This window comes from Pseudomonas sp. GW821-FHT07E12 (assembly GCF_058986605.1).
In genome coordinates, this window is sequence record NZ_JBYSVX010000001.1 from 1 (window position 1) to 167,747 (window position 167,747).

The 167,747-nt window shown below is 64.2% G+C and carries 139 protein-coding genes, 5 tRNA genes, 4 pseudogenes and 1 riboswitch; of the genes and pseudogenes, 83 read left to right on the plus strand and 65 right to left on the minus strand.

Annotated features, from left to right (window positions below; genetic code table 11):
• Window positions 1–96 precede the first annotated feature (96 nt).
• The 3 genes from AC3WJE_RS00005 to ykgO all read right to left on the minus strand — a co-directional run bounded on the left by AC3WJE_RS00005 (window position 97) and on the right by ykgO (window position 1,972).
• Complete coding sequence (locus AC3WJE_RS00005; protein WP_493728722.1) at window positions 97–1,137, minus strand: agmatine deiminase family protein; 1,041 nt, start codon at window positions 1,135–1,137, stop codon at window positions 97–99.
• A 144-nt stretch (window positions 1,138–1,281) separates the two neighbouring features.
• Window positions 1,282–1,605: a phosphodiesterase gene (locus AC3WJE_RS00010; protein ID WP_493728723.1), complete on the minus strand. Its 324-nt coding sequence runs from the start codon at window positions 1,603–1,605 to the stop codon at window positions 1,282–1,284.
• Window positions 1,606–1,846: 241 nt separating this feature from the next.
• Complete coding sequence (gene ykgO, locus AC3WJE_RS00015) at window positions 1,847–1,972, minus strand: type B 50S ribosomal protein L36 (RefSeq protein WP_005913193.1); 126 nt, start codon at window positions 1,970–1,972, stop codon at window positions 1,847–1,849.
• A gap of 174 nt (window positions 1,973–2,146) precedes the next feature.
• On the opposite strand from ykgO, the gene cmk reads away from it, so the two are divergent.
• The 14 genes from cmk to AC3WJE_RS00085 all read left to right on the plus strand — a co-directional run bounded on the left by cmk (window position 2,147) and on the right by AC3WJE_RS00085 (window position 18,622).
• Complete coding sequence (gene cmk / locus AC3WJE_RS00020; RefSeq protein ID WP_493728724.1) at window positions 2,147–2,821, plus strand: (d)CMP kinase; 675 nt, start codon at window positions 2,147–2,149, stop codon at window positions 2,819–2,821.
• Between the two features lie 205 nt (window positions 2,822–3,026).
• Window positions 3,027–4,706, plus strand: coding sequence for a 30S ribosomal protein S1 (gene rpsA, locus AC3WJE_RS00025; protein ID WP_493728725.1), 1,680 nt, complete (start codon window positions 3,027–3,029; stop codon window positions 4,704–4,706).
• Window positions 4,707–4,798: 92 nt separating this feature from the next.
• Window positions 4,799–5,110, plus strand: a complete 312-nt coding sequence (locus tag AC3WJE_RS00030; protein ID WP_493728726.1) for an integration host factor subunit beta — start codon at window positions 4,799–4,801, stop codon at window positions 5,108–5,110.
• A gap of 50 nt (window positions 5,111–5,160) precedes the next feature.
• Window positions 5,161–5,469, plus strand: coding sequence for a lipopolysaccharide assembly protein LapA domain-containing protein (locus AC3WJE_RS00035; protein WP_493728727.1), 309 nt, complete (start codon window positions 5,161–5,163; stop codon window positions 5,467–5,469).
• Between the two features lie 6 nt (window positions 5,470–5,475).
• Window positions 5,476–6,654: a lipopolysaccharide assembly protein LapB gene (gene lapB, locus AC3WJE_RS00040; RefSeq protein ID WP_493728728.1), complete on the plus strand. Its 1,179-nt coding sequence runs from the start codon at window positions 5,476–5,478 to the stop codon at window positions 6,652–6,654.
• Window positions 6,655–6,813: 159 nt separating this feature from the next.
• Entirely contained in the window at window positions 6,814–7,638 is an 825-nt protein-coding gene (locus tag AC3WJE_RS00045; RefSeq protein WP_493728729.1) for an MraY family glycosyltransferase, read from the plus strand.
• A gap of 44 nt (window positions 7,639–7,682) precedes the next feature.
• The gene (locus tag AC3WJE_RS00050) at window positions 7,683–9,557 is read left to right on the plus strand and encodes a polysaccharide biosynthesis protein (protein WP_493728730.1); all 1,875 of its coding nucleotides are present in this window, start codon (window positions 7,683–7,685) and stop codon (window positions 9,555–9,557) included.
• Window positions 9,557–10,441 (plus strand): UTP--glucose-1-phosphate uridylyltransferase GalU, encoded by an 885-nt coding sequence (gene galU, locus AC3WJE_RS00055; RefSeq protein ID WP_493728731.1) that lies wholly within the window; start codon window positions 9,557–9,559, stop codon window positions 10,439–10,441. Before AC3WJE_RS00050 ends, galU begins: the two co-directional genes overlap by 1 nt.
• A gap of 89 nt (window positions 10,442–10,530) precedes the next feature.
• A complete protein-coding gene (locus tag AC3WJE_RS00060) occupies window positions 10,531–12,357 on the plus strand; it encodes a monovalent cation:proton antiporter-2 (CPA2) family protein (RefSeq protein ID WP_493728732.1) in 1,827 nt (608 codons plus the stop codon).
• A gap of 137 nt (window positions 12,358–12,494) precedes the next feature.
• Complete coding sequence (folD, locus tag AC3WJE_RS00065; protein WP_493728733.1) at window positions 12,495–13,379, plus strand: bifunctional methylenetetrahydrofolate dehydrogenase/methenyltetrahydrofolate cyclohydrolase FolD; 885 nt, start codon at window positions 12,495–12,497, stop codon at window positions 13,377–13,379.
• Between the two features lie 119 nt (window positions 13,380–13,498).
• On the plus strand, window positions 13,499–14,956 hold the full coding sequence (guaB, locus tag AC3WJE_RS00070; protein ID WP_493728734.1) for an IMP dehydrogenase: 1,458 nt from the start codon (window positions 13,499–13,501) through the stop codon (window positions 14,954–14,956).
• 96 nt (window positions 14,957–15,052) lie between these two features.
• The gene (gene guaA / locus AC3WJE_RS00075) at window positions 15,053–16,621 is read left to right on the plus strand and encodes a glutamine-hydrolyzing GMP synthase (protein WP_493728735.1); all 1,569 of its coding nucleotides are present in this window, start codon (window positions 15,053–15,055) and stop codon (window positions 16,619–16,621) included.
• A 313-nt stretch (window positions 16,622–16,934) separates the two neighbouring features.
• Window positions 16,935–17,057, plus strand: coding sequence for a hypothetical protein (locus tag AC3WJE_RS00080; RefSeq protein ID WP_493728736.1), 123 nt, complete (start codon window positions 16,935–16,937; stop codon window positions 17,055–17,057).
• 521 nt (window positions 17,058–17,578) lie between these two features.
• A complete protein-coding gene (locus tag AC3WJE_RS00085) occupies window positions 17,579–18,622 on the plus strand; it encodes a Kelch repeat-containing protein (protein WP_493728737.1) in 1,044 nt (347 codons plus the stop codon).
• Window positions 18,623–18,647: 25 nt separating this feature from the next.
• Here AC3WJE_RS00085 and AC3WJE_RS00090 read toward each other — a convergent pair.
• The 3 genes and pseudogenes from AC3WJE_RS00090 to AC3WJE_RS00100 form a co-directional block, all read right to left on the minus strand.
• Window positions 18,648–19,835: pseudogene (locus AC3WJE_RS00090) on the minus strand (MFS transporter).
• A 145-nt stretch (window positions 19,836–19,980) separates the two neighbouring features.
• Complete coding sequence (locus tag AC3WJE_RS00095) at window positions 19,981–20,829, minus strand: SDR family NAD(P)-dependent oxidoreductase (RefSeq protein WP_493728738.1); 849 nt, start codon at window positions 20,827–20,829, stop codon at window positions 19,981–19,983.
• Window positions 20,830–20,846: 17 nt separating this feature from the next.
• Window positions 20,847–21,980 carry a metallophosphoesterase gene (locus AC3WJE_RS00100; protein WP_493728739.1) on the minus strand — a complete coding sequence of 378 codons (1,134 nt, stop codon included), beginning with the start codon at window positions 21,978–21,980 and terminating at the stop codon, window positions 20,847–20,849.
• Window positions 21,981–22,097: 117 nt separating this feature from the next.
• Here AC3WJE_RS00100 and AC3WJE_RS00105 point away from each other — a divergent pair, with 117 nt between their 5' ends.
• Window positions 22,098–23,012 (plus strand): LysR family transcriptional regulator, encoded by a 915-nt coding sequence (locus AC3WJE_RS00105; protein ID WP_493728740.1) that lies wholly within the window; start codon window positions 22,098–22,100, stop codon window positions 23,010–23,012.
• A 677-nt stretch (window positions 23,013–23,689) separates the two neighbouring features.
• Here the strand turns inward: AC3WJE_RS00105 and AC3WJE_RS00110 are convergent.
• Window positions 23,690–24,301, minus strand: coding sequence for a TetR/AcrR family transcriptional regulator (locus tag AC3WJE_RS00110; RefSeq protein ID WP_493728741.1), 612 nt, complete (start codon window positions 24,299–24,301; stop codon window positions 23,690–23,692).
• 132 nt (window positions 24,302–24,433) lie between these two features.
• Between AC3WJE_RS00110 and AC3WJE_RS00115 the strand changes: the two genes are divergently transcribed.
• Window positions 24,434–25,354: an oxidoreductase gene (locus tag AC3WJE_RS00115; protein WP_493728742.1), complete on the plus strand. Its 921-nt coding sequence runs from the start codon at window positions 24,434–24,436 to the stop codon at window positions 25,352–25,354.
• 120 nt (window positions 25,355–25,474) lie between these two features.
• Here AC3WJE_RS00115 and AC3WJE_RS00120 read toward each other — a convergent pair whose 3' ends face one another.
• Complete coding sequence (locus tag AC3WJE_RS00120; protein WP_493728743.1) at window positions 25,475–26,113, minus strand: hypothetical protein; 639 nt, start codon at window positions 26,111–26,113, stop codon at window positions 25,475–25,477.
• A 192-nt stretch (window positions 26,114–26,305) separates the two neighbouring features.
• Between AC3WJE_RS00120 and AC3WJE_RS00125 the strand changes: the two genes are divergently transcribed.
• On the plus strand, window positions 26,306–27,202 hold the full coding sequence (locus AC3WJE_RS00125; protein WP_493728744.1) for a LysR family transcriptional regulator: 897 nt from the start codon (window positions 26,306–26,308) through the stop codon (window positions 27,200–27,202).
• A gap of 8 nt (window positions 27,203–27,210) precedes the next feature.
• On the opposite strand, the gene AC3WJE_RS00130 is transcribed toward AC3WJE_RS00125, so the two are convergent.
• The gene (locus tag AC3WJE_RS00130) at window positions 27,211–28,551 is read right to left on the minus strand and encodes an Nramp family divalent metal transporter (protein ID WP_493728745.1); all 1,341 of its coding nucleotides are present in this window, start codon (window positions 28,549–28,551) and stop codon (window positions 27,211–27,213) included.
• Window positions 28,552–28,680: 129 nt separating this feature from the next.
• Here AC3WJE_RS00130 and mntR point away from each other — a divergent pair, with 129 nt between their 5' ends.
• From mntR to orn, 3 genes are all read left to right on the plus strand, one after another.
• Complete coding sequence (mntR, locus tag AC3WJE_RS00135) at window positions 28,681–29,151, plus strand: manganese-binding transcriptional regulator MntR (RefSeq protein ID WP_493728746.1); 471 nt, start codon at window positions 28,681–28,683, stop codon at window positions 29,149–29,151.
• An 11-nt stretch (window positions 29,152–29,162) separates the two neighbouring features.
• Window positions 29,163–29,651 carry a tRNA adenosine(34) deaminase TadA gene (gene tadA, locus AC3WJE_RS00140; protein WP_493729013.1) on the plus strand — a complete coding sequence of 163 codons (489 nt, stop codon included), beginning with the start codon at window positions 29,163–29,165 and terminating at the stop codon, window positions 29,649–29,651.
• A 71-nt stretch (window positions 29,652–29,722) separates the two neighbouring features.
• The gene (orn, locus tag AC3WJE_RS00145; protein ID WP_493728747.1) at window positions 29,723–30,295 is read left to right on the plus strand and encodes an oligoribonuclease; all 573 of its coding nucleotides are present in this window, start codon (window positions 29,723–29,725) and stop codon (window positions 30,293–30,295) included.
• Window positions 30,296–30,396: 101 nt separating this feature from the next.
• Here the strand turns inward: orn and AC3WJE_RS00150 are convergent, their stop codons facing one another.
• On the minus strand, window positions 30,397–31,308 hold the full coding sequence (locus tag AC3WJE_RS00150; protein WP_493728748.1) for a mechanosensitive ion channel family protein: 912 nt from the start codon (window positions 31,306–31,308) through the stop codon (window positions 30,397–30,399).
• A 133-nt stretch (window positions 31,309–31,441) separates the two neighbouring features.
• On the minus strand, window positions 31,442–33,820 hold the full coding sequence (gene ppsA / locus AC3WJE_RS00155; RefSeq protein WP_493728749.1) for a phosphoenolpyruvate synthase: 2,379 nt from the start codon (window positions 33,818–33,820) through the stop codon (window positions 31,442–31,444).
• A gap of 145 nt (window positions 33,821–33,965) precedes the next feature.
• Between ppsA and ppsR the strand changes: the two genes are divergently transcribed.
• The 3 genes from ppsR (at window position 33,966) to AC3WJE_RS00170 (ending at window position 35,984) form a co-directional block, all read left to right on the plus strand.
• Window positions 33,966–34,787, plus strand: coding sequence for a posphoenolpyruvate synthetase regulatory kinase/phosphorylase PpsR (gene ppsR / locus AC3WJE_RS00160; protein WP_493728750.1), 822 nt, complete (start codon window positions 33,966–33,968; stop codon window positions 34,785–34,787).
• A gap of 119 nt (window positions 34,788–34,906) precedes the next feature.
• Window positions 34,907–35,410: a DUF1249 domain-containing protein gene (locus AC3WJE_RS00165; RefSeq protein WP_493728751.1), complete on the plus strand. Its 504-nt coding sequence runs from the start codon at window positions 34,907–34,909 to the stop codon at window positions 35,408–35,410.
• 85 nt (window positions 35,411–35,495) lie between these two features.
• Window positions 35,496–35,984, plus strand: a complete 489-nt coding sequence (locus tag AC3WJE_RS00170) for an NUDIX hydrolase (RefSeq protein WP_493728752.1) — start codon at window positions 35,496–35,498, stop codon at window positions 35,982–35,984.
• A gap of 292 nt (window positions 35,985–36,276) precedes the next feature.
• Here AC3WJE_RS00170 and AC3WJE_RS00175 read toward each other — a convergent pair whose 3' ends face one another.
• Window positions 36,277–37,041, minus strand: a complete 765-nt coding sequence (locus tag AC3WJE_RS00175; RefSeq protein ID WP_493728753.1) for a 3-hydroxybutyrate dehydrogenase — start codon at window positions 37,039–37,041, stop codon at window positions 36,277–36,279.
• An 86-nt stretch (window positions 37,042–37,127) separates the two neighbouring features.
• Between AC3WJE_RS00175 and AC3WJE_RS00180 the strand changes: the two genes are divergently transcribed.
• From AC3WJE_RS00180 to AC3WJE_RS00220, 9 genes are all read left to right on the plus strand, one after another.
• The gene (locus AC3WJE_RS00180; protein ID WP_493728754.1) at window positions 37,128–37,742 is read left to right on the plus strand and encodes a CDP-alcohol phosphatidyltransferase family protein; all 615 of its coding nucleotides are present in this window, start codon (window positions 37,128–37,130) and stop codon (window positions 37,740–37,742) included.
• Between the two features lie 33 nt (window positions 37,743–37,775).
• A complete protein-coding gene (gene phaE / locus AC3WJE_RS00185) occupies window positions 37,776–38,828 on the plus strand; it encodes a class III poly(R)-hydroxyalkanoic acid synthase subunit PhaE (RefSeq protein ID WP_493728755.1) in 1,053 nt (350 codons plus the stop codon).
• On the plus strand, window positions 38,828–39,895 hold the full coding sequence (locus AC3WJE_RS00190) for a class III poly(R)-hydroxyalkanoic acid synthase subunit PhaC (RefSeq protein WP_493728756.1): 1,068 nt from the start codon (window positions 38,828–38,830) through the stop codon (window positions 39,893–39,895). Before phaE ends, AC3WJE_RS00190 begins: the two co-directional genes overlap by 1 nt.
• Window positions 39,896–39,951: 56 nt before the next feature.
• The gene (locus AC3WJE_RS00195) at window positions 39,952–40,284 is read left to right on the plus strand and encodes a YfeK family protein (RefSeq protein WP_493728757.1); all 333 of its coding nucleotides are present in this window, start codon (window positions 39,952–39,954) and stop codon (window positions 40,282–40,284) included.
• A gap of 44 nt (window positions 40,285–40,328) precedes the next feature.
• Window positions 40,329–40,532 (plus strand): PspC domain-containing protein, encoded by a 204-nt coding sequence (locus AC3WJE_RS00200; protein ID WP_493728758.1) that lies wholly within the window; start codon window positions 40,329–40,331, stop codon window positions 40,530–40,532.
• A 5-nt stretch (window positions 40,533–40,537) separates the two neighbouring features.
• Window positions 40,538–40,999: a hypothetical protein gene (locus tag AC3WJE_RS00205; protein ID WP_493728759.1), complete on the plus strand. Its 462-nt coding sequence runs from the start codon at window positions 40,538–40,540 to the stop codon at window positions 40,997–40,999.
• A gap of 184 nt (window positions 41,000–41,183) precedes the next feature.
• Window positions 41,184–41,420: a hypothetical protein gene (locus tag AC3WJE_RS00210; RefSeq protein WP_493728760.1), complete on the plus strand. Its 237-nt coding sequence runs from the start codon at window positions 41,184–41,186 to the stop codon at window positions 41,418–41,420.
• Window positions 41,421–41,519: 99 nt separating this feature from the next.
• A complete protein-coding gene (locus AC3WJE_RS00215) occupies window positions 41,520–43,418 on the plus strand; it encodes a glycoside hydrolase (RefSeq protein WP_493728761.1) in 1,899 nt (632 codons plus the stop codon).
• A gap of 114 nt (window positions 43,419–43,532) precedes the next feature.
• Window positions 43,533–45,869, plus strand: coding sequence for a Tex family protein (locus AC3WJE_RS00220; protein WP_493728762.1), 2,337 nt, complete (start codon window positions 43,533–43,535; stop codon window positions 45,867–45,869).
• Between the two features lie 2 nt (window positions 45,870–45,871).
• Here AC3WJE_RS00220 and AC3WJE_RS00225 read toward each other — a convergent pair whose 3' ends face one another.
• The 8 genes from AC3WJE_RS00225 to AC3WJE_RS00260 form a co-directional block, all read right to left on the minus strand.
• Window positions 45,872–49,666, minus strand: coding sequence for a PAS domain S-box protein (locus tag AC3WJE_RS00225; RefSeq protein WP_493728763.1), 3,795 nt, complete (start codon window positions 49,664–49,666; stop codon window positions 45,872–45,874).
• A gap of 50 nt (window positions 49,667–49,716) precedes the next feature.
• Complete coding sequence (locus AC3WJE_RS00230; protein WP_493728764.1) at window positions 49,717–50,097, minus strand: response regulator; 381 nt, start codon at window positions 50,095–50,097, stop codon at window positions 49,717–49,719.
• A 279-nt stretch (window positions 50,098–50,376) separates the two neighbouring features.
• Window positions 50,377–51,057 (minus strand): OB-fold protein, encoded by a 681-nt coding sequence (locus tag AC3WJE_RS00235; RefSeq protein ID WP_493728765.1) that lies wholly within the window; start codon window positions 51,055–51,057, stop codon window positions 50,377–50,379.
• Between the two features lie 462 nt (window positions 51,058–51,519).
• Window positions 51,520–51,606, minus strand: a tRNA-Leu gene (locus AC3WJE_RS00240).
• A 155-nt stretch (window positions 51,607–51,761) separates the two neighbouring features.
• A tRNA-Glu gene (locus tag AC3WJE_RS00245) sits at window positions 51,762–51,837 on the minus strand.
• A gap of 50 nt (window positions 51,838–51,887) precedes the next feature.
• A tRNA-Ala gene (locus AC3WJE_RS00250) sits at window positions 51,888–51,963 on the minus strand.
• A gap of 230 nt (window positions 51,964–52,193) precedes the next feature.
• Window positions 52,194–52,269 (minus strand) — tRNA-Glu (locus AC3WJE_RS00255).
• A 50-nt stretch (window positions 52,270–52,319) separates the two neighbouring features.
• A tRNA-Ala gene (locus AC3WJE_RS00260) sits at window positions 52,320–52,395 on the minus strand.
• A gap of 174 nt (window positions 52,396–52,569) precedes the next feature.
• Between AC3WJE_RS00260 and AC3WJE_RS00265 the strand changes: the two genes are divergently transcribed.
• Complete coding sequence (locus AC3WJE_RS00265; protein WP_493728766.1) at window positions 52,570–53,487, plus strand: M14 family metallopeptidase; 918 nt, start codon at window positions 52,570–52,572, stop codon at window positions 53,485–53,487.
• A 268-nt stretch (window positions 53,488–53,755) separates the two neighbouring features.
• On the opposite strand, the gene moeB is transcribed toward AC3WJE_RS00265, so the two are convergent.
• Entirely contained in the window at window positions 53,756–54,925 is a 1,170-nt protein-coding gene (gene moeB, locus AC3WJE_RS00270) for a molybdopterin-synthase adenylyltransferase MoeB (RefSeq protein ID WP_493728767.1), read from the minus strand.
• Between the two features lie 210 nt (window positions 54,926–55,135).
• On the opposite strand from moeB, the gene AC3WJE_RS00275 reads away from it, so the two are divergent.
• From AC3WJE_RS00275 to AC3WJE_RS00305, 7 genes are all read left to right on the plus strand, one after another.
• Window positions 55,136–56,392 carry a molybdopterin molybdotransferase MoeA gene (locus AC3WJE_RS00275; RefSeq protein WP_493728768.1) on the plus strand — a complete coding sequence of 419 codons (1,257 nt, stop codon included), beginning with the start codon at window positions 55,136–55,138 and terminating at the stop codon, window positions 56,390–56,392.
• On the plus strand, window positions 56,389–56,649 hold the full coding sequence (locus tag AC3WJE_RS00280; protein WP_493728769.1) for a MoaD/ThiS family protein: 261 nt from the start codon (window positions 56,389–56,391) through the stop codon (window positions 56,647–56,649). The genes AC3WJE_RS00275 and AC3WJE_RS00280 overlap by 4 nt, the downstream gene beginning before the upstream one ends.
• A gap of 2 nt (window positions 56,650–56,651) precedes the next feature.
• A complete protein-coding gene (locus AC3WJE_RS00285) occupies window positions 56,652–57,494 on the plus strand; it encodes a molybdenum cofactor biosynthesis protein MoaE (RefSeq protein ID WP_493728770.1) in 843 nt (280 codons plus the stop codon).
• Between the two features lie 106 nt (window positions 57,495–57,600).
• The gene (locus AC3WJE_RS00290; RefSeq protein WP_493728771.1) at window positions 57,601–57,981 is read left to right on the plus strand and encodes a hypothetical protein; all 381 of its coding nucleotides are present in this window, start codon (window positions 57,601–57,603) and stop codon (window positions 57,979–57,981) included.
• Window positions 57,982–58,034: 53 nt separating this feature from the next.
• Entirely contained in the window at window positions 58,035–59,324 is a 1,290-nt protein-coding gene (locus tag AC3WJE_RS00295; RefSeq protein ID WP_493728772.1) for a TolC family protein, read from the plus strand.
• Window positions 59,321–60,280, plus strand: a complete 960-nt coding sequence (locus tag AC3WJE_RS00300; protein WP_493728773.1) for an efflux RND transporter periplasmic adaptor subunit — start codon at window positions 59,321–59,323, stop codon at window positions 60,278–60,280. The genes AC3WJE_RS00295 and AC3WJE_RS00300 overlap by 4 nt, the downstream gene beginning before the upstream one ends.
• Before the next feature lie 10 nt (window positions 60,281–60,290).
• Window positions 60,291–63,482 carry an efflux RND transporter permease subunit gene (locus AC3WJE_RS00305; RefSeq protein ID WP_493728774.1) on the plus strand — a complete coding sequence of 1,064 codons (3,192 nt, stop codon included), beginning with the start codon at window positions 60,291–60,293 and terminating at the stop codon, window positions 63,480–63,482.
• Between the two features lie 84 nt (window positions 63,483–63,566).
• Here the strand turns inward: AC3WJE_RS00305 and mobA are convergent, their stop codons facing one another.
• The 3 genes from mobA to fdhD form a co-directional block, all read right to left on the minus strand.
• A complete protein-coding gene (gene mobA / locus AC3WJE_RS00310; protein WP_493728775.1) occupies window positions 63,567–64,145 on the minus strand; it encodes a molybdenum cofactor guanylyltransferase in 579 nt (192 codons plus the stop codon).
• A gap of 52 nt (window positions 64,146–64,197) precedes the next feature.
• Window positions 64,198–65,187, minus strand: coding sequence for a Dyp-type peroxidase (locus AC3WJE_RS00315; protein ID WP_493728776.1), 990 nt, complete (start codon window positions 65,185–65,187; stop codon window positions 64,198–64,200).
• A gap of 117 nt (window positions 65,188–65,304) precedes the next feature.
• The gene (fdhD, locus tag AC3WJE_RS00320) at window positions 65,305–66,147 is read right to left on the minus strand and encodes a formate dehydrogenase accessory sulfurtransferase FdhD (RefSeq protein WP_493728777.1); all 843 of its coding nucleotides are present in this window, start codon (window positions 66,145–66,147) and stop codon (window positions 65,305–65,307) included.
• A 256-nt stretch (window positions 66,148–66,403) separates the two neighbouring features.
• Here fdhD and AC3WJE_RS00325 point away from each other — a divergent pair, with 256 nt between their 5' ends.
• Both AC3WJE_RS00325 and AC3WJE_RS00330 read left to right on the plus strand, forming a co-directional pair.
• Window positions 66,404–67,591, plus strand: a complete 1,188-nt coding sequence (locus AC3WJE_RS00325) for a molybdopterin molybdotransferase MoeA (RefSeq protein ID WP_493728778.1) — start codon at window positions 66,404–66,406, stop codon at window positions 67,589–67,591.
• A 112-nt stretch (window positions 67,592–67,703) separates the two neighbouring features.
• A complete protein-coding gene (locus tag AC3WJE_RS00330) occupies window positions 67,704–69,974 on the plus strand; it encodes an FdhF/YdeP family oxidoreductase (protein WP_493728779.1) in 2,271 nt (756 codons plus the stop codon).
• A 239-nt stretch (window positions 69,975–70,213) separates the two neighbouring features.
• Here AC3WJE_RS00330 and AC3WJE_RS00335 read toward each other — a convergent pair whose 3' ends face one another.
• The 4 genes from AC3WJE_RS00335 to AC3WJE_RS00350 all read right to left on the minus strand — a co-directional run bounded on the left by AC3WJE_RS00335 (window position 70,214) and on the right by AC3WJE_RS00350 (window position 74,742).
• Window positions 70,214–71,278 carry an NAD(P)-dependent alcohol dehydrogenase gene (locus AC3WJE_RS00335; protein WP_493728780.1) on the minus strand — a complete coding sequence of 355 codons (1,065 nt, stop codon included), beginning with the start codon at window positions 71,276–71,278 and terminating at the stop codon, window positions 70,214–70,216.
• Between the two features lie 298 nt (window positions 71,279–71,576).
• A complete protein-coding gene (locus AC3WJE_RS00340) occupies window positions 71,577–73,097 on the minus strand; it encodes a cation:proton antiporter (RefSeq protein ID WP_493728781.1) in 1,521 nt (506 codons plus the stop codon).
• Between the two features lie 92 nt (window positions 73,098–73,189).
• Window positions 73,190–73,783: an NAD(P)H-binding protein gene (locus AC3WJE_RS00345; RefSeq protein WP_493728782.1), complete on the minus strand. Its 594-nt coding sequence runs from the start codon at window positions 73,781–73,783 to the stop codon at window positions 73,190–73,192.
• A gap of 125 nt (window positions 73,784–73,908) precedes the next feature.
• Window positions 73,909–74,742 (minus strand): SDR family oxidoreductase, encoded by an 834-nt coding sequence (locus tag AC3WJE_RS00350; RefSeq protein WP_493728783.1) that lies wholly within the window; start codon window positions 74,740–74,742, stop codon window positions 73,909–73,911.
• A gap of 158 nt (window positions 74,743–74,900) precedes the next feature.
• Here AC3WJE_RS00350 and AC3WJE_RS00355 point away from each other — a divergent pair, with 158 nt between their 5' ends.
• A complete protein-coding gene (locus AC3WJE_RS00355; protein WP_493728784.1) occupies window positions 74,901–75,794 on the plus strand; it encodes a LysR family transcriptional regulator in 894 nt (297 codons plus the stop codon).
• A 191-nt stretch (window positions 75,795–75,985) separates the two neighbouring features.
• On the opposite strand, the gene AC3WJE_RS00360 is transcribed toward AC3WJE_RS00355, so the two are convergent.
• Window positions 75,986–76,885 carry a LysR family transcriptional regulator gene (locus tag AC3WJE_RS00360; RefSeq protein ID WP_493728785.1) on the minus strand — a complete coding sequence of 300 codons (900 nt, stop codon included), beginning with the start codon at window positions 76,883–76,885 and terminating at the stop codon, window positions 75,986–75,988.
• 275 nt (window positions 76,886–77,160) lie between these two features.
• On the opposite strand from AC3WJE_RS00360, the gene AC3WJE_RS00365 reads away from it, so the two are divergent.
• The 3 genes from AC3WJE_RS00365 to AC3WJE_RS00375 are packed head-to-tail and all read left to right on the plus strand — an operon-like array spanning window position 77,161 to window position 82,972.
• Window positions 77,161–80,364, plus strand: a complete 3,204-nt coding sequence (locus tag AC3WJE_RS00365; protein WP_493729014.1) for an efflux RND transporter permease subunit — start codon at window positions 77,161–77,163, stop codon at window positions 80,362–80,364.
• A 2-nt stretch (window positions 80,365–80,366) separates the two neighbouring features.
• Entirely contained in the window at window positions 80,367–81,539 is a 1,173-nt protein-coding gene (locus AC3WJE_RS00370; protein WP_493728786.1) for an efflux RND transporter periplasmic adaptor subunit, read from the plus strand.
• 5 nt (window positions 81,540–81,544) lie between these two features.
• Window positions 81,545–82,972, plus strand: a complete 1,428-nt coding sequence (locus AC3WJE_RS00375; RefSeq protein ID WP_493729015.1) for an efflux transporter outer membrane subunit — start codon at window positions 81,545–81,547, stop codon at window positions 82,970–82,972.
• A 45-nt stretch (window positions 82,973–83,017) separates the two neighbouring features.
• Here the strand turns inward: AC3WJE_RS00375 and AC3WJE_RS00380 are convergent, their stop codons facing one another.
• Window positions 83,018–83,347, minus strand: a complete 330-nt coding sequence (locus AC3WJE_RS00380) for a TfoX/Sxy family protein (protein ID WP_493728787.1) — start codon at window positions 83,345–83,347, stop codon at window positions 83,018–83,020.
• A gap of 92 nt (window positions 83,348–83,439) precedes the next feature.
• Here AC3WJE_RS00380 and AC3WJE_RS00385 point away from each other — a divergent pair, with 92 nt between their 5' ends.
• The 4 genes and pseudogenes from AC3WJE_RS00385 to AC3WJE_RS00400 all read left to right on the plus strand — a co-directional run bounded on the left by AC3WJE_RS00385 (window position 83,440) and on the right by AC3WJE_RS00400 (window position 84,978).
• Window positions 83,440–83,841 carry a hypothetical protein gene (locus AC3WJE_RS00385; protein WP_493728788.1) on the plus strand — a complete coding sequence of 134 codons (402 nt, stop codon included), beginning with the start codon at window positions 83,440–83,442 and terminating at the stop codon, window positions 83,839–83,841.
• Window positions 83,842–83,853: 12 nt separating this feature from the next.
• Window positions 83,854–84,057, plus strand: coding sequence for a hypothetical protein (locus tag AC3WJE_RS00390; protein ID WP_493728789.1), 204 nt, complete (start codon window positions 83,854–83,856; stop codon window positions 84,055–84,057).
• Window positions 84,058–84,477: 420 nt separating this feature from the next.
• Window positions 84,478–84,645: pseudogene (locus AC3WJE_RS00395) on the plus strand (DUF3761 domain-containing protein); the annotation flags it as partial.
• Window positions 84,646–84,723: 78 nt separating this feature from the next.
• Complete coding sequence (locus AC3WJE_RS00400; protein ID WP_493729029.1) at window positions 84,724–84,978, plus strand: hypothetical protein; 255 nt, start codon at window positions 84,724–84,726, stop codon at window positions 84,976–84,978.
• Between the two features lie 244 nt (window positions 84,979–85,222).
• Here AC3WJE_RS00400 and AC3WJE_RS00405 read toward each other — a convergent pair whose 3' ends face one another.
• Complete coding sequence (locus AC3WJE_RS00405) at window positions 85,223–85,927, minus strand: TetR/AcrR family transcriptional regulator (protein ID WP_493728790.1); 705 nt, start codon at window positions 85,925–85,927, stop codon at window positions 85,223–85,225.
• Window positions 85,928–86,118: 191 nt separating this feature from the next.
• Between AC3WJE_RS00405 and AC3WJE_RS00410 the strand changes: the two genes are divergently transcribed.
• From AC3WJE_RS00410 to AC3WJE_RS00435, 6 genes are all read left to right on the plus strand, one after another.
• On the plus strand, window positions 86,119–87,192 hold the full coding sequence (locus AC3WJE_RS00410; RefSeq protein WP_493728791.1) for a VOC family protein: 1,074 nt from the start codon (window positions 86,119–86,121) through the stop codon (window positions 87,190–87,192).
• Window positions 87,193–87,380: 188 nt separating this feature from the next.
• Window positions 87,381–88,334 carry a fumarylacetoacetate hydrolase family protein gene (locus AC3WJE_RS00415; RefSeq protein WP_493728792.1) on the plus strand — a complete coding sequence of 318 codons (954 nt, stop codon included), beginning with the start codon at window positions 87,381–87,383 and terminating at the stop codon, window positions 88,332–88,334.
• Between the two features lie 3 nt (window positions 88,335–88,337).
• Complete coding sequence (locus AC3WJE_RS00420) at window positions 88,338–90,281, plus strand: acyl-CoA synthetase (RefSeq protein WP_493728793.1); 1,944 nt, start codon at window positions 88,338–88,340, stop codon at window positions 90,279–90,281.
• A gap of 53 nt (window positions 90,282–90,334) precedes the next feature.
• Complete coding sequence (locus AC3WJE_RS00425; RefSeq protein ID WP_493728794.1) at window positions 90,335–91,069, plus strand: SDR family NAD(P)-dependent oxidoreductase; 735 nt, start codon at window positions 90,335–90,337, stop codon at window positions 91,067–91,069.
• Window positions 91,070–91,071: 2 nt separating this feature from the next.
• Window positions 91,072–92,724, plus strand: coding sequence for a bifunctional 3-(3-hydroxy-phenyl)propionate/3-hydroxycinnamic acid hydroxylase (locus AC3WJE_RS00430; protein ID WP_493728795.1), 1,653 nt, complete (start codon window positions 91,072–91,074; stop codon window positions 92,722–92,724).
• A 100-nt stretch (window positions 92,725–92,824) separates the two neighbouring features.
• Window positions 92,825–94,174, plus strand: coding sequence for an outer membrane protein transport protein (locus AC3WJE_RS00435; RefSeq protein WP_493728796.1), 1,350 nt, complete (start codon window positions 92,825–92,827; stop codon window positions 94,172–94,174).
• Between the two features lie 78 nt (window positions 94,175–94,252).
• On the opposite strand, the gene AC3WJE_RS00440 is transcribed toward AC3WJE_RS00435, so the two are convergent.
• From AC3WJE_RS00440 to AC3WJE_RS00455, 4 genes are all read right to left on the minus strand, one after another.
• The gene (locus AC3WJE_RS00440; protein ID WP_493728797.1) at window positions 94,253–94,504 is read right to left on the minus strand and encodes a hypothetical protein; all 252 of its coding nucleotides are present in this window, start codon (window positions 94,502–94,504) and stop codon (window positions 94,253–94,255) included.
• The gene (locus AC3WJE_RS00445) at window positions 94,501–95,817 is read right to left on the minus strand and encodes a hypothetical protein (protein WP_493728798.1); all 1,317 of its coding nucleotides are present in this window, start codon (window positions 95,815–95,817) and stop codon (window positions 94,501–94,503) included. Before AC3WJE_RS00445 ends, AC3WJE_RS00440 begins: the two co-directional genes overlap by 4 nt.
• A 19-nt stretch (window positions 95,818–95,836) precedes the next feature.
• Window positions 95,837–96,979, minus strand: a complete 1,143-nt coding sequence (locus tag AC3WJE_RS00450; protein ID WP_493728799.1) for a hypothetical protein — start codon at window positions 96,977–96,979, stop codon at window positions 95,837–95,839.
• A 78-nt stretch (window positions 96,980–97,057) separates the two neighbouring features.
• Complete coding sequence (locus AC3WJE_RS00455) at window positions 97,058–97,669, minus strand: hypothetical protein (protein ID WP_493728800.1); 612 nt, start codon at window positions 97,667–97,669, stop codon at window positions 97,058–97,060.
• 368 nt (window positions 97,670–98,037) lie between these two features.
• On the opposite strand from AC3WJE_RS00455, the gene AC3WJE_RS00460 reads away from it, so the two are divergent.
• Entirely contained in the window at window positions 98,038–99,591 is a 1,554-nt protein-coding gene (locus AC3WJE_RS00460) for an FAD-dependent monooxygenase (protein ID WP_493728801.1), read from the plus strand.
• 158 nt (window positions 99,592–99,749) lie between these two features.
• On the opposite strand, the gene AC3WJE_RS00465 is transcribed toward AC3WJE_RS00460, so the two are convergent.
• Entirely contained in the window at window positions 99,750–100,637 is an 888-nt protein-coding gene (locus AC3WJE_RS00465; protein WP_493728802.1) for a LysR family transcriptional regulator, read from the minus strand.
• A gap of 118 nt (window positions 100,638–100,755) precedes the next feature.
• Between AC3WJE_RS00465 and AC3WJE_RS00470 the strand changes: the two are divergent.
• The 4 genes and pseudogenes from AC3WJE_RS00470 to AC3WJE_RS00485 all read left to right on the plus strand — a co-directional run.
• Window positions 100,756–100,977: pseudogene (locus AC3WJE_RS00470) on the plus strand (NAD(P)-dependent alcohol dehydrogenase); the annotation flags it as partial.
• A gap of 25 nt (window positions 100,978–101,002) precedes the next feature.
• Window positions 101,003–102,106 (plus strand): alpha/beta hydrolase, encoded by a 1,104-nt coding sequence (locus AC3WJE_RS00475; RefSeq protein WP_493728803.1) that lies wholly within the window; start codon window positions 101,003–101,005, stop codon window positions 102,104–102,106.
• An 11-nt stretch (window positions 102,107–102,117) separates the two neighbouring features.
• A complete protein-coding gene (locus tag AC3WJE_RS00480; protein WP_493728804.1) occupies window positions 102,118–103,317 on the plus strand; it encodes an MFS transporter in 1,200 nt (399 codons plus the stop codon).
• Window positions 103,318–103,345: 28 nt separating this feature from the next.
• Complete coding sequence (locus AC3WJE_RS00485; RefSeq protein WP_493728805.1) at window positions 103,346–103,867, plus strand: cyclophilin-like fold protein; 522 nt, start codon at window positions 103,346–103,348, stop codon at window positions 103,865–103,867.
• Between the two features lie 251 nt (window positions 103,868–104,118).
• Here the strand turns inward: AC3WJE_RS00485 and fabF are convergent, their stop codons facing one another.
• The 7 genes from fabF to AC3WJE_RS00520 form a co-directional block, all read right to left on the minus strand.
• Window positions 104,119–105,396 (minus strand): beta-ketoacyl-ACP synthase II, encoded by a 1,278-nt coding sequence (fabF, locus tag AC3WJE_RS00490; protein WP_493728806.1) that lies wholly within the window; start codon window positions 105,394–105,396, stop codon window positions 104,119–104,121.
• 23 nt (window positions 105,397–105,419) lie between these two features.
• Window positions 105,420–107,000 carry a GH39 family glycosyl hydrolase gene (locus tag AC3WJE_RS00495; protein ID WP_493728807.1) on the minus strand — a complete coding sequence of 527 codons (1,581 nt, stop codon included), beginning with the start codon at window positions 106,998–107,000 and terminating at the stop codon, window positions 105,420–105,422.
• Between the two features lie 95 nt (window positions 107,001–107,095).
• Window positions 107,096–108,427, minus strand: coding sequence for an outer membrane protein transport protein (locus AC3WJE_RS00500; RefSeq protein ID WP_493728808.1), 1,332 nt, complete (start codon window positions 108,425–108,427; stop codon window positions 107,096–107,098).
• A 130-nt stretch (window positions 108,428–108,557) separates the two neighbouring features.
• Window positions 108,558–109,394 (minus strand): oxidoreductase, encoded by an 837-nt coding sequence (locus AC3WJE_RS00505; protein ID WP_493728809.1) that lies wholly within the window; start codon window positions 109,392–109,394, stop codon window positions 108,558–108,560.
• Window positions 109,391–112,477, minus strand: a complete 3,087-nt coding sequence (locus AC3WJE_RS00510) for an efflux RND transporter permease subunit (RefSeq protein ID WP_493728810.1) — start codon at window positions 112,475–112,477, stop codon at window positions 109,391–109,393. The genes AC3WJE_RS00505 and AC3WJE_RS00510 overlap by 4 nt, the downstream gene beginning before the upstream one ends.
• Complete coding sequence (locus tag AC3WJE_RS00515) at window positions 112,474–113,589, minus strand: efflux RND transporter periplasmic adaptor subunit (protein WP_493728811.1); 1,116 nt, start codon at window positions 113,587–113,589, stop codon at window positions 112,474–112,476. Before AC3WJE_RS00515 ends, AC3WJE_RS00510 begins: the two co-directional genes overlap by 4 nt.
• 83 nt (window positions 113,590–113,672) lie before the next feature.
• Complete coding sequence (locus AC3WJE_RS00520) at window positions 113,673–114,290, minus strand: TetR/AcrR family transcriptional regulator (RefSeq protein ID WP_493728812.1); 618 nt, start codon at window positions 114,288–114,290, stop codon at window positions 113,673–113,675.
• Between the two features lie 97 nt (window positions 114,291–114,387).
• Here AC3WJE_RS00520 and AC3WJE_RS00525 point away from each other — a divergent pair, with 97 nt between their 5' ends.
• Complete coding sequence (locus tag AC3WJE_RS00525) at window positions 114,388–115,848, plus strand: efflux transporter outer membrane subunit (protein WP_493728813.1); 1,461 nt, start codon at window positions 114,388–114,390, stop codon at window positions 115,846–115,848.
• A gap of 106 nt (window positions 115,849–115,954) precedes the next feature.
• Here the strand turns inward: AC3WJE_RS00525 and AC3WJE_RS00530 are convergent, their stop codons facing one another.
• Together AC3WJE_RS00530 and AC3WJE_RS00535 are read right to left on the minus strand one after the other, a co-directional pair.
• Window positions 115,955–116,824: an NmrA/HSCARG family protein gene (locus AC3WJE_RS00530; RefSeq protein WP_493728814.1), complete on the minus strand. Its 870-nt coding sequence runs from the start codon at window positions 116,822–116,824 to the stop codon at window positions 115,955–115,957.
• Between the two features lie 32 nt (window positions 116,825–116,856).
• Window positions 116,857–117,792, minus strand: a complete 936-nt coding sequence (locus tag AC3WJE_RS00535) for an NADP-dependent oxidoreductase (RefSeq protein WP_493728815.1) — start codon at window positions 117,790–117,792, stop codon at window positions 116,857–116,859.
• A gap of 102 nt (window positions 117,793–117,894) precedes the next feature.
• Here AC3WJE_RS00535 and AC3WJE_RS00540 point away from each other — a divergent pair, with 102 nt between their 5' ends.
• On the plus strand, window positions 117,895–118,770 hold the full coding sequence (locus tag AC3WJE_RS00540) for a LysR family transcriptional regulator (protein WP_493728816.1): 876 nt from the start codon (window positions 117,895–117,897) through the stop codon (window positions 118,768–118,770).
• A gap of 278 nt (window positions 118,771–119,048) precedes the next feature.
• Here AC3WJE_RS00540 and AC3WJE_RS00545 read toward each other — a convergent pair whose 3' ends face one another.
• The 3 genes from AC3WJE_RS00545 to AC3WJE_RS00555 all read right to left on the minus strand — a co-directional run bounded on the left by AC3WJE_RS00545 (window position 119,049) and on the right by AC3WJE_RS00555 (window position 122,077).
• The gene (locus AC3WJE_RS00545) at window positions 119,049–120,182 is read right to left on the minus strand and encodes a hypothetical protein (RefSeq protein ID WP_493728817.1); all 1,134 of its coding nucleotides are present in this window, start codon (window positions 120,180–120,182) and stop codon (window positions 119,049–119,051) included.
• A gap of 97 nt (window positions 120,183–120,279) precedes the next feature.
• Window positions 120,280–120,891: a hypothetical protein gene (locus AC3WJE_RS00550; protein ID WP_493728818.1), complete on the minus strand. Its 612-nt coding sequence runs from the start codon at window positions 120,889–120,891 to the stop codon at window positions 120,280–120,282.
• Window positions 120,892–120,895: 4 nt separating this feature from the next.
• On the minus strand, window positions 120,896–122,077 hold the full coding sequence (locus AC3WJE_RS00555) for a Shedu immune nuclease family protein (protein ID WP_493728819.1): 1,182 nt from the start codon (window positions 122,075–122,077) through the stop codon (window positions 120,896–120,898).
• Between the two features lie 996 nt (window positions 122,078–123,073).
• Here AC3WJE_RS00555 and qatA point away from each other — a divergent pair.
• From qatA to qatD, 4 genes are read left to right on the plus strand one after another with little or no spacing between them, the layout of a single operon-like run.
• Window positions 123,074–125,014 (plus strand): Qat anti-phage system ATPase QatA, encoded by a 1,941-nt coding sequence (qatA, locus tag AC3WJE_RS00560; protein ID WP_493728820.1) that lies wholly within the window; start codon window positions 123,074–123,076, stop codon window positions 125,012–125,014.
• On the plus strand, window positions 125,014–125,883 hold the full coding sequence (gene qatB, locus AC3WJE_RS00565) for a Qat anti-phage system associated protein QatB (protein ID WP_493728821.1): 870 nt from the start codon (window positions 125,014–125,016) through the stop codon (window positions 125,881–125,883). The genes qatA and qatB overlap by 1 nt, the downstream gene beginning before the upstream one ends.
• Window positions 125,884–125,900: 17 nt before the next feature.
• Window positions 125,901–127,259 carry a Qat anti-phage system QueC-like protein QatC gene (gene qatC / locus AC3WJE_RS00570; RefSeq protein ID WP_493728822.1) on the plus strand — a complete coding sequence of 453 codons (1,359 nt, stop codon included), beginning with the start codon at window positions 125,901–125,903 and terminating at the stop codon, window positions 127,257–127,259.
• Window positions 127,228–128,067, plus strand: a complete 840-nt coding sequence (gene qatD / locus AC3WJE_RS00575) for a Qat anti-phage system TatD family nuclease QatD (RefSeq protein WP_493728823.1) — start codon at window positions 127,228–127,230, stop codon at window positions 128,065–128,067. The genes qatC and qatD overlap by 32 nt, the downstream gene beginning before the upstream one ends.
• A 71-nt stretch (window positions 128,068–128,138) precedes the next feature.
• Here qatD and AC3WJE_RS00580 read toward each other — a convergent pair whose 3' ends face one another.
• The gene (locus AC3WJE_RS00580) at window positions 128,139–129,110 is read right to left on the minus strand and encodes a site-specific integrase (RefSeq protein WP_493728824.1); all 972 of its coding nucleotides are present in this window, start codon (window positions 129,108–129,110) and stop codon (window positions 128,139–128,141) included.
• A 194-nt stretch (window positions 129,111–129,304) separates the two neighbouring features.
• Here AC3WJE_RS00580 and AC3WJE_RS00585 point away from each other — a divergent pair.
• Window positions 129,305–129,670, plus strand: a pseudogene (locus AC3WJE_RS00585) (DNA-binding protein); the annotation flags it as partial.
• A 75-nt stretch (window positions 129,671–129,745) separates the two neighbouring features.
• On the opposite strand, the gene AC3WJE_RS00590 reads toward AC3WJE_RS00585, so the two are convergent.
• The 8 genes from AC3WJE_RS00590 to ndk form a co-directional block, all read right to left on the minus strand.
• A complete protein-coding gene (locus AC3WJE_RS00590; RefSeq protein ID WP_493729030.1) occupies window positions 129,746–130,120 on the minus strand; it encodes a hypothetical protein in 375 nt (124 codons plus the stop codon).
• A 378-nt stretch (window positions 130,121–130,498) separates the two neighbouring features.
• Window positions 130,499–131,899 carry a ribosome biogenesis GTPase Der gene (der, locus tag AC3WJE_RS00595; protein ID WP_493728825.1) on the minus strand — a complete coding sequence of 467 codons (1,401 nt, stop codon included), beginning with the start codon at window positions 131,897–131,899 and terminating at the stop codon, window positions 130,499–130,501.
• Between the two features lie 10 nt (window positions 131,900–131,909).
• A complete protein-coding gene (gene bamB, locus AC3WJE_RS00600) occupies window positions 131,910–133,250 on the minus strand; it encodes an outer membrane protein assembly factor BamB (protein WP_493728826.1) in 1,341 nt (446 codons plus the stop codon).
• A 14-nt stretch (window positions 133,251–133,264) separates the two neighbouring features.
• Window positions 133,265–133,903, minus strand: a complete 639-nt coding sequence (locus AC3WJE_RS00605) for a YfgM family protein (protein WP_493728827.1) — start codon at window positions 133,901–133,903, stop codon at window positions 133,265–133,267.
• A 73-nt stretch (window positions 133,904–133,976) separates the two neighbouring features.
• The gene (locus AC3WJE_RS00610) at window positions 133,977–134,822 is read right to left on the minus strand and encodes a RodZ domain-containing protein (RefSeq protein WP_493728828.1); all 846 of its coding nucleotides are present in this window, start codon (window positions 134,820–134,822) and stop codon (window positions 133,977–133,979) included.
• Window positions 134,823–134,828: 6 nt separating this feature from the next.
• Window positions 134,829–135,635, minus strand: coding sequence for a type IV pilus biogenesis/stability protein PilW (gene pilW / locus AC3WJE_RS00615; RefSeq protein ID WP_493728829.1), 807 nt, complete (start codon window positions 135,633–135,635; stop codon window positions 134,829–134,831).
• Entirely contained in the window at window positions 135,622–136,827 is a 1,206-nt protein-coding gene (rlmN, locus tag AC3WJE_RS00620; RefSeq protein WP_493729016.1) for a dual-specificity RNA methyltransferase RlmN, read from the minus strand. Before rlmN ends, pilW begins: the two co-directional genes overlap by 14 nt.
• Window positions 136,828–136,849: 22 nt before the next feature.
• Complete coding sequence (ndk, locus tag AC3WJE_RS00625; protein ID WP_493728830.1) at window positions 136,850–137,275, minus strand: nucleoside-diphosphate kinase; 426 nt, start codon at window positions 137,273–137,275, stop codon at window positions 136,850–136,852.
• Between the two features lie 221 nt (window positions 137,276–137,496).
• Between ndk and AC3WJE_RS00630 the strand changes: the two genes are divergently transcribed.
• From AC3WJE_RS00630 to AC3WJE_RS00640, 3 genes are all read left to right on the plus strand, one after another.
• Complete coding sequence (locus AC3WJE_RS00630; protein ID WP_493728831.1) at window positions 137,497–138,129, plus strand: TetR/AcrR family transcriptional regulator; 633 nt, start codon at window positions 137,497–137,499, stop codon at window positions 138,127–138,129.
• 26 nt (window positions 138,130–138,155) lie between these two features.
• Window positions 138,156–140,528, plus strand: a complete 2,373-nt coding sequence (locus AC3WJE_RS00635) for a 3-hydroxyacyl-CoA dehydrogenase/enoyl-CoA hydratase family protein (RefSeq protein WP_493728832.1) — start codon at window positions 138,156–138,158, stop codon at window positions 140,526–140,528.
• A 149-nt stretch (window positions 140,529–140,677) separates the two neighbouring features.
• Entirely contained in the window at window positions 140,678–141,883 is a 1,206-nt protein-coding gene (locus AC3WJE_RS00640; RefSeq protein WP_493728833.1) for an acetyl-CoA C-acyltransferase, read from the plus strand.
• A gap of 216 nt (window positions 141,884–142,099) precedes the next feature.
• Here the strand turns inward: AC3WJE_RS00640 and crcB are convergent, their stop codons facing one another.
• The 5 genes from crcB to AC3WJE_RS00665 form a co-directional block, all read right to left on the minus strand.
• Complete coding sequence (gene crcB / locus AC3WJE_RS00645; RefSeq protein ID WP_493728834.1) at window positions 142,100–142,501, minus strand: fluoride efflux transporter CrcB; 402 nt, start codon at window positions 142,499–142,501, stop codon at window positions 142,100–142,102.
• Between the two features lie 152 nt (window positions 142,502–142,653).
• Window positions 142,654–142,721, minus strand: a riboswitch (Fluoride riboswitch).
• Between the two features lie 3 nt (window positions 142,722–142,724).
• The gene (locus AC3WJE_RS00650; protein ID WP_493729017.1) at window positions 142,725–144,014 is read right to left on the minus strand and encodes a replication-associated recombination protein A; all 1,290 of its coding nucleotides are present in this window, start codon (window positions 144,012–144,014) and stop codon (window positions 142,725–142,727) included.
• A 162-nt stretch (window positions 144,015–144,176) separates the two neighbouring features.
• The gene (gene lolA / locus AC3WJE_RS00655; RefSeq protein WP_493728835.1) at window positions 144,177–144,806 is read right to left on the minus strand and encodes an outer membrane lipoprotein periplasmic chaperone LolA; all 630 of its coding nucleotides are present in this window, start codon (window positions 144,804–144,806) and stop codon (window positions 144,177–144,179) included.
• 80 nt (window positions 144,807–144,886) lie between these two features.
• Window positions 144,887–146,800: a DUF3857 domain-containing transglutaminase family protein gene (locus AC3WJE_RS00660; protein ID WP_493728836.1), complete on the minus strand. Its 1,914-nt coding sequence runs from the start codon at window positions 146,798–146,800 to the stop codon at window positions 144,887–144,889.
• A gap of 41 nt (window positions 146,801–146,841) precedes the next feature.
• On the minus strand, window positions 146,842–149,196 hold the full coding sequence (locus AC3WJE_RS00665; protein ID WP_493728837.1) for a DNA translocase FtsK: 2,355 nt from the start codon (window positions 149,194–149,196) through the stop codon (window positions 146,842–146,844).
• A 269-nt stretch (window positions 149,197–149,465) separates the two neighbouring features.
• Here AC3WJE_RS00665 and trxB point away from each other — a divergent pair, with 269 nt between their 5' ends.
• The 4 genes from trxB (at window position 149,466) to infA (ending at window position 152,693) form a co-directional block, all read left to right on the plus strand.
• Complete coding sequence (gene trxB / locus AC3WJE_RS00670) at window positions 149,466–150,419, plus strand: thioredoxin-disulfide reductase (protein WP_493728838.1); 954 nt, start codon at window positions 149,466–149,468, stop codon at window positions 150,417–150,419.
• Between the two features lie 54 nt (window positions 150,420–150,473).
• Window positions 150,474–151,604 carry a GNAT family N-acetyltransferase gene (locus AC3WJE_RS00675; protein WP_493728839.1) on the plus strand — a complete coding sequence of 377 codons (1,131 nt, stop codon included), beginning with the start codon at window positions 150,474–150,476 and terminating at the stop codon, window positions 151,602–151,604.
• A 34-nt stretch (window positions 151,605–151,638) separates the two neighbouring features.
• Window positions 151,639–152,388, plus strand: coding sequence for a leucyl/phenylalanyl-tRNA--protein transferase (gene aat / locus AC3WJE_RS00680; RefSeq protein WP_493728840.1), 750 nt, complete (start codon window positions 151,639–151,641; stop codon window positions 152,386–152,388).
• Window positions 152,389–152,474: 86 nt separating this feature from the next.
• Window positions 152,475–152,693 carry a translation initiation factor IF-1 gene (gene infA, locus AC3WJE_RS00685; protein WP_004425677.1) on the plus strand — a complete coding sequence of 73 codons (219 nt, stop codon included), beginning with the start codon at window positions 152,475–152,477 and terminating at the stop codon, window positions 152,691–152,693.
• A gap of 160 nt (window positions 152,694–152,853) precedes the next feature.
• On the opposite strand, the gene clpA is transcribed toward infA, so the two are convergent.
• Both clpA and clpS read right to left on the minus strand, forming a co-directional pair.
• Entirely contained in the window at window positions 152,854–155,136 is a 2,283-nt protein-coding gene (gene clpA, locus AC3WJE_RS00690) for an ATP-dependent Clp protease ATP-binding subunit ClpA (protein WP_493728841.1), read from the minus strand.
• 195 nt (window positions 155,137–155,331) lie between these two features.
• Window positions 155,332–155,652, minus strand: a complete 321-nt coding sequence (gene clpS, locus AC3WJE_RS00695; RefSeq protein WP_493728842.1) for an ATP-dependent Clp protease adapter ClpS — start codon at window positions 155,650–155,652, stop codon at window positions 155,332–155,334.
• Window positions 155,653–155,741: 89 nt separating this feature from the next.
• Here clpS and AC3WJE_RS00700 point away from each other — a divergent pair, with 89 nt between their 5' ends.
• From AC3WJE_RS00700 to AC3WJE_RS00725, 6 genes are all read left to right on the plus strand, one after another.
• On the plus strand, window positions 155,742–156,230 hold the full coding sequence (locus AC3WJE_RS00700) for a hypothetical protein (RefSeq protein WP_493728843.1): 489 nt from the start codon (window positions 155,742–155,744) through the stop codon (window positions 156,228–156,230).
• Window positions 156,230–156,688 carry an NUDIX hydrolase gene (locus tag AC3WJE_RS00705; RefSeq protein ID WP_493728844.1) on the plus strand — a complete coding sequence of 153 codons (459 nt, stop codon included), beginning with the start codon at window positions 156,230–156,232 and terminating at the stop codon, window positions 156,686–156,688. The genes AC3WJE_RS00700 and AC3WJE_RS00705 overlap by 1 nt, the downstream gene beginning before the upstream one ends.
• A 2-nt stretch (window positions 156,689–156,690) precedes the next feature.
• Window positions 156,691–157,854 carry a tRNA 2-thiouridine(34) synthase MnmA gene (gene mnmA, locus AC3WJE_RS00710; RefSeq protein ID WP_493729018.1) on the plus strand — a complete coding sequence of 388 codons (1,164 nt, stop codon included), beginning with the start codon at window positions 156,691–156,693 and terminating at the stop codon, window positions 157,852–157,854.
• Between the two features lie 168 nt (window positions 157,855–158,022).
• A complete protein-coding gene (hflD, locus tag AC3WJE_RS00715; protein ID WP_493728845.1) occupies window positions 158,023–158,637 on the plus strand; it encodes a high frequency lysogenization protein HflD in 615 nt (204 codons plus the stop codon).
• Window positions 158,638–159,314: 677 nt separating this feature from the next.
• Window positions 159,315–160,058 (plus strand): methyl-accepting chemotaxis protein, encoded by a 744-nt coding sequence (locus AC3WJE_RS00720; protein ID WP_493729019.1) that lies wholly within the window; start codon window positions 159,315–159,317, stop codon window positions 160,056–160,058.
• A gap of 91 nt (window positions 160,059–160,149) precedes the next feature.
• The gene (locus AC3WJE_RS00725) at window positions 160,150–160,395 is read left to right on the plus strand and encodes a hypothetical protein (RefSeq protein ID WP_493728846.1); all 246 of its coding nucleotides are present in this window, start codon (window positions 160,150–160,152) and stop codon (window positions 160,393–160,395) included.
• A gap of 210 nt (window positions 160,396–160,605) precedes the next feature.
• On the opposite strand, the gene AC3WJE_RS00730 is transcribed toward AC3WJE_RS00725, so the two are convergent.
• Window positions 160,606–163,365, minus strand: coding sequence for a bifunctional diguanylate cyclase/phosphodiesterase (locus tag AC3WJE_RS00730; protein WP_493728847.1), 2,760 nt, complete (start codon window positions 163,363–163,365; stop codon window positions 160,606–160,608).
• 313 nt (window positions 163,366–163,678) lie between these two features.
• On the opposite strand from AC3WJE_RS00730, the gene AC3WJE_RS00735 reads away from it, so the two are divergent.
• Together AC3WJE_RS00735 and AC3WJE_RS00740 are read left to right on the plus strand one after the other, a co-directional pair.
• On the plus strand, window positions 163,679–165,751 hold the full coding sequence (locus tag AC3WJE_RS00735) for a PAS domain S-box protein (RefSeq protein WP_493728848.1): 2,073 nt from the start codon (window positions 163,679–163,681) through the stop codon (window positions 165,749–165,751).
• Window positions 165,752–165,756: 5 nt separating this feature from the next.
• Window positions 165,757–167,481, plus strand: a complete 1,725-nt coding sequence (locus AC3WJE_RS00740; RefSeq protein ID WP_493728849.1) for an EAL domain-containing protein — start codon at window positions 165,757–165,759, stop codon at window positions 167,479–167,481.
• The last annotated feature ends 266 nt before the right edge of the window (window positions 167,482–167,747 follow it).

The window sequence follows — 167,747 nt, forward strand, 5'->3', positions numbered from 1 at the left end:
CCCCCCCCCCCCCCCCCCCCCCCCCGCCCCCCCCCCCCCCCCCCCCCCCCCCCCCCCCCCCCCCCCCGCTCCTGCAGGTGAGCAGACAAGGACAGATCAAATCGTGATCAGCAGGCCCGCAGGCAACTGCATGGTGATGCAGTGCAGACTGCCGTTCTGCCAGATCAGCGAACGACACGGCACCTGCACGATCTCGCGATCCGGGAAGGCCTGCGCCAGCACCGCACGCGCGCCCTCGTCGGCCGGATCGCCGTAGGCCGGCATCAGCACCGCACCGTTGACGATCAGGAAGTTGGCGTACGAGGCCGCCAGACGACGGCCCTCGTCGACGATCGGCTGCGCCCACGGCAGCGGGAACAGGCGGTACGGCTTGCCGTCGGCGGTGCGCAACGCGGCCAGTTCCCCGCCCATCGCGGTCAGCTCGGCATGGTGCGAGTCGGAGGCGTCGTCGCAGGCCTGGTAGACGATGCTGTCGGGCGATGCGAAGCGGGCGAGGGTATCGACGTGCGCGTCGGTGTCGTCACCTTCGAGGTAGCCGTGGTCCAGCCACAGCACCCGGTCCTGCGCCAGCCAACTTGCCAGATCGGCGCTCAGCGACTCGCGCGAGCGCTGCGGGTGACGCTCGTGCAGGCATTGCCAGGTGGTCAGCAAGGTACCGGCACCATCAGTATCGATCGCGCCGCCTTCCAGCGCGAAGTCGATGCTTCGCACCTCGTATCCGGCGAAGACCTGTGCCGCATCGAGCACGCCGACCAACTGGTCGTCCAGGTTCGCCTCGAACTTGCCGCCCCAGCCGGTGAAGCGGAAATCCAGCAGGCGGAAGCCGCTGTCGGCACGCTTCAGCGTGATCGGGCCGGAGTCACGCAACCAGGTGTCGTTGTACGCAGCCGCGACGAACCGGACCCGCTCCATCTCCACCCGCGCCGAACGCAGCCGTGCCTCGGCATAGATCTGCAGGTCCTCGTCGGCCACGCAGATCAGCACCGGCTCGAAGCGGGTGATCGCCGCGACCAGCGCGACGTAGGTTTCCTCGACCTCGCCCAGTCGCTCGGCCCAGTCGGTATCGGCGTGCGGCCAGGCGATCAGGACGGCGGACTGGGCTTCCCACTCCGCAGGAAAACGAAAACTGTCAGTCATTGCAGCGTGATACTCGGATCGCGCCCGAACCAAAACCCGGGCTGTTCATTCAAATCCCCGCACATGGATGCGCGGGCTCCTGCGAGGGACTCGCATGTTCAAATCCCCGCACATGGATGTGCGGGCTCTTGCGAGGGACTCGCATTACAGCGTCTTGGGGCCGATCTCATCGGCACCGGCCTGGTTGGCGACTACATCAACCACACGCTGTTTCTCGAAATAGACGGTGAACGCGGGATACACCCAGCGGTTGATGGTCGGCCACTGCTGCTTCTGGCCGCCGCGTGGCTCAAGCTTCTGCGACGGCTCGCCGAAGCGCGACTGCACCTGGACCATGCTCTGGCCGCGCAGGGGCAGCACCTGCGCGGGCTTTTCCTTGACGCGGTCGATCAACAGCGTCTCAGCCCCCGCCGTTGAGGCGAAGGTGACGAGGGCCAGCAACGGTAGAACAAGAAAACGGCGGTTCATGATCATCTACTCCCCAGTGGATCAATCATTGAATCCCCGCACACGGAGGTGCGGGCATCTGCGAGGGATTCGCATCAGCGCGATTACAGCAAAAAACGGAGACAAAAAGCCGCCGTTGCGGCCCGATGAGGCTGGGCCGAAAGGGCGGCATGCCCATCCGGCAGGCAAACTGTGATCGGGAAAACGAAAAAACCGCCCAAGGGCGGTTCTTTCGGGTCTCGCTGTTTCGAGAGCCGCCGGCTTAGCGCTGGCGGGCCTTGAAGCGCGGGTTCGACTTGCAGATCACGAAAACCTTGCCGCGGCGGCGGACCACCTTGCAGTCGCGGTGACGGGTCTTCGCCGACTTCAGGGAGGACAGGACTTTCATGACACACCTCGGCGTATACGTGGATTCGGGAAGGGGATGCCGGCACTTCCACATGGCGCCGATCCCGCAGTAAGCCGGCTATTCTACTTTGCTTTCTCTTGGCTTTTCAAGTGATTGCGCCGATCGGCGAAGGGCGGCGCTTACAATGGCGACTTCACCCCTTCAGGAAGTCCCATGAACGCATCTGTTCCCGTGCTCACTATCGATGGCCCGTCAGGGGCCGGCAAGGGGACGGTCAGTCGCATTGTCGCAGCTCGGCTGGGCTGGCACTACCTGGATTCCGGGGCGCTCTACCGGGCGGTCGGGGTCGCGGCGAGCTGGGCCGATATCGATGTGTCCGACGCCGCGGCGCTGGTTCGCTGCACCTTCGACACCCATGTGGAGTTCATCGAGCGTGAGGATGGTGGCCTGCGGGTCGTGGTCAACGGGGTGGACGCCACCGACGAGCTGAGGCTGGAGACGACCGGGGCCCTGGCTTCGGCGATCGCGGCGATTCCTGAGGTCCGGGCGGCACTCAAGGAGCGCCAGCGCTCGTTCCGGCGCCTGCCGGGCCTGGTCGCCGACGGGCGTGACATGGGGACGGTGATCTTTCCGGATGCCGCCCACAAGGTGTTTCTGACCGCCAGTGCCGAGGAGCGTGCCGGCAGGCGACATAAGCAGTTGATGGAAAAGGGTGTTTCGGTTATATTTGACGACCTGCTGCGCGAGGTCATGGCTCGCGACGCCCGGGATGCCCAACGCGCGGTCGCGCCGTTGAGGCCGGCCGAAGACGCCGTTCTCATCGACACCACCGGCATGGACATCGAGGAAGTCGTCGGGCGCGTGGTTGGATTGCTGCCTGTTTCCTGAGGGTTGCGCCGTCTCATCGCATGGCAGGCAGGGTTTCGACCCTGTTGCAATGAATCGTTAGCAGTAAAGGCTCCGTCGCGCATGGTGTGCGGCGGTTTTTCCCAATTCACACACGGCCTGCGGTACGGGGTCGACTAACCAGGGCGGGCGGTTCGCGTTCAGAACGACTGAGCGATCGCCTGTGTGTTCAACCGAGTAATTTCAAATGACCGAATCTTTTGCCGAACTGTTCGAAGCCAGCCAAGCCAACCTGGCGAAGCTGAAGCCGGGCGCCATCGTCACCGGTGTTGTCGTGGAAGTCCGCGGCGATGTGGTGGTGATCAATGCGGGCCTGAAGTCCGAAGGCATCGTGCCGATCGAGCAGTTCCGTAACGACGCTGGCGAGATCGACGTCGCCGAAGGCGACCTGGTCAAGGTTGCCCTCGATTCCATCGAGAACGGCTTCGGCGAAACCGTGTTGTCGCGCGAGAAGGCCAAGCGCGCGATGGTGTGGGACGAGCTGGAAGAAGCGTTGGAGAAGAACGAGACCATCACCGGCCGCATCAGCGGCAAGGTCAAGGGTGGTTTCACCGTGGACATCAAGGATGTCCGCGCGTTCCTGCCTGGTTCGCTGGTGGATGTGCGCCCGGTGCGCGACCCGGCCTACCTGGAAGGCAAGGAGCTTGAGTTCAAGCTCATCAAGCTGGACCGCAAGCGCAACAACGTGGTCGTCTCCCGCCGTGCGGTGGTCGAGAGCGAGCATTCGGAAGAGCGCGAGCAGCTGCTGGACAAGTTGGTCGAGGGCGCGGTGCTGAAGGGCGTCGTCAAGAACCTGACCGACTACGGCGCGTTCGTGGACCTGGGTGGCATCGACGGCCTGCTGCACATCACCGACATGGCCTGGAAGCGCGTGCGCCATCCGTCCGAAGTCGTCAACGTCGGCGACGAGCTGGATGTCCGCGTGCTGAAGTTCGACCGCGAGCGCAACCGCGTTTCGCTGGGCCTGAAGCAGCTGGGCGAGGATCCGTGGGACAACATCTCGCGTCGTTACCCGGCCAACAGCCGCGTGTTCGGCAAGGTCTCCAACGTCACCGATTACGGCGCGTTCGTCGAGATCGAGCCGGGCGTCGAAGGTCTGGTGCACGTGTCCGAGATGGATTGGACCAACAAGAACGTCAACCCGTCCAAGGTCGTGCAGGTCGGTGACGAGGTTGAAGTCATGGTCCTGGACGTCGACGAGGAGCGTCGCCGCATCTCGCTGGGCATGAAGCAGGTCATGGCCAACCCGTGGGAAACCTTTGCTGCGACCCACAAGAAGAACGACCGCGTGTCGGGCCAGATCAAGTCGATCACCGACTTCGGCATCTTCATCGGCCTGGATGGCGGTATCGATGGCCTGGTGCACCTGTCGGACATCAGCTGGAACACCACCGGCGAAGACGTGGTCCGCAACTTCAAGAAGGGCGACACCCTGGACGCGGTCGTACTGGCCGTCGATCCGGAGCGCGAGCGCATCTCGCTGGGCGTCAAGCAGCTTGAGCAGGATCCGTTCGGCCAGTACATGGCGGCCAATCCGAAGGGCTCCAAGGTCGAAGGCGTGGTGAAGGAAGTCGACGCCAAGGGCGCCGTGATCGAGCTGGCCGACGGTATCGAAGGCTACGTCTCGGCTCGCGACATCGCCAACGAGCGCGTGGACGACGCCACCCAGCACCTGAAGGTCGGCGACAAGATCGAAGCCAAGTTCGTCGGCATGGATCGCAAGGGTCGTACCCTGCAGCTGTCGATCAAGGCCAAGGACGATGCCGAGATGCGTGAAGTGCTGGAGGAATACCAGTCCGCTTCGGGCGGCACCACCCAGCTGGGCGCGCTGCTGCGTGCACAGCTGAACGGTAACAAGTCCGAGTAAGCGCCGGCACGATTGTCATCGTGTCACTGGATCGGCCCGGGTAATCCCGGGCCGATTCCGGATGTGCCAAGTCAATATCGATTCTCTGCCCCATGACCAAGTCCGAACTGATCGAAATCCTGGCAAGACGCCAAGCGCATCTGAAGTCGGATGACGTCGATCTTGCGGTCAAGTCACTGCTGGAGATGATGGGGGAGTCGCTGGCCAGCGGGGATCGCATCGAGATCCGCGGGTTTGGCAGTTTCTCGCTGCACTATCGCCCGCCTCGGCTGGGTCGCAATCCCAAGACCGGCGAGTCGGTAGCGCTGCCGGGCAAGCATGTTCCTCACTTCAAGCCGGGCAAGGAGCTGCGCGAGCGCGTCAGCTCGGTGGTCCCGGTGGATGTGGCCGACTCCGGCGAATGAGGGAGCCTCGGCTCGGTTAAGCTAACTGCTCCCCGAAAGGAGTCGAGCCAATGAAGGCTTTTCGCTGGGTCCTGATGCTTGTGTTGTTGCTCGTCGCGCTGTTGGCGGGCCTGGTCATCGGCGCCGTCAACAATGGCGAAGTGATCATCGATCTTCTCGTCACCAGCTTTACGATGAAGTTGGGTTCGGTCATCGTCCTCACTTCCTTCGTAGGTCTGGTCGTGGGCGTACTGCTGACATTGGTAGGCGTGTGCCTGCCGCTCTATTCCAGGTTGCGTACGGCGAACAAGCAGCTCGCCAGCAAGGCCGTATCCGCTTCCTTGCAGTCCAACATTCCAAGCCCCAGCAACGGCATCTGACACGCTATGGATTTTCTGACCGAGTGGTTCTGGTTCTTCCTTTTTCTGCCCCTGGCTGCGTTGAGCGGTTGGGTGATCGGGCGCAGGGGAGGACAGCGGCATGGCGATACTCAGGTCAGCCGTCTTTCCAGTACTTATTTCCGCGGTCTGAACTACCTGCTCAACGAACAGCCGGACAAGGCGATCGAGCTGTTCCTGCATATCGCCGAGCTGGACAAGGAAACCTTTGAAACCCAGGTCGCGCTCGGCCATCTGTTCCGTCGCCGTGGCGAAGTCGACCGGGCGATCCGTCTGCATCAGGGGCTGGTGCAGCGCTCGGACCTGACCGACCAGCAGCGCGTCCAGGCATTGCTCGCGCTGGGCGAGGACTACATGAAATCCGGCCTGCTGGATCGCGCGGAGACGGTGTTCACCGAACTGGCGCAGATTGACCAGCGCGCGCCGCAGGCGCTCAAGCACCTGATCAGCATCTACCAGGCCGAACGCGACTGGGAAAAGGCGATCGACAACGCCACCCGTTACGAGCAGGTCACCGGCGAGCCGATGGGCAAGCTGATCTCCCAGTTCGAATGCGAGCTGGCCGACCGCTATCGTGGCGCGGGCAAGCCGGATCTGGCCCTGCAGGCGGTATCGCGTGCGTACCAGGCCGATGCTACCTCGGTGCGGGCAGGCATCCTCGAAGGGCGGATCGAGGCCGACATGGGGCGTGACGAGGCCGCCGTGCGTGCCTGGGAGCGCGCCGCGCGCCACGATCCGGAGTATCTGCCGGAGATCATTCCCAGTCTGCTCGCTGCCTATCGGCATGTGGGTGACATCGCCGGAGCGCGCAACTTCCTGTCGGAAATGACCGAGCACTATCGTGGAATCGCGCCGGTGCTGGCGCTGGCCCAGCTGATGGAGTCACAAGAAGGTCCCGGAAGCGCACGAACCTACCTGGGCGGGCAGCTGAAGGACCGGCCGTCGGTGCGTGGCGAGTCCGCGCTGATCGACCTGACCCTGGCTGCGGATGCCGATCCGACCGCAACCCTGCACGACCTCAAGCACATCACCGACCAGTTGCTGGTGCGCAACCCGAGCTATCGCTGCACGCGTTGTGGCTTCGGTGCCAGAACCCATCACTGGCAATGCCCGAGCTGCAAGGAGTGGGGCACGGTCAAGCCGCTGCTGAACTACGCGGTGGTGTAGGGCGTGTTGATGATGGGTTGGATCGGGTGGTTGGCGCTTCCTTTCCTTGGGGCGTTGGCCGGGACCTGGTTGCTTCGGCGGTACGCGCTTGCGAAAGGGTTGCTGGACCAGCCGGGGCAACGCCGAAGCCATACCGAGGTAACCCCGCGCGGTGGCGGTATGGCCATCGTGGTAGTCGTCTTGGTAGCCGCGGTGCTGGCGGCATGGTTTTTCCCTGCGTACCGGTTCCTGCTGCTTGGATTCTCTGCGGGCCTTGTCGTGGTCGCGGGCATCGGCTGGTGGGACGACCATCACCCTTTGTCCGCATCAGTCCGACTGGTGGTGCATGTGCTCGCCTCGGCCTGGCTGGGGTGGCTGATGTATCGCTCCGGTGCGGCGCCCCTTGAGGGGCTGTTCGCGGCAGCCTCCTGCGTGGTGCTGATCAACGTCTGGAATTTCATGGACGGGATCAACGGACTGGCCGCAACGCAGGCTTTGCTGGCCGCGATCGCCTTCGCGCTGGTGTTGCCGCCTCCTATTACTTGGATCGCCGTGGCACTGGTGGGCGCCTGCCTGGGGTTCTTGCCGTTCAACTTTCCCCGGGCCCGCATCTTCATGGGGGATGGCGGCAGCGGTTCGCTCGGGTACGTGTTGGCTGCGCTGATGGCATGCACGGTGCTGGAGAACAGCGCGGAATGGTGGTGGGCGTGGATACCGCTGACGGCCTTTCTTGTCGACGCGGGCTTCACGCTCGTTGCTCGCATGCTCGGCCGCCAGCGCTGGTGGGAACCCCATACCCAGCATGTCTACCAGGCACTGGCCCGCAGATTGCGGACGCACAGTTGGGTTACGTTAGGGTACGGCTGTTTCAGTGTGTGCGCGCTTGTCCTATTCTTGGCGCTTGGTGCAACGCAGCGTTCTTTCGTGTTACTGGCGACGGGTGCTTGGGTAGCCTTCGCCGTGACGATCTGGTTTTTTCTTCGTAAGGGATTACGTAGTCCTTGATGGAACGTTTGATGACGTCTTGGCGCGACAAATTCGCAAGTGTCATGCCGAAAGTGGCAGTGGTCGCCCATGATCTGCTGATGGTGTGGATCTGCTGGCAATTGCTGCATGCCGGCCGTTATTCGATGCTCCGGGAATCGCCCGGCCTGCCGCTGTGGGACTGGCGCGTGGCGGTGGTGCTGATCGCACAGGGACTGGTGTTCTGGCGGGTCGGTCTGTATCGCGGGCTATGGCGTTTCGCCAGCGTTCCCGACCTCTGGAACATCTTCAAGGCGAGTTTCCTCGGCTTGGTTGCGATCCTGGTCGCACTGTCCTTCGATCGCTTCAACGGCGTGCCGATGTCGGTACTGGTGGTCTATCCCATCGCGCTCTCTGCGCTGCTGGGAACGCCGCGCTTGTTGTACCGGGCATGGAAGGACTATCAGGTCACCCATTCGGTCGAGACGAGCCAACGCGTCCTGATCCTCGGTGCAGGACGTGCCGCCGAAGCGCTGGTACGTGATCTGCGTCGCACTGGCGCCTTCTTTCCGGTGGGTTATCTGGACGATGCCCCGCATCTGCGCGGCGCCAAGATCCAGGGCCTGACCGTGCTCGGCAATCTGGATCAGATCGGATCGATCGCAAAGGAGACGGCGGCCAAGCTGCTGGTGATTGCGATTCCATCCATGGATGCACCCGGCATGCAGCGCGTGGTCGGGCTGTGCGAAAGCACCGGGCTGCCCTTCAGGATGGTGCCGAAGCTGATCAACGTGCTGGAAGGCAGGTCGCTGCCCGGCGAGTTGCGCGAGGTCGCCATCGACGATCTGCTCAACCGCAAGCCGGTGACGCCGGACTGGAAGCTGATCCGCGCCTGGCTGACGGGCAAGACCGTCATGGTGACGGGGGCCGGTGGTTCGATCGGGTCCGAGGTGTGCCGGCAGTGTGCGCGCCATGGAGCGAGCCGGATCGTGCTGCTGGAGATGGACGAACTGGCGCTGCTGACGATCGACTCGGATCTGCGCCGGCTTTTCCCGGATGTCGAAGTGGTCAGGGTGCTCGGCGACTGTGGTGATCCCGCCGTGGTCCGTTACGCGCTGGGGCGCGCGAGCACCGACGCGGTATTCCATGCCGCCGCCTACAAGCAGGTGCCGTTGCTCGAGGAGCAACTGCGCGAGGCGGTGCGTAACAACGTGCTCGCCACCGAGAATGTTGCACGTGCCTGCTATCAGGCCGGAATCGAGACGTTCGTCTTCATTTCCACCGACAAGGCGGTGGAGCCGGTCAATGTGCTCGGGGCGACCAAGCGCTACGCGGAAATGGTCTGCCAGAGCCTGGATGCACGCGATGCCGCCACGCGCTTCGTCACGGTGCGGTTTGGCAACGTACTGGATTCGGCCGGCAGCGTCGTGCCGCTGTTCCGCGAGCAGATCCGTCGAGGTGGGCCGGTCACGGTCACGCATCCGGATGTGACGCGCTACTTCATGACGATTCCAGAGGCGTGCCAGCTCATCGTCCAGGCGGCGGCATCGGCCTCGCATGGTGCGATCTACACGCTCGACATGGGCGAACCGGTGCCGATCCGGTTGCTGGCCGAGCAGATGATCCGGCTTACCGGCAAGCAGCCGGGCAAGGACATCGCGATCGTGTATACGGGGCTGCGGCCAGGGGAAAAGCTGCACGAGACATTGTTCTATGCCGACGAGAACTATCGGCCGACTGCACATCCGAAGATCCTCGAAGCGGATGTGCGGGCGTTCCCGCAGGAGCAGGTGCTTCAGCAAGTGTCCAGACTGCGTGACGCCGTCGATCGTTATGATACGGCGGCCATGGAGGCGGTCCTGGGCGGTTTGATGCCCGCTTTCTCCTCTGCCCGCCACGAGAGTGACAGGCGCTCCGATACGGTTGTTCCCTTCCCCGCACGAGAGGTCAGAAGAATTTGATGAGCAAGCGTATTCGTAAGGCGGTTTTTCCCGTGGCGGGGCTTGGCACCCGGTTCCTGCCGGCAACCAAGACCGTTCCCAAGGAGATGCTGCCGATCATCGACAAGCCTCTGATCCAGTACGCCGTGGACGAGGCGATCCAGGCCGGTTGCGACACGCTGGTGTTCGTGACCAACCGCTACAAGCATTCGGTTGCCGACTATTTCGACAAGGCCTACGAGCTGGAGCAGAAGCTCGAGCGTGCCGGCAAGCATGAGCAGTTGGAACTGGTCAGGCACGTACTGCCGGAAGGTGTCCGTGCGATCTTCGTGACCCAGGCCGAGGCGCTCGGGTTGGGGCACGCGGTGTTGTGTGCGAAGCCGGTGATCGGCGACGAGCCCTTCGCTGTGTTGCTGCCGGATGACCTGATCTGGAACCGCGGCGACGGTGCGCTGAAGCAGATGGCCGACGCCGCGGAGGCAACCGGCGCAAGCATGATTTCCGTCCAGGATGTGCCGCACGACAAGACCGCCAGCTATGGCATCGTCGCGACCGAGGCCTTCGATGGACGCCAGGGCCGCATCACGGCGATCGTCGAGAAGCCCAAGCCCGAGGTTGCGCCGAGCAATCTGGCCGTGGTCGGTCGTTACGTGCTGAGCCCGAAGATCTTCGAGTTGCTGGAGCAGACTGCGCCTGGTGCGGGCGGCGAGATCCAGCTGACCGATGCGATTGCCGCGCTGCTGAAGCTGGAGTCGGTCAACGCCTATCGTTTCGAAGGTACGCGCTTCGACTGCGGTACCCACCTGGGACTGATCGAAGCGACCATCCAGTACGCGCTGGAGCACGAGAAACTGAGTGCGGCGGCGCAGGACTTGATGCGCAAGGCCTTGGCCGAACTCGGCTGATTGCCGATCAAGCGGGTGAAGGCATGTCGAAGGCGGACTCCGGTCCGCCTTCGGCGTTTTCGGGAGGACGGACCCGCTAGAATCCGTCCATGACGACTCCCGCGGAAACCAGCAACCTCACCAGTGTCGTGGCCCTGCTTGGCGCGGCGGTGGTGGCCATCCCGCTGTTCCGTCGGCTGGGATTGGGCTCGGTGCTGGGTTATCTCGCTGCCGGTCTGGCGATCGGGCCGTTCGGACTTGGCTGGTTCCAGGATCCGCAGTCGATCCTGCATGTGGCCGAGCTTGGCGTGGTGATGTTCCTGTTCGTGATCGGGCTGGAGATGCGGCCATCGCATCTGTGGAGCCTGCGCGGCGAGATCTTCGGTCTGGGCACCCTGCAGATCGCGACCTGTGGCGCAGTGCTGACCGGGATCGCGATGCTGCTGGGTTTCGATCTGCCGGTCGCGTTCATTGCGGCGTTCGGCTTTGTGCTGACCTCGACTGCGGTGGTCATGCAATTGCTGTCCGAGCGTGGCGATGTCGCGCTGCCGTCCGGACAGAAGATCGTCTCGATCCTGCTGTTCGAGGATCTGCTGATCGTGCCGCTGCTGGCGGTGGTGGCGGTGATGGCGCCGATGGAGGGTGTGGCGGCCGAGTCGCATCGCTGGCGTTCGATCCTGATCGGTGCGGGCTGCATCGCCGGATTGATCGCCGCCGGACGTTGGTTGCTGAATCCGCTGTTCCGGCTGCTGGCGCAGGCGCAGGCGCGCGAGGTGATGACCGCCGCCGCATTGCTGGTGGTGCTGGGTGCGGCGCTGGTGATGCAGTTGGGTGGGTTGTCGATGGCGATGGGCGCCTTCCTCGCCGGCGTGCTGCTGTCCGAATCGACGTTCCGCCACCAGATCGAGGCCGACATCGAGCCGTTCCGCGGCATCCTGCTGGGCCTGTTCTTCCTGGGCGTCGGCATGACGCTGGACCTGTCGGTCGTCGCTGGCGACTGGCTGCGGATCCTGCTCGGCGTGCTGGCACTGATGGTTGGCAAGGCGGTCTGCATCTATGTGATCGCGCGCCTCACTGGCAGTGACCGCCGCGAGGCGCTGGATCGCGGCGTGCTGATGGCGCAGGGTGGCGAATTCGCATTCGTGTTGTTCTCGGCCGCCGCCGCCGCGAGCGTCATCGACGCGCACATAGGTGCGAGCCTCACCGCGATCGTAGTGCTTTCGATGGCGTTGACGCCGTTGTTCGTGCTGCTGCTGGGCCGCTTGACGCCCGAGCTTGAACCTTCGATGGAAGGCATAGAGCGGGTCGAGGGGCAGCGTGGTCGGGTGTTGATCATCGGCTTCGGGCGCTTCGGCCAGGTCGCCAGCCAGTCGCTGTTGGCACGCAATGTCGACGTCACCATCATCGACACCGATATCGAGATGATCCGCAGCGCCGCCGAATTCGGTTTCAAGATCTACTACGGCGACGGCGCGCGGCTGGACGTGCTGCATGCCTCTGGTGCCGCCACGGCGCAGGCGATCGCGATCTGCATCGATCGCCGCGAGGTGACCGATCGCATCGTCGAACTGGTCAGGCACGAGTTCCCGCAGGCGCGACTGCTGGTGCGTTCTTACGATCGTGAACATTCCCTGCGCCTGATTCATGCCGGGGTCGATTACCAGATTCGCGAGACGTTCGAATCGGCGGTCGAGTTTGGCCAGGCGGCGCTGATGGAGCTGGGTGTGGACGAGGACGAGGCTGCCAACATCGCGCGCGAAATCCGCAAGCGCGATGCCGAGCGTTTCGAGCTGGAAATGGCCGGCGGTGGATTGAAGGCCGGCGCATCGATGCTCTACGGCAACCAGCCGGGACCGAAGCCCACGCCGTTCACCACGCCCAAGCGGGAAGGCCGGACCCTCAATCCCGATGCGCTGGCCTCGCGGGACGACGAATAGCGGGACGACCGCATCCCTGCGGTTCTTCAGTATCCGTGGGTCCTTCGGTGCAGTAGTGCGGGGTTTTCATGCTTGCGGTGGTGTCGGCCATGGCGGAATCGGGGAGAATAGGCAGCCCGTTTCCTGGCCGCCGCCCGATGACCGCCGACGTATCCGCCGCTTCGTCTTCTGCCCGCATCCTCGATGGACGCCGTATCGCCGAGGAACTGCTCGACGAGTTGAAGGTGCGCGTGGACGCGCGGGTCGCGGCAGGCAAGGCGCGGCCGGGACTGGCAGTGGTGCTGGTCGGCGGTGATCCGGCTTCGTCGGTGTACGTGCGCAACAAGCGCCGTGCGGCCGAGAAGGTCGGCATCGAGGCGTTTGACTATGACCTGCCGGAGGGCACCAGTGAATCCGAGCTGGCAGCGCTGATCGACCGGCTGAACGCCGATCCCAAGATCCACGGCATCCTGATCCAGCTGCCGCTGCCGGGCATTCCCGATGCCAACCGGCTGATCCAGCGCATCGATCCGCGCAAGGACGTGGATGGTTTCCATCCGCAGAACGTCGGCCATCTGGCGCTGCGCGAGTTCGGCCTGCGCCCGTGCACGCCGCGCGGCATCGTGACCTTGCTCAGCCATACCGACCAGCCGGTGCGTGGTCGCAACGCCACCATCGTCGGCGTCAGCAACCATGTCGGCCGGCCGATGGGGCTGGAGCTGTTGATTGCCGGCTGCACGGTGACCAGCTGCCACAAATTCACACCGCCGCAGGTACTGGAAGCGAACGTGCGCAATGCCGACATTCTGGTGGTGGCGGTAGGCCGGCCGGGGTTGGTCCCCGGCGAGTGGGTCAAGCCGGGCGCGGTGGTGATCGATGTGGGCATCAACCGCCTGGAGGATGGTCGGCTGGTCGGCGACGTTGGTTTCGAGGCAGCGGCGGCGCGCGCGAGCTGGATCACGCCGGTGCCGGGCGGGGTAGGGCCGATGACGGTCGCCACGTTGATGCAGAACACGATCGAAGCAGCGGAGGCCGCTGGCTGAACAGCAGGCGCGTGGCGGCGGCGTAACGCTGCATTGCACCTGCGACCGATTGTCCCGGTGTCGTCGCGGCGCGTTTCAGGGTAAAATGTCGCGCTTCCCCAAAACTCCCGGGACCGCCGATGCTGCGCATCCAGGCTGAAGCTCTCACGTACGACGACGTTTCGCTCGTCCCCGCCCACTCGACCGTCCTGCCCAAGGACGTCAGCCTGGAAACACGGCTGACGCGCGATCTCCGGCTCAAGCTGCCGATCGTCTCCGCGGCGATGGATACGGTGACCGAAGCCCGCCTCGCGATCGCGATGGCGCAGCTGGGCGGGATCGGCATCATCCACAAGAACCTGACCGTCGAGCAGCAGGCGGCGGAAGTGGCCACGGTCAAGAAGTACGAGTCGGGCGTGATCCGCGACCCGATCACCGTGAACCCGGAAACCTCGATCCGAGACGTGCTGGCGCTGACCCGCGCCCGCAACATCTCCGGCGTGCCGGTGGTCGATGGCGGCCAGTTGGTCGGCATCGTGACCCATCGCGACATGCGCTTCGAGACCGAGCTGGATGATCCGGTCCGCCACATTATGACCAAGAAGGATCGCCTGATCACGGTCAAGGAAGGCGCCGAAGCGAACGAAGTGCTGCAACTGCTGCACAGGAACCGCATCGAGAAGGTGCTGGTGGTCAATGATGCGTTCGAGCTGCGCGGGTTGATCACGGTCAAGGACATCCAGAAGAAGTCCGACTACCCGAATGCCGCCAAGGATCTCGCGACCCGCCTGCTGGTCGGTGCCGCGGTCGGCGTGGGTGGCGATACCGAGCGACGCGTCGAAGCGCTGGCTGCGGCCGGTGTGGACGTGGTGATCGTGGATACCGCGCACGGTCACTCGCAGGGCGTGATCGAGCGCGTGGCCTGGGTCAAGAAGAACTTCCCGCAGTTGCAGGTGATCGGCGGCAACATCGTCACCGGCGACGCCGCGCTGGCGCTGATGGACGCTGGTGCCGACGCGGTCAAGGTCGGCGTGGGCCCGGGTTCGATCTGCACCACGCGCGTGGTCGCGGGCGTGGGCGTGCCGCAGATCACCGCGGTCGACATGGTCGCCGAGGCGCTGCAGGACCGCATCCCGCTGATCGCCGACGGTGGCATCCGCTACTCGGGCGACATCGGCAAGGCGCTGGTCGCGGGTGCTTCCACGGTGATGATCGGCGGCCTGTTCGCCGGCACCGAGGAAGCCCCGGGTGAAGTCGAACTGTTCCAGGGCCGCAGCTACAAGAGCTACCGCGGCATGGGCTCGCTGGCGGCGATGGAGAAGGGCTCCAAGGACCGTTATTTCCAGGATGCCTCCGACGCCGACAAGCTGGTGCCGGAAGGCATCGAGGGACGCGTGCCGTACCGCGGCTCGGTCGGCGGCATCGTCCACCAGCTCGTGGGTGGCCTGCGCGCGACGATGGGTTACGTCGGTTGCGCGACCATCGAAGACATGCGCCAGAAGCCGAAGTTCGTGAAGATCACCGGCGCCGGCCAGCGCGAGAGCCACGTCCACGACGTGCAGATCACCAAGGAACCGCCGAATTACCGGATGGGCTGAGGCCCGTCCGGGAATGGGGAGTCGGGAATCGGGAATCGATGAACCCCCAGTACTGATGCTTTATCCATTCCCGTTTCCCCATTCTCGATTCCCGGCTTGATGACCAGCATCCACAACGACAAGATCCTCATCCTCGATTTCGGCGCGCAGTACACGCAGCTGATCGCGCGCCGCATCCGCGAGATCGGCGTGTATTGCGAAATCTGGGCCTGGGACCACGATCCGGCCGAGATCGAGAAGTTCGGGGCCAAGGGCATCATCCTGTCCGGTGGTCCGGAATCGACCACGCTGCCGGGCGCACCGGCGGCGCCGCAGGAAGTGTTCGACAGTGGGCTGCCGATCTTCGGCATCTGCTACGGCATGCAGACCCTGGCCGCGCAGTTGGGTGGTGCGACCGAGGCGGCGGACCAGCGTGAGTTCGGTCATGCCGAGGTCAATGTCGTCGCTGCCGATGCGCTGTTCAAGGGCTTGAGCGACCACGGCGGCGCGCCGCGTCTGAACGTGTGGATGAGCCATGGCGATCACGTCTCCAAGGCGCCGCCGGGCTTCACCATCACGGCGACTACCGACCGCATCCCGGTTGCGGCGATGTCCAACGAGGACAAGCGCTGGTACGGCGTGCAGTTCCACCCGGAAGTCACCCACACCCTGCAGGGCCAGGCGCTGCTGCGCCGTTTCGTGGTCGACGTCTGCGGCTGCCAGACCTTGTGGACGGCCGCCAACATCATCGAGGACCAGATCGCACGCGTGCGCGAGCAGGTCGGTGGCGACGAGGTGATCCTCGGCTTGTCCGGCGGTGTCGATTCCTCGGTGGTGGCCGCGCTGCTGCACAAGGCGATCGGCGACAAGCTGACCTGCGTGTTCGTCGACACCGGCCTGCTGCGTTGGCAGGAGGGCGACCAGGTGATGGCGATGTTCGCCGAGCACATGGGCGTGAAGGTGGTTCGGGTCAACGCGGCCGACCGCTACTTCAAGGCGCTGGAAGGCGTGGCCGACCCGGAAGCCAAGCGCAAGATCATCGGCAATCTGTTCGTCGATATCTTCGACGAGGAATCCAACAAGCTCAGCAATGCCAAGTGGCTGGCGCAGGGCACGATCTACCCGGACGTGATTGAGTCGGCCGGCAGCAAGACCGGCAAGGCGCACGTCATCAAGAGCCACCACAACGTCGGTGGCCTGCCCGAGCACATGAAGCTGGGTCTGGTCGAGCCGCTGCGCGAGTTGTTCAAGGACGAAGTGCGCCGCCTCGGCGTCGAACTCGGCCTGCCGCGCACGATGGTCTACCGCCACCCGTTCCCGGGCCCGGGCCTGGGCGTGCGGATCCTCGGCGAAGTGAAGCCCGAGTACGCCGAGCTGCTGGCCAAGGCCGACGCGATCTTCATCGACGAACTGCGCAAGGCTGATCTGTACGACAAGACCAGCCAGGCATTCGCGGTGTTCCTGCCAGTCAAGTCGGTTGGCGTGGTCGGTGACGCACGTGCCTACGAGTGGGTCATCGCGCTGCGTGCGGTCGAGACGATCGACTTCATGACCGCGCATTGGGCACACCTGCCGTACGACTTCCTCGGCACCGTGTCCAACCGGATCATCAACGAACTGCGCGGCGTCTCGCGTGTGGTCTACGACATCAGCGGCAAGCCGCCTGCGACGATCGAGTGGGAGTGAAAAGACGTCCTTCGGGGACTATCGCCAGCTATCGAAAAACTGTCGTAACGTGTTGATTTAAAATAAAATACGTCGCGACAACTATCGGTGACTATCGCCGGCCAGCGAAACAGGTTGGCGGTAAAAGTGGCGGTAAGAACCGGAGGTAAGAACCGGAGGCCGGATTAAGACCCTCCCGTTTACTATCCGGACCAAATCGGTCTTTGACGGTAAAAATCCTCCCGATACGCTGTGTTTATGTGGCTTTTCGGGCATCAGCAGGTCTCCAGGCCCCTGACGGTAAAAGCCGTCAAGAACTGGAGGAAAAACCTCGATGCTCACCGACGCAGCACTGCGCAATCTGGCTTTGGCTCGTGAAAAGCTGCTCGATGCCAAGCGTGTCGTCGCCCAGGGCAAGTCTCCGGCGCACGAAAAGCAGCGCGAGAAGCGCCGCTGACCGCCGCCAAGAACTTTGGCGACATGATCGCCCGATGGCTTGCTGACGCCAAATGGACGCGTGTAGATCAGTTCTTCTAGTTCTTGTTGGAAACGACGGAACAACAAGGTCTGTACGGTTGGCACCGTGGCTCTTCTCGCGATGGCCCTGCTCATGTTGAGCATGAGGCAGGAGAGGAGTGAGTGGACCATCGCGGCGGACAGCGCGTCGAGCTCGGGGTGATCGAGTTCCCGACGAAGCATCGTGGTCACTGCAGTTCACATGGTGAGTTCCTCGGCCTCCAGTTCGAAGCGAGTAGGCCGGTCACCCAGGTGAAGCAGCGTCATCATGGGCGAATGGAACATCGCTGCACCCGGCTGGACCACGGCTGGGTCGATGAGTAGTAGATAGGCCTGGGTTTCTTCTTGTAGTCGCCATTGCCGGCTGATGCGTGTGCTGCATGAGGCATGGCGATCGCGTTGATCGACGCTGGGCCCTGTGTCATACCTGACACTTCGAGTTCGATGACACGGAGGAATCGTATGAAGCATGTTTGCGGATTCGCATTGTGGATGGCCGCCGCGCTGGCACCGGCGGCGCTTGCCAGTCCGGTCGTGACCGGGGCATCCACGCTTGAGGCGGACGCGCCCACGCGTGCCGCCTGGTCCATGGCCCCGCGCGCTTCCGGCCAACCCATGGCGCGTCATGAGAGCGCGGCAGCTGTGGTGGATGGCAAGTTGTTCCTGATCGGCGGTCGTGGCCAGCGGCCGCTGGACATCTTCGACATCGCCAGCGGCGAATGGCGCCAGGGTGCGGCGGCGCCGATGGAAATCCACCATACGCAGGCGGCGGTGCTGGATGGCCGCATTTACGTGATCGGCGCGCTTACCGGGCCGTGGCCACAGGAAGACGTGGTGCCGCGCGTGCTGATCTACGACCCGGCCAGCGACCGTTGGAGTGAGGGCCCCGCGTTGCCGCCGGACAGGCGCCGGGGCGGCGGCGGGCTGGTCGTGCACGACGGGGTGTTCTATCTGGCGGGCGGCAACCGGCTGGGCCATCGCGCCGGGTTCGTGCCGTGGCTGGATGCGTTCGATCCGCAAACCGGCACGTGGACGCCGCTGCCGGATGCGCCGCGCGCGCGTGACCACTTCCACGCCGCTGTGCTGGACGGAAAGATCTACGCGGTCGGCGGGCGCCTGAGCGGGCACGAGGACGGTGGGCTGTTCGGTCTGCATCTGGACCCTATGGATATCTACGATGTTGCCAAGCAGCGCTGGACGACGGCCGAGCAGTCGATCCCAACGCCGCGCTCCGGCGTCTCTGTGGTCGTGCTCGACGGCCGCATCGTAGTGCTGGGCGGCGAAAGCGGCCGGCAGGAGGCCGCGCATGCCGAGGTCGAAGCCTACGACCCGCGCGACCGATCGTGGACGAGCCTGCCGGCGATGCCGGTTGGGCGTCATGGCATGCAGGCGGTGGTGGTCAACGACACGATCCACGTCGTCGCCGGCAGCGGTAACCGGGGCGGTGGGCCGGAGTTGGACGACCATTGGATGCTGGCAACGCCAGCGCGGCCGAACGAGGGCTGAGTGCGCGGGCGGTGGTGAAGCACGGTCACGTCTCAATGCGTGGCCGTGGGCGCTGATCGGCGTAGCGGGTACGTTGTTTCGTGGTCGGAATGATCGCCAGTGCCATCAAGACCAGTCCCCCCAGCGCCAGCAGGCCGCCGACCCAGCCGGTCGAAGCCCAGCCGAGGCCATGGGCGATCGCCAGTCCGCCCAGCGTGGCGCCCAGTGCATTGGCCAGGTTGAATGCGCTGTGATTGAGCGCCGCAGCCAGTGTCTGGGCGTTGCCCGCGATGTGCATCAAGCGGCTTTGCAGGGCGGGCACCAGGGCAAATCCATTGCCGATCAGGAAGAGCGTCAGCACGGCCCCGACGGGGGAGTCCGCGGTGATGGAGAACAGGGCCAGGAACACCACGTTCCATAGCAGCATGGCGAAGATGGCCGGGACCAGCGCGCGATCGGCCAGCCAGCCCCCCACGACGTTGCCGACGACCATGCCAAGGCCCCAGGTCACCAGGGCCATCGGTACGCTCTCCAGGCGCAGCCCGGAGACCTCGGTGAGCGTAGGCGTGATGTAACTGTAGACGGCGAACATGCCGCCGAAGCCGATGGAGGCGATCCCCAGCGTCAGTCACACCTGCGGCGATCTCAGGCCTGCCAGTTCGGTGCGGGCGCTGGCACCCGCGACCGGGGCGACATTGGGCACGAACCACGCGATCAGGACGGCGGTTGCAGCTCCTCCCAGAGCGACCGCGGCGAAGGCGACGCGCCATCCCATCGCCTGGCCCAACCAGGTGGCGATGGGAACGCCCACCACGTTTGCCGCGGCCAGCCCCAGCATCACATGGCCAATGGCTTGCGCGCGGCGGCGGGCGGGAACCATGACGGCTGCTATGAGTGCGGCCACACCATAGTAGGCACCGTGCGGCAGCCCGGCCACGACGCGGGCTAGCAACAGACTGGGGTTGTTCCAGGCCAGGGCGCTGGCGGCATAGCCGAGGATGACCAAGGCCATCAGCGCCAACAGCAATGCCTTGCGCGACCAACGCACGCCCAACGCAGCGATGAGCGGAGCACCGATGACCACCCCCAGCGCGTAGGCGCTGATGTAGCCGCCGGCGACGGGGATGGACACGCCGGTGCTCGCCGCCATTCCAGGCAACAAGCTCATCGAAGCGAACTCGCCGGTGCCGATGAACAGGCCCCCCAGGGCGAGCGTCAGGATGGCGACGAACACGCCATGCGGAGCCGACACGACCTGCTCGGTGGCCTCCGTGGGCGGGGAAGGAAAAGAACCTGATATGGGGATCTGTTTGCTGTTCGTGCCGCTGGCTGTGGATTGCGGACGCGTGGCTGTCGCATTCCGGCTCACGGTGGATGTCTCACACGCCGCGCACGAACGCTGCGAACTTGTCGCGCCAGTCCGGGTGCCAGCGCGACAGCGCCGGGCGGTTGTGGATCAGGTCGTCCATCGCCCACTGCATGCGGCGTTGGTCCACCTCGCGGCTGACCTCGTTGTCCTGGCAGAAGATGTAGAACGCGTCCGCATTCATGCCTTCGATCAGACGCTCGGCCACCTGTGCCGCACTCCACGGTGCGTGCGGCTTGGGCGAATCGTGTTGAGTATCGGGGAAGTTCATCGGCGTGAAGGTGTAGCCGGGGATCAGCAGATGGGCGCTGACGTGCGCTTGCGCCCGCTCGCGCAGTTCGTGGGCCAACTGCTCGGTCAGCACCCTTATGGCTGCTTTCGATACCGAATAGGCGGCGTTGCCCGGCGGCGTGGTGATGCCTTCCTTGGAACCGAGATTGACGATCGCGCTGGCCGAAGACTGCGCGAGCAGCGTCGGCACGAAGCGCTGCTGCAGCGCCAGCACGGCCCAGAAGTTGATCTCCATGAGCTGGCGCCACTGCGAGGGCCGCTCCCATGGCCCGCTGCGTTCGATGACGGCTGCGTTGTTGACCAGCAGGCTGACCTCGCCCAGCGCCAGCGCGGCCTGGTGCGCGGCTTCGATGGTGGTCGTGGTCGTGACATCGCCGGCGATGTCGTGCAGTGCGAGTTGCGGGAACGCCGCTTCCAGTCGCGCCACGGATTGGGCGAGCGCGTGGGCGTCGCGGTCGAGCAGCACCAGCTTCATGCCTTCGCTGGCCAGACGATGGGCGATGGCATGGCCGATGCCAGCGGCGGCGCCGGTGATGACGGCCACGCCATTCTTGCGCAGGGCGGGGTGCATGCGGAGGTCTCCGTGGATCAGGGGGAAGCGGGTTTCAGCACGAACTCGGTGATCTCGGCCGGCACACCGAGCCGGATCGGAAAGCCGTTCCACAGCCCGCTGCCGTTGCTGACGTACACCTGCATGCCGCCCACGCGGTACAGGCCGGAGACGAAGCCGTCGTTGTACGGATACACCACCAGCCGGTCGAATCCACGCACCATGCCGCCGTGGGTGTGCCCGGCCAGTTGCAGGTCCACGCCGGCTTCGGCATGCACGGTGGTGTCGATGGGGCGGTGGGTCAGCAGGATCGTGGGGCGCTGGCGGGGCACGCCAGCGAGCGCGTGCTGCAGGTCCGGGCCTTGCAGGCCGTGCGAGCGTGCAGCGGGATCGGCCAGGCCGGCGACGACCAGCTCACCACCCTGCGTGTCGATGCGCACGTGCTGGTTGACCAGCACCCGGATACCGAGCCGTTCGAACACGGTCTGCCACGCCGGGGCGTCGAAGTAGTACTCATGGTTACCCAGCGCGGCGATCACACCGTGGCGGGCATGCAGGCCGGCAAGTGGCTGCACGTCGTCGTGCCGCGCCTGCGGCGTGCCGTCGATGAGGTCGCCGGTGATGACGATGAGGCCTGGTTTCAACGCATTGGTGCGCGCCACCACCTGCTCGACCCATGGCGCCTCGAACAGGCGACTGATGTGCAGGTCGGAAAGCTGCACTACCCGCAAGCCGTCGAGCGAGGGGGGCAGTCCGTGCAACGTCAGCTCGACCCGGCGCACCTCCGGCACCTGGATCGCTTGGTGCACGCCGATCGCCGCCAGCAGCAGTGCCGCTGCGCCGACCACATAGCGGGCGCGCGTTCGCAGGCGCGGCGCAAGCGCGTGCCCGCGCCGGGCGATCCAGGCCACCGCCAGCAGCACGTCGAGCAGCAGCACCAGCAACACCAGCAGCACGAACGTGCAGAACAGCCAGCCGCACAGGATCACCAGCGCACGCGGCATCTCCGGCGAGAACATGGTGCCGAACACCCATTGCTGGATCAGGTGGTACTTGGAGGCCAGCAACAGCATGCCGGCCAGTAGCACGCGCCAGACCACGGGCCACGGCAGCGGGACGACGAAACGCCAGACCACGTACGCAAAGAACAGCAGCAGGTAGAGATGGAACACAGCGCCAGGATTTCCCGTCGATTGTTGAGTAGTTGTAATAATACGTGGCGATCAATGCTGAATCATTGAGGCATATCGCATGGTTCTTGTAATTGGATTCAACCATTCGGAGCCGTCATGCCCGTGCGTCCCACCGCCAAACTGTCCCGCGCCGACCTGGCCGACCTGAACGCCTTCGTGGTGGTGCATCGCCTGTGCAGCTTCACCCAGGCCGCGGTGGAACTGGGCATCACCACCTCGGCGCTGAGCCATGCCATCCGCAACCTGGAGGCGCGGCTGGGCGTGCGCCTGCTCAATCGGACCAGCCGCACCGTGTCGCCGACAGAGGCGGGCGCCAACCTTGCCAAACGCCTGGAAGTGGGCTTTCTGGAAATCGGCGGTGCGCTGGCCGAAGTGAACCGGCATCGCGACCGGCCCGTGGGCCGGCTGCGCCTGAACGTGCTGCAGGACGGCGCACGCCTGCTGCTGGCCAAACACCTACCCAGGTTCCTGCAGAACTACCCCGAGGTCGCCGTCGAAGTCGCGGTGAACGACCGCATGGTCGACATCGTGCAGGAAGGGTTCGATGCCGGCATCCGCTTTGGCGGAACCGTGCCGGAGGACTTCGTCTCTGTACGGATCGGCCCGCCGCTGAAGTGGGTGGCCGTCGCTTCGCCGCGCTACCTGCACCGCAGCGCGCCGCTCAACGTTCCCGAAGACCTGAAAGCGCACGACTGCATCCAGATCCGCACCGGGCAAGGGACCATCTACCCCTGGGAATTCGAGAAGGACGGCCGGCGCAAAGTCATCGAAGTGCCCGGCCAGTTGTGCGTGAACGAGACCACCTTCGGTGTGGAAATCGCCACGGCTGGCGCGGGCATCACCTATTGCCTGGAAGAGCGCGTGCGCGAACCGCTCAAGCGTGGCGAACTACAGGTGGTGCTGCCGGACTGGGCGCCCATGGAAGCCGCCTTCCACCTCTACTACCCCGGTCACCGGCAGACGCCGCCAGGTTTGCGCGAGTTGATCGAGGTGTTGCGGGAGCAAGGGTAAGAGCCGCTCTGTGACCATTGGCTGCGACGGTCCATCTCCTGTTCGATCGTGGACCACAGGCTGTCACGGGCATCGCGACGGCGGTCGGTCAGTCCCGTCCATTCGTCATCAAGGCAGTCAAGCAACTCAAGGCACTCGGTTCGGCGGATACGCGATCTGACCCCAAGGACGGACGATGAACGATCGTGAGGCTGACCGCCAAGGGAAAGGCACAGGCTCAGCGATTGCTGGACGTCCGGCCTACCGTCGACTGATGCGCGAGGCCGATGCAGGCGTACTCGATTCGCTCTGACGCATCGAAGGGGCGTTAAGCAATGAGAACTTTTCGGCGCGTCTTGCCAAAGAACGTTCAGGCGACTCGTCCGAGTGATCATCAGAGAAGAGTGCGCGGACGCTGAACTTCGAAAATCATGGGCGGCCAGAGAGACATATGGCCGAGTTGAGGTTGTCCCGATGAGCGGCGGCAAGGACGACGATGAGACTCCCTGCCGGTTCAGTTCGCATCACAGCTTCGCTGGTAAGGACAAAGCCTTTGTACCGCACATCCTGGAATTCGTTGAGCAATAGCACCCATCGGGGCGTTGCCCGTTAGCGTGAAGCACTTGGTCCCTAAAACGGGTTCGAGTGGCACTGGCTTGAATGAGCGATCAGCCTCGCCAGCCAAACTTTCCCCGAAGCTATTGCCTCTTCGCCGCCGTCTTGGTCAGGCCCGCCATCAGCACATCCAGGAGCCGCTTGGCACTGGCGCCCCAATCAGTTTCCGAGCCGAAGCTGGCGATACCGGTAATGGCGCATAGCAGGTCCAGGGCCGTCACTTCTGGAGTGATCTCTCCCGCTTTGATTGCGGTATCCAGCAGGCCTTCCAGCGCGGTCACCAGCGCTTCGCCGGACAGCGCGCAGTAATCCTCGCCGCCGTCGTTGGACATGCAGGCAAGCACGCCGGCCATGATCTGCTTGTTTTCCAGCGAGTGGATGAAAAGCAGCAGCCATTCGCGCACGGCCTCGGCGGGCGCGTGGCGCCGGCCCAGTGCCACGGCGGCGGCCGTCAGCAGCTCGCCCTGTTCGCGGTAGATCTCGTCGATCAACACCTCGCGCGTGGGGAAGTGCCGGTACAGGGTGCCAATGCCCAGGCCCGCTGTACGCGCGATCTCTTCCAGGCTGGCGGATGTGCCCCGTTCGGCGAATGCCACCCGGGCGACTTCCAGCAGGCGTTGCCGATTACGCTCGCCGTCCGCGCGGGGCTTACGTTTTGTGGGGTTTTCAGACACGCGAATTCGATCCTGTTGCATGCGGAGGGTTCCTCCGTTTATTATTCGGAGGGTGCCTCATGTTAAATCCTGCCGCCAGGTCGGGCAATGTGCCTGGCCGGCGGGGAAGGGGCAGGCCAACCCATCCGCTCTTGCCACCGAAAGGAACCCCTCATGTCCAAATCCAAGGGCTTTACCGAAGCCGATGTGCCGGACCAATCCGGCAAATGTTTCATCGTCACCGGTGCCAATACCGGCATTGGTTTTGAAATCGCGCGAGTGCTGGCGCAACGCGGCGCGCGCGTGCTGCTGGCCTGCCGTGACGAGGCCAAGGCCGAGGAGGCGATGACGCGGATCAGGCAGGTCGCGCCGCGTGCTGACCTGGCCTTCCTGCCGATCGACTTCGCCGACCTGGACAGCATCAAAGCCGCGGCCGAACGTGTGGCCGGTGAGCCGCGCCTGGATGCGCTCATCAACAACGCTGGTGTGATGACACCGCCGCTGATGCATACCAAGCAGGGCTTCGAATTGCAGTTTGGCGTCAACCACCTGGGCTGCTTCGCGCTGACGGCTTTGCTGCTGCCCACGTTGAGCGCGACGCCGGGCGCGCGTGTCGTCACCACTTCCAGCATCGCGCACAACAACGCGCGGATCGATTGGGACGACCTCAACGCCGACAAAAGCTACAACCGGATGCAACGCTACGCCGCCAGCAAGTTGGCCAACGCGCTGTTTTTCTTCGAACTGGACAGGCGCCTGCGCGCCGCCGGCTCGCAGGTGACTGCATTGGGCTGCCATCCGGGCATGGCTTCGACCAATCTGGGGCGCTACATGGGGGTTTTGCAGGTACTCAACCCGATCGTCAGCGTCCTGCTCAACAGCGCTGACAAGGGCGCATGGCCCGCGCTGCAAGCCGCAACCGGCGTGGTGGAACCCGGTGCTTACTATGGCCCGATCGGGTTCCGTGGGGTGAGGGGCGTTTCCGGAAAAGCATCCCGATCCAACGATGCGCAAGACCCGGCGCTGGCGCAGCGGTTGTGGGAGCAGTCGGTGCTGATGACGGGGATCGATCCGGGCCTGCCGGCGGTGAGCTGATCGAGTGGGATTCTGTCTGGTGCCGTGGCGTCCAGTGATCGAGCAGTGATTGGGGCAGCAGTTTGCCGCGACGGTGCGCGGCGGCGGAGTGTTGTAGGAGATTAGATCGCCCGATTGCTCTCAAGCCACTATGCCGTGTGCATGCTCGCCGGTTTGTTGTGCTCTGAGCGCGTTCCAGAGTGCACTCAGGTGAAGCACCAGGGCCAGTTCGGCGGACTTGCTGTCATCGCCGGCCTGCCAGCGTCTGGCATCGGCGCGGGCTTCATCGGGAAGCAGTGCGAGCAGGTCAAGCTCGTCCATGTTCTGGATCTGTCCGTTCAATCGCCTTGCCTCGCTGATGGCTCGCAAAACGTAAAGGGCCATGTCGACGAAGGCTATCAGCCCGACCAGCGCCAGCGCCGGTTGCACCACGCTGTCGTAGTCGGAGGAGCCACCCAGGCTGACATAGACCGCCGCCAGGAAGCCGGCCGTTCTCCAGCCGGGCAGCATGAGTCTTTTGCGACGCGGCCAGTTCACGACGCAGCCGCTGACGAAAAATACGGAGGCCGTGGCGGCGGCGAGCCACTCCGGACTTGCGTGTATCCACACGGCACCGGCGGCGATCAGCAACGCGATCAATCGGAAGGACGGCAACATCCGTAGCCGGTAACTGGCGCCCACGTCACCCACCAGCAATTTCAGGTTTCGAACACCAACAGGAGGGTGCATTGCCGCGGTCCTGCCTCTTCCGATATCGGCCTGCAGAATCGTGGCCGGCATGTCGTAAATTCGTGGGATTGCTGAACGGTTTCCGCTTGAGGGATGTCATTCCGACCAGGGGGATGGTGCGTGGATTCGAACGCCCGCGTCGGCGACGCTTCGGATCGCCATGAGGGGAGGGGCTTTAGTTTGGTCCTTCGGTGCCGGTATGAGTAAAATGAATTCACCTAGTTTTGTGCATTCGAATTCAGCATGGACATCCGGCAACTGCGGGTCTTGGTCGAAGTCGTGCGTCGGGGCGGTTTTTCCGCTGCGGCGCAGTCGTTGTTCGCCACGCAGCCGACGGTCAGCAAGTCGATCCGGCAGTTGGAAGACGAACTCGGGCTGGTGCTGATCGATCGCTCGCGTCAGGGCATCCGACTGACCCAGGCGGGCGAGATCGTCTATCGACGTGCGCTGGTACTGCTTGGCGAACGCGACAATCTGCTGGCCGAGTTGGAAGAGTTGCGCGGACTCAGGCGCGGTGAATTGAACATCGGGCTGCCGCCGTTGGGGAGCGATGTATTGTTCGCGCCGCTGTTTGCGATCTATCGCGAACGCTATCCGCATATCGACCTGAAGGTGCTCGAACAGGGCAGCCAGGCCCTGGAAGACAGCCTGCGCGCCGGTGAGGTCGAGATCGCCGGCAGCCTGCTGCCCGTGTCGGAAGATTTCGAGTGGCAGTCAGTGCGGCGCGAGCCGTTGACGGTGCTGTTGCCGAAGCAACATCCGCTCGCCAGCCAGACCTCGTTGCGCCTGGAGATGCTCGGCGATACGCCGTTCATCCTGTTCGACAAGGGCTTCATGTTCAATCGCAAGATCATCGAGGCGTGCCAGCAGCGCGGATTCACGCCGCAGGAGGTGGCGCGCAGCGGGCAGATCGATTTCATCGTCGCGCTGGTCGCCGCCGGCATGGGCTTGGCGATGCTGCCGCGGATGATCGCCTTGCGCCGGCCGAATCCGCAGGTCGTCGCCTTGCCGCTGGAAGAGCAGGATCTGGCCTGGCACATGGCGCTGGTGTGGCGTCGCGGCGCGTTCCTCTCTCAGGCCGCGCAGGCGTGGCTGCAATTGGCGGCCGAGCAGGAGGACGTGCTGAGTGCCGGTACCTGATCCTGCGGTCAGTGCAGGAAGGTATCGGCGATCAGCTTGAGGTTGAGCACCACGATCACCGCGGCGATCACCCAGGCGATATGCACCAGCCAACGCGGCGCGACCAGTGCGCCCATCTTGCTTCGATCGGATACGAAGCGCACCAGCGGGATCACCGCGAACGGCAACTGCATCGACAGCAGTACCTGGCTGAATACCAATAGCCGTGCCGTCCCACTTTCGCCATAGAGCGCGGTGACGATCACCACCGGCACGATCGCGAGGCCGCGCGTGATCAACCGGCGCGCCCACGGTGCGATACGCAGACGCAGAAAGCCTTCCATCACGATCTGGCCGGCCAGTGTGGCGGTGACGGTCGAGTTGATGCCCGAGGCCAGTAGCGCGACCGCGAACAGCGTCGAAGCCAGACCGACGCCCAGCATCGGCGCCAGCAGTTCATAGGCCTGTTCGATCTCCTCCACGTCGGTGCGGCCATGCGCATGGAACACCGCTGCGGCCATGATCAGGATCGCGGCATTGACGAACAGGGCGAGGGTGAGGGCGATGGTGCTGTCGGCCGTGGCCCAGCGCAGTGCGCTGCGGCGGCCTTCGTCGGTGCGTGGATAGGCGCGGGTCTGCACGATCGAGGAATGCAGGTACAGGTTATGCGGCATCACCGTCGCGCCGATGATGCCGATCGCCAGGTACAGCGCGTGTGGGTCGGTCACGATCTGCGCGCGCGGGATGAATCCGCCGAGCACCTCGCGTATCGGCGGCGCGGCCATCGCGATCTGCAGCGCGAAGCAGAAGAAGATCACCAGCAACATGGCAATGACGAAAGCTTCCAGCGCACGGAAGCCGCGATTCATCAGGAACAGCACCAGCACCACGTCGATCGCGGTGATGATCGCGCCCATGGTCAACGGGATGCCGAACAGCAGCTTGAGCGCGATCGCGGTGCCGATCACTTCGGCCAGGTCGCAGGCGACGATCGCGGCCTCGCAGATCAGCCATAGCCCGAGATTCACCGGGCGAGGGTAATGGTCGCGGCAGGCCTGGGCCAGGTCACGGCCGGTAGCGATGCCCAGCCGTGCCGACAAACCCTGCAGCACCACCGCCATCAGATTCGAGAGCAGGATCACCGACAGCAGCAGGTAACCGAAATGCGAGCCGCCGCTCAGGTCGGTGGCCCAGTTGCCCGGGTCCATGTAGCCCACCGACACCATGTAGCCAGGGCCGAGGAAGGCGAGCAGGCGGAACCACCAATGCCCACCGCTGGGCACGCTGACGCTGGCGTTCATCTCGCCAAGGCTGGGCGAGGAGCCTTTGGATTGCGGCCAGGCCGGTGCGGGTGGGGATTCGGTGGACATGGCAGGTACTATATAGCAATTGCTAATTTAGTGAGCAAGGGCAATCTGCTGTTTCAATCGTAATGATGGCCAGACTCATTCAAAATAGGCGCGCTGGCGCCTCGCCAGCATCGGATATGGGACCAGAGGGTGGGCAGAAGCGAAAAACTCGAACCAGCCGCGCCGGCACTCGTCGACGCTGAGCTGCATGTGGAAAGTTTCCGGCAGGTGCGGGAGGCGCACCGGATGGAGCTGGTCGAGGACTATGTCGAGCTGATTTCGGACCTGCTGGGGGATGGCGGCGAGGCCCGGCAGGTCGATATCGCCACGCGCCTCGGCGTGGCCCAGCCGACGGTGGCCAAGATGCTCAAGCGCCTGGTTCGCGACGGCTGGGTCATTCAGCGTCCGTATCGCGGCGTGTTCCTGACCGAGGCCGGCGAAGCGCTGGCCGCGGCGAGCCGGCAGCGCCACCAGACCGTGGAGCGTTTCCTGATCGCGCTGGGCGTGGACGAAGCCACCGCGCGACGCGACGCCGAGGGCATCGAGCATCACGTCAGCGAAGCCACGCTGGCGGTGTTCGAGGCGTTCGTGCGCAAGCTGGAAGAAAGAGGGGAGCTGTGAGCGCAGCCGCGCTGCCGGCACAAGCAGACGAGGATGAACGCTGGATGCGTCACGCGCTCGCGCTGGCCGACCGGGCCGAGCGCGAGTTCGACGAGATCCCGGTTGGCGCGGTGCTGGTCGATGCCGAGGGGCAACTGATCGGCGAGGGCTGGAACTACAACATCGCCAGTCACGATCCCAGCGCGCATGCCGAGATCATGGCGATGCGCGAGGGCGGGCGCCGGCTCGGCAATCACCGACTGGTCGGCTGCACGCTCTACGTCACGCTCGAACCGTGCGCGATGTGCGCGATGGCGATGGTGCACGCGCGTATCGCACGCGTGGTGTACGCGGCGAGCGATCCGAAGACCGGCGCCTGCGGCGGTGTGTTCGACCTGATCGGCGACGCGCGCCACAACCATCGGGTGCAGGTCGATCGTGGCTTGCTTGCCAGCGAGGCGGGAACGCGGTTGACCAACTACTTCCGCGCCAAGCGCGGCAAGCCTCCCGTCGCGGGTTGATCGCCTCGCACACAGGGGCGCCGGGGTGCTGAGCTATCATCGCCTCCCGATTCTTCTTTACTGACGACACGATGGCCGAGAATTCCGCTGGCAATGACCGACTGATCTGGATCGACCTGGAGATGACCGGGCTCGACACCGATCGCGATTCCATCATCGAAATCGCCACGGTCGTTACCGATGCCCAGCTCAACGTGTTGGCGGAAGGGCCGGAGTTCGCGATCAGCCACTCGCAGGAAACACTCGAAGCGATGGACGAGTGGAACCGCAACCAGCACCGGCGTTCCGGGCTGTGGCAGCGCGTGATCGAGAGCGATGTCACCCTGAGTCATGCCGAAGCCCACACCGTGGCGTTCCTGCAGGAGTGGATCAAGGCCGGTGCATCGCCGATGTGCGGGAATTCGATCTGTCAGGACCGGCGCTTCCTGCATCGCCAGATGCCGCGGCTGGAGCGCTACTTCCATTACCGCAATCTTGACGTTTCCACGATCAAGGAACTGGCACGCCGCTGGGCGCCCTCGGTGCTGGACGGCGTGGCCAAGACCTCCAGCCACACCGCGCTGAGCGATGTGCACGATTCGATCGCCGAGCTGCGGCACTACCGCCACTTCATGGGCGAGTTGGCTGGTTTGACCGAAACCTGATCGGCGAAGAGAGTTTTTGTAGGAGCGACTTCAGTCGCGATGGGGCGTTCCCTGTGAAGCCCCATCGCGACTGAAGTCGCTCCTACAGAAAGCATGATGGCTCAGCTGGGTTTGGAGTCGCGCACCAAGGCCTTCAAGCCAGTCTGCTGCCCATCCTGATCGTGCAGGTAGAGATGCATGTCCTGTTTGGGATATGGGATGTTGAGGCCGGCCGTCTTGAAGTCGAGCTTGATCTGTTCCAGCAGCGCGGCCTTGGTGGCGGACCAGTCAGCGGTCTTTACGAAGCAGTGGATGCCGAGATTCACCGCGTTGGCGCCGAGTTCGTTGACCACCACGTCCGGCTCCGGCGTCTTCAGCACGCGCGCGTCGGCCTGCATGGCTTCCAGCGCGACCTTGCGCGCCAGGCGGATGTCGTCGTCGTAGCCGATGCCGATCACCAGCTCGATACGCCGTGTCGTCTGTGCGGTCAGGTTGACGATGGCGGCGGCGGTGATCAGGTTGTTGGGGATCGTCACGATCTGCTTGTCACCACCCTCCAGCACGGTCTGGAAGATGCGCACTTCGCGCACGGTGCCGGTCTGTCCGGCCACGGTGACCGTGTCGCCGACATGGAACGGGCGCAGCGTCACCAGCATCACGCCGGATGCGATGTTGGACAGTGAATCCTTCAGCGCCAGGCCGATCGCCAGGCCTGCGGTGCCGAGCACGGCCAGCAGTGGCGAGACCGGCACGCCGAGTGTGTTGATCGACAGGATCACCACGATCACCAGCGCGGCGATGTAGGCGATGTTGCGCAGGAAGGTGCCGAGCATCGGATCCACGCCAACGCGTGCGGTTGCGCGCGGTATCGCGTTGGTGATGCGCTTGGCCAGCCATAGACCGACCAGTAGCACCAATAGCGCGGAAATCGCCGGTATTCCGTAGGTTTCGAAGATGCGCTGCCAGTCGAGGTTGTGGAACCAGGAGCGGGCGACGGGCAGGGTGGGGACGACGGATACGACGCTTGAGGTCACGAGTAGCTCCTTCAGCGGGGGTTTTCCGGACAGGGTGATCGGGATTGTCGCAACGAACCGGATCTAGGAAATGCGAAGCCCCGCAGGGCGGGGCTTCGCAAGGGGCCATCAGCGAACCATGACGAACACGTCGTCAGGCGCTCGCCTTGAGCTTGGCCAGACGCAGCCAGGTATCGACCACGGTGTCGGGGTTGAGCGACACCGACTCGATGCCTTCCTGCATCAGCCACTCGGCCAGATCGGGATGGTCCGACGGCCCCTGGCCGCAGATGCCGACATACTTACCCTTGGCGCGCGCGGCCTTGATCGCCATCGACAGCAGCTTCTTGACCGCCGGGTTCCGTTCATCGAACAGGTGCGCGACGATCGAGGAATCGCGGTCCAGGCCGAGCGTGAGCTGGGTCAGGTCGTTGGAACCGATCGAGAAGCCGTCGAAGATCTCCAGGAACTCATCGGCCAGCAGTGCATTGGACGGGACCTCGCACATCATGATGATCTTCAGGCCGTTCTCGCCCTGCCTGAGGCCGTTCTTCTCCAGCACCTCGATGACCTTGCGGCCTTCTTCCAGGGTGCGCACGAACGGGATCATGACCCACAGGTTGTCCAGGCCCATCTCGTTGCGCACGCGCAGCACCGCCTTGCACTCGAGCGCGAAGGCATCGGAGAAGCTCGGATCGACGTAGCGGCTGGCGCCACGGAAGCCGATCATCGGGTTCTCTTCGTGCGGCTCGTAGTTGTTGCCGCCGATCAGGTTGGCGTACTCGTTGGACTTGAAGTCCGACAGGCGCACGATCACCGGATTCGGCGCGACCGAGGCGGTCAGGGTCGAGATGCCCTCGGCCAGGCGATCGACGTAGAAACTGACCGGGTCGGCATAGCCGGCGATCTTGGCGTCGATCTTCTTCTTGGTCTCCGCGTCCTGCTTGTCGTACTCGAGCAGGGCGTTGGGATGCACGCCGATGTGCGCGGCGATGATCATCTCCAGGCGCGCCAGGCCGATGCCGGCGTTCGGCAACTGGCCGAAGTCGAAGGCACGTTCCGGGTTGGCCACGTTCATCATGATCTTCAGCGGCGCCGGCGGCATGTTGCCCAGGTCCGTGGTGACGCGCTCGAACTCCAGCTTGCCCTCGTAGATGAAGCCGGTGTCACCTTCGGCGCAGCTGACGGTCACTTCCTGGCCATCCTGGATCACCTGCGTCGCGTTGCCGGAGCCGACCACCGCCGGTACGCCCAGCTCACGCGCGATGATCGCGGCATGGCAGGTGCGGCCGCCACGGTTGGTGACGATCGCCGAGGCGCGCTTCATCACCGGCTCCCAATCGGGATCGGTCATGTCCGCGATCAGCACGTCGCCGGGCTGCACGCGGGCCATGTCGTCCAGCGACTTGACCACGCGCGCGGTGCCGGCGCCGATCTTGGCGCCGACGGCACGGCCTTCTGCCAGCACCTTGCCGCCCTTCTCGAGCAGCGCGAAGCGCTCGATCTGGGTGGCGTGGCTACGCGACTTCACCGTTTCCGGGCGGGCCTGCACGATGAACAGCTTGCCGCTGACCCCGTCCTTGGCCCACTCGATGTCCATCGGGCGGCCGTAGTGCTTCTCGATGACCAGCGCCTGCTTGGACAGCTCCTGCACGTCAGCATCGCTGATCGAGAACGTGCTGCGCAGCTCGGCCGGGGTGTCCTCGGTCCGCACGCGCTCACCCGGCACGTCCGAATACACCATGCGGATCGCCTTGCTGCCGAGCGAGCGGCGCAGGATCGCCGGCTTGCCGGCCTGCAGGGTCGGCTTGTAGACGTAGAACTCGTCGGGATTGACCGCGCCCTGCACGACCATCTCGCCCAGGCCGAAGGACGAGGTGACGAACACCACGTCGCGGAAGCCGGACTCGGTGTCGAGCGTGAACAGCACGCCGGAGGAGCCGACGCCGGAGCGCACCATCAGTTGCACGCCGGCCGACAGGAACACGTCCTCGTGCTTGAAGCCGTGGTGTACGCGATAGGCAATCGCGCGGTCGTTGTAGAGGCTGGCGAAGACTTCCTTGACCTTGTGCACGACATCGTCGGCACCGGTCACGTTGAGGAAGGTCTCCTGCTGGCCGGCGAAGGAGGCATCCGGCAGATCCTCGGCGGTAGCCGAGGAACGCACCGCGACTGCCACGTCGCCGCCGCCGTTTTCGGCCGACAGCTTGGTGTAGGCGTCGCGGATGTCCTTGTCCAGATCAGGCTGCAGCGGTGCATCGATCACCCAGCCGCGGATTTCCTTGCCGGCGATGGTCAGCGCGTTGACGTCTTCGACATCCAGCGTTTCGAGCTTGTCGAAGATGCGCTTGGACAGGTCGTTGTAGGCGATGAACGTCTTGAACGCTTCCGCAGTGGTGGCGTAACCACCCGGAACCGATACGCCCAGCCCGGCCAGGTTGCCGATCATTTCGCCCAGCGACGAATTCTTACCACCCACGCGGGCCAGGTCGGCCAAGCGCAGTTCATGCAACCACAGGATGTTCTCGTTCAAGCGCGATGCTCCGTTTGACCACCGCCCGATGGGCCGGGCTGCATGGCCGCGTCCGTAGGAAGAACCGTTATGATGCAGCGCACAGCCGAGCCCGCACAAGCTTGATTCCTGTGGCTCCAGGCGTTCCAGCAAGGAGATCCACCCGATGTCGACGATCCGGCCGGTGTTCTATGTGTCCGATGGAACCGGTATCACCGCTGAAACCATTGGCCACAGCCTGTTGACCCAGTTCAACGGTTTCAGCTTCGTCACCGACCGCATGGCGTTCATCGACGATGCAGAAAAAGCCCGCGAGGCCAGCCAGCGGATCCATGCTGCGGGCGAGCGCTACCAGGTGCGCCCGATCGTGGTGAACTCCTGCGTGGACCCGGGCCTGAGCATGATCCTGGCCGAGAGCGGGGCGCTGATGCTGGACGTGTTCGCGCCCTTCATCGAGCGGCTGGAGCGCGAACTCAACACGCCGCGCCATTCGCGGGTCGGGCAGGCGCACGGCATGGTGGATTTCGAGACCTACCACCGCCGCATCAACGCGATGAACTTCGCACTCAGTCACGATGACGGTGTGGCGCTGAATTACGACGAGGCGGACGTGATCCTGGTCGCGGTTTCACGCGCCGGCAAGACCCCGACCTGCATCTATCTGGCGCTGCACTATGGGGTCAAGGCGGCCAACTATCCGTTGACCGACGAGGATCTGGAGACCGATCGGCTGCCGCCGCGGCTGCGTCCGTATCGCAAGAAACTGTTCGGCCTGACCATCGATCCGGATCGATTGCAGCAGATCCGCCAGGAGCGTCGCGCAAATTCGCGCTATTCCGCACCAGAGACCTGCCGCCGTGAAGTGGCCGCGGCCGAGCACATGTTCCAGGCCGAGCGCATCCCGACCCTGAGCACCACGCATACCTCGATCGAGGAGATTTCGAGCAAGGTCCTTTCGACCTTCGGCCTGCAGCGCGAGATGTTCTGAAGACGTGCCGTGCTCTTGCGAGGGACTCGCAGGAAAGCGGGGGTAGATCACCAAAGTAGGCCGATGGCGACGGGGCGTCAATGCTGCCGTTGTCGCAGTGCAGCGTGTAGGATCGGGCCATGCGCAACGTCCCGGTCCGCCACGAACGCATCCCTCGCCTGAGCCAGTTCGGCTGGCTGATGGGGCTGTACGCCGAGAACTATGTGCATCTGAATCGGTTGTTCGCGCCGGGCGATCTGCTTGAGGGAACCTATGTGTCCAGCGTCGGCGACGGCCTGGATGTGCGGTTGGAAGTGATCGAACGCCACCGCTATACGGTCGAGCTGCGCCTGACCTATGACTTCTGCGATCCGCTGACCGGCGAGCCGGATCCGTCCGCCTTCGTGCGGCTGTATCAGGACGCCCGCCAGGCCGAGACGACGCACTGCTACGTCGGTCGTCGCTGGCAGGACGTGATCGGGATGTACCCGCCGCCGCGCGAGGTGATCAGTCACCGCATGCGCATGAACACCTTCCTGGGCAAGTGGCTGGAGTATCTGGCCGAGCAGGGGCATGGGCGTGCCCGCCTGCGGCGGGTGGCCGCTGGCATGGCCGATCTGGCGCTGCCGGCTTCGTTGTCCTGACGGGTATCTCTAGGGAAGGCCGCGTTGCGGCCTTCGGGTGGAGTGGGGTGCTCGGGCATACTGGCGGTTTTCGCAGGATGACCGCATGCCGTACACGCCCATCGTCGCCACACTCGGCTATGTGCTGTCGCCGGACGGCCGTCGCGTCCTGATGATCCATCGCAATATCCGCCAGGGCGACCATCATCTCGGCAAATACAACGGCCTGGGCGGCAAGATCGAGCCGGAAGAAGATGTGCTGGCCGGCATGCGCCGGGAGATCCTCGAGGAAGCCGGGGTGGAATGCACCGCGATGCGCTTCCGCGGCACGCTGAGCTGGCCGGGCTTCGGCAAGCATGGCGAGGACTGGCTGGGCTTCGTGTTCGTGATCGACGCTTTCGAGGGTGAGCCGATGTCGGTCAACCCGGAAGGCACGCTGGAGTGGGTCGAGCTCGACCGCCTGTTCGATCTGCCGATGTGGGAAGGCGACCGGCATTTCCTGCCGCTGGTGTTCGACGGCGATGCGCGGCCGTTCCATGGCGTGATGCCGTATCGCGATGGGCGGATGCTGTCTTGGAGCTATTCGAGGCTCTGACGCGGCCCGGCCCGGGCTTATCCGATCTGCTGGGGTTGTCCACATTCGGTGTGGGTGAGTAGCGGGCAAAGCTGTGGACAGGTTCCGCAACTGACTGATCAGAAAGATGTTCGGTGATGGCTGGTGAAAAAAACGCCATCGAAGCACTGCGCTCCGTCACGTTTTCCACAGCCCCTGTGGATGAAATATGGGTAAGTCTGTGGAAAACCGTGCGCAGGCCCCGCCAGGCAACGCTGTCAAGACGGATGGCGAAAAAATGACCGATGTTTTCGCAATCGGATGAAAAGACGCTCTACGTGGCGGTCCAGCCGCCATCAAGGGCAAGGGTCTGCCCGGTGATGTTGCGGGCGGCATGCGAGACTAGGAAGGCGACGGTGCCGGCCAGTTCGTCGTACTCGATGAAGACGCCCTTCGGCATTGGCCGGAGCATGACCTCGCCGACCACGGCGTCCTCGCTGATGCCGCGGGCGCGGGCCTGGTCGGCGATCTGCTTGTCCACCAACAGGGTGCGCACGTAGCTGGGGCAGAGTGTGTTGATGGTGATGTCGTGTTGCGCCGTCTCCAGCGCGATCACCTTGGAAAAGCCGACCAGCCCATGCTTGGCGGCGACGTAGGCGCTCTTGTACGGGCTGGCCACCAGCGAATGGATGCTGCCGATGTTGACGATGCGCCCGAAGCCGCGCTCGCGCATGCCGGGAAGCACGGCCCGGGTCAGGCGCGCCGCGCCGGTCAGCATGACCTGCACCAGCAGGTCCCACTTCTCCATCGGGAACTGCTCCAACGGCGCGACGTGCTGCAGGCCGGCGTTGTTGACCAGCACGTCCACGGGGCGCGACAGGCCGGCCAGGGCTGCAGCGACGGATTCGTCGCCGGTCACATCGAGTGCGAGCGCCTCGGCCGAGCCGCCGGCCTTGATGATGTCGTCGGCAACCTGACGGGCCGCCGGAAGAGACAGATCACTGACCAGCAGGTGATGCCCGGCGCGGGCGAGTTCGTGGGCGATGCCGGCGCCAATGCCGCTGCCGGCACCGGTGATCAGGATGGAACGTGGCGTCATCGTGGGCCTTCCGAGGTTGACAGGAGAGGTTCGCCGCCAGGACCCGGTCGCGCTACCCTGTCGGCCATTTCAATGCACAGGTTCGCATGAAACGCCATTTCTCGATGCTGCGCGATTTCCAGTTGGCGGACTGGTTCACCCTGGCCAATGCGTTCTGCGGCACCGGGGCGATCTTCGCAGCGATGCGATTTCTCCAGGATGGTCATCGCGGTGACCTGCTGTTCGGCATGGCGCTGATCCCGATGGCCTTCATCTTCGACGCGCTCGACGGCCGGGTGGCGCGCTGGCGCAAGTCTTCCTCGACGCTGGGCCGCGAGCTGGACTCGCTGGCCGACGTGATCTCGTTCGGCGTGGCCCCGGCAGCGCTGGCCTACGCCTGCGGCATGCAGGGCGGGTGGGACTGGCTGGTGCTGAGCTACTTCGTCTGCTGCGGCGTGAGCCGGCTGGCGCGCTACAACGTCACCGCCGAGGAGATCGCCGGCGACGGCGACAAGGTGCCTTACTTCGAGGGCACGCCGATTCCGACCAGCCTGGCGCTGGTGATCGTGCTGGCGGTGATTGCCTCGACCGACCGGATCGGCGACGCGCTGTGGTGGGGCCAGTGGCAGCTTGGTCCCTGGCAGTTGCACCCGCTGGTGCTGCTGTTCGCGCTGTCCGGTTCGTTGATGATCAGCAAGACGTTGAGGATTCCCAAGCCGTAGCATGGGCACCACGATGGTTCACCGGAGCGGACGATGACGGCCAAGGGGTCTGAGGGCGATTTCGAGGCGCAGGCACGGCGCTATTGGGATGCCTGGAACGAGGCACTCCAACAGGGGCGTGCGCAGGCGGCTCCGGCGGATGTGCCGGGTTCCGGCGGCGATACCCCGAGCTGGCAGCAGGCACTGGATTGGTGGGCGCAACGGCTGCCGGACGACGCTCCGTCGACGACGCAGGAAGCGATTGACCGCTTCCGCAACCAGGCCGGTGACTGGCTGGGCACGATGCAGCAGGTGGCCGCACGCTTTGCCGGGCGCGATACCACCAGCGAGGACGTCGCGCGCGCTTGGCGCGAGGCGGTCGAAGGTCAGGGCGAGCGGCTGATGCAGTGGACGCTGGGAGCGAGCCGTGGCGGCGCGGTACCCGGCGTCGATCCATTGCTGCAGGAAGCCGCGCGCCTGTTCGAAACATGGCGTCGTGACAGCGCGCCCTGGCTGGACATGCCGGCGTTCGGGCTCGGGCGCAATCACCAGACGCGCTGGCAGGTGCTGGCGCGCGCGCAGCAGGAGTATCAGGAGCGCTCGCAGGCGTATGCGGCACAGCTCAAGAATGCGATCGACCAGGCCTTCACGCTGTTCGAATCGAAGCTGGCCGAGCACGAGGGGGCCGGCAGCCAACTGACCAGCGCGCGTGCGATGTTCGACCTGTGGATCGAGGCGGCCGAGGAGGCGTATTCGGCGGTGGCGTTGTCCGAGGAGTTCCAGCGGGTCTACGGCGCGCTCACCAATGCGCAGATGCGCCTGCGCGCCGGCATCCAGCAGGAAGTGGAGCAGTTCAGCGAGCGGCTGGGCATGCCGACCCGTTCGGAGATGGATGCCGCGCACCGGCGCATCGCCGAACTGGAGCGGCTGGTGCGGCGGATGGCGGCGGGCACAGGCCCGGAGCCGGGTGCTGAAGGCAATGCGAAGTCCTCATCCAAGGCAACAGGCAAGAGCAAGGCCAGGAAAGCGGCATCCCCGGCGCCCGCCAAGAAGCCATCTGGCCGAAGCGCCAAGCCGGCGAAGACCGCGCCGCGAGGAAAGCAGTAGTGAAAGGCCCGCTGGGTTTCAACGCCGACGACCTGCTGCAGGAGACGCTCGCGCTGCAACGCAAGCTGCTGGACGGCCTGCGCGTGCTGCCGGGCGTGGACGACGTGCAGTACGGCGCGACCGAGCGGCAGGAGGTCTGGCGTGACGGCAGGGTGGTGCTGTACCGCTTCATCGGCGACAAACCGCCGGTTTCGAAGGTGCCGCTGCTGATCGTCTACGCGCTGGTCAACCGCCCGTACATGGTGGACCTGCAGGCCGACCGTTCGCTGGTGAAGGGGCTGCTCGCGCTGGGTGAGGACGTGTACGTGCTCGATTGGGGCTATCCCGACCGTTCCGAACGTTTCCTCACGCTGGAGGACTATCTGCTGCGCTACATCGACGGCGCGGTCGACCACCTGCGCCAGGCGCATGCGGCCAATGCCATCGATATCCTCGGCATCTGCCAGGGGGGCACGTTCTCGCTGTGCTACTCGGCGCTGCGCCGGCGCAAGGTGCGCAACCTGATCACGATGGTGACGCCGGTGGATTTCCACACCCCGGACAACATGCTGTCGAACTGGGCGCGGCTGGTGGACGTGGACCTGTTCGTCGACACGATCGGCAACGTGCCGGCCGACCTGATGAACGCCAGTTACCTGATGCTCAAACCGTTCCGGCTCAACCTGCAGAAGTACGTGGGGCTGCTGGACATCCTCGACGACAAGCATGCGCTGGAGGACTTCCTGCGCATGGAGAAGTGGATCTTCGATTCGCCAGACCTGGCGGGCGAGGCATTCCGCGAGTTCATCAAGAAGTTCTACCAGGCCAACGGCCTGATGGAAGGCGGAGTCGAGATCGGCGGCGAGACCGTGGACCTGACGACGCTGGACATGCCGATCCTGAATCTCTACGCCGAGCAGGATCATCTGGTGCCTCCCGACGCCTCGCGCGCGCTGCGCGGACGGGTCGGCAGTGCGGACTACACCGAGCTGAGCTTCCGCGGCGGCCATATCGGCATCTATGTGTCCGGGCGCGCCCAGCACGAAGTCCCGTCGGCGATCCACCAATGGCTCGCGCAACGTTCCTGAGCACATCGCTTGTCCGGTGCGCATGGCTCATTGCGGGCCTGCTGGGCTGTATCGGCATGGCGGCCGCCGAAACACCGTCGCCGCAGGCGCAGCGCGAGATCCGTTCGCTGATCGATGCACTGCCGGCCTCGGGCTGCCGTTTCCAACGCAATGGTGACTGGTACGACGGCCGGACCGCGAGCGCTCACCTGCAACGCAAGTACGACTACCTGCTCCGGCGCGGTCTGGTCGCGACCTCGGAGCAGTTCATCGAGCGCGCCGCCTCGCGCAGCAGCCTCAGCGGACGGGCTTACCAGGTGGCGTGTCAGGGCCAGCCGGAGCGCCCGGCGGCTGAATGGTTCGGTGACCGCCTGCGCGATCTGCGTCGTCACGAGACGGTATCGCCCTAATATTTACAGTCGAATCAGGCAGTTCACAGTATGGAGTCGATGGTATGAGCCAGCCCGCACGCGCGCTTTCCCGTTCGCTCAATGACCGGATGATCGCTGGGGTGATCGGCGGCATCGCACACCGCTTCGGTTGGAATTCCACGCTGCTGCGTGTGCTGTACGTGGTCTTTTCGATCGCTTCGGCGGCTTTCCCCGGTGCCCTGGTCTATCTGCTGCTGTGGTTGCTGATCCCGAACGAGGCCGATTGATCCGCATGCCCAAGCTGGCGCTGCGTGCCCTGCAGTTGCTGGGCGCGCTGTGGACGCTGCCCAATACCCTGTTGGGACTCATCGCGGGTGGTGCCGGCCTGTTGCGCGGTGCGCGGCCGCATTGGAGCGATCGCGACATGGCCCTGGTGTTCGAGCGGTGGCCATGGGGCCCGGGCGGCGCGCTGACGCTGGGCAACGTGATCCTGGTGAAGGGCGGCTCGCTCGATCTGTGGTGCATGACCTACGAGCACCAGGCCGGGCGCTGTCGGCATCCTCCGGTGCGACTGGGTGACCATGAGCGCGCGCATGTCTTCCAGTACCTCGTGCTGGGGCCGCTGTTCCTGCCGGTCTATCTGGCCTGTGGCGGCGTCAGCGTACGCAATCCATTCGAGCGCGCCGCCGATCGTTACGCATTGCATGGTCGCGGCTGGTGGCCGGGTAGCAGGCGTTCATTCGAGACGGCGTAGCAACGCAGTTGCTGCGAGAGGTTGTTGTTCGATGGTCGGTTAACCCATGCCTGAAGCGAGGGCACACCGACCCGGAAACGTCACGAATACGCAAACAGCCCGCGTTAGCCTGCGCCTGAAGTACCTCACGTCCGGTCGCCTGATGGCCGGCCAGTTCCAGAACGTCCCAGCAAGAAGGTGGATCATGTCGATCGTCCTGTACATCGGTGGCAGCAAGGATGGCGAGAAGGGCGTGATGCCGTATGGCTTCAGCAAGTCGATGGCGATGACCGATGCGGGGCGTGAGGTTTATGTCGAGCGCGTGCTGGCACTGGAGACGATCGGCAGGGTGCGGGTGATGGCGCTGGAGTCGCTGAACGAATGCATCGTGATGCAGCGTGCTGCACAGCATTGCCGCCCGAAGGTGTCCCTGCACGGGTGATGGCGCAGGGGCGCCGAGGCGTCTTGCTGCACGGCAACGATCTACGGCGTTGATCCCGGATACGATGGGGCCAATTGAAACCGGGCCGGATTCAGTACCTTGCGCGCGCTGCTTCCGATTCTGCTGGTGGGTCTGTTCGGATCGTCCGTTCATGCCGATCCGCTCACGCTTCATGTTCGCGACGTAGCGTATCTGGTCGATCCCGCAACACTCCGCGTCGATGCGATGTTGCCAAGTGGCGCCTCGGTTCCCGTGCTGCCACCGAGCCACGTCCCGGAAGCGGTTGAACCGTCATTGGCCGATGGCACATGGCATTGGAAGGACGGGCAGGGCCGCCTGATTACGGTGTCCGCCACGATCGATTCGCTTCGATTGACGATCGCGGGCGCGCCCGATTCGCGTTTCTCGCTGGATCTCCCCGGCGCGACGTCGGGCACATGGCTCGTTCCCGATGGGGAAGGGATGGCGTATCGGGTCGACGATCCCTTTTGGCGCTCGGCTTATCGTCATGAGCAATGCCTAGGCGGAACGACCCTGTTGTCGTTCCCCGCCTGGAGCCATCTGTCGGAGTCCGAAAGCGTGACCTATGCGCTGGGAGACGGCTTGCATTCGCAACTCTGCCTTCGGGACAGCGACGGATTGCAGGCCCGCCTCAGACATGAGTTCGAAGACGGTGCGGAGACGCTGGAGCTGTTTCTGGCCGTCGGTCCCGTCGATCCTCTTGCACCGGCCTTGTTCTACCGTCGCTTCCTGTCACAGAACGGTGCGCTTGTCACCTTCAGGGACAAGGCGGTGAAGGACCTGCCTCGGTTGTTTGGCGCGCCGCATGCGTACGTCTGGGGTGATGGGCGCGACATGGGGTTCCTCGACGACCTCAAGGCAATCGGTATCGAGCGCATGGTGCTCAGCTACGACCAGGATCCTCGCACGCACCATCATCTGGTCGATCGCGGCTACCTGGCCAAGGCCCATGCGCAGGGTTATCTGGCCGGGCCGTATGAGGCGTTCGACAATGGTCAGCCAAAAGAGACGGCTGACAGCCCGGTTTCCGTCTGGCCCGATGACCTGTATCCCTCTGGATGTGTCGTCGATGCAAAGGGCGAGCGGGTCACCGGTTTTGCGGGGCGGGGCTGTTACATGTCCAGCGAAGCCATCGCGCGGCACCCGGGAGCGTTCGTTCCCGCCGCTCGTTACGCCGGCCATGTCGCCGACGGTGCAAGCCAGGTATTCCTGGATGTGGACGCGTTCGGAAATTTCTTCAGGGACTACAGCCCCCAGCATCCGATGACGATGGCGCGTGACCGGGAGAATCGCCTGAGTCGCATGGCGCTTGCCATCAAGGACGACGGACTGGTGCTGGGATCGGAAAATGTCACGGCCTGGAGTAGTGGCGTCACGCATTACTCGCACGGCTCGGCGCAGGCGTACGTATCGGCGGTCTGGCCACTGTTGAACCAGCGCCAGCGTTTTGGAGCCTGGTGGCCCAGCGATCGTCCATCCTTGTTCTTCGCGCCGTTCACGCCGACGCCGGACGAGGCCCGTGCGCTGTTCGGTTCCGAAGATCGCCTGCCGTTGTTCGAGGCCGTCTTCCACGATTCTGTCGTAGCGCTGGACCGTTGGGAGTTTGGTCTGATGAAGGTGGCCGGGGAGGAGCGGAGGCGCTACGCCCGGGCCTTGCTCTACGGCGTACCGACCATGTGGAATCTTGACCGTCGCGAGCTGGCGCGGGTCGGCCCATGGCTCAAGGCAGCTCAGGACGATTTTCACTCCATCCACGGCTGGGCTGCGCCGGTGCCGCTCACCGGGTTCCGCTGGCTATCGTCGGACCGCCTGGTGCAGGAGACGACCTACGCGGACGGGCGCCGTGTGATTGCCAATTTTGCCGAGGCGGCCTGGCAGGGTCTTGGCCCTGAATGCGTCCGTCTCGTTCGCGCCGACCAGTCCCAGGCGGATTTCTGTCCTCCCGAAGATCCGGGCTCGCCGGCTGCGAAATCGTGAGTTGATCCGCTGCCGCAGGGCGACAGGTCCGGCCGCCGCTGTCAACGGGTTCCCCCTCCCGGGAAGCACTGCGAGAATGCCTGCTTTCCGCGTAGTTGGCTTCGCCCAGGACCCATGCAAGACAGCAAGCTCGCCCAGCAGATCGCCCAGACCATCGCCGATGAGATCGGTGCCCAGTCCGCCCAGGCCCGCGCCGCCATCGCATTGCTCGACGAAGGTGCGACCGTCCCGTTCATCGCGCGCTACCGCAAGGAAGTGACCGGCGGGCTGGACGATACCCAGCTACGCAATCTGGAAGTGCGCCTGACCTACCTGCGCGAGCTGGAAGACCGGCGCGCCACGATCCTGGCGAGCATCCAGGAGCAGGGCAAGCTGAGCGACGAGCTGCGTGCGGAGATCGTCGCGGCCGACAGCAAGTCGCGCCTGGAAGACCTGTACCTTCCGTACAAGCCCAAACGCCGCACCCGCGCGCAGATTGCGCGCGAGGCCGGTCTGGAACCGCTGGCGGATGGCCTGCTCGCTGATCCGATGCTGGACACGCAGGTGTTCGCCGCCGGTTTCGTCGATGCCGAAAAGGGCGTGGCCGACGTCAAGGCCGCACTGGAAGGCGCCCGCGCGATCCTGATGGAGCGCTGGGGCGAGGACGCCGCACTGGTCGGCGAACTACGTGGCTGGCTGGCCGACAATGGCGTGATCCGTGCACGCGTCGCCGAAGGCAAGGAAGAAGCCGGCGCCAAGTACCGCGACTACTTCGACCATGCCGAAACGCTGGCGAAGATTCCCTCGCATCGCCTGCTGGCGCTGTTCCGCGCCCGCCGCGAGGAGGTGCTGCACCTGGACCTGGATCCGGGCAGCGAGGCCGAAGCCGGCCATCAGTACTGCGAGGGGCGGGTCGCGCGCAGCGCCGGCGTGGCCGAGAAGGGCCGTCCGGGCGACGCGTGGTTGCTGCAGGCCTGTCGCCTGACCTGGCGCGCCAAGCTGCACATGCACCTGTTGCTGGACCTGTTCAACCAGGCCCGCGAGAAGGCCGAAGCCGAGGCGATCACGGTGTTCGGCGACAACCTCAAGGATCTGATGCTGGCCGCGCCGGCCGGTCCGAAGACCGTGCTCGGTCTGGATCCCGGCATCCGCACCGGTTGCAAGATCGCGGTGGTGGATGCCACCGGCAAGCTGGTCGCCACCGAGACGATCTATCCGCACGAACCGCGCCGCGAATGGGACAAGTCGCTGGCGATCCTCAAGCTGCTGTGCGCACGCCACGACGTGGACCTGATCGCGATCGGCAACGGTACCGCCAGCCGCGAGACCGACAAGCTGGCCGGCGAGCTGATCAAGGCCAATGCGGAGCTGAAACTGCAGAAGATCGTGGTCAGCGAGGCGGGCGCGTCGGTGTACTCGGCCTCCGAGTTTGCTGCGAAGGAATTCCCGAACCTGGACGTGTCGCTGCGCGGTGCGGTGTCCATTGCACGCCGCCTGCAGGACCCGCTGGCCGAGTTGGTGAAGATCGAGCCCAAGGCGATCGGTGTCGGCCAGTATCAGCACGACGTCGATCAATTCAGGCTGGCCAAGGCGCTGGACGCTCGTGTCGAGGACTGCGTGAACGCGGTCGGCGTGTACGTCAACACCGCCTCGGCCGCGCTGCTGGCGCGGGTGTCGGGCCTGTCTTCGACCGTGGCCGAGAACATCGTCAAGCATCGCGACGACAACGGCCCGTTCAAGCGCCGCAAGGACTTGCTGAAGGTGCCGCGGTTGGGCGAGAAGACCTTCGAGCAGTGCGCCGGCTTCCTGCGGATTGCCGATGGCGACGAGCCGCTCGACGTTTCAGCGGTGCACCCGGAAGCCTATCCGGTGGTCGAGCGCATCGTCGGCAGCACCGGCAAGCCGATCAAGGCACTGCTCGGTGATGGCAGCTTCCTGCGCGGGCTCAAGGCCGAGCAATTCACCGACGAGAAGTTCGGTGTGCCGACCGTGCGCGACATCCTCAAGGAACTGGAAAAGCCGGGTCGCGATCCGCGCCCGGAGTTCAAGGCGGCACAGTTCGCCGAGGGCGTGGAGGACATCAAGCACCTGCGCCCCGGCATGATTCTGGAAGGCGTGGTCAGTAACGTGGCCGCGTTCGGTGCGTTCGTCGACATCGGCGTGCACCAGGACGGGCTGATCCACATCTCGGCGCTGTCGGACACGTTCGTGAAGGATCCACGCGACGTGGTCAAGGCCGGCGACATCGTCAAGGTCAAGGTGCTGGAGGTGGATGTGGCCCGCAAGCGCATCGCACTGACGCGCCGCATGGACGACGTTCCGGGCGCGAGCACCAGTGAGCGCGACAACCGCGGCAATGGCAATGCCCCGCGTCGCGACAACCGGCCTGCCGGCGGCAAGCCACCGCGCGTCGCGGCGCCACCCGCCAACAACGCCCTGGCCGAAGCGTTCGCCCGCGCCAAGCGCAGCTGAGCCTATCCGGCGGACACGAGCGTGTCCGCCGGACGGCGGTGCATCGCCAGTATCTCGATCAGTTCGACCAGCTCGAGTGGATCCAGCGGCTTGCCGATGTGCGCATCGAAGCCGGCCAGCATCGCCCGGTCCCGGTCCTCGTCGCGGACGTAGGCGGTCAGGGCGATCGCCGGGATCGATGCGGCCTCGGCGGTAGCGTCGCCGTCGCGGATGCCGCGGATCAGGTCATAGCCATCGCAGCCAGGCATCGCGATGTCGCTGACCAGTACATCGAAATGCGCGGCCGCCAGGATCTGTTTCGCGAGGCTGGCATCGCCTGCACATTCGACATCGGCGCCAGCACCGAGCAGGAACTGGCGCGTGGCTTCGCGTGAATCGTCTTCATCGTCGATCAGCAGCACATGGAGGCCATCGAGACGCCCCTGCATGGCCTGGGCCGGTGACCCGGCCCTTGTCGATACCGGCGCGGGGGTGGGTGGGCCGCTGGCGCCGTGATGCAGTGGCAGCGTCATCATGAAGGTGGAGCCGGCGCCGGGACCGGGACTGGTGGCCGAAAGCTGCCCGCCATGCAGGTCCACCAGTTGCCGCGAGATCGACAGCCCCAGGCCCAGGCCGCCCACGCGCCGGGTGGTGCTGGCGTCGGCCTGACGGAAGCGGTCGAACACGTGCGGCAGGAAGTCCTGGGCGATGCCGATGCCGCTGTCCTGCACGGCCAGGTGCAGTTGCTCGTCGCTCACTTCCAGCAGCACCGACACCGTGCCATCGGCGGGCGTGAACTTCAGCGCGTTGCTGATCAGATTGGTCAGCACCTGCTGCAGCCGGCCGCAGTCGCCGAAGAACGGGACCAGGCCATCGTGGATACCCACCGTCAGCAGTTCGATCCGTTTGGCCAGGGCATTGGGTCGCAGCAATTCGACCGTGCTGCGTACCAGCCCGGCCATGTCGAAATGCTCGGCCTGCAGCCTGACCTTGCCGGAAAGAATGGCGCTCATGTCGAGCAGGTCGTCGATGATCTGGGCCTGCGAACGCGCGCTGCGTTCGATGATCGTCAGGCCCTTGTCGAGATTTTCGGTGCTGAAACCGTCGGACTGCATCAGCCGCGACCAGCCAAGGATCGCGTTCAGGGGCGTACGCAATTCGTGGCTGAGCGTGGCCAGGAACTCGTCCTTGGCGCGATTGGCGTGTTCGGCGAAGGTGCGCGCGTTCTTCTCCGATTCCAGCGACTGCTGCAGCTGGGCATCCATCAGGTTGCGCTCGATCACGATCCCGGCCAGGTACGAGGCCGAGCGCGCCATCGCCTGCTCGTGCAGCGAGGGTACGTGCGGCAACGAGTAGTACATGTTGAGCGTGCCCAGCACCAATCCGTTGCTGCCGATGACCGGGGTGATGGAGCAGGCGGCAATGCCCATCGCGAGTGCCACCGCCTGGTATTCGCCCCAGGCCGGGTCGTCGGCGACGTCATCGCAGATCACCTGGTGGCCGCTCCAGGCCGCGCGGCCACATGGCACGCCGTCGGAAGCGATCGACAGGCGATCGAAGTGCAGCCCGTAGTCCAACGGCATGTGCGGCGCGGCGGCGTAGCAGAGCTGGCCGCGGTCATTGTCTGCGAGCATGATCGAGCAGCGCAGATCCGTCTCGCTGCGCGACTCGACGTTGAGGGCGATGGCGTCGAGCACCAGTGGCAGTGAAGTGCCGGTGGTGATCATGTTGAGGATCGAGCGTTCCGAGGCGGTTTCATCCTCCATGTGCTTGCGCACGGTGATGTCCGTCACCGAGCCGATGTGGCCGAGGAACTCGCCGTCGATGCCGAAATGCGGCGAAGCGGTATCCACGCACCAGCGATAGCGTCCATCGCTGCGCCGCACCCGATACTCGCTGGCGAAGGGATGCCGCCTTTCCAGCGCCTCCTGGAACGCATGCTGCACGCGTGGTGCATCATCCGGATGCACCCTGTTCCACCAGCCTTGCGGGAGGGCTTCCTCATTGGTCTGGCCGGTGAAGTCGTGCCACTGCGGGCTCCAGTACACGCAATCGCCTTCGGCATCGGACATCCAGATCATCGTCGGGACCGTCTCGCAGAGATTGCGGAATCGGGTCTCGCTTTCGGCCAGCTTCTGCTCGAAGTCGCGGCGATCGTGGATGTCGGTATAGGTGCCGATCCACTGCGTCACCGTACCGCTGTCGTTCTGCACGGGCAGGGCGCGTGCGAGATGCCAGCGCAAGCCGCCGTCGGCCGCGCGCAGCTCGCATTCCACCTCATAGGCCCGGGTGCCGCTGAGGGCGAGGGCCCAGGCGGCATCGCATTGCAACAGGCCCATCGCGGTATGGGCTTGATGCCAGCCATCGGCGCCATCTGCTGCTGGATCGATGCCGGTGTACTCGTACCAGCGCTGGTTGAAGTAATGCGGCGTCCCGTCCTCGGCGGTGACGAAGACGATCTGCGGCAACGTGTCGGCGAGCAATCGCAGATGCGCTTCGCTGGCCGCCATGCGCCGCTGCGCATGCGCGCGTTGCAGCGACTCCCAGCAGCGGGTCAGGACGCGCCGCACCAGCTGGATTTCCATCGACGTCCAGCGTCGCGGCGCGCATTGGTGTACCCCCATCACCGCGACCAGTTGCCCATGCTTGTGCAGGGGAACGATCAGGCTCGCGCGAAGTCCGGAGTTCAGGAACGGCGTTGCGATGTAGGGCCGGTGTGGGGCCGAAAGCGCGTCATTGACCATCCAGGGACGGTTTTCCTGGAGCTTGCGCAACAGGTGCGGCGCGAGTTCGTCGAGGTGGAAGTCCCCCCGGATATGCGCGATGTTCTGGACGTGATCACTGACCACGCGCAGGGTCGAGCCATCGATGCTGACCGTGCCATAGGCGCAGCGATCGGCGCCCACGTGTTCGGCCAGCAACCGGACGCTGGCGTCGATGATCTGCTGTGGTTCGGACAGCCCGTGCAGTTCGTCTTCCAGGGAAAGCAGGAAGCCGTCGCGCGCCTCCGAGCGGAACTGCTGGGTCACGTCGATGCCATGCACCAGGATCGCGTCGACCTGATCCTGCCGGTCGTACATAGGCTGATAGACGAAATCGATGCGCGCTTCGTAGGGCTCGGTTTCGCCGGGGCGCCGGATCGCCGCCACCATCGATTCGCCGATGAAGGGCTGCCGGCTTTCGCGCACGTTGTCGAGCAGTTCGATGAAGCCCTGTTCGACCAGCTCCGGCACTGCCACCCGGAGCGGCAGGCCGCGTATCGGGCGGTCTCCCAGAATGTACTGGAAGCGACGGTTCGCGGTTTCGACGATGTAGTCGGGGCCCTTCAATACTGCCAGGAAGGCCGGCGACTGCTCGAAGACCGAGGCCAGCAGGTGGTCCACCGATGGTGTGTCCGTGGCCGGCATGACGGCGGTCTTCGCGCCTCCACCGATTGCTTCGGGTACCGGCGTGAATATCGATCCCAGCACGGCCTGCCGAGTCTGGATGGCAGTGGCCCTCCACGTGGCGGGAACATCGGCCGTACCGTCGAGACTGATCTGCAGCGAAGACGAAGCCTCCGCCAGTGGTCGGCCCCATTGCGCAGGATGATCGGCCACCAGCAACGCCGCGCATGCCGCGTTGTAGAAGCAGATCCGATCCTGGCCCCACGCCAGCAGCATCGGCGCCGGCGAAGCCAGGCAGCTGGTCAACGCGGCGTTGAGCGCGCCGCTGGAGTCGGGACCGCTGTCTTCTCGCCAGGCTGTCGCGTGTCCGGCAGCCTCCATCGCGTCGGCCACCGACCAGGGGAAACGCCTGGATTCGGGATTGTCTTGCATGGACTCACCGCCACATCCACGGGGCAGGCTCATCTTACGAACAGCGCGCGTCAGCTGTCAGCGGCGACTTTCCTGCGGGCCTCGAGCAGCGATCTGACGAGGTCCTCGGCATGATAGGGCTTGATCAGCAGGCCGCCGGCTTCGAACGCCGCCGGTACCTGCTCCGGGGCAACGCCGGTTGCCAGTACGAAGGGGATGCCGAGTACCGTCAGCCGTTGGGCCACCGGTTCGCTGGTCTGGCCGTCACCGAGGCGGTAATCGAGGATCGCGGCTTGCGGCTCGCACTCCTTGACCAGTTGCAGCGCCTGCCCGACGCATCCGGTCGGGCCGATGACCGACGCTCCGGCCTGTTGAAGCTGCATTTCCAGCAGCATGGCGTTCATCTCGTCGTTTTCCACTACGAGCACCCGCAACCCGGTCAGAGCCGACATCTTCATCTCCGTGAAACCGTCAGGCGAGTATAGCCGCTGCACCACATGCGCTTGCCGAGGGCCCATGAACGGCCCGGTCGCGAGTGGGTCCGTATCGGGCGAGCCCTCTGGTACAGAGGTTCGGACTCGCATTTCCATTGGGTGGCAGCAATCTCTAGACCGCTGCCGGAGAATCCACCGCCACAAATGCCGCCACCAAACGATCATCGTCATCGAGAGGCGATGATCAGGCCCCGCGATGGCGGGGCCTTGGTTTGAGCAGCCCTGTGACGGGTTTGCTTACTGCAAGGTGCAGTCGTTCGCCACCGGGAAGCCGATGACCTCACCGCCGCCCGTGCAGGCCGCCTTGACGCTTTGACCCTTGGACAGTTCGCTCGCCGTTGTCTTGTCGATGCCCTTGAGCTGGATGAATGCGAAGTCACCTGCGGACAGATGCACGACAGGTTGGTTGGCGAAATCGGACTGGATCGAATCGATCTTGCCCGAGATCAGTAGGGCCTTGCCCTTGTACTTGGCATCGGCGCTGATTTCATTGGCCTCATAGTCCCGGCGGAGTTCGCGGGCCGTGATTTTGATGGATTCCGCAGCCGGGGCCGCGTCCCGGGCGCTCGAGTCATCAACCGGGCTTGCGGCCCCGGCAGCTTGGCTGGCCTGGACGCGTTCTTTGTAGTCGTCGTGGGAACCCTTGACGACCGCGCCCGCGAAGATCGCGACGCCGATGAAGTAGACGATCGGCGAGGCGATCAGCGACGCCAGAAGCTGGAACAGTCCTTTCGACGCACCGCCCTTGGACATGGCGACGATGGCCAGGATGAAGGCAACCAGATTCAGCGGCCAACCGAGGAACAGGCCGAGGCCGGGAATGGGAAGTACGAAGCAAATCCAAGCGATGGCGAGGAGAATCCAGGCCGCTTTGCCTGCGGGCTGGCTGGGTGCAGTTCCGATTGCAGTGGTGCTCACATCAACTCCTATGGGTGGTTAGAACGGTCCGCGTCGGAGACAGGCAGCGCCTGAATGGCTCTGTCATGTATCTGAACGGGGCATGGATGTTGAGGGGGTATCCGGGAGCGCGCTATCGGGGTGATCCCGACCAGTCATCAGACTTTTCTGACACGTTTTCGGGCGGGCACTTCTTCAATGCATGCCGAAGAGCCGATCCCCGTTGCTGGCAACCCATGGGGCTTCCACCTTGATGTCTCCGATGCAGGCGATTACCAGAGGCGGCGATTGCACCATCGCTTCGGCAGTGCTTCTTGGGGACGCTGGGTGGACGGCCAACGTTGTTTGTCAGCGGTGTTGCTGGACCGCGGGGCATGGTGTGCAGCAGGGGTAGCCACGGAATAGTGTCGGGCACAAAAAAACCCGCAAAGCTGCGGGTTTCCTTGTGGTTCCGGGCATCCTCGAAAGGAGGCTGGATCGCATTGGTGCCGAAGGTGGGACTCGAACCCACACGCTTTTAAGGGCGGCGGATTTTGAGTCCGCTGCGTCTACCGATTCCGCCACTTCGGCGCGGCCGCGAAGTATAGCGGATGATTGCGTGCGTGGCACCCATCCACGCGAGTATCGATGGCCGGCATCGCTTCATGCATGGCGAACGGCTGAGCGCATCGCTTGGATGCGGCAACAAAAAAACCCCGGCGAACCGGGGCTTCTTCGTTTGATAATGGCGTCCCCACGGGGATTCGAACCCCGGTCGCCACCGTGAAAGGGTGATGTCCTAGGCCTCTAGACGATGGGGACGCGTAAACCTGATTGTCTGCAACATTCCGGATGGCCTAATACCCGGAATTTGGTGGAGCCAGCCGGGATCGAACCGGCGACCTCTTGCATGCCATGCAAGCGCTCTCCCAGCTGAGCTATGGCCCCACGATGCTGCGAGCCGCCCATTGTATCGGCCTTTTCCGGGTTTGGGAAGCCCGTGCGATAGCCGGGCGCGTATGGCGTCGGATTGGCTCTCCGTCGTGGTCAGCACGATGGGCGGCGATGGGCGTTGGGTGATGGCTCGCTTTGGCCGATGCAGGGCGAGTGTTCGTCATGGCGGCAGTGGTGCGCTGTGCCCCAAAAGAAAAAACCCGGCCTGAGCCGGGTCTGTTCTTTGGCGTCCCCACGGGGATTCGAACCCCGGTCGCCACCGTGAAAGGGTGATGTCCTAGGCCTCTAGACGATGGGGACGCGTAAACCTGATTGTCTGCAACGTTCCGGATGGCCTAATACCCGGAATTTGGTGGAGCCAGCCGGGATCGAACCGGCGACCTCTTGCATGCCATGCAAGCGCTCTCCCAGCTGAGCTATGGCCCCACATCGCTGAGGAGCGAGATCATAACGACCTGTTTATTTTTGTGCAACAAGGTTCTTGCACCTGACGCGAGCATCGTTCGATCGCGGCATGCCTGCATGATTGCCAGGCGCGCGTTGGCAGCGCGGTTTCATCGCGATGCTAGAGTTCTTCGCCTCGAAACACGGAGTACATCGATGACGACGCAGGCGCGGTATCCGATCGGCATTCCCGGCGAACCCTGGGGTGACAGTGAGCGGACGGAGTGGTTGTCGAGGCAACTGCGTAAGCGCAGTTACCAGGATGATGTCGTGACGGCGATCGAGCGGCTTTCTTCGCGCTTGGACGTGGTGCGTTATGGCGAACTGGATTACTCGCCTGACCGTTATCCGCTTTTCGCCGTGCGCAGCCGTCACTGGGACGACGCATTGCCGGTGGGGCTGGTGACCGGCGGTGTGCATGGATACGAGACCAGCGGTGTCGAAGGCGCCTTGTTGTTTCTCGATCAGCATGCGGCCAATTACCAGGGGCGTATCAATCTGCTGGTGGTGCCTTGCGTCAGTCCCTGGGGCTACGAACGATTCCAGCGATGGAATGCGGATGCGCTGGATCCGAATCGCTCGTTCCACGAGGACAACCCGACGCAGGAGTCGGCGGCGCTGATGCAACTGCTGGCACCATTGCGTGAGAAGGTGTTGATCCACATCGATCTGCACGAGACCACCGATAGCGATGAGAGCGAATTCCGTCCTGCGCTGGCTGCGCGCGACGGCAAGCCGTTCGTGCCCGACACGGTTCCGGATGGGTTCTATCTGGTCGGCGACAGCGAGAATCCCCAGCCCGATTTCCAGCAGGCGGTGGTGGCCGCGGTGTCCAAGGTCACTCACATCGCGCCGGCGGATGCGAACGGCGAGATCATCGGTTCGCCGGTCGTCGCGCCAGGCGTCATCAACTATCCCGTCAAGCGGTTGGGTCTATGCGCCGGCATCACCCATGCCCGCTACACGACGACGACTGAAGTCTATCCGGACAGTCCGCGTGCGACGCCGGCGCAGTGCAACGAGGCACAGGCTGTCGCGACATGCGCTGCGCTGGATTACGCAATCCAGTCTTGATTCGGCGGAGTCGGATGAAGCCGCGATCCGTTCCGTGTTGTCGAGCCGCGCGTTATGCCTTCGCAGGAAACGGACCGGATAAAACAGACGGGCATAAAAAAGCCCCTGAGGGAGGGATCAGGGGCTCTGGGTGTCACCTGGGAGGGTAGGTAACGGGTCCATTCTGCGACTGCTTCGGTTTGGAGTGCAAAGTCAAATTTTGCATGGAGGCCATTCCGAATTTGCATCCGCTCCGGTGAGGCCTTTCAGTGCAACCTGCCTGGGTATTTCAGCTGTCCAGATGATCGTTGTGTGAAGACGATTCGGGCGCGCAAACGCGGCAGGATGGATCGGGAGAGAGCCCGATTTCACGGAACGTCATGTTCAGCGCATCGAATCGGAGCAGCCGTCCGATCAATGGCTGGCCGATGCCCAGCAGCAGCTTGATGGCCTCGGTCGCCTGCAGCGTGCCGACGACGCCGGGCAGCACGCCGAGGACGCCGGCGGTGCCGCAATCGGGTGCCAGCTCGCGTGAAGGCTGTTGCGGGAACATGCAGCGATAGCACGGTGCCCGTCCTGGCTGCCGGCCGGCATCAAACACGCTGACCTGGCCTTCGAACTGCTGGATGGCGGCGTAGACCAGCGGTTTGCCGAATTTCACGCAGGCATCGTTGAGCAGGTAGCGGGTCGGGAAGTTGTCCGATCCGTCGATCACCACATCCACATCGGACAGAAGTCGCTCGACATTGCCGGCGGTCACGCGTTCGCGTACTGCTTCGATTTCGACACGCGGGTTCAGCGCCTTCAGGCGTTCTGTTGCCGATGCCACCTTCGGCATGCCGATGCCGGCATCGGTGTGCAGTATCTGCCGGTGCAGGTTGCTGCGCTCGACTGCATCGTCGTCAGCAATCCGAAGGTGCCCGACGCCGGCGGCGGTGAGGTACAGCGCCACGGGCGATCCCAGGCCGCCGGCGCCGACCAGCAGGACGCGGGCCTCAGCCAGGCGATGTTGACCAGCGCTGCCGACCTGCGGCAGGCGCATCTGGCGTGTGTAGCGCTCGGTGAAGTCGCGTTGCTCTTCGGTCGATTCCGGAATGAATACCGGCAGGCCGTCGCGAATCCACGCCTGGGTTCCGCCGTCCACCGAGGCGAGGCGGGAGTAACCCTGGCCAGCCAGCAGCTGCGCGGTCGATGTCGAGCGTTTGCCGGTCTGGCAGATCAGGATGATCTCGAGCTGCGGATCGGGCAGATGGCGTGCCGGATCAATGAGCAGTTGGGCGGACGGAATGGCGATGGCGCCCTCGGCCTGCCCGCTTGCGCGCTCATGTTCTTCGCGGATGTCGATCAGCAGGCTCCCCTGGTGTTGCCGCTGGCGGGCGTCGGCGGGGGCGAGCTCGGGCACCGGGGCCGCGACTGTCCCGTCGTGGGCCGCAGCGTTCCCGTGCGATCGAGTGGACATGACGGAAACTCCGTGTGGGTAGAGAGAAGGGCAGCGCCATCATCGTGGATGGGACGATGATTGGGAACGTGGCGTCCTCACGGTACTGAACGCGCCTGATAGTCGGCGCCATCGAAGCGTATGGCTGGCTAACGGCCTACTCCGCGACCTATGATCGATGCTGGCATCAGCGAGCCATCGGGGCTTGCACAGGCTTCAACGCAGGCAATCATGATCGAGTATCCACAGGCACTTTCGTTGTTGCGGCAAGCGGTTTCGCCGTTGGATGTGGAGTGGGTGGACAGCGCACAGGCGCTGGGGCGGGTGTTGGTCTCTGCGACAAGCAGCGAAGCGTGGTTGCCGCCTTTCGACAACTCCTCGATGGATGGTTTCGCCGTGGACACCGGCGGTGACGATCTGCCGGAAGCAACCGAAATCGCCGTGACCGGCTGGCAGGCGGCGGGCGACGTGCATCAGCAGGCGGTGGAAGGCGCCTGGGAAATCATGACGGGCGCACGCGTTCCGGAAGGCCTGGATGCCGTGGTGCCGGTGGAGCAGGTCGAGGTGCTGGCGCGGACTGATGGTCGTCCCACCTCGATCCGGCTCAAGCATGCAGTGAAGCCGGGTCAGTTCGTGCGCCGCCGCGGCGAGGACGTGGCGGCCGGGCGTGACGTCATCGCAGCGGGAACGGTGCTGCGTGCGCAGGAGATCATGTTGCTGGCTGCGCTGGGCGTAGCCAAAGTACAGGTGCGTCGCAGGCCGCGGGTCGCGGTGATCGCGACCGGACGCGAGCTGGTCAGCGATCCGACGCAGGCGCTGCAGTCCGGGCAGATTCGCGACAGCAATCGCCCGTTCTTGCTGGCGCAATTGCAGGCGGCGGGAGCAGAAGTGGTCTGGCAGGGCGTGGTCGGCGACGAACCGGCGGCGTTCCAGCAGGCGCTGGACCAGGCCTTGGCGCTTGGCGCGGACGTGATTCTCAGTACCGGTGCGGTGTCGGAGGGGCGCTACGATTTCATCCCCGATGCGCTGCGTGCACGTGGTGCGCAGATCGTGTTCCACAAGGTGGCGGTTCGCCCCGGCAAGCCGCTGTTGTTCGCACGGTTGCGCGAGGGTGCGCTGTGTTTCGGATTGCCGGGCAATCCGGTATCGACGGCGATGGGCCTGCGTTTCTTCGTCGAGCCGGCCTTGCGGGCAATGTTCGGGCAGTTGCCGGAACAGCCGCTGTGCATTCCCATGAAAGCCGATTTCAGCAAAGTTCCGTCGTTGCGCTTCCATGCACGAGCGTGGGTGGGATGGAGCGATGCCGGTGGACTCGAGGTTGCGATACTGCCCGGCCAGGAGTCGTTCCGGTTGATGCCGATGCTGCAGGCCAATGCCTGGGCGGTCATTCCGGAAGGGCAGGTGGGCGCGGCGCGCGGCGAGCTGGTGGATGTCTATGGGCTGGGCCATTGGCAGCCCGTGCAACTTTTTCCGGAGTTGGTCTCATGAAAGTGTCTGTACGCCTGTTCGGTGCGCTCTCCGAGTACGCCGATCCACCTCAAGTCGAACTGGAGGTCGCCGATGACGCCAGGATCGGCGAGGTGAGGGCGCGGCTGCGCGACTATCTGTCGACGAACAGCCCCGGCTTCAAGGAAGGACTGCTGCGCGTGTCGGCCTTCGCGGACAGCCAGCGCGTGTTGCGCGACAACGATGCGGTTCCGAGCGATGGACAGGTGGCGGTGCTGCCGCCGGTCAACGGTGGTTAGCCATGAAGACGTCTCTCGCTCCGCAAAATCAGGCGCAATGGGCACGGATCGTCGATCGTGCCGAAGCAGGGCTGGATCCGATGGAGGCCATCGAATTCGTGTCCGATCCCGCGTTCGGCGGTGTCGATGTGTTCATCGGGCGCGTGCGCGACTTCAACCAGGGCTGCACGGTGATCGGCGTTTCCTATGACGTGTTCGATGCGCTCGCGCTCAATCGCTTCGGGCAGATCATGGCCGAGACCGCGGCAACGTTCGGGCCGAAGATCAAGCTGTACGTAGCGCACGCCAAGGGGCGCCTCGACATCGGCGACATCGCGGTGGTGGTGGCAGCGGGGACGCGGCATCGTGACGAGGCATTCCGCGCCTGTCGTCAGGTGATCGAGGCGGTCAAGCACACCAGCCCGATCTGGAAGCAGGAGCACTACCAGGATGGCGACAGCGTCTGGAGTGAGGGTTGTTCGCTGTGCGGGCCCGAGACGCCGGAGGCTGAACCGCATGCTTCGCACGGGCATGTGAAGGCCATGCAGTCCATGAAATCGATCGACCCGTTGTACGAAGAGCTGCAGAACGCGCCCTCGCTGCTCTCGGTGGGTGACGAGGTGCGCTTCATGCTCGGTGTGATGGCGCTCGGGCCCGATGACATCGCGCGCAACAGCGAGGTGTTCTTCAGGATCCTGGACCAGCTCGAAGACTCCCACACCGTGGGGTGGGGCCATACCTCCGAGGATCCCGAGGCTGTGAAGATCTTCGAGCGTTTTGCTTCATTCCTGGAAGGACTCGTGTTGCACATTCCTGCCCAGGAGGAGTCGCTCAATGGTGCGGCGGAGAATTTCCGCCTCCGGTGAAACGACGGCCGGTGACGCTGCTGGATGAACGAGCCTGCGCGGCGCAGGCTTTCCGCCTGCTTCACGAAATTGTCTAACGCCGCCACCGCCGATTAGTATCGCGACCATGCTCGGCTACGCCAGACAATTCGCTCGACTGCTGCGCCTCCCGGCGCTGGCGGTGTTGTTGCTGGCGGTGTTGGCCAATCCGGTGCTGGCCGCGATCGGCGATCTGCATGAAGCCAGCCGCGGCAGCAGCGCGCATCTGCATGGCGCCGAACAGCACACGCTCGCCGACGATCTCACCCAGGGCGAGGATGAAGAGGCCGGCGATCTGCTGCATGCGTTGATGCATGGCGCGCATTGCTGTGGTCATCTGACCGCGCTGCCGAGTTCGTTCGCACTGGCGGCAGCGATACCTGAGCGCCTGGACGCTCCCCGAACTGCGCATTCGCCACAACCTTCTGCGCGCATCTCCACGACGATCCGTCCTCCGATAGCGGTCTGACGTCAGCGCCGGCATGACCGGTCTTTCGTTCTGACTCTCTTGGAGATTCCATCATGTGGTTGCGACTGGCGGCGTTTGCTGCCTTCGCGCTGGTGCCTGGCGTTCGCGCGCAGGTACCGGCGCCTGTATCCGTGCAGACTTTCACACTGGACGATGCGATCGAGCGCGTTGCCCGGGCTCATCCTGATCTGCGTCTGGTCGACGGCCGGCGTGCCGTGCTCGATGCCAACTTCGAGATCGCAGGCCAGCGTCCGCCGCTGATGTTGGGCGCGACGCTGGAAAACGCTGTCGGCAGTGGGGATTACCGCGGCTTCGACCAGCTTGAAGCCAGCGTGACACTGGCCGGCGTGCTGGAGCGGGGTGGCAAGCTCGACGCCCGCCGCGCATTGGCGCAGGCCAACATCGATGCATTGGCTCCGCAGCGCGAGATCGCCCGCCTCGACCTGCTCGCCGAGACCGCGCGTCGCTACCTGGCGATTGCTGCCATGGCCCGGCAGCGCGACATCGCCGAGGTCGATATCGCCCAGCGCAAACGCGCGGTGGAGGCCGCGAGGCGGCGGCTCGATGCCGGTGCTTCGCCGGCATCGACGCTGCTCACTGCACAGGCATCGCTCGCCGAGGCCGAGCTGGATCGCGACCGTGCGGTGCAGGCCGGCATGGCGGCCAGGCAGAACCTGGCGACACTGTGGAACGCACGCGATCCGGATTTCGTGGAGGTCGCAGGTGATCCGCTGCGGTTGCCGATGCTTCAGGACTTCGCTGGATTGCGTGCATACCTGGACGCCACGCCCGAACTGGCGCGGTTGATGGGAGAGACGAGGATCCGCGAGGCGCAACTGCGTCTCGCGCGGACCGAAGCCACCGCCGATATCCAATGGCAGGCCGGCGTGCGTTTCCTGCGTGGCAGTGATGACGTCGCCTGGATCGGGGGCCTCAGCGTGCCATTGGGAAGCTCGGGACGTGCCGCGCCTGCGATCCGTGCTGCCGAGGCCGAGCTGGCGTTGAGCGCAGTCGAGCGCGAATCGCTGTCGATCCGCCTGTATTCCACGCTGTCGATCGCATATGGCGAATACGGCACCGCGCAGTTGGAGGTGCAGCGCCTGCGCGACGAGGTGATTCCACGCCTGGCCAAGGCAGAACAGGCTGCCGAGCTGGCCTGGCGTGCCGGCGCGATCGGCTATCTGGAATGGGCCCAGTTGCAGCAGCAGCGCGTGGACGCCAGTCGCCGCCAATTGGCCGCGGCGATCGTGGCCCAGAGCGCTCTCATCGAGATCCAGCGCCTGACCGGTCAGCCATTGGTCGCCGGTCGCGCTTCCACCATTCGGGATACCCGTCGCCCATGAGCATGTCCTTCAAGTTTTGTGCTGCTCCGCTGCTGGTAGCGCTGCTGCTGGCTGGATGCGGAAGAACTCCCGTGCCTGCGCGCGATGCCGCGCAGGATTCCCGAGCCGAAGAGAACGGGCCGGATGGTGGTGAGGCCATCGAGAGCACTCACATCAGCCGGGCTGAGGCGGATGCGAGCGGCATCAAGGTGGTCAAAGCCGGTCCCGGCTTGATCGCGACGGAGTTGGAAGCACAGGGCGTGCTGATGCCGATCGACGGCAGCAGCGCGCAGGTGACCGCGCGCTATCCGGGCACGGTGCGTGCGCTGCAGGTCAACGTGGGCGATCGCGTTGTGGCGGGGCGGCCGCTGGCGAGTGTCCTGAGTAATCTCAGTCTGACCACGTACTCGCTGTCCGCACCGATCTCGGGTGTGGTGACCGCGCGCCGGGTCCAGGTCGGAAGTGGCGTTGCGGAAGGGCAGGTGTTGTACGAAATCGCCGACCTGTCCAAGGTGTGGGCCGATCTGCATGTGTTCGGTGGCGACGTCGGTTCGATCCGGCCCGGTGCGGAGATCATGGTCGAACGCATGTACGACGATGCGCGCGTGAGCAGTCGCATCGAGCGGGTGCTGCCGGGTACGGCGACGGCCAGCCAGAGCACGGTGGCGCGAGCGACGCTCGACAACGTCGATGGCTTGTGGCGTCCGGGCATGGCGATCACCGCCAGGATCGTCATCTCCGCGCACGAAGCTGCGCTGGCGGTGCCGCGGTCGGCGCCGCAGACGATGGAGGGCCGCGATGTCGTATTCGTGCGCAGCGGTGAGACCTATACCGCGCGTCCGGTGACGCTGGGCCAGCGTGATGCCCGCAATGTCGCGATCGTGGAAGGGCTGCGGGCTGGCGATGAGGTCGTGACCGAGCAGAGCTATCTGGTCAAGGCCGACATCGAAAAGTCCGGCGCCTCGCACGAGCATTGAGGAGAACAACATGCTCGAACGACTGATCAATATCTCGATTGCCCATCGCTGGCTGGTCATGACACTGACGCTGGTGCTGATCGGCGTCGGTGTGTGGAGTTTCCAGCGCCTGCCGATCGACGTCACGCCTGACATCACCAACGTCCAGGTCCAGATCAACACCGCCGTGCCGGGCTATGCGCCGTTGGAAGTGGAGCAGCGCATCACCTATCCGGTGGAAACGGCGATGGCCGGCCTGCCGAAGATGGATCATTTCCGCTCCATCTCGCGCTATGGCTTGTCGCAGGTGACGGTGGTGTTCGCCGATGGCACCGACATCTACTTCGCGCGCCAGCAGGTTGCCGAACGTCTGCAGCAGGTGAAATCGCAGATGCCGGCTGGCCTGGAGCCCACGCTGGGACCGATCGCGACCGGCATGGGCGAGATCTTCTCCTATACGCTCGATGCGGCACCGGACGCACGCAAGCCCGACGGCACGCCGTACAGCGCGACCGATCTGCGCACCTTGCAGGACTGGGTGATCCGTCCGCAGCTGCGCAACGTGCCGGGCGTGACCGAGGTCAACACGATGGGCGGCTTCAAGCACGAGTTGCACATCACGCCGGATCCGTTGCGGCTGCGTGCGCTCGATTTCACCCTCGACGACGTGGTCCGTGCATTGCAGGCCAACAACCAGAACGTCGGTGCCGGTTACATCGAGCGCAATGGACAGCAATTCCTGGTGCGGGTGCCGGGGCAGGTGACCGATCTCGATGGCATCCGTCAGATCGTGCTCGGGCGGCGCGAGGGCGTGCCGATCCGCATCGGTGATGTCGCGCAGGTGGCCGATGGGCAGGAGTTGCGCAGCGGCGCGGCCACCCAGGGCGGGCACGAAGTGGTGCTGGGTACGGTGGTGATGCTGGTCGGCGCCAATAGTCGCGACGTCGCGCAGGCTGCGGCGGCGCGGCTGAAGGAGGCAGGCAAGAGCCTGCCGAAGGGCGTCAGCGCGACGCCGGTCTACGACCGCACCGTGCTGGTGGATCGCACGATCGCGACCGTGGCCAAGAACCTGACCGAAGGTGCGTTGTTGGTCGTGGTCGTGCTGTTCCTGCTGCTCGGCAACTTCCGCGCTGCGTTGATCACGGCGGCGGTGATCCCGCTGGCGATGTTGTTCACGCTTGCCGGCATGGCGCGTACGGGTGTGTCCGCGAACCTGATGAGCCTGGGTGCGCTGGACTTCGGCCTGATCGTCGATGGCGCGGTGATCATCATCGAGAACTGTCTGCGTCGCTTCGGTGAGCGGCAGCATGCGCTGGGGCGTGCGATGAGCCGCGACGAACGCTTCGGGACGGCGGCCAGCGCCACCGCCGAGGTGATCCGGCCGAGCCTGTTCGGGCTCGGCATCATCACTGCGGTCTATCTGCCGATCTTTGCCCTGACCGGCGTGGAAGGAAAGATGTTCCACCCGATGGCGATCACGGTGGTGATGGCGTTGGTGAGCGCGATGTTGCTCGCACTTACCTTCGTGCCGGCGGCGATCGCGATGGCGCTGGGCGGCAAGGTCGAGGAGAAGGAGAACCGGTTGATGGCCTGGTTGCGAGCGCGGTACCAGCCGTTGCTGGACGGCAGCCTGCGGCGTGGACGCTGGATCGCGATCGGGGCGATCGTGCTGCTGGCGGTCAGCGGCGTGCTGGCTTCGCGCCTGGGCAGCGAGTTCGTGCCCAGCCTGGACGAGGGCGACATCGCGATGCACGCCATGCGTATCCCTGGCACCAGCTTGACCCAGTCGGTCGCGATGCAGCGCGTGGTCGAAGAGCGCTTGTTGAAGTTCGCCGAGGTGGAGCGGGTGTTCTCCAAGATCGGCACGCCCGAGGTGGCTTCCGACCCGATGCCGCCGTCGGTGGCCGATACCTTCGTGATGCTCAAGCCGCGCGATCAATGGCCTGATCCGAAAAAGCCGAAGGCTGAGCTGGTGGCCGGGATCGAAGCGGAGATGGAGAAGATCCCCGGCAACAACTACGAGTTCACCCAGCCGATCCAGATGCGCACCAACGAGCTGATTTCCGGCGTGCGTGCCGATGTGGCGATCAACCTGCATGGTGATGATCTGGAAACGTTGCAGAAGACCGGGCAGCAGATCGAGGCGGTGGCCCGCAGCGTGGTGGGCGCGGCGGACGTGCGCATGGAGCAGGCCGGCGGCCTGCCGTTCCTGTCGATCGTCCCGGACCGGCGTGCATTGGCCTCGTACGGGCTCACCGTCGAGCAGGTGCAGCGCGTGGTCGCGGTGGCCGTCGGTGGCGAGGTGGCCGGGCAGTTGTTCGAAGGCGACCGGCGCTTCGACATCGTGGTGCGTCTGCCGGAACGATTGCGGCAGGATCCCGACGCGTTGGCCGCACTGCCGGTTCCGCTGGGAGATGCCGCGAGCAGCGGCGATGGCGAAGGCACGGATGCGGCCGGTCCGTCCGCGCGGCCGGGTGTGATTCCGTTGAGCGCGGTAGCCGCGATCGTGCCCAGCGAGGCAGCCAACCAGATCAATCGCGAGAACGGCAAGCGTCGCGTGGTGATCACCGCCAATGTGCGCGATCGTGATCTGGGCAGATTCGTTGTGGAGCTGCGGGATCGGGTGGGGCGCGATGTGAGGCTTCCGACCGGCTACTGGATCGAGTACGGCGGCAGCTTCGAGCAGCTGGTGTCCGCCAGCCAGCGTCTGGCGGTGGTGGTGCCGGTGACGTTGGCGATCATCTTCGCGCTGCTGTTGTGGGCATTCGGATCGGCTCGTGATGCACTGATCGTCTTCACCGGCGTGCCGCTGGCGTTGACCGGCGGCGTGTTGGCGCTGGCACTGCGCGGCATTCCGCTGTCGATCTCGGCCGGTATCGGGTTCATTGCCTTGTCGGGCGTGGCCGTGCTCAACGGACTGGTGATGATCAGCTTCATCCGCAGCCTGCGCGCCGAAGGTGCTTCGCTGGAAAGTGCGGTGCGGGAGGGCGCATTGAGCCGGTTGCGGCCGGTGCTGATGACCGCGCTGGTTGCGTCGTTGGGGTTCGTGCCGATGGCCTTGAACGTCGGTGCCGGCTCTGAGGTGCAGCGGCCATTGGCGACGGTGGTGATCGGAGGAATCGTGTCCTCGACGCTGCTCACGTTGGTGGTGCTGCCCGCGTTGTATCGATGGATGCACAGCCGTCGCGGACTTGACCGACGGGAGCCGTTGCAGGCGACATGAGCTGCCTGCAACCGCCGGCTCCGGAACGGTTCCCGGAGCCGGTGGCATGTCAGCGAGGCACCATCACTGGATCATCAACAGGATTTACGACTTCAACGGTCGATCCAGAATGCCGGTCACATCGTCCGGCGTATTCGTATTGAGCAGGGCGTCATCGCGATCAACGGGTAGAAGACGCGTTCGCAAATGGGTGAGCGCCCGGCGCAGACTGCCGTTGTCATGGGTCACGCAGGCCATCAGCGCGGCATGGCTGGATGCTTCCCAGATCGCGCACAGCGGTTCCGGGTGCCCATCGATATCGCTGACGTACGCGGTGGCGTCGCCTTCCTCGAAACGGGACGACACCAGCGTCGCCAGCGTTGCTTCGTCGAGCAGCGGAAGATCGCAGGCCACCACCAGCCAGCTCGCCAGCGGATCCTGTTCCAGTGCCGCAAGAATGCCCGCAGCCGGGCCGCAATCCTGCAGGCGATCGACGATCAATGGAAACTGAGCGCGCAACGGATCGTCGCGCTGTGATTCGCGCACCGAAATGAAACAGCTGTCGACGAACGGCATCAACAGGCGGTAGGCGCGTTGCAGCTGGGGCACGCCGTCATAGGCGATGTAGGCCTTGTCGCGCTGCATGCGGCGGCTCGCGCCGCCGGCCAGGATCAGGCCGTTCAAGGGTCTGCTGCGTGCCTTCACCGCGTGCATGGGCTTGGCCGGGCGAAGTGGTTCACGATTGCGGTTCTCCAGCTTCCGGCGTACTCGTGGCGCGATCGTCATCGACTACGATCGTCGGCGCCTGATCAAGGAAATCGCTCGAGGGCGCGAAGAACAGCGTGCCGGTGATCGCCTTGCTGAAATCCAGCAGGCGATCGTAGTTGCCGGGTGGATTGCCGACGAACATGTTCTCCAGCATCTTCTCGATCCGTGCGGGCGAACGCGCATAACCGATGAAGTAGGTGCCGAATTCGCCCTTGGCGGCATCGCCGAACGGCATGTTGTCGCGCAGGATCTGCAGTTGCTGGCCGTTCTCATCGACGATGTTGGTCAGCACGTTGTGCGCATACGGTGCCTTGGCTGAATCCGCCGTTTCCATGTTCGATTGCTTGGCGCGGCCGACGATCCTTTCCTGTTCGGCCTCGGGCACGGCATTCCAACGGCGCAGGTCATGCAGATATTTCTGGATGACGACATAGCTGCCGCCGGCAAACCCCGGGTCTTCGTCGCCGACGATGGTGGCGTCGATCGCGGCCTGGTCCGCCGGGTTCTCGGTACCGTCCACGAACCCGATCAGGTCGCGGTTGTCGAAGTAGCCGAAGCCGTGGACCTCGTCGGCGGTCGCGACGGAATCGCCGAGCCGGTCGGTGATGTGGGTGGCCAGTTCGAAACAAAGATCCATCCGGCCGGCGCGGATATGGAACAGGATGTCGCCAGGCGTGGATACGGCGTGATGCTGGCCGACGATCTCGCGGAACGGATGCAGATCCTTGGGCCTGGGGGCGCCAAAGATCCAGCCCCAGGCTTCCGAGCCGAACGCGGTGATGCAGGAAAGCCCACTGTCCGGATCGCGCGAGCCCACTGAACGCACCAGCGCGGCCATGTCGCCGCACAGTTCACGGCACGACTCCGCCTGGCGAGGGCCGGGCTTCAGTGTGACCACCAGGAAGATGGCGGCGCGCGTCAGTCTGGCTGCGACTTGCTGGGAAACGATGGACTGCACTTCGACTCCTGGCTGTGATGAGTGGCGGGAGAGGATGGGTGTCGCAGGCCGATGCAGAAACCTACATCGGCTCCACTGGCGGTGTCATGACGCCGAGAGCAAACATGGCGGGAACTGCTACTCGTCGGCAAGCAGCCGTTCGGGAAAGGTGTAGACGTTGTATCCGTCACCTCTGGCGAAACCGACCAGACAGAGGCCGGCGCTGCGTGCCAGTTCGATCGCCAGTGCCGTGGGCGCGGAGACTGCGGCCACGAATCCGATGCCGGCATGCGCTGCCTTGGTCACCATCTCGTAGCTGGCGCGGCTGGAGATCAGCAGCAGGCCGGACTCCGGCGTGTTGCCGTTGCGCCGCATCGCGCCGGTGAGCTTGTCCAGCGCGTTGTGCCGACCGACATCCTCGCGCACCAGTTCGATTTCGCCGGTCATGCTGGCCCAGGCCGCGGCGTGGGTCGAGCCGGTGGCCTCGTTCATGGGTTGGTGTTCGCTCAGTGTCCGCAATGCGCGTCGCAGGGCAGAGGCCGACACCTGCTGACCGGCCTGCACGGCGTCGGGCTGGCGGATGACGTCCTCTAACTGGCGGGTTCCGCAGATGCCACAACTGCCACGTCCGGGCAGCAGGCGCTGCGATGCGTGGTCGAGCATGGCCGCGGGGGCATCGGTGGACACGCTCATCGACAGTTCGATGCCTTCCAGATGCTGCCTTACCTCCACTGCCAGCAACTGATTGGGATCGCGGATCAGGCCCTCGCTGAGCGAGAAGCCGAGCGCGAAGTCTTCCAGGTCGCAGGGCGTGGCCATCATCACGGCGAAGGATTGCTCGTTGTAGAGCATCGCGATGGGGACTTCCTCCGCGATGAAATCGACGACGGACTCTCCGGAACCACGCCGCCAGCGCTGTATGCGGCGCTGTGCATATCCAGGTGTGATCGGCGGCACGGAATCGTCAGTGGAATGAAGCATGGCTTGACGTCCGGCACGGGTGGGATCGGATGGCGTTGGCATGGCGCAAGCTGGGCATCCAGGAAACACCGCCGTGTGGATTGCGCTCGGAGAATACCCCCTTTCCCATGGATCGGCGATGCGCTTCCATGAGCGATGATATAAGCGCCGGGCATTGGACAATCGTCCAGGTGGCCCCGGCGTTCTGGCTGCTGCCGAGAGGGTTGTTCGTGATGCACGTGCTGTCTTGGAACGGATGTGATGAGGGGCGATCGAGATGATCGATTTCGATACGGCCTGCTCGTTGATCCGCGCGTTGCCGGAGCGTACCGGTACTGAAGTCGTGCCGATCGCGAGTGCTGCGGGTCGGGTACTGGCCCAGGACGTGATCCCCGGACTGGATATGCCGCGTCACGCGATCTCGGCAATGGACGGGTATGCGGTCCGTGATGTCGATCTTGCCCGGTTGCCTGCTCGCTTGCCGGTGCTGGGCCCGGTATTCGCCGGTCAGGATGCCGTGCCCGAGGCGCCGACGGGCTGCTGCGTGCGCGTGTTCACCGGGGCGCGGGTGCCTGAGGGTTTCGATCGAGTCGTGGTCCAGGAAGAAGTACGCGAGGACCATGGATACGCGGTCTTCGAAACGCCGTTGATGGCGGGGCGCAACATCCGCGCCAGGGCTTCGGATTTCGCCGCTGGCGACCGGCTGCTGACGGATGGCACGCGGCTGGATGCGCGTGGCGTCGTGGCTGTCGCGGGGGCGGATAGAGCCGAGGTCGAAGTGTTCAAGCGTCCGCGGGTAGTGGTATTGGCGACCGGCGATGAGCTGTGTGAACCGGGAGCGGCGTATGCGAGTGCCGGCGGTATCGCGGAAAGCGTGTCGTTCGGCGCGGTGGCGATGGCTGAGCAATGGGGCGCGATCTGCGTCAGGAGCGTTCGCCTGCCCGACACGCTTGGACATCTGGAACGCGCGGCGGCCGAGGCGTTGGTGTTGGCCGATCTGGTGATCGTCACCGGCGGCGCCTCTGTCGGCGAGAAGGACTACGCCCAGCGCATGTTCCTGCCGCTGGGCCTGGACATCCTGTTCGCCAAGGTGGCGATCAAGCCCGGCAAGCCGGTCTGGCTGGGTCGCGTGCACGGCAAGCTCGTACTTGGTCTGCCGGGCAATCCATCGTCGGCGATGGTGACCGCGCGGCTGTTCCTCGCGCCGCTGCTGGCCCAGCTTGGCGGCGGCAGCGCCGATACCGGGTTGCGCTGGAAGTGGGCGGCGCTGGCCGCACCGATCGCAAGGGGAGGGAGCAGGGAAACCTTCGCAAGAGCCCGCTGGGTGGACGGACGGGTCATGCCGCTGCAGGATCATGACAGCGGCGCACAACGAGCCCTGGTCCATTCGGATCTGCTGATGCGGATCAGGGTTGATGCTCCCGCGCAGGCCGCGGGCAGCCTGGTAGAAGTACTGGAATTCTGAGGCGCGATGTTCACGATCAACGGCTTGATCACCCCGAAGAGGGTATTCATGCCATCGAAAAGACAACGTGCTTAACTAGTCGGTACAACGCGATTTCTGGAGTGCTGTGGTCATGAGCGAGCAGAAGCCTCCCCGTTACAAACCATACGATCAGCCTGCCGGTGGCTGGGGTGCGGCCGGTGCGACCGCCAAGGTCCTGCTCGAACAGAGTGTGGTCACCAAGGGCTCCCGCGCCCTGTTGGCGATGAACCAGCCGGGCGGTTTCAAGTGCCCGAGCTGCGCCTTTCCCGACGCGGACCACACCAAGAAGCTGGAGTTCTGCGAGAACGGCGCCAAGGCGCTCGCATGGGAAGCGACCAAGCATCGCGTCACCCGCGAGCTGTTCGCGCAGTACACCGTGACCGAGTTGATGGAGCAGTCGGACTATTGGCTTGAGATGCAGGGACGGCTGACCGAGCCGATGCGCTACGACGCGGCCACCGACCGCTACGTTCCATGCGACTGGGATACCGCCTTCGCGATGATCGGCAGTCACCTGCGGGCGCTGGAAAGCCCGCATCAGGCCGAGTTCTACACCTCCGGGCGCACGCCGAACGAGGCGGCCTTCCTGTATTCGATCTTCATCCGCGAGTTCGGGACCAACAACTTCCCCGACTGCTCGAACATGTGCCACGAGCCGACCAGCCGCGGCCTGCCGCCGGTGCTCGGGATCGGCAAGGGCACGATTGTGCTCGAAGATTTCGATCACGCCGAGGCGATCTTCGTGATCGGCCAGAACACCGGTACCAACTCGCCGCGGATGATGACCAATCTGGTCGAGGCGCGGAAGCGCGGCGTGCCGATCGTCGCGGTCAACCCGATGCCGGAGCGGGCGCTGATCCGCTTCACCGAGCCGCAGGACATCGTGCAGATGGCCACGTTCGGCTCCACTCCTATTTCGAGCGAGTTCGTCCACATCAGGATCGGCGGTGACCTGGCCCTGATCAAGGGCATGATGAAGGTGCTGTTCGAACGCGATGCGCAGGGCGAGGACGTGCTGGACAAGGCCTTCCTCAGCGAGCACACGGTTGGCCTGGATGCCATCCGCGAGGATGTGATGTCGCAGGAATGGAGCGAGATCGTCCGCGTATCCGGCCTGAAGGAGGAGCAGATCCGCCGCTGCGCGGAGATCTACATCCGCTCCAACGCCACCATCATCTGTTACGGCATGGGGCTGACCCAGCACCAGCAGGGATCGCGGTTGCTGCAGCAGGTGGCCGCCCTGTTGTTGTTGCGAGGCAACTTCGGCAAGCCGGGCGCCGGCATCGGCCCGATCCGCGGCCACTCCAACGTGCAGGGTGACCGTACCGTCGGTATCGACGAGAAGCCCACGCAGCGCTACCTCGATCGTGTGCGCGACGTGTTCGGGTTCGAGCCGCCGCGCGAGAACGGACACCACGTCGTCGAATCGATCGAAGCGATGCTGGATGGTTCGGCCAAGGTCTTCATCGGCCTGGGCGGCAACTTCATCCATGCCGTGCCGGATACCGCGCGCTCCTATGAAGCGATGCGCAAGCTGGAACTGACCGTGGGCATCGCCACCAAGCTCAATCGCGGGCATCTGGTGCATGGACGCGATGCGTTGATCCTGCCGGTGGTGGCGCGTTCGGAATACATCCGCACGCCAGCCGGCGAACAGTTCGTCACCATCGAGGATGCGATGTCGAACGTCAGCGCATCCAGCGGCGTGCTTGAGCCGGTCAGCGAGCAGGTGCTGCCCGAAGTCGAGATCGTGTGTCGCATGGCGATGGCGACCTTGCCCGACAGCAAGGTGGATTGGGCCGCCTACATGCATGACTACGCGTCGATACGCGAGAAGATCGCCGAGGTGTATCCGGAGATCTACAGCGGCTTCTCCGAGAAGATCAAGAGTCCGAAAGGCTTCCACCTCGATATCCCGCCACGCCGCCGCGTCTGGACCACGCCGAATGGAAAGGCCAACTTCCTGCCGCTGCCGGGGCTTGAGGTGAATGAGCTGGTTGCCGATCCATCGATGCTGCGGCTGGCGACGGTGCGCTCCCATGACCAGTTCAACACCAGCATCTACAGTTACAACGACCGCTATCGCGGCGTGTACAACGACCGCATGGTGCTGTTCATGAACGTGGAGGATCGGCTCGCGCGTGGTCTGGAAAAAGAGGCTCGGATAAGCCTGGAAACCATCAGCACCGATGGCGTGCAGCGCCGGATCGACGGCCTCACCGTGCTGGATTATCCGATGCCGCGTGGTGCCGTGGCAGGCTACTACCCGGAGTTGAATCCGCTGCTGCCGTTGGATTACTACGACCGGATCAGCGGGACGCCTGCGGCCAAATCCATTCCGGTTCGGGTGGTGATGCTTTAGCGAAGGCCACCGTTGGGTGGCGATGAATCGTAGAGCGGAGCTTGCTCCGCTGCTCCTCTGCGTTGGATTTTTTTGGATTGGATTTGTTGCTGAAACAGCAACAGATTTCGCACGCTGCGGGCACGTCACGCCAAGCCGATATCACACGGTTCCCATGGTCGCCACACAGGAAACGAAACGCCGCCGCACGCTATCCGTGCCAGCGGCGTTTCAATCGGTCAGGAACCTGCATCGGTTCTTTATGCAGCTGACTTGGCGGACTCGGGCAACGACGCCATGTCGATGACGAAGCGATAACGCACGTCGGACTTCTCCATGCGCTCATAGGCATGGTTGATCTGGTCCATACGGATCATTTCGCAGTCGGGCAGGATGTTCTTCTGCGCGCAGAAGTCGAGCATTTCCTGTGTTTCGCGGATGCCACCGATCGGCGAGCCGGCGACGCGACGCCGGCCCAGCAGCAGCGGCACGGTGTTGGATTCATCCATCGGCCCGACCTGGCCGACGATCACCAGCGTGCCGTCCACGTCGAGCAGTGGCAGGTACGGATCCAGGCCGTGCTTGACCGGGATGGTGTCGATGATGAGGTCGAAGCTGGAGGCCGCTTGCGCCATCGCGTCGGTATCGGAGGACACCAGCAGGCGGTCGGCACCCAGCGCCAGCGCGTCGGCGAGCTTGTCTGGCGTGCGACTGAGCACGACGACCTCAGCGCCCAGGCCCACCGCCAGCTTGACTGCCATGTGGCCCAGTCCGCCAAGCCCGACCACGCCAACGCGACTGCCCGGCCCGACGTTCCAGGTGCGCAGCGGCGAATAAGTGGTGATGCCGGCGCACAACAGCGGTGCGGTCTTGGCGAGATCCAGGCTCTCGGGCACGCGCAGGCAGAACTCCTCGCGCACCACCAGGTGCTTGGAATAGCCACCCTGGGTCGGCTCGCGGGTGACGCGGTCGTAGCCAGCGTAAGTGCCAGTCATGCCCTCGCGGCACAACTGTTCCTCGTCCTTGCGACATTGATCGCATTCCTGGCAGCTATCGACCATGCAGCCGACGGCGACGTGGTCGCCCACGTGATAGCGGGTCACCGCCGAGCCGACTTCGATCACGCGGCCGACGATCTCGTGACCCGGCACGATCGGGTAGTAGCTCCAGCCCCAGTCGTTGCGTGCGGTGTGCAGGTCCGAATGGCAGACGCCGCAATAGAGGATCTCCATGGCGACATCGTTGGCACGCAGGGCACGGCGTTCGAATTCAATGGGGGCCAGCGGGGTAGTGGGACTATGAGCGGCGTAGCCGATGGTCTTCATGTTCAAACTCCGGGGTGCATGGATGAGAGGGCGCGATCCGGCGCGGTGATGCAAAGGTGATCGTTGCGCCAGTGGGGGGCGGTTCTTCAAGACAACAGCTGTCAGGATGATCCGCTGCGCGCTGTCGTCATGCTATGAGCTGGCGAGTGGATAAGTAAGTCCGATCTGGTGAATGTCGCTATGAGCCATGTTCATGAATCGGAAGAACAGCGATAGACCGTTCGATTGCGTCGAACATGGCTTCCGAGTCATACACCCCACCACGGTACGGACGATCCGCAGCACGAGATCAAGACAGCTATTCGCGTGTGCTCAGTTCGAGCCAGTCGAGTTCTTGCTCGACTTGTCGATAAGCTTCGTCGCCGATGCGGTCTGTATCGCGCAATGCGTCGATCGCGCGACGCGCGTGCACCACCATTCGACGCTTCAGCACCGTATCGTCTGAGCGATGCGGATCACGCCCTGCCGCCGCTTCTTCCAGCTTCGTCGCATATTCCAGTCGAAGTCGCTCGGCGGCGGGGCCATCTTCAGCTCCCAATGCGGTGACGACGGCCGTCAATGCTTCGACACGGGCCAGGGCGAGTTCTTTCTCCATGGTGACGTCGCGCTTCAGGTGAAGCCAACCGAGCAGTGGCTTCAAGGTAAGTCCCTGGAGCACCAGGGTTCCCAGCACGACGGTAAAGGCGGTCAGCAGAATGAACGCGCGGTACGGAAAATCCTCCGGCAAGGCGAGCGCTGCCGCCAGCGTGACAATGCCGCGCATACCGGACCAGCCAACGACCAGTGCCGCCTTGACGCTCTCTCGCCGTGTCATGGCATCCGGCCTCGACGGGGCGTCGCGGTAAAGCATGCCGTAGAAGAACGCCCACGCCAGCCGGACGACGACCACGACGCCAAGGATTGCGAGGGCGAACCCGAGCCAGTCCAGATGCTGCCCGTTCTCCAGCGTCGGCAGGATAGGGCCCAGTTGGAGGCCGACCAAGGTAAACGCCAGCACATTGAGGACGAACGTTATCGTCCCCCATGTCGAAAATGAACTGACCCGCACGTGCACCGGCGTCGACAGGGTCGAACTGCGCGCTGCGGTAAGACCAAACATCACCACCGTGACTACTCCGGAAAGGTGCAATCGCTCCGCGATCAGCCACACGCCGAAGGTTGCCACGAACTGCAGGATGGTCGCGGTCGGTGCATCGCTCACCCGACGGATAAGACCCGATGTCAGTTTGGCCAGCAGCCAGCCGGCAACCACGCTACCGACCGCGACCAGGAAAAAGGCCGGAGCAGCCTCACTCAGGCTGAAGCCGCCGGCGGCCACCGAACCGACGGCGAGACGGTAGATGAGTAGCGACGATGCGTCATTGAGCAGACTCTCACCTTCGAGCACCGTGCGAATGCGGTGCGGCGGTTCGACCTGTCGCATCACGGCGAGCGCCGCAACGGCATCAGGCGGCGCAAGCAGGGCTCCCAGTGCGATCGCCGCACTCCACGGCATGTCGGGAAGGAATATGCGTGCCGTGATCGCAACCGCGGCGGTCGTGAGTCCGACCGCGACAACGACCAGTGAGAGCACTGGCTTCCAGTCGCGCTTCAGGTCGCGCAACGACATGTCATGCGCTGCATCAAGCAGCACGGGTGCTACGAAGAGTGCGAGGATCAGGTCGGGGGGCAGCCCGAGCTCGGGCAAGCCCGGTATAAACGCAAGCGCCACGCCGCCGAGGGCCAGCAAGGTCGGATAGGGCACCGCCACCGACCGCGCGAGCATCGACAGCAACGCGGCGCCCAGCAGCAGCGCGAGGATCATCTCGAATATCGCCATCGCGCTCTCCCTCCGCCGGTCTCAGGCGCTGCGCGCGTGTCGCGGCATCATCTCATTGACCGGCAGGCTCTCGTTCGTACTGCGGTGTCCGGTTACGCCGCGTGAACGCCGATGCTTTCACGGACAGCATAATCCGCCGTCGTCACCAGTTTCACAATCAGATCGGCCACGCTCCTGCGCGACACATAGGCCTTGGCATTGGCAAAAGGCTCGCCTTTCACCGTGGTGCCGTAGGCAATCGTGTCGGCATCACTCAGCCAGGCCGGGCGGATGATCGTGTAATCGAGGCCGGATGCCTCCACGACAGCGGCCGAACGGCGATAAGGATCGAGAACGCGGCCGTGCCGTTCGCCCGGAACCTCATCGTAGATACCCATCGAACTGATGAAAATCAGGCGGCGCACGCGGGCGCGGTCCATCGACGCAACGATGGAGCGCGCCTGCGCGTCCATGTCGCCCGCGAGGTTGGCATACACCACGTCCTGGCCGGCCATCGCAGCGTCGAGCGTGGCCGTGTCGAGCACGTCGCCTTCCACCAATCGAACACGAGCGTGACCAGCCAGCGATGACAAACGCCTTGCCTGGCGAAGGTACAGCGTGAGTTCTGCGTCGGTACGTTCGAGCAGAAGGCGGGTGGCTACACGGGCGATCTGTCCGTGGGCGCCGAGAACAAGGATCTTCGTCATGCGGGTCGGTGCGTCCTGGAATCGATCACGACGAGGTTGCCAGGCAGACGATTCTTCATGGTGCGCTCCTGTAATTGGCTGATGCGCAGGTGCCGCGACTACAGCGGGGGGAGCCGATTCCACACTTAGCCTGGTGTAGGCAACCTGCCTGCGCGCATCGCTGCGATTACGCCACCATCGATCAACAAGTCGCTGCCGGTAATGAAGCCGGCGTCGGGCCCCAGCAGATAGTGGGCGGCGATCGCGATTTCGTCGGGAGGTGCCATGCGCTTGGCCGGTGAGGCGGCAATCATCGCTCGGTAGCCATCGCCGATGGCCGAGTTCAATTCGTGCTGCGCCAGCGGCGTTGCAATGATCCCCGGGCTGATCGAGTTCACCCGAGCGCCGCGCTCGCCCCAGCTTATCGCTGCGGCCTGTACCCGAAGATGGTTGGCGCGTTTGGCCATCATGTAGGCCACCATGGAATTGGGGACGGCATCCGGCGCAAGGAACGGCAACTTCAACAGTTCGTCCGCGGGCGTGAACGCCAACGCGTGGTCCTGCTCGGCCGTCAGTGCGGGCAGCATATGGCCGGCCATGCTGGAAATGATCAGCCCCGCGCCGCCGGGGGCGATGACACGCCCGAATTCTTCGAAAACCACGGCCGATCCGTACAGGTCAACGGCCAGAACACGTTCGGGCGGGGCCATGTTCGGCGACAGCCCGGCGGTATTGATGACCTGGGTAACCTTGCCCAGCGCTGCTGCCGCATCGACCAGTGACCGGACCGACGCGCGTGAGGACACATCGACGGGATGCGTCGCGACGGTGTAGCTGGCGTCTTGCAAGTTTTCGGCGGCGGCCTGAAGCGTCTGTTCGTTGAAATCGGCGAACAGGAGGGTCTTGCCGAAACCCTGCCGGCGAGCAATGGCCAGGCCTATGCCGCCGGCCCCGATCACGACCACTACATCATTCGCCATCTCATATCTCCTGGGTCTGGGGCCGCTGCTGGGCTCTTGGAAGGCCCCCTCTGCAGCGTCATTGCGCGGGGTCGTTCCGGGGAAAAATCAATCTATCAGCTGGGCGCCTTAGCTATTAGCTGCTAAGTTGTGCTTGAAGTTATATCTGGAGCTTATGAATGCGTCGGGAGGAGTTAGGAGATCTGGCCGTCTTCCTTGCGGTTGCCGAGGCGCGCAGCTTCACCCGTGCCGCGGCCAAGCTCGGCACGTCGCAATCGGCGATCAGCCAGATCGTGCGACGCCTGGAAGCCGGCATGGGACTGAAGCTGCTGACCCGTACCACCCGCAACGTCGCGCCGACGGACGCCGGCGAGCAGTTGGTCAACGCACTTCGCCCCGCCTTTGACGATATCGATGCGCGACTGGCCGCACTCACTGCGCTCAGGGAAAAACCTTCGGGCACGATTCGCATCACCACCAGCAAGCACGCCGCCGAACGCATCCTCTGGCCAGCGATAAGTCGCTTGCTCGGTGAGTATCCCGATGTGACCGTGGAGCTGTCGGTCGATGCTCACCTGACCGACATCATCACTGACCGATTTGATGCGGGTGTCCGCCTGGGCGAGCAGATCGCCAAGGACATGATCGCGGTGCGCATCGGACCGGACTTGCGCATGGCCGTGGTGGCCAGCCCGGACTATTTCTCGCAACGAACGCCACCGCAAACCCCGCATGATCTGACGGACCATCGATGCATCAACATCCGCCTGCCGACCAAAGGTGGACTGTATGTATGGGAGTTCGGGAAGGACGGCCACGACGTGAATGTCCGCGTCGAGGGGCCCGTCATCCTCAACGAGATGTCGATGGTGCTGACGGCGGCGGTGGAAGGGATCGGGCTCGCCTGCGTGATGGAGGACATCGCCGAACCGCTTGTCAGGGAGAAGAAGCTGGTCCGTGTCCTGGACGACTGGTGCCCGCCTTTTTCGGGATACCACCTCTACTACCCTGATCGGCGCCAACTGCCTCCAGCTTTCACGCTACTCGTGAAGGCGCTGCGCTATCGGGTGTGAGATGAGGGCATCCTGCGTCCAGCAGCTCCGGGCGTAGCCGCTCGCAGCGCTTGCGCGGATTGCCGATGGGCTCGATACCGCCGTCGCGGCGACCGGCTTTCGCAGTGATCGAGCCGGTGCGCTATTTTCATGTCGATGAGTGGGCAGGCCTGCAGGTCGAGCACTTTGCAGCGGCACGCTCTCGGTGCGAATCACTCCGGTGAGTGATAGCGCAGCGCGTCCACCACCACGCCCAGCGCACGCGATGACTGGCGGCGATTGGGGTAGTAGATGTAGTAACCAGGAAACGGCTTGCACCACTCATCGAGCACGCGTTGCAGGTGGCCGGCGGCGAGATGCTCCTTGACCATGTCTTCCGGAAGGAAGGCCAGGCCACAACCGGCTAGTGCGGCACGCAGGATCGGGGTGGCACCGTTGAACACCCACTGGCCATCGACCTGGGTTTTCAGCTCGCGGCCATCCTGTTCGAAATCCCATGGCAGCAAGCCGCCATGGGTGGGCAGACGCAGGTTGATGCAGTTGTGTTGGGCCAGATCGCGCGGGGTCTGCGGGGGCGTTCGTTGCGAGAAATAGTCCGGGCTGGCCACCACGGCCATGCGCATGTCCGGACTGATCCGCACCGCGATCATGTCCTTGGCCACCTGATAACCCAGGCGAACCCCGATGTCGTAGCGCTGCGCGACGATGTCGGTCAGGCCGTAATCGATGGTGATCTCGACCTTGAGGTCCGGGTACTGTGGCAGGACCTTGGACAGCTTGGGCCACAGCACGCTGTTGGCGGCGTGCTCGGCAGTGGTGATGCGGATGGTGCCGGCGGGTTTGTCGCGCAGCTCGCCGATCGAGGACAGCTCGCTCTCGATTTCCTCGAAGCGGGGCGCGATGGACAGGAACAATCGTTCGCCTGCTTCGGTAGGCGCAACGCTGCGGGTGGAGCGTGTCAGCAGGCGGATCCCCAGCCGTGTCTCCAGCGCCCGGATGGTGTGGCTGAGGGCCGATTGGGTGACGCCCAGTTGCGCCGCCGCCCGCGTGAAGCTTCCTTCCCGCGCCACGATGACGAAGGCCTGCAGGTCGTTGAAGTTCTCTCGGCGCATTTATGAGCCTTCCTCATAGTGGTATTCAGATTATGTCAGCTAATCAAAGGTGCAGGCGCGCGCTAGATTGGCCGCATGCCCTTGTCTTCCTGCCTGAGCCTTGGTCCGCCGGATCGTGATGAGCGGGCGGGTGTCCGTTTCACCCGGCGATGGATGGACTCTTCGTCGCGTTCGAAATCTCCCTGCCGCATTGATGCTTTCCCACCGGCTGCGATGCCGGTGGTCGTTCTGTTCCTGCAATCGGAGTCGCCCATGCCCGTTGGAACCTTGCCATGCTGATGCAAGTCGTTCACGTCGCGTTGCGACGGCCATACACCTTCGTTGTGCTGGCATTGCTGATCCTGATCGGTGGTTTGATGGCGGCACTGCGCACACCCACCGATATCTTTCCGCAGATCCGGATCCCGGTGATCGCGGTGGCCTGGCAGTACACCGGGTTGCAACCGGATCAGATGACCGGGCGCATCTCCACGCCGTTCCAGCGCGCCTTGAGTTCGACCGTCAACGATGTGGAGCACATCGAGGCCAATACCTATCCCGGCATCAGCATCGTCAAGATCTTCTTCCAGCCGGGCGTGGACGTGGCGACCGCCAACGCGCAGGTGACGGCGGTCTCGCAGACGTTGTTGAGCCAGATGCCGCCAGGCGTCAATCCACCGTTGATCCTCAACTACAACGCGGCCACGGTGCCGATCGTGCAGTTGGCGCTCTCCGGCAAGGGGTTGAGCGAGCAGAACCTGTACGACCTCGGCATGAACACGGTGCGCACGCGGTTGGTCACGGTGCCCGGCGCGGTGATGCCGCTGCCGTATGGCGGCAAGCAGCGCCAGGTGCAGATCGACATCAAACCGGAAGCCTTGCAGGCGCGTGGCATGTCGGCGCAGGACATCGCCGCGGCGCTGGCCGCGCACAACGTGCTGACGCCGATCGGTACGCAGAAGATCGACAGCCTGGAATACACATTGCGGCTCAATAGCGCGCCTTCTGCGCTGGAGGATCTGGCCAGGCTGCCGGTCAGGGTGGTGAACGGTGCGACGGTGTACCTGGGCGATGTGGCGAACGTGCGTGACGGCAATGCGCCGCAGAGCAATATCGTCCATGTCGACGGCGGCCGTTCGGTGCTGATGACCGTGCTCAAGAACGGCTCGGCCTCGACCCTGGCGATCGTCGACGGCATCCGCACCCAGCTTGCCGGCATGCGCGATTCCCTGCCGGACGCGCTGAAGATTTCCCTGATCAACGATCAATCTGTGTTCGTGCGCGCGGCGGTCAAGGGTGTGGCCTTGGAGGGCGTGATCGCCGCGGTGCTGACCAGCATCATGATCCTGCTGTTCCTCGGCAGCTGGCGCTCGACGGTGATCATCGCGGTATCGATTCCGTTATCGATCCTCGGTTCGATCATGGCGCTGTCGGCACTCGGCCAGACCATGAACCTGATGACCCTGGGCGGCCTGGCGCTGGCGATCGGCATCCTGGTGGACGATGCCACGGTGACCATCGAGAACGTCAACTGGCACCTGGAGCAGGGCAAGGATGTGGAGTCCTCGATCATCGATGGCGCCCAGCAGATCGTGACGCCGGCGTTCGTGTCGCTGCTGTGCATCTGCATTGCCTTCGTGCCGATGTTCTTCCTGGAAGGCGTGTCGCGCTTCCTGTTCGTGCCGATGGCGATGTCGGTGATCTTCGCGATGGTCTGCTCGTTCATTCTCTCGCGCACGCTGGTGCCGACGATGGCGAAGTACCTGCTCAAGCCGCATGCGCCGAGCAGTGGTGCACACGGCCATGAGCAGGCGTCACCCTCGCGCAATCCGCTGGTGCGTTTCCAGCGTAGATTCGAGGCGCGCTTCGAAGGGTTTCGCGAGCGCTACCGTGTGCTGCTGCAGTGGGCGTTGGCCAATCGCAAGCGCTTCCTGATTGGCTTTGTCGCGGCGGTGCTGCTGTCATTCGGGTTGGTGCCGTTCCTGGGCGCGAACTTCTTCCCCTCGGTCGATTCCGGCCAGGTGCTGATGCACGTGCGCGTGCCGGTGGGAACGCGCGTGGAGGAGACCGCGGTGCGCTTCGCACGTATCGAGCAGGTAATCCGTCAGGTGATTCCGAGCAGCGAGATCGAGACGCTGGTGGACAACATCGGCCTGCCGCTCAGCCCGACCAACGTGACCTACAACAACACCGGCGTGATGGGCTCGCAGGATGGCGATTTCCAGATCGCCTTGCGCGAGGGACATCGTCCAAGTGCGGAGTACGTACGCAAGCTGCGGGAAGTACTGCCGCAGAAATTCCCGGACACGACCTTCTCGTTCCCGCCGGCCGATATCGTCAGCCAGATCCTCAACTTCGGCGCACCGGCGCCGATTGATGTCCAGGTGCGCGGCGCCAACATCGCGGCCAACTACACCTACGCCGAGCAGTTGCTCAAGCGTATCCGCGCCATCCCCGGCGTGGCCGACGCGCGTATCCAGCAATCCAACAAGGCGCCGGTGTTCGATGTGACGCTGGATCGAACCCAGGCACAGCAGCTGGGCCTGACCACGCGTGACGTGACCAGCAGCCTGGTGGTCAATCTTGCCGGCAGCAGCCAGGTCGCACCGACCTTCTGGCTCAATCCGGCCAACGGCGTCAGCTATCCGATCGTGATGCAGACACCGCAGTACGAATTGAACTCGCTGGCAGCGTTGAACAACCTGCCGGTCGGCAACGGTTCCCGATCGGCGGAAACGACGCTGGGCGCGGTGGCGAGCCTGGCGCGCGGCACCGGCAGCGCGCTGGTGAGCCAGTACAACATCCAGCCGATGGTGCAGATCCATGCCGCCACCCAGGACCGCGACCTCGCCGCAGTGGCCGCCGACATCCGCAAGGTGCTGGACGAAACCTCCGGCGACGTTCCGCGTGGCTCGTCGGTGCAGTTGATGGGGCAGGTGGACACCATGGGCAAGGCGTTCTCGGGCCTGTTCTTCGGCCTGCTAGGCGCGATCGTGCTGATCTATCTGCTGATCGTGGTGAACTTCCAGTCCTGGCTTGATCCGGCAGTGATCGTCTCGGCGCTGTCGGCGGCGTTGGCCGGCATCGTCTGGATGTTGTTCGCCACCGGCACCACGCTGTCGGTGCCGGCGTTGACCGGCGCGATCATGTGCATGGGCGTGGCCACCGCCAACAGCGTGCTGGTGACCAGCTTCGCGCGCGAGCGCCTGAGCGAACTCGGCGATGCCACCGCCGCGGCGATGGAGGCCGGTTTCGTGCGCTTCCGTCCGGTGCTGATGACCGCTCTGGCGATGATCATCGGCATGTTGCCGATGGCGCTGGGCATCGGCGAGGGCGGCGAGCAGAACGCGCCGCTGGGCCGCGCGGTGATCGGCGGTCTGTTGTTCGCCACCTTCGCCACCCTGGTGTTCGTGCCGGTGCTGTTCAGCCTGGTGCACGGCCGTACTTCCCCTCGCTCCGCTGACTCGACGCAGCCGCTGCCCGCTCCTGGAGTTTCTTGAACATGCGCACTGAATCCCCCCGTTTGCGGCGACGCCTGCCGCTGCTGGTACTGATCGGTATCGCCGCGATCATCGTGATCGTCGGCCTGATCAGCCGCTGGTCGCGGGCCGATCAACTGCGTGACCGCGCCGCGGTGCAATCCGCGCCGACCGTGGCATTGATCGCGCCAACGCCAGTGGCGGGTATGGCGCTGGCATTGCCCGGACGCATCGAAGCCTGGTCGCGCGCGCCGATCTACGCCCGCGTCAGTGGCTATCTGAAGCGCTGGAACGTGGACATCGGCAGCCCGGTGAAAGCCGGGCAGGTGCTGGCCGAGATCGAAACGCCGGACCTGGACCAGCAACTGGCGCAGGCCAGGGCCGAACTGGCGAGTGCGCGCAGCGAGGCCACCCAGGCCGCCGCCACCGCGCGGCGTTGGCAATCGCTGCTGGCCAGCGATTCGGTTTCGCGCCAGGACGCCGAGGATCGCTTGACCGATGCCGAGGCCAAGCAATCGCAGGTCAAGGCGCTGCAAGCCAATGTCGAGCGCACCCAGGCCCTGCAGCAGTACAAGCATCTGGTCGCACCGTTCGATGGTGTCGTCACCACCCGCAATACCGACGTGGGCGCGCTGATCAATGTCGGCATGAACCCGGGCAGCGAGTTGTTCGTGGTGTCCGATACGCACCGCCTGCGTGTGTACGTGAGCGTGCCGCAGCGGCAGGTGGCGGCGATCCGCGTCGGCGGCAAGGCGCAGCTCAGCGTGCCTGAGCGGCCGGGACAACATTACGAGGCTACGGTGCAGTCGTTGGCGCAGGCCATCGATGTCGGTTCGGGCGCCATGCTGGTGCAGTTGTCGGTGGACAACCCGAACGGGGAGCTTCTGCCGGGTGCCTTCGCCACCGTCAACTTTGATTCGCCCTCGACGACGGACGCAACAGCGAATCTGGGCCTGCCGCCGAGCGCACTGATCATCGGCAAGGACGGCACCCAGGTCGCGATCGTGGATGCACAGGGACATGCACAACTGCGCCGCATCACCATCGCCCGCGATCTGGGCAACGTGGTCGAACTGGCCGACGGGCTGAAGGCTGGCGAGCGCGTGATCGACAGCCCGCCGGAAGGCATCAGCAGTGGCGATCCGGTGCGCATCGCTGCCAGCAGCCCGACCGACCAGAAGGGGGCCGCGAAGTGAAACGTATGCGCGTGGTCACCGCGACTGTGCTGGCAGCGGCATTGAGCGCCTGCGCGCATATGGCGCAGGCGCCGTTGCCCGAGGTTGCGCCTGCAGCAGCCTATAAGGAGGCTCAGCCCAGCGTGCCGGGCAGCGCGGGCGCGTCCTCGGCCTTGCAGTCGGATGCGTGGTGGACGCAGTACCAGGACCCGGAACTGGATCGCCTGCAGCAGCGGCTCATCGCCAACAGCCCCGATCTGGCCAGCGCACTGGCGCGTTACCAGCAGGCGCAGGCGGCAACCCGCGTACTGCGCGCCGCGCGTGCGCCTACCGTGGATGTATCGCTGGAAGGCGAGCGCGACCGCCAGTCCGAACGCAGGCCCCTGCGCGGTGCAACCTCGCCCAACGAGTACAACAGCGCCACATTGGGCCTGGATTTCCAGTACGAGCTGGACCTGTGGGGCAGGGTGCGTCAGCAGGTCGCTGCCGGCGTCGCCAGCGAGCAGGCCGCGCAGGCCGATCTGGCAGGGGCGCGGCTTTCGCTGGAAGCGCAATTGGCCGACAGCATGATTTCATTGCGCGGTGCCGATCAGGAGCTGTCGCTGTTGAATGACACCGAAGCTGCCTACACACGTGCCGCCGACATGGTCACGCGGCGTCACACAGCAGGCATCGCCTCTGGATTGGACGTCGCCCAGGCGCAGGCACAACTGGAAGCGGCGCGCTCGCAGCTGCATCAGCTGCAAGCGCAGCGCGCCGTGCTCGAACACGCCATCGCCGCTCTGGTGGGTGACAACGCCTCCACATTCTCGATAGCGCCGCAGAGCGTACCCGACGTGGTGCCAACAGTGCCGACGGGCTTGCCATCCGATCTGCTGCAGCGCCGTCCCGACATCGCTGCCGCGCAGCGACGTGTCGCGGCCGCCAACGCCAGCGTCGGTGTCGCGCGCACCGCGTTCTTCCCCAGTGTGACGTTGAATGCACTGGGTGGATTCCAGACCGACGACTTCGCCAACTTCATCGCGGCGCCCAACCATTTCTGGGCCATCGGGCCGGCGCTGCTGACGACCCTGTTCGATGGTGGCCGCCGCAAGGCCGAAGTTGCACACGCCGAGGCGGTGCTCGATGAAGCCGGGCATACCTACCGCGGCGTGGTGCTGGCGGCGTTTCAACAGGTAGAGGATCAGCTCGCATTGCTGCATCGCTACGGCGAAGCGGCAACCGCCGAAAACGCGGCCGTAGCGGCATCGCAACAGGCATTGGATCTGGCCAACAATCGCTACCGCGATGGCGCCGCGAGCTATCTGGACGTGGTCACCGCACAGACCGCCAGCCTGCAGGCACGGCGCAATGCCCTGGATCTGAGCACCCGGCAACGACGCGCGACGGTGCAATTGGCGCGTGCGCTGGGCGGCGGCTGGTCGTCGCAGCAGCTCACAGGACGTGCGGGTTGATCGAAGGCCGGGCCACGTAGCGGAGCGATGGAGGCTTGATGCTGCTTATTTCTGCGGAGGCGAACGCACAAACGTGATGGCATGGGAAAGTAGCTTTTTCCGGAGCGTGTCATCGCCATACACCTCCGGGCCGCATCGAACCCAACCCTGGATGATGCGACCACGAGAAAGCATGGGCACGACGCCTGGGACTTGAAGCGCCCAGGCCTCATTTCTCTTGCCAAGACGCGCGAGCATGCCGTCATCGCGCGCGGCACACAGCAGGTTGCCATCCAGTAACCAGGCCCAACCACCGAACATGGCTTTTCCCGAAACACCGGGTGTTGAGGAGAGCTCGTCGTGGATCAATTCTTCCAGACCGTTGTCACGTGCCATAGCATTGGCCCTTGCAATGAGAAGGCTTGATCCGCCATCGAATATCGCCGCCGCGAACTGGCGCGTTATCATCGGCGGGACAGGGAGGAGTCATGGACATTCGATGGTTTGTACTGCTCGCGCTTGTCGCGGGCCCTGCACCGGCGCAGCAAGTCTATAAATGCATGGATGGCAAGAAGGTATCCTATCAATCTGACCCTTGCACGGGGCAGACGGTGAAAGCCTGGGATGCCACGCCGGAGCGATTCGATCCACACAAGGCCGCTCAAGTGGAAGCTGCGAGGCGAGAGATTCAAGCGCGTAACACGCCCCGGCAGACCTACGGCGGCGGCAGTTCGGGACCGGTTGGCGCACGCGTTTCCATCGTGGCCGATGACACCAGGTGCGAGGCTGCAAAGCGCCACCGCGATCAGGCATTGAAAGCGGCGGGTCATCGCAGAACATTCGAGCTTTCCCGGTGGCTCGATGATCAGGTCTACTCAGCCTGCAAGTGATCGGAGCCCCAGATGAGCCTTGGTTCACCCACGATGCGCAAGCAAGCACTGAAAGAGCTGGTAGACCTGGAGCGCGCAGCCAATGCGGAGCTGAAGCGTCGGGCAACCGCCGCGCATGCCCGGATTCTCGAGCTGCTTCACCAGCATCGCGACGATCTGAACGCCCGGCAGCTTGCTGCGATCAGGAAGTGCTTGAAGGGGACCAGAGCGTCGTGACGCTTCGATTGAAGGACGCTGGTTCTTACATCATCCCGGCATTTGGCAAACGATCGATCGAGGAGCGGCATGGTTTCTGCCGAATGGACATGCGGTCGACAGCGCTGGCGGCATAAAGAGCGCCGGAAACCGATCTTTCACGCGAATCTCACAAAGTGTCGGTGATCGATTCAGGCTGGTCTTCTTCCGCCGGCCTCTCCGGTGGGTATGCCTTGCACTCAGCTACACATGGCCGCTACGTGCCTTGAACGATAGTCGCCGCCGCAGGTGCCGCCACGGTGGTACTTGGGAGGCGTCGCCCCGGCCTTGGCCAGTTCATTCTCCGACCAGACACGGGCAACGCGACGCGGGACGGCCCGGCACGAAACGGGTCTGTCTTGCGAACGGCAGTTGATTGAATGCGTGCTGGAGGAGATCGAAATGAAATCGTTTAGCTTGATCGCAGTAGTGGCAGCCTGCCTGTTGGCCTGTCCAGTGGTATACGCACAGCAGGCGTCCGCGCCGTCCGGCTCCACCGGTCAGTGCAAGGATGGCAGCTATACCAGTACACCATCCAAACGTGGCGCCTGCTCAGGACATCAGGGCGTGAAAGAGTGGTACAGCGCAACAGCAGCAGCCCCAGCGGCGGCTTCAACGCCTGCGGCTGCTCCTGCCGCAGCAGCTCCCATGGCAGCGCCGATGGCCACTCCGGCGGCACCGGCGCCGGCACCGCGACCGGCAGCTGCTCCAGTTGCCGCTCCGGCCGCCGTTGCGGCGGCAGGCGGTGGCGCCGGCATGGTGTGGGTCAACACCAGCAGCAGGACCTACCACTGCCAGAACGACAAGTGGTATGGCAAGACCAAGAAAGGCGAGTACCTGAGCGAGAGCGACGCCAAAGCCAAGGGTTTCCACGCCGATCACGGCAAAGCCTGCTCTCCGTGAAAACCACTTTTTGAGGCGGTCCGTTCATCCATTGCGATAGGTTGCAGAACAAAGCCGGCTGACGCCGGCTTTGTTTCTTTCAACACCGCGAGCCATGGGCATACGTCGATGGTTTGGGCAGGGCTGGAGCGCAGCTCACCAAGTTGGCATGCGGGAGATGTGCCAGTACGCCTGCTCGTAGGCTGCTCCATAAGTCGGATTCTTTGACGGCGCGCATGCAGGTCAGGCATGCGGGCACAAATCGTCACATCTCGGCGACAGGCAGCGGGCGTTGGGCAATCTGCCTTGCTTCTTCGATCGGGAGCCCGAGGTTGAAGAGTGCTATTGCTGCGATGCGCTCCGGCACATTTTCCATGTTCAGCCCGGGCTGCGTCGCTTGAGTCGAGCGTATCGCGTCCCCCTCGACTTCCGTGGCTACGGCGCCTAGCACGCCGGCACCGACGACCACGAAACTCATGAGGGGATCGAAGAGCTTGAAGCGCCCTTCGTTCACACCTCTTCGGATATCGCGCAACAACCGAACCCCGAGTCCTCGCGATAGTACCCGTGGTGACAAGCCCTCGCGCAGCAGGAATTTTCCCCATAGCGGCTCGTGTCGTGCGCGCAGCACGGCATGCCGGATGCTGACGGCTACGACTTCGGCGGGGTCATCGACACCTTGGAGCAGTCGATCGAGGCTGTCGGCAAATTCCTCGAACACCCGTTCGTTCACTGCCGCATAGATCGCCTCCTTCGATTCGAAGTGGTTGTAGAAGGAGCCGAATCCGACGTCGGCTGCTTCAGTGATCTGGTTGATGGCCACCGCATCCATGCCGCGCTCGGCCATGAGCTTGAAAGCCGCCTCAACCAGTTTCTCAAGCGTGGCGCGTTTGCGCCGGGCGCCGCGGGGTTCGCGCGGGGTTTCCTGGGAGGGGCGAGGCGGCGCAGGGCGCAATGAGTCGGGGGGCATAGGGGCAGGGATGAACCGGGGGGTTTTTCAGTGGAGCGGGTAGGGCACGCGCCTAGCCATTGTAACCCTCAATAAACATCCTCCCTCCACAATTGACATTATTATCAGTTCTGATGCATCATTACACAATGGCGAATATTGTTGCGACGCAACATCACCCGCCGCCAATCGGCCGCATGCCCGTTACACCCATGATTGAACTGTCCACCGCTCACCCCTCCCGGCACCCGTCGCCGACTGCCAAGGTCACCTCGCTGGCCTACTTGGTGTTCGAACGACCGGATCTGGCGCGCACCGAGGCGTTCCTGACCGACTTCGGCCTGCAGCTCGCCAAGCGCTCGGACCAGGTGCTGTACCTGCGAGGTACTTCCAGCGCGCCTTACTGCTACCGCGTACACAGGGCCGCCAGGGCGCGTTTTGCCGGCATGGGTTTCACCGTGGCCGAGCGCTCGGACCTGGAGGCGTTGGCGCGATTGCCCGGTGCCAGTGCGATCGAGCCGGCGCTTCATCCTGGATGGGGCGAGTGTGTCGTGCTCACCGATCCTTCCGGCTTCAAGGTCGAGGTGGTCCATGACAGGGCGATGGTCGCGCCACTGCCACGCCGAGCAGCGCTCCCGCTCAATTCGCCCGATGAGTTGCTGCGCGTCAACCGCACCCAGCGCCCGCCGGCCGGTCCGCCGGAAGTGGTACGCCTAGGTCATGTCGTGCTGGAGGTTGCCGATTACCAGGCCACCAGCGCCTGGTACACCCAGCATCTGGGCCTGATCCCCAGCGACGTCCAGGTGCTGCCGGACGGTTCGCCGGCGGTGTGCTTCTTCCGCCTCGATCTCGGCGACATTCCCGCCGACCACCACACCCTGGCGATGGCCCAAGGCTTCATGCCGCTGTACAGCCACAGCGCCTACGAACTGGTCGACGCCGATGCGCTCGGCATGGGCCAGCGCCTGTTACGCGAGAAGGGCTGGAAGCACGCCTGGGGCATCGGTCGCCACATCCTCGGCAGCCAGATCTTCGACTACTGGCAGGACCCCTGGGGCGCCAAGCACGAGCACTACTGCGACGGAGACCTGTTCACTGCCAATCACCCGACGGGTTACCACGAGGTCAGCCGCGCGGCGATGTCCCAATGGGGGCAGCCGATGCCCGACAGCTTCACGAAACCCAGTTTCACACCACGCGCGCTCTACCACCTGGTCCGCAACCTGATTCGCAGCCCGGACCTGAGCGTACGCAAGCTAGTCACGCTCGCCCGACTGTTTGCTTGAACTGTGCAGCCGTGCGTATGGCCCAGCCCAATCTGTCCCGCCGGCGTTTGCTCATGGCTGGCGTGGTCGGCGCGGTAATCGCTCCCGGCGGCTTTGCCCTGAGAGGTTGCCGTCGCGAACCCGGCAATCGCAAAGCCCTGCCCGTGACCGAGATGCCTTCTTCTCACTCTGATCCGCGAGTCTCTCCCATGTCCATCAACATCGTCCGTTACGAACACGACCAGCGTATCGGCTGGGGCGTCATCCGCGACACCACGATTACCCCGGTGCCGGGTGAGTTCGCCACCACCGGTGACTTTATCGGCGGCACCACACTGGCCGAGTTGGCCGGACTGCAGGGAGAGGCCCTGCATCTGTCGCAGGTGCAACTGCTCTCGCCGGTGACGCGCAACCAGCAGTTTGTCTGCCAGGGCGCCAACTACCGCCAACACATGATCGAGTCGGGAATAAATCCGGACCAGAAGAAATACAACATGGTCTTCACCAAGGCACGCAGCTGCATCTCGCCGGCCAACACCGACGTAATCAAGCCGCGTGAGGTCCAGTTCCTCGACTATGAGATCGAGCTGGGCTTGGTGATGCGCAAGGCCATCCGCGGCGCTGTGCAGGTAACCGATGCCAACTTGCATGAGTACGTGGCCGGGGCAGTGATCGTCAACGATTACTCCGCCCGCGACGTACAGATTCCGCAAACCCAGTTCTACAAAGGCAAGTCGTTCCGCACCTTCGGCCCGGTCGGACCGTGGCTGACCCTGCTGGATGCCTCCAGCATCGCGGTGCTGAAGCGGCTCCAGCTCACTCTCAGGGTCAACGGCGAACTCCGCCAGGACGACAACACCAGCAACCTGGTGTACGGGCCGGCCGAGACCTTGACCGAACTGTCCAGCGTGCAGGACTTCGAGCCTGGCGACCTGCTTGCCACCGGCACTCCAGCCGGCTGCGCGCTATCAGTGCCATCGCCGGCCAAGCAGCGGTTCGGTGCGTTGCTGCCGGAGAAGAAGAAATGGGAAATCTTCTTCAACGTCCAGGCCAAGCGCACCCAGTACCTCAAGCCCGGCGACGTGGTCGAGGCGCGTATACGCAGCACCGACGGCAGCGTCGACCTGGGCGTGCAACGCAACCGCATCGTGGCCGAGGTCTGAGCCATGCTGGGTATCGCGTCGCTGCATGACGTCCAGGCGGATGAGCGGTACGGGCTGCCGTCAGACCTGCCAGCCAGCACCTACGAAGCGATCCGGCGCGGCGCGGCGCTGAATCCGGAGGGGCCGGCGTTGAGCTTCTTCCTGACCGCCGCCGAGCATGGCAGGCCGCAGACCTGGAGTTACAAGCAACTGCTTGCGCAGATCCACCGAACCGCGAACTTCCTGCGCGGCATCGGCGTGGACAAGGACACGGTGGTTGCCTATGTGCTGCCCAACTTGCCCGAGACTCATTTCGTCATCTGGGGAGGTCAGGCCAGTGGCATCGTCGCGGCGCTGAACCCGCTGCTGGAAGGGGCGGCGCTGGCGGAATTGCTGCGCGCCGCTGGTGCCAGCGTGCTGGTGACCTTGGCACCATTTCCCGGCACCGATCTGTGGCGCAAGCTGCAGCCACACCTGGACTCGATTCCTTCGCTGCAGCACTTGGTGCTGGTGAGCCTGCCCGACCGCGTGCGCGGGCCCAAAAGGTTCGCGGCGTGCTTCATACAGTGGCGCGAAATCGTGCGCCTGCATGGCCTTGCGGGCCTGCGTGGCGCGGTGCCGGCATCGATCGCGGTCCACGACCTCAACCGCGCCATCGCCCGCAAGCAGCCCGATCGGCTGGACAGTGGCCGCGTGTTTTCCGCCGAGGACATCTCCTCGTACTTCTGCACGGGCGGCACCACCGGCGTGCCGAAGCTCGCCATGCGCTGCCATGGCAACGAGGTCGCCAACGCGTGGAGCGCGGCGCAGTTCTTCGGTGACGAGATTGGCCAGAACACCGTCGTGTTCTGTGGTCTTCCGCTGTTCCACGTCAACGGTGTGCTGGTCACCGGGCTGTTGCCATTCAGCAAGGGTGCGCATGTGATTCTGGGTACGCCGCAGGGCTACCGGGGCGAAGGAGTGGTCAAGCGATTCTGGGAGATCGTAGAGCACCACCGGATCAACTTCTTCAGTGGTGTGCCGACGCTGTACGCCTCATTACTGCAAGTGCCCGTCGGCTCGCATGACCTCAGTTCATTGCGGTACGGATTATGTGGCGCGGCACCGTTGTCGGTGGAGGTGTTCCGCAATTTCCAGCAGCAGACCGGGCTGAAGATCCTCGAAGGCTATGGGCTGACCGAAGCCACCTGCATCAGCAGCATCAACCCGCCGCAGGGCGAACGACGGATCGGCTCGATCGGTCTGCGTATCCCATGCCAGGCGATGAAGACGGTGGTGCTTGGCGAGGACGGCCGCTACCTGCGCGATTGCGGAACCGATGAGGTTGGCACGCTGGCGGTGTCCGGTCCCAACGTGTTCGTCGGCTATCGCATCTGCGAGCAGAACGAAGGGCTATGGATCGATTGTGGCGACGATCGCCGCTGGCTCAACACCGGTGACTTGGCGCGCAAGGATGCCGATGGCTACTTCTGGCTCACCGGGCGCAAGAAGGAGTTGATCATCCGCGGCGGCCACAACATCGATCCGTTGGCGATCGAGGAACCGCTGCATCGCCATCCGGCCGTGGCGATCGCTGCGGCGGTCGGTCGTCCCGACGTGCATGCCGGTGAACTGCCGGTGGCCTATGCGCAGCTCAAGCCCGGTGCGACCGTCACCGAGGACGAGCTGCTCGAATTCCTGAAGCAGCAGGTCAGCGAGCGCGCTGCGATGCCGAAGCATGTGCACATCATCGAGGCGATGCCGTTGACTGCGGTCGGCAAGATCTTCAAGCCGGAACTGCGCTACCGCGAGATCCACGACGCACTGGAAACGGCCCTGCGCGAGGCCAGCATCGGCTTTCGCGAAGTGAGCGTCAGCGATGACAAGGCCAGAGGGCTGGTCGTATCGGTGCAACTCGATACCAGCGCTTCGCCAGTAGCCGCCGGTCAGGTGCTGGGTCGCTACCCGTTCTTCTACACCTTGAACTGACGACGGGTTGCCGTGACTGCCGCGCACCTCATGCCGATGGAGATAGAGATTTCATGAATGTTTCCGCCCGCACCGCCGTGGTCAGCGGTGGTTCTTCCGGCATCGGAAAGGCGATCGTCGCCCGACTGCATGCCGATGGATGGATCGTATACACCTGCGGTCGCGACCGCGCCAAGTTGGCCGCGATCGAAGCGGAAATGCCTGGTGTAAGAACCCATGTTTGCGATGTCGCCAGCCGCGCAGCGGTACTCGCGTTCGCCCAAACAGTATTTGCCGAAGTCCCGACCTTGCAGCTATTGGTCAGCAATGCAGGTGGCTTGCGTGAGATCGATTTCACTCGCGAGGACCTGGCTTCGGTGGACGTAACCGCAGAGCTGCGCAGCAATACCGAAGGGGCGATCAACCTGATTGCCGAGTTCTTGCCAGGACTGCGTCGCAACGGTGGTGGCGCAATCCTCGTGGTGAGTTCTGGATACGCGCTGGCTCCGGCCACCCGCGCCCCGGTCTATTCGGCATCCAAGGCAGCGCTGCACAGTTTGTGCAAGTCGTTGCGCCTCCAGTTCGCGCCACTGCGCATCACCATCACCGAGTTGCTGCCACCGGTGGTGGACACGCCCTCCGTCGCGCATCGCAAGGTGGCCAAGCTTGCTCCCGGGCCGGTTGCTGACGCGGCTGTGCGCGGCGTGCTTGCCGGTGTCGAGGAAGTACGTCCAGGCAAAGTGCGCTTTCTTCCTCTGTTTCTGCAGCTGATGCCGCGCACTGCAGAGCGCGTCGTCGCCAGGACCTGACCATGCACGAGACGATTCCGAAGATCGATGACGCCTCGTGTATTCCGCGGGAGGTCGATGCACTCGTGGTCGGCTATGGTCCGGTCGGGGCTGCCATCGCCGTACTGCTGGGGCGTTACGGCGTGCGTACGCTGGTGATCGACAAGGCACCGGACATCCTGATGGCGCCGCGCGCCATCGCTCTGGACAACGAGGCGCTGCGTATCCTGCAGATGGTCGGACTGAGCGATGACGCCTTCGACAAGGTCGCCATCCCATTCGTGCGCATGCATTGTCCGCTGCTGGGCCAGTTCGCCTGCATCAACACCAGCGGCAGCATCGACGGGCAGCCCAAGCTGGTCACCTTCTACCAGCCGAACCTGGAGCAGGCGCTTCGCGACCAGGTCGGGGCGCAGGCCAGCGTCACCGCACTCAGCAGCACCGAGATGCTGGATTTCGTGGACGGAGCCGATGCAGTGACCGCCACCCTCAGGCTCGCCGACGGCAGCCAGATAGCGGTGCGCGCTCGCTACCTGATCGGGGCTGATGGCGCCAGTTCGCACATTCGTAACGTCATCGGTCAGGGGTTCGGCGGCCATACCTATACCGAGGACTGGTTGATCGTGGATGCGCAGAATGTGCCGGGCGCGTTCGACCACGTGGAGTTCATCTGCGACTCCCGTCGACCCACGCCACACATGATCGCGCCAGGCGGCCGCATCCGCTGGGAGTTCATGCTGCGACCAGGCGAAACCCGCGAGCAGATGGAGAAGGATGAAACCATCGCCGGCCTGCTCGCGCCCTGGTCACAAGGGCAGCATGACCTGAAGATCGAGCGCAAGGCGGTGTACCGCTTCCATGCCCGTTCCTGCGAACGCTTCAGTCGGGGGCGGGTGTTCCTGGTCGGCGACGCTGCCCACATCACACCGCCATTCGTCGGTCAGGGGCTGGTCGCGGGCCTGCGCGATGCCGCCAATCTGGCCTGGAAACTGGCGTGGGTGGTCCAGGGCAAAGCCGCACCGGCAATCCTGGACAGCTACGACCAGGAGCGCCGTCCGCACGCGGAGAAGATGATCAAGCTGGCCAAGGTCATGGGCCAGATCGTCATGCCGCGCAATCGCGTCAGGGCGACGGCGGTACACGGGTTGATTTGGCTGGTCACCCACACCCCCTGGCTGCGCGACTTCTTCCAGGAACTGGGCATAAAGCCCAAGAACCGATTCGATGCAGGGCTGTTCGTCAAAGGCCGCACCGCGCCACGGTTGCGGCGTGGCGGCCTATTGGCGCAGGGACTGGTACGCACCGCCGACGGCGAGGTGATCCTCAGCGACCAGGCCCTGGGCAATGGGCTTGTGCTGGTGGGGTTCGGGTTGCCGGTGGAGGAACGGCTCGGCGCCGGACTGGCCGAGCGCTGGCGGCAGCACGGCGGCAGCTTCGTGCAGTTCTGTCAGCGCGGCGAGGCGGTGCATCGCAGTCGTGATGCCTTCGAAGACCTGGACAACCGGCTCGTCCCCGATGCGGCGCCTTATGGGTGGTGTGCGGTGGTGCGCCCGGATCGCACCGTGCTGCATGACGGTCCCATCGAGCAGGCCGAGCGTATCGCACGTGAATCGCTCGCGGTGCTTGAGCGCGCACCACAGCATCAGTCCGCACGTTTCAACACCGTACCGCAATAAGGAGTCAGGCCGACGCTGACTGGCCCAGGGGGGGCTTATGCCAGGAGGCGCGGGTGGCAATCAATAACAAAACCAAATCAAACCTGTGGAGGGAAGGATCATGTCGTTCAACCGATACGCAGTCTTAGTATTCGCCGCCGGCAGTGTGCTGGCTCCGAGTAATGCACGCAGCGCCGCTTTCCAGCTCAAGGAAAACAGTGCCAAAGCCCAAGGACGGTCTTTTGCGGGCAGCGCAAGTGCGCCGGACGATGTCGCCATCGTCGCCAACAACCCAGCCGGCATGCGCCTGCTTGACGGGCGCCAGTTCCAGATAGGTGCCGCCGGGGTCGGTTTTTCGGCCGATTACCGCGGCGACGGCGGTCGCTATGCCGGGTTGGGTGGTGCCGGCACCGGCCTGCCCATCTCCGGCGGCAATGGCGGTGACGCCGGCCGGATCGGGGTGATCCCTTCTTCTTACCTGCACCTGCCGTTCGGCGAGAACGACAATCTGCACTTCGGCGCTTCGCTGACGGTTCCCTTCGGTCTGGAGACTCGCTACGACAGCGATTGGGTGGGGCGCTACAACAGCACCCGGACCAAGTTGCAGGCGATCGATGCTGGACTGGCGTTCTCTTACGACGTCAATCCTTATGTTTCCTTCGGCATCAACGTCTTTGCCGAACGCCTGGATGTGAAGGTCGCAAGCGCAATGGACTTGGGAACCGTCCTGTCCGGTGCCGGCGTGCCCGGCTTCGCCCCTGGCAGCGCCGATGCCTACATGAACATCAAGGGTGGCGATACCGATGTCGGCTTCATATTGGGTGGCCTGTTCAGCATCGATGAGAACACCCATATCGGCCTGACCTATCGCTCCGAAATGCAGCACAAGATCACCAACGGCACAGGCCGCTTCGACGCCGATACGCCAGCCGGCGACGTGGCGCTGGCCCTGCTGCAATCACAGGGTTTGTTCGTTGATTCCAAGGGCCGAGCGTCGCTCAAGCTGCCTGCCATCGCGACTGCCAGTTTCACCCACCGCATCAACGACAGGTGGATGGTCATGGCGGACCTGTCGCGCACCGCTTGGTCGACGTTCGATCAGGTCGTGATCCAGATGGATTCCGGACAGTCGCTGCCGTTGGATTTCAGTTACCGGGACACGACCTTCGGTTCCATCGGCGTGGATTATCGGGTGAGTGACACGCTGACCCTGCGGAGTGGTCTGGCCTACGACCAGACGCCGACCACCACGGCCCATCGCAACACGCGCGTGCCGGACTCCACCCGCAAGCTGGTGTCGTTGGGACTGACCTGGGCACCTTCGGTGCAGGTCGAGTACAACCTCGGCTACACGCATGCTTTCACCAGCGATCCAAAGATCAACCTGGTAACGGACTACGGCAGTACCCTGGCCGGCTCCTACGATCTGGGGGCTGACGTTCTGGCCGGTTCGGTTACCTACAAGTTCTGAGCCCTGCGAAACTTCAGCAGGCGTGCGGACATGCATGTCAACTAGTAGCGCCGTGCGGCCGGGATCTGGACGATACCCTCAGCCAGTTTCCCGCCGCACGCGCGCCCGATACGCGCGCACATTGTTGCCGCGGATGCTCGTCTCCTGCGTGCCCATCACCGTATCGATTTTTCTGTCCGAGCCGGTCACCGGCTTGGCCTCGATGGTCGTTTCCCGCTCGAAGGCGTGCGACTTGTCGGTGTTGCGGTAGTACCGGTACAGAGCCCAATACAGCGCAGTCGCGCCGGCCGGGCCGGCCAGCAGCAACCAGAGTCCATTGTCATCGCTCACGAGCTGGCTCCCAGGAACATGAGGGCGAGGGCCTCGATGATGGTGCCGGTGGTGAGCGCGGCCAGCAGCAGTTTCCATTGCTGCACCGGCACGCTGCCCATGGTCTCGCCGGTGCGGCCGTTCACTGCGATGTAGTGCAGCATGCCGCCGTTGTGGCCGGGCTGGTGGTACGAGTACAGCCACACCGGCAGGTACATCGACACCCAGCGCGTGCCGTGGACATCGAGTCGCTCCTGTTCCCAGCGCACGCCGCGGTCGTAGCGGCGCACGGATCCCTCGACCTGGGCGCGGGCGATCGACAGCAGCTGATCCTCCAGCCGTGGCCGCAGCTGCGCTACGTCGACATTGCGCTTCTCCGAGGTGAAGCCCACCAGGTACGAGGCATTCCACTTCAGTGCGTTCTTGGTGTCGAACGGCAGGATCGTATTGATGATGTTGTTGGTGTTGGCCCGCGTGTCCAGGTTGCCACGCTCGGTGGACGATTCCAGCGGCAGATCGTCCACGGTGAAGTCCACGTGCCGATCCACCTGGTACACGTCGGCGTCGTAGTAGGTCTGTTTGTTCTTCTCGGTGCCGCGCGTGTACCGCCGCGTCTCGATCTCGCCCTTGCCGGCCACGCTGGCACTCACGTTGCTGTCGACGATCATGTAGGGCAGGTAGACGCCGACGACATTCTCGGGCGTGAACTGTTCCTTGAACGCCTTCAGTGCGAACAGGCGCCGCTTGTCCACGAACTGGCGGATGCGCGCGACCGCGTCATCCTTGCCGATATGGAACGGCAGCACCGCATCAGGCACCGCGCCGTTGGCGACCTGTTCGTTGACACCGAACACGTGGCGGCACCAGTGGCAGCGCGCCGTCATCGTACTCGCGGTGTTGATCGTGACCTCGGCACCGCAACCCGTGCACTTGAAGCTCATCAGGCTGGCGGTATCGGCCTCGATGTCGCGCGCGCCGGAGGCGATGATGGTGCCCTGGAGCTGGTCCAGGTCATCACCGAACCCGAATTCTTCCTCGACCCGGGCCCCATGCCATTCGTTGCGGCAGTACAGGCAGACCAGCACGTCGGTGCCGGGCTTGAGCCGGATGTCGGTGGCACCGCATTTCGGGCAGCGGTTGAGGCCATCCTTGAGCTCGGTGGCGGAGGTATCGAGCGCGACCGGGTCGGGAGCTTGCAGCTCGTCGCGGATCGGTTGGGGCAGGGTGGCCGGATCGACCGGAAAGCTGCCCGGGAGTGGCGGCACATCCTGCGGTGATCCCGGGCCGGTCAGGGGCGCCGCCGGCAGTGGCGGCGGGGTTCTGGGGTCGGACATGATCGGAGCGCCCTGCGTGTTACAGGCCCAGTGCCTTGGCCTTGAGCTTGTCGTAGTCGTCCTGGGTGATCAGGCCGAGATCGAGCATTTCCTTGGCTTTTTTCAGCCTCGCGACCGGGTCATCGGCAGCCGGCGCGACCGGTTGCTGCAGGCCGCCAACGCCACCGAACATGCCCGATGCCATGCCCACGCCCACCAGGCCGGCGGCACCGCCATTCTCGCCCGCCGATTGGATGCCCTGGGCGACGCTCGCCTGCAGATTGGAGTTGCCGCGTGCGCCGGCCAGCGCATCGGCGCGCTGCACGGTCTTGAGCAATTCCCGGGTGTTCGCGTCGTACTCGATCGACACGATCGCGGTCTTGACGATGGCCAGGCCGCGATCGGATTTCCACTGGTACGCCTGCTCGACCGCAGTGGACAGGCTTTGGGCGAAGCCGAGCGAATCCTGCTGCAGTTTGGTGATGCGGTTTCCCTTGCCCGGGTCGTTGGTGTACAGGCTGAAAGCCGGTGCCAGCGAACCCACCACCTCGTTGAACAGCTGGCTGGCAGCGGCGTTGTCGAGATCGGTGAAGTCGAAGACCTGGCCAGGTTGCAGGTAACGGGCAGGCACGAAGTTCTTCACGAACAGGATCGGGTCGATGATCTTCAGCGTGTACGAGCCACGCGTCACCGCACCGACTTGGGTACCGAGGAAGCCGTCGTCCCAGTAGATCTCGGATTGCGTGCCAAACCGGTTGTCAGGCAATTCCTTGAGCGACACGAAGAACGCGGCCTGCTGCGAGCCCGGCTGGCCACCGAACTTGAAGCGCTCCCAGCTCTGCCGGATAAGCGGCGTGACCAATCCATCGCCGGCAAAGATCGACTGCGAGTTCGGATCGTCCGATCGCCATTCGTAACCGCCCGGCTCGGCGGCGAATCCGGTGATCGCGCCGTCCTGGACCAGCAGCAACCCGTAGCCTTCGGGAACAACGATCTTCGACCCGTTGGTGATGATGTTCGAGGATGCACTGGTGTTCGAGCCACGCCCGGCGTTGGTTCCACGCGGGACCGCGGCGAACAGCGCCGCCGTCGACGGCAGCCCGGCCGGCACGGTGTAGAAATCCTTCCATTGATCGGCGAGAACACCACCGACTGCACCTGCCACCGCCTGTACAAGACCCATGACAACTCCCTGTGATTCGTGGACGGGTCCAGTACCCATCGTGATCGCCGAACTATATCAGGCACTCATGAGGAAGGCTTAGCCCACGACCGAGGGATCAGTGGCTTCGATCACCAACGGTGCATCGATCGAAGCATCCGGAACGCGCCACACGCGCACTTTGGAGCCGATGCGGGGAACCTGCGTCTGCAGAAGGTACTCACGCGAGTTCTTGAGATGCCACTCACCGCAAACCGGCCGATCGTCGGGCATTTGCACGATCAGCGTGAAGGACATGACCGAGCCTTCTTCGGAAAGTGCCCAATACCGCTCGTTCACCCGGCCGGTCGTCGCGACGGCTGTGGGCCCGATGTTGCGCCAAACCGCCTGCAGATGACGTTCGAGGTTCGCCATCCGGATTGAACCGATCAAGATTGCCCAGAGCGAGATCGCAAGGCTGCCGATCATGACGGTAAAAAGAACGTTGAACCACCAGCCAGGCGTCTCCTCCGTCCAGAGCATGAAGATGGCCCAAGCGGCGCAGGCGGATGCGAGCGTGCTCATGAGCGCAAATGACATGCGTCCTGCGAAGCCCATGCGGCTCGGAAGCCGTAGCACCTCGGGCGCTTGTGCTGGCGAGGATGCTTCAAGCCGCGGCACGAGATGGACGACGTGACCATGGGCGTAATGATGCGTGTGCGGCTTTGGCATGGCCGCATGGTAATGGGCCTCGTCAGGTGCGGCCAATACGCTTTGGTTACAGCCGAGCAGGCCGAGGTCCGACTCCCACCTGGCTAGGGAAGGGCGATAAGAGAGGCTTATCAGGAGGCGACGAGCCCGGAGTCAGGGAGTCGGATAGTGCGCTCAGCGCTGGGCGTGCTAACGTGATCCTGTCGGAAAAGGCTGACTTGGTCTGGTAAGCCCAAGTCCTTTCGGTAACGAAAGTTCTGGTCTTTGGCTTCGTGCTTGAGATCCCCACGACGAATATCGGACGCTGCCCGCGTCCCATCATTCGTCCGTGAGGTTCTCCAACCCGAGGAACGCTCCGGTCGAACAATGAATCGACACTGGAGTTGTTCATGCATAGCCGCCATCCGAAACCCTATGACGTTGTTATCGCCGGCGCCGGTCCCGTCGGGCTGTTTCTCGCCTGTGAGCTCAGGCTCTTCGATTTATCGGTCGTGGTGCTGGAGCGGGCCGAGGATCCGCATTCGCCCTTGAAACGCCTCCCTTTCGGCATGCGAGGTCTTTCGGCGCCCACTCTGGAAGCTTTCTATCGTCGCGGTCTGCTGGACGCCGTTACCGAGGCGCAGCGAGCGCATGACGTCTCCGGCGCCACTCGAGCGGCTGTGCACTGGATGCAGTCGCCCCGGCGTCCGGCGGGCCATTTCGCCGGCATCCCGTTCTTCCATGACCATGTCGATGCCTCCCGATGGCCATATCACCTGCCGAGCCCGGCGGGCACCAGCTTGATGGTGGACATGGAAACTCTCGAAACCGTGCTCGCCACTCGGGCAAGCGCCATGGGTGTCGAGATTCGGCGCGGCGTCGCCGTCGAAGCATTCGAGCAGACGGACGAAGAAGTAATTCTCCGCACCGAGGGCGTGATCTTCCGCGGCCGCTGGCTTGTCGGGTGCGATGGTGGCCGCAGCACAGTGCGCAAGGCGGGGGGCTTCGACTTCGTCGGCACTGAGCCGGAATTCACCGGCTATTCCGTCGAAGTCGAGATGGAGGATCCGGACATGCTTCGGCCTGGTCGCACCTACACGCCGACAGGCATGTATACCTATGCCAGGCCCGGAACGGTCGCGATGGTCGATTTCGATGGCGGTGTTTTCCATCGCATCCAGCCGATGACGCTCGACCATGTGCAGACGGTGTTGCGCCGTGTCTCCGGAACGGACGTGACATTGACCGCCTTGCGGCTCGCCACCACTTGGACGGACCGTGCTTGCCAGGCAACCGCCTATCGCAGAGGAAGAGTCCTGCTTGCCGGCGACGCCGCACATATCCATTCCCCGTTGGGCGGCCAGGGCCTCAATCTTGGGCTCGGTGACGCGATGAATCTTGGATGGAAGCTTGCCGCCACGAGCCGTGGGAATGCGCCGGCAGGCCTGCTCGATAGTTATCTGGACGAACGGCATCAGGTGGGAACGCAGGTTCTGGACTGGTCACGCGCCCAGGTCGCGCTCATGCGACCCAGCCCCAGCTCGCGTGCACTCGAAGCCATCATCCGCGACCTCGTCGACACGCGCGACGGCGCGACCTATTTTGCCGAGCGCGTGTGGGGCGTTTCTCTTCGCTACGATCTCGGCGACCACCATCCGCTGGTGGGGCGCAGTGTTCCCGACTTTGAACTGGCCAATGGCACGAAAGTCGGCGCGTTGCTCCGCCATGGGAGTGGCTTGTGGCTGGATTTCGACGTGCGTGCCCCATGCCGAGAACTGGCAAGCCGCTGGCACGGTCGAGTCATGTACGTCGCAAGCGATGCTGATGATTGCCTGGGCCTGAGCGCGGTGCTCGTACGTCCCGATGGCGTTGTCGCCTGGGTAGGGGAGGGGGATTTCGACCCTGAGAAAGCGGCACAGGCGGCAGTGCGGTGGTTCGGCGGATCTGGGGCCGCAGGTTACTGACGACGTCGTTTATCCAGTGGCTGGCCATGTGCGGGCCTGCATTGCCAGCCAGCTGTATCCCACGGCATGTGCGAATAGCTCTGAGCAGACATGTGCTTGTCGGTGCGGACAGTTGCGTTCGTGCAAGTTGCCTGGCTGCGGTATTCGCTGACAGTTGCTCACATTCGCAAAGCATCTACAACAAGTGAGAATGCCGGCGAGTGCTGACGGCGGCTTGGGTAGTAAAGGTGGTAGCCCGAGAATGGTGGGCACCAGTCCTGCAGCACGCGGATCAGGTGTCCTTCCTCGATGTGGGGCGCGAACTCCTCTTCGGGAAGGAATGCGATACCCATCCCGTCGAGTGCCGCGAGCACGATATGTGGTGAAGTAGTGAAGATTGCCTGGCCTTCGACACGCACGTTGACCTGTCGATCGCGTCGCTCGAACTCCCAGACGTATAAGCCCCCCAGCGATGGGAACCGGATGTTGATGCAGTTGTGCCGCGTCAGGTCTTCGGGGACCTTTGGAATGGGGTGCTTCTCAAAGTAGCCAGGCGAAGCCACTGCCGCCATTCGCAGCTTTGGACTGATCGGCAGGGCGATCATGTCCTTGTCGATGTTTTCCCCAAGGCGAACGCCTGCATCGAATCGATCGGCCACGATGTCCCGCAGTCCATAGCTGACATCGAATTCGATGTGGATGTCCGGGTAGCGATGCATCACCGGCAGCAGCTTCGGCAACAGAATGGTTCGCAGGACATGGTCGCCGCTGGTGATGCGAACCGAGCCGGCGGGCTTGTCCCGCAGTTCGGTGAGCGCATCCAGTTCGGCCTCGATCTCGTCGAAGCGGTTCCCGATCGCCTGAAGCAACCGCTCACCCGCCGGCGTGGGCGATACGCTGCGCGTGGTGCGGGTCAGCAGGCGGATCTCCAGCCGTTCCTCCAGAGTCTTGATCGCCTGGCTGAGCGCCGATTGGGAGACCCCGAGAACGGCGCCGGCGCGGGTGAAGCTCCCTTCCCGGGCTACCGTGACGAAGGCCAGTAGATCATTGAGGTTGCGTCGTGCCATGGGGCAAGTCTGGCATGCTCAATTGATTAGTAAAGCTAATAGGGCATAAAAGTATTCATCGTCTAATCAAGCAGATCAAGCGTGAGCAGAATGGTCCGCATCCTTCCATGGGCCCTTCGTTAACACGGTAGCCGCGCCGCACGATCTGGACGCGCTCCTCGTTCCGCCCAAGCGCGACGGCGCGACCGTGTTGGTCGGCGCACCTGCTGCTCCGCATCCGTCTCCCGGTGTGTTCAACCTCATCACCAGGCGCCGCTGAGACAACGCCACCTACGAACGCATGCTCAAGGGCGACGTCCAACATCGCTTCGTCATCGACAACGCCACCATCGCCGCTTGAATGCGGCGCACTCCGAGGAATCACCATGAACAAGCACGATGCAATCGCTCATCAGAATGTGTCTGACACCGGGCGCCGAACCCTGCTGAAAGGAGCCTGCCTGGCTGCCGTGGTCGGCGCGTCGCCAGTCTTCGCGCAATCCAATCCATCCGCAACCGGCGCAGGCGCCGTGCAACTGACGCAAGAGTGGGACAAGGTTTTCTCCAAGAGCAACAGGGTCGATCACCGGAAGGTGACATTCAAGAACCGCTACGGCATCACCCTGGCGGCCGATCTGTACCAACCGAAGAATGCCAGTGGAAAGCTGGCGGCAATCGCCATTGGCGGCCCCTTTGGTGCGGTAAAGGAGCAGTCGTCTGGCCTGTATGCGCAAACGATGGCCGAACGCGGTTTTGTCACCTTGGCTTTCGATCCGTCCTATACCGGCGAAAGCGGTGGAGAGCCGCGCAATGTCGCCTCACCGGACATCAATACCGAAGATTTCAGCGCTGCCGTCGATTTCCTCGGGCTGCTACCCAATGTCGATCGTGAGCGTATCGGCATCATCGGTATCTGCGGCTGGGGCGGCATGGCGTTGAATGCCGCCGCCGTGGACAAGCGCGTCAAGGCCGTCGTGGCCAGCACCATGTACGACATGACGCGCGTCATGTCCAAGGGCTACAACGACAGCGTGACCTTCGCACAGCGCACGCAGACGCTGGAGCAACTGAGCCGGCAACGCTGGCAGGATGCGGAACAGGGCACCCCGGCCTATCAACCGCCCTATAACGACCTGAAGGGTGGCGAAGCGCAGTTCCTGGTGGACTACCACGACTATTACAGGACGTCGCGTGGGTACCATCCCCGGGCGGTCAACTCCGGGAACTCATGGACGATCACCACGCCGCTGTCGTTCATGAACATGCCGCTGCTGACCTACATCGCGGAGATCTCGCCGCGCCCGGTGTTGTTCGTCCATGGCGAAAAGGCCCATTCGCGCTACTTCAGTGAAACCGCCTATGCGGCCGCAGCGCAGCCGAAGGAACTGTTGATCATCCCGGGCGCCAACCACACCGATCTTTATGACCAAGTGGACGTAATCCCGTTCGACAAGCTGACGGCCTTCTTCACCCAGCACTTGGTCGCGTAATGACGGCGTCGATGAACATTCCTGCGAGCATCGGGGAACACGAAGCCCAGTTGCGCTCCGCTCACTGGGGCGGCGTTTTCGCGATGACGCTGTGCGTGTTCGCGCTGATCGCGTCTGAGTTCATGCCCGTGAGCCTGCTGACACCGATTGCCGCCGATCTGCGTGTCAGCGAAGGCTGGGTGGGATACGGCATCGCCATCTCCGGCGCATTTGCGGTGATCACCAGCCTGTCGATCTCCGCGCTGGCCGGCAGCATGAACCGCAAGACGCTATTGCTGGCGTTGACTGGCCTGATGGCGTTGTCCGGCGCGGTAGTGGCGATGGCACCGAACTACTTCGTCTATATGCTCGGGCGCGCTTTGATTGGCGTGGTGATCGGCGGTTTCTGGTCGATGTCGGCGGCCACCGCGATACGCCTGGTGCCGGCCGCGCAAGTGCCGCGCGCCCTGGCCATCTTCAACGGTGGCAACGCGCTGGCGACCGTGATCGCCGCGCCTTTGGGCAGCTACTTGGGATCGATCATCGGCTGGCGTGGTGCCTTCTACTGCTTGGTGCCAGTGGCGGTGATCGCTCTGGCTTGGCAGTGGATCAGCCTGCCGTCCATGAATGCGGAACGCTCGTCCGCTTCGGGCAACGTCTTCCGGTTGTTCCGGCGCCGGACGGTCGCGCTGGGCATGGCCGCCTGCGGTGCGTTCTTCATGGGGCAGTTCGCGTTGTTCACCTATGTGCGCCCGTTCCTGGAAACGGTGACGCACGTGGGCGTGTCCACGCTCTCGTTCGTCCTGCTGGGCATCGGCGTGGCGGGCTTCATCGGCACCGTCGTCATCGGCACTTTCCTCAAGCGTGGCCTGTACCGCACCCTGATCGTCATTCCCGTCCTGATGGCAGCGATCGCGCTGGCGCTGATCCCCATCGGCACCAGGGCTTGGCCGGTGGCAACCCTGCTGGCGGCATGGGGATTATTGGGCACCGCGGCCCCGGCGGGCTGGTGGAGCTGGATCGCCGAGACCATACCCAAGGATGCCGAAGCCGGCGGTGGGCTGATGGTGGCGGTGATCCAGTTGGCCATCGCCTTGGGCTCCACCGTGGGCGGCCTGCTGTTCGATGGCAGTGGTTATCAGAGTGCTTTCATCGTCAGCGCAGCCGCGCTGCTGTTCGGCGCCTTCATGACCGTTATGACATCACGTTCGCAAGCGCCGCACGCTGCCTGAGTAGCGCGCCTGCCCGGGAAGACGTGCCATGACTCGAACCAATTCCTGCTCGATCTCGTACCTGCCGCCGAAGCGCTGGCACCTGCGCGGTTTGGGCTTGTTGTTCGGCCTGTTGATACTGGGCGGATGCGAGGCCAGCCAATCCGAAAAGCCCACAGTCGTTGCTCAGGATGCAGCAGGAACATCCGCCAAACCGGAGGAAACCAGTATGTGGATGACCGTCGGCGAACACTGCTTCCCCATTACCTTGGCCGACAACGCTGCCGCGCGCGCGTTCGCGGCCCAGTTCCCGTTGACGCTGGACATGGCCGAACTCAACGGTAACGAAAAGCATGCTGATCTGCCGCAGGCGCTGCCCACTGAGGCAAGCCGGCTGGGGATGATCCATGCCGGCGATGTGATGCTTTACGGTTCCAACACCGTGGTCATTTTCTACGAGACCTTCCGTTCGTCCTATTCCTACACCCGGCTGGGGCGCGTGGATGATCCCGATGCCTTGGGTCGGGTACTCGGGCGGTGGGGGAGCCGAGTGGTCTTTTCGGTGAAGTAGGCCGGGTGCACCTGTCGAGAGTCGCCCTATAGGCAAATGCTGAGCTCTTGCTCGCTTTTGACGCTGCTCATCCTCATCGCCAACCTCGGGCTGATGCATCTTTCGTTCGCTTCACCGAAAGTAGCCGACACCATGCCCATCGATCGAAACGGATCTCTTCTGCAATTCTTGAAAGACACGCGCGGCCGCATTCGACAATGTGCGGCCGCGCATCTGCTCGCGTGCCCGTTCCCAACGCTGTGATGTCTTGCTCACCACCGGCGGAAAATCACGCTGGCATTGACTCCCCCGAAGCCGAAGCCGTTCGATAGCGCGTACTCAAACTGGGCCTGCTGAGCTTGCCCCGTCACGATGTTCAGCCCTTGCGCCAGCGGGTCAGGGTTTTCCAGGTTCAGTGTGGCTGGCGCGATCTGGTCGCGCAGGGCAAGGACGGTGAAGATGGCTTCGATGCCGCCGGCCGCGCCGAGCAGGTGTCCTGTACTCGATTTGGTGGCGGACACGAGAAGATCGGGTCTATGGCCGAAGAGCGATGAGATGGCTGCCAGCTCCGCGCGGTCTCCCACCTGCGTTGAGGTCGCATGTGCGTTGATGTGATGGATTCGGTCCGCGGTGATCCCGGCCTGTGCGATTGCCAGCGCCATCGCCCGTCGAGCCCCATTTCCGTCGTCCGGGCCGGCCGTAAGATGGTAGGCATCGGCTGCGGTGCCGTAGCCCACCAGTTCTGCAAGTGGTGTGGCGCCTCGCTCCAACGCATGGCCCAGTCGCTCGATGACCAGCAGGCCAGCCCCTTCGGACATCACGAACCCATCGCGACGCTGATCGAAAGGCCGGGATGCCGCCTGGGGCGAGTCATTGAACGACGTACTCAATGCCTTGGCAGCGGCGAAGCCGCCCAGGCTGACTCGATGTATGGCCGCTTCCGCGCCACCGCACAGCGCGATATCGGCCTCGCCTGAGCGGATCAGGCGCGCTGCATCGCCGATCGCCTGGACGCCTGCGGCACACGCCGTGACCGGCGCTGCCAGAGGCCCCTTGAAACCGTAGCGGATCGACGCGTGGCCAGATGCCATGTTTGCCAGGAACGTCGGCGCCGAAAACGGTGACAACCTGCCGGGTCCTTTGCTGTCAGTGGTGTGGACGGCGTTGACGATGGAGCCAAAGCCACCTATTCCGGTCGCGATCACCGTGGCCGTACGCTCTTGCTGGCGTGCCTCGGTGGGATGCCAGCGTGCCTGCTCCAGGGCCTCGTGCGCAGCCACCAGGGCGAACTCCACGAAGCGATCCATCTTCTTAAGGTCTTTGGGCGGGATCACGCCGCTCACGTCAAAGCCGGCATCGGCATCATCAGCGATGCTGGGGACGCGACCACCTACGCCACACCCGGTTCCCGCCGATAGTTCCTCGGGCAGTTGGCCGACGCCGGACTCACCTGCCAGAAGCCGCGCCCAGACCTTGTCGACGCCGCACCCGAGCGGACTCACCGCGCCCATGCCGGTGACGACGATGCGGTTTTCATCGATGGCGTTCATGCGTGGGGCCGGCTGTACTGTTTTCATTGCGAAACATCCGTCAGGCGTTCTGCGGTGACCAGGACCACATCGTTGCTGCGCATCGGCAGGTCCAGCGACAACTGGCCGTCGCGCTTGACACGCACGCTGCGATCGATCTCCGGCGTATCGGTGGTCAGCGCTTGCAGGCGGTCCAGCTGCTTTGCGTCCAGCGACGACGGCGAGCCCATTTCCAGATAGGCGGTGTAGGCGTCATTGGCCTTGAAGCCGGTTCGCCGCACCTTCAATCGATAACTGCCAGGCGCCAGGTGCGCCAATCGCAGTTGCACCGGACGCGCGTCGGTCGATGGCAGCGGCTTGGTGTAGAAGGGTCGGTTGCTGACCGGCTGCTCGGGTTGCTGCCAATCCCATACCAGCGCGGCGACCGCCTTACCATCGGTGGCCGCCCAGGTCGATGCATCGTCGCTGGGCAGCTCGCGCCCCTGCAGCGCATGCAGGTACTTGTAGGCGAAATAGACCGGCTTGCGAATGCCCTCGCGCGTCAGCAGCCCGAAGCCGCCATGGAACGGCGTCGGCGGCGGTCCCGGCTCCTCGAACAGGTCGGTATAGACCCAATAGCTCATGCCTTGAGCCAGGCCTTTGCTTTGCTTGAGCTTGGTCAGCACATAAGGCCCGCTGATGTACGAATCGTGCACCGGATCGCGCGGGGTGTAGCTGGTGCTCCATTCGGTGAAGTACAGCGGCAAATCCGGAAAGGCCGAGGCCGCAATCTGCTGCCGTGTGCGGCGTACGTCGGCGATGATCGCATCGGGCGAGCTGGACAGCTTGGTGTCCTGCTGGCCTGCTTCGTCGAGGAAGCCGCCGTCGACGCCGTAGCTGTGCGTTGCCACGAAGTCGACAGGCGCCTGATTCGCCTTCGCATAGGCCAGGAACTCCGGGATCCAGGCCGCGCCGGCGGTGGCGGGTCCGCCAACACGCAGCTGCGGGTCGATGGCCTTGATCGCCTTCGCCGTATCCAGATACAACGCGAAGTAGGCCTGCTGATCGGCACCCTCCCAGAAGTCTTTGAGGTTGGGTTCGTTCCAGACCTCAAAGTACCAGTGCCTGACCTCATCGGCACCGTAGCGCTCGCGGACATGGTGCACATAGGCTTCGACGAGCGCGCGCCACGCCTTGGGCTCGGGATGGGAGGTGTTGCCCTTCCAGTAGAAGATGGATTGCGGCGAGGTCGCCATCGCCTGCGGCGTGAAGCCAAGTTCGACGAAAGGCCTGATGCCCTTGGCGAGCAGGGCATCATAGAGCTTGTCGATGCCGCTGAAGTCGTAGCGGGTATGGCCGTTCTCGACTTTCACCGTGCCAAGCACATCATGGAAGATGGCGTGAAACCGCACATAGCGGAAACCCAGTTCGTCAACGACCGTCTTCAACTGTGCCTGGCTGTCGTCGCGGATCAGGGTTCCGGGGTAGTCGGCGCCGACCGACAAGTCGAAGAAGCGATCGACCGGGTCGATCGCTTTGGCGACATCGAGTTCGACAACCCGCGGTGATACATCGCCTGCGGTGGCGATCAAGGGTGTGATCAACACCACGGCTACGCCGAGCTTGAGCAGTGAGCGATAGATCATGATTCCAGCCTGCGATTGATTCGGTTGAATGGATACCGGCGTTGGCGACATGGATGTCGTGCCACCAACTCCGATGAGCAGGGTACTTCTCCGCCTCAGAAACGGTACACCGCCGCCAGGGCAAGAATGTCGGTTCCGTACTTGTATGTACCGCTCAACGTGCTCCCGGTGGCCGATCTCAAGGATATTTCGGGGTCATCAAGGAAAAGGTGCGTGTAGCCGAGGCTGTACTCCCACATCGGCGTGGGTTGCCAAGTCGCACCCACGGACAGCCACTTGCGTTGCACATCGGGGACCCGGACATCACGCACTGCGTTGGTTACCGGAGATTCGTCATAGGCGATGCCCGCGCGCAACGTCCATTGATAGTTGAGCCTGTATTCGGTGCCGATCGACAAGAACGTGCTGTCGCGGTAGCCGAACTCCAGAACCTGATCGGGCTGGTTCGACTCGAAGTCGAGCCGGACGTCCTGGAATTTCCCCCATGCCGTCCGGGTCACGTCGGCCATGATGGTCCATCGGTCGGTCACATCGTGCGTAATGCTCGCTGTCAGGGTGGCCGGCAGCTTCAGCTCGGTGGCCGCGCGCGTGTTGGTGAACCATCCCGGCCTGGCGACGGCCAGGACTGCGGCGGCGTTGGATGGCACATCGAACTTCATGTCCACATCGTTGATCTTGTGCTTGACCTCGGAACGGTAGGCAATGCCGATGTGGGTATGGTCGGTGGGGCTGAACAGCCCGCCGATGGTGAAGCCCCACTCGTTGTTGCTCCCGTCCAGCTTCGTGTAGCCGTCGGCAGAGGTCGGTGCGAAGCCCGGAACGCCGGAGCCGGCCAGCATCGCGCCAAAATCGATCGCATTCTCGATCTTCGCCTCGGCGCGCTCGATGAAAACCGAGCCGCCAAACGATACGTACGGGTTGATGTCGTACGAGAAGGACGCGCCGAAATCGATAGCCTGAAGTTCGGTGTGTACGCCGTGGTAACGGCCGATCCAATTGCGGTTGTATTCGGTCGAAAAACCGAAGGGCGCCGTGATCGACAGACCCAGGTGCATGCGTTCGCCGATGGGCGTGTAGAAGTATGTGGCCGGGACCGCGCCCAGCTTGCCCGCGTCGCCGCCATTGCCGCCGGACAGCGGGCGTCCCAGTGCATCGTTGCCGGTGCCATTGAACTTGATCGAATAGTCGACCGCGGTGAGGTCGACCTGCAGAAGCCGGCCATCCAGAAGCCGCATCGCCGCCGGGTTGTCGGCGATCACCGAGGCATCGCCTGGCGCACTGATGGAGCCGGCAAATGCACGCCCCTGTGCCTTGGCGCTCTTTTCCTTCAGTTGGAACGCTGCGGCGTGGCTCTCCTTGGGTGCCGTCAGGCCGACCACTGCAAGCGCAAGAACGACGGAATAGGACAATCTATTGTGAATAAACATCGTTACTCCCTGTATTGTTACTGTTGTTGTAAAGCTCTCAATTCATTGCGATGGCAACTCATGAGTCGGTGTCGTCATCGTTTTCCCTTTATCGAGACGGCCGATGATCTGGCTTTCGGACTGTGGGTGATCAGGTCAGGCGGAGTGCCTTCCTCAGGCTGGCATCGACCGGACCTGCAGGCATGAAGCGACGCAATTTGCTCAGGAGGGACGCCTGTCCGGCCGGTGTTCGGCGCATGCGCCAAGTGCCCAATGCCGCTTCGACGATCGTGCTTGCCACTTCGGAAGGGTCGGGCGCGCCGCTGACGCTGTCCGCAATGGCGCTCGCGACGATGGCGCGCTCGCGGTCATAGTCTGCAATCGGTGTCTTTGCGTGCGGTGAATTGGCTTCAAGATTGGTCTTGGTATAGAACGGCTCGACCAGTGTCACGCGGATACCAAACTGACGTACCTCGTGATCCAGGCTTTCAGACAGTCCCTCCACCGCATGTTTGGAGGCCGCATAAAGCCCCATGTACGGCGCGGGGAGAAAGCCAAGCACAGAGCTGATGTTGACGATCCTTCCATGGCGTTGCGCGCGCATGTGCGGGAGGACCGCCTGTGTCGTGCGCAACAGGCCGAATAGATTGGTGTCGAACAGCGATGCAGCCTCGGCGGTCGTCGTTTCCTCCACTGCACCGATCAGGTTCATTCCTGCGTTGTTGACGAGCACGTCGATATGCTCGGCCTGTTCGATGACGCGGCTGATTGCACGCCGGACGGACGCATCGTCGCGAACGTCCATCTCGATCAGCTTGATGCCGGGCAACGGAACCGTTTTGTCGATGTTGCGCACGGTGCCGAATACTCGGCACCCCTGCATGGAAAACTTCTCTGCGGTGGTTCGTCCAATGCCCGACGAAACACCGGTAATGAGGACAACGTTCTGATTCGTCATGGCAGTTTCTTTTTCAAGAGGGATATTCATGTGGGCTGCTCGGCCAACGATCTGCTGCCGCGGGCGGCGATCTTGAACCAGATGGAATACATCGCCGGCAGGAACACCAGCGTCAGAATGGTTCCGGCGAGGGTGCCGCCGATCAGCGTGTAGGCGAGCGTTCCCCAGAACACCGAGTGGGTCAGCGGGATGAAGGCCAGGATGGCGGCCAGTGCAGTCAGGATGACCGGGCGGGCGCGTTGCACCGTGGCCTCGACCACTGCATGGAACGGGTCCAGCCCTTCGTGCTCGTTATGGTGGATCTGCCCGATCAGGATCAACGTGTTGCGCATCAGGATGCCCGACAGCGCAACCAGGCCGACCAGCGCATTGATGCCGAATGGCTGCTGGAACAGGATCAGGGTTGGCACCACGCCGATCAGGCCCAGCGGGCTGGTCAGGAAGACCATGACCATCGCGGAGATTGAACGCACCTGGAAGATGATGATGATCAGGGTGATGGCGAGCATGATGGGGAACAGCGGCAGCATGGCTTTCGTCGCTTTTGCTGATTCCTCGATGGAACCGGCCTGCTCGATGCGGTAGCCACCCGGTAGCTTGTCGATGATGGGCTGGAGCTGCTGCGTGATGGCGGCCGACACGTCCGGCGGTTGCAGGCCATCGGCGATGTCACCCCGCACGGTGATCGTCGGCATGCGGTCGCGACGGCGCATGACCGGTTCCTCCATGCGGACGTCGACCTTGCCCACCTGCGATAGCGGGATGCGTTGCCCATTGGCACCTGCAAGTGTGAAGTCGGCGATCCTGGCCGGATCGAGGCGGGTATCGCCTGCCGAACGGGCTACGACCTGCACGGTGCGGATGTCTTCGCGCACGGCGGTGACGGGCACGCCGCTGAGCAGGAATTGCAGCTGTTGCGCCACGGCGCTGGAAGTCAGCCCGACGGCCTGCAGCCGGTCCTGCTGCAAGGTGAAGTGCAGTGTGGGCGTGCGCGTGCCCCAGTCGGTGTTGACGGTGCGCATCATCGGACTGGTGTCCATGACGTGCTGCACATCGGCTGCGATGCTGCGCAGCTTGTCCGGGTCCGGACCACTGATCCGGTAAGCGACCGGGAACGGCGAGTACGGGCCGAATACGAGCTGGGTGACGCGCACGCGCGCCTCAGGTGCCAGGCCGCCTGCGATGGCCTGGCGCAAACGCGCCTTCAGTGCCTCGCGTTCCTCCTGGCTGTTCGTGCGGACCACGATCTTGGCAAACGAGGGATCAGGCAGCTCCGGCCCCATGGCCAGATAGAAGCGCGGCGCGCCCTGGCCGATATAGGCCGTGACGATCTTGGCTTCGTGCTGCTTGGCGAGCCAGGCTTCCACCTTGGTGGTCGCGGTGCTGGTTTGTGCGATCGATGTGCCATAAGGCATCTGCACTTCGACCAGCACCTCGGGGCGATCGGAGATCGGGAAGAACTGTTTCTTGACGATTCCCATGCCGAGCACCGCCACCACGAAAAGACCGATCACCGAGCCTGCGACCAGCCACTTGCGCGCGATGACGTGCTCCAGAACCTGACGGAAGCGGTTGTAGCGCGGTGTGTTGTAGAGCGCGTCGTGACCGCCTTCGACCTTCTTGAGATCAGGCAGCAGCTTGACGCCCAGGTAGGGCGTGAAAACCACCGCGACCACCCAGGATGCGATCAGTGCGATACCGACGATCCAGAACATGTTGCTGGTGTATTCGCCGGCGGTGGAGGCGGCAAAGCCATTAGGCATGAAGCCGACCGCCGTCACCAGCGTGCCGGCAAGCATGGGCGCTGCGGTATGGCTCCAGGCATAGGCGGAAGCGGCAATGCGGCCGTAACCTTCTTCCATTTTCACGACCATCATTTCGATGGCGATGATTGCGTCGTCCACCAGCAAACCAAGTGCCAGGATCAGCGACCCCAGCGTGATGCGGTCGAAGTTCTTGCCGGTTGCAGCCATCACCACGAAGACCGCTGCCAGCGTCAGCGGCACGGCGGCGGCGACCACGATGCCCACGCGCCACCCCATGCTGACGAAGCACACCAGCATGACCACCAGCAGCGCGGCGAAGAACTTGATCATGAACTCGTCGACCGACGAGCCAATGTTGACGGCCTGGTCGGTGACCTTGGTCAGGCTCATGCCCAGTGGCAGTTCGCCGTTGATGGCGCCTACCTCACTGTCCAGCGCCTTGCCCAGGTCCAGTCCGTTCCAACCATCGCGCATGACGATGCCCAACAGCAGCGCAGGCTCGCCGCCGTTGCGGATCATGAACGTGGAAGGATCTTCATAGCCACGCTCGACGGTGGCGATGTCCGACAGTTTCAGCGTGCGTCCCTGCGCCACCACCGGGGTGTCGCGGATCTTCTGCAATTCGTCGAAAGCGCCATCGAGGCGGATGAACACCTGCGGCCCCCTGGTTTCCACGGAGCCGGCCGGTGTCAGCGCATTCTGGCCATTGAGCGCGGCAAACACCTCCTGCGGGCTGATGCCCAGCGTTGCCAGGCGCTCGTGCGAAAGCTCGACATAGATCCGTTCGGACTGCTCGCCGATGATGTTGACCTTCTTGACGCCCGGCACGTGCAGCAGCCGCTGGCGCAACGTCTCCGCATCGCGCACCAGCAGGCGCTGCGGCTCGCCCTTGGCCTTGAGCGCGAACAGGGCGAAGGTGACGTCCGCATATTCGTCATTGACCATCGGCCCGATCACACCGGGCGGCAGGTTGGCGGCTTCGTCGCCGACTTTCTTGCGTGCCTGGTAGAACTGCTCCTGTACTTCCGAAGGCGGTGTGCCGTCGAGCAGCGTCAGCGTCGTGAAGGCCAGGCCGGGTCTTGTGTAGGTTTCGGTGCGGTCGTACCAGCGCAGTTCCTGCATGCGCTTTTCGATCTTCTCGGCGACCTGATCCTGCATTTCCTGCGCAGTGGCCCCGGGCCAGGCGGTGATGATGGTCATCACCTTGACGGTGAAGGCGGGGTCTTCGGCACGGCCCAGTTTGAAGAATGAAACGAGCCCGGCCAGCGAGATCAGGCAGATCAGGAACAGGGTGATGGAGCGCTCGCGCACGGCGAGCGCTGACAGGTTGAAGCGGCCTTCGCTCACGGACGCGCTCCCTCGGTCACCACGGTCGCGGCCTGGCCGGCCACGCGCACCGGCTCGCCTTCGCGCAGCAGGTGCGCGCCCAGCGCGACGATCCGGTCGCCTTGCTTGAGCTGACCGGCGACGCGTGCGCCGTCATCTTCCAGGTGCTGGACCGTAACCGGCCGCCAGGCAACTTTTGCCGGCTCGCCGCTGATGAGCCACACGCCCGGTCCCTTGCCCGCGTCGAACAGCGAACCGATCGGCACCTCCAGGCCGCTTTGCACCGAGGCCGATCCGTCCGGAATCTGGATCGTGACGGTGGTACCCAACGGCGCGTCGGCCAGCTCGCCCTCCAGCACATAGCGCGCCTCGAAGGTGCGGGTCAGCCGATCAGCGGCATCCGAGAGCTGCCGGAGCTTGGCCGGAACAGCCACGCCTTTCTTGCCAAAGAGCGTGGCCTGTCCGGCCGAGCCAATGGCCGGCCGCAGGGTTTCCGGCAGTTGGACGACCGCCTCCCGGCGCCCGGCATGAGCCAGGCGCACCACGACCTGTCCGGCACTGACGACCTGTCCGGGTTCGGCCAAGGTTTCCATGACCACACCATCGGCATCGGCCACCAGTTCCGCATAGCGGTTGGCGTTCAAGGCCACTTCCGCCTGGGCCTGGGCTGCATTGAGCTGGGCCTTGGCGGCATCCGCCGCGGCCTTGATCTGGTCGTAGGCGGAGGCGGAGATCGCGCCGGTTCCGCGCAGGTCGCGGTAGCGGGCTTCGTCTTCTGCCGTTTGCTGCGCCCGTGCCTTCGCGGCGGCGACCGCTTCCTGCTGCGCTTGGGCGGCGAGCTTCAGATCGACGGGATCGATGCGCATGAGCGGCTGGCCGCGCTTGACGGTTTGACCGGTGTCCACCAGCCGTTCCAGCACCTTGCCGGAGACGCGAAAGCCCAGGTCGCTTTGAACCCGTGCGGCTACGGTGCCGGTGAAGGAGCGTGACGCAGCATCTGCTCCCAGGACGACGGCAGCACGGACCAACGGCGCTTCGGTGCGCGGATCGGATGGCGGTTTGTCGCTGCAGGCAGCCAGTACGAGTGGCAGTGCACAGAGAACGGTGGAGGTAACGAGGCGGCGCCGGAGCATGGGAGTCCCATCAACGAAATGATCAGGACACCCATTCTGGGTCTAGTGACTAAATTAGTCAATAGTCACAACGAGGTGGTGCATCAGGGGGACAGGCTGCGCAGCACCAGGCTGGACAGGTGCAGGGGTGCTTCCTCGGTGTAGTCGAAGCTGTATTGCAGGAGCAACGGGTTCAGGTAGGGGCGCATGACCAGGTAGATCGCCATCGAGGTTTCGTCCAGGGGCGTCTTGCGCTCGAAGTCCCCGGACTGGCGGCCTTCCTGCAACACTTCCTGAAGCAGCTTCTGGAAGCGTTCCTCATAGGCGAGCACGGCCTGCCAGCGCTCTGTGGCTGCCGAGGCGGCAATCTCGTAGAGCTTGCGATCCTGGAAGAACAGGCGAAGGCTGGCTTCGATGCTTACCTTGAACATTCGCCGCAGCTTCTCGGGCGGTAGATCGACTTCCGCCACGGCCGTCCTGACCTCTGTCTCGATCTGGTGCAGGCAGTTCGCGCAGATCATTTCGCCAATGGCCTGCTTGGACTCGAAGAACTTGTAGATGTAGGCCTTGGAGAAGCCGATGGCCTTGGCGAGATCGGAGACGGTGGTCTTCTCGTAACCATACCGGCTGAAGTGCTCGGTGGCCGCGGTCACGATCTGGTCGCGCACGTCATGGTCGGCCGGGCCACGGGCCGGAACGGGGTAGGTGGTTGTTTTGTTCATGACCCGAAGCTTACCTCTCGGCCAGAAATTGGACAACGAGTGACCATATGGTATATTAGTCACAATCATTCGACCTGCCTCTTTCCGGAAGAAGTCCATGTTGCCCAAGCGCCCCTTTGCCATCCTCATCGCCGCCGGCCTTCTGGCTGGCTGTGCCGTCGGCCCCGATTACGTCAGGCCCGATACGCCCATGCCGGGGCAGTACCTCGGTCAGGCGGCGGTGGACCAGCGCCATGCCGCCGGCAATGCGGACCTGGTCGCTTGGTGGACAGGGTTCGGCGATCCGCAACTGACGCGATTCGTCACGCAGGCGCTGGAGCAGAACCTCGATCTCGCGCAGGCCTCCGCTCGGGTCACGCAAGCCCGCGCGGGGCTGGGCGCGGCCAATGCCGCGCTATTGCCTTCCGGTAACGTCAGTGGCCAGGCCACCAGAGCCTACCAATCCGTTGAAACACCGCTTGGGCAAGTCTTGAACTCGACGCCCGATTTCGACCGCTACGGCAATTCCTACGAAGCCAATCTCGGTGCGAGCTGGGAGCTGGACGTGTTCGGAGGCCTGCGCCGGGGGCGGGAGGCAGCATTTGCCGAGTACCAGGCATCGGAAGCTGGTGCCGCGGCCACGCGCCTTGCGGTAGCGGCACAGACCGCCGATACCTACATCAGCATCCGGGGGCTGCAAACGTGCCTGGATGTGGCGCGCCGGCAAGTGCAGACACAGCAGCAACTGCTCTCGACCATCAACCTGCTGTACGGCAAGGGCTTGGCTGCCGAACTTCAAGTGCGACAGGCCGAGGGGGCACTTGCCCAGGTACAAGCCTCGGTGCCGATGCTGGAGACGGGTCTGGATGCGGCCATGAATGCCCTGGATGTGATGCTGGGCTCGCCACCGGGAACGCATCGGGCGGAACTGGCCGATGCCAGCGCCATTCCCGTTGCCCCGCAAATCACCGCCACGGGATCGCCGGGTGACCTGCTCAGGCGCCGGCCCGACCTGATCGCGGCCGAGCGTCGTCTTGCCGCATCGAACGCCCGCATCGGTGTCGCCGTCGCCGAGTACTACCCCAAGCTTTCGCTGGGTGGATTGATCGGCAGCGCGACGGCGCTGTCCGGCGGCAACCTGTTCACCAGCGGCGCCAGCCAATCCGCGGGCGTGCTGGGTCTGCGCTGGCGCCTGTTCGACTTCGGCCGCATCAATGCGCAGATCAATCAGGCCAAGGGCCAGGAAGCCGAGATGCTGGCCGCCTATCGGCTGGCCGTGCTGCGCGCGACGGAGGACGTGGAAAACGCCTTCTCGGCCCTGGTCAAGCGTGAGGAACAGGCCAGCGTGCTCGCTCAAGGCGAGGACTCGCTGGGCCGTGCGCGCGGGGCTTCGTTTGCGGCTTACCAAAAAGGTGTCGTCAGCCTGATCGAAGTCCTGCAAGCCGACGACAGCTTGCTGCGTGCTTCCGATGCGCGAGCCCAGGCGCAGACCGAATCGGCACGTGCGGCGGTCTCTGCCTTCAAGGCGCTCGGTGGGGGCTGGCAACCGCAAGAGCCCGAGCCGGTCGCCAGCAGGTAGCGAGTAGGTCGCGGCACTATGGCGTCGATGTAGCCCAGGTAAACCTCGAAAAAATGCTCATGCGCAGCAAGGGCGGGGAAGGCCGCGCTTGCTGCGTAACTTGCGTTCAAGCCCGAGCCGTAGCCTCGCGCACAAAGTCTTCATAGGTGCGCAGCGGACGCCCCAGGATGGCTTGCAGCTTTTCCACCGTGCCGTCGGCTGCGTGCATGCCGAAGTGCTGGATGCCGGCCATCATCAGGCGCATGTCGTAGGCCAGCCAGGACGGAGCGTATGCGGCCAGCTGTGCTTCGAAGGCTGCCACGTCATCGCCGGCGTAGGCGATCTCGCGGCCGAGCGCTGAGCTCCAGGCCTTTGCGACGGAGGCGCCGGTCAAGGCGTGTGGGCCGACCAGTTCGAGCGTGACACGCTCCAGCGGGGCAGGTGCGCGGTCGCGTCGCAGCAACTCGACAACGGCGATGTCTGCGATGTCGCGTGCATCGATCATGGCGACACCTGCGGCGCCGATCGGCATCGGGTAGACGCCGTAGTCTTGAATCGTCTGCTGGATCATCCCTTCGTTCTGCATGAAGTACGCAGGGCGCAGAATCGTTGCGGGAATGTCGAGGCTTTCGATCATGCGCTCGACGGTGTGCTTGCCGGTGAAGTGGGGCACGTTGGTGAACTTGTCGGCATGGATGACCGACAGGTACACGATGCGCTCGATCCCTGCTTCTTTGGCCAGGTTCAACGCGATCAGCGCCTGCGTCACTTCGTCGGGAGTGACCGCATTCAACAGGAACAGCGTGCGCACCGAGGCTAATGCAGCACGCATCGACGCAACGTCGGTGAGGTCTGCAATAACTTCGGTGACACCCGCAGGGAAGCCGCGCTTGCCTTGCTGGCGAACCAATGCCTTGACCTCTGCGCCTGCGTCGGCGAGGCCTTGGGTGATGAGGGAACCGACGGTACCGGTGGCACCGGTGACGAGAATGCTCATTGTGAATCTCCTGCTGTGGATGGAAGGGGGGATCAGCGTGAAAAGTCCGCCACGACCTTGCCGGCCCGTGGGGTAGTGCGATTGCGTTCGATGGCCTGAGGAATGTCGGCGAAGCCGACGACCTCGTTGACCTTGGACGTCAGCGCGCCGCTCGCGACCTGTGCAGCCAGCGTTTCCAGAAGTGCGACGTCCGGCTTGTTCATGAACCACAGGCCTCGGCGGCCGGGCGGTGCGCGGGCCAGGATGTCGGGCGATGTCGTACCGACGATCACGCCGTCCGGCGCCAGCACTTGCCACGAGCGATCCAGGACATCGCCGCCGACGTAGTCGAGGACCAGATCGATGTCTCGAACGAGGTCTTCAAAACGCTGCGATTGATAGTCGATGACATGCTCCGCGCCGAGGCTGCGGACGTAATCGAGGTGCCCCGTCGATGTGATCGCGAAAACCTCTGCCCCTGCGCGCTTGGCGTACTGCACGGCATAGCCACCCAGCCCACCTGCAGCGCCATGGATCAGGATCCGCCGGCCGGGATGCAGTGGCCCGGCATGGTGAAGGCTCTTCCACGCTGCGACCGCGGCAACCGGCATGGCGGCGGCATGGATGTCATCCAGGTCATCAGGGATGCGAGCGAGTTCGGTGTCATCCACCGCAATGAGCTCGGCAAATGCGCCAAGCCCGCCCATCGCGCCCATGACGCGGTCGCCGACACGAAAACGCGTGGCGCCGAGCCCGACGGCCTCGACCACACCGGCCAGTTCTGCACCCAGCACAACCGGCAGCGGCAACGTAAAGACCTCACGCACAAGACCGCTGCGGACTTTCCAGTCGATGCCGTTGATGCCGGCGGCGCGAGTGCGAACCAGCACCTGGCCTTGTCCTGCTTCTGGTTCTGCGATGGTGGCCACTTCGGCGGCGGCGGCGCCGCCGTAGGCCCGGATCAATACAGCGCGTTGCATGGTGCTCATGGCAGTTGCTCGTCTGGCATTGCGGTGACGAGACGTTATGTCGTTGCATGGATAATACGAAGATGCCAGGATGTAGACGCCTGGTTTCAAATATGGAACACGATGGATCTGAATGCTCTGATCGATTTCGCGCTGGTCGCAGCGAACCAAGGCCTGGGAAAGGCGAGCCGCGCGAGTGGCAGGTCGAAGGCGACCTTGTCGCGGCGCATCGCCGAGCTCGAGGAGCAGTTGGGAGTGCGCTTGGTCGAGCGCAGCGCACGTGGCCTCAGGCTCACCGAGGCCGGGCAGTTGCTGATGGACCGCACCGAAGTGCCGTTGAGCGAGGTGGCCGAGGCCATGGCAGCCGCACGAGAGGGGCTCTCGACACCGCGAGGGCGTTTGCGTGTGGCATCTCCGGTCCTCTTCTCGCAATTGGCGATGGGACGCATTGGTGTGGAGTTCTGTGCGGCCTATCCGGAGATCACGCTCGAGGTGGTGGCAGAGGACCGCATGGTCGATTTGGTGGAAGAGCAGTTCGATGTGGCCATTCGGATCAACCCAAGCCCGGACAGCAGCTTGGTCGGGCGGTGCTTTGCCAAGGATCGGCTGGTTGTCGTGGCCGCGCCCACCATCGAAATGCCAACCAGTGGCGCGGTCAGACCGGTTCCCAGCGTCGTGATGTCGAGCTTCCAGCCAACCACGTGGAATCTTGATGACGGACGCTTGATCCTGGAACCCATTCCAAGGCTGAGGTTTTCCTCATTCCTCATGGTCCGCGATGCGGCGATCGCCGGCGGTGGCGCCGCTCTGATTCCGCAGTCGATTGCATGGAATCACCTTGCGCGCGGCGAGTTGATTCAGTGGGGCACGATCTCGGGCGTGGAGCGGGCGCTCTGGGTGTTGCACACCTCCAGGCGCCTGGCTGCACCGAAGGTGCGCGCCTTCGTGGACTTCATGTGCGCCAGATATCCGGACGTGTCGCTTGTTCTAAAGGGGTAGGGCAGCGCCATCGCTGTTGGACAAGTGCGTCAACGTAGCGGTCACGCTAGAGATGGAACAGCGGTTACACGGTGCTCCTGCTCCAGCGCCGAGTTTTTCAACGCAATAGGCCAGAAGCTGATATCAGTGGGGGCGGATTAGGAAGATTTATCGGGGGTAGGCGGTATGGCAGCTTTCGCCCCCAAGCACCCATTCGAAATCGCCGCCACTCCCCATGCGAAGACAAAGTCGTACTAGGTAAGCGCGCTGACCCGTTCAAGCCCATGGTGCTGCTTGAGTTACCAATCCATGTTCGCCGAGCGGTCCATTTCCTCACCCCAGTAGCGCAAGAACTCCGACATGTCTTGGGGGGAGCGCATTGCCAAGGTATAGGTGCTCTTGGCCATCGTCAGCACGGTGCTGTACCGGTTTTCGAGCAGGAGTTCACGCGCAGGTGCGCGCACGCCCTTGAACATAAATGCCTCGAAGTCGTCGAGCACTTGGAGAACCTGGCGCGCATCGAAGTCGAGGCCGTTTCCGAAACGAAAGTGCTGGGGTCCGGTTCTATGCGGCAACAGCACCGGCACCGCCCCCGCAGGCGAGTGAAAAGAGAACGCTTCGCCTTGTTTTCCGAAGGCGCCGTGCGCTACGTGATTGCGCAGGTCCTGACGAATGGCCAGGACGCGATCAAACAGCGTGTTGGCGCCCGCTTCGGTCAGATCGATTGCCGCCTTGAACTTGCCCGCCCAATCCCCAGAGGCGAGCTTGGCCACCTCCGCCCCGGTGGTGATGCGGCCTTGCAAGATCGCCACGTGGATCAGCGCATGCTCGGTCCAGGAAAAGTAAGCTTCCACCGCCGACAGCGCCAGCCAATTGGGCTGAGGTTCGGAGTGCCGGTCCGCCATCCAATGTTCGAGCATGCTCGATAAGTCGGTCATGGCGGCGGCAGCGGCACGCCGTTCGGCTTTGCGCTGATCCAGGGTCTCGAAGTGCTGCTGCGCCAGCTGTCGCAAGTATCGATAGCGTTCGTACAGCGACTGACTGTGATTGGCCACGTTCATGGCCGACTGCGCGACTTGCGTGTCGGCCAACCAGTCGAAGAACGGTTGCGCTGCCTTAGTAGCTTTGTGGATTCGATTGACGATCTCGGTCGAGTCTGCAACGACTCGATCGGGTTCGGGATGAAACAACCCCAAGCCCATCTTGCGGTGCTCGATGGTGAATAGGGTTCCGTGAAAGTCCAGCGGGATGCTCCAAGCGACCTTTTCCTCGGGACCTTGGTGCGGAAACTCAAACAGTTCCACAAGCAAGCAGTAGACCAGATAGTACTCTGGCAGCCGGCGGCCAGCGTCGGTGCGTCGCGCCTTCGACCAAAAGTCTGCCAGTCCCTGGGTCTGGCCGTTGGCTGGGCGTACGTCGCGAAGCGCGCGCAAGGCGCGCGCGCACCGATTGCATCTCGGCAGGTAGGGGGCGATTAGCCACCATGGATGTCAGGTTCCCGAGGCCAGGACAGCAGGTGAGTGGTTCGCATCACTGAGCCGGAGGCGTCGGCTTGCCCAAGCGAGCCACCCGCCACGGAAAGTCCTCCCGGTATGCTTCGGCGATGGTCTCATCCAGAATCTGCGTGTACGCGGCGACCTGCCAATCTTGCTGGTCGTCAAAGGCGACACGAAGGCGTTGTTCCCACTCGGCGTTTGGTACGATCACCACCGCGTTCGAGGGGTCGAAGTGCAGCTCGTCGACATGCAATCGCCACTCGCGCTCCCAAGTGAAATCCACGCGCTCTGCATCGCCGATTTCGTAACGCATGTGGCGCCATCGAAGCGCCTCGGGTAGAAGATCGTACTCCGCTTCGGGCTGGTAGATGACCGGGCGCCCGCCCTGCGCAAAAACCCATGTCTTGTCGAACAATATGCCGAAGGGCGTGTATCGCGAGTAGCCGTCTTCGTTGACCGGGCCGCCAGGCACCATCGGAAGTGGCGCTTCGCTAAAGCAAACACAACGATAGCGATCGCGATTGATGCGGCCGCTGCCTCGCAGCTTGCGCTCGTGCAAAATTCGCTGCATTGCACCGAAGGCGTCGACCCATCGCGGGCCGGTCATGAAATGCACCAGATGGTCGGCCATGTCGGCGCGCGGCATCGCATTACTCCTGGTTCAGTGGTAGGTGGTGGCCCGACACGATGTGCTTGGCGCGCTCGAAGATTTCGTCGAAGGTGAAAATCTCCGGCTGGTGCAGGTGCGAACGGTACAGCTCGAACGAGCGCAGGCGCTCTTCGCTGACGCCGTGTTCGTTGCGGAATTCACTGAGACTGCCAACGACCACGAACGAGCGCGGCGAGAAATTGAACACTTCCTCGCCGGAGGGAAAGCCGTCCTCGCCCCTGAGCCGGTGGCGGCCGAACAGGCTTTCAGCCGCGTAGGAGACCGTGCCCTGGATCTGCGCGACCGCGCCACTGAGCTGCGCCGAAGGCGCGTAGCACCCGCCGCGATATTCCTGCTTGGCCATCAGGTCAGTGCGGTGGTGCTTTATCTCCACGAAGCACAGCGTCGAGGCGATCGCTTTGGACCTGAGCAGGGCATCCACGCGCTTGCCCGGCTGCAGGACGGTATGGCCGCGCACGTACTGCTCGAGCTTTTCGTTATCGAGCGTGGCGCCGTACGCGTACTGCAGGCCGTATCCGAATATCCACGGGTTCTTTTCGAAGAACTGCTGCCACAGCGCCTCATCGCCGCAGTGCTTAACCGCCTTGGCGTGGTCGAAGTACTCCGGATCGTGCAGCAGCCGATAGAAGGTCTCCATCTGCTGGCGGCGGTAGCCGAGCGAGACCAGGTCTTCCTTGGTCACCGCTTGGCGCACGGCCTCGGCGAATACTTCCGGATTGCCGGCGAGCAGGGCTTCAGCCTGGGTGGGGGTGAGCACGCGCTTGCGCAGTTCTTCGTCGGTGAGATTGAGCGGGCCGCCGTCGTCGAATGCGGCCGCGCGGATGTTGCCAGCGAACTCCAGCAGGCGCGGGATTTCCGGGCCGACGAAGGTGAAGCCGTTGCCGACCGGCATCCCGGACTCGTTGTCGAATTTTTGCAGCGTCAAGATGAATATCTCGCCCGTGGCCTCGAGGAACTTCGCTCGGATGCAGGTGCGCGCCCCGGGCTTGTTTCGCAAGACCACCTCGCCCAGTTCCTTGGCGTACTCCAGAACGTCGTTTGCTCCGGTGACCTTCGAGGCGATGCGGATGCGCCGGGAGCTGTCCCGGAAGTCCTTCAGGGAGGGGCTGATGTAGACCTTGCCCGACTTGGGGAACTGGTAGTTGTCGTCGTTCTCGGTCATAGATTCTCACAACAAGCCCGCGGCCCCAACCTGGTGAGTACATAACATTAGTGCAGGCTCTGCTATCCCGGCAGCAACGTTACGCCATGGAAGACGAGGTTGCCATCGGTCCGCGCGGGCCCAGTATTTCCGCCGGCCCATGGACCGTGGTCAGCGCCTGTTTCATCGCCGCTATCGACGATTTCCTTGCAGCTCACCACCTAGGCAATATGCGCCCGTGACGCCCTGACGAGCCACGTCTGCCATCGACGGACAGCGCTGGCAACTTCTAAGTGGCGTCGAGCTCCACCTCGCTCCTTCGCTCGCGGCGCGGCGGCTAGGTGCCGATAGTTCGACATCCTTGACGAGCTCTTTGTCCAAGTCGGCTTGCATGCCCTGCACAGGCGAGCCGGGCGCAGTGGCGAGCCCATGCCACGGTGCACGCTCAAAGTACGCAAAGCCATATACATATCTGGAGACAATGCTCCGTGGCAGGCCGAGCCGTTTAGCCGATCTTTTCATTGACTGGCGGGCCCGCTTCTGCCTGAAAGCGGACACGGGGGGCTGAGGGTTAGGAGGATTTACCGGGGTAGGCAGGAGGGGCGTCCTTAAGTCATCAGCTATACCCGCGAGGAAGAGTGTTCTGCAGCACCCGCGTCCCGCGATCATGATGACGGGTGATCAGCCGTGCGGCGCTCGGCGGATTGGATCGACGCCACCATGGCCTCGATGCCTGATCCAACGTTGCCGAGCCATCGGTCTAGCAGCAATTCTGCTGCAACCTACGTAGCCCCTCTGCAGTCCATGCTGGAGGCCCCGCTGGCGGGCGGAGGGTGCGACGCCTGGACCGTTGCATACGGTGCTAGGTGGTGTTCAGATGGGAAGGGGGCAGGGGTGGCTGGGCGTGAGCCATTGAGTAACGAATGGGCCGTAATCGCCTAGGAGGATTTGCCGCCCCCTCAAGTTTTCCGCGGGACCCTGGGAGGGTGCCGAACATTTGGGCAAAGGAGGCTACAAATGTTTTTGAACGATCAAGAGACGGCGACCGATCTTCTGCACTATGAAGCCATCGCCAAGACGGTGGTCAGGCTGATCAGGGATACGCCCAAGACCCCATTGACGGTCGGGGTGCATGGTGACTGGGGTGCGGGCAAGTCCAGTGTCCTCAAGATGACGGAGGACGCGCTTTCCAAGCAACCAAAGGTGCAATGCCTGTGGTTCAACGGCTGGGCGTTCGAGGGCTTTGAGGACGCTAAGACCGTCATCATAGAGACCATCATTGAGGAGCTTCAGCGCCAGCGCCCCACCTCCACGAAGGTCAAAGCCGCCGCCAAGAAGCTGCTCAAGCGGGTGGATTGGCTCAAGGCGGCGAAGAAGGCGGGAGGCCTGGCCTTCAACGTGGCCACGGGACTTCCCACCTTCAATCAGATCGGCGACTTGATTGGCGCGGCGAAGCAGTACCTCGGCAAGCAGGCAGAGGGATTAACGCGGGAGGACCTTGAGGGGTTCGTCGATGAGACGGCGGGTCTTCTCAAACCTGCAGAGGAAGAAAGTGTTCCGGCCCATATCCACGCCTTTCGGAAGGAGTTCGTGGAGTTGCTCGAAGCGGCGGAGATCGAGCAGCTCGTTGTGATCGTCGACGATCTGGATCGCTGCCTGCCCGAAACCTCGATTGCCACGCTCGAAGCCATCCGGCTTTTCCTGTTCGTGGAGCGCACGGCATTTGTCATCGGTGCGGACGAAGCGATGATCGAGTATGCGGTCAGGGAACACTTCCCCGATCTTCCACCGAACTCTGGGCCTGTGAGCTATGCCAGGAACTACTTGGAGAAGCTGATCCAGGTGCCGTTCCGCATACCCGCATTGGGTCCGGCTGAGACCCGCACCTACATCACACTACTGATGGTGGAGGCGGCCCTGGGTGCGCAGGATGAGCGGTTTCTGAATCTATTGACAGCAGCTCGCGAGGATATGAAGCGGCCCTGGCTGAGCAAGGGGCTCGATCGGGCAGCGCTGGTGGCCGCAATGGGCAAAGACGAACTGCCCGAGAGCGTCGATCGCGCATTGGTATTGGGGAACCAGCTCACGGATATGCTCACGGATGGCACGCGTGGCAATCCCCGGCAGGTGAAGCGCTTCCTCAATTCAATGCTGCTGCGACATGCGATCGGAGAGGAGCGCGGCTTCAGCGCCGATATCACAGTGCCGATCCTCGCAAAGCTGATCCTCGCCGAGCGATTCCAGAACGACTTCTTCGAGTATCTAGTGAGGCTCGTGGTCGCCGCGCATGAGGGCAAACCACAACAGATCATCGACTTCGAGAACAGCGTGCGTAGCGCGGCACAGCCGGCCACCCCAATGCGTGCTGGAACGCTGCTCAAGAAATTCGCCAAGGTAGACGACGCGTCCGAGATGGAAGGGTGGGCGAACAACGAATGGGTGCGCAATTGGATCACATTGGATCCACCGCTGTCGGGCGAGGATCTGAGGCCCTACATCTTCGTCACGCGCGACAAGCGGATTGCGCTCGGCGGCGCAAGCGCATCCGGACACCTCACCGCGCTGGCCAATCAGCTTATGGGTTCCGAACTCGAAGTGCGTGGGGCAGCCGCCGAGATTCGCAGGCTCCCTAGTCCTGCGGCGGAGGAAGTCTTCGATATCGTACGCCTGCGGATTCTGGGAACCGACAACTTCGCGACCAAACCAAAGGGAATCAGTGGACTGATCTCGCTTGCCACCGAACATCCGACACTCCAGCGACGGTTGCTGGGCTTCGCAAAGGAAGTGGACCTGAAGAAGGCCGGTACTTGGCTCGCTGCGGCTTTTGATGCCAGCTTCACGAATGTGGATGTGAAGAAGGATTACGACGATTTGTTGAAGAGCTGGGCGTCGCAGACCGTCAACAAGAAGCTGCAAGCTGCGACCACTGCGGCCCTTACGATGAAGGAGGGTCGCTGATGGGGACGTCGAAGAGTTATGGCGGCCCACCAAATGGCCTGCTGCCGGACTGGATCGATCAGGTCGCACCCGGTGCAGCGGCTCCGCCGGCTCCGGCGCCAGCGCCAGTCCCCTATGCCCCACCTGGAAATCTACCGCCTGCAGCGCCACCGCCCGTTGCGCCGGCCGGCCCACTTACCGAGGCATCCTCTGCAGGTGGCTTAGGTACGGCACGCGGCAATTTCACTCGCTTCGCGGGGAGCCGCGAACGTGAGTCCCTCCGAAGGGCGGTATCACAGTATGTGAGGCAGGGCACGGGCGGGGCGGCTGGAGCGGCCAGGAGGATGGGGGCATCTCGCGTCACCGGGGCTCAACTGCTCGGACTGATTGGCGATGTGCAACGCAACGGTCCGGTGGCCGCCCTCCAACGCCTCAATCTGGGCGGTCTTGCGGGGCGCCCGGCGGTTGAGGTGTTCCTCGCCCTCACCGAGGTGATGTGTCCGCCCGGTGGGCGTGTCGATGAGGCGATCGCAAGGCAGGCCATGCTCGATACGATCTGCGACATGGCAGACCAGGGTGTCGGCGACTTCGGTTCACTGACGGCCGATCAGCTTACGGAGTTCTTCCTGGGCTATGTCATTCACACCATCGAGGGACGTGTCATGGCAGATCTCGGCCACCGGGCCATTGAGAAGCCCGTGAGCGCAGAGGAAGCGAAATTGGTACAGGAGGATCTGCACCAGTTCGTCGATGGGCACGTCCGCGGACATCTGGGGACACTTTTGGATCGTGTGCAGGACCTGCCCGAGTCAGAGATTTCGGGGGTGGTCGATCGCATCTATCGGGCGTCGTTCGAGCTTGTCTCGGCGACTGCGGGGGACGTCGAATGAGCAGGCACACACTTGTAATGCGTATCGGCGGGGACGACGTGGCCGATACGGGGCAGCGTCTGGCCGGCGGATTCGTTACCGAACTTCCGCGCTACCGCAGCTTTGCATCGATCGATCATCAGATCGGCGACACCATCACCCAACTACAGGCTATGGGTCTGCACCCCTCGGAGAGGGCACTCGATCTGGCAGTACTGGCGGCGGCCATTACAGCCGCAGATACCCGAATCAGTCGCGATTTGGACGCACAGGATGGCTGGACGCGCGAGATCGAACTATGCGTGCCGGTGTCCGACAGTCGGGTGTGGACGGACGCCGGACCCCTGATCGAGCGCACACTCAATTTCCTGACGGGCGATCTTTGGTTCATCACGTTCCGGGAGCGCGCAGCCTCAGTGCAGACCCTAATCCCCGTATCCACCGGAACACTCACGGAGAAGCCTCAGTCGGTCTGCCTGTTCTCTGGAGGCTTGGATAGCTTCATCGGTGCGGTCGATCTGCTCAGCGAGGGCGAGCGGATCCTTCTCGTCAGCCATTACTGGGACCGTGTTGCCAGCAGGCATCAGAAACTGTGTCTCGATGCACTCGAAGAGCAGTTCGGCGAAGGGGCCTTCGAGTCGGTGCGCGCGTATGTGGGCTTCCCCAAAGGTGCGGTCGCGGACTCGCAAGACGAGGATACGTTGCGTGGCAGGTCATTCCTCTTCTTCTCGCTAGCGGCGCTGGCGGCCGATGCGATCGGCGACGATACGGTCATCCACGTGCCCGAAAACGGTCTGATCTCACTCAATGTGCCGTTGGATCCTCTGCGTCTTGGTGCATTGAGCACCCGGACGACTCATCCTTATTACATGGCCCGATTTAATGAGATCCTGCGGAGCATCGGGCTCACATCCAAGCTAGAGAATCGCTATAGGCACCGAACGAAGGGGCAGATGGTGGCAGAATGCACGGACAAAGCATTCCTCAGGGCCGCGGCCGCCAATACCATGTCCTGTTCGTCACCGGCGAAGATGCGATTCGATCAGGATGAGCAACGGCGCCAGCCGAAGAACTGTGGTCACTGTGTGCCCTGTCTGATCCGACGCGCCTCGCTGCTCCATGGTTTCGGTACCGACGATACCGAATATCAGCTCGAAGATCTTGGGGCGAGGGCGCTTGATTCGACTCGGGCCACAGGTGAGCACATCAGGTCATTCCAGTTTGCCATCGCACAGTTGTCAGCCAGGCCGCAGCGCGCACGATTCGACATCCACAAGCCCGGACCACTGACTGACCATCCCGCCGATTGGGCTGCATACGAGCAGGTCTATCGTGACGGGATAGGCGAGGTCGCTGCGCTCTTGAATGGCGTGGTCTCGAGGCCGGGCGGTGGGTGATCGCAGCATCGAGTGTAGGTGGGTCGATCTACACTGCCATGTGGATCTGTACCCTGACCACCCGGGCGTAATCGCCGACTGCGATCGCTTGGGGATAGCGACACTTGCCATCACGACCACGCCGCGGGCGTTCGAGCGGAACGTAGAGCTTGCCGCGGGATCGCCCTTCGTTGAGGTCGCGTTGGGCATGCATCCACAGCTGGTCGCGAGCCGCTCCAATGAAATCGGATTGTTCGAAGGCCTGTTGCCGCAGGCAAGGTTTGTCGGTGAGATCGGCCTGGATGCTGGCTCCCAGTTCTATGCCAGTTTTGCCGAACAGCAGCGGGTCTTCGAACGAATCCTCCGAGCCTGCGACGAACAGGGCGGGAAGGTGCTCAGCATCCACAGTGTGCGAACCGCCTCAAAGGTTTTAGGCCATCTCGAGCGGTTCTTGCGCTCGGGTTCGTGTGTCCCAGTCCTCCATTGGTTCACGGGCACTCCCTCTGAGGCTCGTCGGGCTCTGGCGATGGGTTGCTACTTTTCGATCAACTCTGAGATGGTCTCGTCACCGAAGAGTAGAGCGCTGATCCGGTGGCTGCCGCTAGACCGCGTGTTGACCGAGACCGATGGCCCGTTCGTGCAAATCGGAGGTCGTCCATCCCGCCCCACTGACATTCCCTCGACGGTTGCCGGACTGTCGGAGCTGATTGGGGTCGACGGTCAGATGCTTAAACGTCGAATTCTGGAGAATTACGGATCGCTCACGTCGCCTGCGGCGGGTAGCCGGTCACGCAATCCCCGGGCCATGGAGGGAGACCTGTTCGGTTGATGGGGTCGCGATGGAGATGATTTAGAGGTGCGAGGACAGAAACACACCTCGTACACGGGCCGGGTTCCTCACTACTTCAGTAGACGGGCCGCTGGATTATCTTCCGCTGCACCCGTTTGAAAGTACCCAATCACACTCGCCACGGACCGGTGCTCCGTCATCGCCATTACTGCAGGCAGCGGTACACCTTGCTTGCCGGCTTCGGTCACAAATCCCGATCGTAGGCTATGCGCCCCGAAGTCCCCCTCAAGCCCCGCCAGTTTCGCCCGGCGCTTCACGATCGCGGCCACTGAGCCCGGGAGCAGGGCAGGGCCCACCCGACCCTTCCAGATACGTCGGAAGATCGCTCCCTCGTTGATCCCAGCGGCCTCCAGCCAGGCCGCGAGCGCCTCAGCGCTGCGCCCGAGGATTGGTTTGTCCGGCGTCGAATCCGCCTTCACCCCAGCCTGCTGCGTCTTCGAAAATTCCAGACGATAGATGTAACCGTCGTCGCCGACCTTACGCAGGTCGCGCAGGTCAGCCGCTGCGATCTCGCTACGGCGGCGTCCGCCGCGTAGGGCACGGTCACGCAGTCCTTCCAAACTGTCATCACAAGTCGCCAGCATGGCCTCGAGCTCGGGGCGCGTGATGGCGGTCTTCTTGGTCGGTCGTTCTCCACGTTTGACCGAGGCGCGACGGGCGCGGCTCAACAGCGTCCTGACACTCGGCAGCTCGCATGGATTAGTCAGGCGCTTTAGCTTGTGCGCGGTGGACAGCACGGCCAAGCGCTGGACCACGGTCGACAGTTTCAACGGCCCGACCTTGGCCTTGAGGCTAGCGGCCACCAACGCCTGATCAATCGCCGGCGGCAGTTCGCTGACCAAGCCGGTCTTGTTCTTGCGCTGGATGTGGTCGACCAGGAACTGGATCACCACGGCTTCGCTCGCCGGCAGGGATAGCTCAATGCCAAAACGTGCCTGGTGCCAGCCGGCCCAGTAGCGCAGAGCGGTGGCGTAGCTGCGGGTGGTGTTGGCAGCAGCCGCCTCGGCGAGAAGTTCACGCACGGCGTCAGTTGCTTGCTGAGCTAGTTGCTCAGGCAGCACTAGGTTCGCGGCCGTCGCTGCCAAGGTGGGTAATGTGCTATTTCGCTTCATACTATGTAATGTGCATTATGAAATAAGGTCCGTACTAGCGATAATCATCACTTATCGCTAGTACGCGAGCAACAGGGCAGGGCGTCGATAGAGGAGGCACAACAATGGCCAGAGGCATCACAGAATCTGACGTTCACAGCGCCGCTGACGTGCTTGTTGCTGGCGGAGAACGACCGACGGTGGAACGCATCCGTGCACACCTGGGCACCGGCTCGCCCAACACCGTCGTGCGTTGGCTCGACACCTGGTGGCAGAGGCTCGGATCGCGCTTGGCCAGCGAGCGTCAGACCCGGATCGCCATGACCAACGTGCCGGACGCTGTGGCCGAGCTGGCAGGGGAGTGGTGGACCCTTGCGTTGGACCATGCGCGGAGCCATGCTGACGATGCCCTCGCCGGCCAGCGCGCCGCTTTGCTTGAGACTCGCAATGCCCTAGATCGGGAGCGTGATGGCTTGAGGTCCGATGTCGCGGATCTGCAGGCCCGTGCCGATGCAGCTGTCCGGTCGGAAGACCTAGCCGCAACCCGAGCAACCGAACTCGAGCGATTAGTTGAGCAACTGCAGCGTCAAGTCGACGCACTGGGCCACCATCTCGACGCCGCGAGCGATCGCAGCGTCGACATGGAGCGTGCGCGTCACGCGCTCCAGCATCAGTTGCAGCAGCTCCAGGATAGTGCGCACGCCGAGCGCGAAAGCTTGGCCCAGCACATGCGAGCGGCTGAAGATCGTGCCCATGCGGAAGTGGATCGCGCTAGACAGGAAGCCAAAGAAGCGCAGCATCAATTGGCGACGCTTCGAAAGGAAGGTGCTGTACTTGAGCGCAAGCGGGGGGAAGCGCTTGAACGCGCCACGACTATCGCCTCCGAACTTCGCCAAGAAGTCATCGTTCAGCGGACGCGGGCGGATGCGCTCGAAGCGCAACTGGCCAAACTTCGAGACCTACCTGCGGCTCTGGAAGCAGCTTGGCGCGAGCACAAGCCTAAGAGCCCCAAAAGAACTCGTGTACGACGAGACAAATGAGGCGAAGTAAACACGACGGAGGGACGGCTTGTCCGCAGTTTCGCGAAATCCGGGGCATCTTGTCCGTAGTTCTATCAAATCTGGGGCGAGTTTCCGTAGCAAATGGGGCGAATGTCCGCTGTTCCTGGGGCGATTCCTCCACGGCAATCAACTTGTCAGCATGAGCCAGATCCAGCGCATGCGTGCCTGCAGGGATTCCCCCAGTTTTTCGCATAATGTATATTATGTAAAATACAAGGCAACCAACGAAGGCTGCACCGGGTCCGAGAAGACCCTTCATCACTTCCCGCGTTTGACGTGTCGGATCAGCCGTCGCTTACGCGCGACCTGACGTTCGGTCAGTACGTTCTTCTTGCCTTCGTACGGGTTGGCGCCTTCGCGGAACAAGAACCGGACTGGCGTGCCGACCAGCTTGAAGCGCTTGCGGAAGAAGTTTTCCAGGTAGCGCTTGTACGACTCCGGCAGCACCTTCAGGCGTGTGCCGTGCACGATGAAAGTTGGCGGGTTGTTTCCACCCGGATGCACGTAACGCAGCTTGGAGACATGGCCGCGGATGCTCGGCGGCGGGTTCGTCTCGTAAGCGATTTCCAGCGCCTTGTTGACTTCGCTGGTGCTGAACTCGAAAGTTGCCGAGGCATGTGCGCGATGGACGGCCTTGAACAGCTCGCGCATGCCGGAGCCATGCTTGGCCGAGATACGGACAGCTTCAGCCCAGTTGACGAAGCCGAGCTTGCGCGACAGCAGGTCTTCGGCCTGCTCGCGCTGGTAGTCGGTCAGGCCGTCCCATTTGTTGACGGCGACGACGAGCGCGCGTCCAGCGTCCAGGATCGCGCCCAGCACCGTGGCGTCCTGATCGGTGACGCCTTCAGTAGCGTCCAGCAGCAGCACGGCGACCTGGCACTGCTCGATTGCCTGCAGGGTCTTGAACGCGCTGAACTTCTCGACGGCTTCCTCGACCTTGGCCTTGCGGCGCAGGCCGGCGGTATCGATGAGTCGATACTGCTGGCCGTCCCGCTCCAGATCCACGGCGATTGAATCACGCGTGGTACCAGGCACCTCGGAGGCGATCATGCGCTCCTCGCCAAGCAGACGATTCACCAGCGTCGACTTGCCCACGTTGGGGCGGCCGACGAAAGCCACGCGCATGCGTTTGGGATCGTTGTCGAGCAACTCCCCTGCCCCTTCTTCGGGCAAACGAGCCTGTACCTCGTCAAGCACATCGTCGATGCCTTGTCGATGTGCAGCGGAAATCGCCAGCACGTCGGAGAAGCCATAGCGCGCGAAATCGGCGCGTACCGCGTCTTCGTTGGTGCCGTCGATCTTGTTGATCACCAACAAGGTCGGCCGCGCAAGCTTGCGCAGCCAGGCCAGAATCTCGTCGTCCAGCGCTGAAGCGCCTTCACGGCCGTCGACGATAAACAGGACCAGGTCCGCCTCGCCCGCTGCGGCACGTGCCTGGCGCGCGGTGGCGCCAGCCAGGCCTTCCTCATCGCCGGCGATACCACCGGTATCCACGACGATGAAGGGGGCATCTTCGATAAGTCGGCACACGCCGTAGTGACGATCGCGCGTGACGCCAGGCTGGTCGTGGACCAGGGCGTCACGGCTGCGAGTCAATGCGTTGAAAAGCGTGGACTTGCCGACATTCGGCCGTCCTACCAGGGCGACCAGGGGCAGCATCGCTATTTCCTTATTGAGCCAGACGGAAGGCGGTCAGATCGCCATCGGTGTTTTGGACGATCAGTATGCCGTCAGCAACTATCGGCTGCGAGACCAGCGTATCGCGACCGGCGCGCATGCGTGCAGCCAGCTTGCCGTCGCTCAGGCTCAGCCAGTGCAGGTAACCCTTGTAGTCACCGACCACGGCATAGTCGCCTTGGATCGCGACACCGGTCAGCGAGCGACGGGCGAGCGCGGCTTGCGACCACATCGCCGAACCGGAGTTCTTGTCCAGACCCCAGACGGTGCCGGCGTTGTCAGCCAACACCACCAATCCGGACGACACGCCGACACTGCCGGCACCGCCATGGTCACGGCTCCACAATGGGCGTCCGCTCGGGCCTTCGATGGCCAGCGTCTCGTTCTTGTAGCTGGTCGCGTAGAGGGTCGTGCCTTCGAGCACCGGCGTGCCATCGACGTCGGCCATGCGCTCAAGCTCGGTGCGCCCTTCGGGCACGCCGACGGTTTGCTCCCACAACTGGCGACCGTCCTGCATGGCCAGTGCACTCACCGTGCCATCGTCATTGCCGATGAACAGCACGCCCGGACCCGTGGTGATTCCCGCATTGCCACGTACTGTCAGCGTCGGGCCTTCCTGCTCGTGGAACCAGCGGCGCTCGCCGGTGGCAGCGTCGAATGCGCTCACGCGGCCGTCGTTGCTGCGCACAAACACGAGATTCTGAGCCACGGCCGGAGCGGCGATAACTTCATTGGGAACCTTGGCACGCCATTTCTCGGTGCCGGTCGTGGCGTCGATGGCGATCACGTCGCCTTCCAGAGAGCCCACGACAACGAGGCCATCGCCGACACCCGGACCGCCCGAGTAACGCGGCAGCGGACGCTTCTTGGCAAGGGCCATACGCTCCTTGCGCTGCTGCTTCTCGTTGCGCAGGCGCTCCTTGCGGGAGGCCTTCTCTTCCTTGGACAGGCCGGTCTTGGATTCGCTCTCGACCTGGCTGGGAACGTCATCCACCGCAGCCAGTTGCGCCTTGCGCTCCTTCTTGGCCTCGTACTCCCAGATCTTCTTGCCGGTCTGCAGATCAAGCGCGTAGATCGAACCTGACGCCGCTGCTGCATAGATATGGCCATCGACGATGACCGGGCGCTGGCGGACGCCATGACGCTGCTCGCCCTTGCCCACGCCGGTGGACCAGAGCTTGTCGACCTTGATGGTCGGCTCGAACTTCACCAGTTCGGCCGGCTCCTGCGCCTTCTTGGCGGCCGCGTCCTTACCGGCAAACCAGCCCTTCATGGTGCTGCAGCCAACCAGCGCGGTGCCCATCAGGGCAATGATTGCGATACGTCTGAACATGACCACCTGCTTCATCAAATCGGTTGCGACGGATCGGGGACGGTTCCGCCCACGTCGGTCAGCTTGGTTTCCAGCAAGCGACGCTGCGGCGAGGCCACGTCCACCAGCGCCAGGGCCTTGGTGTAGAGCTCGCGTGCTTCATCGCGCTTGTTCTGGGCCACGGCGGCATCGGCGCGGATTTCAAGGCTCGCGCCATCGGTGGCCGCGGCCAGCAATGCCTGCGCGTCGGCCGGCTTGCCCGTTTCGATCAGCAGGCGAGCCAGACGCTGATCAACGATCAGCTTGAACTGGTCGTCGGACTGCACGCTGCGCAACACCGCGATGGCGTCGTTGTTCTTGCCGGCGTCGACCTGTGCCTTGGCCAGGCGGAGTGCGGCCAGTTCGCCGTAGATGCCGGATTCGCTGGACGCCAGTGCGGCCATGTCCTTGCCGGCCTTGTCGAGATCCTTGGCCTCGATGCTCTTGACCACGGCCTCGTACTGCGCGTGTGACTCGGCCAGCGCATCGGTGTGATGCTTGCTCCACCACTGCCCACCCAGAATCAGTGCCAGTCCCGTCGCGACGCCGCCCAGCAGGGCCACGCCGTTTCTCCTCAGCCACGAACGGACGCGTTCACCCTGTTCGTGTTCGTCCAGCAACTCGTCGATCGCCATGCGTACTCTCGCTCCGCCATCACAGGACGCGAAGCATCAAACCAAAGGGAAGAAACGAAAAACCGCAGTCCGGCTATTCTGAAGCCGGCACCACGGAGCCGTCGGAGGATACCGCAAAACGCGCGACGTTGGCTCGCTGGAAGGGTTTCACGTCGACGATACTGCCTGCTTGCTGAACCTGGACCGCCGCCGCATTGCCCAGGACTACGCGCCCTACCTGCCCTGCAGCGTAGTGGCGTTGTTCGCCAGACTTGACCAGCGCTTTCTCGACAATGCTTCCGTCCGGTGCGGACACCTGTACCCAACTGTCACCACTGAACTGGAGCGACAGTTCGCCATTTGTCGTTGGCTGGGCAGGCTCCGATCGAGGAACCGGCGCCATCGAGGCAATGTAGGGCGTCGTGACGGGCTTCTTGACTTCTGCGGCAGGCGCGGTGCCTGCATCCGATGGCGCCGCGGACGAGGTTTCCGGTGGGAGCACGTCCAGCGATGCGGTGCTCGGCGCGCGGCCGTCAAGATGACTGCGGGTCGCGTACCACACAGGTACCGCCAGGACGCCGGTCATGACCACGTATACGGCCCTGCGCGCAGTGCTTTCCAGCACCCGGCGCATTCTCGGGGTATGTGTGTGGCTGACCAGTTTCACCGGTTCGACCGGTGCGATCGACACGCCGTCCAGGAGTGCCCCCAGGTCGACCTTGAGCAGGCGTGCATAGCTACGCAGCTGGCCGCGCACGAACACCGGCGCGCCGAGCTTCTGCCATTCATCCTGTTCCAGCGCCCGCACTACCTGCACCGGCATGTGCAATTGCGATGCCGTTTGCTCGATGCTGAGGCCTGCGCGTTCGCGCGCCTCACGAAGTTGTTGTCCGCATCCTTTCTGGTTTTCGAAAGGGTTTGGATTGGAATCACTGATCACAACGCTTTATCCCCCAGGATGTGCGGCTGCTGTTTCAGGGAACTCCTTGCCCAACCGCTGTTGGTATCGGCCGGCGGCTACCTTGTCGCCAAGCCCCAATTCAATCTGAATAGCCAGTTGTAACACGGAAGCCGTGACCGGCGCAGCCGTCAGCCTGCGCTCGGAGAAGGCCCGCGCTTCGAAATAGCGCTGGTGATCGTATTCGTTGCGCGCCATCGACTCCAGCGCATAGGCATTGGTCGGGTCCAGATCCAGCGCCTTGCGCAGGTCGCGAAGGCCGCGTTCGCTTTGACCGACCTGCAGCGCGCAGCCGCCGGCATTGGCCAGGGCCGATGCCGGGCTGCCATAGCGCGGGTCGGTCATGGCGCGGTCGAACCAGACCAGGGCTTCGGCGGGATAGCCGTTGGCGCACAGCCACGCGCCGTAGTTATTGAGTACATCGCCCTGCTGCGGCGCCAGTTCGGTCGCCTTGCGGTAGTAATCCCCCGCTTCCTGTTCGTTGCCGCGGCGGCTGGTGATGACGGCCAGGATGGTATAGCCGTCGACCAGCTTCGGGTCGCGCCGGAGCACTTCCCGGACAAGCTTGTCGGCTTCGTCGTATTCGCCGCTCTGCAGGCGGTTGACTGCCAGGCCGAGCTTTTCCTGCTGGGCAAGCCGGTTGCGGGTCTCGGTGCTGTCGCGCACGTCATAGTGAGGCGCGACCTGCTCGACCTTCGCCCTGCTGGGCTTGCTGCTACGCGAAGCAGTGCCGCAGGCCGCGCAAAGTACTGCGGCCAGGAGGGTCAGGACGAGCGCAACGTCACGCCGCCGCATCTCGACCGGCCTGCTGGCCTTCCAGGGTGCGACGGAACTCGGCCTGCCGGCGGGTGCGGTCCATGACCTGCCCTTTCAGCTGGCCGCAGGCGGCATCGATGTCGTCGCCACGGGTCCGGCGCACCATCGTCAGTACCTGCGCATCCAGCAGGATCTTCTGGAATGCGCGGATATGGGTTTCTTCCGAGCGCTCGTAGCGCGTGCCGGGGAAAGGATTGAACGGGATCAGGTTGACCTTGCCGGAGTCCTTGGCCTGCACGGCGTTGTCGAACTGCCGCATCAGCTTGGCGAGCTGGCGGGCGTGCTCGGGCTGGTCGTTGATGCCCTTCATCAGGGTGTATTCGAAAGTCACCGAGTCGCGCTTGTGGTTGCTGCGCAGGTAACGCACGCATGAGGCCATCAATTCGGCGATCGGGTACTTCTTGTTGAGCGGAACCAGGGTCTCGCGCAGCTCGTCGGTCGGTGCGTGCAGCGACACCGCCAGTGAAACGTCGCTTTCAACGGAGAGGCGATCGATCATCGGCACCAGGCCGGAGGTCGACAGCGTCACGCGCTTGTTGGCCAGGCCGTAGCCCAGGTCGTCGCGCATGATGCTCATCGCTCGTATGACGTTGTCGAAGTTCATCAGCGGCTCGCCCATGCCCATCATCACCACGTTGGTGAGGCGACGCTGCTGGTGCGGCACGTTGCCGAGGTGGCGCGCGGCAACCCAGACCTGGCCGATGATCTCGGCGGTGGTCAGGTTGCGGTTGAAGCCTTGTGTGGCGGTCGAGCAGAACGTGCAGTTCAGGCCGCAACCGACCTGCGAGGACACGCACAGCGTGCCGCGGGTCTTGTCGGGGATGTACACGGTTTCGATGGCGTTCTTGCCATCGACGCCCATCGCCAGCAGCCACTTGTGGGTGCCGTCGGTGGAAGGTTTGTCGAACACGACATTCGGGACGACGACCTCGGCGTGCTGTTCGAGTTTTGCGCGCAGCGCCTTACCGAGGTCGGTCATCTGGTCAAACGAGGTGACGTAGCGGTGGTGGATCCACTTCATCACCTGGTGGGCGCGGTAGCGCTTCTCACCGAGGGTTTCCTCGAAGAAGCGCTCCAGCCCGGCGCGATCGAGATCGAGCAGGTTCTGCTTGCGCACGGAGGCAGCGGCGAGTGGTTCGCCGGTGATCGTTACGCTGGGAATCTGCAGGATCTCGTTCACGTTGGTTGCGACCTTAGCGCGAAACCACTTCCGTGGCGGCGAAGAAGTAAGCCACCTCGATCGCGGCGTTCTCGACCGAGTCCGAGCCGTGGGCGGCGTTGGCGTCGATCGAATCGGCGAAGTCGGCGCGGATCGTGCCCGACGCGGCATCCTTCGGGTTGGTGGCGCCCAGCAGGTCGCGGTGGGCCTGCACGGCGTTCTCGCCTTCCAGCGCCTGGATCACCACCGGGCCGGAGATCATGAACTCGACCAGCGCGTTGAAGAACGGACGCTCGCGGTGCACGGCGTAGAAGCCCTCGGCCTCACGGCGCGACAGCTGCTTGTACTTGGCGGCCACGATCTTCAGGCCGGCCTTCTCAAAGCGGCTGTAGATTTCGCCGATGACGTTCTTGGCGACGGCGTCCGGCTTGATGATCGAAAGGGTGCGCTCCAGCGCCATGGAAGGTATCTCCGTTGGGCGGGCCACTAGACTGGCCCGAGGTTAACATGAAAAAAACCCGCGTCAAAACGCGGGCTTAGCGTAACTTTGCAAGGCGCGGATTCTAACGTGTCGCGCAAGGCTTTGCACACCCTGGGCTGAACCATGCTGCAGTGCAAAATGCCAGGGAGGGCCGGACGGGCGTAGGATCAAACAATCGTTTGATTGAGTCGGCCGTTTCAATGGCAAAGCCCGCCCACTTCTCCACCAAGGACCGGATCCTCGGCGCCGCCGAGGAACTGTTCGCCCAGCATGGCTTCGCCGGCACCTCGCTGCGGCAGGTGACCAGCCATGCGGATGTCAACATCGCCGCGGTCAACTACCACTTCGGTTCCAAGGAAAACCTGGTCAACGAGGTGTTCCGCCGGCGCATGGACGAGATGGCCGCGGCCCGGCTCAGCCAGTTGGAGGCGGCGCGTCGCGATCTCCCGGGCGACCTGGGGGCGGTACTGGCCGCGTTCGTCGAGCCTGCGCTGGCGATGGCCCAGGAAGGCCACAGCGGCGGTGCCTTCGTGCGGGTGATCGCACGCGCCTATGCCGAGAAAAACGACAACCTGCGCAAGTTCCTCTCCGACCACTACGGCCACGTGCTGCGCGACTTTGCCAAGGCGATCGCCGGCTGCGTGCCGGGCCTGAGCAAGGAGGAACTGTACTGGCGCCTGGACTTCCTGGCCGGCGCATTGACCTACGCAATGGCCGATTTCGGCCTGATCAAGCGCCCGGCCGGTGTCACCGAGGCCGAACACCGCGCGCATGCGGCGCGTGAACTCATCCGTTTCGCGGAGGCGGGGTTTTTAGCCGCCTCCAACCCGTAGTCGCTACCCACCAAAGGTTCATCGATATGTCCAATCCCTTGCTAGTCCGCCGCGCCGCCGTGCTCGGTGCCGGCGTCATGGGGGCGCAGATCGCCGCGCACCTCACCAATGCTGGTGTTGACACTGTCCTGTTCGACCTGCCTGCCAAGGATGGTCCCGCCAGCGGCATCGTGCTCAAGGCCATCGCCAACCTGACCAAGCTCAGCCCTGCCCCGCTGGCCAGCCCGTCGCTGGCCGAGGCGATCACGCCCGCCAACTACGGCAGCGACCTGGAGCTGTTGAAGGGCTGTGACCTGATCATCGAGGCGATCGCCGAGCGGATGGACTGGAAGCAGGACCTGTACGCGAAGATCGCCCCGTTCGTGGCCGATCATGCGGTGTTGGCCTCCAACACCTCGGGCCTGGGCATCAACAAGCTGGCCGAGGTGCTGCCGGAACAGCTTCGCCACCGCTTCTGCGGCGTGCACTTCTTCAATCCGCCGCGCTACATGCACCTGGCCGAGCTGATCCCGGCCAAGACCACCGATCAGGCGGTGCTGGAAGGCCTGGAAGCCTTCCTGACCACCTACCTCGGCAAGGGCGTGGTCTACGCCAAGGACACCCCGAACTTCATCGGCAATCGGATCGGCGTGTTCTCGATCCTGTCGACGATTTATCACACGCAGCAGTCGGGTCTGGGCTTCGATGAGGTCGATGGCCTGACCGGCCCGTTGGTCGGTCGTCCGAAGTCGGCGACTTACCGCACCTCCGACGTGGTGGGTCTGGACACGATGGCGCACGTCATCAAGACCATGGCCGATACGCTGCCTGATGATCCGTGGCACAAGTATTTCAAGTCGCCGGTGTGGCTGGATGCGCTGATCGCCAAGGGCGCGCTCGGCCAGAAGACCGGCGCCGGCATCTTCCGCAAGGTCGGCAAGGACATCGTGGTGCTGGACCTGCAGAAGCAGGATTACAGGCCTGCTGATCGTGGCGCGGCACCTGAAGTGGTCGAGATCCTCAAGATCAAGAATCCGGCCGAGAAATTCGCCAAGTTGCGCGAGAGCCAGCATCCGCAGGCGCAGTTCCTGTGGGCGACGTTCCGCGACCTGTTCCATTACAGCGCCTATCACCTGGCCGACATCGCCCAGACCGCACGCGATGTCGATTTCGCGATCCGTTGGGGCTACGGCTGGTCGCTGGGTCCGTTCGAGACTTGGCAGGCCGCTGGCTGGAAGCAGGTCGCACAGTGGATCGCCGAGGACATCGCCGCCGGCAAGAGCATGAGCGATGCGCCGCTGCCGGCGTGGGTGCTGGACGGCCGTGACGGTGTGCATTCGGCCGAGGGCAGCTACAGCCCGGCGCAGAACGCACAGGTGCCACGCTCGTCGCTGCCGGTGTACCAGCGTCAGCGCTTCCCCGACCCGCTGCTGGGCGAGAAGTTCGACCGCGGCCAGACCGTGTTCGAGAACGACGGCGTGCGCTTGTGGACCGACGGCGACGGCATCGGCGTGGTCGGCTTCAAGACCAAGATGAACACCGTTTCCGACCAGGTGCTGGATGGCCTGCAGGAAGCGATCGGCATCGCCGAGAAGCAGTTCAAGGGCCTGGTGATCTGGCAGGACAAGGAGCCCTTCTCCGCCGGTGCCGATCTGGCGGGCGCGCTTGGCCTGCTGCAGGGTGGCAAGGTCGATCAGTTCGAGGCGATGGTCGCCAACTTCCAGCGCACCAGTCAGCGCATCAAGTATTCGCTGGTGCCGGTGGTGGCCGCGGTGCGCGGGCTGGCGCTGGGCGGCGGCTGCGAGTTCCAGATGCACAGCGCCAAGGCGGTGGTTGCACTGGAGAGCTACATCGGGCTGGTCGAAGCCGGCGTGGGCCTGCTGCCGGCCGGTGGTGGTTTGAAGGAGCTGGCGGTGCGTGCTTCGCAGGCGGCCGGCCCGGGCGGTGACGTATTCGCCGAGCTGAAGAAGACCTTCGAGACCGTGGCGATGGCCAAGGTCTCCAACTCCGCGGTCAACGCCAAGGAACTGGGCCTGGTGCGTGCCAACGACAAGGTCGTGTTCAACAGTTACGAGCTGCTGCACATCGCCAAGGCCGAAGCGCTGGCGCTGGCCGAGGGCGGCTATCGTCCGCCGCTGCCGGCCAACCGCATCCAGGTTGCCGGCGACGTCGGCATCGCCACCTTCAAGATGCTGCTGGTGAACATGCTGGAAGGTCGTTTCATCAGCGACTACGACTACGAGATCGCCACGCGCATCGCCACGGTCGTGTGCGGCGGCGAAGTGGATCGCGGCTCGCTGGTCGACGAGGAGTGGCTGCTCAAGCTGGAGCGCAAGCATTTCGTCGAACTGGCCCAGCAGGAAAAGACCCAGGCCCGGATCGCTTACATGCTCAAGACCGGCAAGCCTCTTAGGAACTGAGATTCGGGATTCGGGATTGGGGATTCGCAAAAGCGGCTTCCCTTCCTTCCAATAATTCATCCTGCCGGGCGGGACGTTCAGGACACCGGGATTCGCGTTTACGAATCCCCAATCCCGAATCCCCAATCCCGGCTTTCGGAGAAAGCCAAATGAGCAAACAAATCCAGGACGCCTACATCGTCGCCGCCACCCGTACTCCGGTCGGCAAGGCGCCCAAGGGCGTGTTCCGCAATACCCGTCCCGATGACATGCTCGCGCACGTGCTCAAGGCCGTGATCGCGCAGGCGCCGGGCATCGACACCTCGCGCATCGACGACGCCATCATCGGCTGCGCGATGCCCGAGGGCGAGCAAGGCATGAACGTGGCGCGCATCGGCGTGCTGCTGGCTGGACTGCCGGATACGGTGGCCGGCCAGACCATCAACCGCTTCTGCTCGTCCGGTTTGCAGGCGGTAGCGCTGGCGGCCAATGAGATCCGCCTGGGCAACGCTGACCTGATGCTGGCCGGCGGTACCGAGTCGATGTCGATGGTGCCGATGATGGGCAACAAGGTCGCGCTGTCGCCGTCGGTGTTCAACGACGATCATGTCGCGATCGCCTACGGCATGGGCATCACTGCCGAGAAGGTCGCCGAGGAATGGAAGGTCTCGCGCGAGGATCAGGACGCGTTCGCTCTCGCCTCGCACCAGAAGGCGCTGGCTGCGATCGCTGCCGGCGAGTTCAAGGGCGAGATCAGCCCGTACGAGATTCTCTCGCACGTGCCCAACATCGCCGGCAACACGATCCAGCTGCGCAAGCGGCTCGTGGATACCGACGAGGGCCCGCGGCCGGATACCTCGCTGGAAGGCCTGGGCAAGCTGCGCCCGGTGTTCCGCAATGGCCAGTTCGGCGGCAGCGTGACCGCCGGCAACTCATCGCAGATGAGCGATGGTGCCGGTGCGGTGCTGCTGGCGTCCGAGCAGGCGATCAAGGACTACGGCCTGACCCCGCTGGCGCGCTTCGTCAGCTTCTCGGTCGCTGGCGTGCGCCCGGAAGTGATGGGCATCGGCCCGATCGCGGCGATCCCGAAGGCGCTCAAGCAGGCCGGTCTCACCAAGGATCAGCTGGACTGGATCGAGTTGAACGAGGCGTTCGCTGCACAGTCGCTGGCGGTGATCCGCGACAGCCAGCTGGATCCTTCCAAGGTCAACCCGTTGGGCGGCGCGATCGCGCTGGGTCACCCGCTGGGCGCGACCGGGGCGATTCGTACCGCCACGATCGTGCACGGCCTGCGCCGTCACCAGAAGAAATTCGGCATGGTGACGATGTGCATTGGCACTGGCATGGGTGCCGCAGGCATCATTGAGGCGTTGTAAGGCCTGCGCTACGTCCCGGCCGGGAGGGCAGTGGGGCGTCGGCGGCGGAGTGGCGGGGTGGAGAGCGCGAGCTCTCCGCCCCGCTTTTTTTGCGGCTTTGTTCGTTGTTTTGTGGGAGGGACTTCAGTCCCGACGCTTTGCCGGTAACGCCCGTCGGGACTGAAGTCCCTCCCACAGATCACTACTCAACGCGAGCTGAGCTTTTTTCTCGTGGTGTCAGCGGATCGTCAAAGCCGTGCCTGCCCGCGCGCCGAGAAACACCAGCAGCAGGCCAGCCACCAGGGTGACGCCGAGATACAGCGCGATCATCGACGAGCGGTCGGTGCGGGCGAACACCAGGCACTCCATCATCAGCGACGAGAACGTCGTCAGCCCGCCCATCACGCCGACGATCAACAGCGCCCGCCACGGCCAGCTCGATGGGCCGCGCGATTCCAGCCACACCATCAGGAAGCCGGCGACGAACGAACCGAGCAGGTTCACCGTCAGCGTGCCCCAGGGAAACCCCGCGCCGAAGCGCTGCAACATGCTGCTGCCGATGGCGAAGCGCAGGCCCGAACCCAGTGCACCACCGGCCATCGCCAACAACAGGGATTGCCACCAGATGGCCGGATTCATGCCGACCTCGCATTGCTGGGGGATTCGGATATTGCAGGGAAGGACGTAATCAGCATCGCGGTCTCCGTTGCGAATCCCTCGCAAAGGTCCGCACTCCGTGTGCGGGGATTCAGTGAAGTCGATGCCTGGGCAGACACCCGCCACACTGGCGGGGCCTGGCAGGCATCATCAGCCCATGGTGGTGGGCGGTTCGAGGAGGAATGCCATCTCCTGCGGCCGCCAATCATCGCTTCGAGCCGCCGGCCTTGTCAGCACGGGCCTGTGCCCTCGCCTCGCGCAGTCGGTCCAGCTTTTCCTTGAGCTTGATTTCCAACCCACGCGCAACCGGTTGGTAGTAGACGCGCTCGCCCATCGCATCGGGGAAGCCAGTCTGGTCCAGCGCGATGCCGCCCTCGACGTCGTGGTCGTACTGGTACTCGGCGCCATAGCCGAGGTTTTTCATCAGCTTGGTCGGTGCGTTGCGCAGATGCAGTGGTACTTCCAGCGTGCCGCTTTCGCGGACTTCGGCCTTGACCTGGTTGAAGGCGGCATAGCCGGCATTGGATTTGGCGGTGCTGGCCAGGTACAGCACCAACTGGGCGAAGGCCAGCTCACCTTCCGGGCTGCCGAGACGCTCGTAGATGTCCCAGGCTTCCAATGCCATCGACTGTGCACGCGGGTCGGCCAGCCCGATGTCCTCGATCGCCATCCGGGTCAGCCGGCGTGCCAGATAGGACGGATCGCAGCCGCCATCGAGCATGCGTGTCAGCCAGTACAGTGCAGCGTCCGGATTGGAGCTGCGCACGCTCTTGTGCAGCGCCGAGATCTGGTCGTAGAACTGCTCGCCGCCCTTGTCGAAGCGGCGGGTGCGATCGGCCAGCACCTGCACCAGCGTGGCGGCGGTGATCTGCCCGGCTTCGTCCTGGGCCAGTTCGGCGGCAATTTCCAGCAGGGTGAGCGCGCGTCGCACGTCGCCATCGGCAGCGGTGGCGATCTCCAGTAGCGCCTCGTCGGAGACACTGATGCCCTGCCCGCCCAAGCCACGTTCCTCATCGCCCAGTGCCCGTTGCAGTGCCTCGACGATGTCCTGCGGCGAGACGCCCTCCAGCACGTGCACGCGGCAGCGCGACAGCAGTGCCGAGTTCAACTCGAACGAGGGGTTCTCCGTGGTCGCGCCAACGAACAGGATCGTGCCGCGCTCGATGTGCGGCAGGAATGCGTCCTGTTGCGCCTTGTTGAAGCGGTGCACCTCATCGACGAACAGCACCGTGCGCCGGCCTTCTGCGAAGCGCTGCGCGGCTTCGGCCAATACCTGCCGCACTTCCGGAAGCCCCGAGAGCACCGCCGAGATCGCACGGAACTCGGCGTCGGCGTAATGCGCCAGCAGCAGCGCCAGCGTGGTCTTGCCGCAGCCGGGCGGACCCCACAGGATCATCGAGTGCACCCGGCCGGATTCGACCGCGCGGCGCAAGGCGGTGTCCGCGGCGAGCAGGCGTTTTTGTCCGACCATCTCGTCGAGCGTGCGCGGGCGCATGCGCTCGGCCAGCGGTCGCAGGTGATCGCGATCGACGCTCAGCAGGTCGTTTTCAGGTGTCGGGAAGCGGTTTCTTGCCACGCGCCATTGTATCGCGGCGCCGTGGCCTGTCGTCTTTGCCTAGAGCCGAGCAAGCTCGGCTCTACACGGGCGAGGCGCGGCTCAGTTGCTGTCGCCGACCACGTCCACGCCCTTGGCCGGGGTGAACTTGAAGGTGTCGGCCGCAAACGCCGGATTGCGCTTCCAGCCGCTGAAGCTGATCGTGGTGCGCTGGCCGACCGCGTCGACCACTTCCATCTTGGCCAGGCCGGTCTTGTCGAATCCAAGCGAGGCGATCTGGAAGCTGGCTTCGGTATCGACCTTCGGGGTCAGTGACAGCCACTGCAGGCCATCGCGCACGCTGGCTTCCTCGCTGACGTCGTACTGCTTGTCCAGCCTGGAGGGGTCGATCAGCGCGGTCAGCGGGTTGTTCTGCTCCTCGGCGCCCTGCGCACGTACGGTGGCCTGCTCCAGGTCCGGATCGAACACCCAGACCTTCTTGCCATCGGCGACGATCAGCTGCTTGAACGGCTTGTCGTACTCCCAGCGGAACAGACGCGGTGCGGACAGCGCGACCCGGCCGCTGGAGCGCTCCTTGACCTTGCCGTTCTGATCGGACACCTGCTGGCTGAACTGCCCGTCCAGGCCCTTCAGGCTACGGGTGAAGGTGTCCAGCTCGGCACGGGCGCCGGCGAAGGCAGTGCCGGCCAGCAGCGACGTGGCGAGAACGGCGTAGCGAAGGGTGCGAAGCATGGTGCGGATCCTGATGTGCTGGACAGGCGCGAATTGTGACCGCTCGCGGATGAATGGGCGAGCGATGCCGGCTGCCCTGTTCAGTGAGGGAGCGAAGCGCCCTGCCCTCGGGTCTGCACCTGTGACAGGTCGCCGTAGACGATCTGGCCACGGAAGCCGCGTCGCACCTGCTGATACAGCTCACGGAAGGCCGGGAAGTCGTCCGGCCGGCAGATCGCGTTCGCGCCGTGCACGGCCAGCCGGTGCAGGCGATGCACGGCGGTCACGCTCTGCCCGTCGCGGGTCCATTCCACGCTGTATTCGCCGGCACGATTACGGAACCGGCTGCTGCGCGGGATCGCGATCAGTGGCACGTCGTTGGGGAAGTGCAGCACGTAGGTTTCCTCGCGCAGGCTGTCGTTGCAGTAGAACGGCACCTGGTTGGTCTCGGCGGAGGCACTGGCATACAGGCTGCGGGCCGATTCTGCGCCCGGCATGTCCGGCAAGGTCATGCCGCCGACCACCGAGAAATCGACATAGTCGCGCGCGTGGAAGCGGTAGCTGTAGTTGAACGGCGCACTCAGGTCGAGCGGATCGCCCTGCAGCACCAGCTCGCCGGTGCCGTCGAAGCCGGACTGGGCAATGATCGATTCCTCGATACGCTGGCGGTTCTGCGCGTTGAGCTGCACGAACATCGCACGCATGCCGACCTCGCCGGTCTGGCCGCTGTCGAGCGTGGTGGTGCCGCTGACGTTGCCGGTCTCGTCGAAGCGGTACTCGGTGCGTGCCAGGTAGCGATTGAGCCTGCCGTCGTTGGGCGGCGTGCGCGCGACCTTGCCGTCCTGCGTATGCACCACCGGCGCGCCCAGATCGCCCGCCGGCAACTGGCCGAAACGCGCATAGGGATTGGTCGAGTCGACGTACAACCCGAACTCGGGGATGTAAGTGATGGCGTGGTTGAAGCGGCCGAGCACCGGGATTTCCGGCAGCGTGGGCCCGCCTTCGGCACCGATCAGCACCGGCGTGCTGGTGATGCCCTTGGCCGCCAACAGTGCTTCCAGGATCACCGTGTGGTCCTTGCAGTCGCCGTAGTGGTTGTCGAGGATGCTGTCGGCGCTGTTCGGTTCCAGGCCACCGTTGCCCAGGTAGACCGCGACATAGCGGATGTTGCGCGCCACCCAGTCGTACAGCGCCGCCGCCTTCGCACGACGGCCATCGATACCTGCGGTGATCTGGTCGGCCAGGGCCTGGACACGCGGGGTGACGCGTGCGGCCTGCCCGCCTTTCACGTGATAGGCCAGGCCCATCTGCGACCAGTGGTCGAAAGTGCTGGCCATGATGGCCGGGCTGAACTCCCACTGTGCGGCGGCCCAGTTCTGGGTCTGCAGCGGTGTCGGCCGGCGATAGCGCCATTGCCAGCGGGCTTTGCCATCGCGAATTTCGGGCTTCTGCGAACCTTCGACACCGCGCGTGTACAGATGGATCGGCAGCGACCTGGGCGCGGTCAACGTCACCTCGGCATCGTCGTAGCGAGCGAAGACGCTGAAGGTCTCCCACAGCCCGAAATAGCCGGGGAAGTACGGCGCCGGCTGATTGCGCCGGGTGCGGTAGACGATGCGCGCGCCGGGTGCCAGGTTCGGGAACACCACCACCTTGACCTTGCGGTCGGCGTACATGGCCGCCGAGGCGCTGGAATAGCTTTCCTGGATGTAGATCTTGTCGGCGGCCACGTCCTGGCGCAGGCCTTCGGCGGTGATGGTGTAGGCCTCCAGCACCTCCAGCGTTTCCATCTTCTCGCTGTAGCTCAGCCGGACCTGACTGAAGCGCTCCACCGCCGATTTGGTCCTCAGCAGGATCTCGTAGCTGTCGGTCTCCACGCTCGATGCATCGTCGCGCACCTCGTAATCGGCCCGATAACGGACGAAGCTGAAGTCGCTGTCGGCCTGTGCCGGTGGGGATTGCGCAGTCGCCAGGAACGGGGCGAGCAGCAGGAGCAAGACGACGAATGGGCGCATCCGGGGATCCTGGGTTTTCGCTCCTACAGTGACGAATGGGCTCATTTCGGCGGAGGCGGCGCCAGCACGGTGCGATCGCCGTTGTGCTCGGGTGAACTGACCACGCCGGCTGCTTCCATCGCCTCGATCAGGCGCGCGGCACGGTTGTAGCCGATCTTCAGGCGACGCTGCACGCCGGAAATCGACGCGCGGCGGGTCTCGGTGACGATGCGCAGCGCTTCGTCGTACAGCGGATCGGACTCATCACCGCCACCGCCGCTGGCCTCCGGCAGGCCGGTGGCACCGACCACCACACCATCGCCCAGGGTCTGCACCTCGTCCAGCACGCCGTCGACATACGAAGCCGGACCGCTGGCCTTGAGATGTTCGACCACGCGATGCACTTCCTCGTCGCTGACGAAGGCGCCGTGCACGCGCTCGGGCATCGCCGTGCCGGGCGGCAGATACAGCATGTCGCCGTGACCGAGCAGGGTCTCGGCGCCGGATTGGTCCAGGATCGTGCGCGAGTCGATCTTCGAGCTGACCTGGAAGGCGATGCGGGTCGGGATGTTGGCCTTGATCAGGCCGGTGATCACGTCCACCGACGGACGCTGGGTGGCCAGGATCAGGTGGATGCCGGCGGCGCGCGCCTTCTGCGCCAGGCGTGCGATCAGCTCTTCGACCTTCTTGCCGACGATCATCATCATGTCGGCGAATTCGTCGATGAAGATGACGATGAACGGCAGTGACTCCAGCGGCCGCGGCGCCTCGCCCAACTCGGGGTTCGGCCGGAACAGCGGGTCCATCAATGGCTGGCCGGCGTCCTCGGCATCCTTGACCTTCTTGTTGAAGCCGGCCAGGTTGCGCACGCCGACCGCGCTCATCAGCTTGTAGCGGCGCTCCATCTCGGCCACGCACCAGCGCAGGCCGTTGGCGGCCTCCTTCATGTCGGTGACCACCGGCGCCAGCAGATGCGGAATGCCCTGATAGACGCTCAGTTCGAGCATCTTCGGGTCGATCATCAGCATCCGCAGCTCTTTGTGCGAGGCCTTGTACAGCAGGCTCAGCACCATGGCATTGACCGCCACCGACTTGCCCGAGCCGGTGGTGCCGGCGACCAGCAGGTGCGGCATGCGTGCCAGATCGGCCACGGTCGGGCGGCCGGCAATGTCCTTGCCCAGCGCCAGCGTCAGCGGACTGGCCGACTTGTCGTATTCCTTCGAGCGCAGCAGCTCGGACAGGAAGATCATCTCGCGGGTGACGTTGGGGATCTCCAGGCCGACCACCGACTTGCCCGGGATCACGTCGACCACGCGCACCGATTTGACCGACAGCCCGCGCGCGATGTCCTTGTCCAGCGAGCTGATCTGGCTGACCTTCACGCCCGCTGCCGGCTCGATCTCGAAGCGGGTGATGACTGGACCTGGATAGGCGCCCACCACCACCGCATCGATGCGGAAGTCCTTGAGCTTGAATTCGATCTGGCGCGAGAGCGTCTCCAGCGTGCCCTCGTCATAACCCTTCGGCTGCGGCTTGGGATCGTCCAGCAGCGCCAGCGGCGGCACGTCCGAGCCGTCCTTGTTGACGCCCTGGAACATCGGGATCTGCGTATCGCGCTTGGCGCGTTCGCTTTTCTCCACCACCGGCGTCGGTGGCGGCTCGATCTTGACCGGCTCGCGCTTGGCACGCAGCACCGCGTCGACCTTGCGGACTTCCTCGCGCTCCTCGCGCATGACCCGGGTCTGCTGCCACTCGTTGGCCTGCTTGCCGCCCTTCTGCAGCAACGGCCCCAGCGCCAGCACGCTGCGGCCGATCCGTTCCATCACCATCAGCCACGACAACCCGGTCGCCAGCGTGATCGAGGCCAGCAGCAGCACGACGATGAAGAGGTTGGCGCCGAGCGAGCCGAAACCTGCCCGCAGCGAGTTGCACACCAGCTTGCCGAGGATGCCACCGGCACCGGCCACATCGCCGGTGAACATGTGCAGATGCAGAAAGCCGGTCGAGGAAATCAGGAAGCCGACCATGCCGACCAATCGCAAGGCCGGGCCCAGGTCGCCCTCCTGCCCTTCCTTGTCGCCGCTGCCGAACAGCGCGATCCACGCCACGCCGCCCAGCACCAGCGGCAGCAGGAACGCGACGTAGCCGAACAACTGCAGCAGCACGTCGGCGATCCAGGCGCCGACCAGGCCGCCCATGTTGTGCACCGGCGCGACCACGCTGCCGGTGCGTGACCAGCCCGGATCGGCGGAGGAATAAGTGAACAGACTGGCGAGCAGATACAGCAGCAGCGGTGCCACTGCGATCAACGCCAGATCGCGCCACAGTTTCTGCCGGCGCGGGTTGTCCGCGGTCGCGGTTTTGCGCGACGCCTTGCCCTCGCTGGGCTTGCCACGTTCCGGAACCTGTTTCGCCACCTGCAGCCAGACCTCAGGAAAATACTGTTAGTGGTTGATAATAAACGAAGTAGGTCGTTGTTTCAGCAGGCACGCCAGGCGCACCGGTTGTTGTGGGAGGGACTTCGGTCCCGACGGGCCTTGCCGGGAAAGCATCGGGACTGAAGTCCCTCCCACAGAGTTCCACCGCTTCGCCTTGATTCACCCGGAGGCGGCATCCACTCTATGCGGCTTACCGCCCGCTGCAGCGTCCGCGCCGCGCCGGTCCATCCTGCCTTTCGCGAGTTTACATGAGCACCTCCAAGCACTCCCGCCTGCTGATCCTCGGTTCCGGCCCCGCCGGCTGGACCGCCGCCGTCTACGCCGCGCGCGCCAACCTCAAGCCGGTGGTGATCACCGGCCTGCAGCAGGGCGGCCAGCTGATGACCACCACCGAGGTCGAGAACTGGCCCGGCGGCCCGCACGATCTGCAGGGGCCGCAGCTGATGACGCAGTTGCAGGAGCATGCCGAGCGCTTCGAGACCGAGGTGATCTTCGATCACATCCATACCGCCGACCTGTCGCAGCGTCCGTTCAAGCTGGTCGGCGACAGTGCCGAGTACACCGCCGATGCGCTGATCATCGCCACCGGCGCCTCCGCCAAATACCTGGGCATCGAGTCGGAAGAGAAGTTCAAGGGGCGCGGCGTTTCCGCCTGTGCGACCTGCGACGGCTTCTTCTACCGCGACCAGGACGTGGTGGTGGTCGGCGGCGGCAACACCGCGGTCGAGGAAGCGCTGTACCTGACCAACATCGCCCGCAAGGTGTACCTGGTGCACCGGCGCGACAGCCTGCGCGCTGAGAAGATCCTGCAGGACCGGCTGAACGCCAAGGCCGCGGCCGGCAAGGTCGAGTTCGTCTGGCACCACGCCGTCGAGGAAGTGCTGGGCAATGAGGCCGGTGTGACCGGCGTGCGGGTGAAGTCCGTGCTCGACGGCAGCACCCGCGACATCGACGCGCATGGCTTCTTCGTCGCGATCGGCCACCACCCGAACACCACGTTGTTCGATGGTCAGCTGGCGATGAACAACGGCTACCTCGAGATCCGTTCCGGCCTGGGCGGCAACGCCACCCAGACCTCGGTGGAAGGCGTGTTCGCCGCCGGTGACGTCGCCGACCAGCATTACCGCCAGGCGATCACCTCGGCCGGCTTCGGCTGCATGGCTGCGCTGGACGCCGAGCGCTTCCTGGATCAAGCCGGCTGACGTTGTCTGCCCGCCATTCCTGCAATGGCGGGCATGGCGGCACCGGGATCCCGAATGCCAGACCTCCGTGTCGTCCGCACTCTTGCCGAACTCCCGGCCGCCGCGTGGGACGCCCTGCACGACGGTCGCAATCCGTTCGTTTCCCAAGCGTTCCTGGCCGGATTGGAGGAGCGTGGTTGCCTGCGTCCGGACTGGGGTTGGCAGCCCCGGCATCTGACCTTGTGGGACGGCGATGCGCTGGTGGCCGCCGCACCGGGCTACCTGAAGACCAATTCGCATGGCGAATTCGTGTTCGACCATGCCTGGGCCAACGCCTATGCCCATCACCGGCAGGACTACTACCCCAAGTGGCTGTGCGGCGTGCCGTACTCGCCAGTCACCGGGCCGCGGCTGCTGGCACGCGACGCATCGGCGCGCGTAGGGCTGCTGGCAGCCATGCGGGAGTTGGTCGAGCGTGAGCAGCTTTCTTCCGCCCACGTGAACTTCCACGCGGCATCCGAGGATGCCGCCTTCAGTGACGACTGGCTGCTGCGTCAGGACATCCAGTATCACTGGCGCAATCCCGGCGACTGGAGCGACTTCGAGTCCTTCCTCGCCGCGATGGACCACAAGCATCGCAAGAACATCCGCCAGGAGCGTGCCCGGGTGCAGCGCTCCGGCATCGGCTTCCGCGTCGTCCATGGCGACGAGGCGAGCGAGCGCGATCTGGAGACGATGTTCGGCTTCTATCTGAAAACCTTCCACGAGTACGGCAATTCGCCCGCGCTCACGTTGGAATTCCTGCGTCACCTCGCCAGATCGATGCCACGCCAGGTAGTGATGTTCCTCGCCGAGCGCGAGGGCGAGCCGCTGGCTGGCGCGTTGTGTCTGCGCGGCGCGGACACCCTCTACGGCCGTTACTGGGGCGGCCAGCCTTTGCCCGGTCTGCATTTCGAGACCTGCTACTACCAGGGCATCGAATACTGCCTGCGCGAGGGGCTGGCCCGGTTCGAGCCCGGCGCCCAAGGCGAGCACAAGCTCGCCCGTGGTTTTCTGCCCGCCATCGTGCGCAGCCGGCATTGGATCGCCGATCCCGGTTTCCGTGTCCCCCTGGCCGAGTGGTGTCGCGAGGAACGCATGGCGATCGCGCGTTATGCGCAGGGCTTGGCGGCGCATTCGCCGTTCAAGTCGCCGGACGCATCCTGATCGCAGGAGCGACGCGGGGAGGATAATGCCGCGCATGCGTCCCGCCCGCCCCTACCTGCTTCCGGCCTCGGCCGATGCGCCGTTTCCGCCGGCGGAAGACGCATTGATACAGCCCGACGGCTTGTTGGCCGTCGGCGGCGACCTGGCCCCGCAACGCCTGCTCAACGCCTATGCGGGCGGCATCTTCCCGTGGTTCTCGGAGGGCGAGCCGATCCTGTGGTGGTCGCCGGACCCACGCACGGTATTCCGTACCGATGGGGTGCGGCTGTCGTCGAAGTTCCGTCGCGGATTGCGCCACAGCGACTGGCGCGTATGCGCCGATACCCGCTTCGCGGCGGTCATCGATGCCTGCGCCGACACGCCCAGGTCCGGCCAGGACAGTACCTGGATCACCGCGGAGATGCGCGATGCCTATCTGGCGCTGCACCGGCTCGGGTATGCGCATTCCGTGGAAGTTCTCGACGGCGACGAGCTGGTCGGAGGCCTCTACGGGGTCGCGATCGGACGCGCCTTCTTCGGCGAAAGCATGTTCAGTGGCCGCAGCGGCGGCTCCAAGGTGGCGCTGGGCGCCCTCGCCCATCGGCTGCGGGAATGGAGCTGGCCGTTGATCGATGCCCAGGTGGAGAACCCGCACCTGCTCAGTCTCGGCGCCGAATCGTGGCCACGCGAGCGCTTTCTGGCCGGCATCCGCGAGCTGGTAGACCAGCCTGAGACACCTGGCTCCTGGGTGGACCGCTTCGGTGAATTACCCGCCGCGGCACTCGCCCATTCCCTGGTCGGTTAACACAAACTTTGCACCTGGCGGCATCGAGGCGTAAAATTGTTTTTTCATATCGGGCCCTTCTGGCCCCCTGCCACACACAGGACTACATGTCGAAAGACGATTCCATCGAATTCGAGGGCACTGTCAGCGAGACGCTGCCCAACACCACTTTCCGGGTCAAGCTGGAGAACGGCCACGAGATCATCGCTCACATCTCCGGCCGTATGCGCAAGAACTACATCCGTATCCTCACGGGTGACCGGGTAAAGGTCGAAATGACCCCGTACGACCTGACCAAGGGTCGTATCACCTACCGCATGAAGTAAGCGCGCATCGCTGCGCGAACAGGTAGAGCGGAGCTTGCTTCGTTGAAGCCTTCCTGATGAAGCCCTAGCCGAGCCCCCTCAAGGGGATGCAAGCGCAAGCTCGGCTCTATGCCTCCGAAGGACAAAAACCTCCACGCCCGTGGAGGTTTTCGCGTGCCCGTCATTCCACCGTGGCCGGCAGCAACCGCTCCGGTTCGGCCTGGGCCTCGACCACCAGCTCGTCGTCCTTGACGTCGATGCTGACCTTGCCGCCATTGATCAGCTTGCCGAACAGCAGTTCGTCGGCCAGCGGGCGCTTGACCTTGTCCTGGATCAGGCGGGCCATCGGGCGGGCGCCCATCAGCGGATCGAAGCCGTGGTGGGCCAGCCAGTCGCGCGCGGTCGGTGTGGCCGACAGGCTGACGTGCTTCTCCTGCAGCAGCGCTTCCAGCTCGATCAGGAACTTGTCCACGACCCGCAGGATGTGTTCGAAGCCCAGCGCCTGGAACTGCACGGTCGCATCGAGACGATTGCGGAACTCCGGGGTGAAGCTCTTGCGGATCACCTCCATCGCATCGGTGCTGTGGTCCTGGTGGGTGAAGCCGATGGTGCGACGCGAGGCCTGGGTGGCGCCGGCGTTCGTGGTCATCACGATGATCACGTTCTTGAAGTTCGCCTCGCGCCCGTTGGTATCGGTCAGCACGCCGCGGTCCATCACCTGCAACAGGATGTTGAAGATGTCCGGATGGGCCTTTTCGACCTCGTCCAGCAGCAGCACGCAGTGCGGAGTCTTGACGATCTTCTCGGTCAGCAGGCCGCCCTGGTCGAAGCCGACGTAGCCCGGAGGGGCGCCGATCAGGCGGCTCACCGAATGCGGCTCCATGTACTCGGACATGTCGAAGCGCACCAGCTCGATGCCCAACTGCAGCGCCAGCTGCTTGGTCACCTCGGTCTTGCCGACGCCGGTCGGGCCGGCGAACAGGAAGTTGCCGATCGGCTTCTCCGGGTTGCCCAGGCCGCTGCGCGCCAGCTTGATCGCCGAGGCCAGCGTCTCGATCGCCGGATCCTGGCCGAAGATCACCATTTTGAGGTTGCGCTCAAGGTGCTGCAGTACGTCCTTGTCGGTCGCGCTGACCTGCTTGGCCGGGATCCGCGCCATCTTGGCGATGATCACCTCGATCTCCTCGATGTCGATCAGCTCCTTGCGCTGGCCTTCCGGCAGCAGCCGCTGGCGTGCGCCGGCCTCGTCGATGACGTCGATGGCCTTGTCCGGCAGTAGCCGGTCGGCGATGTGCTTGACCGACAGGTCCACCGCCGCCTGCAGCGCGTCATCGGCATAGGTCACGCCGTGGTGCGCCTCGTAGCGGGGCTTCAGGCCCTGCAGGATCTGGTAGGTCTCACCGACCGTCGGCTCGACGATGTCGATCTTCTGGAAGCGCCGCGCCAGCGCCCGGTCCTTCTCGAAGATGCCGCGGTATTCCTGGAAGGTGGTCGAGCCGATGCAGCGCAGCTCGCCCGAGGCCAGTGCCGGCTTGATCAGGTTGGAGGCGTCCATCGTGCCGCCCGAGGCCGAGCCGGCACCGATGATGGTGTGGATCTCGTCGATGAACAGCACCGCATTCGGCACCTTCTTCAGCGCGGTCAGCACGCCCTTCAGGCGCTTCTCGAAGTCGCCGCGGTACTTGGTGCCGGCCACCAGCGCGCCCAGGTCGAGCGAGTAGATCACCGCGTCGGCCAGCACCTCGGGCACGCTGCCCTCGACGATGCGCTTGGCCAGGCCTTCGGCGATCGCGGTCTTGCCGACGCCGGCCTCGCCCACGTACAGCGGGTTGTTCTTGCGGCGGCGGCACAGCACCTGGATGGTGCGCTCGATCTCATCGGCGCGCCCGACCAGCGGGTCGATCCGTCCGGCGCGGGCCTGCTCGTTGAGGTTGGCGGCAAACTCGGCCAGGGCATCGCCCTTGCCTTCGCTCTCGCCACCTTCGGCCTTGCCCTCGCCTTCGCTGGAGGCCTGGCCCTCGCCTTCCTCGCCCAGCTTGGCGATCCCGTGCGAGATGTAGTTGACGATGTCCAGGCGGGTGATGTCCTGCTGGTTCAGGAAATACACCGCGTGCGAGTCCTTCTCGCCGAAGATCGCCACCAGCACGTTGGCGCCTGTGACCTCCTTCTTGCCGGAGGACTGGACGTGGTAGACCGCGCGTTGCAGCACGCGCTGGAAGCCCAGCGTCGGCTGGGTATCGCGACCGTCGTCCTCGGGCAGGCGCGAGACCGAGGCCTCGATGGCTTGTTCGAGGTCGTTGTGCAGCCGCGTCGAATCGGCGCCACAGGCCTTCAGCACGGCCTGGGCCGAGGGGTTGTCGAGCAATGCCAGCAGCAGGTGCTCGACCGTCATGAACTCATGACGAGCCTCGCGTGCCCGCTTGTAGCACTGGCCGATGGTTTGCTCGAGGTCTTTGCTGAACATGGGGAACTCCGACGGCAGTTGCCAACAATATGCGGCTTCGGCGGGAATTTTCCACAACCCTATCGGATTGGCATGTTCACGCCGCGTTAGGGCGCAGCGAGCGGTTACGGCCTCGTCGCGCGGGCGGCTCGGGGCGCTGTGGGTCTTGGTCCCGCGTTGGCGGAGTGACAGTGTTGCGGTGGCGGGACAATCGAATCAGGCCTGTTCCATCGTGCACAGCAGCGGGTGCTGGTTGATCCGGGAGAACTCGTTGACCTGGGCCACCTTGGTCTCGGCGACCTCACGGGTAAACACCCCGCAGACGCCGCGACCGCGGGTGTGGACGTGCAGCATCACCTGGGTGGCCTTTTCCAGGTCCATCGAGAAGAACTGCTGCAGGACGGTCACGACGAAGTCCATCGGCGTGTAGTCGTCGTTGAGAAGGAGGACCTGGTAGCGCGGCGGTGGGGCGATCTCCGGCTTGCCGGGTTCCACCACGAGGCCGTGGTCGTGTTCGTGGGCGGTCTTGCGATGCATGCCGCAATTATAGGGGGCATGCCTGGCGTCATTGGACGATTCACCGCATGGGCCGCACAATTCCCGGCCTTGTCATTCTTTTGTCGGCCATGATCCCTGTTCGTTCCCTCGTGTTGCTGCTGGCTGCGGCCACACCTGCCCTCGCCTCGGCTGCCTCGGCGGATGCGGCATTGGGTACGCAATTGCAGCGGTTGGGTTACGAGGCGGTCGCCGACGACAACGGCGATTACCGCATTCTGTTCGGGCTGGGGAAGGATGCTCAGGGACACGAGCGCAACCAGTACACCTATGTGCGTTCGGCGGTAGAGAACTACGGCAGCGTGAAGGTGCGCGAGATCTGGTCGGTCGCCTATGAGGGCACGCAGCCCGAGTTGCCGGCGAAGATCGCCAACCGCCTGCTCGCCGATGCTTCCGAAAGCATCCTCGGTGGCTGGGTCAATCAGGGCGGCACCGCGGCGTTCGTGGTCAAGCTGGCGCCGGACGTGGACGACCAGGTGCTGGCCGACGCGATCGAGGCGACGACCCGCTCGGCCGATGCGATGGAAGCCGAACTGACGCCCGGCAAGGACCAGTTCTGATGGCGGTCGTGGACGATCGCTGGTCGCCCGACGTCACCGTGGCCACCGTGGTGATGCGCGATGGACGGCTGCTGTTCGTCGAGGAGTCGATCGCCGGCAGCCTGGTGATCAACCAGCCGGCCGGTCACCTGGAGCCGGGTGAGAGCCTCGAACAGGCCGCCGTGCGCGAAACACTGGAGGAGACCGGCTGGACGGTGCGTTGCACGCATTTCATCGGCAGTTATCTGTGGACCGCCGCGAACGGCCGCTGCTTCCTGCGTTTCGCCTATGCGGCCGAGCCGTTGTCGCATGATCCGGAGCGGGTGCTGGATGCCGGCATCGTGCGGGCACTGTGGATGACACCGGCCGAGCTGGTGGCGGCGGAGTCGCGGTTGCGCAGTCCGCTGGTGCTGCAGGTCGCCCAGGACTGGCTGGCCGGCCAGCGTCATCCGTTGTCGGCAGTGCGGCACGTGCCATGAGCATGCCCAGGATCATGGTCGGGGTGTCCGGGGGCGTGGATTCGTCCGTCGCCGCCCTGCGCCTGGTCCAGCAAGGTGCGTCCGTTGCGGGTCTGTTCATGCAGAACTGGGAGGACGACGATGCGCAGGACAGCGCGAGTGTCGCCGAAGGCAGGAAGCCGAAGGCGGCCGGCAGTGGCGATTGCCGGGCCGAGGATGATCGCCGCGATGCGGTCGCGGTCTGCGGTCTGCTCGGTATCCCGTTTCATTTCCGCAATTTCTCCGGCGAGTACTGGGCCGGGGTGTTCGAACACTTCCTGGCCGAGTACGCGGCCGGTCGCACCCCCAATCCCGACGTGCTGTGCAACCGCGAGGTGAAGTTCAAGCACTTCCTGGATGCTGCCCGCGAACTGGGGGCCGAGCGCATCGCGACGGGTCACTATGCGCAGGTGGCGCATGCCGACGGGCACTGGAAACTGCTGCGCGGTGCCGACCGGAGCAAGGATCAGAGCTATTTCCTGCACCAGCTCGGCCAGGAACAACTGGCTGCGACGCTGTTCCCGATCGGCGAGATGGAGAAGACCGACCTGCGCCGGATCGCCCGCGAGGCTGGCCTGCCGACCCATGCGAAGAAGGACTCCACCGGCATCTGCTTCATCGGCGAGCGTGACTTCCGTGAGTTCCTGGGTCGTTATCTGCCGGCGCGTGCCGGCGAGATCCGTGACCCGCAAGGGCAACGCGTCGCCGAACATCCCGGCGTGTTCTATTTCACCCTCGGCCAGCGCGAAGGTCTGAACATCGGCGGCGTGCGTGGCCGCCCGGCGGCGCCGTGGTACGTGGTCGGCAAGGACGTGCCCAACAACATTCTTTATGTCGACCAGGACCGCGACAGCCCTTGGCTGCAATCGACCTGGCTGCGCTCTGAAACCGCGCACTGGGTTGCCGGCAGCCCGCCGGCACGACGCTTCGAGTGCACCGCGCAGACCCGCTATCGACAGGCCGACGAGCCGTGCACGGTCGATGTCGAGGATGACGGTACGGTCAGCGTGCGCTTCCCGCGCCCGCAACGGGCGGTCACCCCTGGCCAGTCGCTGGTCCTGTATGACGGCCCGGTGTGCCTGGGCGGTGCGGTGATCGCCACCACCGATGCGCCGCTGGAGCGGCAGCTGGCCGGTTCTTTTTTGTGAGTCCCTCACAAAAGCGCGGCACATCCCTGTGCCGGTATCCTTTTTTTGTGAGTCCCTCACAAGAGCACGGCACATCCTTGTGCCGGTATCTTTTTTTGTGAGCCCCTCACATGAGCACCGCACCTCCATGTGCGGGTGTCCTGTTCTGCAAAACGAGGTAAGTGTTCGATGAGTTCACCCATGGACGAGCGTGTACTGGCGCTGGCCGGCCTGGCCCAGGCGTTGCAGCAGGTCCGGCGTATCGCCGAGACCGGACATTCGGAGGCGTCGACGGTACGCACGGCGATGGACAGCGTGTTCCGCATCGATGCCGGCTCGACCGAGACGGTGTACGGCTCGGCCCGGGACGTGGCCTCCGGCCTGCGTCTGCTGCACGACTACTTCAACAACCAGGCACGCGACGAGATCCTGCCCCGGCTGGCGCTGGCGGTGCTGCAATTGGAGCGTCGCTTCGTCAAGGAAACGGCGACCGTGGCCGCGGTGGTGTCCGGCATCGGCGAGACCGCCGGCCGGGCTGCCGAGCTGGGGGACAGCTCGCATCCCGACGTGCTGGCGGCGCTTGGGGCGCTGTACGCGGACACCATCAGCCACCTGCGTCCGCGGGTGATGGTCCAGGGCAACCCGCACTACCTGGGGCAGGCCGGCGTGGTCTCGGAGATCCGCGCCCTGCTGTTGGCCGCGGTGCGCTCGGCGGTGCTGTGGCGGCAGTTGGGCGGCAGCTTGTGGGACTTCCTGTTCGCCAAGCGGGCGATGCTGGCGGCGGTGGAACGGGCGTTGCGCTGACCCGCTGCGCGGGCTTGCCCTCCAAAGTCTGCTGGGCAGACGTAGGGCCCCGGATTCCAAGCCGGCCTATTCCCCCGTGACCTCGCCGCGCGCCCTTGACGAAGGGGGCTTTGCTGCAATTTGGGATGGCGGTGGTGAAGCAGGACATTGGAGCGGAGGAATTGGCAGACGGTTCTAAAGAGCCGTGAGGGACGGCCGATACAGCAACCGTGATTCTGCTGAGAACGCCCATGTATTCACGTCCTTTCATCCGAATGGCTGCACCGCTGGTGCTGACCCTTGTTTTTGCGCTCGCCGACGTTCTGGGGTGGCCGGGTCCCATTCGCTGGGCGCTGCTGGTAACGATGCTCCTGAGCTGGCTGGGATTTGCCGGCTGGAGCGCCTGGTCCCAGGGCCGTCGCAACCCCGACCAGATCCGCGTGCTGCGCGAGCAGGACCAGTTGTTGAACGACCTTCGCAACTTCGTGACCAGCGAGGTTGACGGTTCGCGCTCCGAAGTCGAACGCGCCCGCGAGCTGATCCGCCAGGCCGTCGCCGGCCTGGGCGGCAGCTTCGACGCGATGACCCGCAAATCGCGCCAGCAAAGTCATGCGTTGTCCCGGATCATCGACCGGGCCGGTGAGGACGGTGGCGCCGGTGTCGATGTGGCCCGATTCGCCCAGCACGCCAGTTCGCGCATGGAGCAGTTGGTCGAGGCGCTGGAACAGGTCAGCGGCCAGAGCGTGACCACGGTCAACCATATCGATGAGATGGCGCAGCACCTGGACGGCATCTTCTCGCTGCTGGAGGACGTCAAGTCGATCGCCGACCAGACCAACCTGCTGGCACTGAACGCGGCGATCGAAGCGGCGCGTGCCGGTGAGGCCGGACGCGGTTTCGCGGTGGTCGCCGACGAAGTGCGCAACCTGTCCGAGCGTTCGACCACCTTCAACGAGCAGATCCGCAAGCTGGCGCACAGCTCCAAGGACGCGATCGCCAAGGTCCGCGAGACGGTCTCGCACATGGCTTCGCGCCACCAGGACCGCTCGCGCGAGGCGCGCCATGAGGCGGTCACGATGCTGGACAGCGTCGCCGCGATCAATGCTTCGCTTGGCGAGGGCATGCGCGAGATATCCGAGTGCGCGCGTTCGATCGACACCAGCGTCGCCGAGGCGGTGCGTGCGCTGCAGTTCGAGGACATCGCCACCCAGACCCTGGGCAGCGTGCATACCCATCTGGATCGCCTGTCCGCAATCAATCGTGAAGCCGTGGCACTGCAGGAACTGCTGCACCGTAGCGGCGGTGTGTTCGACAGCGATCTGACCGCGGCCCTGCAGAAGCTGGGCTCGCGCCTGCGCGAGATGCGCAGTGAGTGGGAGCGGCCGCCGCACAAGCCGGTGGCACAGCAGAACCTGGGTGCCGGTACCGTCGAGCTGTTCTGATCCGACGGTCGATCATTGGCGTTGTTCCTGATCAATCCCCTGCCCGTGCGGGGGATTTTTCGGAGATTTCCCCTTCCCCCGAGCTTTCCCCATGAGTTTTGCTCCCCAAGCGCCCGCCGAATCCATCGAGCCAGGTCGCGATGCCGCGCATCACGTCCCGGGATCGGTGCGTCCGGGCAATGGCGGCCTGTCGCCGGCGCTGGAGGCATTGGAGCAACTGGCACGGCGCGAACTGGCGCGGCTGCAAGCGACGCACGCGCCTGAGACGGATGGCGACGAGGTGATGCTGGCCCTGGCGTGGGATCTGGGGCTGGCTGGCGACGAAGTGCTGTCGTAACCGGCGGGTCCGCCTATTCCTTAATCCCGTTTGCGGGATGAGGTGTGTTGCTTGCGAGCCATTGGCTCGCGCACGCTTCCAGGTTGCACCGACCTTGAAGCCTCCCCCATCCGGCGCCTTACGTCACCTTCTCCCACAAGCGGGAGAAAGGAATGATCCGGAACTTCGCCGGGATCGCCTGGAGCGGAATCCCGCCGTGATGCGTCGGCTTCAGCCGCCCGCCAGGCTCAGGCGTCGGCCGAGTCGGCTGCCGACCTCCGCCTCCCGCAGCCATTGCGCCATGTCGCGTGGCACCAGTGGTTTGGAATAGAAATAGCCCTGGATCTCGTCGCAGCCCTGCTGGCGCAGCAGCGAGTCCTCCTGCACCGTCTCCACACCCTCGGCCACGACCTGCATGCCAAGTGCGTGCCCCAGGTGCACGATCGCCTGCGTCACTTCGGCGGTGTTGGCGTCGTCGAGCATGCCGTGCACGAAGGTGCGGTCGATCTTCAGGCGCTGCACCGGGAAGCGGTTGAGGTAGTGCAGGTTGGAAAAACCGGTGCCGAAATCGTCCACCGCCAGCAATACGCCGTTCTGCTCGAACAGTTCGAAGGTGCGGCGCAGCGTGTCGGTGTCGCGGATCAACGCCGATTCGGTCAGCTCAAGTTCCAGCCGTGACGGTGGCCAGCCATTGCTGTTGCAGATTTCCAGTACGCGTTCGGCGAAGCCGCGGTCGCGCAACTGCACGGCCGAGACATTGACCGCGATGCGACTGAAGTTCAGCCCGGCCTGGTCCCACACCACGGCCTGGCGACAGGCTTCGCCCAGTACCCAATCGCCCAGGCGGACGATCTCGCCGCACTCCTCCGCGATCGGAATGAACTCGGCCGGGCTGCACAGGCCGTGGCCGGGGCGATGCCAGCGCATCAGCGCCTCGATCGCCGGCGCCGTGCTCTCGCCGGTACTGACCAACGGTTGGTAGACCAGGGTGAACTCGTCGCGGTCCAGTGCGCCATGCAGCGCATGTTCCAGTTCCAGGCGACGCTGCGCGCGCAGCAGCACGTCCTGGCTGTAGTAGTGGTAGGTGTTGCGCCCGGATTCCTTGGCTGCATACATCGCCGCGTCCGCGGCACGCAGCAGGTTGTCGAAGTCCGGCAGGTTCTCGTCCTGCACCGCGATACCGATGCTGGCGCCGACCTTGAGCGTGATGTGGTCCTTGCGCAGCGGTTCGGCCAGCGCGCTGATCAGCTTGCGCGCGACATGGCCGGCATCCTCGGGCGCGGCCAGGCCGCGCAGCACCACGATGAACTCGTCGTCGCTGAAGCGGCCGAACAGGTCGCTGTTGCGCAGGTTCTGGTGCAGCCGCGTGGCGGCGAGCTTGAGCAGGGTGTCGCCGGTGGCGTGGCCGAAGGAATCGTTGATGCTCTTGAAGCCATCCAGGTCGACCAGCAGCATCGCCAGCGATTCGCCGTCGTCGCGGGCCTCGCGCATCGCCTTCTCGGCCTGCTCGCGCAACAGGAAGCGGTTCGGCAGCCCGGTCAGGCGGTCGTAGTGCGCCAGCAGCTCGATACGCTCGTTGGCCTCGCGTTCGCGGGTGATGTCGCGGAACAAGGCGATGAAGCGTGGCGGCAAGCCATCGCGGCGATCCATCTCGATCAGCACCTGCACCCAGATGCGCTGGCCCGAGCTGCGGTAGAAGCACAGTTCCAGCTGCTCGGGCAGGCCGCCCTCGGCGAGCCGGATCAACGCGCCCTCGAACGCATCGCGCGAGTCCTCGGTGTACAGCGACATTGCCTGGTCGAGGGTGATGGTCTCCTTGCGCAGGCCGTGGATGCGGTAGCACTCCTCGGTCCACTGCATGCGGCGGGTCTCGACCTCGATCTCGCAGCCGCCGATCCGGCCGAGCGCGGAGACGCGGTTGAGCAGTTCGGTGCGCCAGCGGATCAGCGCATCGGTCTGGTGCTGCTCGGTGACGTTCTGGACCTGGCCGGCGATGCGGTTGATGGTGCCGTTGGCATCGAACACCGGTTGTGCCCAGACCCGCAGGTGCCGGACCAGCGGCTGCAGGCCCAGCTCGATTTCGATGTGGACCGGTGTGCCCTCATTGCGGATCCGACGCCAGGCGTTGCGCAACTGGACGCGCGCGGTGGGCGAAAGCAGCCGCAGCAGGTCGCGTCCGCATTCCAGCGGCAGATTGCTCAAGTGGGCCTGCTCGCAGAAATCGGGCGACAGCCAGAACGCGTCCCGCGGCAGATCCCACGACCAGTTGCCCATGCTGGCGATGCGCTGGGCCTCTTCCAGCAGCGCCTGCTGCTCGCGCAACTGTTCTTCGAGCAGCTTCTGCTGGTGGATGTCGGTATGCGTGCCGACCATGCGCAGCGGCTGGCCTTCGGCGGTGCGCGAGACGATCCGGCCGCGATCCAGGATCCAGCGCCACTGGCCATCCTTCTGGCGCAGGCGGAACTCGGCGCTGTAGGTCTCGCTGCGCCCGTCGAGGTGCGCGCGTACCGCTTCGCCGACGCGCGGGTAGTCGTCGGGGTGGATCATGCCCGACAGCGCGGCCAGATTGTGCGGAAGCCTCTGCTCGTCGTAGCCGAGCATGCGCATCCAGCGCTCGGAGCGGTACACCGCGTCGGTGGGAATGTCCCAATCCCACAGGCCGTGTTCGGCGCTGTCCAGGCCGATTTCCCAGCGGCTGGTGCCTTCGGCACCGATCGGCTCGGGTACGCTCAAGGTGTAGGCGATGGTTTCGCCGAGCTCATCGCGCACCGCACGCAGCCAGCCCTCGACCCGGCGCCCTTCGCCGCCGGGCAGCACGCATGGCGTCATGTCGCCGGATTCGGCCAGTTGGCTGCGACAACCCGCCAGCAGGTCGCGATAGGTGCGCAAGGTGGCCGGCAGGCCAAGCGATTGCGCGACGCGGTTCGCCGCCAGCGGCCGCCCGAGCGCGTCCAGCACCACCACCGCTGAGGTCAGGGGGTGTTGGAGCAAGCTTGCAATGACGCCTGAATCCACGCTCGACAGCTCCGAGTGCCATGCCCCCCATTGGGGATCGCAATGGATAACGGCCAGCATCCGGAATAGTTGAGGACCCCGCGAGCGGCCAGATTACCGAGCCGGGGCGGGTCCTGCACTTTGGGATCGGATGCGTCGGCTGGCAGTGATGGGGACCGGGTATTGCGGCCCGAGCGGTCCGCAACGGCAGCACGGCCCACGTGCCTTGGCACATATTTCAAAGTGCATGGCGCGTTCCAGCGGCTAAGATGAGCCACCGGCTGGTTTCCTGGACACGGTCAACGCCCTGATGTCGCTTTCGCCCCTTTCCGCCGTCGTGGCGCAGCCGCTTTCGGCCATACGCCTGCGTACCAGGCTGCTGGGCGGAATCCTGGCGATCGCGGTCGGCTATGGCTTGTTGGTGGGGCTCTGGGTGTGCACGCGGGGCACGCTGCTTGGATCGGGCACTCCGGTTTCCGGCGTCGAGGCGCTGGTGTTCATCCTGCTCACCGCCAGCGGACTCTATCTGGCGCTGTGCTGGCTCGGCGCGCCCCTGTTGCGCGAGCATGCCGAGCTGGCGCGGGCGGAGGCTCTGGCACATGAGCAGTTCCATGCCCTGCCCTGTCCGGCCTGGGTGTATGACCTGGATACGCTGCGGATCCTGGATGCCAATCCGGCCGCGCTGGAATTCTTCGGCGCCTCGCGCCAGGAATTCCTGGAACGGACACTGCACACGCTCTGGCCGGAAACCCAGCTCGAACAGCTGGAAGAACTGATCGCCCGGATCCGCGGCAAGAACGCCGAAGGCTGCGTGATCCTGAACGATCTGCGCACCCGCGACGGCCTGCGCCACGCGGAAATCCGCAGCAGCCAACTCACGCTGCCCTCCGGGCCGGCGCGATTGGTGGTGGCGGTCGACCGCAGCGCCGAACAGGAAGCGCTGCGTCATCGTGCCGAGGCATTGGAACGTCTGCAGGAAGCCCAGTCGATCGCGCGGCTGGGCTCGTGGGAGCTGGATCCGCGTACGCGGCTGGGTGAGTACTCCGACGAGGTCTACCGGATCCTGGGGCGGCCGGAGCCGACCCAGCGACCGCATCGTTTCGAGGATCTGCTGGTCGGCGGCGACATGTCCACCCAGGCACGCATCGATCACCTGCTGGCGGACCTGTACGCGCAGACCCATACCGAGATCGACGTGTTACTGCCGTTGATCGACGGCAGTGGCCACCCCCGGATGATCCATCTGTGTGCCGAGGCCGGCGCCGATGACGCGGGCGCCTCGATGGTGCATGGCACGCTGCAGGACGTGACCGAGCGCGAGCAGTCGCGGCGTCTGCTGCACGAGCGCGAGGAACAGTTCCGCGAACTGGTACGGGTGCTGCCGGACGGCGTGCTGATCCTGTCGGAAGAACGCGTGATGTACGCCAACGCCGCTGCCGCAGGCCAGTTTGGTTTCGAGGGTGAGGCGATCCTGGGCGAACCGCTGCAGGGATTGGTCGCCGCGGCCGATTATCCGCAGGTGTCCCGATTGTTGCGCGGCGACGTGGCCGATGCCACGCCGGCCCCGCATGCGATGTGCCGCCGCGATGCCGCGGTGTTCCACGCTGGGCTGTCGGTGGGATGCGTGCGTTATGGCGGACGCGAATGCCGGTTGCTGGTGGTGCACGATCTCAGCGAGCCGGAACGCATGCGCGATGCGCTGGCCAAGAGCAACGCCGAGCTTCAGGCGATGGCGCGCCGGCTGTTCTCGCTGCAGGAGGACGAACGCCGCGCGATCTCGCGCGACCTGCACGACGACATCGGCCAGGCGATCACCGCGATGAAGTTGTCGGCCTACGCCGCCGTCGACGAGAACGACGAAGTGCGGCGGCGCGAGGACTTGATGGGTGTGGTCGAGTTGGCCGACAGCACGGTGATCAAACTGCGCAACCTGTCGATGCTGCTGCGTCCGCCGCAGCTGGATGCACTCGGCCTGGAGGCCGCGCTGCGCTGGCAGGCCACGATGCTGTTCCGTTCCTCGCAGGTGCGGCTCGAGCTGGACATCGCCCCGCTGCCGCGCCGTCCAGGCAACGAGGTGGAACAGGCCTGTTTCCGCATCGCCCAGGAAAGCCTGACCAACGCGATGCGGCACGCCTGCGCCGGCGAGGTCACGCTTACGTTGCGACCGCAGGGCGAGCAACTGGCGTTGCAGGTCGCCGACGACGGTGATGGCTTCGGTCCGGATGGTCCGCGTGGCCTTGGATTGATCGTGATGCGCGAGCGCGCGCAGACCGCTGGCGGCACCCTGCACATCGATTCGGCCCCCGGCGCCGGCACCCGGGTGTCGCTGCTGCTCCCCTATTCCCGCGCGGGCGATGCCTGCAGCGCCGACAACGGACGTTGAGCACCATGTGGAACTCTGCAATTCCTTCCGGGCTGGATACTCCCAGGCCGCCGCGGCTGGGCTCGGGCAATCCAGAGCTGATGCGACTGGTCGATGCCGCCATCTCCGGCGGAACGGCGCTGGCGTTGATGCACGTGGACATCGACCACTTCGCTTCGATCAACGAGAACATGAGCGTGGAGGTCGGCGACGAGGCGCTGGCGCTGATCGCGCAGCGGCTGCAGGAGCATCTCGGCACGCGTGGGCGGCTGTGGCGCCACGGCAGCGACGAGATGGTGGTCGTGGTCCAGCGCAGCGAAGGCGTGGCCTCGCCCGAGGAGCTGGCCGAGGAAGTGCGCCAGCAGTTGGAACTGCCGCTGTCGGTGTTGCCCTACACGCTGTTCATGACCGGCAAGGTCGGCGTCGCGCTGTGTCCGGAGGACGCCACCCAGCTGTCCACGCTGCTCGATTTCGCCGAGGACGCCTGCTACCAGGCGGGGCGTGAAGGCGGCAACACGGTGCGTGTCTACACCCGCAATCCGGCTTCCAATGCGCATAGCGAAAGCATCATCGCGCGCCAGATCGTCGATGCGATTCCGCATGGCGAGCTGCGTCTGCGCTACCAGCCGCTGGTGAGCGCGCGCGATGGCCGCATCGTCGGCATGGAAGCGCTGCTTCGCTGGCAATCGCCGACGCTGGGCATGCTGGTGCCGGAGCGCTTCATGCGCACCGCCGAGCGGCTCGGCGTGATCGTGCAGATCGGCGAATGGGTGTTGCAGAACTCGATCAAGCAAGCACGTGCCTGGCGCGATCAGGGCTTCGACGATTTCAGCATCGCGGTCAATGTGTCCACGTTGCAGCTGCTGCGCCCGAGCTTCTTCGGCGAGGTGATGGCGATGCTGCAGGCGGCCGGTGTGCCGCCACAGCTGCTGACGCTGGAGATCAACGAAAGCGCGCTGACCAACAACGTCAACTTCGTCCACGAGACGATGGCCAACCTGCGTCATGAAGGCATCAGCCTGAGCCTGGACAACTTCGGCACCGGTGATTCGAGCCTGAGTGCGCTGGTGCGTTATCCGGTGGACCGACTGAAGATCGATCGCAGCTTCATCAAGAGCGCGCCGGCCGGCAGCCGCGAGGCGGCGATCGCGCGCGCGATCATCGCGATGGGCCACCAGCTGGGCATGACGGTGATCGCCAACGGGGTGGAGTCGCAGGCGCAGTTGGGTTTCCTGCGTCGCAACGATTGCGACATCTTCCAGGGTTATCTGTTCGGCGAGCCGATGTCGGCAGAATCGGCCGGCATGGCACTGCGGCGTCGCTACCTGCGACCGGAATCGTTCGCCGAGAGCCGGCCGGATCGCACCTTGCTGTTGCTGGACGACGAGGAGAACGTGCTGCGCTCGCTGGTGCGGTTGTTCCGTCGCGACGGCTACCGGATCCTCGCTGCCGGCAATGTGCGCGATGCGTTCGATCTGCTGGCCACCAACGACGTGCAGGTGATCCTGTCCGACCAGCGCATGTCCGACATGAGCGGTACCGAATTCCTGGGCCGGGTGAAGATGCTCTACCCGGACACGGTGCGGCTGGTGCTGTCGGGCTACACCGACCTGGTCACCGTGACCGAGGCGATCAATCGTGGCGCGATCTACCGCTTCCTGACCAAGCCGTGGAACGACGACGAGCTGCGTGAGCACATCCGGCAGGCGTTTCGCACCCACGATGAGCAGCGGCGTGATGGGCAGGTGTGATGGGGGCCGTGATTCGTGATTCGGGATTGGTGATTTGTAAAAGTCTGTTTCGGCGAGATGGCTTTTGTGGGAGGGACTTCAGTCCCGGCAGGCATTACCGGCCGATTGTCGGGGCTGAAGCCCCTCCCACAAAAAAACACCAGATCGCTTGACAGCCAGAACCTGGCAAAGATGCTTTTCACGAATCACGAATCACGAATCACGAATCACGAATCACGAATCACGAATCACGAATCACGAATCACGAATCACGAATCACGAATACG

Excerpts from the sequence above, each read along its gene's own strand:
- AC3WJE_RS00375 (WP_493729015.1), top strand. The coding sequence starts at position 81,545 with ATGCGCGTGGTCACCGCGACTGTGCTGGCAGCGGCATTGAGCGCCTGC.
- AC3WJE_RS00400 (WP_493729029.1), top strand. The coding sequence starts at position 84,724 with ATGGCAGCGCCGATGGCCACTCCGGCGGCACCGGCGCCGGCACCGCGA.
- AC3WJE_RS00435 (WP_493728796.1), top strand. The coding sequence starts at position 92,825 with ATGTCGTTCAACCGATACGCAGTCTTAGTATTCGCCGCCGGCAGTGTG.
- AC3WJE_RS00180 (WP_493728754.1), top strand. The coding sequence starts at position 37,128 with ATGAAACGCCATTTCTCGATGCTGCGCGATTTCCAGTTGGCGGACTGG.
- AC3WJE_RS00285 (WP_493728770.1), top strand. The coding sequence starts at position 56,652 with ATGAAGACGTCTCTCGCTCCGCAAAATCAGGCGCAATGGGCACGGATC.
- AC3WJE_RS00500 (WP_493728808.1), bottom strand. The coding sequence starts at position 108,427 with ATGTTTATTCACAATAGATTGTCCTATTCCGTCGTTCTTGCGCTTGCA.
- AC3WJE_RS00660 (WP_493728836.1), bottom strand. The coding sequence starts at position 146,800 with ATGCGCCCATTCGTCGTCTTGCTCCTGCTGCTCGCCCCGTTCCTGGCG.
- AC3WJE_RS00080 (WP_493728736.1), top strand. The coding sequence starts at position 16,935 with ATGCTCACCGACGCAGCACTGCGCAATCTGGCTTTGGCTCGTGAAAAG.
- AC3WJE_RS00030 (WP_493728726.1), top strand. The coding sequence starts at position 4,799 with ATGACCAAGTCCGAACTGATCGAAATCCTGGCAAGACGCCAAGCGCAT.
- trxB (WP_493728838.1), top strand. The coding sequence starts at position 149,466 with ATGAGCACCTCCAAGCACTCCCGCCTGCTGATCCTCGGTTCCGGCCCC.
- infA (WP_004425677.1), top strand. The coding sequence starts at position 152,475 with ATGTCGAAAGACGATTCCATCGAATTCGAGGGCACTGTCAGCGAGACG.
- fabF (WP_493728806.1), bottom strand. The coding sequence starts at position 105,396 with ATGAACGCCATCGATGAAAACCGCATCGTCGTCACCGGCATGGGCGCG.
- der (WP_493728825.1), bottom strand. The coding sequence starts at position 131,899 with ATGCTGCCCCTGGTCGCCCTGGTAGGACGGCCGAATGTCGGCAAGTCC.
- AC3WJE_RS00330 (WP_493728779.1), top strand. The coding sequence starts at position 67,704 with ATGAGCGAGCAGAAGCCTCCCCGTTACAAACCATACGATCAGCCTGCC.
- clpS (WP_493728842.1), bottom strand. The coding sequence starts at position 155,652 with ATGCATCGCAAGACCGCCCACGAACACGACCACGGCCTCGTGGTGGAA.
- AC3WJE_RS00035 (WP_493728727.1), top strand. The coding sequence starts at position 5,161 with ATGAAGGCTTTTCGCTGGGTCCTGATGCTTGTGTTGTTGCTCGTCGCG.
- AC3WJE_RS00465 (WP_493728802.1), bottom strand. The coding sequence starts at position 100,637 with ATGGCACGACGCAACCTCAATGATCTACTGGCCTTCGTCACGGTAGCC.
- AC3WJE_RS00420 (WP_493728793.1), top strand. The coding sequence starts at position 88,338 with ATGCTGGGTATCGCGTCGCTGCATGACGTCCAGGCGGATGAGCGGTAC.
- AC3WJE_RS00535 (WP_493728815.1), bottom strand. The coding sequence starts at position 117,792 with ATGAGCACCATGCAACGCGCTGTATTGATCCGGGCCTACGGCGGCGCC.
- AC3WJE_RS00110 (WP_493728741.1), bottom strand. The coding sequence starts at position 24,301 with ATGCAACAGGATCGAATTCGCGTGTCTGAAAACCCCACAAAACGTAAG.
- aat (WP_493728840.1), top strand. The coding sequence starts at position 151,639 with ATGCGTCCCGCCCGCCCCTACCTGCTTCCGGCCTCGGCCGATGCGCCG.
- bamB (WP_493728826.1), bottom strand. The coding sequence starts at position 133,250 with ATGTTCAGACGTATCGCAATCATTGCCCTGATGGGCACCGCGCTGGTT.
- AC3WJE_RS00300 (WP_493728773.1), top strand. The coding sequence starts at position 59,321 with ATGAGCATGTCCTTCAAGTTTTGTGCTGCTCCGCTGCTGGTAGCGCTG.
- AC3WJE_RS00095 (WP_493728738.1), bottom strand. The coding sequence starts at position 20,829 with ATGCACCCCGCCCTGCGCAAGAATGGCGTGGCCGTCATCACCGGCGCC.
- AC3WJE_RS00390 (WP_493728789.1), top strand. The coding sequence starts at position 83,854 with ATGAGCCTTGGTTCACCCACGATGCGCAAGCAAGCACTGAAAGAGCTG.
- AC3WJE_RS00450 (WP_493728799.1), bottom strand. The coding sequence starts at position 96,979 with ATGGGTCTTGTACAGGCGGTGGCAGGTGCAGTCGGTGGTGTTCTCGCC.
- AC3WJE_RS00175 (WP_493728753.1), bottom strand. The coding sequence starts at position 37,041 with ATGACGCCACGTTCCATCCTGATCACCGGTGCCGGCAGCGGCATTGGC.
- AC3WJE_RS00700 (WP_493728843.1), top strand. The coding sequence starts at position 155,742 with ATGATCCCTGTTCGTTCCCTCGTGTTGCTGCTGGCTGCGGCCACACCT.
- AC3WJE_RS00725 (WP_493728846.1), top strand. The coding sequence starts at position 160,150 with ATGAGTTTTGCTCCCCAAGCGCCCGCCGAATCCATCGAGCCAGGTCGC.
- cmk (WP_493728724.1), top strand. The coding sequence starts at position 2,147 with ATGAACGCATCTGTTCCCGTGCTCACTATCGATGGCCCGTCAGGGGCC.
- qatC (WP_493728822.1), top strand. The coding sequence starts at position 125,901 with ATGCGTATCGGCGGGGACGACGTGGCCGATACGGGGCAGCGTCTGGCC.
- qatB (WP_493728821.1), top strand. The coding sequence starts at position 125,014 with ATGGGGACGTCGAAGAGTTATGGCGGCCCACCAAATGGCCTGCTGCCG.
- mnmA (WP_493729018.1), top strand. The coding sequence starts at position 156,691 with ATGCCCAGGATCATGGTCGGGGTGTCCGGGGGCGTGGATTCGTCCGTC.
- AC3WJE_RS00325 (WP_493728778.1), top strand. The coding sequence starts at position 66,404 with ATGATCGATTTCGATACGGCCTGCTCGTTGATCCGCGCGTTGCCGGAG.
- AC3WJE_RS00630 (WP_493728831.1), top strand. The coding sequence starts at position 137,497 with ATGGCAAAGCCCGCCCACTTCTCCACCAAGGACCGGATCCTCGGCGCC.
- qatD (WP_493728823.1), top strand. The coding sequence starts at position 127,228 with ATGGCGTGGTCTCGAGGCCGGGCGGTGGGTGATCGCAGCATCGAGTGT.
- AC3WJE_RS00220 (WP_493728762.1), top strand. The coding sequence starts at position 43,533 with ATGCAAGACAGCAAGCTCGCCCAGCAGATCGCCCAGACCATCGCCGAT.
- AC3WJE_RS00515 (WP_493728811.1), bottom strand. The coding sequence starts at position 113,589 with ATGCTCCGGCGCCGCCTCGTTACCTCCACCGTTCTCTGTGCACTGCCA.
- AC3WJE_RS00230 (WP_493728764.1), bottom strand. The coding sequence starts at position 50,097 with ATGTCGGCTCTGACCGGGTTGCGGGTGCTCGTAGTGGAAAACGACGAG.
- AC3WJE_RS00350 (WP_493728783.1), bottom strand. The coding sequence starts at position 74,742 with ATGGCGAATGATGTAGTGGTCGTGATCGGGGCCGGCGGCATAGGCCTG.
- AC3WJE_RS00355 (WP_493728784.1), top strand. The coding sequence starts at position 74,901 with ATGCGTCGGGAGGAGTTAGGAGATCTGGCCGTCTTCCTTGCGGTTGCC.
- AC3WJE_RS00650 (WP_493729017.1), bottom strand. The coding sequence starts at position 144,014 with ATGCGCCCGCGCACGCTCGACGAGATGGTCGGACAAAAACGCCTGCTC.
- ykgO (WP_005913193.1), bottom strand. The coding sequence starts at position 1,972 with ATGAAAGTCCTGTCCTCCCTGAAGTCGGCGAAGACCCGTCACCGCGAC.
- AC3WJE_RS00045 (WP_493728729.1), top strand. The coding sequence starts at position 6,814 with ATGGCCATCGTGGTAGTCGTCTTGGTAGCCGCGGTGCTGGCGGCATGG.
- hflD (WP_493728845.1), top strand. The coding sequence starts at position 158,023 with ATGAGTTCACCCATGGACGAGCGTGTACTGGCGCTGGCCGGCCTGGCC.
- AC3WJE_RS00360 (WP_493728785.1), bottom strand. The coding sequence starts at position 76,885 with ATGCGCCGAGAGAACTTCAACGACCTGCAGGCCTTCGTCATCGTGGCG.
- AC3WJE_RS00720 (WP_493729019.1), top strand. The coding sequence starts at position 159,315 with ATGGAGCAGTTGGTCGAGGCGCTGGAACAGGTCAGCGGCCAGAGCGTG.
- AC3WJE_RS00410 (WP_493728791.1), top strand. The coding sequence starts at position 86,119 with ATGATTGAACTGTCCACCGCTCACCCCTCCCGGCACCCGTCGCCGACT.
- AC3WJE_RS00060 (WP_493728732.1), top strand. The coding sequence starts at position 10,531 with ATGACGACTCCCGCGGAAACCAGCAACCTCACCAGTGTCGTGGCCCTG.
- AC3WJE_RS00345 (WP_493728782.1), bottom strand. The coding sequence starts at position 73,783 with ATGACGAAGATCCTTGTTCTCGGCGCCCACGGACAGATCGCCCGTGTA.
- AC3WJE_RS00735 (WP_493728848.1), top strand. The coding sequence starts at position 163,679 with ATGTCGCTTTCGCCCCTTTCCGCCGTCGTGGCGCAGCCGCTTTCGGCC.
- guaB (WP_493728734.1), top strand. The coding sequence starts at position 13,499 with ATGCTGCGCATCCAGGCTGAAGCTCTCACGTACGACGACGTTTCGCTC.
- folD (WP_493728733.1), top strand. The coding sequence starts at position 12,495 with ATGACCGCCGACGTATCCGCCGCTTCGTCTTCTGCCCGCATCCTCGAT.
- pilW (WP_493728829.1), bottom strand. The coding sequence starts at position 135,635 with ATGCGGCGGCGTGACGTTGCGCTCGTCCTGACCCTCCTGGCCGCAGTA.
- AC3WJE_RS00495 (WP_493728807.1), bottom strand. The coding sequence starts at position 107,000 with ATGATCTATCGCTCACTGCTCAAGCTCGGCGTAGCCGTGGTGTTGATC.
- AC3WJE_RS00675 (WP_493728839.1), top strand. The coding sequence starts at position 150,474 with ATGCCAGACCTCCGTGTCGTCCGCACTCTTGCCGAACTCCCGGCCGCC.
- AC3WJE_RS00165 (WP_493728751.1), top strand. The coding sequence starts at position 34,907 with ATGCGCAACGTCCCGGTCCGCCACGAACGCATCCCTCGCCTGAGCCAG.
- AC3WJE_RS00130 (WP_493728745.1), bottom strand. The coding sequence starts at position 28,551 with ATGTCCACCGAATCCCCACCCGCACCGGCCTGGCCGCAATCCAAAGGC.
- AC3WJE_RS00445 (WP_493728798.1), bottom strand. The coding sequence starts at position 95,817 with ATGTCCGACCCCAGAACCCCGCCGCCACTGCCGGCGGCGCCCCTGACC.
- AC3WJE_RS00010 (WP_493728723.1), bottom strand. The coding sequence starts at position 1,605 with ATGAACCGCCGTTTTCTTGTTCTACCGTTGCTGGCCCTCGTCACCTTC.
- AC3WJE_RS00265 (WP_493728766.1), top strand. The coding sequence starts at position 52,570 with ATGACGACGCAGGCGCGGTATCCGATCGGCATTCCCGGCGAACCCTGG.
- galU (WP_493728731.1), top strand. The coding sequence starts at position 9,557 with ATGAGCAAGCGTATTCGTAAGGCGGTTTTTCCCGTGGCGGGGCTTGGC.
- AC3WJE_RS00460 (WP_493728801.1), top strand. The coding sequence starts at position 98,038 with ATGCATAGCCGCCATCCGAAACCCTATGACGTTGTTATCGCCGGCGCC.
- AC3WJE_RS00480 (WP_493728804.1), top strand. The coding sequence starts at position 102,118 with ATGAACATTCCTGCGAGCATCGGGGAACACGAAGCCCAGTTGCGCTCC.
- AC3WJE_RS00425 (WP_493728794.1), top strand. The coding sequence starts at position 90,335 with ATGAATGTTTCCGCCCGCACCGCCGTGGTCAGCGGTGGTTCTTCCGGC.
- qatA (WP_493728820.1), top strand. The coding sequence starts at position 123,074 with ATGTTTTTGAACGATCAAGAGACGGCGACCGATCTTCTGCACTATGAA.
- AC3WJE_RS00530 (WP_493728814.1), bottom strand. The coding sequence starts at position 116,824 with ATGAGCATTCTCGTCACCGGTGCCACCGGTACCGTCGGTTCCCTCATC.
- AC3WJE_RS00455 (WP_493728800.1), bottom strand. The coding sequence starts at position 97,669 with ATGCCAAAGCCGCACACGCATCATTACGCCCATGGTCACGTCGTCCAT.
- lapB (WP_493728728.1), top strand. The coding sequence starts at position 5,476 with ATGGATTTTCTGACCGAGTGGTTCTGGTTCTTCCTTTTTCTGCCCCTG.
- AC3WJE_RS00280 (WP_493728769.1), top strand. The coding sequence starts at position 56,389 with ATGAAAGTGTCTGTACGCCTGTTCGGTGCGCTCTCCGAGTACGCCGAT.
- orn (WP_493728747.1), top strand. The coding sequence starts at position 29,723 with ATGGCCGAGAATTCCGCTGGCAATGACCGACTGATCTGGATCGACCTG.
- AC3WJE_RS00195 (WP_493728757.1), top strand. The coding sequence starts at position 39,952 with ATGGCGGCCGCCGAAACACCGTCGCCGCAGGCGCAGCGCGAGATCCGT.
- lolA (WP_493728835.1), bottom strand. The coding sequence starts at position 144,806 with ATGCTTCGCACCCTTCGCTACGCCGTTCTCGCCACGTCGCTGCTGGCC.
- clpA (WP_493728841.1), bottom strand. The coding sequence starts at position 155,136 with ATGTTCAGCAAAGACCTCGAGCAAACCATCGGCCAGTGCTACAAGCGG.
- AC3WJE_RS00200 (WP_493728758.1), top strand. The coding sequence starts at position 40,329 with ATGAGCCAGCCCGCACGCGCGCTTTCCCGTTCGCTCAATGACCGGATG.
- AC3WJE_RS00295 (WP_493728772.1), top strand. The coding sequence starts at position 58,035 with ATGTGGTTGCGACTGGCGGCGTTTGCTGCCTTCGCGCTGGTGCCTGGC.
- crcB (WP_493728834.1), bottom strand. The coding sequence starts at position 142,501 with ATGAATCCGGCCATCTGGTGGCAATCCCTGTTGTTGGCGATGGCCGGT.
- AC3WJE_RS00415 (WP_493728792.1), top strand. The coding sequence starts at position 87,381 with ATGTCCATCAACATCGTCCGTTACGAACACGACCAGCGTATCGGCTGG.
- AC3WJE_RS00335 (WP_493728780.1), bottom strand. The coding sequence starts at position 71,278 with ATGAAGACCATCGGCTACGCCGCTCATAGTCCCACTACCCCGCTGGCC.
- AC3WJE_RS00125 (WP_493728744.1), top strand. The coding sequence starts at position 26,306 with ATGGACATCCGGCAACTGCGGGTCTTGGTCGAAGTCGTGCGTCGGGGC.
- AC3WJE_RS00305 (WP_493728774.1), top strand. The coding sequence starts at position 60,291 with ATGCTCGAACGACTGATCAATATCTCGATTGCCCATCGCTGGCTGGTC.
- AC3WJE_RS00205 (WP_493728759.1), top strand. The coding sequence starts at position 40,538 with ATGCCCAAGCTGGCGCTGCGTGCCCTGCAGTTGCTGGGCGCGCTGTGG.
- AC3WJE_RS00120 (WP_493728743.1), bottom strand. The coding sequence starts at position 26,113 with ATGCCGGCCACGATTCTGCAGGCCGATATCGGAAGAGGCAGGACCGCG.
- AC3WJE_RS00105 (WP_493728740.1), top strand. The coding sequence starts at position 22,098 with ATGCCCGTGCGTCCCACCGCCAAACTGTCCCGCGCCGACCTGGCCGAC.
- AC3WJE_RS00405 (WP_493728790.1), bottom strand. The coding sequence starts at position 85,927 with ATGCCCCCCGACTCATTGCGCCCTGCGCCGCCTCGCCCCTCCCAGGAA.
- AC3WJE_RS00705 (WP_493728844.1), top strand. The coding sequence starts at position 156,230 with ATGGCGGTCGTGGACGATCGCTGGTCGCCCGACGTCACCGTGGCCACC.
- AC3WJE_RS00210 (WP_493728760.1), top strand. The coding sequence starts at position 41,184 with ATGTCGATCGTCCTGTACATCGGTGGCAGCAAGGATGGCGAGAAGGGC.
- AC3WJE_RS00605 (WP_493728827.1), bottom strand. The coding sequence starts at position 133,903 with ATGGCGATCGACGAGTTGCTGGACGAACACGAACAGGGTGAACGCGTC.
- AC3WJE_RS00555 (WP_493728819.1), bottom strand. The coding sequence starts at position 122,077 with ATGACCGAGAACGACGACAACTACCAGTTCCCCAAGTCGGGCAAGGTC.
- AC3WJE_RS00085 (WP_493728737.1), top strand. The coding sequence starts at position 17,579 with ATGAAGCATGTTTGCGGATTCGCATTGTGGATGGCCGCCGCGCTGGCA.
- AC3WJE_RS00290 (WP_493728771.1), top strand. The coding sequence starts at position 57,601 with ATGCTCGGCTACGCCAGACAATTCGCTCGACTGCTGCGCCTCCCGGCG.
- fdhD (WP_493728777.1), bottom strand. The coding sequence starts at position 66,147 with ATGCTTCATTCCACTGACGATTCCGTGCCGCCGATCACACCTGGATAT.
- AC3WJE_RS00275 (WP_493728768.1), top strand. The coding sequence starts at position 55,136 with ATGATCGAGTATCCACAGGCACTTTCGTTGTTGCGGCAAGCGGTTTCG.
- AC3WJE_RS00170 (WP_493728752.1), top strand. The coding sequence starts at position 35,496 with ATGCCGTACACGCCCATCGTCGCCACACTCGGCTATGTGCTGTCGCCG.
- AC3WJE_RS00115 (WP_493728742.1), top strand. The coding sequence starts at position 24,434 with ATGTCCAAATCCAAGGGCTTTACCGAAGCCGATGTGCCGGACCAATCC.
- AC3WJE_RS00340 (WP_493728781.1), bottom strand. The coding sequence starts at position 73,097 with ATGGCGATATTCGAGATGATCCTCGCGCTGCTGCTGGGCGCCGCGTTG.
- rpsA (WP_493728725.1), top strand. The coding sequence starts at position 3,027 with ATGACCGAATCTTTTGCCGAACTGTTCGAAGCCAGCCAAGCCAACCTG.
- AC3WJE_RS00475 (WP_493728803.1), top strand. The coding sequence starts at position 101,003 with ATGAACAAGCACGATGCAATCGCTCATCAGAATGTGTCTGACACCGGG.
- AC3WJE_RS00225 (WP_493728763.1), bottom strand. The coding sequence starts at position 49,666 with ATGCAAGACAATCCCGAATCCAGGCGTTTCCCCTGGTCGGTGGCCGAC.
- moeB (WP_493728767.1), bottom strand. The coding sequence starts at position 54,925 with ATGTCCACTCGATCGCACGGGAACGCTGCGGCCCACGACGGGACAGTC.
- AC3WJE_RS00550 (WP_493728818.1), bottom strand. The coding sequence starts at position 120,891 with ATGCCGCGCGCCGACATGGCCGACCATCTGGTGCATTTCATGACCGGC.
- AC3WJE_RS00380 (WP_493728787.1), bottom strand. The coding sequence starts at position 83,347 with ATGGCACGTGACAACGGTCTGGAAGAATTGATCCACGACGAGCTCTCC.
- ppsR (WP_493728750.1), top strand. The coding sequence starts at position 33,966 with ATGTCGACGATCCGGCCGGTGTTCTATGTGTCCGATGGAACCGGTATC.
- AC3WJE_RS00370 (WP_493728786.1), top strand. The coding sequence starts at position 80,367 with ATGCGCACTGAATCCCCCCGTTTGCGGCGACGCCTGCCGCTGCTGGTA.
- AC3WJE_RS00520 (WP_493728812.1), bottom strand. The coding sequence starts at position 114,290 with ATGAACAAAACAACCACCTACCCCGTTCCGGCCCGTGGCCCGGCCGAC.
- AC3WJE_RS00505 (WP_493728809.1), bottom strand. The coding sequence starts at position 109,394 with ATGAATATCCCTCTTGAAAAAGAAACTGCCATGACGAATCAGAACGTT.
- AC3WJE_RS00525 (WP_493728813.1), top strand. The coding sequence starts at position 114,388 with ATGTTGCCCAAGCGCCCCTTTGCCATCCTCATCGCCGCCGGCCTTCTG.
- AC3WJE_RS00540 (WP_493728816.1), top strand. The coding sequence starts at position 117,895 with ATGGATCTGAATGCTCTGATCGATTTCGCGCTGGTCGCAGCGAACCAA.
- AC3WJE_RS00740 (WP_493728849.1), top strand. The coding sequence starts at position 165,757 with ATGTGGAACTCTGCAATTCCTTCCGGGCTGGATACTCCCAGGCCGCCG.
- AC3WJE_RS00430 (WP_493728795.1), top strand. The coding sequence starts at position 91,072 with ATGCACGAGACGATTCCGAAGATCGATGACGCCTCGTGTATTCCGCGG.
- AC3WJE_RS00640 (WP_493728833.1), top strand. The coding sequence starts at position 140,678 with ATGAGCAAACAAATCCAGGACGCCTACATCGTCGCCGCCACCCGTACT.
- AC3WJE_RS00050 (WP_493728730.1), top strand. The coding sequence starts at position 7,683 with ATGCCGAAAGTGGCAGTGGTCGCCCATGATCTGCTGATGGTGTGGATC.
- AC3WJE_RS00635 (WP_493728832.1), top strand. The coding sequence starts at position 138,156 with ATGTCCAATCCCTTGCTAGTCCGCCGCGCCGCCGTGCTCGGTGCCGGC.
- AC3WJE_RS00005 (WP_493728722.1), bottom strand. The coding sequence starts at position 1,137 with ATGACTGACAGTTTTCGTTTTCCTGCGGAGTGGGAAGCCCAGTCCGCC.
- AC3WJE_RS00385 (WP_493728788.1), top strand. The coding sequence starts at position 83,440 with ATGGACATTCGATGGTTTGTACTGCTCGCGCTTGTCGCGGGCCCTGCA.
- AC3WJE_RS00485 (WP_493728805.1), top strand. The coding sequence starts at position 103,346 with ATGACTCGAACCAATTCCTGCTCGATCTCGTACCTGCCGCCGAAGCGC.
- ndk (WP_493728830.1), bottom strand. The coding sequence starts at position 137,275 with ATGGCGCTGGAGCGCACCCTTTCGATCATCAAGCCGGACGCCGTCGCC.
- phaE (WP_493728755.1), top strand. The coding sequence starts at position 37,776 with ATGACGGCCAAGGGGTCTGAGGGCGATTTCGAGGCGCAGGCACGGCGC.